The sequence below is a fragment of the Enterobacter sp. JH25 genome (assembly GCF_021725435.1).
GTDB lineage: Bacteria > Pseudomonadota > Gammaproteobacteria > Enterobacterales > Enterobacteriaceae > Enterobacter > Enterobacter intestinihominis.
In genome coordinates this window covers 287,314-517,999 of sequence record NZ_CP091319.1, presented here as the reverse complement: position 1 = coordinate 517,999, position 230,686 = coordinate 287,314, and the positions used below count along the sequence as shown (strand labels likewise).

Here is a 230,686-nt window from a genome sequence, read left to right as displayed (position 1 = left end):
CGACAATTTGCCGGGAGGAAGCATGGTCAAGCGTGTACGACATAACGTCTTACCGCGTCTGAAATCAGACGCTGGCCTGCCGTTTTTCTTCCCGTTGCTAAACCTATTCCCAGAGCCCCTCATTTGAGGGGCTTTTTTTTGCCCGGCGTCAGGAGATAAACATGAATCCGCTTTATCAAAAACACATCATTTCCATAAACGACCTCAGCCGCGAAGAGCTGGAACTGGTTCTGGAAACCGCGGCAAAACTGAAGGCCAATCCGCAACCGGAGCTGTTGAAGCACAAGGTGATTGCGAGCTGCTTCTTCGAAGCCTCGACCCGCACCCGCCTCTCCTTCGAAACCTCCATGCACCGTCTGGGCGCGAGCGTGGTGGGCTTCTCGGACAGCAGCAACACGTCGCTGGGCAAAAAAGGCGAAACCCTGGCGGATACCATTTCGGTTATCAGTACCTACGTTGACGCGATTGTGATGCGCCACCCGCAGGAGGGCGCGGCGCGTCTGGCGACCGAGTTTTCCGGCGGCATTCCGGTACTGAACGCCGGTGACGGCGCCAACCAGCATCCGACGCAGACCCTGCTGGATCTGTTCACCATTCAGGAGACGCAGGGCACGCTTGAGAACCTGAACATCGCCATGGTCGGCGACCTGAAATATGGCCGCACCGTCCACTCCCTGACCCAGGCGCTGGCGAAATTTAACGGCAACCGCTTCTTCTTTATCGCGCCGGACGCGCTGGCGATGCCGCAGTACATTCTCGACATGCTGGACGAGAAAGGCATCGCGTGGAGCCTGCACGCCAGTATCGAAGAGGTGATGGGCAACGTGGATATTCTCTACATGACACGCGTGCAGAAAGAGCGTCTGGATCCGTCCGAGTACGCCAACGTGAAGGCGCAGTTCGTGCTGCGCGCCAGCGACCTTGAAGGCGCGCGTGACAATATGAAGGTGCTGCACCCGCTGCCGCGCATCGATGAGATCACCACAGACGTGGACAAAACGCCGCACGCCTGGTACTTCCAGCAGGCCGGAAACGGCATCTTCGCTCGCCAGGCGTTACTGGCACTGGTTCTGAATCGCGAATTAGCTCTGTAAGGGGAGACGACCATGACACACGATAACAAACTCCAGGTTGAAGCCATCAAGCGTGGCACCGTGATTGACCACATCCCTGCGCAGGTGGGCTTTAAACTGCTGACGCTGTTCAAACTGACCGAAACGGACCAGCGCATCACCATCGGCCTGAACCTGCCGTCGGGCGAAATGGGCCGTAAAGACCTGATCAAAATCGAGAACACCTTCCTGACCGACGAGCAGGTTAACCAGCTGTCGCTGTACGCGCCGGACGCCACGGTTAACCGCATCGACGATTACGACGTGGTGGGCAAATCCCGCCCAAGCCTGCCGGATCGCATCGAAAGCGTGCTGGTCTGCCCGAACAGCAACTGCATCAGTCATGCTGAGCCGGTTTCCTCCAGTTTCGCAGTGAAAAAACGCGCCAATGACATCGCACTCAAATGCAAATACTGCGAAAAAGAGTTTTCTCATTATGTGGTGCTGGCCAACTAATTGAGGTTGGTAATGAAATCCCGGCTGTTATAATGGCCGGGAACATTCTTAACGCTGTAATTCTGGAGAAAAAATGAGCAAAGTACTCGCGACGGAAAATGCACCAGCGGCTATCGGCCCATACGTTCAGGGCGTTGATCTGGGCAGCATGATCATCACTTCTGGTCAGATCCCGGTGAACCCAAAAACCGGTGAAGTACCCGCCGACGTAGCGGCGCAGGCGCGTCAGTCGCTGGAAAACGTGCAGGCGATCGTGGAATCTGCCGGTCTGAAAGTGGGCGATATCGTCAAAACCACCGTGTTCGTAAAAGATCTGAATGATTTCGCGACCGTTAACGCCACTTACGAAGCGTTCTTCACCGAGCACAACGCGACCTTCCCGGCTCGCTCTTGCGTGGAAGTGGCGCGTCTGCCAAAAGACGTGAAAATTGAAATTGAAGCGATTGCCGTACGTCGCTAATTCAATTCAATTAAGAAAGGGCAGCTTAGCTGTCCTTTTTATTTCGACTATTTTTACTCTCCATATAAAATGACAAATCGCACCGTCCATTATTAAGCTTCTCCACCCGGTAATATTCTCTAATAATGGATGAGTAATGAAACTTTCAAAAATTGCACTTGCCCTCGCGACAGTGACCGTTGCATCGTCGGCATTTGCTCACGGCTATATTGAATCTCCAGCCAGCCGCGCCTATATGTGTAAGCTTGGCCAAAATATTGATTGCGGCGCTGTACAGTATGAACCGCAGAGCGTGGAAAAAACTTCCGGTTTCCCGACCGGCGCTATGCCGCCGGACGGCCAGCTCGCCAGTGCAGGTATTTCCCAGTATTCTCAGCTGGATAAGCAAAGCCTGAATGCCTGGACCAAAAACCCGATAACAGCAGGCCCGCATGAGTTCGTCTGGCATCATACTGCACCGCATAAAACCACTAACTGGCGCTATTACATCACCAAACAAAATTGGGATCCAAATAAGCCGCTGACTCGCGATCAATTTGAATTAACTCCATTCTGTACGATCAACGGAAATAGTCAGGCACCAGCCGTAACAAAATCTATGACTTGCAATGTTCCTGCGCGTACGGGGTACCAGGTTATTTACGGCGTGTGGGAAATTGCGGACACCTCAAATAGCTTTTATCAGGCCATTGACGTTGATTTCGGGAATGGTGGCAACGTTACCCCGGATGAAACGCCTGCGATCGTTTCCGAATGGAGCAAAACCCTTAGCGGCCAGATTGCCGGTAATAACCTGAACGTGGGCGATAAGGTTATCGCACGCTTCTTCGACGCCAACGGTGAAGTGACCGCCATGCGTACCGAAATGACCATCGGCTCTGCTGAACAAGGCGACGCTAACCAGTGGTCTTACGATCTGGCGCAGAAGATCAACACCGCTCAGAGCGATGTCCGCGTCGGTGTTAAAGATGAAGCCGGTGACATCAGCCCGGTTCACGGCGCCAACAGCGTATTCGTGAAAGAGGGCAGCACGCTGAAATCCGTTGCCATCTCCTATGAAGAGCAAAAAGCGCAGGTGAGCGAGACCATCGCCGTTTCCGATCTGCAATACAGCAAAATCGAACATGGCAACGCGACCGTCACCTTCCACGTCAACACGCAGGGTGACGTTAATTTTGAAGCACACGTGATGAACCACCACGGTGCGGAAAAAGGTTACCTGAAGCAGGACATGAACAACGTCAATCAGGACGTGACCATGACGTTGACTGACGTGACGGCGGGACACCATATGCTGAAATACTACGCGACCAATAAAGACGGCACGATGTTCGCCCAGGACGTGCTGAACCTGATGCTGGAAAGCGATGCGGCTGCGGACAGCACCGGCCACCACGACTTTACCTTCCCGGAGAATATCGCCTCGTACAAAGCAGGCACCGTGGTACTACAGCCAAAAGACGGTAAGACCTACGAATGTAAGCCTTTCCCGTACAGCGGCTACTGCGTGCAGTACAGCCCAACCGCAAACCAGTTTGAGCCTGGCGTTGGCGCGCACTGGAAAGAGGCGTGGGTGTTGAAGAACTGAGTGTTCTGATTCCCTCACCCCAGCCCTCTCCCAAAGGGAGAGGGTGTATATATTCCCTCTCCCTTTGGGAGAGGGTTCTTTACTACTGATTCCGCGTCGCTCTGAGCAGCGTTTCCAGCGGGTACACCGCCGCAATCACCACCTCGTCCTGGATTTTCGCCGCATTATCCAGTTCGCTCTGGATCGACGCGATCTCTTTATCATCCAGCGTTCCCTGACGTGCCACCAGATCCGTCAGCCGCAGGCCAATCGAGGCCAGCTTGTCCACCTCCTGAATCACCGGTTTGATGGCCTTCAACTGATAGCTGTTTTCGCTCAAGGCCAGCACGTCGCTGGTGTTGTTCTGCCAGCGGTTAAAGACGTGGCGCAGCGCGTCGGCGCTCTCCGTGTCTTCCGAATCGCTCACCAGACGGTCAGCCCATTTATTCATCTGACGCACGGTCGCACTTTCCGCGTTTAGCGCGTCAGCGAGCCGGTTGAGCGGCTCAAACTGATGATAGTTTCCGGCCTGGAACTTAAGATGCTGACGGGTGTAATACTGCGCCGGTTCAAGCGCCTGGGCGAGGATTTGCAGCGGCAAGGTATCCGCATTGTTAGCGAGGCGCGTGAATTGTATCTGCTGCTGGGTATGCTGCTGTAGCCCAACCGATACCGTGGACCAGCTGTCCATCGCCTGGAGCCGGGTATACATGTTGTCGATGTCGTTGACGTCCTTCGCCGACCAAAGCCGCTCCGCCACCGCAAAGGCGCGCGGCCACAGACGGATATCCAGCACTGGCGCGATCACGTTTTCCGCCCACAGCGCGGCTTCACCGCCGAGCAGATTGGCCTCGTTCGCCGGGTCCGGCACCACCGGCGGAACGCCTTTCGGCACCTCGTCCAGACGCGTGCCGCTAATCGGGTAGCGGGCGTTACCCACCAGGAAATAGCCGCTGAGCTTATCGTTCTCAACAGAAACGACCGGACGCGTTTCACCCATCCAGGTATCAACGGTAAACGTTACCTGATTGTCGTCCCGCCACTGAATGTTATCCACCGCCCGACGCGATTTCCCGGCAAAATCAATGAATCCGCGCCAGCCAGCATCGCCTTTCACCAGCGTAAAGCTGCCTTCCACCGGCTTGCCTTTCAGACGCGGCATCGAGAAAGCCCAGCTCTGGACGCTGTCGGTGTCTGCTATCACATCCACGCCGTTCAACCCCTGCGGCACAATTTCATTGCGGTAGTGGTAGGCGGTGGATTGCGGCTGATCAAGGTAGAAACCGGTAGAGAGAATGCCCTTATAGCCGTTCTGCGCCACCTGCCCCAGCGCGTCCTGTCCCTGCCAGGACTGGATCAGAATGCTTTTCGGCAGATCGGGATGGTAGATCTCATCCCAGCCAACCATCTGCCGGTGGTGCTTCTCAAGGATCGTCTCCAGCTTGCGGTTGAAATACGCCTGCAACGCATGGCTGTCCGCCAGTTTGTTGTCGCGCATGAATCTCTGGATCGCAGCGTTCGCTTTCCACTGGCTGTCGTCAACCTCATCGCCGCCAATATGCAGATACGGATCCGGGAAGATCGCCGCCAGTTCGCTGACCATCGCGTCGGCAAAGGTATAGGTCGCCTCTTTGGTGGGATCCAGCACTGGCTTAAGCACGCCCCAGTGGCGCTCCATGGCGTACGGCCCCGGCGCGCTCATCAGCTCCGGGTAGGCGACGGCAATCGCCGAGGCGTGGCCCGGCATATCAATTTCCGGCACCACGCGTATGCCGCGCTCGGCAGCGTAACGCACAATCTCGCGCATCTGCTCCGGGGTGTAGAACAGCCCATCGCTGGCAAGCTGGGTTAATTTTGGATAACGCTTCGAGGTAAAGCGCCAACCCTGATCGTCCGTCAAATGCCAGTGCAGGACGTTGAGCTTAGCCGCGGCCATGCCGTCGATCTGGCGTTTGATATCGGGTAACGGGATGAAATGGCGCGCTGAATCGAGCAGCAGCCCGCGCCACGGGAAGCGCGGCGAATCTTCAATGGTAACCCACGGAATCGAGGTGTTTTCGGCACCGTTCTGCATCAGCTGGAGCAAGGTTTCCATGGCGCGCAGCGCGCCGAAGCGGGTGTTGGCGGAGATATTTACGCCGTTGGCGTCCACCGTGAGTTTATAGCTCTCATCGCTGTCCGGCAGCGGCTGCGGCTTCACTTTTTTAGCGATGGAAATACGGATGGTTGGATTGTCAGGTTTTTCGGCCTGCGGCTGTAGCGTCCAGCCAGTTTGCAGGGCGATGCGCTGGCGCAGGCGGTTGACCGCATCCCCCAGATCGTCGCCGCTGACGCTCACGGTGAGTTGATTGTTAAGCACCAGCGCACCTTGCGTGGTCGGGCGTTCAACCTTCGCAGGCCAGGGCATTAAGGGAAGGTCGCCTGCCGGGGCGGCAAAGGCAGAGGCGCCGAGCATAAGCCCGGCGGTTAAGAGACTGTACCGTAACATGAATGTTCCTTATCTGACGGGCCAAATAAAGGCAAAACATTCTGTTAACATGCGCTCAAATTGTCGTCAAGCGAATGCGCCGACGGAGATCACAGGTTGTTGAATTTGGGTGGAAAGCCAGTCTCCTCACCCCGACCCTCTCCCCAAAGGGGAGAGGGTGTAATCATCCCCTCTCCCTTCTAGGGAGAGGGTCAGGGTGAGGGTATGTTTTTACTGCCATCCATACCGACGGCTATAGAACCCTTTGACCATCTGCGTCAGCACCATGTAACCCGCGAGGATCGCCACCAGCCACGGGAAGTAGCTCAGCGGCAGCGCCTGAAGTTGCAGGTAACTTGCAAGCGGCGAGAACGGCAGCGCGATCCCGAGCGCCATCACAATGCCCGTCATCACGATCAGCGGCCATGCGGCACGGCTCTGGATAAACGGAATGCGGCGGGTGCGGATCATATGCACAATCAGGGTCTGGGACAGCAGCCCCACCACGAACCAGCCGGACTGGAACAGCGTCTGGTGTTCCGGGGTGTTGGCGTGGAACACAAACCACATCAGGCAGAAGGTCAGAATGTCAAAGATGGAGCTGATTGGCCCAAAGAACAGCATAAAGCGCCCCAGATCGGCGGGGTTCCAGCGCTGCGGCTTCTGGATCTGCTCGTCGTCCACGTTATCAAACGGGATGGCGACCTGAGAGACATCGTACATCAGGTTCTGAATCAGCAGGTGCAGCGGCAGCATCGGCAGGAACGGCAGGAAGGCGCTCGCCACCAGCACGCTGAAGACGTTACCGAAGTTGGAGCTGGCGGTCATTTTGATGTATTTGAGCATATTAGCGAAGGTGCGACGCCCTTCGATGACGCCCTCCTCCAGCACCATCAGGCTCTTTTCCAGCAGAATGATATCTGCCGCCTCGCGGGCGATATCCACCGCGCCGTCCACGGAGATACCGATATCCGCCGCACGCAGGGCTGGCGCATCGTTGATGCCGTCGCCCATAAAGCCCACCACGTGCCCTTCACGACGCAGCAGAGTGACGATGCGTTCTTTATGCATCGGCGTCAGGCGGGCAAACAGCGTGGTGCGCAGGGCAAGCTCGGCCAGCTCATCGTCGGACAGGTGCTCAATGTCGCTCCCCACCACGACGTCGCCCGCGTCCAGGCCCACTTCGTGGCACACTTTGGCCGCCACCAGCTCGCTGTCGCCGGTCAGGATTTTGACGGTGATCCCGCTCGCTTTCAGCGCTTTCAGCGCCGGCGCGGTGGTCTCTTTCGGCGGATCGAGGAATGCGATGTAACCCTCGAGGATCAAATCGGATTCATCGATACGCTGGTAGTCCCCTTCCCGCGCGGGCAGGAACTTGCTTGCTACCGCCACCACGCGCAGCCCCTGACGGTTCAGGTTATCGGTGACGCGTTTGATGCGGCGCAGCATGGTCTCATCCAGCGGCACGATCTCGCCGTTATGACGCACCTGCGTGGAAACATTCAGGATCTCCTGCAATGCCCCTTTGCAGATCAGCTGATGTACGTCCGGCTGCTCGCTGACCACCACCGACATGCGGCGCCGTTCAAAGTCGAACGGAATTTCGTCCACCTTCTGCCAGCGGCCGGAGAGCATGCGGGCAGACTCTTCATCCACACCTTCCAGCACCGCCACGTCGAGCAGGTTTTTCAGCCCTGTCTGGTAGTGACTGTTCAGCCACGCGCTGTACAGCACCCGTTCGCTGGTCTTTCCGGCGATATCGGTGTGGTTCTCCAGCACGATTTTGTCCTGTGTCAGGGTGCCGGTTTTATCGGTGCAAAGAATGTCCATCGCGCCAAAGTTCTGGATGGCGTCGAGATGTTTGACGATCACCTTTTGTTTAGAGAGTTTGACCGCCCCGCGCGCCAGCGTGGAGGTGACAATCATCGGCAGCATTTCCGGCGTTAAGCCGACAGCCACGGAGAGGGCGAACAGCGCCGCTTCCCACCAGTCACCTTTGGTGTAGCCATTGATCAGCAGGACAATCGGCGTCATGACCATCATAAAGCGGATCAGCAGCATGCTGACGCGGCCAATGCCTTTCTGGAATGCGTTCGGCTCGCTCTCCTGCTCGCTGACGCGTCCGGCAAGCTGCCCAAACCAGGTGTTGCCGCCGGTAGCGGTGACAATGGCCTGCGCCGTGCCGCTGACCACCGTGGTGCCCATAAAGCACAGGGTGTCGCATTCCAGCGGGTTCATCTGCTGCGGATCGCGGGTCCGCGCCACCTTCTCTACGGGCAGGGATTCACCGGTGAGTGACGCCTGCGCGACGAACAGATCCCGCGCCTGGATGATGCGTAAATCCGCCGGGATCATGTCCCCCGCCGCCAGCTTCACCAGATCGCCCGGCACCAGCTGGTCAATGGGCAGTTCAATCCAGGCGTTTTCGCCGAGGTCGTTAATCACACGCGACACGGTGGCAGTATTGCTGACCATCGCTTTCAGCGCATCCGCCGCTTTGGTGGAGCGCGCTTCCTGAATAAAGTTAAGCAGCGTGGAGATCCCCACCATCAGGGCAATTACGCCTGCGGCAAACAGATCTTCAGTGGCGTAAGAGATAATCCCGAGCACCGTCAGCAGCAGGTTGAACGGATTGCGGTAGCAGAGCCACAGGTGGACCCACCATGGAGAGGGTTTTTGCGCCGGGATCTGGTTATCGCCATGTTCCTCGCGGATTTTTGACACTTCTTGCGCGTTCAGCCCTTCCGGGTGGCCGCCAAAGGCACGCCAGACTTCGTTTTCATCCATCGCCGCCACGTTCAGGCAGCGCTCGGTCAGGGAAGCGGGGATTTCCGCGCCCGCCAGGGTGTTGGCATTTGGCAGCGGATCGCGCGCAATCAGGCGATGTGGCAGGTGGCGGCTCAGCTGCGCGAACAGCTGCCGGGTGATATTTTTCAGCATAGTCATTCCCCCGCATCCGCAAAGGCGGACGCAGTTTTCCCGCAGGCGTGGCAGAGCCGTACCTGTCAGGCACTTAATTTATCAAGCAGGAACGTATGAACGTTGCTGCCTCACGCCGGTGAGACAGCAAAAGGCTGGCTTACCGGAAAGAAGGTTTTCTCCTGGTCAGGAGAGGTGTGGGATCGGGATCCATGTGGCCTCCGGTAAGTTAAAAATGGGATGTCGTCGCGCAGTATAAGGATTTAACCATACCTTTTGTGACTATTCGGGCGGTATGATACCCCCTCGTAAATAAACCGCACGTAAACCAGACTTTGCCCATAGCGAATTCGCAGGATAGCATTAGGCTCAACTGATTATTTTATCGTTGTTACAGGGAATACAGCATGCAGAACCGCCTTACGATTAAAGACATCGCGCGTTTAAGCGGCGTGGGGAAATCGACCGTCTCACGCGTGCTTAACAACGAAAGCGGTGTCAGCGAGCGCACACGCGAGCGCGTCGAGGCGGTGATGAATCAGCACGGTTTTTCCCCTTCCCGCTCCGCGCGCGCCATGCGCGGGCAGAGCGATAAAGTGGTCGCCATTATTGTCTCGCGTCTGGATTCCCTCTCCGAAAACCTCGCCGTACAGACGATGCTGCCCGCGTTCTACGAGCAGGGCTACGATCCGATCATGATGGAGAGCAAGTTCTCGGCGCAAATGGTGGAGGAGCATCTCGGTATGCTTCAGCGCCGCAACATTGATGGCGTAGTGCTGTTCGGGTTTACCGGCCTTAAAGAGGACATGCTTAAACCCTGGCAGCCGTCTCTGGTGCTGCTGGCGCGCGACGCCAGCGGGTTTGCCTCTGTCTGTTACGATGACGAAGGGGCAATCGTGATCCTGATGCAGCGCCTGTATGAACAGGGCCATCGGCATATCAGCTATCTCGGCGTGCCGCATGCCGACATCACCACCGGCAAGCGTCGCCATGAAGCGTACCTGGCGTTTTGTAAAAAAAACAATCTCCCCGCCGTGGCCGCGCTGCCTGGACTGGGTATGAAACAGGGATATGAGCAGGTCGCCAGCGTGCTGACTGCACAAACCACCGCCCTGGTGTGCGCCACGGATACCCTTGCATTGGGTGCGAGCAAATATTTGCAGGAACAACGCATCGGGGAGCTGCAGTTAGCGAGCGTGGGAAGCACGCCGCTGATGAAGTTCTTACACCCGGAGATTATCAGCGTTGACCCGGGTTATGCCGAGTCTGGCCGGCAGGCTGCCGCGCAGCTGATCGAGCAAATTACCGGGCGTACCGAGCCCCGTCAGATCGTTATTCCAGCCCGCCTGTCATAATTTTTTTGAATGGATTATTGTGATCTTCGCCCGATTTCGGGAACGTTCCCATTTTCGCCGTCACGTTGAAGGAGTAGGCTTGCGCACAGGTCATAACCCCTTTCACCATCTGTCATGAGGTTTCATGATGAGTAAAGTCAAACAAGCCGATATCGATCAGCTGATCGTCCTGGTCGGCGGACGCGAGAACATCGCCACCGTCAGCCATTGCATTACCCGCCTGCGCTTCGTGCTGAACGATCCGGCCAAAGCCAATCCGAAAGCCATTGAAGAGTTGAAAATGGTTAAAGGCTGCTTCACCAACGCCGGGCAGTTCCAGGTGGTGATTGGTACCGAAGTGGGCGATTACTATCAGGCTCTGCTGGCGACTACCGGGCACTCTTCCGCCGATAAAGAGCAGGCGAAGAAGGCAGCGCGCCAGAATATGAAATGGCATGAGCAGCTGATTTCCCATTTTGCGGAGATCTTCTTCCCACTGCTGCCGGCGCTGATCAGCGGGGGCTTAATTCTGGGCTTCCGTAACGTCATCGGCGATGTGCCAATGAGCGACGGCAAAACCCTGGCGCAGATGTACCCGGCGCTGCAAAGCATCTATGACTTCCTGTGGCTGATTGGCGAAGCCATCTTCTTCTATCTGCCGGTCGGGATCTGCTGGTCAGCGGTGCGCAAGATGGGCGGAACGCCCATTCTCGGAATCGTACTCGGCGTGACGCTGGTCTCTCCGCAGTTAATGAACGCTTACTTACTTGGTCAGCAAACGCCAGAGGTGTGGAACTTCGGCCTGTTTACCATCGCCAAAGTGGGCTACCAGGCGCAGGTTATCCCGGCATTGCTGGCGGGTCTGGCGCTGGGCTTTATTGAGACGCGTCTGAAGCGCATCGTGCCGGACTATCTCTATCTGGTGGTGGTCCCGGTCTGCTCGCTGATCCTGGCGGTGTTCCTGGCGCATGCCTTTATCGGTCCGTTTGGCCGCATGATTGGCGACGGCGTGGCCTTCGCAGTCCGTCACCTGATGACCGGCAGCTTCGCACCGATTGGCGCCGCACTGTTCGGCTTCCTGTACGCTCCGCTGGTGATCACCGGCGTGCACCAGACCACGCTGGCGATCGATATGCAGATGATCCAGAGCCTCGGCGGCACGCCGGTCTGGCCGATCATCGCCCTGTCTAACATTGCGCAGGCCTCGGCGGTAACCGGCATCATCATCGTCAGCCGTAAGCACAACGAGCGTGAGATCTCCGTTCCGGCTGCTATCTCCGCCTACCTCGGCGTCACTGAACCGGCGATGTACGGTATCAACCTGAAATATCGCTTCCCGATGCTCTGCGCGATGATCGGCTCCGGTCTGGCGGGCTTGCTGTGCGGCCTGAACGGCGTAATGGCAAACGGGATTGGCGTCGGCGGCCTGCCGGGTATCCTCTCCATTCAGCCTTCATTCTGGCAGGTATTTGCGCTGGCGATGGCGGTGGCGATTATCATCCCAATGGCGCTGACTACCGTGGTTTACCAGCGTAAGTTCCGTCAGGGCACGTTGCAGATTGTTTAATTCCCTTTTTCGGGGCGCAGTTGCGCCCCTTCGCATTTGCAGGAACGTACTATGAATACCCTTCCTCACTGGTGGCAGAACGGCGTTATCTATCAGATTTACCCAAAGAGTTTTCAGGATACCACCGGCAGCGGCACCGGCGATCTGCGTGGCGTAACGCAGCGTCTTGACTACCTGAAAACCCTTGGCATTGACGCCATCTGGCTGACGCCGTTTTATATCTCCCCGCAGGTGGATAACGGTTACGACGTGGCGAACTACACTGCCATCGACCCGACCTACGGCACGCTGGACGACTTTGACGAGCTGGTTGCCCGGGCGCATGAACGTGGCATCCGCATTGTGCTGGATATGGTCTTTAACCACACGTCCACGCAGCACGCCTGGTTCCGTGAGTCGCTGGATAAAGCGAGTCCGTACCGTGAGTTCTATATCTGGCGCGACGGTACGCCGGACGCGCTTCCCAACAACTGGCGCTCCAAGTTTGGCGGCAACGCCTGGCGCTGGCATGCCGAAAGCGAGCAGTATTATCTGCATCTGTTCGCGCCGGAGCAGGCGGATCTCAACTGGGAAAACCCGGCGGTGCGCGCCGAGCTGAAAAAAGTGTGCGAGTTCTGGGCCGATCGCGGCGTGGACGGCTTGCGTCTGGACGTCATTAACCTGATTTCAAAAGATCAGGATTTCCCGGACGACACCATCGGGGATGGCCGACGTTTCTACACTGACGGGCCGCGCATCCACGAATATCTCCAGGAGATGAGCCGGGATGTCTTTACGCCGCGCAACCTGATGACGGTGGGCGAGATGTCCTCCACCTCGCTGGAGAACTGTCAGCAGTATGCGTCGCTCGACGGGCGCGAGCTGTCGATGACCTTTAACTTCCATCATCTGAAGGTCGACTACCCCGGCGGCGAAAAGTGGACGCTTGCGAAGCCGGACTTCGTGGCGCTGAAAACCCTTTTCCGCCACTGGCAGCAGGGGATGCACAACAAAGCCTGGAACGCGCTGTTCTGGTGTAACCATGACCAGCCGCGCATCGTGTCACGCTTTGGTGACGAAGGGGAACACCGCGTGGCGGCGGCGAAAATGCTCGGTATGGTGCTGCACGGGATGCAGGGCACGCCGTATATCTATCAGGGTGAAGAGCTGGGCATGACCAACCCGCATTTCAGCCGTATCACCGACTACCGCGACGTAGAAAGCCTGAACATGTTCGCCGAACAGCGGGCTAACGGCCGCGATACGGATGAACTGCTGGCGATTCTGGCGAGTAAGTCACGTGATAATGGGCGCACGCCGATGCAGTGGGACGCCTCGCACAATGCGGGCTTTACCGGGGGCGAACCGTGGATTGGTGTCTGCGACAACTACGAAACCGTGAACGCCCGCGCGGCGCTGGACGACCCCGATTCGGTGTTCTACACCTATCAGTCGCTGATTCGCCTGCGCAAAACCCTGCCGGTGCTGACGTGGGGGGATTATGAGGATCTCCTGCCTGACCACCCTTCCCTGTGGTGCTATCGCCGTCAGTGGCAGGGGCAAACGCTGATGGTGGTGGCGAACCTGAGCCACGAGCGCCAGCAGTGGCAGCCCGCCCCCGCAGAGCGAGCATGGCGGGTGGCACTCAGCAACTATGAAGAGGTTCCCTTCCGACCCGATACGTTGCTATTGCGCCCGTTTGAAGCTATCTGGTGGGTACAGGAATAAACCTTAGGAGATACAGCATGCTGTATCTCTTTTTTTATGTTTAGCGATACGCTAAATGTACGACGATAACTTTTACAATATGGCGCACTCAAAATAAAAATAGCCTGCCAATTAAATAACCTCGGCAGGATATTATGAAAAAGACAATTATTAAAGCAACGTGTATTAGCGTATTATTATTGAGCACGCAGGGATGGTGCGGAAATACGTCCGTCGATCTTCGCTTTGGTCATAATACGCGCTCAGATGTAAATGATTCACGTATTAAGGTCATGCATCAGGCGAATAACGGTTTTTACTTTTCCGTTGAAGCCGCACAAAACCATAACGATACGTTTTTTGGTGATACCGACAGATATAATCCCGACGACAAAGGGCTAACGGAAGCGGCACAGGAAATCGAAACGCGCTGGCGTTTTGATCTGGGAAATGGTTTCGCCGTTGCGCCAGGGATGGTAACCGTCTTCACCACCAGCAATACGCATTACCGCCCTTTTATTCAGGGCTGGAAATCATTCGATAACGGTCTGAATCTCTCCGCCCGCTACCGCTATAACACCGTCAATGACGCGCACAGCGATAAAGAACTCGACGGCAGCGGTTATACCCGCCGCCAGTCACACCAGTTCGACATTTGGTTCGCGTATAACATCGGCAAATTCGGTATGTCCTACAACCCGCGCTTCCGCTGGCAGGATAACGTCGATCAGGGAACCGGGGATGACACCTACTGGGAGCATACCGTCGCATTCAACTACAAGCTCGACGACGGCTGGACGCCTTACGTCGAGCTTGTATCGCTGGATAAAACCTATATCAACGATGACGGCAACCATGAAAATGATTATGCCGTACGTCTGGGAATAGTTAAGCAGCTCTGACGGCCTGACTACACCGTATCGTGCTGTAGCAGCCTGCAGCCGATACGGTCCACGGCACTCAACAGTTCAAGCTGACCTTCCCGCTGATACAAAGACACTGCGTTAATGTCGATTGGTAACGGCCAGCATAGCGTTGAGATCGACACCAATGTCGACCCCTGACGGGTAATCGCAATAATCTTCAACCCTTTGCGCAGCGCGTTACGCGCCATTTCAATCAGCGACTGCGTCTCCCCGGATTTACTGATCAACACCAGCGTCCCCTTCGATACCCGCGTCAGCTGGTGCATGTCATTCAAAATAAGGTGCGGCAGGCTCGCCAGCGACAAAAAGCGCGACAGGTAGTTGAGGCTGGTGAGCGAGGCTCCCCGTGCGTACAGATAGATATGGCTGGAATGCGTAAGCAACCTGGCCATTTCTGTCACAATATCATCCGCCTGTGACCCCATGTCGGGGGCGGCAGGTGCAGGCGTAAAATGGTCGCGTAAAAAACGGTACCGAAGCTCGGTATAGCTTTTATAGCCCATTTTTTTACATACACGATTAACGGATGTTGTCGTGGTAAAGGTGTCACGGGCAATCTCTTTTGCCGATATATTAGAAATATTATATGCATGATGCTGAATGTATTCAAATATCAAACGCTCACTTCCCTGGAATGAATTCATCTATTACGCCCCGTTTAATCCCAACATGATATTAACACAACAGAGAAATAGTCTCTGGAAGGCGCTTCACACATTGCATTATTGCATTTACGCGTATCACGATACGTAATTAGTATTAGCAAACATTAAAAACTGTTTTAGGTTCTCTTTATACTTCCCCTGTTTTCACATTCAGGGAATTATGACAATGACGAAACAAAAAGTTGTCGCGGTAACAGCCTGTCCAACAGGCATCGCACACACCTTTATGGCGGCAAATAAAATTATTGCATGGGCTAACGAGCACAATATTGAGGTAAAGGTCGAAACGCAGGGCAGCGATGGCGTTCAAAACCGCTTAACAAAACAGGATATCGCCTCCGCCACGGCCATTATTCTGGCAACCGACGTTCCCATTCAGGATGCCGAGCGTTTTGAAAACCTTCCTCACCTTCAAACCCGCACACAAGAGCTGATCAAACATACCGATCGCTATCTGCGTCGGGCGCTGGCCATGGAAAAAAACGTCACCACTGTCGCACAAGAAGACGATCTCCAGCGTTCGGCTTACCAGATTTTTATTGGCCATATTATGGCGGCCATCAGCTATATGCTGCCGGTCGTGGTGATGGGCGGGCTGATGATGGCGACGGCCAAAATTACCGGGCAGTTTATTAACATCGAACATTCGCCGTTCAGCGTGCTGGATAAAGTGGGCTTTATGACCATTAAGTTCATGTATCCCGTTTTTGCGATGTATCTGGCGTTTTCCATTGCTGGTAAACCCGCGCTTATCCCCGGGCTTATCGGCGGCATCATGTCAGACGAAGTCTATAAGCGCTTCTTTGATATCGAAGGCTTTATGCCATCCGGCTTTTTTGGTGCCATTGGTATCGGCTTTTATGTGGGCTATCTGGTGCGCTGGCTCAATGATTCGATTCACGTCCGTCAGCAGCTCACCACCATTAAAACCATGCTTGTCGTCCCTCTCATCACCGGCATTACGCTGGTGATGGTCATGGAATATTTGATCAACCCTATTTTTGGCTCACTTAACCAGCTGATGGTGGTCTTTTTTACCTCGGCAGGTGACACAGGACGCGGGTTCTATTCCGCGATGATCGCCGCAGGTACCGCGTTCGACCTGGGCGGTCCGGTCAACAAGGCGGCAGGCTCGGTCGCGCTCGGCCTGAATGGCATGAGCGAGACGTTTGATTTAACCGCCCGTGAACTCTCCATCGTGATCCCCTCCATCGGCGTCGGCTTTGCTGCGTTCCTCAACGGTCGCTTTGGATTACCGGATGTCTTTAGCCAGGAGGAGAAAACCGTCGGTAGCACCTCGTTGTTGCTGGGCGTGATTGGGATCTCCGAAGGCGCGATCCCGTTCATCCTGAAAAACCCACGTCTTATCCCGGTGTTCATGACCGGTGCCGTCGCCGGCGCGCTGGTCGCTATTACCCTTGGCGTGAAGCAGACGCTGCCTCTGCCAGCCGTCTGGGGCTGGCCGCTGGCGACTAATGTAGCGGGCTACCTGGCGAGCGTCGTTATTGGCGCATTGATTTGCGCTCTGGGCGTGCTCTATGTCAGCCCAAAGAACGCCAGATAAGGGGAACGTCATGAATCAGATCCACATCATTGCCCATACGCACTGGGATCAGGAGTGGTATTTCACCCGCCAGGACAGCATGGTGCTGGCGTCATCTAACTTTGCGGACGTCATCGACACGCTGGAGCAGGACCCCGCTTACACCTGCTATCACCTTGACGGACAGATGGCGGTAGTGGAGGATTTTCTCGTCATCAATCCCGATTATCGCGCCAGGCTGGAAAAACTGGTCAGAGGAAAAAGGATCTTTGTAGGGCCGTGGTATACCCAGACGGACACCTACAACGTGCATGGCGAATCCATTATTCGCAATCTCAAGTACGGCATCTTCGCCGCCCGAACGCTGGGGCATGCCATGCAGGTCGGGTATCTTCCGGACACCTTCGGCCACAATGCGCAGATGCCCACGATTTTGCAGGGCTGCAATATCGACAATATCGTCTTCTGGCGCGGCATCGATCACGACAGACAGGCGAAAAGCAGCCAGTTCCTATGGCGGGCGCCGTCAGGTGCGACCGTTATCGCCTGCGCGATGGCATTCGGTTACGGCGCGGCTAAAAACATCTCTTCAGACGCGAGCCATTTGCAGGGAAAAATCTTCCCGATGGTCAATCTCCTGCGCTCGCGGGCCGAAATAAATGACCTGCTGCTACCCTGCGGCGGCGATCAGGTTAGTATCGACCCGGCGCTGCCGAAAATTCTACAGATCGCCAGCGCACGCTCCCCCAATGAAGACCGGTACGTTATCAGTTCGCTGGAGCGCTACGTCGATATTCTACGCGCGCGGCGTGAACAGTTTGAACGCTGGGAAGGAGAGCTGAAATCGCCGCGCTATACCCGCATCCATAAAACGATCGGATCCGTGCGCTACGACATCAAAAAGAAAAATGATGAAGTCGAACAGTTCATCCTGCGGCGGCTGGAGCCGACAATCGCCATGGCGCGTCATCAGGGGCTGCCGGTGAACCTCTCGGTGGTCGATACCCTCTGGAAAAAGTTGTTGCGAAACCATGCCCACGATTCAATTGGCGGCTGCAATAGCGATGCCACCAACCGCGACATTCTGCATCGTCTGGAACAAACCGAACAGCTGTGCCATAGCCTGTGGAATCTGGTGGTGAAAACCCTGGCCGCCGCCTGCGCTCAGGAAGGCGACCTGCTGATTTTTAACCCGCTGGCTACCCCAACGCAGCGCGTGGTGATAACCACCCTGTATAGCCGGGCTGATAATATCGCCCTGACGTATCAGGGGCTGCCCATCCCGTTCGACGTCCTGAAAAGGGATATTCTGCCCGGCGGAACGGCGATCTCCCTTACCGCCGAGGGCGAGTGCGAAACGGCCATTCCCCCTTATTACCGCTGGCACGTAGCGGTAAAGACACCGGTTCTGCCGCCGATCGGCTATCTCACCGTTAACGTTGTAGATGACCGTGCGCCTTTTCAGGAGCCTGAAAAGATAAAGGGCAGCGAGATTGAGAACGCGCATTATCGACTGTCGCTGGACGCCGGAACGCTTACCCTGGAAGACAAACGCAGCGGCAGACGCATCCCCTCTTTCTTTACTCTCGAAGACTGTGCTGATGCGGGCGACAGCTACGATTTTTCGCCACTTGCAGGCGACACACCGACGCGCTGTTCGCATTTTACGCTCGTCGACGGCGTGAAAACGAAGCTTGTCGAAAAGCTAACCGTCGAGGCCACAATGCTTCTTCCGCAGGATCTCGCCAGCCGTCAGGAAACGGCACGAACGCCGTTATCCATTCGTCTGGTCTGTGAATTACGCCATGACGATCCGAACCTGTATGTCGAGGCTTCGCTGGAAAACAGCCACTGCGATCACCGGCTACGTTTACTGATCGGCAGCGATATTCACACCCGTCACGCTATCGCCTCACTGCCCTTCGCAATCATCCAGCGCGAAACGGGATATGACGGTGAAAAATGGCAAGAACGCTATCGTGAGAAGCCCGTGGATATCGAAACCAGCGAGGGCATTATCGCTGTTACGGAACCGGGTAAAGCGCTGGTTGTGACTAGCCGTGGCATGAAAGAATTTCAGATTATCGGCAGCGAACCAGCAGCTATTGCCCTGACGATGTTTAAATCGACGGGCGTGCTCGGACGCAGCGATCTCGAGTGGCGACCGGGTCGGGCCTCCGGCATCAATAATACGGTGGTTGAGACTCCTGATGCCCAGTTGCTGAAACCGTTGCACTTTTCATTCACCGTCGCGCTGGCCGACAACGCCGACCACCTCACGCTGCGCCAGCTGGAAAATCAGGCGGCTGGACAGCCTTTTTCCTATCAACCGCAAGCGTTACACATGCTCGATAGCCGTCTTGAGCGCTTTGCGTTGCGTCTGCCCGAACGCAGGCTTCCGGCAGAATTCTCGCTACTGACCTTGCCGGAGCCGCTCATCCTTTCCGCACTGCCCCATGCGCAGCAGTTGCATGGCACCGTCTTACGCGTATTTAACGCCGGGACACAGCCGGTTCCCGTTCCGACAAGTCTGGCGGGGCTTCGTCAGATCAACTATCTGGAAGAGCCCGTGCAACCGGTAACAGCGATCTCACCTTCCGCAACCTGCGATTTTTTGATTGAGGCTTAATATGAACTTGCTGGCATTGACGCATCCCGATCGGGTGTTTATCAACCCGCCCCAACGTACGCCTGAAGCACTGATCCGCTGGCTCACCGAGCCGCTCGCCAGGCAGAATATCATCAACGATCGAGAGGCATTTATCGAAAGCGTTTTACAACGCGAAAGTGAAGGTCCTACCGCGCTGGGTGAAGCACTCGCCGTCCCGCACGGTAAAACCGAGGCGGTTCTACAGGCAGCATTTTGTCTGGCGCTCTTTGACGATCCGATATGCTGGCCGGGGCTGGAAGGTGATGAAGAGGTGAGAATGGTTTTCCTGCTCGCCATTCCGCCAGCGGAAGCAGGCAGTACGCATATGCAACTGCTGACGACGCTGACCAGCAGACTAACGGATGAGCGGGTGCGTGAGCAGCTTCTGGCGGCGCGCACCCGGGAAGAGGCATTGTCCGTCCTGAATGCTGAAGAACCGCCAGTACAGGACGATAGCCCCGATCGCTCCTTTCTCATCCCCGTGGTGCTGGGCAGTATTGCTACCGCAGCCTTTTTACAGGCAGGGTTGAGCTGGGTCTGCGGGGTGAGTTAATCGAGCAGCGCTCAGCACAGGCTCTGCTGAGCGCTTGTTTTTGTTGAATAATTAATCAGATTTTTCCTTCGCGTCTTTACAATTGCCTCAGCGCCCGCCGTTTGTACTCTCGTCTTTTTACTTTGTCCTGCATCAAAAAAATCGCAAACATGTTTGATGCAAATCACTATATGTAGCACTTAAAATGCACGCCGACCCAACATCTTGTATTTATCGTCTACTATTCCAACAACAAGACGGCGCGAACGCTGGCCGGAATTGTGGATAACACGAGCTGGGCACGCGGGAAGTCTTTGCCTCGGCGAGGAATACGCCCGGTGAATACTTCTCCACCTCTGTGGATAACCTGTTTTTAAAATGGAGTGATCATGACACCGCATGTGATGAAACGTGATGGCTGTAAAGTGCCGTTTAAATCAGAGCGCATCAAAGAAGCCATTCTGCGTGCAGCTAAAGCAGCGGGAGTCGATGACGCAGATTACTGCGCCACCGTCGCAGAAGTCGTTAGCAGCCAGATGCACGAACGCAGCCAGGTGGATATCAACGAGATCCAGACCGCGGTTGAAAACCAGCTGATGTCTGGTCCGTACAAGCAGCTGGCGCGCGCCTACATTGAGTATCGTCACGACCGTGACGTCCAGCGTGAGAAACGCGGTCGCCTGAACCAGGAGATCCGCGGCCTGGTAGAGCAAACCAACTCGTCGCTGCTCAATGAAAATGCCAATAAAGACAGCAAAGTGATCCCGACCCAGCGCGACCTGCTGGCTGGTATCGTCGCCAAGCACTATGCCCGCCAGCACCTGCTGCCGCGCGATGTAGTCTCGGCGCACGAGCGCGGTGAGATCCACTACCACGATCTCGACTACTCGCCGTTCTTCCCGATGTTTAACTGCATGCTGATCGACCTGAAAGGCATGCTGACCCAGGGTTTTAAAATGGGTAACGCCGAGATTGAGCCGCCGAAATCCATCTCCACCGCGACGGCGGTCACGGCGCAGATCATCGCCCAGGTGGCGAGCCACATCTATGGCGGCACCACCATTAACCGCATCGATGAAGTGTTGGCCCCGTTCGTGACCGAGAGCTTCAACAAACACCGTAAAACGGCGGAAGAGTGGCAGATCCCGGACGCCGACGGTTATGCCCGTTCCCGCACCGAGAAAGAGTGCTACGACGCGTTCCAGTCGCTGGAATATGAAGTAAACACGCTGCACACCGCCAACGGCCAGACGCCGTTTGTGACCTTCGGGTTTGGCCTCGGAACCAGCTGGGAATCACGCCTGATCCAGCAGTCTATTCTGCGTAACCGTATCTCCGGCCTCGGTAAAAACCGTAAAACGGCGGTGTTCCCGAAACTGGTGTTCGCCATTCGCGACGGCCTGAACCACAAGTTTGGCGATCCGAACTACGACATCAAACAGCTGGCGCTGGAGTGCGCGAGCAAGCGTATGTACCCGGACATTCTGAACTACGACCAGGTGGTAAAAGTCACCGGTTCGTTTAAAACGCCAATGGGCTGTCGCAGCTTCCTCGGCGTGTACGAGGATGAGAACGGCGAGCAGATCCACGACGGGCGCAACAACCTGGGCGTCATCAGCCTGAACCTGCCGCGCATCGCGCTGGAAGCCAAAGGTAATGAAGCGGCCTTCTGGGCGCTGCTGGATGAACGTTTACAGCTGGCACGTAAGGCGCTGATGACCCGCATCGCCCGCCTTGAAGGGGTGAAAGCCCGCGTCGCGCCAATTCTCTATATGGAAGGGGCCTGCGGCGTGCGCCTGAAGGCGGATGATGATGTGTCGGAGATCTTCAAAAACGGTCGCGCGTCGATCTCTCTCGGCTACATCGGCATTCACGAAACCATTAACGCGCTGTTTGGCGACAAGCACATCTATGACAACGACGCCCTGCGTGAGAAAGGTATCGCGATTGTGCAGCGCCTGCGCGATGCGGTAGACCAGTGGAAAGAGGAAACCGGCTACGGTTTCAGCCTGTACAGCACGCCGAGCGAAAACCTCTGCGATCGCTTCTGCCGTCTGGATACCGCCGAGTTCGGCATCGTGGAAGGGGTGACCGACAAAGGTTACTACACCAACAGCTTCCACCTCGATGTGGAGAAGAAGGTGAACCCGTACGACAAGATCGACTTCGAAGCGGCCTATCCGCCCATCGCGAACGGCGGTTTTATCTGCTACGGCGAGTACCCGAACATTCAGCATAACCTGAAGGCGCTGGAAGACGTGTGGGATTACAGCTATCAGCACGTTCCGTACTACGGAACCAACACGCCAATCGACGAGTGCTACGAGTGCGGCTTTACCGGTGAGTTCGAGTGTACCAGCAAAGGCTTCACCTGCCCTAAATGCGGTAACCACGATGCAGCCCGCGTCTCCGTAACCCGCCGCGTGTGCGGCTACCTCGGCAGCCCGGACGCCCGTCCGTTTAACGCCGGTAAGCAGGAAGAGGTGAAGCGCAGGGTGAAACATCTGGGAAATGGGCAGATCGGGTAATCCGCTGCCACGTTAATGCCCGGTGGCGCTGCGCTTACCGGGCCTACGGACCGCTCTCTTTTGTAGGCCGGGTAAGCGCAGCGCCACCCGGCGTGGTTATTCGCGATGAACTATCACCAGTACTACCCCGTCGACATCGTCAACGGCCCCGGCACCCGCTGCACCCTCTTTGTATCAGGCTGCGTTCACGAGTGCCCCGGCTGCTATAACAAAAGCACCTGGCGCCTGAACTCGGGTATGCCGTTTACCGCTGAGATGGAAGACCGCATCATCAACGACCTGAACGACACGCGCATTAAACGTCAGGGGATCTCGCTCTCCGGCGGCGACCCGCTCCATCCGCAAAACGTGCCGGCGATCCTGAAGCTGGTAAAACGCATCCGCCGCGAGTGCGCGGGAAAAGACATCTGGGTCTGGACGGGTTATAAGCTGGATGAACTGAATGCGCAGCAGAAGGAAGTAGTGGATCTGATTAACGTCCTGGTCGACGGCAAGTTCGTGCAGGATCTAAAAGATCCTATGCTTATCTGGCGCGGCAGCAGCAACCAGGTTGTGCATCATCTGCGTTGAATGAAGGCGGATATCCTCTGTCCGCCTGAACGTCAAAACCGACTCACACTCTCCATTGCCTCAGCCTTAAACGCCGCAAAATCCTCGCACTGGCACAGGCGCGCCATCGCGCGTTCACGCAGGAAAGTGACAAAAATATCGTAAATCGCCATTGCCTCTTCGTACTCGCTTTTGCTGATGGCGAGCAGAAAAATGACATGGGCAGTTTCATCTCCCCACTGAATGCCCTGCGGCGCCAGCACGGTGTAGACCACCGTTTTTTGCGCCAGCAGGCCGAGGGAGTGCGGCAGCGCGATGCCGTCGCCGAGCATAGTGCTGACGATAGCTTCACGCTCGATAACCGATTCCAGAAATTCCGCGCCGACAAAGCCTTCACTTTCAAGCTGCCCACACAGTTCGCGGAACAGCGTTTGCTGGTCGACAGGCTTGTCGAGAATGCGGAAATGGGCCGCGTCGAAGTATTTCTCCAGCATCCACGGGCGGGTACGGTCCACCAGCACCAGCTTGCCGATCTGCTCTAACTGATAATCGGTCGGGAACGGGGCGATTATCACCACCGGTTTGGATTTTTCGCTCACGCGAGCGGTGGAGATCACGAAGTCTTCGCCGATGGCATCGGCAAGTTCGTACTCGCGCAGGGTGAGCGTGCGCGTCACCTCAATCTGCGGGTATTTGCGCTGAAGCACCGCCTCGATCATGCGCACCATCGCGTTACCAGCGTCACATACCAGCAGCACGCGCGGCTGACGCTGGTAGCCGATGTTGTAGTGGCGCTCCAGACCGACACCGATATGCAGCACCAGAAAACCAATTTCGTTTTCGCTGATCACATACGGCGTGTATTTGCCCCAGCTCGACACCGCCGCGAGGGTCATATCCCACGCCATCGGGTAGTGCTGCTTGATGTTATCCAGCAGCGGATTGGGGATCATGATTTGATACCGCACGCGGGTAATCATGGTTTTGATGTGCGTGAGCAGATCTGCATGCAGTTGCTCGTCGCTCAACAGGTTGTAGTTATAGTGGGTGTTGATGTAGCGCAGGATATAGTTGACCAGGGCTTCGTCGTCGTCAGCATTAATGGCGCTGGGGGCGATCTCCTGGATCTGCCGCGCCGCAATGTGCACGCACAGCCAGCTCTCTTCCGATGGTGAAAGCGCCTTGCCCGCCAGCTCCTGGATAGCCACGGCGATATCTTTCGCCGCCTCGCGTACGTTCTCTTCCACGTCTTCAGCGTGGAATTCCGGCAGCGGATACCCCTCGCTGATGCGCCGTACCGACACCGCGCAGTACAGGCGCAGGAACAGCTCGCCTTCATCGGTCAGGCGAATGTGATGGCGCGTCAGCGCGTCGTGCAGGACAGGGACCATCTTTTCCGCCACGCCCGCGTTGAGCGCCACGTCGGTCACCAGCGGGTTAAGGCTATCCTGCTGCGCCAGCTCCCACAGGAGGTCGGTCAGGCAGGCGCGGATCGCCATCTCGCTGCCAAACAGCTTCATGCCGTGGCGCGGGCGGGTTTCCAGCGTCAGGTTGTAACGGTGAAACCACTCGCGTACTTCCACCATGTCGCTTTGCAGCGTGGCCCGGCTGACGAACCACTCATCTGCCAGATCCTCCAGCTTAAGGGAAAAGGCTGACGTCAGAAAACGCACCACCAGATAATGCACACGCTCCGGTCCGGTTCGCGGAATACGCAGCGCGCGCGGGTGGGACGACTGCAATTGTTGATAGCGCGCCACATCATTGATTTTGAGCTGATAGCCGTTGCCCCGGCTCAAAATGAACTGCGCGCCGTGGCTGGCCAGCAGCGCGTTCAGGGCGGTGATATCCGCCCGGACGGTTCGCGTGGAGACCGACAGCCGCTGCGCCAGCTCGTCCTGCGGCAGCGTCTCGTTTTGCAACAGATCGAAAAGTTGTGCTAAACGTTGGTTCGGAAATCGCACGTCGTTGTCCTCTTACTGCTCAGGGTGAAATGACCATCTGGGATGGGCTGCCGACCGGGGTATAGTCTGACTCGGCGCTCAGCTTGCCGTCCGGCGCCACGCGGAAACGGGTAATGTTGTCGCTGCGCTGGTTCATGACGTACAGCCAGCGCCCCTGCTTATCAAGCGTCAGGGTGCGCGGATAGTCGCCTCGCGTCCAGACATCGTCCTGATGCGTCAGCGTGCCCTCCGCCGTTACGGTAAAGTGCCCGATGCTGTTATGCAAACGGTTAGCGACATACAGCTGTTTCCCGTCGGCGCTTAGTGCCAGCCCGGCGGCAAAACTGGTGCCTTTATAACCGTCCGGCAAGGCTGAAACCGTTTTACCCTCTTTCAGCCTGCCGTTGCTGTCCAGCGCATAATGGGTGAGCGTAGAGGCTTCTTCGTTAATCAGCCACAGGGCATCCCCCTTCAGCGTAAAGACGAAATGGCGCGGCCCGGCCCCTTTTGAGGAGGCGCTGATAAACGGCGGATCGTTCGGGGTCAGCTTTCCGGTTCGATCGTCAAAACGGTACTGATAGATGCGATCCAGCCCCAGATCGGTGGAAAAAACGTATTTCCCGCTCGGATCGGCGGCGATCATGTGCGCGTGAGGGCCGTTATGATCGCTGATGGCGAAACTGCCCTCGACGGCAGCTTCCGGCTTCGCCGCGCCCGGTTCGCCTTTGTCCTGATGGGTGTCCGTAGCATCGCCCAGGCTGCCGTCTGCGTTAACGGGCAGCACCGCGATCGATCCGCTGACGTAGTTCGCCACCAGCAAATGTTTGCCGTTCGGCGTCAGGGAAAGATACACCGGCCCCGCGCCGCCGGAGGCCACCTGATTCAGCTCGCTCAGCGCGCCGTTATCGCCTATTCGCAACGCCTGCACCACGCCCTGCTCCACCTCGCTTGCCAGGTAGAGCGTTTTGCCGTCGTGCGAGACGGTAAGCTGCGCAGCGTTCGGGAGTTGGCTCACCAGCGTTTTGTTATCGAGCGCGCCGGTTTGCGGGTCGACGGTAAAACGGTACAGCCCTTCGCCGTTGGGATTATAGGTGCCCACCCAGGCGTATTGCGTCTGGGCGGCAGCGGCGGTGGCGAGCATTGAGAGTGAAGCGACAAGCAGGGTACGGGTGTGCATGGTGGCTCCTTCGGGTGTGTGCGGTGTGTTTCCCCTCACCCTAACCCTCTCCCCAAAGGGGAGAGGGGACGATTACACCCTCTCCCCTTTGGGGAGAGGGCTGGGGTGAGGGGCAGGTTCTACTTCACCAGCTTCTTCGTCATCGCCAGCAACGTACGCACATCTTCCGGACGCGTGTCGCCGCTGGCTTTGTCGATAATCGAGCTGTAGATATGCGGGATGATTTTGCTCACGCCCGCGTCCAGGGCGATCTGCAGGATCTCCTCAAAGTTCTCCAGATCGATTCCCCCGGTCGGCTCCAGCCAGAAGTCGTGACGGGCGCAGGCTTCCGCCACCGCTTTATACTCGTCACGGCACTTGAGGCCGCCCATCGGGAAGTACTTGATTGAGCTGCCGCCGAAATCTTTCAGCAGGGCAATCGCGGTTTCCACCGGCACAATGCCGTCCGGCGCGTTGCTGCTCAGCGGGCCGGTGGAAATTTTAACCATGCCGACGGTGCCGGTCGGGGAGACCAGGCCATTGACCACCGACTCATTCTGCCCCAGCAGCGCGCGGCTGGCGGCCACGCCGGTGAAGACCTGATTGACGTGCTGCGGCTGTACCTGGCGGGAGATTTCACTCACCATCGCCGACTGGTTCGGATCGCCTGCGCCCAGCCCCACGGAGAGCGCGTTATCAATCAGGGCCGCATACTCACGCATATCCGCGACGGCGCTCGCCACGTCGGGGTAATTTTTGGAGAGCACGCCCACCAGCACATGACCTTCCGCCGCCTCGTAAATGGCGCTGGCGTTGGCTTTCGATCCTGCCAGCACGTTCAGGCAGACGCGGTCACGGTAAAAGTTAGGGGTCAGTTTCATGCTTTTTTCTCCTGTCCTAATACTTCGCTAATACGGCGGTACACGATGTTCAGCTGATCAGCATTCACGCTGCGCACATCCGCTTCGATAATCCCTTCGTTAGCTTTATAGCCACGGAAGTAAATGGCGTATTCGCCCTGCTTGAGCGCGTTCACCAGGTCACCGGTGCCGACGCCGGTGGTCGCTTCGTCAAACTTAATCTCGGTGCGCGCGATATCGCGACCCGCGCTGTCCCAGACCACGCGGGCGGTGACGCCGTTCAGGGTGTTGAGCGCGTCAATAAACGGCGTCATCTTCGCCACCATCTCGGCCCCGCTCTCCCTGGTGGCCGTCAGGTAGTGTTCGATGGCGCAGGTCAGGCCGAGGATCCCCTCTTTGCCCACCTTCATCGCGCGGCCAATGCCCGCCGTCTGGCGCTTCACCCACTCAACGTACTGGGTTTTGCCGATCACCAGGCCGCTGGTTGGGCCTTCAATCGCCTTCGCGCCGCTGTAGATCACCAGGTCCGCGCCGGAGCGGTAATAGGTATGCAGATCTTCTTCCGCCGCGGCATCAACGATCAGCGGCAGGTCGTGTTTACGCGCCACCACCGCCGCCTGCTCGACGCTGAGCATGCTTTTCTGTACGCAGTGGTGCGATTTAATGTAGAGGATAGCCGCTGTACGCGGGGTGATCGCTGCCGCCAGCTGATCGGCAGAGCATTCGTTGGCGTAGCCCGCTTCCACCAGCCTGCCGCCGCCCAGCGCTACCATGGTGCCTACCGGCGCGCCAAAGTTCACGTTGTGGCCTTTCGGCAGGACGATCTCGTTGTTCTCAATCGGTGTGACGTGCAGGTTTTCCAGCAGCCAGTCGCTGTCTTTCACCAGTACCGCCGCCACGGACTGGGCAATGCCCGCCGACGCGCAGGAGACCACCGTTGCGCCTTCCACCTCCAGCAGCTTCGCGATGTATTCGCCGGTTTTATTGACCAGATCCTTTATCTCGAAATAGTGATTCATGCCGTCCATCGCCGCCTGCACCACTTCCGGGCGCGGCGTGGAGACACCCAGCGCCGTCATGCGGCCAGAGGTGTTGATAACCTGCTTTAAGTTGTACTTCTCATAAATCGAAGGCATGTTCCGTGCTCCCTTGTTCGGTCATGTAGCCCTTGCCCGCGCGGATCGCGGCAAGCGGCACCAGAATGTGTTCAGCCTGCAGGCTGTCGTTTTCAGCATCCGTCAGCACCGTCGGCTGGCGTTTGAGGGTGAACAGCGTCAGATCAGCGTCGAGACCAGGCTGAATGCGGCCTTTGCGCGTCAGGCGCAGGCCGTCTGCGGCGTTGGCGGTGACGCAGTCAATCACCTGCGGCAATGACATGCCGATGGCGAGGAATTTCGACATCACGCTGGCCAGCGAGCCGACCGGGCCGTTGATGCGGTTGCGGCAGTAGATATCCGAGCTGATGGTGTGCGGCAGAATGCCCATCGCGATGGCGCGTTTCGCCACCTCAAAGCTGAAGCTCGCCGTGCCGTGGCCGACGTCCAGACGCACGCCGCGCTTCAGCGCAGACGTAATGGAGGCGCGCAGCTCGCCGGAGGGCGTCAGAATGCGGTTGGGCTTGCCGTTGTAGCAGTGGGTAATGATGTCGCCGGAGCTTAACAGCTCGGCAATCTCATCAAGGTTCGGCGGGTTGTTGCCGATGTGCACCATCAGCGGCAGGTCGCCATTCTCTTTTTGAATCGCTTTCGCGCGCTCCAGCGGGGTAATGCCGTTTTCACCGACCACGCTGCTGCTCATGCGCGCCTTCAGGCCGACGATAAAATCCGGGTAGCGCGTCACCGCCTGCTTCACCGCATCAGCATCAATATTGGCCATATTGGCCAGCTCGTTCTGGGCAATCAGCCCCACGCGGGAGATGTTCAGCAGGGCAAACACCTCGGTGGATGCTTTGCGGGTGATGGCGTAAAAATCATCCACGTCGTCGGCCCCGGTACTGCCCGCGTCCACCACGGTGGTGACGCCGGTGGCAATGCCCACGCTGTCCGGCTCGTCGTGGTAAATTGGGGAGTTCGGGTAGCAGTGGACGTGGGAGTCAATCCAGCCCGCGCTGACGAACACGACACCGTTAAGCTCAACCGTTTTACGAGCGGGAGCGTCAATTTGGCCTGTCGCGGCGATCTTCCCGTCCTGAATGGCGATATCGGTCAGGGTATCGTCGGCGAGGCGCGCACGGCGCAGGAGTAGATCAAACATGGGGTTCTCCTGATAAGGCGGGCACCGAAGCGCCCGCAGGTATTAAAGGGCGACCGGGAACAGCCAGCCCAAAATCATTGCGCCGAGGATGGCGCCACCGGTAATCGGCTTCTGCCAGATGTAGAACAGCAGCGCGCCCACCAGGGAACCGACGCCGATTGGAATGGAGGCGGTCATGGCGCTGAGGATAATCAACGGCCCGAGGAAGCGGCCGGAGGCGTTACCCGCGCCCATCATCACGTCTGCACCGTAGGTGGAGTTACTCTGGTTGATGGTGAACTTACGCGCCAGGATGATGACGTAGCCAATCGCCAGACCAATCACCAGGCCGGTAATCAGCGAGGCAATAAAGTTGGTCACCGGGAACATGATCCCCGCGCCCAGCAGCAGCGCCGGTACGCCGAGGCCCACGCCGGTCTGGATCGCCCCGCCGATGTCGAGAATCCCGACCAGCGACCCTTCGATGATACGGGCGAAAAGGAAGCTTGCGCCGAACGCCGCCACCGCGCCGTAAACGCCGGTATCGATTCCCGCTTTCAGCATCGCCACGAAGGCCACTTCGTTAAACGCGCCGATACCGTAGAGGTAGTACATGTGCGTCCCGGCGAAGACGCCGGAGGAGAGCAGGCCAACGAAGATCGGGAACGACCAGTCGGCATACCAAAAACCTTTATTCTGTTCCATTTAGAGGCTCCTGTTATTTACCGCTGAGCGAGTTGTGGATCATGTCGAGCCAGTTCGGCACGGTCAGATGGAAGGATTCGATCATCTTCATGTCGAAGCCGCGGAAGAAGCCGCTCAGCACAAACAGCAGGACGATCGCCGCCATCATCACTTTGGTGACGTGGTTCCAGCCGCTCTCTTCTACGCCTTTACCGATCAGGATCCCCAGCACCAGACCCGGCACGGCGTTACCCATGATCAGCTGCGCTGCGCCGCCAAAGATGGTGGCCCAGAAGCCCGATTTTTTACCCGCGTCGATGGCTGCCAGCCAGAAGATCACCGGCATCACGGTGTTGACCAGCAGGTTCGCGGCAGGCACCAGCACCTTCACGGCGGTGACCTGAAGCGCAGCCGGAACGGAGGAGGCGGTCAGGTTAAGGAAGGTCACGACAATCATGCCGATAATGCCGCAGGCAATCGCCATTTTGCGCGGGTCATGCAGCGTTTCACCGACGTTACGGTTTTTGATCATCAGTGCAGCAGCACCCCAGTTCGGGATGATGCGGTGGTCAACGTCCTGTGTGAAGGCACCTGCGGCCACGGAAGAGGCCCAGGCGTTAAAGAAGAAACCTAACCCAAAGGAGAAGTGGGACGCCGGATCCCCTTCACAGGAGTTCAGTTCCCCCAATGTACGAAACGCGCCCATACCCTGAGTGGTAGGCGCATGAAACATGCGTGCAGCCCCGGCTCCAACACCGACGCCAACCAGGCCGCCAATGATGAGCGATTTTATTAATATAATTAAGAACATCAGTCTGCCCTTTTATGAATAATCAGCGTTGCGTGACGAAATCCACCTGGTCGAGATTGATGGCGGTCACGTTGACGGTCACATCCAGCTCCACGCTGTAGGTGCGTCTTTCCCGACGCAGAAAGAAGAACAAAAACGCTTCTTTTCGCACCGCTTCTTGCGCCTGAACAACCTGCACATCCTGTGGCTCAATACGCAGTAAGATATGCGGTGAGGCTTTCATCACCGCGGCCTGTACGTGGTTGAGGGCGTCGGCAAAGGCGCGCGCTTTGGCATCGCCCTTCCCCTTCACTCTCACCGTGGTCGTGAACTGTTCTTTCATGCTTACGCGCCGTATTTCTTCTGCCACGCCTGTACCAGACGCTCGCCCAGCTCTTCTTTATCCATAAAGCCAAAGCCCAGCACGTTGCAGCCTTCGTTGATAGCGGTCACCCCCTCATCCACGGAGCGCATGCCGTATTTGGCCTTGTAGCCGTATTTGGTCTGGGCGGTGATGGCACCCGCGCCGCCGCTGCCGCAGAACGAGATCCCGAAGGTGGCGTTTTCTGCTTTCATCACGTCACCGAGCTTCATATCCGCTGCCATGCCCGGTACGACAACCGCGCGTCCGCCGGCTTTTTCCACACCCGCAGCCACTTTCTGACCTTTACCCAGGCGATCGCCAATCACGACTGTAATCTGTTCCATGTGTTGCTCCTTAAAGGTTATCTTTCGCGACTTCGAAGTGAACGGAGAGCAGCCAGGCTTCTTCATCAGGAAGATTGCCAAACTGCGCTACCACTTCACGGGCAAGTTGCATTGAATCTGGTGAAATTTCGTCGAACAGCTCTGCTTCAACCTCCGGCAGCGGCTCGCCGGTCACAGACCGGTGCGCCATTGCGCGAACGTGGGAGGTCAGCATCTGCTCCTGTACCGCGTTGGGGATGATGTTGTGCCGGGCCAGCAGGGCGTAGACCTGCTGAAGCATGGTGTTCGCGAGCTGTTCTGTTTGCACCGCCTGTTCCCCAACGTCGTTCATTACCGCTCCGTTAATCACTCGTCTTACCCCGTTAATGGCTCTGGAATAAAACTAACGTCGAGGGGGCGTTGTTTGTAGCGAGTTGTTTTCCACTTCGAAGTGGAAAGGCGAGCCGCGGCAGTGATCTGTGCCACATAAATGCGGTGAATCTGGATTAATCGCTGGATTTACGTGATGAATATCACGCTATTACGCGGCACTAAACAGGTAAGCGGAGTGGAAAAGATTACGAGCAGGCTCGTAGAAATGTGATGTGGATAAGGTTTTCTTATGGGGAGGGAGAAGAGTGTGAGCGGGGATGCTTAACGCGCCCCGCTCATCCAGACTATCAACGATACTTTTTGTGATACGCGTTGCGGGTCGCCGCAAACTGGTCGGCTGCCGCCTGGGCTTCCTTCACTTTGCCTTCGTTCGCCAGCTTCAGCGCGCCGTCGATCTGGCCGACCAGCACGTCAAAACCGTGGCGGTAGTCTTTCATCTCGGCGCTGTCCGCCGCTTTGCTTTCCAGCTTCGGCGGCGTCGCTTTTTGCGCATCCAGCGCCGCTTCACGCATTTTGGTCAGTGCGTCTTTCATCTCCGCCGCATCGTCGGTTTTCTGCACCACCTTCAGGTTTTGACTGAGGATGTCCATGTTGTCTTCAAGATCGGCAGCAAACGCAGATGAGCCAAGAACCAGCGTTGAAGCCGCGACGATCGCTAACAGGTGTTTACGCATTGCTCACTTCCTTTTTTATTATAAATCACGCTTTTACGGGGATTATTGCCCGGCGATTTTCATCTCCGGCAGTAATACAGAACCACACTGAATATTGCTGCGTGTTTCAATATCGTTACCGACCGTAACAATATTGCGCCACATGTCCTTGAGGTTGCCGGCGATGGTGATTTCGCTCACCGGATACTGAATTTCACCGTTTTCCACCCAGAAGCCCGCTGCGCCGCGAGAGTAGTCGCCGGTGATACCGCTCACGCCCTGCCCCATCAGCTCGGTGACCACCAGACCGGTGCCCATCTCTTTCAGCATCTGTTCAAAATTCAGGCCCTGCCCGGCAATGCGCCAGTTATGAATGCCGCCCGCGTGCCCGGTGCTTTTCAGCCCCAGCTTACGCGCGGAGTAGTTGGTCAGCAGCCACTGGGTCAGAATGCCGTCTTTAACGATATCCCGGCGCTCCGTGCGCACGCCTTCGCTGTCGAACGGCGTGGAGGCCAGCCCTTTCAGCAGGTGCGGGTGCTCTTCGATGGTCAGCCATTCCGGCAGGATCTGCTTGCCCAGCGAGTCGAGCAGGAAGGTCGATTTACGGTACACCGAACCACCCGCAATCGCCCCCACCAGATGACCAAACAGACCGGTTGCCACTTCGTTGGCAAAAATGACCGGGGCTTTCATGGTGGAGAGTTTACGCGGCGAGAGGCGTGACAGCGTACGTTCGGCGCACTCTTTTCCCACCCACTCCGGAGACTGCAAATCCCCCAGCGCGCGGCCAATGGTATACGCGTAATCACGCTCCATATCGCCGTTCTCTTCGGCGATCACGCAGCTGGAAAGCGAGTGGCGGGTTGAGCAGTACCCCTGCAACATGCCATGGGAGTTACCAAACACTTTGATGCCGTAGTGGCTGTTAAAGCTGCCGCCTTCGGTATTGGTGATGCGTTTGTCAGCCTGCAAAGACGCCTGCTCGGCGCGCGAGGCCAGCTCAATGGCTTCATCCGGGGTCACTTCCGCCGGATGGAACAGATCGAGATCCGGCGCGTCAAACGCCAGCAGCTCTTTATCAGCCACGCCAGCGTAAGGATCCGGGGAGGTGTACCGCGCGATATCCAGCGCCGCCTGCACTGTACGGGCGATGGCATCCGGGCTGAGATCGGTAGACGACGCGCTGCCTTTGCGATTCTGGTGATACACCGTGATCCCCAGCGCGCCATCGCTGTTAAATTCTACATTCTCCACTTCGCCATAGCGGGTGCTCACGCTAATACCGGTGGTTTTGCTGACCGCCACTTCGGCGCCATCTGATTTACCTGAAGCGAGCATCAGCGCGGTGGAGATGGCTTCTTCCAGGATCTTACGCTGCGCTTCAACTTGTGAGGTTACTTTCATCGCAAATGCCATACTGTAAGAGAGAGTTAAGTGAAGTCTAACAGAGAACCGTTTTTCAGTGCGCGTCTTAACTGGTAACATTAGCCTCTTTTTTTAAGGAGCCTGACATGACTAAGCAGCCCGAAGACTGGCTCGACGACGTTCCCGGTGATGACATCGAAGACGAAGATGATGAGATCATCTGGGTCAGTAAAAGTGAAATTAAACGTGACGCCGAAGAGTTAAAACAGCTTGGCGCAGAAATGGTAGAACTGGGTAAGAACGCGCTGGATAAGATCCCGCTCGACCAGGATCTGCGTGATGCCATTGAACTGGCACAGAAAATCAAGAAAGAAGGGCGTCGCCGCCAGCTTCAGCTTATCGGGAAACTGCTGCGTCAGCGCGATGTTGAGCCGATCCGTCAGGCGCTGGATAAACTTAAGAACCGCCACAACCAGCAGGTTGCGCTGTTCCATAAGCTGGAGCAGATCCGCGACCGTCTGATCGAGCAAGGTGATGACGCGGTACCTGAAGTGCTGAACCTGTGGCCGAATGCCGACCGCCAGCAGCTGCGTTCTTTGATCCGTAACGCGAAGAAAGAGAAAGAAGGGAATAAGCCGCCGAAGTCTGCGCGTCTGATTTTCCAGTATCTGCGCGAGCTGTCTGAGAACGAAGAGTAAACCCCTCACCCCAGCCCTCTCCCCAAAGGGGAGAGGGAGAAGAGATAATGTAGGCCCGGTAAGCGCTAGCGCCACCGGGCCTTTTTTTACTCTGCGGCCGCGGCTTTCTTCGCCAGACCGTCCAGCAGCTTCTGATGAATCCCACCAAACCCGCCGTTGCTCATCACCAGAATGTGATCGCCAGGCTGTGCGGCTTTCACCACCATATCCGCTAAGACATCCACGTCCGCACTCCAGTGCGCTGGCTGAATGCAGGCGTCGGCCACTTCGGCCACCTGCCACGGAATATGCTGCGGTTGCAGGAGGAAGACCTCGTCGGCACGCCCTAAGGACGGCGCGAGATCGTCTTTGCATATCCCCATTTTCATGGTGTTCGAACGCGGTTCCAGCACGGCCAGAATGCGCGCGGTGCCGCCAACTTTGCCACGCAATGCGGCAAGCGTCGCCAGAATGGCGGTTGGGTGGTGCGCGAAATCGTCATACACCGTCACGCCATTCGCTTCACCACGCAGCTCCAGACGGCGGCGGGCGTTAATGAACGAACCCAGCGCATTGGCGGCATCCGCAGGCAGTACGCCCACGTGACGCGCCGCGGCGATCGCCATCAGGCCGTTGTGCATATTGTGCTCGCCCACCAGGCCCCACTTCACTTCGCCCACTTTTTCGCCGTCGAGCAGCACTTCCCATTCGGAAGCATCCGCGTTGAGCTTTTTCGCCTGCCAGTGCCCCTGCTCGCCAACCAGCTCCTGCTCGCTCCAGCACCCCATCGCCATAGTCTGCTTCAGGTTGATGTCGTTCTCCGGCAGGATAATGCGGCCCTGACCCGGAACAATGCGCACCAGATGGTGGAACTGTTTCTGAATCGCTTTCAGGTCGTCAAAGATATCCGCGTGATCGAACTCAAGGTTGTTGAGGATCAGCGTGCGTGGGCAGTAATGCACGAACTTGGAGCGCTTGTCGAAGAACGCGCAGTCGTATTCATCCGCTTCAATCACAAAGAACGGGCTGTCGCCCAGACGCGCGGAGACGTCGAAATTCCCCGGCACGCCGCCGATCACGAACCCCGGCTTGTAGCCGCAGGCTTCGAGGATCCAGGTCGCCATACCGGCGGTGGTGGTTTTGCCGTGCGTCCCGGCAACGGCGACAACCCAGCGGTCGCGCAGGACAAAGTCATGCAGCCACTGCGGGCCAGACATGTACGGGATATTACGTTCCAGCACCGCTTCAACGCATGGATTCCCACGGGTCATGGCGTTACCAACGATCACCAGATCCGGCTGCGGCTCGAGCTGGCTGGCGTCATATCCCTGAATCAGAGAAATCCCCTGCTTCTCCAGCAGCGTGCTCATCGGCGGATACACATTGGCGTCCGAACCTGTCACTTCATGGCCCAGCGAGCGCGCCAGCATTGCCAGTCCGCCCATGAAAGTGCCACAAATCCCCAATATATGAATGCGCATACGTCACTATCCTTCTTCAATGTGGCGCACATTTTACTCACATGTCAGCGGCTGTGAAACGCATTTCAGGTAAATCCGTATTTTGCTGGCGCGATTCACCTCTGCGCTAATATTTGAATGTTTGTTAAGATTGTTGGACATCAACCGCTTTACTCAACATAAGATGCAGGGAAAGTGTTATGAAAACGTTAGGTGAATTTATTGTCGAAAAGCAGCACGAGTTCTCTCATGCTACGGGTGAGCTCACTGCTTTGCTGTCGGCAATAAAGCTGGGCGCTAAGATCATCCACCGCGATATCAACAAGGCCGGTCTGGTCGATATCCTGGGTGCCAGCGGTGCCGAGAACGTTCAGGGTGAGGTTCAGCAGAAACTCGACCTGTTCGCCAATGAAAAACTGAAAGCAGCACTGCGCGCGCGCGACATCGTTGCGGGTATCGCCTCTGAAGAAGAAGATGAGATCGTCGTATTCGAAGGGTGTGAACACGCAAAATACGTTGTTCTGATGGATCCGCTGGATGGCTCCTCCAACATCGACGTTAACGTTTCTGTCGGTACCATTTTCTCCATCTACCGTCGCGTCACCCCGGTTGGCACACCGGTGACGGAAGAAGACTTCCTGCAGCCGGGCAGCAAGCAGGTTGCTGCCGGTTATGTGGTGTATGGCTCATCCACCATGCTGGTGTACACCACCGGCTGCGGCGTGCACGCCTTTACCTACGATCCGTCGCTGGGCGTTTTCTGTCTGAGCCAGGAGCGCATGCGCTTCCCGGAGAAGGGCAATACCTACTCCATCAACGAAGGCAACTACATCCGATTCCCGAATGGCGTGAAGAAGTACATCAAATTCTGCCAGGAAGAGGATAAAGCCACCCAGCGCCCGTACACCTCGCGCTATATCGGCTCGCTGGTGGCGGATTTCCACCGTAACCTGCTGAAGGGTGGTATTTACCTCTACCCAAGCACCGCCAGCCACCCGGACGGAAAACTGCGTCTGCTGTACGAGTGCAACCCGATGGCATTCCTGGCCGAACAGGCAGGCGGCAAAGCGAGTGACGGTAAAGAGCGTATTCTGGATATCGTGCCGGAAAGCCTGCACCAGCGCCGTTCGTTCTTTGTCGGCAACGACCACATGGTGGAAGACGTTGAACGCATGATCCGCGAATTCCCGGACGCGTAACGCGTAAATAGGGGAGCCCGACAGGCTCCCCTATTTTTATCATGCCGTTTGCGCCGTCAGTTTGAAGGATGCCATCGCCTCCATCAGCTCGCGCGATTGTTCCTCCAGGGAACGCGTTGCCGCAGAGGATTGCTGAACCAGCGCCGCGTTTTGTTGCGCCGTTTCATCCATCTGATTGACGGCAATGTTAACCTGCTCAATACCGCGGCTCTGCTCCTGAGACGCCGTCGCAATTTCTCGCATCAGTTTGGTCATACGCAGCACTTCGGTAGCGATCTCGTCCATCGTCTCACCGGCCTGTTGCGCCAGCTCGCTGCCCTCGTTCACGTGGGTTTGCGAATCGCTGATCAGCGAGCGGATCTCTTTCGCCGCATCAGCACTGCGGCTGGCGAGATTACGCACCTCACCCGCCACGACCGCAAAACCCCGTCCCTGCTCGCCCGCGCGCGCCGCTTCCACGGAGGCGTTCAGCGCCAGAATATTAGTCTGGAAGGCAATGCCGTCGATGACGCTCAGGATATCGGCGATGCGCGTCGAGCTGCCGGCGATGTCGCGCATCTTCTCGATGACGTAGCAGACCATTTCGCTGCCGCGATCGGCGGTATCGGAGACCGACTGCGCCAGCTGGTGCGCCTGCCCGGCGTTATCGGCGTTAAGTTTCACCGTGGCGGTGATCTCTTCCATGCTGGCGGCCGTCTGCTCCAGCGAGGTGGCGGTGGATTCCGTGCGCTGGGCCAGGTTCAGGTTCCCTGCCGTCAGCTCGCGGCTGCCGGTATCAATCTGCGAGCTGGCGTCACGCACCCGCAGAACGGAATTCATCAGCGACTGGCGCATCTCTTCGATGACCGCGTTGAGGCGATTAAATTCCTGGCTCGCCGGCGCGTTCAGGGTGTGGGTTAAATCCCCGGCCGCTACGTGCTCCAGCTGGGCAATTGAGGCTGAAAGCGGCTTAAGCAGCATATGGCGCAGCACCAGCCAGGCCAGCACGATAATGCCTGCCGTCAGCAGCGCCGCGACGATAATCAGGATCAGCACACGGGTTTTACTCGCCTGCACGGCGCTCACCTCCGCTTTGCCACGCGCCTCGCTCCACGTCTGGAACGCCTGCATATCGTTATCAAACTGCTTCGCCACCGGGACCAGCTTGCTTTCCAGCAGATCGTAATAGCCGTCCGCGCTTTGCTCGTTCAGGGCTTTCAGCATCGGGCTGATACCCTGCTGGTTGTACACCGCCAGGCTCGAGGCGACGTTATCCAGCAGCTTTTGCCCCTGCTCATCCGCCACGCCGCCGCCGATCACGCCCTTGAGCGTTTTCTGTGCCAGCGCCACTTCCTGGTTAATGGTTTTGACCGCCCTGGCCGCATCGTCCAGCAGGCCGACCTCCATCATGCGGACGGCCTGTCCCGCTTCGTTACGCGCGCGCAGGATCAGCGTATAGCCGGCATTCAGCTGCACCATCTGTTCACCCTGAAGATGATTGATGCGCTGGAGAGAAGTGGAACTTTGTGTAAGGGCATAAATGCCAATGCCGCTGACAATCAGCAGCAGAAGGGTCATAACGGCCAGTAAAGAGAGCAAGCCGGTACGAATCGATAGCGTTTTAAGCATGATGTTATTTCCGGTAGCGAGATATTTCTGGGCATAAAAAAAGAGTATCGACCGCTACCGGAAAATGTTTAGAGTTTAAGCAATTTCAGCATGTTATCGCCCTGTTAAAGATGTATTCACACGGGTAACAGGCGAGCTCTGGCGGTTCTCCCACAGCACCGTCAGGCCGCGCTGGAGCGCGATAAAAATAAACAGCAGAATACCGATGGCGATTTTGGTCCACCAGGAGCTGAGCGTGCCGTCGAAGTTGATGTAGGTCTGAATCAGCCCCTGGATCGCCACGCCAAACAGCGTACCGAGCACTGTCCCCACCCCGCCGCTGAGCAGCGTACCGCCAATCACCACCGAGGCAATGGCGTCAAGCTCAACGCCCACCCCCGCCAGGGCATAGCCTGCCTGGGTGTATACCGAAAACACAATCCCCGCGAGCGTGGCCAGCCCGGTCGAAAGCATATAGATGCGGATGGTGGTGCTGCGCGTGGAAATCCCCATCAGGTTCGCGGACGTGGCGCTGCCGCCAATGGCATAAACCTGGTTACCAAACCGGGTACGGTGGGCGAGGAAGATCCCGATAACCACCACGCCCAGCATCAGCAGCCCCATTGCGCTCAGGCGCCCCCCGCCGGGGATTTTCCACGCCAGGCTGGAAAGCGTGTCGTAGATCGGATGGTTAATCGGAATTGACTCCTCCGACACCAGATAGCTCACGCCGCGCAGGAAGAACATCCCGGCGAGGGTGATGATAAACGCCGGTATTTTCAGCGCGTCGATCAAAAGCCCCATAAAGGCGCCGAACGCGCAGCCCATGACCAGCACCAGCGGAAACGCCAGCAGCGGCGAAATACCCCAAAAGCCAATCGCCTTGGCAAGGAACACGCCGGTAAAGGCGATCACCGACCCAACGGAGAGATCGATCCCGCCGGAGAGGATCACAAACGTCATGCCGACGGCGATAATGCCTAAAAAGGCGTTGTCGGTCAGGATGTTGCAAATCACCCGCGTGGAGGCGAAGCCCGGGAACTGGGTCAGGCAGTAAAGGTATCCCAGCACGAACACGCCCAGCGTGATCATTAACGGCAAATTACGTTTTATCATGACCGCGGAACCCCTTAATGAGAGTGATAAAGCGCGGCGACTGCACGATAAGTACGATAAGCACCACGACCGCTTTGACGACCTGATTAAGCTCCGGCTGGAACCCGGAGAGCAAAATACCGGTATTCATACCCTGAATAATTAACGCCCCCACCACCGAGAGCAGCAGATTAAAACGTCCGCCCATCAGCGACCCACCGCCGATAACCACCGCGAGGATCGCATCAAGCTCCAGCCAGAGTCCGGCGTTGTTGGCATCCGCCCCGCGAATGTCGGCCGCCACAATCACCCCGGCAATCGCAGCACAGACGCCGCTCAGCACGTAGGTCAGCATCACCATCAGCCGTGTATTTACCCCGGCGTTTTTCGCGGCCCGAATGTTAATTCCCACCGCTTCGATGAACATCCCGAGCGCCGTTTTGCGGGTGAAAAGCCAGAACACCACCAGCGTCACCAGCGCGACGATCACCGGGGTCGGGAAGAACAGAAAATTACCGCTGCCAATCCACGCAAGATTCGGGGAGGTAAAGGTGACGATTTGACCGGAGGTGATAAGCTGCGCCACACCGCGCCCGGCCACCATCAAAATCAACGTCGCGACAAACGGCTGGATCTTGAGCACCGCGACCAGAATGCCGTTCCACAGCCCGGCTAATACACCGGAGCCCAGCGCGGCCAGCAGAACCACCGGCAGGCTGTGCCCGGCAACGGTCATCGAGGCGGCGGTGGCGCCCGCAATTGCCATTACCGCACCGACGGAGAGGTCAATCCCGCCGGTGGCAATCACCAGCGTCATGCCAATCGCCAGCAGCGCCACGGGCGCGGCACGGTTTAAGATGTCGATCGGGCTACCAAACAGGCGGCCATCCTGCACGACGATCTGGAAGAAATGCGGAGCCACCAGGCTATCCACCAGCAGCACCAGCAGCAGCGCCACGATTTGCGGCGTGCCGGTCGGCCAGCTGAAGCGGCGCTTCGCTTCGCCAGTTTGCGAAAGAGAACGGGACATCACATATGACTCCTTACGCCGCGATGGCATTCATGATCGCCGGAACCGACAGTTTATCCAGCGGGATCTCTGCCACCTGCCTGCGATCGCGCATGATGATGACGCGATCGGCATAGCCAACCAGCTCCTCCAGCTCAGACGAGATCACCAGCAGCGCCAGACCGTCGGCGCACAGCGTTTCGATAAGCCGGATGATTTCGGCATGCGCGCCCACGTCGATACCGCGCGTGGGCTCGTCGAGGATCAGGAACTGCGGTTTGGTCAGCAGCCAGCGCGAGAGCAACACCTTCTGCTGATTACCGCCCGAAAGGAACTCGATGGGCTGTTCCGCGCTCGGGGTACGGATACCGAGCTGGCGGATGAAGCGCTCGGCAATCGCGTTCTGCTCGCGCTTAGGGATCGGACGCAGCCAGCCGCGCTGGGCCTGTAGCGCCAGAATGATGTTTTCCCGCACCGAGGCGGCGGCAATAATCCCGTCCGTTTTTCTGTCCTCCGGGCAGAAGCCCACGCCGAGGCACGACGCCTGATGCGGTGAACGTAGCGTTTGCGGTTTGCCTTTGATCAGCGCCGTTCCGCTGTCGGCAGGTTTGATCCCGAAGATCACTTCGGCGGTTTCGGTGCGCCCGGAGCCTAACAGCCCTGCCAGACCCACAATTTCACCGGGGCGTACCTCGAGGTTAAACGGCGCGATGGTCCCTTTTTTGCCGTAATCGTGAAACGCGGCGATCGGTTTTTCGCTCAGCAGCGTGCGGCCCGCGCGCTGGAGTGCGTTGGTCTCCAGCTCGCGGCCCAGCATCATTTTGACCAGCTCAATCTGCGGCAGCTCGCGGGTTTCCCGGCAGCCGACAAAGCCGCCGTTGCGCAGCACCGTAATACGGTCGCTCACCTCGTAAACCTGATCGAGGAAGTGCGTAACAAAGATCAGGCTCACGCCCTGATCGCGCAGCTGGCGCATCAGGGTAAAAAGCATCTCCACTTCCTGGGTATCGAGGCTGGCGGTGGGTTCATCGAGGATCAGCACTTTCGCCGAGAGATCGATAGCGCGACAGATCGCCACGATCTGCTGCATCGCCACGGAAAAACGGTTCAGCGGTTCGCGCACGTCGAGAGAGAAGCCATACGATTCCATCAGCTTCGCGGCGCGCGCTTCCATCTCTTTACGGCGCAGCAGGCCAAAACGTCTGGGCTCGCGGCCAATAAACAGGTTATCCGCTACCGACATGTTTGGCAGCAGGTTCACTTCCTGGTAGACCGTGCCGATCCCCAGTTGCTGCGCATGCGCGGTGTTTTTGGGCGAAATAGCATTACCTTCCAGCCAGATAGCGCCGCGATCGGCGTGATAGACCCCGGTCAGGGTTTTAATCAGCGTCGACTTCCCCGCCCCGTTTTCGCCGAGCAACGCCATGATCTCCCCACGCCGCAGGCTGAAATCAACGTTATCCAGCGCCTTAACGCCAGGGAAAAATTTACTCAGGCCCTCTGTGCGGAGGATTTCCTGGTGTTGTTCTGTGGTCATGGTTTCCCCTCACCCTGACCCTCTCCCCGGAGGGGAGAGGGGACTATTCGTGCCAGTCTTTAATTTTCTGCCCAAACTGCCCTTTTCCCTCTCCCCTCCGGGGAGAGGGCTAGGGTGAGGGGGGGCTGAGCTTAGTAGCCCATATTTTTCTTCTTCTCTAACTCTTCTTTCGCCGTGTCCGGCAGGTAGAGCGTGGATTTGGTGATAGTCAACTTCTCAGGCTGGGTGCCGTCTTTCTTGAATTTCTCCAGCGCATCGAATGCCGGGCCCGCCATGTTCGGCGTCAGCTCCACGCTGGCGTTCGCTTCGCCGTCAATCATCGCTTTGTAGATGTCCGGTACGCCGTCGATCGAGCCGGTGAGAATATCTTTGCCCGGCTTCAGGCCCGCTTCTTTGATGGCCTGGATGGCGCCGATCACCATGTCGTCGTTGTGGGCGTAAACCATGCAGATATTTTTGCCGTTATTTTCTGCCTTGATGAAGCTTTCCATGACCTCTTTACCCTTGCTGCGGGTGAAGTCGCCGGACTGAGAACGGATGATCTTGATGTTTGGTGCTTTGGCGATGGCCTCCGCGAAACCTTTCTTACGGTCGATAGCCACGCTCGCCCCGACGGTGCCCTGCAACTCAACCACGTTACACGGCTTGCCATCCACCTGCTTCACCAGCCAGTCACCAATCAATTTGCCTTCCAGCACGTTATCGGCGGTGACGGTGGTCATATAGAGAGATTTGTCTTTTACGTCGATGGAACGGTCGAGCAGGAACACAGGAATTTCAGCCTCTTTAGCTTCCTTCAGCACCGGCTCCCAGCCCGTGGCAACAACCGGGGCGATAAAGATGGCATCCACGCCCTGAGCGATAAAAGAGCGCACCGCTTTAATCTGATTCTCTTGCTTTTGCTGACCATCGGCGATTTTCAGGGTAATACCGCGCTTTTCGGCCTCACTTTTCGCCACGTTCGTTTCAGCGGCGCGCCAGCCGGATTCAGATCCGACCTGCGAAAATCCAACGGTTAACGGTGCGGCCATCGCCATAGACGACATGGCTGCCGAAACTGCTGTAACAAGAAGTAAGCGCTTCCACATATGAACGTCCTCGTAGGGTAGGTTATTGTTGGTTAAAAGATGTTCTGCGGATGAACTATAGCCAATGGAATATGTTACGGATTGCGTTACATCACACTTCAGAAAAGTGAATAAAACGTTAATCACAAGTTTGTAATCGCTTTCATTTCCACATTTAAAATGCGGCTGAGTTTATGGATTATCCTGTCATGAAAACGGTCTGAAAAGTGAAAGCGCGAGGGAGATAAGACGAAAACAGGCGAAGACTTTCAGCGCCAGTTGGCTATAATACCTGCCACTTGTTACCATCCATTTTAAAGGACACCGACATGAGCTTACTCAACGTCCCTGCGGGTAAAGAACTGCCAGAAGACATCTACGTTGTGATCGAAATCCCGGCCAACGCAGATCCAATCAAATACGAAATCGACAAAGACACCGGTGCGCTGTTCGTTGACCGTTTCATGTCTACCGCCATGTTCTATCCGTGCAACTACGGCTACATCAACCACACTCTGTCTCTGGACGGTGATCCGGTTGACGTACTGGTCCCAACGCCATACCCATTGCAGCCAGGCTCCGTCATTCGCTGCCGTCCTGTTGGCGTGCTGAAAATGACTGACGAAGCGGGTGAAGATGCGAAACTGGTTGCCGTACCGCACACCAAGCTGAGCAAAGAGTACGATCACATTAAAGATGTGAACGACCTGCCAGAGCTGCTGAAAGCGCAGATCGCCCACTTCTTCGAGCACTACAAAGATCTCGAAAAAGGCAAATGGGTTAAAGTTGAAGGCTGGGATAACGCAGAAGCGGCGAAAGCAGAAATCATCGCGTCTTTCGAGCGTGCTGCTAAGAAGTAATTCTTACTGCTGATACTAAGCCCCGCGCGTCGGGGCTTTTTTGTGCCTTTCGATGCGCCCGGCGGCGCTACGCTTGCACGGGCCTACAATCAGCAAGAGGCGCAAAACGATAACGCCACCTTACGGTGGCGCTGTCGTTTTTCAGAACTGGTCTCTGTCTAACCAGTTACCGCTTTCAATCAGCGTTAACCCGTTGACCGAACGTTGGTACACATACATCCATGCACTGCCGTAAGGCGTCTGGATCAACTGGCGAGCGTATTCACCGCCCCTGGTGCGCAAGGCATCAAGTTCGGCCAGCGTAGCATTATCAATACGATAAACCTCACCCTGTACCGTTCCGTTCCCCGGAACCGCGCCTGGATAGTGGCCCAGACTGTACAACTGGTAGTTTTCGATTGTGTAATTTCCCAGCAACTGGGCGTTGGTCATCCAGTGGCTGTTGCCTTGCTTGGTTCGTAAACTGCCGTAAACAAATATTCGCATTGCTAAAACTCAAACTGATAGAGCAGATCAAGTGCCTGGTCTACGCCGGACACTGCTTCCAGATATAGCTTAGGCATCAGGCGATAACGTAACGTGAGTGTAGCCAGTGAGTCAAAGATCCCCACGCCATATTTTACCTGTAGACCCGGCAGTACATAGCCGCTGACCACTACCTGCGAAGAGTCACCCACGCCCTGAGTGTCCAGCGCCAGATTGCTTACGCCAAACGTCTCGCCGATTTTACCCACAACCTGACCACTTTGTGCAACCCCCAGACCGACTAACATCGATGTCATTGCCGCACCATCGCCCTGTTGGCTATCCAGACCCTGGCCGCGCAGCAGGTAGGAGAGCGCTTCCTGCTGCGACATGGCCGGGTCAGAGAAGATCTCTGCCTTAGGTTCATCGGCGGAGCCCGTCACGCGCACGCCCGCAATCACATCATCTTCGGTGGCTTCCGGGTTACGGATCGCTTCGATATTGAGTACCGGCTGATCCGGTGGGCCGGAGAACAGCAGCTCACCTTTACGCACAATCAAATCCTGACCGTAGGCATGGAAGCGCCCTTCAGGAATATTGATTTGTCCATTGAGGCCAAGCCCCTGTTGATCCTGCGCCACCTTCAGGTCACCCGTGAGTCTCGCCTTCAGCCCAAACGCGTCCAAACGCACGTTATTCCCCACGTGCACAATAAGATTACTATTGATCGGTATGCCAGCGCTCTTCTGTTCAACAGGTTTCAGATTTTCATTGAGCATAACTTCATCACTGGAGACGCCAACCGCGCTTTCCGGCACTTCGTGAACCACGATGCGCGCCCAGGGCACGTCGACGCGGCCGTCCAGGGTGAAGAGACTCGGCGTTGCCTCAAAGACCACGTCTGGCGACACGTCCAGGCGCACCATCGGCGGTACCGTGATACGCACCCTGCTGCCCTTGGCCGCAATACGGGCGCGCCAGTTGTCGAGCTGGCTCCAGTCTGCGTCACCATTCAGGTTGATTTGTCCCTGCTGTGTCAGCACTGAGCCACTGAGGGTTGAGCTTTGGCCGTTAAAGTTCATCGTCAGCTGGCTTGGCTGCATATCGAACGGCATAAAGTTACCGTCAATGTCCACGCCGTTTAACCGCATCTGGCCAAACAGCTGCGGGCTTTGCGCATCCCCCGCCAGACGCAGGTTGGCGCTGAGCATCCCCGCCGCCTTTTCTCCCCGCGAGAAAATCGGATTCACCATCGCCAGGTTGAAGTTGCGAATATTGACATTGCCGCCGAGATTGCGCCGCCCTTGCGGATCGGTAATTTGCACCTGTCCGTCAAGCTGACCGTTGTTGGTCAGACGAATAAGCCATCCCAGTTCCGCACGATTGTTACGCAGGTCAGCGTTCACATTCAGGGTGTCGAACGCCACCGGCAGCGGCGCGTCATTGACCTCCTGCGTCACCTTCACGTTACGCCCGGAGAGGGTAACGCTGCCCTGCGGCAGTCCCTCTTTGGTGGTGTCCCACGCGACGTCCGCTTTACCGCTGAAGACCCCGCTGGCCTGGGTGGTTTCCGGCATAAACGGTTTCAGCATCGCCAGGTCAAAACGGTTGAGGTTGATCTGCGCGCGTCCTTCCGCGCCCGCATCAATGGTCTGCGGCACGCACAGCTCAGCATTCGGGTTGATCCAGCAGTGTGGCCCAATGCTGATCTTTTGCTCCGCATTGCGGTAGTCCAGCGCGATGGATCGGGACAGCACCAGCGGGCCGACCGGCGTGCTGAAGCGGGTGTTATCCAGCACGCCCTTCCAGCGCGTTGCCTGGCGGTCAAAACTGCCCGTCAGGTGCAGTTGCCCGGAGACCGGCTCGCCCTGCACGCGCAGCTGGAGATCGTGCTGCTTTTCGTTACCTTTTGCCGCCAGCGTAACCAGACTGATGTTCACGTCCGGCTGGGAGATACGCTCCACGCGCAGGTCCAGGTTTCCGCCGATCTGATCGGTGGATTTCACGTCCCCTTCGACGCGCACGCGGGCAATGGAAAGTTCCTGCCAGCGCAGGTTATTGGCGGTGATGTCCGCCAGCAGCTGCGGCGCCTCCACTGTACCTCGAACCTTCACTAACCCCTTCGCCGTCCCGCCAAGACCCGGCAGGGCGTTATCGAGATTTGGCGCGTCGATGGTGGCATCCAGATCGAGATCTTTCACCCCCAGCTCGCCTTTGATATCTGCCGTGTTGCGGCCCAGCGCCACGTGCAGGCCCGGGATCACCCACTGGAGATAGCTGTTGCCCTTAAGCGAGCCCTCTACGTTGACTTTGTTCTGCTTCACATTACCGGTGAGCTTGAGTTCCGGCACGTCCATCTGCCAGGTGCCGCCGTACAGGCTACCGCGGGTTTTGATCAGACCATTCAGTTTTGACGGCCAGTCCGGGACTTCTTTAGCGGTGTTGATCCCGGTCAGCTTCAGCTCGCCGCGCCAGCTGATCGCCTGCTGCCAGTCGAGCAGCGCGATCAGCTCGGTTTTCCCTTCCAGCGCCGCCACGGTCAGCTTGTCGAGGTTAACCTGCAACTCGTTACCCTTCGCATCCAGAGTAATATCGGCGGGCGGTACTCCCTGCCCCTTCACTGCCGTACGGAACGACAGCGTGTAGTCGGTCATTTTGCCACTCAGCTTCAGCTTTAGATCGTCTGCCTGGAACTGCTTTTCACCGGTGAACGGCCAGTAAAGCTGCTTGCTGACAATCTCAAGGTTGAGCGGTAGACCGGCCTCTGCCAGCTGGGTTTGCCCGCGCAGTACCATATCCACAGGGCCGGAGAGGTTCACGCCGAACTCCAGCTTCTCGCGCAGCGCGCCGCCGACTTTCACCTTCACCTTCTCGCCTTTCAGCGGATCGATGTTCAGGGCGCTGTTAAGGGTAATATCTACCGGCCAGTTATCGCGCAGCAGCGCATTGCCTGAGGCATTTACCGACCCCTGGTTGGTATCGATATCCAGCGCGTCGAGCTTCATGTTGCCGTCGATACTGCTGACTTTAAGCAGCATGTTGAAGACCGTCAGATCGGTATCGCCGGTCAGACGCAGCTGCTCGCCCTTAAACTCTTCGATATTGAGGTTCAGCGGCAGATGCACGTCGGTCATCTCCGGCAGAACCGGTTTCGAGAAGAGATCTTTCAGCGTTTCACCCAGCGGTTTTTCTTCCGGCTGCGGGTTCTGGATCTTCGGCTCGACGATCTCTTCCTGCGCCACGTCGGCCACCTTCGGCAGCGCAATCAGCAGCCCTTGCAGGGAGGTTGGGGTCAGGGTGAGGTTTTTCTCCTGCCAGCGCAGACCGGAGGTGAAATCCATCACCGATACCGTCGTGTCGTCGATTTTGATATTGACGTTATCCAGTGCGACCCGGTAGAGCGCAATCGGGTACGGCGTGGAGAGATTCAGCGGGCCGCTGTCCTCTTCTTCGACAGGCTCAGACTTCGGCATTTTTTTGGAGTCTATCGCCACGTTCACATCTTTTAGCGACAGATCGTTTACGCAAAGCTGGCTGTCCCGCAGGCAGCCGAGCTTGACCGCCAGATGAAACTCGCCCGCGTTCACCGCCACGCCGGGCTGTTCATAACGAATATTCTTCAGGCGCAGATCGCGCCAGCCGCCCGTCACCTGGCCGATTTCCAGCCCTGGCACCCAGCGGTTCGCGGCGTTAAACAGCAGATGCAGACCCGTGGTGGTGCCCACCAGAAACGCCACCGTACCGAGCAGTAATACGATAAAAATCAGCACCCCGAGGCTTATCTTCTTCCATAAACTCATAATTCAGGCCCCAGACCGATGTAAAACTGTAAACCGTGTTCTTCTTTGTCGCCCACCGGAACGGCGAAATCGAGCTTGATCGGCCCGACCGGTGACTGCCAGCGCACGCCCACACCCGCGCCGGTTTTGAAATCGCTGCGGCGGATGTCGTTCACCGCCTCGCCGCTGTCGACAAACATGGCGCCCCACCATTTGCCGCTGACGTTGTACTGATACTCCAGCGAGCCGGTCGCCAGTTTAGAGGCCCCGGTCAATTGGCCTTTCTCGTTTTCAGGTGAGATCGATTTGTACTTATAGCCGCGAATGCTGCGGTCGCCCCCGGCGAAGAAACGCAGATCTGGCGGAACGCGTTCGAAGTCACCGGTTTCGATCCAGCCCAGGTTGCCGCGAACCACAAAGCGGTGCTTATCGTAGAGGGTACGGATCCAGACGTTTTGCGCCTGCACGACGGAGAAATCCACGTCTGAGCCCCAGGCGGAGTTGGAATAATCGATGGAGTAGCGCTGAGAATCGCCCCAGGTCGGCATCAGGCCACCGCGCGAGCGGGTACGGCTGATCATCACGCCCGGATAAAGCAGCATGGTGGTGTTGGTGACGTTTGCCTGAGTAAAGTGGTCAAGGCTCCAGCGCAGGTTAATGGCGCGCTGCCAGCCGCTGGAGAGATCCCAGAAGCGTGATACCGCAAGCGTCGTCGAATCCTGCTCGGTATCGTTCAAATCGGTACGTTTAAAGCCGCCCTGCACGAGGTAGTATTGCTCAAGCGGATTTTTCAGCAGCGGCATTTTATAGCTGAAGTCCAGCTGCTGTTCAGGCGCAGACAGGCTGAGGCTGGTGGTCAGGCTGTGACCGTAGGAGTTCATCCACGGTTTTTTCCACGAGGCTTTCACGCGCGGGCCGACGTCCGTGGAGTAGCCGACACCGGTCTCAATGGTGTTCTCGGTGCGCGGTGAGACCACGCCATGCAGCGGTAACACTTTCGTTTTACGGGATTTATCAAATTGCGGTGCCACCACCACGGAGTTAAACCAGCCGGTGGCAGATAAACGACGGTTCAGCTCGCCCAGGTCGCTAGACTGGTAGTAGTCGCCCTTTTTGAACGGCACCAGGTTTTGCAGATACTCATCACGGATTTGCGATCCTTCAAAGGTTACATCGCCAAACCGATAGCGCTCGCCGCTGTCGTAATCGATATCCCAGAATGCCTGACGTCGTTCAAGCGCAACGCCCAGCTGGCTTTTGTTGAACTGGCTGTCAAAGTAGCCTTTGCGCAGCGAAACGCTGGTTAAGGATTTTTTAAAGCGATCGTAATCCCCGTGATTAAGCACGGTGCCCACTTTCGGGCGGTTGCTGAGCAGATCCAGGTAGTCACGATCCGTGCGTGCACCGCCGCGCAGCACCACGTTCGTGCCGCCAATCAGGACGGGTTCTCCCGGCGAGACGCGGGCAATCAATACCTGACGTCCTTTAGCCGGCGGCGGGCGTAAATCGAAATCAATGGTGGGTTCGTAGTACCCCAACGCCTTTAAGCCTTCGCGAATGGCGTCATCCACGCGCGCGCGAAAACGCCGATCCGGCGTGACTTCATCGCTCTGGATGGTGGAAAGCTGCGCACGCACGTTTTTTTCCAGCGCCCCGGATAACCCCTCAACCTGCAAACGGACATTCGCCGCGCTGGCAATCCCGCTTGTCAGCATTAAACTGACTAAACATAACTGGCGGATCTTTGTCACGTTTTCTCCTGAATATCCCTGTTTCCACCCTGGAAGCAAATGCAGTGCCGCTCCGCGGCAAAATACGGCCTGAAAGCCAAAAACCCAAATTACGGGTTGAAAAAGGGCCTAACACCCAAATATTTCTTATGATTAAATCTAGACTCATTCATCGCATTTATTGTGTTCAATTAAACGCTTCGTGACAACCTTAACCGAAACAACGCTACCCCGGAGGCCCCACCGTGAGTTTATTTGATAAAAAGCATCTGGTATCACAAGCCGATGCGTTACCGGGACGCAACACCCCTATGCCAGTGGCGACATTACACGCCGTAAACAACCATTCAATGACAAACGTTCCTGATGGAATGGAGATCGCCCTGTTTGCCATGGGCTGCTTCTGGGGCGTAGAACGCCTGTTCTGGCAACTGCCGGGCGTGTACAGCACCGCTGCGGGCTACACCGGAGGATATACGCCTAACCCAACCTACCGCGAAGTCTGTTCCGGTGAGACCGGTCATGCTGAAGCGGTACGTGTGGTGTATGACCCGAGCGTCATCAGCTATGAACAGCTGCTCCAGGTGTTCTGGGAAAACCATGACCCGGCGCAGGGCATGCGTCAGGGTAACGATCACGGCACCCAATACCGCTCGGCCATCTATCCGCTCACCCCTGAGCAGGAGGCTGCGGCCCACGCCAGCCTGACGCGTTTCCAGGAAGCGATGCAGGCAGCCGGTGATAAACGTCAGGTCACGACGGAAATCGCTACTGCGAAACCGTTCTACTATGCCGAAGACGACCACCAGCAGTATCTGCATAAAAATCCGTACGGCTACTGCGGCATTGGCGGCATCGGCGTCTGTCTGCCTCCACAGCAGGACTGATTACAACATCAGCGCCACGCGAGCCGCGTGGCGCACCTGTAAGCAAAAGTGTCAGTTCATTACTTAACCACTCACTGCCTTTTCATCCGGCCACTTTTTGCCGAAAACGTGACCTCTGGCAGATTTACACGCCTTTACGCTATACTACCGCTGAAATAATCGGCTCAACGCTACGAGCTGAGTTCAATGTGTCTTCACACGAATGGTATCAACTCCCCTTCTGAGGATCTGGCGAGAAGCCGGATAAACTATGTTAAACAGTATTTTAGTAATACTTTGTCTTATTGCCGTCAGTGCATTTTTCTCGATATCGGAGATCTCGCTGGCTGCCTCCCGTAAAATCAAACTGAAGCTGCTTGCCGACGAGGGCAACATCAACGCATCACGCATTCTGAAAATGCAGGAAAACCCAGGCATGTTCTTTACCGTGGTGCAGATTGGCCTGAACGCGGTCGCCATTCTTGGCGGTATCGTGGGCGATGCAGCATTTTCTCCGGCGTTTTATAGCCTCTTTGTAAAGTACATGTCCGCAGAGCTGGCCGAGCAGTTGAGCTTCATCCTCTCCTTCTCGCTGGTCACCGGTTTGTTCATTCTATTCGCGGACCTGACCCCGAAACGCATCGGTATGATTGCGCCAGAAGCTGTGGCTTTGCGTATCATCAACCCGATGCGCTTCTGCCTGTATGTCTTCCGTCCGCTGGTGTGGTTCTTCAACGGCCTGGCGAACGTCATTTTCCGCATCTTCAAGCTGCCGATGGTGCGTAAAGACGACATCACCTCCGACGATATTTATGCGGTGGTGGAAGCCGGGGCGCTGGCAGGCGTGCTGCGCAAGCAGGAGCACGAGCTGATCGAGAACGTTTTCGAACTGGAATCCCGTACCGTGCCGTCCTCCATGACCGGCCGTGAGAACATCATCTGGTTCGATCTGCATGAAGACGAGCAGAGCCTGAAGACCAAAGTGGCGCAGCATCCGCACTCCAAGTTCCTGGTCTGTAACGAAGATATCGACCATATCATCGGCTATGTGGACTCCAAAGACCTGCTGAACCGCGTACTGGCAAACCAGAGCCTGGCGCTGAACAGCGGCGTGCAGATCCGCAACACCCTGATTGTGCCGGACACCCTGACGCTCTCCGAAGCGCTGGAAAGTTTCAAAACCGCCGGTGAAGACTTCGCGGTGATCATGAACGAATATGCGCTGGTGGTGGGCATTATCACCCTCAACGACGTCATGACGACGCTGATGGGCGACCTGGTCGGCCAGGGGCTGGAAGAGCAAATTGTGCAGCGTGATGAGAACTCATGGCTGATCGATGGTGGTACGCCGATTGAAGATGTCATGCGCGTGCTCGACATCGACGAGTTCCCGCAGTCCGGAAACTACGAGACCATCGGCGGCTTTATGATGTTTATGCTGCGTAAGATCCCGAAACGTACCGACTCGGTGAAATTCTCTGGCTTCAAGTTTGAAGTGGTGGATATTGATAACTACCGCATCGACCAGCTGCTGGTAACGCGCATTGATAGTAAACCGACCGTGCTGGTACCGAAGCTGCCAGATGCGGAAGATAAGGTGTCGGCGTAACCCTTTGTATGTCCCACAAACATCAACGGCTCCCATCGGGAGCCGTCTTTTTAACTACTACTGCATAGCACGTTGGTTAAGCCATCTCAGTTTGCAGACGCATAACCTGACGGTTGACTTCGGACATCACAGACAAGTGCTGTTTGTCCTTCACTTTCGGGATAAGGATTTTGCCCTTATCGAACTCAAAAGCGCCAACATCCTTGATATACAACCGTCCACGGAACAGGATCTTCACGTACTTCGCCACCTGAAGCGGGTTGTAGCGTTGGAAAATTTTCATTCTTGTATCTCCTGCGAATCATACGCCCTTGCGGTGCCACAATCGGCCCGACTGTCCTGAGCGCAAATTTTGATGCCCAATGACTATAGACCAGAACCTCGTACTTACCCAGTGTGCATAAGTTTATTTACCGTTTGATTACAATTATTCAGAATAATCTTTGCAAAGCGTGATACAGAGCAGTATATGCCGTCGTTTTTGCGTGGATATGTGCGTTCGCCCGCAAACTGGCATCGGGATTGCGGGAAAAGCCCATTGATCGCACTTATGATTAAAAGCGCATGACCAAGTGGTCGGATCACCTGCTCACAATAAGGAAACACCATGACCCTACGTAACCTCCTGGCAGCAGCTTGCCTGTTGCTGCCGCTGATGGCTTCCGCACACAACATTGAAAAAGGACAACGTGTCCCGCCGGTCGGCATTGCTGACCGGGGAGAATTGATTCTCGACAATGATAAGTTTAGCTACAAAGCCTGGAATAGCGCGCAGCTTGCGGGCAAAGTGAGAGTTGTACAGCATATTGCCGGACGTACATCCGCTAAAGAGAAAAACGCCACCCTCGTGGAAGCGATCAAGGCCGCAAAACTCCCGCACGATCGCTACCAGACCACCACCATCGTGAATACCGACGACGCGATTCCCGGCTCCGGGATGTTTGTGCGCTCAAGCCTTGAGAGCAATAAGAAGCTCTATCCCTGGTCGCAGTTTATTGTCGACAGCAACGGCGTGACGCGTAAGGCGTGGCAGCTGGAAGAAGAGAGTTCAGCGATTGTTGTGCTGGACAAAAACGGTCGCGTACAGTGGGTTAAGGACGGCGCGCTGACGCAGGATGAGGTGCAGCAGGTGGTTGCCCTGCTGCATAAGCTGCTGACTCAGTAAAGTGACACCCTGAAGCCAGGATTGAGGAATGACTCGCGCGGGGTGTAGTCCAGTGGCTTACCCTGCCAGTCATGCACATGCGCGCCAGCGGCCGCAGCCACCGCATGCCCTGCCGCCGTATCCCAGACGTTCGTCGGCCCGAAACGGGGGTACAACTGCGCCTGCCCTTCCGCCACCAGACAGAACTTCAGCGACGAGCCGATCGACGTCGTCTGGTGTTCGCCCAGCTGTTGCAGGTACTCCTCCAGCTCGCTGTCGCTGTGCGAGCGGCTGATCACCACCAGCGGAGGACGGGCATCTCGCACCTGGATCTGCTTACGCACGCCGCACTCTTCCTTCCAGGCTTTACCTTCCGCCGCGCTGTACATCACCTTCATCACCGGGGCATAAACCACGCCAAGCACCGCCTTTCCTTTTTCAATCAGGGCGATATTCACGGTAAATTCACCGTTACGCTTGATGAACTCTTTCGTGCCGTCCAGCGGGTCCACCAGCCAGTAACGCTGCCAGTGCTGACGTTCGTCCCAGCCCTGGGGCGCTTCTTCAGAAAGGACCGGAATATCCGGCGTCAGGGTCTGCAAACCTTTCAGGATCACCGTATGCGCCGCGATATCCGCCGCCGTCACCGGGGAGTCGTCCGCTTTGCTGACAACATCCATCGGTTTCGCACCGTCGTACACCTGCATAATGGCATCACCCGCATCCCGTGCGAGCTGACAAATTTGATCTAACATTCTCCACCTCTTCGTTAACGCAGTGGGCATAACTTATTGTTTTAGTTATATCGTAATGTGAACAATTCCGCTATCTGTGAAGCAATTCTGGTTTCAGCGTTCTTTTTTCTGGCAGCATTCACACTTCTGTAAGCAACAAATACTACATACATACTCTTTTGTGGCTTGGATCGAAAAAAGGACTCCTCAGATGATTAAGTTTAGCGCAACGCTCCTGGCAACGCTGATTGCGGCAAGCGTTCAGGCAGCGACGGTGGATCTCCGCATTCTGGAAACCACCGATCTGCACGGCAACATGATGGACTTCGATTACTACAAAGATACGCCTGTCGAAAAATTCGGACTGGTACGTACGGCAAGTTTGATCAACGCCGCCCGCGGTGAAGTGAAAAACAGCGTGCTGGTCGATAACGGGGACTTAATTCAGGGCAGCCCGCTCAGCGACTACATGGCGGCGAAGGGGCTGAAGAAAGGCGAGATCCATCCTGTTTATAAGGCAATGAATACGCTGGACTATGCCGTCGGCAACCTGGGCAACCACGAATTTAACTACGGCCTGAAATACCTGCACGATGCGCTGGCAGGAGCAAAATTCCCGTACGTTAATGCCAATATCATCGACGTTAAGACGAAAAAGCCGCTCTTTACCCCTTACCTGATTAAAGAGACCGAGGTTGTCGACCAGGATGGTAAAAAACAGACGCTGAAAATCGGCTATATCGGCTTTGTGCCGCCGCAGATTATGACGTGGGATAAAGCCAACCTCGACGGGAAAGTAACCGTCAACGACATTACCGAAACGGCGCGCAAATACGTGCCGGAGATGCGGGCGAAAGGCGCAGATGTGGTGGTCGTTGTGGCCCACTCTGGCCTCTCGGCCGACCCGTATCAGGCGATGGCTGAGAACTCCGTGTATTACCTCAGCCAGGTACCGGGCGTCGATGCGATCCTGTTTGGTCACGCCCACGCCGTCTTCCCGGGCAAAGATTTCGCCAGTATCAAAGGCGCGGACATCGAAAAAGGGACGCTCAACGGTGTGCCATCGGTGATGCCGGGCATGTGGGGCGACCACCTTGGCGTGGTAGATCTGGTGCTGAATAACGACAGCGGGAGCTGGAAAGTCACGCAGTCGAAAGCGGAAGCGCGTCCGATTTATGATGCCGCTGCAAAAAAATCCCTGGCCGAAGAAGATAAAAAGCTGGTCGACGTCCTGAAGCATGACCACGACGCAACGCGTGAATTTGTCAGCAAGCCGATCGGTAAATCGGCTGATAACATGTACAGCTTCCTCGCGCTGGTACAGGATGACCCGACCGTGCAGGTAGTCAACATGGCGCAGAAAGCCTATGCCGAGCACTATATTCAGGGCGATCCGGATCTGGCCAATCTGCCGGTTCTGTCTGCCGCGGCGCCATTCAAAGTGGGCGGGCGTAAGAACGATCCGGCCAGCTACGTTGAGGTGGAAAAAGGCCAGTTGACCTTCCGTAATGCCGCCGATCTCTACCTCTATCCCAACACCCTCGTGGTGGTGAAAGCCACCGGGAAAGAGGTGAAGGAGTGGCTGGAGTGCTCTGCCGGACAGTTCAACCAGATCGATCCGCACAGCAGCAAACCGCAGTCGCTGATAAACTGGGACGGTTTCCGCACCTACAACTTCGACGTGATCGACGGCGTGGAATATCAGATTGATGTAACCCAGCCCGCGAAATATGACGGCGAATGTCAGGCCATTAATCCGCAGGCAGAACGCATCAAACACCTGACCTTCAACGGCAAAGCGATTGATCCGAATGCCTCTTTCCTGGTGGTGACCAACAACTACCGCGCCTATGGCGGTAAGTTTGCCGGTACGGGTGACAGCCACATCGCCTTTGCCTCGCCGGATGAGAACCGTTCGGTGCTGGCGGCGTGGATTAGCGCGGAGTCGAAAAAAGCGGGTGAAATTCATCCGGCGGTGGATAACAACTGGCGTCTGGCGCCGATCCACAGCGACACGACGCTGGATATTCGCTTTGAGACATCACCGTCCGATAAAGCAGCCGCGTTTATCAAGGATAAGGCGCAGTATCCGATGAAACAGGTCGCGACGGATGATATTGGGTTCGCGATTTATCAGGTGGATTTGAGCAGGTAGCGATGATTGTGCCGGGTGGCGCTTGCGCTTACCCGGCCTACGGGATCGAGGATTGCGGGTAGGCCGGGTAAGGCGAAGCCGCCACCCGGCATTTCATGCCGCACGATCGTCCCGATTCGCCATCACCTTCGGCGTATTCACCTCAATCCAGTCAGCCAGCGCGGCCACCTTCTCGCTCACCTCCAGCCCCATCGGCGTCAGGCTATATTCCACGTGCGGCGGCACAACCGGATAAGAAACGCGATCGACAAACCCGTCCTGCTCCAGCGCCTGAAGCGATTGGGCCAGCATCTTCTCGCTCACACCGCCCAGCTTGCGGCGCAGATCGCTAAAACGATGCGTCCCCTGACGTAACGCCACCAGGATCAGCACGCCCCAGCGGCTGGTAACATGTTTGAGCACTTCCCGTGACGGGCACTGTTCTGCGAAGAGATTGCCATCGCGCATTTGCTCGCTGAGCGTCGGTATCGGTGTTTTCATACTTACCTTTTTGTGCGTACTTACTAAAAGTTAGTTATGGTGATAGTGTGCCACAACACCAGACAAACACGAAGGAGATTCATCATGATCGCGATTACCGGCGCAACCGGCCAGCTTGGCCAACACGTTATTGAAGAACTGCTGAAAACCGTTCCGGCCAGCCAGATCGTGGCTATTGTGCGTAACCCGGCAAAAGCCGACGCCTTAAGCCAGCGGGGAATTGTGGTACGTCAGGCGGACTATACCGACCAGGCCGCGTTCACCACCGCCCTGAACGGCGTGGATAAGCTGCTGCTTATCTCCTCCAGCGAAGTGGGCCAGCGCGCCGCACAGCATCAGAACGTGATTAACGCCGCCAAAGCCGCCGGGGTGAAACTTATCGCCTACACCAGCCTGCTGCATGCGGATACCTCCCCGCTGGGTCTGCACGTTGAGCACGTCGAAACCGAAAATGCACTGGCGGCTTCAGGCGTGCCTTACGCCCTGCTGCGCAACGGCTGGTACACCGAAAACTACCTGGCAAGCGCGCCGCCAGCGCTGGAACACGGCGTATTCATAGGTGCCGCAGGCGAAGGCAAAATTGCCTCTGCGACCCGTGCGGATTACGCGGCGGCTGCGGCAAAAGTGATTTCTGAAGAGGGTCACGCCGGCAAGGTGTATGAACTGGCAGGTGACAATGCCTGGACGCTGAGCGAACTAGCTGCGGAGCTTAGCAAGCAGAGCGGTAAGCCGGTAACGTATCAGAACCTCAGCGAAGCCGATTATGCCGCCGCACTGAAAGGCGTTGGTCTGCCTGCCGGGCTGGCGGAGATGCTGGCGGATTCCGATACCGGCGCGTCCAAAGGCGGCCTGTTTGACGACAGCCGTACCCTGAGCAAACTGATTGGCCGTCCGACCACGCCGCTGGCGGAGAGCATCAAAGCCATTCTGTAATTGTTAAGAATTGGTTATTTTTTGTGGCATCCCTTCGGGTCATCTCGGATAATGAAGCGATGACCCACAAGGAGGCTCACCGTGCAAGGCGTACCGGAACAGTTTACTGATGAGAGAGACAGCGCGCGCTTTCGCCATCTGGCGCAGTTGCCGGGTCTGGAGCTATATCACGCGCATATTGCTGACTACGCCTTTGAGCCTCACACGCATGAAGCCTTCGGTATCGGCACCATTGAAACCGGCGCCGAACGCTTCCGTTACCGCGGAACCCAACACTTAGCCGCTGAAAAATCGGTCGTGACCATGAACCCGGACGAGATCCACACGGGCGAATCTGCCACCGAAGGCGGCTGGCGCTACCGGATGGTCTATATCGAACCCGACCTGCTGGAAGAAGTCACCGGCCTTCGCCACTGGTGGTTTAGCGACGTGACCCGCCACGACCCGCTGCGCTCGCAGCAAATTGGACAGCTGATTTACGGCCTTTGGCATACGAACGATGCGCTGGCACAAAAAGGGTTGCTGCTGGATCTGATTGAGACGTTCCAGCCGCTGGCCCGTCACGCGCCGGTAGCCCGGGAGGGCGCGCACCGCTTCGAGCGCGTTCGCGACTATCTGCACGACAACTATATGCGCGCGCTCACCCTGGACGAACTGGCGAACGTTGTGTCGCTCAGTCCGCACCATTTCCAGCGCCAGTTTAAGGCCCATTTTCACGTCACCCCACACCAGATGCTGATGGCCATCCGGCTGTGGCGCGCCAAAGCATTCCTCACCCACGGCATGCCTGCCGCCGAGGTGGCCGCCGCAACGGGGCTGACCGATCAGTCTCACCTGACCCGCGCCTTTACCCGCCGCTACGGCATTACGCCCGTGCGTTACCAGAAGCAGGTTTCGCCGCGCTAATGCGCAACCTCATACAATACGCGTGCATCTGTGCCTCCTACACTGGCTACAACATGTATTACTGTGGACGAAAAGATGATTAGCGGCGTGTTGTATGCCCTGCTTGCAGGGTTGATGTGGGGGCTGATTTTCGTCGGCCCGCTGATTGTGCCGGAGTACCCGGCAATATTGCAGTCGACCGGACGCTATCTGGCGCTGGGGCTTATTGCCGTGCCGCTGGCATGGCTGGGGCGTGCGCGTCTGCGCCAGCTGAGTCGCCAGGACTGGCTCACCGCGCTGTGGCTGACCATGATGGGTAATCTTATCTACTACGTCTGCCTGGCGAGCGCCATTCAGCGTACCGGTGCGCCGGTGTCGACCATGATTATCGGCACGCTGCCGGTGGTCATTCCGGTTTTCGCAAACCTGCTTTATAGCCAGCGTGACGGGAAACTGGCGTGGTCAAAGATGGTGCCTGCGCTGGTATGCATCGCCGTGGGGCTGGTGTGCGTGAATATTGCCGAGCTACGCCACGGCCTCGAAAACTTCAGCTTGTGGCGTTACGGTTCTGGGATCTTTCTGGCGGTTATTTCGGTTGTCTGCTGGGCCTGGTATGCCCTGCGCAACGCACGCTGGCTGCGGGAAAACCCGGATAAGCATCCGATGATGTGGGCGACGGCGCAGGCGCTGGTCACGCTTCCTGTCTCGTTGCTGGGCTATGTGGGCGCGTGTGTCTGGCTGGGTAGCCAGCAACCGGCATTTACCCTGCCCTTCGGACCGCGCCCGTGGATATTCGTCGGGCTAATGGTCGCCATTGCCGTGCTCTGTTCGTGGGTTGGCGCACTGTGCTGGAACATTGCCAGCCAGAAGCTGCCGACGGTGATACTGGGGCCGCTGATTGTCTTTGAAACGCTGGCCGGGCTGCTCTATACCTTCCTGATGCGCCAGAGCGTGCCGCCGCTGCTAACGGCCTGCGGGATCGCGCTGCTGGTCGTTGGGGTGGTGATTGCGGTGAGAGCGAAGCCGGAAAAACCGATGGTCGTTCCGGCGTCGGAGGGGTGAGCTTTTCGACCAGCGGCGCTTAGCTTGCAGGGCCTACAAAACCGTAGGCCGGGTAAGCGTCAGCGCCACCCGGCACAGTATCAGAACGTTTCCCAGTTCGCTTCAGACGCCGCTACGGGCTGCGCTTTAGGTACATAGGTCTTTACCGGCGCGGCTTTCACCGCCTGGTTACGGGTGATCTTAAACACCGCCACCGCGTCGTTCAGGCGCGCGGCCTGATCTTCCAGCGCCGCCGCCGCCGCCGCAGACTCCTCCACCAGCGAGGCGTTCTGCTGGGTAACGCGATCCATCTCCGCCACCGCCTGGCCCACCTGGTCGATACCGCGGCTCTGTTCGTCGGAGGCCGACGCAATCTCACCCATGATGTCCGTCACGCGCGTAACTGCATTAACGATCTCTGCCATCGTCGCGCCCGCTTCATTTACCAGCTGAGAGCCCGCGTTAACGCGCTCGCCGGAATCATCGATCAGGGCTTTGATCTCTTTCGCCGCCTGAGCGCTGCGCTGGGCAAGGGTACGCACCTCACCCGCGACAACCGCGAAGCCACGCCCCTGCTCGCCCGCACGCGCCGCTTCTACCGCCGCGTTCAGCGCCAGAATATTGGTCTGGAAAGCAATGCCATCGATTACGTTGGTAATTTGCGCAATTTTGCTGGAACTGGTGGCGATTTCGTCCATGGTGCGCACCACGCCTTCTACCACGTTTCCGCCCTTCTTCGCGGTGGAGGAGGCGTCCAGCGCCAGACGCGACGCCTGACGCGCGTTATCGGCGTTTTGCTTCACGGTGGCAGTCAGCTGTTCCATGCTGGCTGCCGTCTCTTCCAGAGAAGCGGCCTGCTGCTCGGTGCGAGACGAGAGATCGTTGCTGCCCGCCGAGATTTCACCCGCGCCGGTGTAGATGGTATCTGCGCCTTCACGCACCACGCCCACCGTGTTGGCCAGCGCGGTCTGCATCTCTTGGACGTTGCGCGCCAGGATTGCCATTTCGTTTTTACCCTCAGCCTGAATCGGCTGGGTTAAATCCCCTGCCGCAATGGCGCGGATATGGCTGATCACCTCTTCCAGCGGCAGCAGCAGCACGCGGCGCATCGCAATCCAGCTGGAAATAATCACCGCGATCACCAGCAGCATCACCGCAGAGAGGATCCACAGAATGCGTTTGTAGTCGCTTTCATTGTCTTTGATGCCTTTGTCGGTGAGCGCGGCCTGCGCCTCGCGCCATTCGCGATAGACCTTTTGCATCGCGGTCTGCTTCTGTTCGGCATTTTGTTTGAACATATCCTCCAGATTGCCCTGCCCCAGCAGAACGTTCATTTGCGTCAGCGTGGCGGAGTAGATGCGGTAGTGCTCTTCCAGCCTGTCGGCCAGGTGCTCGTCCATACCCGGCGTTTCCGGCAGCGCGTAATATTTATCGTAATGTGTCTGGGCATCAGCCAGCAGGTTTTTCGCGGTATTGACCAGCTCGTTCAGCTGCCCGCCGTTAATCTGCGACGCCATGCTGCTTTGCAGACGCAGCATGCCGCGGTTAAGGGTGACACGCGCCTGATTCAGGCTGATCCAGGCGTCGGTAAACTCCGCGACGTTCTGGCTGGAAAGCTGAGAAACGGTGAAGTTCTCTTTGTCGTTATTGAGCGCATTAATGAAAATGCCGGCGGAGATCAGTTGCATGATGCCGAGCACAAGCAGCACCGAAATCAAAAGAGTAATGACTTTTATACGTTTAAACATGCGTTGCCTTTTTTATATACAGGTATTGTCTGACCTGTATCTATCGGCACGCGCGGCAGGTTGTTTACTGTTTCTCCACCTTTAAAAACTTTCGAAAGCCCTTTTCTGCATTCAATCAGCAAGTTAAAAGCACGATTTTTTTGTGATCCCCTTCTCATTTTTACCCTTGCCTCTAAAGGGTTATAGTATCCACATAAAGATGCATTTAAAATGCATCTTATATTCCTGATGATGAGGTAACTGCTATGGCCTTCCGCGACCAACCCTTAGGCGAGCTGGCGCTCTCCATCCCTCGCGCTTCAGCGCTGTTCCGTAAATACGATATGGATTACTGCTGCGGCGGTAAGCAAACGCTGGCGCGCGCAGCGTCGCGTAAAGAGCTGGATGTAGAAGCTATCGAAGCGGAGCTGGCTAAGCTGGCAGAACAGCCTGTCGACAAAGACTGGCGCACCGCGCCGCTGGCTGAAATCATCGACCATATCATTGTGCGTTACCACGACCGTCACCGCGAACAGCTGCCGGAGCTGATTTTACAGGCCACCAAAGTTGAGCGCGTTCACGCCGATAAACCTTCCGTACCGCGCGGCCTGGCGAAATACCTGACCATGCTGCACGAAGAACTATCCAGCCACATGATGAAAGAGGAGCAGATCCTCTTCCCGATGATCAAACAGGGCATGGGCAGCCAGGCAATGGGGCCAATCAGCGTGATGGAAAGCGAACATGATGACGCCGGCGAACTGCTGGAAGTGATCAAACACACCACCCACAATGTCACACCGCCACCAGAGGCGTGCACCACCTGGAAAGCGATGTACAACGGCATCAACGAGATGATCGACGATCTGATGGAACACATCAGTCTTGAGAATAACGTTCTGTTCCCGCGTGCATTATCGGGTAGATAAAAAAGCCCGGTGGCGCTAGCGCTTACCGGGCCTACAACGTCCTCGAACGTAGGCCGGGTAAGCGTCAGCGCCACCCGGCAACATGCTTAACGCATGCCTGCCATCCGTTTCTTACCGATAAACAGCCAGCCCAGCCCCAGCGCGATAAACCACAGCGGCGTGACGATGAGCGCCTGACGGGTATCTTCTTCCAGCGTCAGTAGCACCAGCACGAAGACGAAGAACGCCATGCACACCCAGCACATCAGCTTGCCCAGTGGCATCTTGTAGATCGACTTCTCATGCAGATGTGGACGCTGTTTGCGGTACACCAGGTATGAGCAGAGGATGATGGTCCAGACGAACATAAACAGGATCGCCGACACCGTGGTGATCATGGTGAACGCGCCGATTACGCTCGGGTTAACGTAGAGCATCACCACACCGCCCAGCAGACAGATGCAGGAGAAGGTCAGCCCTTTCGCCGGTACCGCACGTTTAGACAGTTTGGCGAACGCGCTCGGGGCAACGCCCTCCTGCGCCAGACCAAACAGCATACGGCTGGTGGAGAAGACGCCGCTGTTCGCGGAAGAGGCCGCAGAGGTCAGCACCACGAAGTTAATCAGGCTCGCGGCAGCAGGCAGCCCCACCAGAACGAACAGCTCGACGAACGGGCTCTTGGTTGGCACTACTGAGCTCCATGGCGTCACGGACATAATGATGATCAGCGCGAACACGTAGAACATGATGATACGCAGCGGAATGGAGTTGATCGCGCGCGGCAGGGATTTCTCCGGATCTTTAGTTTCCGCCGCCGTGGTCCCCACCAGCTCAATCCCGACAAACGCGAACACCGCAATCTGGAAACCGGCGAAGAAGCCGCTGATGCCTTTCGGGAACCAGCCGCCATCATTCCACAGATGGGCAAACGAGGCCTGAACGCCAGTTGGCGACTGGAAGTGCGTCAGCACCATTACCAGCCCGACGACAATCAGCGCGATGATGGCGACGATTTTGATCATCGCGAACCAGAACTCCATCTCACCGAACATTTTAACGGTCGCGAGGTTGAGGCTCAGCAGCAGGACAATCACCGCCAGCGAGGCCACCCAGTCCGACAGGCCGGGGAACCAGAATTGGGCGTAAGCCGTAATAGCGACAACATCCGCCATGCCGGTAACCACCCAGCAGAACCAGTAGGTCCAGCCGGTAAAATAGCCCGCCCACGGGCCAAGCAGGTCTGAAGCGAAGTCGCTGAAGGATTTGTATTCGAGGTTCGAGAGCAGCAATTCACCCATTGCACGCATCACGAAAAAGAGCATAAAACCGATGATCATATAAACGAAGATGATCGACGGGCCTGCAAGACTGATAGTTTTGCCCGAGCCCATAAATAGCCCTGTGCCGATGGCGCCGCCAATGGCAATGAGCTGAATGTGACGGTTCGTGAGATTTCGCCGTAGCGACTGTTCAGACGTCGCCTCTTCTGCGGCGGCGACTTTGACCTGATCTACCATGTGATATTTTCCTGTTTATGCCTGTCTGTGTTGTTAAGGCTCTTCTGGCCTTTAAATACGCCAAAAAAAATGACGTTCCCTTTATAAGGGCTTATCGATAGTAGGTAAGAATCGGCGGGATGAATACTATGATTTGAATATTATGTTAATAATATGTTGAAAGTGAGTGTCATATCACTCATACAGCGCGAAACAGCTCACAAAAATACACGTAACAGTTTCGTTTGCAATACAAAATGTTGATTCCGTCGTAACTCCAGGTTTTATCGCTATTTTCCTCTCCCCGACTGGAGAGAGGAAAATAAGAAAAACAGATTACAGGATTTCCAGCAGCTCGACTTCAAACACCAGGGTGCTGAATGGCGGAATGGACGCGCCAGCGCCACGCTCGCCGTATGCCAGGTTGTGCGGGATAGTCAGTTCCCATTTTGAACCTACTGGCATCAGGGTCAGGGCTTCGATCCAGCCTGCAATCACGCCGTTGACCGGGAATTCAGCCGGTTCGCCACGCGCGACGGAGCTGTCGAACACGGTGCCGTCGATCAGCTTACCGGTGTAGTGTACGCGAACGTGGTCGGTACGCGCCGGGATTGCGCCATCACCCTGATTGATTACGCGGAACTGCAAGCCGGACTCGGTGCTGTTCACGCCTTCACGCTCACGGTTCTCTTCCAGATATTTCACGCCTTCTGCCGCCATCTCTTCGAAACGCGCGCGACGTACAGTGTCAGCACGTTCGTGGATTTCACGCAGCGCACGGTGCACAACGTCAACCGGCACAGCGGGCTGCTTGCCTTCCAGCGCGTCAGCGATACCCGCCACCAGCGCTTCCGGTAACAGACCTTCCAGGCCGGATTCGCTCAGCTGCTGTCCTACCTGCAAGCCGATGCCGTAGCTTGCCTGCGCTTCGATAGTGTCAAAAGTCGGGGTGGTCATGGGTTTTCCTTCCATCACATTTAAAGTAGCGGGCAGCATATCAGCCATGCCCTTATGGGTAAAACTTTGTCTTAAGTAAAGGTGACAAACTGCGACGAAACGGAAACAATAGTAGCCGTCAGGATTTTCCCTAATATATGTCACGAAAGCTGGCTTTGTTACACCCATCAGGCAGTTAGCAAACTACACTTCTCAGGACAGGATAAAAAGACGCGGAGCAGGAGGAGAGCCATGCCCGGGCGATTTGAACTGAAACCTACCCTGGCGAAAATCTGGCATGCGCCGGATAACTTTCGCATCATGGACCCGCTGCCGCCTTTGCACCGCAGAGGCATTATCATCGGCGCGATGCTGATGGTCATCGGTTTCCTGCTTCCTTCCGGCAGTGACAACGTTGATACCGGTCCGGTAAGCCGCAATGCTGAGCTGGATATCCAGTCGCAAAGCCAGCCGCAGCCTGATTCACAGCCGATGCAGACGCAACTGGTCACACCGTCTAACGATCCGGGCCAGGTTGCGCCGGTTGAACCTGAACCTGTTCAGGAAGATCAGGAGCAGGCCGCCGCCCCTTCAGAGCCACAGGCGCAACAGCCCACCGGCATTGAGCAGCAGTGGCGTTCGTATCGCGTAGAGCCAGGGAAAACCCTTGCTCAGCTGTTCCGCGACCACAATCTGCCGGCAACGGATGTGTATGCCATGGCGCAAGTCGAGGGGGCTGGCAAGCCGCTCAGCAACCTGCAAAATGGTCAGATGGTGCAGATCCGCCAGAATGCCAGTGGGGTGGTGACCGGGTTAACGATCGATACCGGAAACGGGCAGCAGGTACTGTTTACCCGCCAGCCGGACGGCAGTTTTATCAGAGCACGTTAATAGCCCAGGCCGGGTAAGGCGAAGCCGCCCCCCGGCACTTTTGTTCTCAGGCACGACGTTTATTCACCCACCAGATCCCCGAGCAGACTAGCACCAGCGCAATCGCGTATTTGATGTCCAGAATGTCTTCGCCGAGGAATATGGCGGAGAGCACCGTTCCTGCTACAGGTATGACAAAGTTGAACGGGGCAATCATACTCACGCGGTTCACTTTCAGCAGCGCGCTCCACAGGGCGAACGCCACGGATGAGAGCAGCGTCAGATACCCCAGTACGGCGACGGCCTTCATGCTGTGCACCTCCAGCGCCCCGCCCGTGGCATAGCCTCCCACAACCAGTGCCGCCCCGCCTATCGCCAGCTGCCATCCCGTCATCACCGTCGGGTCAACGGTCTGGGAAATGCGTTTCCCGTAAAGCGTGGCCGCAGAGAGAATAAAGGCCGCCAGCACCACAAATCCGTCACCTTGCCAGACAAACTGGAAATCACTTAACCCGCCGTGGAAGTTCACCAGCATCACGCCGGTAAAGCCCAGAACACAGCCCAGCGTTTTGTTATAGCTGAGTTTGTCGTTGTGGTAGATAAAGTGCGCCAGCAGCACGCTGAAGAAGGTCCCGGTGGCATTCATGATCGAGCCGTTCACCCCGGTGGTGTAAGCAAGGCCGATATAAAAGAAGGTGTACTGGATGGTGGTCTGGGTCAGCCCGAGGATCGTGAGCTGACCAAACTGCGTGGGTGTGAGCCTGGCAATCGGTTTACGCTGGGCCAGGGCAAAGAGCAGCAGCAACGCACCGGCAAACAGAAAACGGTATCCGGCAAAGACGACTTTGGACGGAATATCATCGGTCGCGATCTGGAAGAGTTCGTAGCCGCTTTTAATGGCCGGGTATGAGCTTCCCCAAAGCAGACAGCAGAGCGTGGCGCAGGCATAGGCCACATTTCGACGGGCAAAGACGGGCGTGGGCAGAGCGGTATCCATGACAAATCTCATAAATAAAATTGCGTTTCAATTTATTATCAGAGAATGCATCAGGAATAGCGACCTTACAATCGCAAAACATGACGTAGGGTCACGCTAAAAAGCAAAACGCCGGCACAAGGCCGGCGCTTCGACGTGAGCAGAGTAAAAAATTACTCAGCTACTACGTTAACAACCAGTTTAGCGAACACTTCGCTGTGAACCTGGAAGTCAACTTCGTGCTCACCAGTGGTACGCAGAACGCCGTTCGGCATGCGAACTTCGCTCTTAGCCACTTTAACGCCTGCTGCAGTGACTGCATCAGCGATATCGCGGGTACCGATGGAACCGAACAGTTTACCTTCATCGCCAGCTTTAGACGCGATGGTAACGGTGCCCAGTGCGTTGATTGCTTCAGCGCGAGCGTTAGCAGCCGCCAGAACGTCAGCCAGTTTGGCTTCCAGTTCAGCACGACGTGCTTCGAAAAACTCTACGTTTTTCTTAGTAGCTGGAACAGCTTTACCCTGTGGTACCAGGAAGTTACGAGCGTAACCCGCTTTAACGTTTACCTGATCACCCAGGCTGCCCAGGTTTGCTACTTTATCAAGCAGAATAACTTGCATTACCTTATCCTCTTAAAGTCGTATTAATGGACCGTGCCCGATTACTGATGACGATCAGTGTACGGCAGCAGAGACAGGTAGCGAGCGCGTTTGATAGCGCGAGCCAGCTGACGCTGATATTTTGCACGAGTACCGGTGATACGGCTTGGGACAATCTTACCGCTTTCGGTGATGTAGTTTTTCAGCGTTGCGATATCTTTATAGTCGATCTCTTGAACGCCTTCCGCGGTGAAACGGCAGAACTTGCGACGACGGAAATAACGTGCCATTTGGCTAGTCTCCAGTATCTATCAAATCAATCTGCTCGGCATGCAGAACCATTTTGCTCAGGCCGTTCTTTGCCTTGTGGCAAGAGATGAACCCCTGAACGATTACTGCACTACCGACCGTTAAACTGTGAGTAATGGCCTGGTTTTCGTGTCCGCTAATGATAACGGGCATTTGGCACCACGCCTGCCGGTGAAACCCGGCTTCCTCTTGCACAGAACGATGCTCAAGCACGAACTGGCAATGCGGAATTCCTGATGGGCTGACCTTTCGAAGGGGGGTCCTGCACACGGTGCCGGACAACACCAGACGGTTGGTCATCAGAAATTACTCTTCAGAATCCCCAGCATCAGAATCATCTGCGGTTTCGTTTGCGAAATCATCGCGACGCTCACGGCGCTCGTCTTTCGCTTTAACCATCGGAGATGCTTCGGTCACTGCGTTTTTGGTACGCATAACCATGCTGCGGATAACGGCATCGTTGAAGCGGAAGGTAGTTTCCAGCTCATCAATCACTTCCTGCGGCGCTTCAACGTTCATCAGAACGTAGTGAGCTTTGTGCAGTTTGTTGATTGGGTAAGCCAGCTGACGGCGGCCCCAGTCTTCCAGACGGTGGATCGTGCCTTCTGCACCAGTGATGGCAGCAGAGTAACGCTCGATCATACCCGGAACCTGTTCGCTCTGGTCAGGATGGACCATAAAAACGATTTCGTAATGACGCATCGAATTGCTCCTTACGGATTATTCAGCCTCCTGTCTGGGTCAGCCGAGGCCCGGGGAGGCAAGGAACGTGTTAAAGGTCGGCTGAAAAATTGACGCGTCATAATACTTGCGCGCCCCGCTAAACACAAGGTGATTGCACAAATAATTCGCACAAAGGGTAAAGCTGTTCTAAGTGGGTGATTTAAAATCTCACTTATCAGAAACGCTGTTTTTTTGAACAACACCATCAGAAATGGTCACCCATCGCAACCCGAGTAGCGATTACACTTTAATCAGAAGCCTTAAACAGAGAAGGAGAGCATTACCCCATATCACAGCACGCAGTCGTGGAGCGCATATCATGAAAAGAATCGCATTCGCCATTTTGGCTGCGCTTTTGCTCAGTGCAAACGCGATGGCAGCCATCAAGATAGACAGCCGACAGGCCAGAAACATGGATGATGTGCAGAGCTTAGGCGTTATTTACATCAATCATAACTTCGCCACTGAAAGTGAAGCAGATCAGGCGCTTAATGAAGAAACCGATGCGCAGGGCGCAAAATACTATCACGTCATACTGACATGTGAGCCCGGCAGCAACGGCAATATGCGCGCCAGTGCAGATATTTACCAGTAACGCTTTATCGCCGCACCAGGAAAGCCAACGAAAATCATAGCTATATATGATTGCCCCCTGCCGGGGGCTTTTTTTATGAATGGCTCCGGAATACCACCGGTTACAACTGTTTCGGTATTCCAGAGCACTTATTCACTTCTGCCCGTAATAAGCATTCGGGCCGTGCTTACGCATGAAATGCTTGTTCATCAGATAATCATCAATGCCCTGAAGCTGTGGGTTAATGCCGCGCGCAATCCACGCCATTCGAGCCACCTCTTCCATCACCACCGCGTTATGCACGGCGTCATGCGCATCTTTACCCCAGGAGAATGGACCATGCTGGTACACCACAATACCCGGCGTATGCAGTGGTTCCGTCTCACCCAGCGTTTCGATAATGACCCTGCCGGTGTTAAGTTCGTACTCGCCTTCGACCTCAGCCTGCGTTAACGCCCGCGTGCAGGGAATATCGCCGAAGAAGTAGTCCGCGTGCGTCGTACCCAAAGCAGGGATCGCCAGCCCGGCCTGTGCCCAGGCGGTGGCGTGCGTGGAATGGGTATGCACAACACCACCCAGGGACGGGTAACGCTGGTACAGCGCCAGATGGGTTGCCGTATCTGAAGAAGGACGCCATTTGCCTTCAACAACGTGTCCTTCCAGGTCAACCACCACCATATCGTCCACTTTCATGGCGTCATAGGCCACGCCGCTCGGCTTAATCACCACCAGCCCCCGATCGCGATCGATGGCGCTTACGTTGCCCCAGGTAAACGTCACCAGTCCATAGCGCGGGAGATCCATATTGGCCTCAAAGACCTGCTGTTTCAGCTTAAGCATGTTCCGCCTCCAGTAAGCCTGCCCGCGCCATGCGCTCGCGCACCCAGTCCCGGGCTTTCGCCACTTCTGCCGCCGGGTCGTCCGCGGTTTCGCTCCACATCTCAATCAGGTAAGGTCCGCAATAACCTGTCTGTTTGAGCGTCTGGAAGCACCGTTCGAAATCCACCACCCCGGTACCGAACGGTACGTTTTTAAACACGCCGGGACGGGTATCTTTTACGTGCACCGCCACGATATGCCCGATGCCCGCCTGCAACTCCATCTGTACGTCGTTATCCCATGCCGACAGGTTGCCGATATCCGGATAAAGCTGGAACCACGGATTGTTCAGATAGTGCGCGTAGCCCAGCGCCTTGCTAATGGAGTTCATCAATGGATAATCCATGATCTCCATCGCCAGCGTCACCTGCGCACGGCTTGCCATCTCAACGCTCTCTTTCAGGCCGTCACGGAAACGACGGCGCGTCTCATCGTTGGCTTCCTGATAGTAAACATCGTAACCCGCCAGTTGGATCACGCGGATGCCAACATCCTGTGCAAAGCGAATGGCTTTACGCATGATCTCCAGCCCTTCGGCGCGTACGGCATCATCTTCGCTGCCAAGCGGAAAACGACGGTGAGCGCTCAGGCACATGGACGGCACGCGCACGCCGGTTTCGGCAATGGCGCTCACCAGCGCCAGACGCTGGTCGCGGCGCCAGTCCAGGCGAGAAAGACGCTCGTCCGTCTCATCCACCGACATTTCGACAAAATCGAAACCCAGCTGCTTCGCCAGCTGTAACCGCTCCAGCCAGCACTCCCCCGCAGGGAGTGCCTTTTCATAGATGCCAAGCGGGACCTGTTTTGACAACATACCCGCTCCTTAACCCCAAAGCTGAGCGATTGAGCGTTTAAACTGACGCGCAGCTTCCACCGGAGATTCCGCATCGCGAATGCTACGACCGGCAATAAAGACGTGGATTGGAATACCCTTGAACAGCGGCAGATCTTCCAGCGCCAGACCACCGGTCACGGTCACTTTGAAGCCCATATCGGCCAGGCGTTTGATCGCGTTGATATCGGCTTCGCCCCACGCCACACCTGCGGCCTGCGCATCACGGCTGCGGTGATAAACCACCTGCTGGATACCCGCTTCGCGCCACTCCTGTGCCTGCTCCCAGGTCCAGAAGCCGGTCAGTTCAATCTGCACGTCGCCGTTGAACTCTTTCGCCACGTCCAGCGCGCCTTTCGCAGTGTTGATATCTGCACAGCAGATCACGGTGACCCAGTCGGCGTTGGCTTCAAAGCACATGCGAGAGAGAATTTTGCCCGCATCGGCAATTTTGGCATCCGCCAGCACGATTTTATGCGGATAGAGCGCCTTCAGGTCACGAACCGCACGAACGCCTTCGCCCACGCACAGAATGGTGCCGACTTCGATGATGTCCACCTCTTCCGCAATCAGACGGGTGGTTTCGTAAGCGTGAGACAGCGTCTGGTTATCCAGCGCGACCTGCAACATTGGTAATGACATTTTCAATTCCTCTTAAACGGCCGCCGCAGTGGCGTTATCAATTAAATCCAGCACGTCCTGCGCGGTACGGCAGGCACGTAAACGGTCAAAATTAGCTTCGTCATCAAACAGGTTAACGATCTGCATGATGCCCACCTCCTGGTGGGTGTTGGCATCGACAGCTGCCATGGTGATCAGAATGTCGACCGGGTCGTTATCTTCGTGGTTGAACACCAGCGGGGTTTTCAGCGTCACCAGCGCAAATCCGGTTTTCTTGACACCCTCTTCCGGGCGGCCATGCGGCATTGCCAGCCCCGGGGCAATCACAAAATAGGGGCCGTGCTGCGCCACGCCATCCAGGATGGCCTGGTAATAACGCGGCTCGACAACGTCCGCCTTAACCAGCAGGTCCACGCTCAGCTTCACCGCTTCCTGCCAGGTACTGGCTTCGGCCTGTAAAAGGATGGAGTTATTCTCAGCCAGCGAATCACGTAGTTTCATGTGGCATCCTTACTTCACGTCTTGTGGGAAGTGCTCTTTGATCACTTCCAGCAGTTTTGGCCCAAAATCCGCAGGCGATAGCATGTTGCGCACGCCTACCACGTATTTGTTGCCCGACACGCTAATCTCGCCGGCAATGTGCGTTGAAGCGATGATGATGTCCGCGCCGTTCAGTTCACTTTTGTATTCACCCACTGCGCAGCTGTTCACCGTGTGGTCAATGTTTGACTGGGTTAAAAACTGGTCCACTTTCATTTTCATGATCATGGAGCTTCCTTGCCCATTGCCACACACAGCCAGGATACGTACGGTCATAATCGAAACTCCTTAGTGAGCAGAAACTTCTGCTGTTTGTTTTTCCGCATCTTCTTCAGCTCGCAGCGAACGGCCAGCGAAGAACATATAAGTCAGTGCAATCAGGATGATGACGGCCATAAAGACCAGCCCGACGGACGCAAAGCCCTGCATCATCGGCGGCGCCAGAATTGACCAGTCCGCCATGCCCATCCAGGCGCTCATGCCGGTGAGCTTGACCGCCCACACGCACCCAAAGATTTCAACCATGCCCATCACCAGGCAGATCTTGAGCGCGGCGCGCCATCCGCCGAAGTGGTTAGCAAACACGCCGATAGTGGCGTTGGAGAAGAACATCGGGATAAAGCCAGGAATAATCAGGATTGAGGAGCCACAGCCCACCAGGATGCCGACCGCAATCAGCTGGCCGATGGTGCCCCACATAAAGCCCCAGACGACGGCGTTTGGCGCAAAGCTATAGATAGCCGCACAGTCAATCGCCAGCACCGCGCCAGGGATCAGGCGCTGAGAGATACCGTTGAACGCTTCCGACAGCTCGGCGACGAACATACGCACGCCCTGAGTGATGATGAAAATGGCCACGGCAAAGGAGAAACCGGTTTGCAGGATATAGACCGTCCAGTGGGTTTTACCCGCCATCGCCTGCACCACGTCAATGCCAAAGGAGAGCAGGATGGCACCGAAGAAAAGGGTCATCACAATCGCCGTGGAGACGATGTTGTCGTGGAAGATATTCAACCAGCCAGGCAATTTGAGGTCTTCAACACTCTCCTCTTTTTTACCCAGGTACGGTGCAACTTTGTACGCAATCCAGGAGGCGAACTGCTGTTGGTGACCGATGGAGAAGCCGCAGCCGTCAGTAACGTCCTGCGTTGGCTTATACATCATGTTGGAGGTGATGCCCCAGTAAAGCGAGACCAGCACTGCCGTGCAGATGACCGTGGTCCACATTGGGTAGCCGAAGATATAGAGAGAAACGGCAATCAGCCCCGCCTGCTGGAACATGATGTGCCCGGTGAGCATGATGGTGCGAATACCGGTGATGCGGCGCAGGAGCACGTAAATGATGTTCAGCGCCAGCGCGAGCAGTACCGCATACCCAACCCAGCTGTACGCATCCCCCATGCGATCGATGGTGGCCATCATGGACGCGTAAGTGTCAGAGATGGCGCCGTTAATGCCATATACCTCAGACATTTTGGCAACGACCGGCTTAAACGTGCTGGTCAGAATGCCAGACCCCGCCTGCAACAGCATAAAACCAATGATGGTTTTGATGGTGCCTTTGATAATCACGCTGACGCTTTTGCGCAGCAGGATGTACCCCAGGCACGTCACGATACCCAGCAACAGCGGGGCGTTGGTCATTACCTGATTAAAGAAAACGGTAAAGACGTTGTAGAGGATCTCCATAACTCTCTCCAGAAAATGAGAACACGAGGGGCAATCCCTGTGTGGTTGGTGTCATCACTCTATTAATCACAAATAATCACCACAAGATTGCATTTGATTATTTGTGACGGATCACGCAATTTATTTCCATGGAGTTAGTAATGATTTTCACTACCGATCCAGAAAGATAAATAAATTCTTAATTTTCAATATATTAATTATATGTAGCGGTTATCTTAACAACGCCGAGGTGTATTTTCTGTGATGTGGCGAGGGGAATTTTCCGCAAATCAGCCATTGCAAATCGATTCAAACAGTGCCAGCATTAATCACAACAAGTCACAGTATGATTACTTTTGATTAAAACCAGGAGTCAAACGATGAGTAAAGTGAAAACCATCACCCGTGAATCATGGATTTTGAGTACCTTTCCGGAGTGGGGTAGCTGGCTGAACGAAGAGATCGAGCAGGAACAGGTTGCTCCTGGCACATTTGCGATGTGGTGGCTGGGATGCACCGGGATCTGGCTGAAATCAGAAGGCGGCGCCAACATTTGTGTCGATTTCTGGTGCGGCATCGGCAAACAGAGCCACGGCAATCCACTGATGAAAAAAGGCCACCAGATGCAGCGTATGGCCGGCGTTGAAAAGCTCCAGCCGAACCTGCGCACCACGCCTTTTGTGCTTGATCCTTTCGCCATTCGCCAGATCGACGCCGTTCTCTCTACCCACGATCACAACGATCATATCGACGTGAACGTGGCGGCAGCGGTAATGCAAAACTGCGCGGACGACGTACCCTTTATCGGGCCGCAGACCTGCGTGGATTTGTGGATTGGCTGGGGCGTGCCAAAAGAGCGCTGCATTGTGATGAAGCCGGGCGACGTGGTGAAAATCAAAGACGTTGAAATTCACGCGCTGGATGCCTTTGATCGCACCGCGCTGATCACCCTGCCTGCCGACCAGAAAGCCGCAGGCGTACTGCCTGACGGGATGGACGAGCGCGCAGTGAACTACCTGTTCAAAACGCCTGGCGGTTCCCTGTATCACAGCGGTGACTCTCACTACTCCAACTACTACGCGAAGCACGGTAACGAGCACCAGATTGACGTGGCGCTTGGCTCTTACGGTGAAAACCCGCGAGGGATTACCGACAAAATGACCAGCGCGGACATGCTGCGCATGGCCGAAGCGCTGAACACCAAAGTGGTGATCCCCTTCCACCACGATATCTGGTCAAACTTCCAGGCCGATCCGCAAGAGATCCGCGTCCTGTGGGAGATGAAAAAAGACCGACTCAAGTATGGTTTCAAGCCGTTCATCTGGCAGGTTGGCGGCAAGTTCACCTGGCCGCTGGATAAAGACAATCTCGAGTACCACTACCCGCGTGGTTTTGATGATTGCTTCACCATTGAGCCAGACCTGCCGTTCAAGTCCTTCCTCTGATTGTGCAGCCCAATCGCCAGACACTGTGTCTGGCGATGTCATATTTAATTTAGTAATTTCATGCTATTTCAAATATCATCTTTTCAAATCAATTCTTTTCGGAATAGCTCATGACGGAAGCGCAACGGCATCAAATTTTACTGGAACTCCTGGCGCAAACAGGGTTTATCACCGTCGAGAAAGTGATCGAACGTTTAGGGATTTCCCCTGCCACCGCGCGGCGAGACATTAACAAGCTGGATGAAAGCGGCAAGCTGAAAAAAGTTCGCAACGGTGCGGAAGCCATTAGCCAGCAGCGCCCCCGCTGGACGCCGATGAACATTCATCAGGCGCAGAATCACGATGAAAAAGTACGGATCGCCAGAGCCGCGTCGCAGCTGGTGAATCCCGGTGAGAGCGTCGTTATCAACTGCGGCTCTACGGCGTTTTTGCTGGGCCGCGAGATGTGCGGCAAGCCGGTGCAAATCATTACCAACTATCTGCCGCTGGCCAACTATCTCATTGACCAGGAACATGAAAGCGTGGTGATCATGGGCGGCCAGTATAACAAGAGCCAGTCCATAACCCTGAGCCCGCAGGACAGTGAAAACAGCCTCTACGCCGGGCACTGGATGTTTACCAGCGGCAAAGGCCTGACGGCGGATGGCCTGTATAAAACCGATATGCTCACCGCAATGGCAGAGCAGAACATGCTCAACGTGGTGGGTAAACTGGTGGTGCTGGTCGACAGCAGCAAGGTCGGTGAACGCGCCGGCATGCTTTTCAGCCGCGCCGAGCAAATCAGCATGGTGATCACCGGCAAAAACGCCAACCCCGAGATCCTCAGCAAGCTCGAGGATCAGGGTGTCACGGTGCTGCGCGTTTAAAGGTGCTGACGGAAAAACTCCACGGTGGCTTCCAGCGCAGCCGGAGTAATACGGTGCCGGACACCGGCACCCCACAGGCAGGTCAGATTGCTGTCCAGCCCTTCACGCTGTAGCGCCTGTTGCAGACGGAACGTTTCACCGGGCGGTACGACATCGTCGGCATCCCCATGCCACAGCAGCAGGGGACGCTCGGCCAGCTGCGAAAGCGCATGGCTGACGTCCCATTCAGACAACAGGGCTTCAATCTCCTGAGGTGCCTGCGGCGGGAACAGCGTCTTTGCCAGTGACATAAAGTAGCCCGATCCCATCAGGCAAGCCACGGACGTCACCTCCGGATGCCTGGCCATGATCCCCAGCGCCGTCATTCCGCCCATTGATGCGCCTGCGACCGCCAGCCGTTTCCCCTCCACCAGCCCGGCCTGTAAAAGCGCGTCACGCAGCCCGGCGAACTCGGTCAGATTGCCGTGCAGCGTTTGCCAGAACAGCCCCAGCCGCGCCTGTTCATCGCCCGTAAAGCGTGCCCCATGATTCGGCGCATCAGGCATGACCACCCGGAAACCGGCCTGCGCCAGCGCGACGGCAAAATAGCTGTAGACCAGCTTTGAGGAGAGAAAGCCATGATAGAAAACTACCGTCGGCAGCGGCTGTTCACCTTTACCAGCCGGAAAAGCATGGATGATTTCATGCTCACTAAGCAGGCGAGTTTCAATTTCAATCATTGTCGATCCTGTGCTGATGAATGATTCATAATGTTGAGAGCTGGATTACGGTTTCACGATATTTTCATTCGAAATCTACGTCCCAGATAACACTTCGGGAACATTCCCCCAAAACTAAATTCGCAGACCACTACACTATGGCTATCAGGAAAAGAGACAGGTTTATGCGCAGGCTTACCGCTTTATTGCTGGTCTCACTGCTCAGCGGATGTTCCGTATTGCAGGGTACGCCAGAACCGGCACCGCCGGTTACCGATCATCCTCAGGAAATTCGTCGTAATCAGACGGAAGGATTACAACGCCTGGGAACCGTATCCGCGATGGTTCGCGGTTCACCGGATGATGCAGAAGACGCAATTGAAGCACAGGCCGTTGCCGCAAAAGCAGATTATTACGTCATCACGATGATTGATGAAACCATTATTACGGGACAGTGGTATGCACAAGGCATTTTGTACCGTAAGTGAGCATCATCATTTGAACGACCTTTACACTGCTTTGCGTCCGTAGACATTTTCCTGTCCACAATAAACTCCATGCCAGCAACAATGGAAATGAGTTTATTCGCGAAGGATTGCCCGGCGGATACCGGAGACACGTGAAAAGGAGCTGACGATGAAACGAACCCTTGCTTTAACGACGCTATTGCTTTCAGCGGGCCTGCTGAGCACCACGGCGCAGTCGGCTGAATTTGCCAGCGCGGATTGCGTCACGGGCCTGAATGAGATTGGTCAGATCTCCGTCAATAATATCACGGGGAGTCCGCAAGACGTTGAACGTGTCGTCGCCCTGAAGGCCGATGAACAGGGCGCATCCTGGTATCGCATCGTCCAGATGCAGGAAGATCACCATGTTAATCACTGGCGCGTGCAGGCTATTCTTTATGCATAATCCCCTCCGATAAAAGCCACTTAATTTTAGTGGCTTTTCACTTTTGCAAATTTTTTATCTCTCCCGAAACTCAATAAAAACAAACGCGTAACATTCAGTTACATTAAACAGATAAACGTTCTCTCCGCTCTGCCGTTGAACAGCCATCACTTTTCAATAATGAGCAATTTATGATCACCTTTTTCCGCCGGGCAGGACTGGGCACGAAGCTATCGCTGCTAACAGGTGTAAGTGTCGCTACGCTTTTTTTGCTGTTCACTTTCCTGTTGAGCCACAACGCCAGCCAGCAGCTTGAAGATCTTGCGGTTGAAGACCTGCATAACCAGTCCACCGGCATGGTGGATATGGTAGAGATGTTCAACACCAGCCTGAGCGAAGAGGTTGAAAGCTATACCCGTCTGTTCACCACCTTTTTGCCACAGCCATTAAACAGCGACAGCAGCCAGAGCCGGACCATAAATGGGCTTACCGTTCCTTTGCTGAAAGGCGGCGAAACGGAGCTGCATGAAAACAATACGCTTTCTGATGACTTCCTGAGCCGAACGGGAGCCATCTCGACGCTGTTTGTCCGCAGCGGTAACGATTTTGTCCGCGTGGCGACGTCGCTGCGCAAAGAGAATGGCGACCGCGCCATCGGAACCGTTCTTGATACCACCAGCCCGGCATTTGCCGCCGTCACTAAAGGGGAGGTCTATCGTGGCCTCGCGCTGCTGTTCGGCAAGCGCTATATCACGCAGTACCAGCCTGTTAAGAATGCGGAAGGCCAGGTTATCGGGATTATCTTTGTCGGCGTGGACATCACCCATTCGTGGAACGTCATGCGCGAGAAAATCCTTAACCGTCGTCTGGGCGAGAGCGGCCACTTCTTTGTACTGGATCGCAGCAGCGGCAAAACGCGCGGACAGTATCTGTTCCATGCCAGCGAAGAGGGCAAACTGCCTAACTGGGACACGGCGACACAGCAGCAGCTTCTAAGTGATAAAGCCGGCACGCTGGAACGCGTGAGCGCGGATGGCCGTACGCTCAAAGTTGCCTACACGCCGCTACCGGGCTGGAACTGGACCATCGTGGGTGAAGTGGATAAAGCCGTACTGCTTTCAAGCGTCACCACACTGCGCGATCGCTTCCTGATGGCGGGCGTGGTGCTATCCGCACTCTTCGCGGGCCTGTTCGTTATCCTCATTCGCCGGATGCTAACCCGCCCACTGCGCGAGGTGATCGCGCTTGCCCGGCAGTATGCCGCAGGCGATCTGCGCGCCAGCCTGCCGGTTACCCGCCAGGATGAAGTCGGCCAGCTGATTGACGCCATCAACGGGATCGGGGGAGGCCTGCAAAAAATTGTGTTGCAGGTCCGCGAGGCCGCAAGCGAGATCCATCTGGGGACTAACGCGCTGGCTTCAGACACCGGCGAGATATCTGAACAGATCAACAAGCAGGCCAGCAGCGTTGAGGAGACCTCCGCCAGCATGGAGCAATTAGCCGCTACCGTGCAGCAAAATGCCGCCAACATGGAGCAAACGCAGCAGCTGGTGGGTGAAACCTCGCGCGCGGTGCATCAGGGTGGAGAGACGGTGACCCACGCAGTCTCCACCATGGATGATATTCGCGATGCATCGAAACGCATTGAAGACATCACCCGCGTGATTGAGTCCATCGCTTTCCAGACCAATATCCTGGCGCTCAATGCGGCGGTTGAGGCGGCTCGGGCGGGCGAGCACGGGAAAGGTTTCGCAGTGGTGGCGCAAGAGGTACGCGCCCTGGCCGCACGCAGCGCCAACGCGGTAAAAGAGATTGAACAGCTGATTGGGGATACGCTGAACAAGGTGAGCGAAGGCCATGCGCTGTCTGAGCAGACGCGTCTGGCGATGGATGCCATCATTGTTCATATCGATAACATCAGCCAGCTTGTCACTGAGATCAACCACGCCTCCCGCGAGCAGTCGGCGGGAATTGGCCAGGTGAATCTGGCGATGACGCACATCGGTGAGGCATCGCACATCAATGCCGATCGCATCTCACGCAGCGAGCAGACGGCACAGACGCTGCGCGAGAAGGGTTCACATCTCACCCGGCTGGTGAGTCTGTTCCAGCTGAAGGCTTAACCAACCCGGCCCGTGGCGCGCAGCAGCAGGTCGTTTTGCACCTGCTCGCTCATCAGCGTGCCGCCCCGGGTATCCAGCATCATGCGGCACCACGCCTGCGCCACGGGCGGCGATGCGTGCCGCAGCATTTGACTTCCGGCCCCGAGTAAAAAGAGCTGCTGCGCGATCTCCCTGCCCTGCGCTTCCTGCGGTTTCCGCAGCTTCTGCTGTAGCTGACGCCAGCTGCGATCGAAGTGCCTGTCCTGACCTTTGACCTGCGCGAAATCATCGGCGAGCAGGTCGAGAATGCCCGGCTGCTTCGCCAGCACGCGCAGTACATCCAGGCACATAATATTGCCAGAGCCTTCCCAGATGCTGTTGACGGGCATTTCACGGTACAACCGCGGAAGCTCACTCTCTTCGCAATAGCCTGCACCGCCCAGCACCTCCATTGCCTCTGCCACAAACGGTATACCCGCTTTGCAGACGCTGTATTTTGCCGCCGGAGTGAAAAGCCGCGCCCATGCGGCTTCCTGCGGGTCGTTGCGGTTGTCCCACGCCCGGGCGAGTCGGAACAGCAGTGCCGTGTGTCCCTCCAGCACCAGCGCCATACGGCTTAGCACGTCGCGCATTAACGGCTGGTCGATCAGATTTTTGCCGAAGGTCTGCCGCTGATGGGCATGATAAAGCGCCACAGAGAGCGCACGGCGCATCAGTCCGTGACTGCCCAGCGCGCAGTCAAAGCGCGTCAGCCCGCCCATCTTCAGAATTTGCCGGACGCCTTCCCCCTCTTCGCCCAGCAGCCAGCCGGAAGCATCAAGAAATTCAGCCTCACTGCTGGCATTTGAGCGGTTGCCGAGCTTGTCCTTCAGACGCTCAAGGCGCACGGCATTACGTTGCCCGTCGGGTAAGAAACGCGGGACAAAAAAGCAGGACAACCCGCCCTTCGCCTGCGCCAGCACCAGATGCGCATCGCTCTGCGGCACGGAGAAAAACCATTTGTGCCCCACCAGCCGGTAACTGCCATCGCTGCATTTCTCTGCTTTGGTAGTATTACTGAGTACGTCCGAACCGCCCTGCTTTTCCGTCATCCCCATGCCGATCAGCAGGCCGCGCTTTTGCGCCCCCGGCGCAAGATGGGGGTCGTAGCGATCGCTCATCAGCGGCGTTAACCACTCATGAAACGGTTTGGGCAGCGACCGTTGCAACAGCGGCGTGGCTGCAAAGGTCATGGTCACCGGGCAAAGCGTTCCCGCCTCCACCTGAGCATGAAGTACGAAACGCGCGGCCCTGGCGACGAACGATCCTTTCCGCGCCTCCTCCTCCCACGCCAGGTTGTGCACCCGGTTGGCGCAAAGCCCCTGCATCAGAAGATGCCATGCCGGATGAAAGCGGACGTCATCCAGCCTCGCTCCCGTGGCGTCATAACGCAGCAGCTCCGGCGGATTAACGTTCGCCAGTCTGCCCAGCTCCAGCGACTCTGCCGTACCCAACTGCTGGCCGATGCTGGCAAGAAGATCCACATCCCACTCAGCCCCTTCGCGCGCTACCGCATCGCGCAGGGCGCAATCAGAGAGAAAAAGGTTGCTGTTCGATAGCGGTGCAGGTTGATTAAAAACGGTATGTGTCTGCCAGTGCATGCTGTCTCCCTCCTTTCATTGGCAATAAAGATAAGTATGGACAGAGGGCATGCACGCTGCATGGGAGGGGGGTCACACGATGACGATCGTGTTGATATCATTCGTGAAATAGCTCACAGAACATAAGAATAAACTATTTCCTTACTTCACTAATGCTGAATAATTTATTCTTACCCCGTTTTTGTGAGGATCGTTATGCAACAGGCTGCGCACAAGCGTGCATTAATTGCAGGCTCCATCGGTAATTTCATCGAGTGGTATGAATTTGCGGTCTATGGTTTTCTGGCAACGGTGATTGCCAGAAACTTCTTCCAGCTTGAGGGGGAAGCGGAGCTCACCAGCCTGATCCTCACCTGGGCCTCGTTCGCCATCGCTTTCTTCTTCCGTCCGCTGGGTGCGGTGGTCTTTGGCCGCATTGGCGACAGGATTGGCCGCAAACCGACGCTGATTATAGTGCTGGTATTGATGACGCTCGCCACCGCTGCCATCGGTATTGTGCCGGTCTACGCCAGTATCGGGATTGCCGCGCCGCTGATCGTTACGCTCCTGCGTATTCTGCAAGGACTGTTCGCGGGCGGTGAGTATGGCGGCGCGGTCTCGTTGATGACGGAGTTTGCCCCGCGCGGCAAGCGCGGTCTTTACGGGGCATGGCAGTCCTTCACCGTGGCGCTCGGGCTGTTAGCAGGCGCAGGCATTGTCGCGTTGCTCTCTACCCTTCTCTCCCCTGAAGCCTTGCACGACTGGGGCTGGCGCATTCCGTTCTTCCTGGCGTTGCCGATGGGTGCGGTCGCGCTATGGTTGCGGGTAAGCATGGAAGAGACACCGAGCTTTGTGCAGCAACGGGAAAAACCGGTTGTTACTCAGGCCAGCACCGCCGCCACGTTCAAAACCATTCTGATGGGCATTGGTCGCGTGATGGTCTGGTCTGCGGCGGGTTATACCTATCTGGTGATTATGCCGACCTATCTGCAATCTGCGCTGCACACCGGTTTTAACCAGGCGCTGCTGATTGCGGTGATTTCTAACATTGGGTTTGCGTTCACGATCATTCCGTCGGGCATGCTGAGCGACAGGATCGGGCGGCGGACGGTGATGATTATCGCCACCGTGCTCCTGCTGATCCTCGCCCTGCCGCTGCTGAAAATTTTGCAGGCGGAGTCCAGCACGCTGGCTGTCAAAGCGATTGTGGTGCTGATTGCTGGAGGTCTGGTTGGGATGCTGGCAGGGCCGGGGCCGGCTATGCTGTCTGAGATGTTCCCGACGCGCGTGCGTTATACCGGGCTTGGGCTGGCCTATTCTCTGTCGAATGCGATCTTCTCGGGCTGTGCGGGGCTGATCATTACCGGGCTGATTAAAGAGACGGGCAATCTGGATATTCCGGCGTACTACGTGATGGCAACGGCGGTGGTGAGTATTTTCGCGCTGATGACGCTGAGAAAGGATGACCATTTGCGGTCGTTAGAGGAGTGAGATTGTTGCCCGGTGGCGCTGCGCTTACCGGGCCTACGGTACCATGCTTTTGTAGGCCGGGTAAGGCGAAGCCGCCACCCGGCACAACAGGCTACCCGCGCTGACGCACCGCTTCAAACAGGCAGATACCCGTCGCAACAGAAACATTCAGGGACGACACGCTGCCCGCCATCGGAATGCTGATCAGCTCATCGCAGTGCTCGCGGGTCAGGCGACGCATGCCTTCACCTTCTGCCCCCATCACCAGCGCCATACGGCCGGTCATTTTGCTCTGATACAGAGTGTGATCCGCTTCACCGGCCGTGCCGACGATCCAGATATTCTCTTCCTGCAACAGACGCATGGTGCGCGCCAGGTTAGTCACGCGGATCAGCGGAACGTTTTCCGCCGCGCCGCAGGCCACTTTTTTAGCGGTAGCGTTAAGCTGCGCGGAACGATCTCTTGGCACAATTACCGCATGCACGCCTGCTGCATCGGCGCTACGCAGGCACGCGCCCAGGTTGTGCGGGTCGGTTACGCCATCGAGGATCAGGAAGAACGGGTTATCCAGCTCAGCGATCAGATCCGGCAGATCGTTCTCTTGATACTGACGGCCCGGCTTCACGCGCGCGATAATGCCCTGGTGTACAGCACCTTCGCTTTTCTCATCCAGATACTGACGGTTCGCCAGCTGGATCACGACGCCCTGCGCTTCCAGCGCGTGGATCAGCGGCATCAGACGTTTGTCTTCACGCCCTTTCAGAATAAAAACTTCCTGAAAACGCTCCGGCGCGCGCTCCAGCAGGGCCTGCACCGCGTGGATGCCGTAAATCATTTCACTCATTGATGGTTCTCGTAATAAATATTGTCCCTCTCCCCGTTGGGGAGAGGGTCAGGGTGAGGGGAAATTACTCCGCCTGCAGTTTCTTCGCCGCGCGCTTCGCTTTGGTTGCGGCCGCTATTTTTTGGGTCTTGGTCGACGGTTTTTTCGCTTTACGAGCGTCTTTTTTCGCCGCCTTGGGTTTCTGCTGCTTCTCGCCACGGAAGGCGCTGTCTGGCTCAAAGTTTACTCTTTTACCTGCCTGACGTCGCTTGCCGCCCGCTTTACCGTTGCCGCCTTTTTTCGCTTTCTCACGCTCGGTTTTCCCGACGTTACGCGGAGCCCGTTCGCTGGAGATGAGGCTGAAGTCGATTTTACGGTCGTCCATATTCACGGCTTCTACCTTCACTTCCACCCGATCGCCCAGACGGTAGGTCTGACCGCCGGATTCACCGATCAGACGTTGTCCGACCTGGTCGAAGCGGTAGTAATCGTTATCAAGGCTGGAAACGTGCACCAGACCGTCGATAAACAGCTCATCCAGACGTACGAAGAAGCCAAAGCCGGTGACGCTGGCAATCACACCTTTAAAGACGTTACCCACCTGATCCAGCATAAAGTCACACTTCAGCCAGTCCGCCACGTCGCGCGTTGCTTCATCCGCACGACGCTCGGTCATGGAACAGTGCTGGCCCAGTTGCAGCATCTCTTCCATGGAGTAGTGATACCCACCGGTTTCGGTCGTATTGCCTTTGTGACCTTGCTCGTGCGCCAGCAGATACTTGATCGCACGGTGCAGGGACAGATCCGGATAACGGCGAATCGGCGAGGTAAAGTGCGCATACGACTGTAACGCCAGACCAAAGTGGCCCCGGCTTTCCGGATCGTAAATCGCCTGCTTCATGGAACGCAGCAGCATGGTTTGCAGCATTTCCGCGTCAGGACGATCGCTGATGGATTCCAGCAGCTCGGCATAATCGCGTGGCTCAGGCTTATTGCCGCCAGGCAGTTCCAGGCCGAGTTCGGCCAGCACGGAACGGAACGAGGTTACGGCTTCCGTGGTTGGCTTATCGTGAATACGGAACAGCGCAGGCTCTTTGGCTTTCTCAACGAAACGTGCCGCCGAGATGTTCGCCAGGATCATACACTCTTCAATCAGCTTGTGCGCATCGTTACGCTGAGTCTGCTCGATTCGCTCGATACGACGCTCAGCGTTAAAGATGAATTTCGCTTCTTCACTCTCAAACGAGATCCCACCGCGCTCTTCGCGCGCCTGATCCAGCGTTTTGTAGAGGTTGTGCAGCTCTTCGATGTGTTTGACCAGCGGCGCGTACTGTTCGCGAAGATCCTGATCGCCCTGCAACATATGCCAGACCTTGGTATAGGTCAGGCGCGCATGAGAACTCATCACCGCTTCGTAGAACTTATAGCCCGTCAGACGTCCCTTGCTGGAGATGGTCATTTCGCAGACCATACACAGGCGGTCCACCTGCGGGTTGAGGGAACACAGGCCGTTCGAGAGCACTTCTGGCAGCATCGGTACAACCTGCGACGGGAAGTAGACCGACGTACCGCGGCTGCGCGCTTCGTTATCCAGCGGCGTGTGTGGACGTACGTAATAACTCACATCCGCGATAGCCACCCACAGACGCCAGCCACCACCGCGTTTTTTCTCACAGTACACGGCATCATCGAAGTCGCGGGCGTCTTCACCATCAATGGTGACCAGCGGCAGATCGCGCAGATCCACGCGGCCTGCTTTGGACTCTTCCGGCACTTCTTCACGCAGGTTTTCGATCTGGTCTTCAACCGCTTTCGGCCAGACGTAAGGAATTTCATGGGTGCGCAGCGCCATATCAACGGCCATGCCGGTGCCCATGTTATCGCCCAGCACTTCGACGATTTTACCTACCGCTTTGGTACGGCGGGTCGGGCGCTGGGTAAGTTCAACCACTACCACAAAGCCCATGCGTGCGCCCATCACCTCTTCAGGCGGGATGAGAATGTCGAAGCTCAGACGGCTATCGTCCGGCACCACAAAGCCTACGCCCGCATCGGTAAAGTAACGGCCTACAATCTGGCTGGTTTTCGGCACCAGCACGCGGACCACGCGCGCTTCGCGGCGGCCTTTACGATCTGCACCCAGCGGCTGCGCCAGGATCTGGTCGCCGTGAATACACATCTTCATCTGTTCGGATGAGAGGTACAGGTCGTCTTTACGGCCTTCCACGCGCAGGAAGCCGAAGCCATCGCGATGACCAATAACGGTGCCTTTCAGCAGATCGAGGCGTTCTGGCAGCGCGTAGCACTGGCGACGAGTAAAGACCAGCTGGCCGTCGCGCTCCATGGCGCGCAGGCGGCGGCGAAGGGCTTCAATTTGCTCTTCACCCTCAATGTTTAATTCAACGGCAAGTTCTTCACGATTGGCGGGTTTTTCGCGTTTTGTTAAGTGTTCAATGATGAACTCGCGGCTGGGGATAGGATTCGCGTATTTTTCGGCTTCGCGTTCCTGGAAAGGATCTTGTGACATGTCGGTTCCTCCGTTGTCAGCTCCGGTGGAAATTTTCTTCATTCCACCAGCAATAATTTATAAAGCGGTTGATTCTCTTCAACCAAATCGGCCAGCGTGTAGTTATCCAGTTCCTTGAGAAAACTTTGCACGGCCTTTGAAAGCGCCTGTTTCAGGCGGCAAGCGGGCGTAATGTGGCAAAACGCACTGCTACAGTTCACCAGAGATAGCGGCTCCAGTTCACGTACCACATCGCCGATACGGATACTCTGTGCCGGTTTACCGAGACGGATCCCTCCATTCTTCCCGCGGACGGCAGCAACGTATCCGGCACGACTAAGTTGATTGATTATTTTGACCATATGATTACGGGACACACCGTACACCTCTGTGACTTCAGAGATGCTGGTCATCTTCCCATCGGGTAACGACGCCATGTAAATCAGCGCGCGTAAGCCGTAATCGGTGAAACTTGTTAACTGCACATCAACCTCAGGAAAAAGGGAAAACGCGGTCAAACCGCAGAGATATTCATTAATGATGATAAACCAGCCAGATAGTTAGCGGCTAATTTATTTGACAGACGGGGCGAAAAAGCGGAGATCCAGGAGCGGTCGCCGGATGGCGCTGCGCTTATCCGGCCTACGGGTTTCCCCGCAGGCCAGCAGTCACGAAGATTATGCGTCGAACGGGTCGCGCAGGATCATCGTTTCAGTACGATCCGGGCCGGTAGAAATAATATCGATCGGCACTTCGGTCAGTTCTTCAATACGCTTAATGTAGTCCAGCGCAGCTTTTGGCAGGCCACTACGTTCTTTCACACCGAAGGTGGTCTCAGACCAGCCCGGCATGGTTTCGTAGATTGGCTCAATGCCTTCCCAGTCGTCAGCGGCCAGCGGAGTGGTAGTCACTTCGCGACCATCTGGCAGACGGTAGCCCACGCAGATTTTCACTTCTTTCAGGCCGTCCAGTACGTCCAGCTTGGTCAGGCAGAAGCCAGACAGGGAGTTGATCTGCACAGCACGACGCACGGCAACGGCGTCCAGCCAGCCGGTACGACGACGACGACCGGTGGTTGCGCCAAACTCGTTACCCTGCTTGCAGAGGAACTCTCCGGTTTCATCAAACAGCTCGGTCGGGAATGGACCTGCACCCACGCGAGTGGAGTACGCTTTGATGATGCCCAGAACGTAATCCACATAACGTGGGCCCAGGCCGGAGCCGGTTGCCACGCCACCCGCGGTGGTGTTAGAGGACGTTACATACGGATAGGTACCGTGGTCGATGTCCAGCAGGGTACCCTGCGCACCTTCAAACATGACGAAATCGCCACGCTTGCGCGCCTGGTCCAGCAGATCGGACACATCAACAACCATGCCGGTCAGAATGTCAGCAATCGCCATGACGTCATCCAGCACTTTCTGGTAGTCAACGGCTTCAGCTTTATAGAAATTCACCAGCTGGAAGTTGTGATATTCCATCACTTCTTTCAGTTTTTCAGCGAAGGTCGCTTTGTCGAAGAGGTCGCCCACACGCAGACCGCGACGAGCCACTTTATCTTCGTATGCCGGGCCGATGCCACGACCGGTAGTGCCGATCGCTTTCGCGCCACGCGCTTTTTCACGCGCCACGTCCAGCGCCACATGATAGTCCAGGATCAGCGGGCAGGCTTCGGAGAGCAGCAGACGCTCACGAACAGGGATACCACGGTCTTCCAGACCTTTCATCTCTTTCATCAGCGCAGCTGGAGACAGCACAACGCCGTTACCGATGATGCTAGTGACGTTTTCGCGAAGAATGCCTGATGGAATAAGATGGAGGACGGTTTTTTCACCGTTGATTACGAGAGTATGGCCTGCGTTGTGACCGCCCTGGTAGCGTACAACATATTTAGCCCGTTCAGTCAGAAGATCGACAATCTTCCCTTTACCTTCGTCACCCCATTGGGTGCCCAGTACGACGACGTTGTTACCCATTTTTTTCAAAATCACCGTTTGCTTAAAAATGGATTCTACCATCGCTTTTTCAGATATACAGCACTTTTTGACCCTAAAATATGCCGATTGCGGTTAGTTTTTGATCAGCCAATCGTTTTCCTCAACATGTAGTAGATAACGATACCGGCAACCACAAGTCCACCACCAAAACGACGCAAAATATTGTCCGGAAGTTGGCTCATTGTCGCGATCATCCGTCGCCATGCGCGTGGATAGAGCATCGGGCCGAGGCCTTCCAGCACCAAAACCAAAGCCAGTGCGAGCCAGATCGTTGAATTCATTTTTCATCCTTATAAAAGAAAACCACCGCTCCGTGAAGAGCGGTGGTTTGAATACTCAAACGAGCCTGAGTTTATCGCGTTGCGTTAGTCGGCGTCTTCATATAACGGAAGAAATCGCTGTCCGGGCTGAGTACCATCACATCCTGGTTGCTCTGGAAGCTATTCTCGTAAGCACGCAGGCTACGGATAAAGGCGTAGAAGTCGGGATCCTGGCTGAAGGCATCGGCAAACAGCTTCGCGGCTTCGGCATCGCCTTCACCACGCAGGATACGGCCCTGACGCTCAGATTCCGCCAGCGTCTTGGTCACTTCGTAGTCCGCTGCGGCACGCAGTTTCTCGGCCTCTTCCTGACCCTGTGAACGGTGACGACGGGCTACCGCTTCACGCTCGGCGCGCATACGGTTGTAGATCGCCTCGGACACCTCCGCTGGCAGGTTGATCTGCTTGATACGCACGTCAACCACTTCGATACCCAGTGCAGCCATACTGTTCGGGTTGATCACCGGTACTTTACCGTTGGTTTCAGCCTGAACGCGTTCAGCCGCTTTGGCAATCGCGTCATCCGCTGCCGGTGTTTCCACTTCGTCTTCGGTACCCGCTGTACCTGAGTTCAACGCATCACGCACTTCCAGGGTCAGACGACCACGGGAGTCGGTCACGATGTCTTTTACATCCAGACGACCAATTTCAGAACGCAGACGGTCAGAGAACTTACGTTTCAGCAGCACTTCTGCCTGAGAAACGTCACCACCGCCGGTTGCCAGGAAGTAGCGGCTGAAGTCGCTGATACGCCATTTGATGTAGGAATCAACGATCAGGTCTTTCTTCTCTTTAGTCACGAAACGGTCGGCCTGGTTATCCATGGTCTGGATACGTGCGTCGAGCGTTTTGACTGACTGAATGAAAGGCACCTTGAAGTGCAGACCCGGCTCGTAGATCACCGGACGCTTGTCGCCGTCACGCACGACGCTGCTAAACTGGAACTTGATCCCACGTTCGCCCTCTTTCACCACAAAGATGGAGGTGTAGAGCACGACCAGTGCGATGATGATGATCGCAATAACTGACTTACGCATCCTTATTCCCCCTGACGCTGGTAGTCGTTACGCTGCGCGTTAGCACGGCGTTGGTCCATAATGTCACCATCGTTCGAAGAAGGCGTTGTGTTCGCGCTGGAGCTACCAGACGAGGCTGGCGGCAGACGCAGCAGGTTGTTGGCTCCGCTGTTGTCTTTTGCTGCCGGTGCAGAACCGCCTTTAAGCATCTGATCCAGCGGCAGGACCATCAGGTTTCCGCCTTTGTTGTCGTTAACCAGCACTTTACGCGTATGGCTCAGCACTTTTTCCATGGTCTCGATATAGAGACGCTCACGGGTAATTTCCGGCGCGGCTTTATATTCCGGCAGGATCTTCGCGAAGCGAGCCACTTCACCCTGTGCTTCCAGGATGGTCTGGGTCTTATACGCGCGCGCTTCTTCCAGAATACGCTGCGCCTGACCGTTTGCACGCGGCTGAACTTCGTTGGTATACGCTTCCGCTTCACGGATGTACTGCTGTTCGTTTTCACGCGCGGCAATCGCATCGTCAAACGCCGCTTTCACCTCTTCCGGCGGACGCGCAGCCTGGAAGTTGACGTCCAGCAGGGTGATACCCATGTTGTACGGACGGATGGTCTCTTCCAGCTCGCGCTGGGTATCGCTACGAATAACGGTACGACCTTCGGTCAGGATACGGTCCATGGTGTATTTACCGATCACGCCACGCAGGGCGCTGTCGGTCGCCTGACGCAGGCTGTCATCCGCGCTGGTCACGCTAAACAGATAACGCTCAGGATCGGTCACGCGGTACTGGACGTTCATCTCAACGCGCACCACGTTTTCGTCAGAGGTCAACATCACGCCAGACGCCGCCAGTTCACGGACGGACTCCACGTTCACTGCGGTCACGTTATCAATGAAGGTCGGTTTCCAGTTCAGGCCCGGCTCAACCAGATGGCTGAACTTACCGAAACGGGTTACCACGCCGCGCTCTGCTTCTTTAATGGTGTAGAACCCGCTGGCTGCCCAGATGATGACTACCGCCGCGGCCACAATGCTTACTACGCGGCCACCCATAGGCGGGCGCGGACTCTGAGTGGAGTTGCCACCCGAGCCAGAACCTTTTCCTCCGCCAAGGCCACCAAGCTTTTTGCTCAGTTTGCGGAAGATATCATCCAGATCCGGCGGCCCCTGCTCGCGACCACCTTTGTTGCCATTTCCCCCAGAGTTGCCGCCTTGATTATTGCTGCTTCCCCACGGGTCGCGGTCTTGTCCGTTATTACCGGGCTGATTCCACGCCATGTATATGCTCCATATTTGTTATGCAAGGGCGAATTTTTCAGGCTTCCCCTTTCTGATCAGACGATATAGTCCGCCAGCGCAGGTTCTTGTTTACAGAGGCGACGCCAGTCAACGATCGGCATACGCACCTGCATCCCCACGCTGCCGTCATCCTCCATCCACTCTTTTTCTATCGCCTGAAGCTGATAAAACCGGCTACGCAGCCTGCCTTCCTGTGGCGGCAGTCGCAGCGTGTGCTGAGCTACCTCACCGGAAAGACGTTCTGTCAAAGCCTGGAAAAGCAGTGGCACACCAATCCCGGCCTGAGCAGATAGCCAGACCCGAATTGGTTTGTTCTCTTCATCTCGGTCGATACGCGGTTCGAAATCGTCCAGCATATCGATCTTGTTCATCACCAACAGGGTGGGAATTTCGTGGGCGTCAATCTCTTCGAGCACCACATTCACCGCGTCGATGTTCTCCTGCACGCGTACGTCAGCCGCATCAATCACGTGCAGCAGCAGGGTCGCCTGACGCGTCTCCTGCAACGTCGCTTTAAACGCCGCCACCAGATCGTGCGGCAGATGGCGGATAAACCCTACGGTATCCGCCAGTACCGTTTCACCGACGTCTGCGACGTCAATACGGCGCAGCGTAGGGTCCAGGGTCGCAAACAGCTGGTCTGCGGCATACACCTGGGCCTCGGTTATCTGGTTAAACAGGGTGGATTTACCGGCGTTGGTATAGCCCACCAGCGACACCGTTGGGATGTCGGCTTTGGTTCGCGCCCGACGCCCCTGTTCGCGCTGTTTCTCGACACGCTCCAGACGAGAAAGGATCTGGGTTATACGGCCACGCAGCAAACGACGGTCGGTTTCGAGCTGGGTTTCACCCGGGCCACGTAAACCAATCCCGCCTTTTTGTCTTTCAAGGTGTGTCCAGCCACGCACCAGACGCGTCGCCAGATGGCGCAACTGCGCCAGCTCAACCTGCAACTTACCCTCGTGGGTACGCGCACGCTGAGCAAAAATATCTAAGATCAACCCCGTGCGATCGATAACACGGCATTCGCAGAGAGCTTCCAGGTTACGTTCCTGAGCCGGAGACAGCGCATGATCAAACAGCACGACTGATGCGCCGGTTGCTTTTACGGCATCCGCAATTTCAACTGCTTTACCTTCACCAACAAAGTACTTCGGGTGCGGCGCTTTACGGCTACCGGTAATCACCTGCATTGCTTCGACACCGGCGGAAGAGACCAGAGATTCAAACTCCTGGAGGTCTTCCATATCTTTGTCTTGCGAAAAATAGATGTGTACCAGCACCGCCTGCTCACCGGCGTCATAACGGTCAAACAAGCGTAAACCTCTCTAAAAAGATCAGCGGGGAACGCAGGATCCCTGGCTCCCCGTGTGGAAAACAGCCCAAAACCTTATTCGGTTTCTTCGCTGTCCTGCGCAGGAGCAGATGAACCCTGCGCGTTGCTGCCATGATGGTAGTTACTGCCAGTGCCGCCGCCAGCGTTATTGCTGTGATGAGATACCGGACGGGACGGAACAACAGTAGAAATCGCGTGCTTATAGACCATCTGGCTGACCGTGTTTTTCAACAGGATCACGAACTGATCGAAAGACTCAATCTGACCTTGCAGCTTAATACCATTCACCAAATAAATAGAAACTGGAACACGCTCCCGACGCAATGCGTTCAGGAACGGATCTTGTAAAGATTGCCCCTTAGCCATTCTATCTTTTCCTTATATGCTTGTTTTGTACTTAGAACCTTGCGATTCTGAAAAATTGCGCACGATACGGCTTAATTGTACACATTCAGTCAGCGATATCACCAATAACCTCAATCACTTCGTTTAACGCCTGTTGTGGTTTTTCACTGTCTAACCAGTGAACCCCCTCCCAACCGCGCAACCAGGTGATCTGGCGCTTCGCTAACTGTCTCGTGGCGCAAACACCTCGATAAACCATTTCATCGTATGAAATCTCGCCTTCAAGATACGACCACATCTGGCGGTATCCCACACAACGAATGGAAGGCATGTCCGTATGCAAATCTCCACGGGCAAAAAGCGCCCGCACTTCTGCTTCAAAATCTGAAGCCAACATCTGATGAAAACGCTGCTCAATTCGTTGATGGAGCAGTTCACGGCTCGCCGGGGCGATGGCGAACTGATGCACCTGATACGGCAGAGCGTCTCCTGACGTTTGCGTCAGTTCCGTTAAAGTTTTACCCGAAATGAAAAAAACTTCCAGTGCCCGGGAAAGCCTTTGCGGATCGTTTGGGTGGATCCGCGCTGCGGCAACCGGGTCAATCTCTTCCAGTTGCCTGTGCAAAACGTTCCACCCCTGCTCTGCCGCCTGCCGCTCAATCTTCGCTCTCACTTCCGGATCGGCCGATGGCAGAGGCGATAACCCCTCCAGCAGCGCCTTAAAGTAGAGCATCGTGCCGCCAACTAACAGCGGTATGCGTCCCGCGGCGGTAATCTCGGCCATCTCAGATAAGGCGTCGCGGCGAAAATCTGCTGCGGAGTAAGCCTGTGCCGGGTCGAGAATATCCAGTAAACGGTGCGGTGCCGCACGCAGTTCGTCTGCGTTGGGCTTCGCCGTGCCGATGTCCATTCCTCGGTAAATGAGGGCTGAATCAACGCTAATCAACTCTACTGGCAAAACTTTACGTAACTCAATGGCTAACGCCGTTTTACCGGAGGCCGTTGGCCCCATTAAAAAAATCGCCTTTGGCAGGCTCGCCTTACTTACATCAGTCATGTTTCAGGGCGGTCATCGCCGTTTTTAAATCAACAGGTTGTAACAAACCACCTGGCGGCGCTTTCACCAGCTGTGGACAGAGGCGTTCCACCTCTGCCAGAACGGTAATCGCCTGCGCCATACTCCACGGCGAATGTTCGCTGGCCAGATGGCGGGCGATCCACTGCGCGGTATCGGCGGCATCAAACGTCGTTTGCTGCGCCAGGTAGCCTATCAGTTCAGGAATCAAGTTTTGTAAATTTTGTTGGCGTAAGGGTAAAGGCACTGCGCGAATTGTCACATGCTGCGCGTCCAGTACGATTTCAATCCCCATTTCGGCAAGAAGCGCCTGGGCACGCTGCAAAACCCCTGTTTCTTCATGGTTTATTTTTAACCGAACCGGGATCAGTAACGGCTGAGCACAGGCGGCGTTTTCCCCTGGCGTCAGTTGCGCCTGTTTAAGCCAGCGTTCCGCTACCGGCAACGCCAGCAGCATCAATTTCCCCTCACGTTCAAGCAGTGCCATGTCCGGGGCGACAATCGTCAATACCCGGCCAAAACTCTGGCTATGTCCGTCAAGGGAAGACGGCGATACCTCAATATGTTCTTTCCGTTCCACGGCTGGGGTGTCCAGCAATTTACGGTATAACGCCCCTTGCTGCTTTTGATACCCCGGCTGGGCATTTGGGTAGTTGGCGCCCGTCGGGCGCGGTGCGCTTCCCGCTGACGAAAAACGCGGAGCCACTGGTTCGCGCGCGGCTGCGGGTTCAGCGAAATGGTTACGTCCGGCCGCCACGCGATTTTCTGGCAGCGATCGCGGTGCAGGAACGTCGTTTTCCAGCGGCAGCGTTGGCTCAGCCTGCTTCTGCAAAACGCTAACGACGCCCTGATAGATAAAATCATGCACCAGACGCGACTGGTGGAAACGCACCTCGTGCTTGGCGGGGTGCACGTTAACGTCAACCTGATGCGGGTCGATCTCCAGATAAAGCACAAAGGCGGGCTGTTGATCGGCGCCGAGCTTATCTTCACAGGCCTGGCGAATGGCGTGGTTAATCAGGCGGTCGCGCATCATGCGACCGTTGACGTAGCAGTACTGAATCTCAGCAAACGCGGCGCTACTGGCGTTCGGATCGGCAACCCAGCCGCGCAGGGCCAAATCGCCATGCTGCCACTCAATGGCTAGCGCTTTTTCCAAGAACGGCGTGCCGCAGATGGCGCCCAGCCGACGCTCCTTTTGCCCGCCTTCCGCCACTGCCCGGTACTGACGCATCACCTTACCGTTATGACTGAGGTTAAGAGTGACATCAAAGCGTGCCAGCGCGATGCGGCGGATGATCTCGTCGATATGTCCGAATTCGGTCTTCTCGGTTCGCATAAACTTGCGCCGGGCGGGCGTGTTATAGAAAAGATCTAGCACTTCAAGCGTGGTGCCTACCGGGTGCGCCGCTGGTTTAACCGTGACGTCCATATCGCGCCCTTCCGCGTAGGCCTGCCAGGCTTCCTGCTGGTCGGCCGTGCGGGAAGTCAACGTTAAGCGGGAAACGGAGCTGATACTGGCCAGCGCTTCGCCGCGAAAACCCAGGCTGATAATCGCTTCCAGATCGTCAAGTGACGCAATTTTACTGGTGGCATGACGCGCCAGCGCCAGCGCCAGCTCGTCCTTTTTGATGCCACAGCCGTTATCACGAATGCGGATAAGCTTTGCGCCCCCGCGTTCAATATCGATATCAATGCGGGTCGCCCCTGCATCGAGGCTGTTTTCCACCAGCTCTTTCACCACCGATGCAGGGCGTTCCACCACCTCACCGGCGGCGATTTGGTTCGCGAGCTGCGGCGGTAGAACCTGAATCGGCATGAACTCTCCTTAATTAGTCGCGGTCATCTCACCCGGCAGCGCGGCGCTTGCCGTCTGGGCTGCCCCGCCCTGCGGCGCAGACTGAAGCGGATGCGCGTCAAAGTATTTACGCAGACCGTTATAAATCGCTTCAGCAATTTGCTGCTGATAGCTGTCGCTTCCCAGTAAACGCTCTTCACCGTGATTACTGATAAAACCCGTCTCTACCAGAATCGACGGAATATCCGGCGAACGCAGGACACCGAGGCTCGCATGTTCCGGACGACGCTTATGCAGCGATCCGACGCTTTGCAGCTGGTTGAGTACGTTAGTGGCGACATCATACCCGACGCGCTGAGAATGACCGAACTGTAAATCCAGTACCGCCTGGCTGAGATACGGATCGGCCTGGCTGTTTGCCAGCACATCGCCTGCCCCGCCTAACAGTTCAGACTGCTTCTCGTGCTCTTCAAGCCAGTTCGCCATTTCACTGTTGGCACGACGGTTCGACAGCACCCATACCGACGCGCCGGTGGCGTTACGGTTCGGCGCAGCATCCGCGTGAATCGACACCAGGAAGTTGGCGTTTTGCTTACGCGCCACATCCGAGCGTCCCATCACTGAAATGAAGTAATCTCCGTCGCGGGTCATGACCCCTTTGAACATCGGATCGTCATTCAGAAGCGCACGCAGCTTACGGGCAATGGCGATAGTGACGTTTTTCTCCCGCGTGCCACCCGGGCCAATCGCGCCAGGATCTTGCCCGCCGTGTCCGGCGTCGATGGCGATAATCACTTTGTCGCCACTGACCGGCGTTCGCCGCGCGCTGACCGCCGGACGCGTCACCGTGTTGCTGCTGGTCACGGCGGTAAGTCGGTCATTTTGTGATTTAAACGGATTACGGGCTGGCTCAGACGGCCTTGGGGTATAAACCGGCGCTTCTACGCGTTTTGCTACCACAGGTGCAGGCGGTGGCGGCGGCGGAACATCAGCATTAATGGTAAAAACCACCGTATAACTGGCGCCGTTTTGCTGCTTAACCGCCTTCGTTTTGCCCTTTTCGGTGAGATCGACCACCAGACGCAGAGACTGCGCATCCTTCGGCGTCCCCGAACGGATGCTTTTCACCAGATTGTTGCCGCTGAACTGGAGCGGCAGCCCCTGGATCACCCCGGACTGTTTAATATCGAGCGCCACGCTGCGGCTGTCGATTTGTGAGAAAGCATATTCAGGATCGCCCATAAAGCTGAAGGTAATGCGGGCCTGGCTATCGCCATTCGACACCTGAATATCCGAGAGGCTGGCCGCACCGGCCTGCGCGCACAGCAGAACCGTGGCTGCCAAAATCCAACCTTTAACGCGATTAATCATCCCGTTATCCCTACGCTCAACCGGCTAAACGCGCCAGTAAGGAACAGCCTGATGAGGAAACCGCACTGATGCGCGCCTCACGCCCTTGTGCCTGATAATCCAAGTGAATTTCGACATCCGGGTCAGGCAGCACACCCGCACCTTGTTGCGGCCACTCCACCAGGCAAATGGCGTCGTTGGCAAAGTAATCGCGGATCCCCATAAATTCCAGCTCCTCAGGATCCGCAAGACGATATAAATCAAAGTGGTACACCATGATATTTTCAAGCGTGTACGGTTCTACTAGCGTATAAGTCGGGCTTTTTACGTTCCCGTTATGGCCTAACGCCTGCAAAAAACCACGGCTGAAGGTTGTTTTACCCGCGCCTAAATCACCATACAGATAAATGACGGTCGCCCCCTGACAGGCCTGCGCCACGCGCTTGCCGAGATCTAAAGTGGCTTGTTCATCAGGTAAAGGAATCGCTCGATTAATCATTTTCTACGTCAATCACATCCGGGTTAACAACACGCCGCAGCGTGCAAAAAAGATCGGTGGCCAGCATACCGCGCGTTCCGTAACGAGCAGCCAGCCTGTCAGCCGCCGCACCGTGGGCCACGCAGCCAGCACAGGCTGCATCATAAAGGGGAAGTTTCTGTCCGAGCAATGCGCCAATGATGCCAGAGAGCACATCACCCATGCCGCCGCTCGCCATGCCTGCATTACCGGCATCAACGATGCCCATCGCATCATCGCTGGCAATAACGGTCCCCGCCCCTTTCAAAACGACAACACCTCCGTAACGTTTTACCAGACGTTGGGCTGAAAGTAAGCGATCGCTTTCAATTTCTGCCACGCTACAGTTAAGCAGCCGTGCGGCTTCGCCGGGGTGTGGCGTCAGAATGCGATTGTGACGCGTATCCGGGTTTATTGCCAGAAGGTTAAGCGCGTCGGCATCCCAGAGCATCGGCTTACGAAAATTCTCGGCCTTTTGCAGGGCCCGTTTACCCCACTCCTGCTGACCCAGGCCCGGACCAATGACTACCACGTCCGCCCACTCAAGACCCTCTTCAATCGCCTGTGGGGCAAGCTCGTGGACCATCAGCTCCGGCCGCGCGGTAATAATCGGCGGAATGTTTTCGCTGCGGGTCAGCACGCGTACTAATCCGGCACCGCTGCGCAACGCGGCCTCTCCTGTCATGCGAATCGCACCTGCCGTGCCATGATCGCCACCGATAATCAGCAGCCGGCCATGATCACCCTTATGGGATGTGGGGCGGCGCGGAGGCAGCCACTGAGCAAGCAGGGAGGCATCAAAGCGGGTGATGTGGGTATCCTGTCCAGCCAGCCAGTTTTCCAGCCCCAGTGCGTTGTGATGTAACGTCCCCACGACATCCCGCGCTTTACCGGTAAGCAAACCCGGCTTCAGGGCGATAAAGGTCACGGTGTGCGCAGCCTCAATCGACACGCCCGGCGTCGCGCCGGTTTGCGCCATCAGGCCGGAGGGAATATCCAGCGCCACCACCGGGGCGGGGTGCGCATTAGCGTGGGTAATCAGCGCGGCGACGTCATCGCGAGGCGCGCGCATCAGCCCCGTCCCCAGCAGACCATCAACAATCACGTCGACATCCTCGGGCCAGATAATATCAGGCGCATGAATAATGCCCCCCGCATTCAGCCAGGCCTCTCTCGCCATGCCAGCCTCTTCCGGTAGCGGCTTGTCGCTCTCCAGCGCCAGCAGGGTAACGCGCAGCCCCGCCGCCACCGCAAGACGAGCCACCACATAGCCATCGCCACCGTTATTGCCGTGCCCGCACAGAATCAGGTAGTGCGAGGCATCCGGATAAGCCGTGCGCGCTACGTTAAACGCCGCCTCGCCCGCGCGCTGCATCAGTTCATAAAGGGTAACGCCCAGGCTATCTGCGGCCTCTTTTTCGGCCCGACGGAGGTCATCCGCATGCCAGATGGAATGTGGTATACTTGCGGGGTTTTTCTTCACAGTATGGTCCGTCATGTCACAGCCCCTCGATCTCAATGAATTAGCGCAAAAAATAAAACAGTGGGGTGCTGAACTGGGCTTCCAGAAGGTCGGTATTACCGATACCGACCTCTCTGCCAGCGAGCCTAAGCTACAGGCATGGCTGGATAAACAATACCACGGCGAGATGGAGTGGATGGCGCGTCACGGTATGATGCGTGCCCGCCCCCACGAGCTGTTGCCGGGTACGCTGCGCGTCATTAGCGTACGCATGAACTATCTGCCCGCTAACGCGGCCTTTGCGCGCACGCTAAAAAATCCTTCGCTGGGTTACGTCAGCCGATACGCGCTGGGACGTGATTACCATAAACTTCTGCGCAACCGTCTAAAAAAGCTCGGGGAAACCATTCAGCAGCACTGTGTTTCGCTGAATTTTAGACCCTTTGTCGATTCTGCGCCTATTCTTGAGCGCCCGATCGCCGAAAAAGCCGGGCTTGGCTGGACAGGTAAGCACTCACTTATCTTAAGCCGCGACGCGGGCTCATTCTTTTTCCTGGGTGAATTGTTGATTGATTTACCCCTGCCGGTAGACGGTCCGGTGGAAGAAGGGTGTGGCCGCTGCGTGGCCTGTATGACCATCTGCCCAACGGGCGCTATCGTTGAACCCTATACCGTTGATGCGCGCCGCTGTATCTCTTATCTCACCATCGAGCTGGAAGGTGCTATTCCAGAGGAATTTCGTCCGCTTATTGGCAACCGCATCTACGGCTGTGATGACTGCCAACTGATTTGTCCGTGGAACCGTTATTCACAGTTGACGGACGAAGAAGACTTCAGTCCCCGCAAGGCGTTACATGCCCCGCAGCTGATCGAACTGTTCGCCTGGAGCGAAGCCTGGTTCCTGAAGGTGACGGAAGGTTCCGCCATACGTCGTATCGGCCACCTGCGCTGGCTGCGTAATGTGGCCGTTGCGCTGGGTAATGCCCCATGGGATGAAGCCAATCTTCAGGCGCTTGAAAGCCGCAGAGGTGAGCACCCACTTCTTGATGAGCACATAGAATGGGCGATTGCGCAGCAAATTGAGAAGCGAAATGCCGGCGTGGTTGAAGTGCAGTTACCGAAGAAACAGCGCCTGGTCAGGGTGATTGAAAAAGGGCTGCCACGGGATGTGTGATATATTCACAGGCTGTGAATAAAAATAAGAATTCAGGCGCCATAAGGTTTAGCAAACAGGTCAAGTGATCTCAATAACATTTTGAAATCAAATTTTCTTCATAGATTACAGTTAATTACGAAGATATTATTCACCCTGCTAACATTTTGTACAACTGGGATTTATCACAGTTTCTGTGGATAACTCTGTTTACAAGAGTGTTTCAGATACAATAGAAAACGTCCCCAACGAAGCATTTCGCTGTGGATAATTTAGGAAAGAAGAAGAATTTGGAGCGGGAAACGAGACTCGAACTCGCGACCCCGACCTTGGCAAGGTCGTGCTCTACCAACTGAGCTATTCCCGCTTGGGTATTCTGGTGCTGTGCGTATCTTGCGATACTTTCAAATTTTGGAGCGGGAAACGAGACTCGAACTCGCGACCCCGACCTTGGCAAGGTCGTGCTCTACCAACTGAGCTATTCCCGCTTGGGTGTTCTGGTGCTGGCGTATCTTGCGATACTTTTCAAATTTTGGAGCGGGAAACGAGACTCGAACTCGCGACCCCGACCTTGGCAAGGTCGTGCTCTACCAACTGAGCTATTCCCGCAAATCTGTACTGCTTTTGTTGCTGTCGTAACGTGTAATTCTCTGTCGTTACGGGAGGCGCATTATACGAGAAATCCGTTTAGCTGCAACCCCCCTCAAAGCGATTTTTTTGAAATTCAGTTCAAGTGCTTATTTAATCGGCAAGCTGAACAATTTAGCGACAAAAACCCGGCCACGCAAGGCGCCGGATCGCAAAATTAAAGCTTAATAAAGTTTTCGCGATAGTACGCCAGCTCCGCAACAGACTCACGGATGTCGTCCATTGCCTGGTGCGTCCCCTGCTTTGTGAAGCCGTCGAGAATTTCCGGTTTCCAGCGGCGGGCCAGCTCTTTTAAGGTGCTCACATCCAGATAGCGGTAGTGGAAGTAGGACTCCAGCTCCGGCATGTACTTAAACAGGAAACGACGATCCTGCCCAATGCTGTTGCCACAGATAGGCGATTTTCCTGCCGGCACCCACTGCTTCAGAAACTCAAGCGTCGCCAGCTCCGCTTCGCGGTCGCCCAGAGTGCTGGCCTTCACGCGTTCCACCAGCCCGCTGCCAGTATGGGTACGCACGTTCCACTCATCCATCAGCGCAAGCTGGTCATCGGACTGGTGCACGGCAATCGTTGGGCCTTCCGCCAGAATATTGAGGTTGGCATCGGTGACCAGTGTGGCGATCTCAATAATGCGATCGCGCTCGGGATCCAGGCCGGTCATCTCCAGATCGATCCAAATCAGGTTGTTTTCGTCCGCGCTCATGTTATTTTCCACCCTTCTCGCTTAACCGGCAGTAGCAGGTTAACTAGTATTAATTAGAGTGTATCATAGAGGTTTTGCCCGCTATGGGCGACCAGGAGCCAGCGCGATTGAGTAAAAATAAACTCTCCAAAGGGCAGCTGCGCCGCGTGAATGCAAATCACCAGCGCCGTCTTAAAACCACTACGGAGAAGCCCGATTACGACGACAACCTGTTTGGCGAAGCGACGGAAGGCGTGGTGATTAGCCGCTTCGGCATGCATGCCGATGTCGAGTCTGCCGACGGGGACATCCACCGTTGCAATATCCGTCGCACCATCCGTTCCCTGGTGACCGGTGACCGCGTGGTCTGGCGTCCAGGCAAAGCGGCTGCGGAAGGGGTAACGGTTAAAGGTATCGTTGAAGCCGTGCATGAACGCACGTCGGTTCTGACCCGTCCTGATTTCTACGACGGCGTAAAGCCCATTGCCGCCAATATCAACCAGATCGTGATCGTTTCAGCGATTTTACCCGAACTTTCGCTCAACATTATTGACCGTTACCTGGTGGCCTGCGAAACGCTACAGGTTGAGCCGCTCATCGTGCTGAATAAAATCGATCTGCTGGATGACGAGGCCATGGCCTTTGTGAATGAGCAGATGGATATCTATCGCAATATTGGTTATCGCGTTTTGATGGTTTCCAGCCGCACCAAAGATGGCCTGAAGCCGTTAGAAGATGCGCTGACCGACCGCATCAGTATCTTTGCAGGGCAGTCTGGCGTGGGTAAATCGAGCCTGCTTAACAACCTGCTCGGCCTTCAGCAAGAAATCCTGACCAACGATGTGTCGGACGTCTCCGGGCTGGGCCAGCACACCACCACCGCCTCACGTCTCTATCACTTCCCGCACGGCGGCGATGTGATTGACTCCCCGGGTGTGCGTGAATTTGGTCTCTGGCATCTCGAGCCGGAACAAATCTTTAACGGATTTGTCGAATTCCATGACTATATAGGCGCTTGCAAATACCGCGACTGTAAACATGACAACGATCCGGGCTGCGCCATCCGCGAAGCGGTGGAGAACGGTGAAATAGCGGAAACCCGTTTCGAAAATTACCATCGTATTCTCGAAAGCATGGACCAGGTAAAAACGCGTAAAAACTTTTCTGATTCTGATAACTGACAACTAAGCTAAGCGTCGCTAAAATCGTCCCCTTTTTTCAGGTTCCGGCAGCGTACTGCCGGATCAGGAACGACAAAACAATGGCCTGGAGGCTACCTTGTTAAACTCATTTAAACTTTCGCTTCAATACATTCTGCCTAAACTGTGGCTCACTCGCCTGGCGGGCTGGGGCGCGAGCAAACGAGCGGGCTGGCTGACCAAACTGGTCATCGACCTGTTCGTGAAATACTACAAGGTCGACATGAAAGAAGCGCAGAAACCGGATACGGCAAGCTACCGCACCTTCAACGAATTTTTTGTGCGTCCGCTGCGCGACGAAGTGCGCCCGCTGAATACCGACCCGAACGTGCTGGTGATGCCTGCTGACGGCGTGATCAGCCAGCTGGGTAAAATTGAAGACGACAAAATTTTGCAGGCGAAAGGCCATAACTACAGCCTGGAAGCGCTGCTGGCCGGTAACTACATAATGGCGGATCTGTTCCGCAACGGGACTTTCGCGACCACCTATCTCTCCCCACGCGACTACCACCGCGTTCATATGCCGTGTAACGGCATCCTGCGCGAGATGATCTACGTGCCGGGGGATCTGTTCTCTGTAAACCACCTGACGGCGCAAAACGTCCCTAACCTGTTTGCCCGTAACGAGCGCGTCATCTGCCTGTTTGATACTGAATTTGGCCCAATGGCGCAGATTCTGGTAGGTGCTACCATTGTGGGCAGCATCGAAACCGTCTGGGCGGGCACCATTACGCCGCCACGCGAAGGCGTGATCAAGCGCTGGACCTGGCCTGCCGGGGAAGAAGAAGGTTCTGTGGCCCTGCTGAAAGGTCAGGAGATGGGCCGCTTCAAGCTGGGCTCAACGGTAATCAACCTGTTCGCACCGGGCAAAGTTAACCTTGTCGACGAGCTGGAAAGCCTGTCCGTGACCAAACTCGGCCAGCCTCTGGCAGTATCGACGGAGGTCTTTGCAACGCCAGACGTTGCGCCAGCCCCGTTGCCGGAAGAAGAGATCAAAGCCGAGCACGATGCCAGCCCGCTGGTTGACGACAAAAAAGACGAAGGTTAACAACAGAAGGATCGCTGACGTGCGCCCGATTATCGTATTACTGATGGCCTGGTGCCTCAGCATGGGGGCGTACGCAGCGACGGCCCCCGACGCCAAACAGATAACCCAGGAGCTGGAGCAGGCAAAAGCGGCGAAACCCGCTCAGCCGGAGGCCGTTGAGTCGCTCCAGTCTGCACTGAACGCACTTGAGGAACGAAAGGGTTCTCTTGAGCGCGCCCAGCAATATCAGCAGGTTATCGACAACTTCCCCAAACTCTCTCAAACCCTGCGCTCGCAGTTAAACAGCCTGCGTGATGAACCACGCCAGGTACCCGCAGGGATGACGTCCGAGGCGCTGAATCAGGAGATCCTGCAAGTCAGCAGCCAGCTGCTGGAAAAAAGCCGTCTGGCACAGCAGGAGCAGGAACGGGCGCGTGAAATTGCCGACTCTCTCAGTCAGCTTCCACAGCAGCAAACCGATGCCCGCCGTCAGTTAAATGAGGTGGAACGCCGCATTGGGACGCAGACCGGCAACACCCCGCAGAATCAGGCCCAAAATCTTGGGCTACAGGCGGAATCCGCCAGACTAAAAGCGCTGGTTGATGAACTGGAGCTGGCACAGCTTTCTGCTAACAACCGCCAGGAGCTGTCGCGGATGCGTTCGGAACTGGCGCAGAAGCAGAGCGAACAGCTGGATGCGTATCTCCAGGCGCTGAGAAATCAACTCAACAGCCAGCGTCAGCGTGAAGCTGAACGTGCGCTGGAAAGCACCGAGTTGTTGGCCGAAAACAGCGCTAACCTGCCCGACAGCATCGTCGCCCAGTTTAAGGTTAACCGCGAGCTTTCTGCCGCGCTGAATCAGCAGGCGCAGCGCATGGATTTGGTGGCCTCGCAGCAGCGTCAGGCCACTAATCAAACCCTCCAGGTTCGTCAGGCTCTCAACACGCTGCGTGAACAGTCCCAGTGGCTTGGCTCATCTAACCTGTTGGGCGAAGCGTTACGCGCACAGGTGGCTCGTCTGCCAGAGATGCCAAAACCGCAGCAGCTTGATACGGAGATGGCGCAGCTGCGCGTTCAGCGTCTTCATTATGAAGACCTTCTTAATAAGCAGCCGCAAATCCGCCAGATCCGTCAGGCTGACGGACAGCCGCTCACCGGCGAGCAAAGCCGTATTCTGGAAGCGCAGCTGCGCACCCAACGCGAACTGCTCAATTCCCTGTTGCAGGGGGGCGATACGCTGATCCTCGAACTCACCAAGCTGAAAGTCTCAAACAGCCAGCTGGAGGACGCGCTGAAAGAGGTCAACGAAGCCACGCACCGTTACCTGTTCTGGACATCCGACGTGCGGCCGATGACCTTCGCCTGGCCGATTGAGATCGTGCAGGATCTGCGCCGCCTCATTTCGCTGGACACCTTCAGCCAGCTGGGTCTCGCCAGCGTGATGATGCTCACCAGTAAGGAGACCATCTTCCCGCTGCTGGGGGCACTGATTCTGGTGGGTTTCAGTATTTATTCCCGTCGCCACTTCACCCGTTTCCTTGAGCGCTCCAGCGCCCGGGTGGGGAAAGTGACACAGGATCACTTCTGGCTGACGCTGCGTACAGTGTTCTGGTCAATTCTGGTCGCGTCTCCGCTGCCGGTGCTGTGGATGACGCTCGGATACGGCCTGCGTGAAGCCTGGCCCTATCCGCTTGCCGTCGCAATTGGCGATGGCGTGACCGCCACCGTTCCGCTGCTGTGGGTGGTGATGATTTGCGCCACGTTTGCGCGGCCAAATGGTCTGTTCATCGCTCACTTTGGCTGGCCGCGTAATCGCGTGGCGCGGGCGATGCGCTATTACCTGATGAGCATCGGGCTGATTGTGCCGCTAATTATGGCGCTGATCATGTTCGATAATCTCAATGACCGGGAGTTCTCCGGCTCGCTGGGACGGCTGTGCTTTATGCTGATCTGCGGGGCATTAGCGGTAGTGACGCTCAGCCTGAAGCGCGCCGGGATCCCGCTTTATCTCGACAAGTCCGGCAGTGGCGATAACATGTTTAACCGTCTGCTGTGGAACCTGCTGCTTAGCGCGCCGCTGGCGGCGATGCTGGCGGCGGCTGTCGGTTATCTCGCCACATCGCAAGCGCTGCTCGCACGACTGGAAACGTCAGTAGCTATCTGGTTCCTGCTGCTGGTGGTCTACCATGTTATTCGCCGCGGCATGCTGATCCAGCGTCGTCGTCTGGCGTTTGACCGTGCCAAACATCGTCGCGCAGAAATACTGGCCCAGCGCGCGCGGGGTGAGGAAGAGCCGAACCACGTCAACAGCACCGAAGGGACTTCAGACGCCGATGACGTCGAACTGGATCTCGATGCGATCAGTACCCAGTCCCTGCGGCTGGTACGCTCAATTCTGATGCTGGTTGCCCTGCTGTCGGTGATCTTCCTGTGGTCGGAAATCCACTCTGCGTTTGGCTTCCTGGAGAACATCTCTTTGTGGGATGTGACGTCGACGGTGCAGGGGGTCGAAAGCCTGGAGCCAATCACCTTAGGGGCCGTGCTGATTGCGATTCTGGTACTCATTATCACCACGCAGCTGATCCGTAACTTCCCTGCCCTGCTGGAGCTGGCGCTGTTGCAGCATCTGGATTTAACCCCCGGCACAGGCTATGCGATCACCACCATTACCAAGTATTTAATCATGCTGTTTGGTGGGCTGGTTGGCTTCTCGATGATTGGTATCGAATGGTCAAAACTGCAATGGCTGGTTGCCGCCCTGACCGTAGGCCTGGGCTTTGGTTTACAGGAGATCTTTGCCAACTTCGTCTCGGGTCTGATCATTCTGTTTGAAAAGCCGATTCGAATTGGCGATACGGTGACCATCCGCGATCTGACCGGCAGCGTCACCAGGATCAACACCCGCGCCACCACCATCAGCGACTGGGACCGTAAAGAGATCATCGTCCCGAACAAAGCGTTTATCACCGAGCAGTTTATCAACTGGTCGCTGTCTGACTCCGTCACGCGTGTGGTGCTGACCGTACCCGCTCCGTCGGATGCCAACAGCGAAGAGGTGACGCAGATCCTGTATACGGCTGCTGAACGCTGTTCGCTGGTAATCGACAACCCGCCGCCGGAAGTCTTCCTGGTTGATTTGCAGCAGGGGATCCAGATTTTCGAGCTGCGTATCTACGCCGCCGAGATGGGACACCGTATGCCGCTGCGCCATGAGATCCACCAGCTGATCCTGGCTGGCTTCCGCGAGCACGGAATTGATATGCCGTTCCCACCTTTCCAGATGCGTCTGGAAACGCTGGACGGACGTAAGACGGGAAGAACGTTGACGTCTGCGGCGCGTTCGCGCCCGGCGGGAAGTTTATAATCCATTTCCCCCTCCCTTCCGGGAGGGGTTTTTTCATCCGCTATGCCACTTCTGCCACGCAGGTCATCATGCGGCGGCGGTAGTTCTCATAAATCCCCATTGCCAGCAGCGAGAAGAAGATCGGTCCGCCAACCATCCACAGCGTGCTGCTCCAGTCATTTGACTCAACCACGGGCTGAATGACGGTAAAGATGTTGGCGAACGCGACGACCAGCACCACAACAGTGGTCGCCAGCAGCGTCGCCATGCGGGTTTTGAAGATCACAAACGGTCGCTCCAGATCCCGCTTCGCCTTAAAGAACGGGAACGCCAGCGCCAGGAATAGGTACGGAAGCGTCATCGATACGTTTGCCATCAGGGTCAGCTTGTTATAGAACGCCGACGCGGTATCGCCGCCGAAGGACACCAGCAGAATGAACACGCACACCAGCATGCACTGCATCCACATTGCGTTGGCAGGCATACCGGCAGCGTTCAGCTGCGTCATACGTGCAGGCCACAGCGCCTTTGGCGTCCCCTGAATAATCGCTTTCAGCGGCGAGTAGATCAGCGTGAAGAACGCGCCAGTATAGGCGAGGAACATCGACAAACCGGTAATCCGCGCAAACCAGATCCCCAGGGTGGCCGACGTTTCCGGCGCGAGATCCATGGCGTTGCCCAGCGTCACCCCCAGGCTTTTCATCAACACGTAGGTAATGTTGCCGAGGTTGGTGGTGTTATTGCTCAGTACCTGCTGCCAGTTGGTGCTGACGCCCCAGAGGAAAATCGCCAGCGAGTAGCCAATGGAAATGACGATGGCGGCAAAGATAATGCCTTTGGCGAAGTTCTTTTCCGGGTTTTCGGTTTTATCGACCAGCCCGCCCACGGCTTCAATTCCACCGTAAGCAAAGATGGCAAACACCACGAAGGAGAGCATGGCCAGCCCGGACTGGTAACCCGGATTAGGCGATGAAACGAAGTTGACTTCCTGTGCGAAATGCCCGCCGTTCAGGCACAGAATAGCGATACTGACCAGCAGCAGCACCAGGTTCAGGCACATCACGGAAATTCCGCCAACGGCAGTGATACGGGCAATTTTGTTGATGCCTTTCGAGGCCACCCGCGTGACAACCACCATCCAGCACACCGCCAGAATACCGACCACCTGTGTGGAACTCAGCCCCGCCAGAGACCAGACCTGCGTTTTATCCGCACCGAAGAGAAACGTTGAGAACGGCACCCAGACCTTGGCCGCCGTGCTGACCATCCAGACGACATAGGATGAAAACCACATGAACGTACCGATAAACGCATAACGCGGACCGACGCTGTTGTTCATCCACGAATAGATGCCGCCTTCTTCTTTCCTGTACGCCGACCCCATCTCCGCCATCATTAGCGCAAACGGAATAAAGAAGAACAGCGCGGAAACGATATAAAACGGCGTCGCGCTGTAGCCCATCAGATAAAACGCGGACGGGCTATTGGCAAAGCCAAAGACTGACGTAAAAATCATCAGGATGAGCCCGGTAAGGGTCATTTTTTTGAGTGAGTGAGACATAGAACCATCCGAAACGGAATTAAACTGCGCGGATGGTAGCAGATGACCAGACAAATATTGTGGCTATCCGAGTCAAATTAAGAAAAAGACCCGTGCATAGAGAAGATAGTAGTTTTTAATGTGGCAGAGTTAAATGACCGAGTAGACCGGGTAAGCGACAGCGCCACCCGGCAATTCTTTATGCGCGATCGACCGTAAAGGCAATCACATCGCCCAGTTGTTCTGCGCCCAGCGCCAGCATGACCAGGCGATCCACACCCAGCGCCACGCCGGAGCAGTCCGGCAGACCGGCTTTAAGCGCTTCCAGCAGGTTGGTGTCAATCGGCTGCTGCGGCAGACCGCGCGCGTTGCGCTTGCGGTTATCCTGCTCGAAACGCTGTTGCTGTTCGCGCGCGTCGGTCAGCTCATGGAAACCGTTCGCCAGCTCGATGCCTTTAAAGTACACCTCAAAGCGCTCCGCCACGCGGTGATCTTCGGTGCTGATCTGCGCCAGTGAAGCCTGGCTGGCCGGGAAGTGATAGACAAACGTCGGACGATCTTTGCCAATCTGCGGTTCAACACCAAAGGTGAACAGCAGTTGCAGCAGCGTGTCGCGATCCTCTTCGTTATCCGCCACGTTGCTCAAATCCAGTTTTGCCGCCACTTCACGCAGCTGTGTTTTATCAGCCGACAGCGGATCAATTTCCAGATGACGCTGGAAGGCCTGCTGATAGGAGAGCGTTTCAGCTTCCGCGCAATCCAGCACCTGTTGGAGCAGATCGTCGACTTCGTTCATCAGACGATACATGTCGTAGTGCGGGCGGTACCACTCCAGCATAGTGAATTCCGGATTATGGTGTCGGCCCATCTCTTCATTACGGAAGCTACGGCACAGCTGATAGACCGGACCACACCCGGCCGCCAGCAGACGCTTCATATGGTATTCCGGGCTGGTCATCAGATACAGATTCATGCCCTGAGAGTGGCCTGGGCCAACAAAACGGGTTTCAAACGGGACCAGATGAATATCCGTGACCGTCGCCTGACTCATGCACGGCGTTTCCACCTCCAGGACGCCGCGATCCGCAAAGAAGCGGCGGATCTCCGCCATAATTGCTGCGCGCTTTAGCAGGTTTGGAATGGATGCGCTCGGCTGCCAGGTGGCCGTTTCGCTCATGAGTTATTTCTCCGTTTTCAGACAAGGGCACGAAGTCTACTCGCAAGCCGGGGCAGAGACAAATTTTGCACAGTAAAAGCTCCTTTTCATTGCACAGAGAAATACTGTGACGCCATTCATTAATCACGATGATAAATCACCGCACAGAACAGCAAAAAAATCGAACACGTCAAATTTCCCTCACTTCTACGCGGTTATACTGTTTTACCCATAAAGGAGCAGTGGAATCGCTTCCGCAATCGTCCGTTCGGGCAGGTGAACGTCCTTTAGCTCATCACGTTGCGGGAAAACCAAAATCTGGAGGAATGTCGTGCAAACTTTTCAAGCCGATCTTGCCGTAATAGGCGCTGGCGGGGCTGGATTACGCGCTGCAATTGCTGCGGCACAAGCCAATCCGAACGCCAAAATCGCATTGATTTCAAAAGTCTATCCGATGCGCAGCCACACGGTAGCCGCAGAAGGAGGATCCGCCGCCGTCGCGCAGGATCATGACAGCTTCGAATACCATTTCCACGACACGGTTGCAGGGGGCGACTGGCTTTGCGAACAGGATGTCGTTGATTACTTCGTGCACCATTGCCCAACGGAAATGACCCAGCTGGAACAGTGGGGATGTCCATGGAGCCGCCGTCCGGACGGGAGCGTCAACGTCCGCCGCTTCGGTGGCATGAAGATCGAACGCACCTGGTTTGCTGCCGATAAGACCGGCTTCCACATGCTGCACACCCTGTTCCAGACCTCCCTCCAGTTCCCACAAATCCAGCGCTTTGACGAACATTTCGTTCTCGACATTCTGGTCGACGACGGTCATGCGCACGGACTGGTAGCAATGAACATGATGGAAGGCACGCTCGTCCAGATCCGCGCTAAGGCGGTGGTGATGGCAACGGGCGGTGCGGGCCGCGTATACCGCTACAACACCAACGGCGGCATCGTCACCGGTGACGGTATGGGCATGGCGCTCAGCCACGGCGTCCCGCTGCGTGATATGGAGTTCGTCCAGTATCACCCAACCGGCCTGCCGGGCTCCGGTATTCTGATGACGGAAGGCTGCCGCGGCGAAGGCGGTATTCTGGTCAACAAAAACGGCTATCGCTATTTGCAGGATTACGGCATGGGTCCGGAAACCCCGCTTGGCGAGCCGAAAAACAAATACATGGAACTCGGCCCACGCGACAAAGTCTCTCAGGCTTTCTGGCACGAGTGGCGCAAAGGCAATACCATCTCAACGCCGCGCGGCGACGTGGTACATCTCGACCTGCGTCATCTCGGCGAGAAGAAACTGCTGGAGCGTCTGCCGTTTATCTGCGAGCTGGCAAAAGCCTATGTGGGCGTCGACCCGGTGAAAGAGCCGATCCCGGTGCGTCCAACCGCGCACTACACCATGGGCGGTATTGAAACCGACCAGCAGTGCGAAACCCGCATCAAAGGGCTGTTTGCGGTGGGTGAGTGTTCCTCCGTCGGTCTGCACGGCGCAAACCGTCTGGGCTCGAACTCGCTGGCTGAGCTGGTGGTCTTTGGTCGCATGGCGGGCGAACGCGCGATGGAGCGTGCCGCAACGGCAGGTGAAGCTAACAGCGCGGCGCTGGATGCGCAGGTTGCAGACATCCAAAAACGCCTGAAAGGCCTGGTGAACCAGGAAGGTAACGAAAACTGGTCGAAGATCCGCGACGAAATGGGGCTGTCGATGGAAGAAGGCTGCGGGATCTACCGTACGCCAGAGCTGATGCAGAAAACCGTCGACAAGCTGGCAGAACTCCAGGAACGCTTCAAGCGCGTGCGCATCACCGACACCTCCAGCGTCTTCAATACCGACCTGCTCTATACCATTGAACTGGGCCACGGCCTGAACGTCGCAGAGTGTATGGCCCATTCCGCCCTGGCGCGTAAAGAGTCCCGCGGCGCACACCAGCGCCTGGATGAGGGCTGCACCGAACGTGACGACGTCAATTTCCTTAAACATACTCTCGCCTGGCGCGATGCGGATGGTACCACCCGTCTGGACTACAGCGACGTGAAAATCACTACGCTGCCACCGGCGAAACGCGTGTACGGTGCAGAAGCAGAAGCCGCCGATAAGAAGGAGAAGGCGAATGGCTGAGATGCAAAAACTGAAAGTTGAAGTGGTGCGCTACAACCCGGAAGTGGACGCCGCGCCGCACAGCGCTTTCTATGAAGTCCCTTACGACGAGCAAACCTCCCTGCTGGATGCGCTCGGCTATATCAAAGATAACCTGGCCCCGGACCTGAGCTACCGCTGGTCCTGCCGCATGGCAATCTGCGGCTCCTGCGGCATGATGGTCAACAAAGTGCCAAAGCTGGCGTGTAAAACTTTCCTGCGTGATTACACCAAGGGCATCAAGGTTGAAGCGCTGGGCAACTTCCCGATTGAGCGCGATCTGGTGGTCGACATGACCCACTTTATCGAAAGCCTCGAAGCGATTAAGCCGTACATCATCGGCAACCCGCGCACGCCGGATCAGGGGCCAAACACCCAGACGCCCGCGCAGATGGCGAAATACCATCAGTTTTCCGGCTGCATCAACTGCGGCCTGTGCTACGCCGCCTGTCCACAGTTTGGCCTGAACCCTGAGTTTATCGGCCCGGCCGCCATTACCCTGGCGCACCGCTATAACGAGGACAGCCGCGACCACGGCAAAAAAGAACGTATGGCACAGCTTAACGGCCAGAACGGGGTCTGGACCTGCACGTTTGTCGGTTACTGCTCCGAAGTCTGTCCGAAGCATGTCGACCCGGCCGCCGCCATTCAGCAGGGAAAAGTGGAAAGCTCGAAAGACTTTCTTATCGCTACCCTGAAACCACGCTAAGGAGTGCATGATGACGACTAAACGCAAAGCCTACGTGCGACCAATGCCGTCCACCTGGTGGAAAAAACTGCCGTTTTATCGCTTCTATATGCTGCGTGAAGGCACGGCTGTTCCCGCGGTCTGGTTCAGCCTCGAACTGATGTACGGGGTGTATGCCCTCAAGCACGGCCCGGAAGCCTGGGCCAGTTTTGTGGGTTTCCTGCAAAACCCAATCATCGTAGTTCTGAATCTGATTGTGCTCGCAGCCGCGCTACTGCATACCAAAACCTGGTTTGAACTGGCGCCAAAAGCAGCGAACATCATTGTAAAAGGCGAAAAAATGGGGCCAGAGCCGGTTATTAAAGGGCTCTGGGCAGTGACGGCCGTTGTCTCTGTGGTCATTCTGTTTGTCGCACTGTTCTGGTAAGGAGACTACTGTGATCAATCCAAATCCAAAACGTTCAGATGAGCCGGTCTTCTGGGGGCTGTTTGGCGCAGGCGGCATGTGGAGCGCCATTATTGCCCCGGTCATTATCCTGCTGGTCGGTATTATGCTGCCGCTGGGGCTGTTTCCGGGCGATGCGCTGAGCTATGAGCGCGTACTGGCCTTTGCGAGCAGCTTTATTGGCCGGGTGTTCATCTTCCTGATGATCGTCCTGCCGCTGTGGTGTGGTCTGCACCGTATCCACCATGCGATGCACGATTTGAAAATCCATGTGCCAAGCGGTAAATGGGTCTTCTACGGTCTGGCAACCATTCTGACGGTCGTCACGTTGATTGCCGTGGTTACCATCTGACTGAACAGGCCCGCCATCCGGCGGGCTTTTTACTTTTTCATCTTCTCCACCAGCCACCGGGAAAATTCGCGCATGGCAGGCGTTTCTGCCCGGGATTGCAATCGGGTAAGCCAGTAACTGCCGAGCTCAATCTGCGTTGCAAAGGGCTGCACAATGCGCTCGCTGGCTAACAGATGGGTAAACATATCGACAGGCGCAATGGCAATACCTACCCCTGCCTGAGCGGCCTCCAGCATGGTCACGGACGAATCAAATACCATCACACGGTGCGTTGGCGAAGGGGAGTGCTCGCCGGCCGCCTGCATCCACGCGGTCCACTCGTCGCGTCGGTAGGAGCGCAGCAGCGTAAACCTGAGGATGTCGGCCGGACAGTGCAGACTGGTGGCGATATCGGGCGTACACAGCGGCGCGAGCGGCGCATGACAAAGAAATTCAGCCTCGGTGCCATGCCACGCCCCGCCACCGTAGCGGATCGTATAGTCAAGCCCTTCGGCAGCCGGATCAACGCGGTTGTTATGGGTGGAAAGCTGAAGATCGATGTGCGGATAGCCACGGCGAAAATCGTCCAGCTGTGAGAATAAAACCCCGATGGCAAACGTACCCACCACGCCGATTTTCAGCTTCTCCTGCGCACGATGGTTAGCGAAGCGATCCAGCATTCCGGCTATACGATCGAACGAATCATTCAGTACCGGCAGTAAGTTTTCTCCCTCGGTAGTCAACATCAGCCCGCGCGACACGCGAACGAACAGCTGACAGTTCAGGTGCTGCTCCAGCGTTTTCACATGCTGGCTAATGGCTGAATGGGTCACGTTCAGCTCAATGGCCGCATGCGTAAAGCTGAGATGTCTCGCGGCGGCTTCAAAGGCTCGAAGCGAATTGAGGGGGAGATAGCTTCGCGTCATGGTCTCTTCCGTTAGAAAAATTAACAGCTAATGCTAAATTTAACCGTTTGTCAGGCACAGTCAAATCCAACAGACTACGCCTGTCTGACGGGCCCGGACATCCCCTTGACTCGCTATTACGGAAGATTACTGATGATGAAAAAATCTCTTTGCTGCGCCCTGCTGCTCGGCATCTCTTGCTCTGCTCTCGCCGCGCCAGTGTCAGAAAAACAGCTGGCGGAGGTGGTCGCGAATACGATTACCCCGCTGATGAAAGCCCAGTCGATTCCAGGCATGGCGGTGGCCGTTATTTATCAGGGTAAACCGCACTATTATACGTTTGGCAAAGCCGATATCGCGGCCAGCAAACCCGTTACGCCTCAGACTCTGTTCGAGCTGGGTTCTATAAGTAAAACCTTCACCGGGGTTTTAGGAGGGGATGCCATTGCTCGCGGTGAAATTTCGCTGGACGATCCGGTGACCAGATACTGGCCACAGCTGACGGGCAAGCAGTGGCAGGGGATTCGTATGCTGGATCTCGCAACCTACACCGCTGGCGGCCTGCCGCTACAGGTACCGGATGAGGTCACGGATAATGCCGCCCTGCTGCGCTTTTATCAAAACTGGCAGCCGCAGTGGAAGCCTGGCACAACGCGTCTTTACGCCAACGCCAGTATCGGTCTTTTTGGCGCGCTGGCGGTCAAACCTTCCGGCATGGGCTATGAGCAGGCCATGACGACGCGGGTCCTTAAGCCGCTCAAGCTGGACCATACCTGGATTAACGTTCCGAAAGCGGAAGAGGCGCATTACGCCTGGGGCTATCGTGACGGTAAAGCGGTGCGCGTTTCGCCGGGAATGCTGGATGCACAAGCCTATGGCGTGAAAACCAACGTGCAGGATATGGCGAACTGGGTCATGGCAAACATGGCGCCGGAGAACGTTGCTGATGCCTCACTTAAGCAGGGCATCTCGCTGGCGCAGTCGCGCTACTGGCGTATCGGGTCAATGTATCAGGGTCTGGGCTGGGAGATGCTCAACTGGCCCGTGGAGGCCAACACGGTGATCGACGGCAGCGACAGTAAGGTGGCGCTGGCACCGCTGCCCGTGGCAGAAGTGAATCCACCGGCTCCCCCGGTCAAAGCGTCCTGGGTCCATAAAACGGGCTCTACTGGCGGGTTTGGCAGCTACGTGGCCTTTATTCCTGAAAAGCAGATCGGTATTGTGATGCTCGCGAATAAAAGCTATCCGAACCCGGCACGCGTTGAGGCGGCATACCATATCCTCGACGCGCTACAGTAAAACATTGCGGGTGGCGCTGCGCTTACCCGGCCTACACAACGCATGAACTTTGTAGGCCGGGTAAGGCGAAGCCGCCACCCGGCAAAACACCCTGCACAATCTCCCGCATTTTCCCTGCTGTCATCTACACTTAACAAAAAACAGTAAGGAAACTCCTATGCGCATTCTGCCTGTTATTGCCGCAGTAACAGCCGCGTTTTTAGTGGTTGCTTGCAGTTCCCCTACTCCTCCGCCTGGCGTCACGGTAGTCAGTAATTTCGACGCACAGCGCTTCCTCGGCACCTGGTATGAAATCGCCCGGCTGGACCATCAGTTCGAGCGGGGCTTAGAAAAAGTCACGGTCAGCTACAGCGCGATGGATAACGGCGGGATCCGGGTCATTAACCGCGGCTATAACCCGGATCGCCAGATGTGGCAGCAGTCAGTTGGTCAGGCCTATTTCACCGGCGCATCTAATCGCGCGGCCATGAAAGCCTCTTTCATCGGCCCATACTACGGCGGGTATAACGTCATTGCGCTGGACAGAGAGTACCGCCACGCGCTGGTCTGTGGGCCGGATCGCAACTATCTGTGGCTCCTCTCCCGCACGCCAACGATCTCGGCGGAAATGAAACAGCAGATGCTGGACATAGCGACCCGGCAAGGGTTTGATGTGACGAAGTTAATCTGGGTAAAACAGCCGCATTAGTGCGTACTGAGTTTTAACCCGACGATACCCGCGACAATCAACGCGAGGCTGGCGATGCGCGCCAGACTCGCAGACTCCCCCAGCAGCAGAATGCCGGTAATGGCAGCCCCTACCGCGCCAATTCCCGTCCAGACAGCGTAAGCTGTGCCGACCGGTAAGGTTCGCATCGCCCATGAAAGCATGACGATACTGACAATCATTGCGGCGATAGTGATGACGCTGGGCGTCAGGCGGGTAAAACCGTGGGTGTATTTCAGACCAATTGCCCATACCACTTCGAGCAAACCAGCAATAACAAGAACGATCCAGGACATTTCAGGCTCCTTAACTTAAAGACAAGTTGGGGCCGTCCCCGATGAGTGAAGCGCTTACGGGTCGTCCCGCAAGGCAGAAGTTGCGCCTTATATTTTGGTTAGCGTGGAATTTTTTTTCAAACTTTTTCTGCTGAACACCTTAAAGCAAGAAATAGCCTCAGTAAGGCACGTAGTTCAGGCATTTATGACTCATCCGACTTCTCTATGATGATAGGCTTTCTGATGGCAGGAAGCCAAACCACTAGCCGACTGCGAAAATTTTATGTTCAAAATTCTTTTGATTGACCGTTGTCACTTCACCCGCGCGGGATTTGAAGCCTGGGTCAATCATTCAGACCTGTTTTCGGGTCATTTCGTCGTAACCGGGGTAAATAATCTTTTCCTCGCCAGAGAGCATATCCTGCAATGGAAACCTGCGCTGGTCATCGCTGATTTATCTGGCTTCCGGCAGGATTTACACCATTTTCAGCAGCTTTCCTCCCTGCTAATTGCCAGCGAAACACTGCCTTTTATTATGCTGCAATCAGCGCAGGAGCAGGAGATGACTGATTATCTGGCGCAGTTCCCGATATGGTCTTCGCTCTCCAAAAATACCGATCTGGAAGCACTGGCGGCGGTGATAAACGATGCGCTAACGTCATGCGCGAGCGCGGAGCTACCGAAAATGGCGGCACCGTTGCTGACGCGTCAGGAAGAAAGAGTTCTGACCTTGTGGATGGATGGTGCGAGCAACCAGAAAATTGCCAGCAATCTTCGCATTAACGGAAAAACGGTATACACGTACAAACGCAATATCCGCATGAAGCTGCATATGGATACGCGCTACTCGCCGTTTTTATCGCTACAGGAAGTGGAGAATTGACGGTACGGTGTAATAACTTGCCGTACCGTCGCTTACATTAGTTCTGAGCTTTAGTTGCTGCGCCAGAAATCGCGCTACCACCGTCGGAGATATCTTCCCCTACGCCACGGGTGGTGTTACATGCAGTCAGTACCGAAGAAAGCACCAGAACAGAAAAGATCGCTGCAATTGTTTTCTTAACCATAATATCTTCCTTTTATAGCCAAAGTTATTTTGTGTATAGCAACTTAAGAATAGACAAAATCTTGCCGTTTGACGGAAAAGGAAGAATTTTTAGGAAAATTAGACGGAATTAGCTGGCCGCATGGGAAATGATATGGCCGAGATCCTGGATATCTTCACCCACGCCACGCGCGGTGTTGCAGCCGGAGAGAATTGCGCTGGAGAGCGCTAACAGAAGCAGAATTTTAACGGTACGTTTCATCTTCCCTGCCTGCAAAATCAGGCGCAGCGGGCGCTGCGCCTTTAATCATGACGTAAATTACTTCACGCGGGATACGTATTCGCCGGAGCGGGTATCCACTTTGATTACTTCACCGATCTGTACGAACAGTGGCACTTTCACCACAGCGCCGGTAGACAGGGTGGCAGGCTTGCCGCCAGTACCTGCGGTATCACCTTTCAGACCTGGATCGGTTTCAACGATTTCCAGCTCAACGAAGTTCGGCGGCGTAACCGCGATAGGCTGACCGTTCCACAGGGTCACGATGCACTCAGCCTGATCCAGCAGCCACTTGGCGTTGTCGCCAATCGCTTTCGCGTCCGCAGACAGCTGCTCGAAGGTTTCGTTGTTCATGAAGTGCCAGAACTCACCGTCGTTGTACAGGTAAGTCAGGTTCATATCGACAACATCAGCGCCTTCAGCGGAGTCAGTAGATTTGAAGGTTTTCTCAACACGGGTACCGGTCAGCAGGCGGCGCAGCTTAACGCGCGCAAATGCCTGGCCTTTACCTGGTTTAACGAATTCGCTGGCTTCAACCGCGTACGGTTCGCCGTCCATCATGATTTTAAGACCAGCACGAAAATCGTTGCTATAGTACGTTGCCATAAGGCCCTCTAAATTTGTTAACTGGTAGCTAAGCCACAAAATGGCGCATATTGTAACCCTAAACACCCCGTCCAGAGAAGATTGGTTATCGCAACTTGCCGATGTAATCACCAGTCCTGATGAATTGCTGCGTCTTTTAGACCTCGAACAGCACGAAGCGTTGCGTGCAGGCCGTGAGGCGAAGCGCCTTTTCGCCCTGCGCGTTCCCCGCGCGTTTGTTGCCCGAATGGAAAAGGGTAACCCTGATGATCCATTATTAAAACAAACGCTGACCTCTCAGGATGAGTTTATTACCGCCCCCGGATACAGCACCGATCCGCTGGAAGAGCAGAACAGTGTTGTACCGGGTTTACTGCATAAATACCGCAATCGTGCCCTGCTGCTGGTTAAGGGCGGGTGCGCGGTAAATTGCCGCTATTGCTTCCGTCGCCACTTCCCGTACGCCGAAAATCAGGGTAATAAGCGCAACTGGCAGGTGGCGCTGGACTACATCGCAGCGCACCCGGAACTGGATGAAATCATCTTTTCCGGCGGCGACCCGCTGATGGCAAAAGATCATGAGCTGGACTGGCTGCTGACTCAACTTGAGACCATCCCGCACATTAAGCGTCTGCGCATTCACAGCCGTTTACCGATCGTCATCCCGGCGCGTATCACCGACGCCCTGGTCACGCGCCTGGAGCAGTCCCGTTTACAGGTGCTGCTGGTAAATCATATCAACCATGCAAATGAAATTGACGCGGACTTTCGTGCGGCGATGACGCGTATGCGAATGGCAGGCGTGACGCTGCTCAACCAGAGCGTATTACTGCGCGGCGTGAACGACAGCGCCCACGTGTTGGCCGATCTCAGCAATGCCTTATTTGATGCGGGCGTAATGCCCTATTACCTGCATGTTCTGGATCGCGTCCAGGGCGCGGCGCACTTCATGGTGACGGATGAAGAGGCCCGGAAGATTATGCGCGAGCTGTTAACGCTGGTTTCAGGTTATATGGTGCCGAAGCTGGCACGTGAGATTGGCGGAGAGCCGAGTAAGACGCCGCTGGATTTGCAGCTGCGGCAGCAGTAAAAAAAGCAGGTGGCGCTACGCTTACCTGCCTACAGGTAAAGCGGCAGCGCCATCAAAATGTTATATCAGTTCGGGCACTTATAGACCTGGCCGTTCATCTGGCTGGCGGTTGGCACAAAGCTGGACAGCATACCCTGCGTCGGGCTGCTCACCCCGTAAATCACGTTGCCGCCCATTGCCGCAGCCTGATTACGCAGGGCATTGGCCGCACCGCGCATAGAGCCGCCCTCCTCGCCGTGCTGCCCTGACATCCAGTTGCTTTGCTCGCCAGAGGCGGTGCCTAACAGCTGGCATTCGCTGCCCGGCTTATCTTCCACAAAGCGAACGCTCTGGCCCGCTGCCGTCAGCTCATTGCTGGTGCTACAACCCGCCAGCAGCAATGCTGCACCTACAATCCCTGCACAGACTTTTATGCGCATGTTATTCCTCGTTTTCAATAAGCTGGACAGTAGTTGTCCGCGTGTAAACCTTATACTAAAAAGATGACCAAAAGAAAAATGCTGAGCATTTCTGCGAGCCAGATTCCGCTGGCACTCCTCCGACATCTTAAATGAATTCTGATAATAACCTTTGGGATATCGTGTTTTAGCCCCCGATCGTTTTTAGTGATGCGACGTACAACTTTTGTACGGGACTAAAAAAAGGGGGTTTCATGAGTGCATCATCCTCAGGAGAGGAAAAAGTAACCTGGGCGGGCTATCTGGCGTTCGTGCTCACCATCGTATTTTTCTCAGGTTTTTTCGCCAAAAGTACTGAATGGTGGCGCATGCTGGATTTTACCGTCCTGAACGGCAGTTTTGGACCGGTGAACGGCGCCCTAACGTTTCGCGGCGAGGGTGGCACAGGAGCGAAAGACGGTTTTTTGTTTGCCCTTGAACTGGCGCCCTCGGTCATTTTATCGCTCGGGATCATTGCCGTTACCGAGGGGCTGGGCGGGCTGCGCGCCGCACAACAGCTCATGACGCCCATTCTGCGCCCGCTGCTCGGCGTGCCGGGCATCTGCTCTCTGGCGCTTATCGCCAACCTGCAAAATACCGATGCAGCCGCAGGGATGACCAAAGAGTTGACCGACGAAGGGGCGATTACTGACCATGAACGCGCCATTTTCGCCACCTTCCAGACCAGCGGTAGCGCCATTATTACCAACTATTTTTCTTCCGGTGCCGCACTTTTTACCTTTATTACCGTCCCGGTGATCGCGCCGCTGGCGGTCATTCTGGTATTTAAATTTGTTGGCGCCAACTTCCTGCGGCTGTGGATCGCCCACATGGAAGTTCGTCGCGTTCAGGAGGAAAAATGATCGCCCAGACGCGTAAAAATATCATGGACTTGTTTATCGATGGCGCCCGCCGCGGCTTTACCATCGCCACCACCAGCCTGTTGCCGAACGTGGTCATGGCGTTTGTCATCATTCAGGCGCTTAAGGTGACCGGCCTGCTGGATATTGTCGGCAGGGTATGCGAGCCCATCATGGCCCTGTGGGGGCTTCCGGGTGCGGCGGCAACGGTACTTCTGGCCTCGGTGATGAGCATGGGCGGCGGCGTGGGGGTTTGCGCCAGCCTGGTCGTCGCCGGCACGCTCAGCGGCCATGATGCCACCATCCTGCTGCCCGCCATCTACCTGATGGGCAATCCGGTGCAAAACACGGGCCGCTGCCTCGGCACCGCGGGCGTGAACCCGAAATATTACCCGCACATCATCGCTGTCTGCGTCATCAACGCCCTGCTCTCGATGTGGGTGATGCAGCTACTCTTCTGAGGAGATAAAAATGGATTTTTCAGTGCTGGAACCGCATCTCTTCCGCCATGCACATCTTGTTTGAGTAACGGCTCGACGGGCAATAAAAAACCCCGGGCATCGCTGCCCGGGGTTCATTCTGAGAGGTTCAGAACAACATGATTACATCATGCCGCCCATGCCACCCATGCCGCCCATACCACCAGCAGCACCTAAGTCAGGCGCGTCGCCTTTAGGCATGTCGGTTACCATGCATTCGGTCGTGATCATCAGGCCAGCTACAGATGCCGCGTACTGCAGAGCAGAACGGGTAACTTTAGTTGGGTCCAGGATACCGAAGTCGATCATGTTGCCGTATTCTTCGGTTGCTGCGTTGTAACCGTAGTTACCTTCGCCCGCTTTCACGTTGTTCGCAACTACTGATGGCTCTTCACCGGCGTTGGACACGATCTGACGCAGAGGGGCTTCCATTGCGCGAAGCGCAACTTTGATACCTACGTTCTGGTCTTCGTTCTGAGCGGTCAGGCCAGCCAGTTTAGCGGCTACACGCACCAGCGCGACACCACCACCAGCAACTACGCCTTCTTCTACCGCAGCACGGGTCGCATGCAGGGCATCGTCAACGCGTGCTTTCTTCTCTTTCATTTCAACTTCGGTCGCAGCACCAACTTTGATTACCGCAACGCCGCCTGCCAGTTTCGCTACGCGCTCCTGCAGTTTTTCACGGTCGTAATCGGAAGTTGCTTCTTCGATCTGCTTACGGATCTGACCAACACGGCCCTGAATAGCGGCTTCTTCACCCACACCGTCGATGATGGTGGTAGTGTCTTTGTTGATCACAACGCGTTTCGCCTGGCCCAGGTCTTCCAGGGTCGCTTTTTCCAGCTCCATACCAATCTCTTCGGAGATCACGGTACCGCCGGTCAGGGTAGCGATATCCTGCAGCATCGCCTTACGACGATCGCCGAAGCCAGGCGCTTTAACCGCTGCCACTTTCACGATGCCACGCATGGTGTTAACCACCAGAGTCGCCAGCGCTTCGCCTTCAACGTCTTCAGCAATGATTACCAGCGGCTTGCCTGCTTTCGCAACGGCTTCCAGCACTGGCAGCATTTCGCGGATGTTGGAGATTTTCTTGTCAGCCAGCAGGATGAACGGGCTTTCCAGCTCAACAGCGCCAGTTTCTGGCTTGTTGATGAAGTATGGGGACAGGTAACCGCGGTCGAACTGCATACCTTCAACCACATCCAGTTCGTCTTCCAGACCAGTACCGTCTTCAACGGTGATCACGCCTTCTTTACCGACTTTATCCATTGCTTCAGCGATCAGTTTACCTACGGTTTCGTCGGAGTTAGCGGAGATAGTACCAACCTGAGCAATGGCTTTAGAGTCAGAGCACGGTACGGACAGCGCTTTCAGCTCTTCAACAGCAGAGGCGACAGCTTTGTCGATACCACGTTTCAGATCCATTGGGTTCATGCCCGCAGCAACGGCTTTCAGGCCTTCGGTGATGATCGCCTGCGCCAGTACGGTCGCGGTGGTGGTACCGTCACCAGCAGCGTCGTTCGCTTTAGAGGCAACTTCTTTCACCATCTGTGCGCCCATGTTTTCGAACTTGTCTTCCAGCTCGATTTCACGTGCAACAGAAACACCATCTTTGGTGATGGTTGGCGCGCCGAAGGATTTGTCCAGCACGACGTTACGGCCTTTCGGGCCCAGAGTGACTTTCACTGCGTCTGCCAGTACGTTTACGCCGCGGAGCATTTTTACACGAGCGTCGTTACCGAATTTTACGTCTTTAGCTGCCATGTTCTTATTTCCTCAAATTCGTACAGTTTCGTGCGTTAATTACGCTTCAACAATTGCCAGAATGTCGCTCTCGGACATGATCAACACTTCTTCATTGTCGATCTTCTCGGATTTCACGCCGTAGCCATCGTTGAAAATGACGATGTCACCAACTTTAACGTCCAGTGGCTGCACAGTTCCGTTTTCCAGGATGCGGCCCTTACCGACAGCGATGATTTCGCCACGCGTTGATTTTGCTGCTGCTGAACCGGTCAGAACGATGCCGCCAGCAGACTTGGTTTCAACTTCTTTACGTTTGACGATCACACGATCATGTAACGGACGAATACTCATTGATAGCTCTCCTTTGAGAAAGTCATTATCAGTTATGGATGACGCCGGTCCGCATGCGGTTTTCCGGCTAGTGCCCTGAGAGATGGGGATAGCTTTTTACCCCTTCAAGGGGTAATCGAAAAAAAATTTGCGAAAGTGTTACCATCCACTCTCTTTTGATGGTGGCGGGACGAGGTAAATGAGTGGACTCAGGCAGGAGTTGGGGCTGGCGCAGGGCATTGGCTTACTCTCAACGTCTTTGTTAGGCACGGGCGTTTTTGCGGTTCCCGCGCTGGCGGCGTTGGTTGCCGGCAATAACAGTCTTTGGGCATGGCCGGTGCTGATCGTGCTGGTGTTTCCGGTGGCGATTGTCTTTGCCATACTCGGGCGGCACTTCCCGAGCGCAGGCGGCGTAGCGCATTTTGTCGGTATGGCGTTTGGGCCGCGAATGGAACGCGTCACCGGCTGGCTATTTTTGTCGGTGATACCCGTTGGCCTTCCGGCAGCCCTGCATATCGCAACCGGCTTCGGACAGGCGCTGTTTGGCTGGCACGATGAACAGCTGCTGCTGGCTGAACTCGGCACGCTGGCGATTATCTGGTGGGTTGGCTCACGCGGGGCCAGTTCCAGCGCCAACCTGCAAACGCTGGTCGCCGTGTTAATCGTCGCGCTGATCATCGCCATCTGGTTTGCGGGTGACATTACGGTGGCGGATATTCCTTTCCCCGCGATTAATGACATCGACCACACACAGCTTTTCGCTGCACTATCCGTCATGTTCTGGTGTTTCGTCGGTCTGGAGGCGTTCGCTCATCTGGCATCCGAGTTTAAACAGCCCGAGCGTGATTTTCCCCGCGCCCTGATGATTGGCCTGCTGCTGGCGGGCACCGTGTACTGGGCCTGTACCGTACTGGTGCTGCACTTCAACGCGTTCGGTGAAGAGAAAGCCGCCGCCGCGTCGCTGCCGGGCATCGTGGTGCAGCTGTTTGGCGTTAAAGCCCTGTGGGTAGCCTGCGTGATTGGCTATCTCGCCTGCTTTGCCAGCCTCAACATCTATATTCAGAGCTTCGCCCGGCTGGTGTGGTCTCAGGCACTTTATAAACCGGATAGCCCCCTCTCACGCCTGTCAAAGCGTCAGCTTCCGGTGAATGCGCTGAATACCGTACTGGGCTGCTGCGTGGTGAGTTCCCTGGCCATTTATCTCCTCGACATCAACCTTGACGCGCTGATTATCTACGCCAACGGTATTTTCATCATGATCTATCTGTTGTGCATGCTGGCGGGCTGTCGGCTACTGAAAGGACGCTTTAAGGCGCTGGCGGCTATCGGGTGTGTCCTGTGCCTGCTGCTGCTGGCGATGGTGGGATGGAAGAGTGTGTACGCCATCGTCATGCTGGCGGGGCTGTGGGTGTTTTTACCGAAGCGGCAAAATCCGCAGGCCCGGTGAGCGAGCGCCACCGGGCAAGAAACTTACCGATCGTCTTTATGATCTAACCGGTCGCGCTGCTCATCCTTACGCTGATATTCCCCTTCAAAGGTATCGCCCGGGCCGGTGCTGAAACCACCGCCTGGCATACGGCTGAAACGCAGATGCGGCAGCAGCTTCATGGTCAGATGCTTCTGCACCGGCGGCAACAGCAACAGCAGGCCGAGGAAGTCTGTAAAGAAGCCCGGCAGGATCAGCAGCAGGCCAGCAATAATCAGCGACACGCTTTTGATCATCTCGGCGGCCGGGCTTTCACCTGCGGCCATCTTCTGCTGCATTAACAGGAAATTTTTGAAACCCTGATTGCGCACCAGCGACATGCCGATGACGGAGGTGAAGATCACCAGAATCAGCGTCAGCAGGACGCCCAGCACATGGGCAACCTGGATGAAAATGGAAATCTCAATGTAAACATAAAGAAAGAAAGCAATAAATGGTATCCAGCGCACTGGCATCTCCTGTGTGGCAGGTGCCTTCTGGCCCCTGACTGAATGTGTTCGCGAAGCGCGTAGATAAGAAATGGTGACGGTTAGCCAAAATTCAATCGGTTTGCACGGATATTTTTTCTGGAAATATTAAAGCGGTGACATATTTCACAGATTAATAATTATCATGAAATCGGGTCGATAATAAGTGATCCAGCTTACGGCAATTCGCTATCATCAGCATATGATCTCGAACATCTGGCCGATTGAGGGAATAATCGTCGGTCATAAAATATTCAAAACCACATATCTACTGTGTGTTTAGTACAATCCATCGGCAGCTTGAAAAGAAGGTTCACATGTTAAACAACATTCGTATCGAAGAAGATTTGTTGGGTACCAGGGAAGTTCCAGCGGATGCCTACTATGGTGTTCACACTCTGAGAGCGATTGAAAACTTCTACATCAGCAACAGCAAAATCAGCGACATCCCTGAATTTGTGCGTGGCATGGTGATGGTAAAAAAAGCCGCGGCTCTGGCAAACAAAGAGCTGCAAACCATTCCTAAAAGCGCTGCAAATGCGATTATCGCCGCGTGCGATGAAGTGCTGAACAACGGCAAATGCATGGATCAGTTCCCGGTTGACGTCTATCAGGGCGGCGCAGGCACCTCCGTCAACATGAACACCAACGAAGTGCTGGCAAACATCGGCCTGGAGCTCATGGGTCATCAGAAAGGTGAATACCAGTACCTGAACCCGAACGACCACGTTAACAAATGTCAGTCCACCAACGACGCCTACCCAACCGGCTTCCGCATCGCGGTGTATGCCTCTGTCGTCAAACTGGTCGACGCGATTAATCAGCTGGGTGATGGCTTCCAGCGTAAAGCCGTTGAGTTCCAGGACATTCTGAAAATGGGTCGTACCCAGCTGCAGGACGCAGTGCCAATGACCCTCGGCCAGGAGTTCCACGCGTTTAACGTGCTGTTGAACGAAGAGACCAAAAACCTGCTGCGCACGTCCGAACTGCTGCTGGAAGTGAACCTGGGTGCTACCGCCATCGGTACACGCCTGAACACCCCGGATGGCTATCAGCAACTGGCGGTACAGAAGCTGGCTGAAGTGTCCAACCTGCCGGTTGTACCTGCAGAAGACCTGATTGAAGCCACCTCAGACTGCGGCGCCTACGTGATGGTGCACAGCGCATTGAAACGTCTGGCGGTGAAACTGTCCAAAATCTGTAACGACCTGCGCCTGCTCTCCTCCGGTCCGCGCGCTGGCCTGAATGAAATCAACCTGCCAGAGTTGCAGGCGGGTTCATCCATCATGCCAGCTAAAGTGAACCCGGTGGTGCCAGAAGTGGTGAACCAGGTTTGCTTCAAGGTTATTGGTAACGATACGACCGTCACCATGGCCTCCGAAGCCGGTCAACTCCAGCTGAACGTAATGGAGCCGGTGATTGGCCAGGCGATGTTTGAATCTATCCACATTCTGACCAACGCCTGCTACAACCTGCTGGAAAAATGCATTAACGGCATCACCGCGAATAAAGAAGTGTGTGAAGGCTACGTCTATAACTCCATCGGCATCGTCACCTACCTCAACCCGTTCATCGGCCACCACAACGGCGATATCGTCGGGAAGATTTGTGCCGAAACCGGTAAGAGCGTGCGTGAGGTGGTTCTCGAGCGAGGATTGTTGACCGAAGCCGAACTGGACGATATCTTCTCCGCCCAGAACCTGATGCACCCGGCATATAAAGCGAAACGATATACCGATGAAAGCGAACAGTAACCGTTCAGGCTAAGCTTCCGAAAGGCACGTCACTTGTGACGTGCCTTTTTTCTTTATGGCCGTTACCAAAACACAACAATTCAATATCAACTTGTTAATAAGCAAGGCAGGTCTTTATGTTTGGAGCAGAACTCGTCATCGTCCTGTTGGCGATTTATTTGGGCGCACGACTCGGGGGTATCGGCATCGGCTTTGCCGGCGGTCTCGGCGTGCTCGTACTTACCCTGATCTTTCAGATTAAACCCGGCGCAATCCCTTTTGACGTTATCGAAATCATCATGGCGGTTATCGCTGCCATTGCGGCCATGCAGGTCGCTGGCGGTATGGACTACCTGGTGAGCCTGGCGGAGCGTATGCTGCGTCGTCATCCAAAATACATCACCTTCCTTGCCCCACTGGTGACCTGGTTTATGACCATTCTCGCCGGTACTGGCCATACCGCTTTCTCTACGCTGCCGGTCATTACCGAAGTGGCGAAAGAGCAGGGTATTCGCCCGTCTCGCCCTCTTTCTATTGCTGTAGTCGCCTCCCAGATTGCGATCACCGCCTCGCCCATTTCCGCGGCAGTGGTCTTTTTCGCGGGTATTCTCGAGCCGATGGGCGTAAGTTATCTGACGCTGCTGGCGATCTGTATTCCGGTCACGCTGATTGCGGTAATGATCACTGCCGTGCTGTGTAACTTCCTCGGCGCCGAGCTGAAAGACGATCCGGTTTACCAGGAGCGTCTGGCAAAAGGTGAAGTGAGCCTGCGCGGTAGCCAGGTCTTTGAGCTGAAGCCGCATGCAAAACGCTCCGTGCTGCTGTTCCTGATTGGTATCGTCGCCGTGATGTTCTACGCGACCGCCATCAGCGATACGGTAGGTCTGATCCAGAACCCGGTTCTGCCGCGTAACGAAGCGATTGTGGTATTTATGCTGACCATCGCGACGCTGATCAGTATCACCTGTAAAATCGACACCAGCGAAGTGCTGAACGCCAGCACCTTCAAATCCGGTATGAGCGCCTGCGTGTGCGTGCTGGGTGTGGCGTGGCTCGGTGACACCTTCGTGAAAGCGCACATCAGCGATATCCAGACAGTTGCAGGCGACCTGCTGCACAACTATCCGTGGCTACTGGCGGTGGTGCTGTTCTTTGCCGCAACGCTGCTGTACTCCCAGGCTGCGACCACCAAAGCGCTAATGCCTGCGGCACTGATGCTGGGCGTGACGCCGCTGACGGCGATTGCCTCTTTCGCGGCGGTTTCCGCCCTGTTCGTGCTGCCAACCTACCCAACCCTGCTGGCCGCGGTTGAGATGGATGACACCGGCTCGACCCGTATCGGTAAATACGTGTTTAACCACGCGTTCCTCATCCCGGGCGTGGTGGCGATTACGCTCTGCGTGGTCCTCGGCTTTATCATCGGCGGCATTGTGCTGTAAACGGTTAGCCGTTGTAAAAATAGTTAAAAACGGGCCGCGCTGCGGCCCGTTTCATTAATGACCAATCACATGGCGTGATATAGTGAAGACTTTCGTGATGAGGAGGTCGACTTGTGAACACGCCTGATGCTGTTGTTGTACTGTGTACCGCCCCTGATGAAGCTTCTGCCCAGGATCTCGCCGCCAAAGTGCTGGCCGAAAAACTGGCTGCCTGCGTCACGCTACTTCCCGGCGCCACCTCCCTTTATTACTGGGAAGGCAAGCTGGAGCAAGAGTACGAAGTCCAGATGTTGCTCAAAACCAATCTGACCAACCAGCAGGCGCTCCTCGACTGCCTCAAGTCTCATCATCCTTACCAAACCCCGGAGCTGCTGGTGCTGCCAGTGGTCCACGGCGATAACGATTATCTCTCATGGCTCAACGCTTCTTTACGCTGATCCTGCTGCTGTGCAGCACGTCAGTTTTTGCCGGGTTGTTTGACGCGCCCGGCCGTTCGAACTTTATTCCTGCCGACCAGGCATTCGTTTTCGACTTTCAGCAAAACCAGCACGATCTCAGTCTCACCTGGCAGGTGAAAGAGGGTTATTACCTCTATCGCAAGCAGGTCAGCATCACGCCGGCAAAGGCTGACGTCGGCGCATTGCAGATGCCCGCTGGCGAATGGCACGAGGACGAGTTCTACGGTAAAAGTGAAATTTATCGCCAGCGCTTAAGCGTGCCCGTCACGGTGAATCAGGCGGATAAAGGCGCAACCCTGACGGTGACGTATCAGGGTTGCGCCGATGCGGGCTTCTGCTATCCCCCTGAAACAAAGGTCGTTCCGCTTAGCGAAGTGAAAGCGGCGGCCTCCCCTCTCCCCTCAGGGGAAATGGCCAGTGTGAGGGGTGAAGGCGAAGCCGCTTCAGACCTTCCGTTCTCAGCGCTTTGGGCGTTATTGATTGGTATCGGCATCGCCTTTACGCCCTGCGTACTGCCTATGTACCCGCTTATCTCTGGCATCGTGCTGGGCGGTAAGCAACGCCTTTCCACCGCCCGCGCGCTGTTGCTGGCCTTTATCTATGTGCAGGGCATGGCGTTAACCTATACGGCGCTCGGCCTCGTGGTCGCCGCTGCCGGGTTGCAGTTCCAGGCCGCCCTTCAGCACCCCTATGTGCTTATCGGACTGTCAGCAGTGTTTATTCTGCTGGCGCTGTCGATGTTTGGCCTGTTCACTCTGCAACTGCCCTCTTCCCTGCAAACCCGTCTGACGCTAATGAGCAACCGTCAGCAGGGGGGCTCTGCGGGCGGCGTGTTCGCCATGGGTGCCATCGCCGGGCTGATTTGCTCCCCTTGCACCACCGCGCCGCTGAGCGCCATCCTGTTATACATTGCCCAGAGCGGCAACCTTTGGCTCGGCGGCGGCACGCTGTACCTTTACGCGCTCGGCATGGGTCTGCCGCTGATCCTTGTGACGGTATTTGGCAATCGTCTGCTGCCGAAGAGCGGCCCGTGGATGGAGACAGTGAAAACCGCGTTTGGTTTTGTCATTCTGGCGCTACCGGTCTTCCTGCTGGAACGCATCATCGGTGATGTGTGGGGTACGCGTCTGTGGGCTATGCTCGGCGTGGCCTTCTTCAGCTGGGCATTTATCGTGAGTCTGGGTGCGAAGAAACCGTGGATGCGCCTGCTACAGATCCTTCTGCTGGCGGCCGCGCTGGTGAGCGTCCGTCCGTTACAGGACTGGGCGTTTGGCACCCCGACAGGTCAAACACAGGCTCATCTGAATTTTATACAGATTAAAAACGTGGATGACCTTAACCGCGCCCTGGTGCAGGCGAAAGGCAAACCGGTCATGCTCGATCTCTATGCCGACTGGTGCGTGGCCTGCAAAGAGTTTGAAAAATACACCTTCAGCGATCCGCAGGTACAACATGCGCTGAGCGATACCGTTCTGCTCCAGGCGAACGTTACCGCCAACAGCGCGCAGGATAAGGCTCTGCTGAAGCAACTTAACGTGCTCGGGCTGCCTACCATCCTGTTCTTCAATGAACAGGGGGAAGAACAGCTGACGCAGCGTGTAACCGGGTTTATGGACGCGACGGCATTCAACGCGCATTTGCGCAATCGCCAACCGTAAACAACACTTTAGACGGGACAAACCGTTGGGAATAGCGGAGGAGATAACCGTGCAACGCGAAGACGTACTGGGACAAGCCCTGCAATTACTTGAGATTCAAGGGATCGCCAGCACCACGCTTGAGATGGTAGCCGACCGTATCGATTACCCTCTGGATGAACTTAAGCGCTTCTGGCCGGATAAAGAGGCGCTGCTGTATGATGCCCTGCGCTATCTCAGCCAGCAGGTGGATATCTGGCGCAGGCAACTGATGCTGAATGAAGAGCTGACCACCGAGCAAAAGCTGCTGGCACGCTATACCGCACTGACGGAGTGTGTCACCAACAACCGTTACCCAGGCTGTCTGTTTATCGCCGCCTGCACCTATTTCCCCGATCCCGGACATCCCATCCATCAACTGGCAGATCAGCAAAAACGAGCCGCGCACGAGTTCACACACGAGCTGCTGACCACACTTGAAGTGGATGATCCGGCAATGGTCGCGAAGCAGATGGAGCTGGTGCTGGAAGGTTGCCTGAGCCGCATGCTGGTGAACCGTAGCCAGGCGGATGTGGATACGGCGCACCGTCTGGCGGAAGATATTTTGCGGTTTGCGCAGTGCCGTATGGGTGGTGCACTGACCTAAGCCAGCATTCCCGTCCAGGCGGAAATAAACAAACACAGCGCCATTGCACGTTGAAATCGCACCATCGCCACGGTGGTGCGGAAAATCCGGTTCACCGCCTTCCCCAGCCACGCCCAGCACAACAAACAGACCACTGAGATCGCCAGAAACCATAGCGCCATCAGCGAAATATCCCGTAATGCATGGTCGCTTGCCGGAGCAAACAGGCTGACGACGGCCAGCGCCATCATCCAGGTTTTTGGGTTTACAACCTGTAATAACGCCGCTGCCCGCGCGGTAAATCGGACATGACGCCTGGAGGAGAGATTCGCGGCCGGGGCGCTAAACAGCTGCCAGCTCATCCAGGAAAGCCACAGCACGCCCGCCCAGCTCATCACCTGACGTATCAGCGGATACTGGCGTAACACTTCTCCTGCCCCAGCGCCAGAAACCAGAACAATAGCGCTGGCGGCAATACACCCACCCAGGATCGCAGGAATCGTATTTTTTACGCCAAAGTGCTGACTGTTAGCCAGTACCAAAATATTGGTTGGCCCCGGCGTAATCGAGGCGACAAATGCAAACAGCAGGAAGGGTATTAAATTCACAGGTGGCTCCTTTTAGTAGAGCCATGAATGTGCCGTTATTTTCTGGAAACGTCTGGAAGGTTTGTGCACAACCGACGGTAGTATGCCGGAGAAATAGGGTACGCCCGCTGGAACCAGCGACCAAGATGGCTTTGATCGGCAAAACCTACTGCCGTCGCCACATCAACAGGCAGTTCCCCATACGCCAGCATCTGTCGGGCCTTTGCCAGGCGCAGCTGGATAAGCCAGGCGTGCGGCGCAAGGTGAAATTCGCGCTTAAAGCAGCGGGTGAGCGTAAAGCGATCCGTCCCCGTCTCCCGCGCAAGGTCTGACAGCCCCACGTTCTCGCCGATATGCGCATAGAGATAGTCGCGGGCACGATGCGCCACAGCGGAGCTTTGTAACTGCGACGGGAGTTTCTTCCGCCAGTGGCAGTGGGCTGTAATCTTAGTGAGCAGGTTATCCATTGTGCTCTGTTGTACGATCTTCATCTCATCGTTATGCAGCGAGGCAAATGTATCACCGATAGCGCGCACCAGCTGAGGCTCTCGCGTCAGCGTTTGGGCAAAGTGGAGGGTGTAACTCCCGGGAGTAGAGTCATACAGCCCTTGAAGCGTACGGGTGAGCCAGTGTTCATCCAGATAAAAGGTCAGATAAGTAAAGCCACCCTCTACCGGTGCATCACCGTCATGTATTTCACCAGGCTCAAGTAAAAAAGCATCGCCCGGCTGGCTACGGTGGCGTTCACGGCGACAGTGGAACTGCTGCGTACCGGAAAGGGTTATTCCGACCAGATAGCTATCATGCCAGTGGGGATCAAAGGCGTGTCCTTCGAAATGCGCCTTAATTGTCTCAATACCTGTTTCTGCATGCTGACGCAGCTCAAGCCAGTCGTTTGCCATACTGCCCTCCTCTTACCGTCAGCATTGCCACCTCTTGCCTGAACTGTCTGGAAGATTTGTGCACTTTCAGCGCACAAACGGACAGATTGCCGCAAACTTAAGCAGTTGAACAGCTTTTCCCGAAATAATGTTGACGATCGCGCGCGATTGCGGTTTAATGCGCTCCGTTGCCCGGATAGCTCAGTCGGTAGAGCAGGGGATTGAAAATCCCCGTGTCCTTGGTTCGATTCCGAGTCCGGGCACCACTATTTAAAGAACCCAGCCTATGGCTGGGTTTTTGCTTTTCTGCGCTTATTAAAACCTTACCTTAAATTTATTCCTGTATCTCTTCCCGATGTGGTCGCGCAGCCAGCATTGCCCGGGGGCGCTGCGCTTACCGGGCCTACAAAACCCGCAGGCCAGATAAGGCGAAGCCGCCATCCGACTTTTCAGAACGCACAAAGCAAAAAACCCCGCACCTTCCGGTACGGGGTTCTTCCTGATTGATGCCTGGCAGTTCCCTACTCTCACATGGGGAGACCCCACACTACCATCGGCGCTACGGCGTTTCACTTCTGAGTTCGGCATGGGGTCAGGTGGGACCACCGCGCTAAAGCCGCCAGGCAAATTCTGTTAATCTGTATCAGGCTGAAAATCGTGTCTGTCTCTTCGCCGAAACAGCTTCGGCGTTGTAAGGTTAAGCCTCACGGTTCATTAGTATCGGTTAGCTCAACGCATCGCTGCGCTTACACACCCGACCTATCAACGTCGTCGTCTTCAACGTTCCTTCAGGAGACTTAAAGTCTCAGGGAGAACTCATCTCGGGGCAAGTTTCGTGCTTAGATGCTTTCAGCACTTATCTCTTCCGCATTTAGCTACCGGGCAGTGCCATTGGCATGACAACCCGAACACCAGTGATGCGTCCACTCCGGTCCTCTCGTACTAGGAGCAGCCCCCCTCAATTCTCCAGCGCCCACGGCAGATAGGGACCGAACTGTCTCACGACGTTCTAAACCCAGCTCGCGTACCACTTTAAATGGCGAACAGCCATACCCTTGGGACCTACTTCAGCCCCAGGATGTGATGAGCCGACATCGAGGTGCCAAACACCGCCGTCGATATGAACTCTTGGGCGGTATCAGCCTGTTATCCCCGGAGTACCTTTTATCCGTTGAGCGATGGCCCTTCCATTCAGAACCACCGGATCACTATGACCTGCTTTCGCACCTGCTCGCGCCGTCACGCTCGCAGTCAAGCTGGCTTATGCCATTGCACTAACCTCCTGATGTCCGACCAGGATTAGCCAACCTTCGTGCTCCTCCGTTACTCTTTGGGAGGAGACCGCCCCAGTCAAACTACCCACCAGACACTGTCCGCAACCCGGATTACGGGTCTACGTTAGAACACCAGCCATTAAAGGGTGGTATTTCAAGGTTGGCTCCACGCAGACTGGCGTCCACGCTTCAAAGCCTCCCACCTATCCTACACATCAAGGACCAGTGTTCAGTGTCAAGCTATAGTAAAGGTTCACGGGGTCTTTCCGTCTTGCCGCGGGTACACTGCATCTTCACAGCGAGTTCAATTTCACTGAGTCTCGGGTGGAGACAGCCTGGCCATCATTACGCCATTCGTGCAGGTCGGAACTTACCCGACAAGGAATTTCGCTACCTTAGGACCGTTATAGTTACGGCCGCCGTTTACCGGGGCTTCGATCAAGAGCTTCGCGTTGCCGCTAACCCCATCAATTAACCTTCCGGCACCGGGCAGGCGTCACACCGTATACGTCCACTTTCGTGTTTGCACAGTGCTGTGTTTTTAATAAACAGTTGCAGCCAGCTGGTATCTTCGACTGATTTCAGCTCCGTCCGCAGGGACTTCACCTACATATCAGCGTGCCTTCTCCCGAAGTTACGGCACCATTTTGCCTAGTTCCTTCACCCGAGTTCTCTCAAGCGCCTTGGTATTCTCTACCTGACCACCTGTGTCGGTTTGGGGTACGATTTCGTGTTACCTGATGCTTAGAGGCTTTTCCTGGAAGCAGGGCATTTATCACTTCAGCACCGTAGTGCCTCGTCATCACACCTCAGCGTTAATAAGGTACCGGATTTACCTGGAACCTCCGCCTACATGCTTAAACCGGGACAACCGTCGCCCGGCTGACATAGCCTTCTCCGTCCCCCCTTCGCAGTAACACCAAGTACAGGAATATTAACCTGTTTCCCATCGACTACGCCTTTCGGCCTCGCCTTAGGGGTCGACTCACCCTGCCCCGATTAACGTTGGACAGGAACCCTTGGTCTTCCGGCGAGCGGGCTTTTCACCCGCTTTATCGTTACTTATGTCAGCATTCGCACTTCTGATACCTCCAGCATGCCTCACAGCACACCTTCAACGGCTTACAGAACGCTCCCCTACCCAACAACGCCTAAGCGTCGCTGCCGCAGCTTCGGTGCATGGTTTAGCCCCGTTACATCTTCCGCGCAGGCCGACTCGACCAGTGAGCTATTACGCTTTCTTTAAATGATGGCTGCTTCTAAGCCAACATCCTGGCTGTCTGTGCCTTCCCACATCGTTTCCCACTTAACCATGACTTTGGGACCTTAGCTGGCGGTCTGGGTTGTTTCCCTCTTCACGACGGACGTTAGCACCCGCCGTGTGTCTCCCGTGATAACATTCTTCGGTATTCGTAGTTTGCATCGGGTTGGTAAGCCGGGATGGCCCCCTAGCCGAAACAGTGCTCTACCCCCGAAGATGAGTTCACGAGGCGCTACCTAAATAGCTTTCGGGGAGAACCAGCTATCTCCCGGTTTGATTGGCCTTTCACCCCCAGCCACAGGTCATCCGCTAATTTTTCAACATTAGTCGGTTCGGTCCTCCAGTTAGTGTTACCCAACCTTCAACCTGCCCATGGCTAGATCACCGGGTTTCGGGTCTATACCCTGCAACTTAACGCCCAGTTAAGACTCGGTTTCCCTTCGGCTCCCCTATACGGTTAACCTTGCTACAGAATATAAGTCGCTGACCCATTATACAAAAGGTACGCAGTCACCCCATAAAGAGGCTCCCACTGCTTGTACGTACACGGTTTCAGGTTCTTTTTCACTCCCCTCGCCGGGGTTCTTTTCGCCTTTCCCTCACGGTACTGGTTCACTATCGGTCAGTCAGGAGTATTTAGCCTTGGAGGATGGTCCCCCCATATTCAGACAGGATACCACGTGTCCCGCCCTACTCTTCGAGTTCACAGCAAGTGTGCTTTCGTGTACGGGACTATCACCCTGTACCGTCGGACTTTCCAGACCGTTCCACTAACACACAAGCTGATTCAGACTCCGGGCTGCTCCCCGTTCGCTCGCCGCTACTGGGGGAATCTCGGTTGATTTCTTTTCCTCGGGGTACTTAGATGTTTCAGTTCCCCCGGTTCGCCTCGTTAACCTATGTATTCAGTTAACGATAGTGCAACGAATTGCACTGGGTTTCCCCATTCGGACATCGCCGGGTCAAAGGTTCATATCACCTCGCCGGCGCTTTTCGCAGATTAGCACGTCCTTCATCGCCTCTGACTGCCAGGGCATCCACCGTGTACGCTTAGTCGCTTAACCTCACAACCCGAAGATGTTTCACTTCTGATTGCGAAAATTTGAGAGACTCGAACACACCATTAAAGATGTGTCGTTTCAATTTTCAGCTTGATCCAGATTTTTAAAGAGCAAAACTTCTTAATGCACTCAAAAGTACATTCAGAAGTTCATCATTCATCAGACAATCTGTGTGGACACTACAAAGGCAGGTTCTTTAAGGTAAGGAGGTGATCCAACCGCAGGTTCCCCTACGGTTACCTTGTTACGACTTCACCCCAGTCATGAATCACAAAGTGGTAAGCGCCCTCCCGAAGGTTAAGCTACCTACTTCTTTTGCAACCCACTCCCATGGTGTGACGGGCGGTGTGTACAAGGCCCGGGAACGTATTCACCGTGGCATTCTGATCCACGATTACTAGCGATTCCGACTTCATGGAGTCGAGTTGCAGACTCCAATCCGGACTACGACGCACTTTATGAGGTCCGCTTGCTCTCGCGAGGTCGCTTCTCTTTGTATGCGCCATTGTAGCACGTGTGTAGCCCTACTCGTAAGGGCCATGATGACTTGACGTCATCCCCACCTTCCTCCAGTTTATCACTGGCAGTCTCCTTTGAGTTCCCGGCCTAACCGCTGGCAACAAAGGATAAGGGTTGCGCTCGTTGCGGGACTTAACCCAACATTTCACAACACGAGCTGACGACAGCCATGCAGCACCTGTCTCAGAGTTCCCGAAGGCACCAAAGCATCTCTGCTAAGTTCTCTGGATGTCAAGAGTAGGTAAGGTTCTTCGCGTTGCATCGAATTAAACCACATGCTCCACCGCTTGTGCGGGCCCCCGTCAATTCATTTGAGTTTTAACCTTGCGGCCGTACTCCCCAGGCGGTCGACTTAACGCGTTAGCTCCGGAAGCCACGCCTCAAGGGCACAACCTCCAAGTCGACATCGTTTACGGCGTGGACTACCAGGGTATCTAATCCTGTTTGCTCCCCACGCTTTCGCACCTGAGCGTCAGTCTTTGTCCAGGGGGCCGCCTTCGCCACCGGTATTCCTCCAGATCTCTACGCATTTCACCGCTACACCTGGAATTCTACCCCCCTCTACAAGACTCTAGCCTGCCAGTTTCGAATGCAGTTCCCAGGTTGAGCCCGGGGATTTCACATCCGACTTGACAGACCGCCTGCGTGCGCTTTACGCCCAGTAATTCCGATTAACGCTTGCACCCTCCGTATTACCGCGGCTGCTGGCACGGAGTTAGCCGGTGCTTCTTCTGCGGGTAACGTCAATCGACAGGGTTATTAACCCTGTCGCCTTCCTCCCCGCTGAAAGTACTTTACAACCCGAAGGCCTTCTTCATACACGCGGCATGGCTGCATCAGGCTTGCGCCCATTGTGCAATATTCCCCACTGCTGCCTCCCGTAGGAGTCTGGACCGTGTCTCAGTTCCAGTGTGGCTGGTCATCCTCTCAGACCAGCTAGGGATCGTCGCCTAGGTGAGCCGTTACCCCACCTACTAGCTAATCCCATCTGGGCACATCCGATGGCAAGAGGCCCGAAGGTCCCCCTCTTTGGTCTTGCGACGTTATGCGGTATTAGCTACCGTTTCCAGTAGTTATCCCCCTCCATCAGGCAGTTTCCCAGACATTACTCACCCGTCCGCCACTCGTCAGCAAAGCAGCAAGCTGCTTCCTGTTACCGTTCGACTTGCATGTGTTAGGCCTGCCGCCAGCGTTCAATCTGAGCCATGATCAAACTCTTCAATTTAAGTTTGATGCTCGTGAATTAAACTTCGTAATGAATTACGTATGTTCACTCAGAGACTTGGTATTCATTTTTCGTCCGAGGACGTTAAGAATCCATGTCACTTTGAGTGCCCACACAGATTGTCTGATAAATTGTTAAAGAGCAGTTGCGACGCGCTTCAGCGCTCTGTCGCGAGGTGGCGTATATTACGCTTTCCTCTTTCAGAGTCAACCCGTTATTTCAGGATTTTTTCTCTTCAACCGACCGGGTTGTCTGTGAAGTGATTCACATCTGCCGTGTCGATGGAGGCGCATTATAGGGAGTTCCCGAGCGACCGCAACAGAAAAGTTGCAAAAAAATGACTGACTGCTGTATTCCCCAGCAAAACCCCGCCTTATACCCTTTTACGCACAGAGTTATCCACAATCCATTGACGATCCCGGTGCGATCCCGCTAATTGAACACTATACTAGCGGCAAATATTCCTCTCGCAGACCAACCTGATGACGACACAACGACTTCAACGTGACTGGCGTATCCCAACCGCCGGGCTCGCCGTGCTGGTGTTACTTATGGCAGGTTTCGCACTGCATACGCACTGGAATGCTTTTATTCAGTGGTGCCTCGCCGCTCAGATCACCCTGCACCGTTATCTGGTGATGTATTTGCTGCAACTTAATAATCATCAGTACAGCGGTGGGCTGTGGTTGTTAACCGGTGCGTTTCTTTATGGTGTACTCCATGCCGTTGGACCAGGACACGGCAAATTTATCGTCGCCACGTATCTCAGCACCAATAAAGAGAGCCAGCTCGCGGCGCGCGTCGTACCGTTTATCGGTAGCCTGATGCAGGGCGTCAGCGCGATCCTCTTTGTGTTTATCCTGGCGGTTGGATTAAACCTCGCGTCAGGAGATATCAGCACCAGCCGTTGGTACGTCGAGAAAATCAGCGCCTTACTGATTGCCGCCTTCGGTGCGTTTATCATTTATCAGGCGCTCAGCAGCCTGCGTCCGCGCAAAATGGCGATTAGCGCCATCAAGCCGCATCATCAGCATAATGAACACTGTGGCTGCGGCCATCACGGCGTAGGGGTGGATCTGGCTAAAAGCGACTGGAAAACCCGTCTGGGCGTGGTGCTGGCCATTGGCGCACGCCCGTGCAGCGGGGCAATTATGATCCTGATGTTCTCGAATGCGCTCGGCATTATTAGCTGGGGAATTGCTGCTGTGATGACAATGTCGCTGGGCACGGCGCTGTCGATTATGGGGCTGTCGCTGGCAGTACGTTACGCGCGTGAACGCACAGTAGCCTGGTTTAGTGGCGGCACTTCCCTGAACTGGGTAATGCCGATGGTCAAAATAGCCGGAGGAGTTGTTCTGATATTGTTCGCAACTATCCTCTTCCTGACGGTGATCCCCGTCAGCGCCAGCGGCGACTATATCGCCGCAGGATGCTAATAAAAGAAAACCCGCCAGCGGCGGGTTTTTTATCACTCGTTAATTCGCGGATGCTGGTCAACCAGGCGAGAACGTTTTTTCTGAAGCTCTTCAATCTCTGCGTCAATATCTTCAATCTTCTGCTCTACGTTATCGTAGTGCTCGCGCAGGATCTCCTTCGCTTCCTGAATATCGGACGCCGCAGGCGTTGCCCCTTTCAGTGGACGGTTCGCCGTCTCCTTCATAGTAATACCGGTAATCAGGCCAATCACCGCAATAACCATCAGATAGTAAGCAGGCATCATCAGGTTCTGCGTGCTCTCCACCAGTGAAGCAGCAAGCGTCGGCGTCAGGCCCGCAATCAGAACGGAGATATTAAAGGCTGCCGCCAGCGCACTGTAGCGAATATGCGTCGGGAACATTGCCGGTAGCGTAGAAGCCATCACCCCGATAAAGCAGTTGAGGATCACCGCCAGCATCAGCAGACCGGCGAAAATCAGCCCCAGCACATTGCTGTTAATCAGAATAAAGGCCGGGATTGCCAGCGCGAACAGCGCGACGCTACCGAGAATAATGAATGGCTTACGACCAAAGCGGTCGCTCAGCAGGCCCATAATCGGCTGCACAAACAGCATGCCTACCATGATGGCGATAATAATCAGCACACCGTGGTCTTCCGAGTAGTGCAGGTTATGCGACAGATAGCTCGGCATGTAGGTCAGCAGCATGTAATAGGTCACGTTGGTGGAAATCACCAGACCGATACAGGTCAGCAGGCTGCGCCAGTGTTTGGTCGCAATCTCCTTGAACGACACTTTTGGGCCATCCTGCAACCCTTCACGGTCGCCCTGCTCCAGCTTTTCAACGTGCTGCTGGAACGCAGGCGTCTCTTCCAGGGCGTGACGCAGGTAAAGACCGATGATGCCAAGCGGCAGCGCCAGGAAGAACGGAATACGCCAGCCCCAGTCGAGGAAGTTCTCTTCACCCACTACGGTTGAAATCAGAACCACAACTCCCGCGCCCATGACAAACCCGGCAATCGAACCAAAGTCGAGCCAGCTGCCCATAAAGCCGCGTTTTCGGTCCGGAGAATACTCGGCGACAAAAATCGATGCACCGGTATATTCGCCGCCAACGGAGAAGCCCTGCGCCATCTTACAGATCAACAGCAGGATCGGCGCCCATATACCAATGGTCGCATAGGACGGAATAAGGCCGATACAGAATGTACTTATCGACATGATGACAATAGTAATGGCCAGGATCTTCTGGCGACCATATTTATCACCCAGCATGCCGAAGAACAGGCCACCGAGAGGGCGAATAAGGAAGGGAACAGAGAACGTACCCAGCGCGGCAATCATCTGCAAGCTGGGATCGGCACCGGGGAAGAACACTTTACCAAGCGCATAGGCAACAAAGCCGTAGACACCAAAATCGAACCACTCCATCGCATTACCGAGCGAGGCCGCCGTAATCGCTTTGCGCAGTTTCGCATCATCAATAATGGTGACATCGCGCAGCGTGATGGGTTTTACTTTTTTCCTTCTAAGCATAGCTTTCCTCGTAGACTCAGCCCCGTCCGTTTCACAGCGCATTTGCAAGCTGTGAACCAGAGATCCGCTCCATGCGAATCTCCTTATTCAAGCGTAGCAGGTTTACTTACATTGACGTTTTACCGCAATACAACCGAACCTGTTGACGCCTGTCTGGGCAGTTAAAGACCTTTTTACCCTACCAGCGTTTATATATGTGATCAACTTCACATATATTTTTCCGGTTCGTAAGTTGGCTTCAGGTTTTGTCAATTCACGATAAATAAGGTCATTCTCACCCCCCTTTATCAAGCACATCTTAACACCCGTTATTATTCCTCTTAAAACAAAAAACAATCACATTTCTTCACATCGAATTTACACAAAATTTAATTATTAACAGCGGGCATTCCTGTTTACATTCAATATGTGACGCAGATAACTAAAACAGTGTTTTATTTTCATTGAATCGAAATTCCAAAGATCGCATGATAAACCCGAACACAATATCCCAGCGGCTTTCAAATGAAGGAATGCTAAGCACCTGAATTTCGCTTTACAGCATAAGTAACGAATCGATTGGTCTTCAAAAAAGGCAATCATTTGAATTTGTTGATCTATTTTTTGAGATTTCCGCCAGCCACGCGGGCGAGATGTGAGGGTTAATGATGAAGATTAAAGCAACAATAGAACGCATCCCGGGCGGGATGATGCTGGTCCCGCTGGTACTTGGCGCGATATTAAATACGCTGGCCCCGAATACCGGTGCTTATTTTGGCGGTTTTACAAAAGGTATGATCACTGGAACGGTGCCGATTCTGGCAGTCTGGTTCTTTTGCATCGGCGCATCTATTAATTTACGTGCAACTGGTACGGTATTACGTAAATCAGGGACGCTGGTCATTACTAAAATTGCGGTCGCCTGGGTCGTTGCCATGATCTGCGCGATGTTCATTCCGGAGAATGGCATACAGACCGGATTCTTCGCCGGATTATCCGTTCTGGCCATTGTTTCAGCAATGGATATGACCAACGGCGGTCTCTATGCCAGCCTGATGAATCAATATGGCACCAAAGAAGAATCAGGCGCGTTCGTGCTGATGTCCCTGGAGTCGGGTCCGCTGATGACCATGCTGATTCTGGGTTCTGCTGGCCTTGCCTCCTTTGAACCCCACCATTTTGTCGGGGCGATCCTGCCGTTCCTGATTGGTTTTGCGCTAGGCAACCTCGATCACGATCTGCGCGATTTCTTCAGCAAAGCCACCCCGGTACTGATCCCGTTCTTCGGCTTCGCGTTGGGCAATACCATCAATCTGAACGTGATTCTGGAAACCGGCCTGCTGGGTATTGTGCTGGGTGTTGCCGTCATCGTCATCACGGGTATTCCGCTAATTATTGCAGACCGCGTCATCGGGGGCGGTAACGGAACCGCAGGTGTGGCCGCCTCGTCGGCCGCAGGCGCTGCGGTAGCTAACCCGGTGATTATCGCCCAGATTAACCCGGCCTTTGAACCAGTGGCGGCTTCCGCCACGGCCCTGGTTGCCGCCAGCGTGATTGTGACGGCGATTCTGGTCCCGATCATCACGGCGCTGTACGCCAGACGTTTTGGACAGGTTCCGGAAACCCAGGCAGAGCCGAAAGCGGTAGAAATGCACCACTAAGCCGTTCGCCCCCTCCTTAAAAAGAGGGGGCAATCACGCACTAAATATCTCTTCCACCATGCCATCCACCAGCCGTTTTGCCGAACAGAGTCTCGGCATACCCAGCGCGACCGTTTGCCAGCTCTGCGTCACTGACCAGCTCACCGGATGTTTATCCGCCTGACACCAGTCCCCCAGCCAGCCAAGCATATCTTTATAATCCATCAGACCAGGAGAAGCGGGCGTCGTCAGCCACTGATGGTAAAAATGCCGGGTGGTGGGAGAAGCGTTAATCCCCTGTGCCAGATAGTTTGCGGCCATGCTGCGCAGGTTATCTTTCAGCATGGCCGCCACATCACTATTCGCCAGACGACAGGCATCGCCAAACGCGCCCCAGCGCAACTCTTCCAGCACGATAAAGCAGCGGCCAGCCAGCGACCAGCCGTCATACTGCCCGGCTCGCCAGCGGGTAAAAATTTGCTCGCTGTGCTCGCCCGCCTGAACCGTAAGGCCGCGCTGCGCGAGCGCTTTCTCTTTATAGGCGGCACGCTGGTTGAAATGTGCGGAGAGCGCCTCGTACTGTTGCAACAATCCGGAAGGTTGAGGGAGGCGTGGATTAACCTGCTGGCGCAGGGCTACCAGCTTGTCGGACATGCGGGTCAGCGCCAGGTGTCCAGGGTCGAGCATACCGGCCAGTTTCTCCGCCAGACCCAGCCGCAGTGCTGCATTTTCGTTGAGCATTCCCGCCATTGCCCATGGCCGCAACCGGGTCTGCGTAACGATCTCCTGCGTCAAACGCTCACGAAATTGCAGTTGCTGTGGCCCCAGGAGGGTGTGACGAGCAGCATCCGCCCCCTGGACCAAATCGACCATAAATTTTGGATGAATACACTCCAGCGTCCGCCCGGGACCGTCCAGTAGCTGTGTTGTCATGGTTGCTCTGCCGCGAATAAGGTTTGAATATCATCGCGTAACAGTCGGGTATCTTCCTGAATCCACGCCGCTGTGGTCATACTTTGCTTCAACAACTGGCTAAGCGCCCGGGTTGAATGCTCATTCTGCTGCCGCACGGCAAGGCTATCACGCAAGCTTTCCTGTAACCCGGTCAGGCACAACGAAAACTCTGCAAAGAACGTTGCCATACCTGCCGTAACAGAGACATCGACCTGCGCGGCCAAAGCTTTACGTATTTGATCGCAAAACTGATCGGTATGCTGCGTAAATTTGCCATGAAGCTGGGCGATATCGATGACATATCGGGTGCGCGTCTCCACATACGCTTCCCAGCCCCAGCCGGGATGATTGAGCCAGCGCGAGACGGTATTACGTACGCTGCCCGCCCCTGCGGGCTGACTGGCGGGAGGGGTGTCCTGCACAATGGCATCATTAAATAAGCCGCGCGTATTGAAGTTAAGCTGGTTTGCCTGAAACGCCGGAAAGCTAATCCGCGCCCGAAAGCCGGCATGACTGAGCTGTTCCTTAATTTGCATCTCGATGGGGCGCATCGCCTCATTCAACGATCGGGCGAGCGTAGACTCCAGCTGATCGAAGCGTAACGCCAGCTCCCGGCTAATTCTGCTCTGCGCATTCAGCAAAATCTGCTCGCATGACGATCGGATCTTGCTCAGGACAATCTGTGCCTGCCCTTCATCGTCAAGCACCAGTTGCTGGTTCCCATCCGTGTCGTCTGTACGCATGCTGGATGGCTCGCGCCCGGCTAAATCAAGAATTAACGGGCGGCTAAACATGTCGTCCAGCGCCTGGTGAAGTTCGCCTTTCTGACTAAGCAGAAATGTATCCGCTGCGTTGAGCGCCTCTTCAACTTCATGCTGGACCTCATCGCTCACTACGCTCTGCCGCTGACGCAGCATCGCCATGTCCTCTTCCAGGCGCTTAATATTCCGCTCCAGCTCATCAAAGGCGACCGTCAGTCCCTGATGGCGAAAATCCAGGTATTCTCTGGCATTTTGCGCATAGTTCAGCAGCTTATGCGATGCCGACCGCAGGGCGAACAGCGAGGCGTTGGCGTAAGCCGCGTAAATCAGCTTGCGGATGGGCTGTTCGAACAGCGAATCCTCCCACAGCAGATCCGCCGCATGGCGAATATGGTCACTATCGTCGAGATCGGCCGTACGCCAGCGGCGGCCCAGCGCGGCCTCGGCAAAATCCTGCACCCAACGCTGATCCTGATGATCGGGAAGCCGCCCATGGGTGTTCATCTCATAGCGGGCGCGGTTTGCCAGGTAGGCCCACATGGAAGAGACCGGATAAATTTGTCCCGGAGAAATATTCCCTTTCATCAGCGTGCCGGAAATCATCGCCCGAACCTGCTCTTCATCGTCGCTGTTACGATCTTTCTGATCGAATTTATTGACCAGGGCGTAAAGCGGCACGGATTTCCCCGCCGCCGAAATTGCCTGCCGAACCTCGGCGTCGGAAATGGATTTAAGCTGGGTATAGTCCATCACCGCCAGCACGGCGGAGGCGCGCGCCAGCTGCTCGCTGAGCATTTTTTGCAGGTGCGGCTGACCGGCCTCGTTCGGCCCCGGCGTGTCGAGCAGCGTCAGTTGACCAAGATGCGCATCCAGACCGGCGAGGTGCACAAATTCCACCTCAATCACCGGAATATGTTCAATCGCGGCATACTCAGAAAAAGGAAACTCCACACCCAGCGCCTGCGAAAGCCGCACCAGATCGTTCAGGCTTTTCAGACAATGAAAGATGGGCTCCGCGCCCAGGTGATGTTTTCCGAACGCCTCACCTCTTTCGATGCGCTCCAGCAGCGTATTCATGTCCTTGTCGATTTCCAGACGCCGCGCCAGCTTGCCGCGATCTTTATCGCACAATTTCGTCTGCAACTGGGAAATCAGGGTATCAATGGGCGCAACGTGCAAAAAATGCAGCACCGGCTCCTTCTGGCCCGGCGTATGGCGGATCAGCGTGGGCAGCGCCGTCATCGGACGATTGCGGTTCGGCAGCACTTCCGTGCCCACAATCGCATTAATGGTGGTCGATTTTCCCGCTTTCATGGTACCCACAATCGCCAGCACCATTTCGAGGCGGGTTATTTTGCGTAATTCGTTATTCAGCAACGCCTGCTGAGCGTCGACACCCCGCGCGCTAAAATGTAATGGCAAAACGTTGTTATTAACGCCGCTCATGGCAGCGGCTGTGCTATCCAGCTTTGCAATCGGCATTGATTTTAATGAATCAAGATTGTTCAGAGCCAGCTGTAACAAACGTTCGGCTTCCTGGCTTAATTCAAATATGGTCTGTGTGTGCATGATAAAAGCCTTCCCTTAACGCAAATTTATTACTTTTATTAAGCCACGTTTTTTTAATTATACTGTTCAGGCTTATATGATCACGTATGGAAAACATGTTCATTTAATACAAGTAACTGAAGATAATGAGAATTTAAATCTCACCCTTCTAATACGTGTAAAACATCCCTCTGGTCAGAAGACCAAAAGTAAATAGACAAAACGCATTTTCAGGAAACATCAGGAGATATCATCGTTATTTACCCACCAAAAAAGAGAGGTATTCCCTGACACCAAAAGATGTATAGCATCAGAAAGGATAGATAAATAACGGCTTGTTCCTTCACCTTATCCGAAATGGCACAGCGTAGCAATTTGCTGTAATAAAATATTCGATATATTTATCATCATAACGATCACTGCCGTGCAGGGCATAAGCTTCCCTTAATTCACTGACAGTTCGTGTCATCTTTTACGCATTTTTGCGCTATTTTTCTAAAACAATATCACCGACAAAAGTGGGGATTTGCGTTATACTCGCTGCCTTTTTCGGCACACTGCCGTCATTTAGCTGGCGTTTTCCAGCGTGTTAACACTTTTGAGGATACCAATATGCAACTTCCACACTGCCCGAAATGCAATTCTGAATACACCTATGAAGACAATGGCATGTTCGTTTGCCCGGAATGCGCCCATGAATGGAACGATGCGGAGCCTGCGCAGGACAGCGATACGCTGATTGTGAAAGACGCGAACGGCAACCTGCTGTCAGACGGCGACAGCGTTACCGTTGTGAAAGATCTGAAGGTAAAAGGCAGTTCTTCCATGCTGAAGATTGGTACCAAAGTGAAAAACATCCGTCTTGTTGAAGGCGATCATAATATCGATTGCAAAATTGACGGCTTCGGTCCGATGAAACTGAAATCTGAGTTCGTGAAAAAGAACTGATTGACCCGCCCGGTGACGCTTCGCTTACCGGGCGTCCGGGAACTACACTTAACGGGCTTTTCTTACGTGAGGTAAAGATTATGCCGTTAAGTCCCTATATCTCTTTCGCCGGCAACTGTGCGGAGGCCACCGCCTTCTATCAGCAGGCCGTCGGCGCAGAACTCCTCTACAAAATCACCTTCGGCGAAATGCCTAAAGACGAAAACAGCGAAGAAGGCTGTCCGTCCGGCATGAACTTCCCGGATACCGCCATCGCCCACTCTAACGTCCGCATCGCGGGCAGCGACATTATGATGAGCGACGGGATACCGCCTGGCAGCAGCGCGCAATACGCGGGTTTCACACTGGTGCTCGACACCCAGGATGTGTCGGAAGGCAAGCGCTGGTTCGACAACCTCGCCGATGGCGGCAATATTGAAATGGCCTGGCAGGAGACCTTCTGGGCGCACGGATTCGGCACTGTGACCGACAAATACGGCGTGCCGTGGATGATTAACGTCGTTAAATCGTAGGCTGGATAAGCGCAGCGCATCCGGCAACAGCGTCCGGTGGCGCTGCGCTGGCCGGGCCTACGGTGATTGTCATCAAATCCCCCTCAACTCTTCAAACTCCCGCAACCAACACTTAACCTGAATGTCATATTGATGCGCCAGCATGAGGCCACATTTATCGTGAGGCCCAGCACATGCAAACTGTCATTCGCGTCGAGAAACTGAGCAAAACCTTCCATCACAACAAGGCGCTGCATGCCGTTGATCTGACCGTCCAGCAGGGCGAAATGGTGGCGCTGCTGGGGCCATCCGGTTCAGGAAAATCCACCCTTCTTCGTCACTTAAGCGGCCTCATTACCTGTGACAAAACGCCGGAAAGCCGCGTCGAGCTGCTGGGTAACACTGTGCAGCATGCGGGGCGTCTGGCGAGCGATATTCGCAAAAGCCGCGCGCAGACGGGCTATATCTTTCAGCAGTTCAACCTGGTGAACCGCCTGACGGTGCTCGAGAACGTGCTGATTGGCGCGCTCGGCAGCACCCCGTTCTGGCGCACCTGCCTGCGCTGGTTCTCCCCTTCCCAGAAACAAGAAGCCTTACAGGCGCTGACCCGCGTCGGCATGGCGCATTTTGCCCACCAGCGCGTCTCAACGCTCTCCGGCGGACAGCAGCAGCGCGTCGCCATCGCCCGCGCCCTGATGCAGAAAGCCAAAATCATTCTGGCCGATGAGCCTATCGCCTCGCTGGATCCGGAATCGGCCCGCATCGTGATGGAAACCCTGCGCGACATCAACCAGAACGACGGCATCACCGTGGTGGTGACGCTGCATCAGGTGGATTACGCCCTGCGTCAGGGCCACGTGTTCTTCGATGGCGCCAACCATCAGTTTGATAACGAACGTTTTGATCATCTCTACCGCAGCGTAAACCGCGTCGAAGAACGCGCGCAGGCTGCTTAACGCCCCGATAACGAGGAATGGAAATGAACTACAAAGCCGTTGCCGCGCTGGCCTTCACCAGCATGTTCAGCATCAGCACCCTGTTAAGCCCGGCCTGGGCAGAGGAACAGGAAAAAGCGTTGAACTTTGGCATCATTTCAACGGAATCACAGCAAAACCTGAAGCCGCAGTGGGAACCGTTCCTGAAAGATATGGAAACCAAACTGGGGATCAAAGTGAACGCCTTCTTCGCCCCGGACTACGCGGGCATTATCCAGGGAATGCGCTTCAACAAAGTCGACATCGCGTGGTACGGCAACCTCTCTGCCATGGAAGCGGTAGATCGCGCCAACGGCCAGGTCTTTGCCCAGACCGTTGCAGCAGACGGCTCCCCGGGCTACTGGAGCGTGCTGATCGTTAACAAAGACAGCCCGATCAACAACCTCAACGATATGCTCGCCAAACGCAAAGAGCTGACCTTTGGTAACGGCGACCCGAATTCTACGTCCGGCTTCCTCGTCCCGGGTTACTACGTCTTCGCGAAAAACAACATCTCCGCCAGCGACTTCAAGCGCACGGTTAACGCCAGCCACGAAACCAACGCCCTGGCCGTAGCGAACAAGCAGGTAGACGTTGCCACCAACAACACTGAAAACCTTGACAAGCTGAAGACCTCCGCGCCGGACAAGCTGAAAGCGCTGAAGGTGATCTGGAAATCGCCATTGATCCCGGGCGACCCGATCGTGTGGCGTAAAAACCTCTCCGAAAGCACCAAAGACAAGGTCTACGACTTCTTTATGAACTACGGCAAAACGCCGGAAGAGAAAGCGGTGCTGGCGCACCTGGGCTGGGCACCGTTCCGCGCGTCCAGCGATTTGCAGCTGGTGCCGATTCGCCAGCTGGCGCTGTTTAAACAGATGCAGGGCGTGAAGGACAACAAAGGTCTGAAGGAAGAAGAGAAAACCAGCAAAGTGTCGGAAATTCAGGCGCAGCTGGACGATCTCGACCGCCTGACCGCCGCGCTCGGCGCGATGACCAGCGTGAATAAAGCGGTGCAGTAACTCAAGTCCCCTCTCCCTTGAGGGAGAGGGTTAGGGTGAGGGGGAAAGGCGCACGCTGATGCCCTCACCCCGGCCCTCTCCCACAGGGAGAGGGAGAACAGATTAAGGAGCCAACATGCAAACCATCACCCTCCCGCCGCCAAAGCGCAGCTGGTTCTCGCTCATAAGCTGGGCCGTTCTGCTGGCGGTGCTCGTTATCTCCTGGAAGGGCGCGGAGATGGATCCGCTGCTGCTCTTCAGGGACTCGGGCAACATGGCGACCTTCGCCGCCGACTTCTTCCCACCTGACTTCAGCCAGTGGCAGGACTACCTCAGTGAAATGGCCACCACCCTGCAAATCGCCGTCTGGGGCACCGCCCTCGCCGTGATCCTCTCCATTCCGTTTGGCCTGATGAGCGCCGAAAACATCGTGCCTTGGTGGATCTACCAGCCGATGCGTCGCCTGATGGACGCCTGTCGCGCCATCAACGAAATGGTCTTTGCGATGCTGTTCGTGGTCGCCGTCGGCCTGGGTCCGTTCGCTGGCGTGATGGCGCTGTTCATCCACACCACCGGCGTACTCTCCAAGCTGCTCTCCGAAGCGGTTGAAGCCATCGAGCCCGGCCCGGTGGAAGGCATCCGCGCAACCGGCGCGAACAAAATCGAAGAGATCCTCTACGGCGTCCTGCCGCAGGTCATGCCGCTGCTCATCTCCTATTCGCTATACCGCTTCGAGTCCAACGTTCGCTCCGCCACCGTGGTCGGCATGGTGGGCGCAGGCGGTATTGGCGTCACCCTGTGGGAAGCGATTCGCGGTTTCCAGTTCCAGCAAACCTGCGCATTGATGGTGCTTATCATCGTCACCGTCAGCCTGCTGGATTTCCTCTCTCAACGCTTGCGTAAGCACTTCATCTGAGAAGCGAGGCTTTGATTGGTATGCACTTATCCAGACATCCGACCAGTTACCCTACCCGCTGGCAAGAGATTGCGGCAAAGCTCGAAGTGGAGCTGCGCACGCACTATCGGTGCGGCGACTACCTGCCTGCCGAGCAGCAGCTTGCCGACCGCTACGAAGTGAATCGCCACACCCTGCGTCGCGCCATCGATCAGCTGGTGGAGCGCGGCTGGGTCCAGCGTCGTCAGGGCGTCGGCGTGCTGGTGCTGATGCGCCCGTTTGACTACCCGCTCAATGCCCAGGCGCGTTTTAGCCAGAACCTGCTCGATCAGGGCAGCCACCCCACCAGCGAAAAGCTGCTGTCTGTCCTGCGCCCGGCCTCCCGCCACGTAGCGGACGCGCTGGGGATTCAGGAGGGCGACAACGTCGTTCACCTGCGCACGTTGCGCCGGGTGAACGGCGTGGCGGTCTGTCAGATCGACCACTACTTCGCGGACCTCTCCCTCTGGCCCGTGCTGCAACATTTCGCCAGCGGTTCCCTGCATGATTTTCTTCAGGAGGCGACGGGTATCGCGCTCAAACGCACCCAGACGCGCATCAGCGCCCGCCGCGCGCAGGCTAAAGAGAGCAAGGTGCTGGAGATCCCCAACATGGCCCCGCTGCTCTGCGTGCGCACCCTCAACCACCGTGACGGCGACGTCAACGCAACGGAATACTCCGTCAGCCTGACCCGCGCCGACATGATTGAATTTACCATGGAGCACTGAATGCACTTCGACACCTCCACTCGTCAGCGCTGGATGCGCGTGCTGGCCCACAGCCAGCCTGCTGCGCTGGCTGCCCGCATGAACGCGCTCGGCCTGACGCCGGACTACGACACGATCCGCGCGCCGGAGATCGGCCTGGTGCAGATCCAGGCACGCATGGGCGGCACCGGCGAGCGCTTCTTCGCCGGCGATGCCACCCTCACCCGCGCGGTGATCCGCCTGAGCAGCGGCACGCTGGGCTACGGCTACGTACTTGGGCGCGACAAAACACACGCCGAGCGCTGCGCCGTGATCGACGCGCTTTTACAGGAACAGCCGCATTTTCAGACCTTAATGGAAACCCTTATTGCCCCGCTGGAAGCTGACCGCGCCGCACGCCTTGCCGCGCGTCAGACCGAAGTGAATACCAGCCGGGTCGACTTCTTTACGCTCGTTCGCGGAGACAACGCATGACGCTTCAACCTGCCTTTACCCTGGCCGTCCAGGATGCCCAACAGAGTTTCCGTCGCCTGCTGAAAGCCATGAGCGAGCCCGGCGTGATCGTCTCGCTGCACCAGCTTTCGCAGGGCTGGCTGCCGCTGAACCTCGCCTCTACCAGCGTGCTGCTGACGCTGGCGGACAACGACACGCCGGTATGGCTGTCAGGGGCATTGCTGAACGATATCGCCAGCCAGAACCTGCGCTTTCACACCAACGCGCCGCTGGTCGAGCAGCCCCAGCAGGCGGTCTTCGCCGTGGCAGACGAGCAAATCAGCCACGAGCAGCTTAACGCCCTGAGCGAAGGCAGCGCCGTCGCCCCGGAAACCAGCGCCACGCTGATTTTGCAGGTCTCCAGCCTGAGCGGTGGTCGCATGCTTCGCCTGACGGGTGCAGGCATCGCCGACGAGCGGATGGTCGCCCCCCAGCTGCCGGAGTGCATCATCCATGAGCTGACCGAGCGCCCGCATCCGTTCCCGCTCGGTATCGACCTGATCCTGACCTGCGGCGAGCGCCTGCTGGCGATCCCGCGAACCACTCACGTGGAGGTGTGCTGATGTACGTTGCCGTCAAAGGGGGCGAGAAGGCGATCGCCGCCGCCCATGCCTTGCAGGCGCACAGACGCCGGGGGGATGACGCTCTTCCCGAGCTGAGCGTCGCCCAGATTGAACAGCAGTTAAATTTGGCCGTCGACCGCGTGATGACCGAAGGCGGCATCGCGGACCGTGAGCTGGCGGCGCTGGCGCTGAAACAAGCCAGCGGCGATAACGTGGAAGCCATCTTCCTGCTGCGCGCTTACCGCACAACGCTTGCGAAGCTGGCGGTGAGCGAGCCGGTAAATACGGCGGAAATGCGTTTAGAGCGCCGTATTTCTGCGGTGTATAAAGATATTCCTGGCGGCCAGCTGCTTGGCCCCACCTACGACTACACCCATCGTCTGATGGACTTCGCTCTGCTGGCAAACGGTGAAACACCGCAGCTCAGCGCCTCTGACGCTGAACAAGACGCCTCCCCGCACGTCTTTAGCCTGCTGGCAAACCAGGGGCTGGCGAAGGCGGAAGAAGACACCGGCAGCACACCGGATGACATCACCCGCACGCCGCCGGTCTATCCCTGTTCGCGCTCGTCCCGTCTGCAACAGCTGATGCGCGGCGACGAAGGCTATCTGCTGGCGCTGGCCTACTCCACGCAGCGCGGCTACGGGCGCAACCACCCGTTCGCGGCAGAGATCCGCAGCGGCTATCTCGATGTCGAAATTGTGCCAGAAGAGCTGGGGTTTGCGGTGAACATCGGCGAACTGCTGATGACCGAGTGCGAAATGGTCAACGGTTTTGTCGCGCCAGAAAATGAAGATCCACACTTTACCCGCGGCTACGGGCTGGTGTATGGCCTGAGCGAGCGCAAGGCGATGGCGATGGCGCTGGTTGACCGTGCGCTCCAGGCGCCGGACTACGGCGAGCATATTGCAGGCCCGGCACAGGACGAAGAGTTCGTGCTGGCCCACGCGGATAACGTTGAGGCCGCGGGCTTTGTCTCGCACCTCAAGCTGCCGCACTACGTCGATTTCCAGGCCGAACTGGAACTGCTGAAACGCCTGCAACGGGAGCGCGCCAATGGCTAACTTAAGCGGCTACAACTTTGCCTATCTGGACGAGCAAACTAAACGCATGATCCGCCGCGCCATCCTTAAGGCTGTGGCGATCCCCGGCTACCAGGTGCCGTTCGGCGGCCGCGAAATGCCGATGCCCTACGGCTGGGGCACCGGCGGTATTCAAATCACCGCCAGCGTGATTGGCGAAGCGGACGTGCTGAAGGTCATCGACCAGGGGGCAGACGACACCACCAACGCCGTGTCGATCCGCAACTTCTTTAAGCGCGTAACGGGCGTCAACACCACTGAAAAAACCGAAGACGCGACGCTGATCCAGACCCGTCACCGCATTCCGGAGACCCCGCTGACTGAAGATCAGATTTTGATTTTCCAGGTGCCGATCCCGGAGCCGCTGCGCTTTATCGAGCCGCGGGAAACCGAAACCCGCACCATGCACGCCCTGGAAGAGTACGGGATCATGCAGGTCAAACTGTATGAGGACATCGCCCGCTTCGGCCATATCGCCACCACCTACGCCTACCCGGTGAAGGTGAACGGCCGCTACGTGATGGACCCGTCGCCGATCCCGAAATTCGATAACCCGAAGATGGACATGATGCCCGCCCTGCAACTTTTTGGTGCCGGACGTGAAAAACGCATCTACGCCGTACCGCCGTTTACCCGCGTAGAGAGCCTGGATTTCGACGATCACCCGTTTACGGTGCAGGAGTGGGACGAGCCGTGCGCCATCTGCGGATCCAAACACAGCTATCTGGATGAAGTGGTGCTGGACGACACGGGCAAACGGATGTTTGTCTGCTCCGACACCGATTACTGCCGCCAACAGAGCGAGGCGAACAGCCAATGAAACCGCTGCTTTCGGTTAACAACCTGACTCACCTTTATGCGCCGGGCAAAGGCTTTAGCGACGTGTCGTTTGAGCTGTGGCCGGGCGAAGTGCTGGGCATTGTCGGCGAGTCCGGCTCCGGTAAAACCACCCTGCTGAAGTCCATCTCCGCGCGCCTGACGCCGCAGAATGGCGACATTTTGTATGAGGGCGCATCGCTGTACGGCATGAGCGAAGCCGAGCGCCGCCGCCTGCTGCGCACCGAGTGGGGCGTGGTGCATCAGCACCCGATGGACGGCCTGCGCCGTCAGGTGTCAGCGGGGGGCAACATCGGTGAACGGCTGATGGCCACCGGCGCACGCCACTACGGCAATATCCGCGCCACGGCGCAGCACTGGCTGGAGGAAGTTGAAATCCCCGCCTCGCGCATCGACGACCTGCCGACCACCTTCTCCGGCGGCATGCAGCAGCGTTTACAGATTGCCCGCAATCTCGTCACCCATCCGAAGCTGGTGTTTATGGACGAACCGACCGGCGGGCTGGACGTATCCGTGCAGGCTCGCCTGCTCGACCTGCTGCGCGGCCTGGTGGTGGAGCTGAACCTGGCGGTGGTGATTGTCACCCATGATTTAGGCGTCGCGCGCCTGCTGGCGGACCGTCTTCTGGTGATGAAGCAGGGTCAGGTGGTGGAAAGTGGGTTAACCGACCGGGTGCTCGACGATCCCCATCATCCGTACACCCAGCTGCTGGTGTCGTCGGTGTTGCAGAACTGAGGGCGCTGTTGCCGGGTGGCGCTGCGCTTACCCGGCCTACGAACAGCGCACCTGTAGGCCGGGTAAGGCGAAGCCACCACCCGGCAAAACGAACACCGCACCCGTAGGCCGGGTAAGGCGAAGCCGCCACCCGGCAAAACGAATCGCGAGGCAAAAATGATCCACGTTGAAAATGTCAGTAAAACCTTTGTGCTCCACCAGCAAAACGGTGTCCGCCTGCCGGTACTGCAAAATGCCTCATTAGAGGTCAGCAACGGCGAATGCGTGGTGCTGCATGGCCATTCCGGCAGCGGAAAATCCACCCTGCTGCGCTCCCTGTATGCCAACTACCTGCCGGACGAAGGCCATATCCATATCCGCCATAACAATGAATGGGTCGATCTGGTCCAGGCTCCCGCGCGCAAGGTGCTGGAAGTACGCCGCTCGACGATCGGCTGGGTCAGCCAGTTCCTGCGGGTGATCCCGCGGATCTCTGCCCTGGACGTGGTCATGCAGCCCCTGCTGGATCTCGGCGTGCCGCGCGAAACCTGCGCCGCTAAAGCCGCCAGCCTGCTGACGCGTCTCAACGTACCGGAGCGTCTGTGGCACCTCGCCCCGTCGACCTTTTCCGGCGGCGAACAGCAGCGCGTGAACATCGCCCGCGGCTTTATCGTCGATTACCCGATTTTACTTCTGGATGAACCCACCGCCTCGCTCGACAGTAAAAACAGCGCAGCGGTGATGGAACTGATCGAACAGGCCAAAGCGCGCGGCGCGGCGATCGTCGGGATCTTCCACGACGACGCCGTACGCCATCGCGTGGCGGACAGACTGCACCCGATGGGGACAAACGTATGATTATCAATAACGTCAGGCTGGTACTGGAAAATGAAGTCGTGAACGGCTCGGTTGAGGTCCGGGACGGTGTCATCCGCGCCTTTGCTGAAACCCAGAGCCGCTCACCGGACGCGATGGATGGCGAAGGCGGTTGGCTGCTGCCGGGGCTGATTGAGCTGCATACCGATAATCTTGATAAATTTTTCACGCCCCGCCCGAAGGTCGACTGGCCCGCGCATTCAGCGATGAGCAGCCACGACGCGCTGATGGTCGCCAGCGGCATCACCACGGTGCTGGACGCGGTGGCGATCGGCGACGTGCGCGACGGCGGCGATCGGCTGGAGAACCTGGAGAAGATGATCAACGCCGTGGAGGAGACGCAAAAGCGCGGCCTCAACCGCGCCGAGCACCGTCTGCACCTGCGCTGCGAGCTGCCGCACCACACTACCCTGCCGCTGTTTGAAAAGCTGGTGGGCCGCGAGCCGGTCTCGCTGGTTTCCCTGATGGATCACTCGCCGGGGCAGCGCCAGTTCGCCAACATTGAAAAGTATCGCGAATACTATCAGGGCAAATACGCGCTCAACGATGCTGAGATGGCGCGCTATGAAGAAGAGCAGCTCCAGCTTGCGGCCCAGTGGTCGCAGCCGAATCGTCTCTCCATTGCCGCGATGTGCCGTGACCGTCATATTGCCCTGGCCAGCCATGATGATGCCACGCACGACCATGTCCGTGAATCCCACCAGCTTGGGAGCGTGATCGCCGAATTTCCCACCACGTTCGAGGCGGCAGAGGCATCGCGTAAGCATGGCATGAACGTGCTAATGGGTGCGCCGAACATCGTGCGCGGCGGGTCGCACTCCGGAAACGTGGCGGCAAGCAAGCTCGCCTCCCTCGGCCTGCTGGATATCCTCTCATCTGACTATTACCCCGCCAGCCTGCTGGACGCGGCCTTCCGCGTCGCGGACGACGAAGGCAATAGCTTCACGCTGCCGCAGGCGATTCGCCTGGTGACGAAAAACCCGGCCACCGCGCTCAATCTTCACGATCGCGGGGAAATCGCCGAGGGGAAACGGGCCGATCTGGTGCTGGCGCACCGTAAGGGCGAGCACATTCATATCGACCACGTCTGGCGTCAGGGAAAAAGGGTGTTCTGATGGGAAGACTCATCTGGTTAATGGGCCCGTCCGGCTCCGGGAAGGACAGCCTGCTGTCGGCGTTACGGCAGCGGGAACACTCACAGCTGCTGGTGGCGCACCGCTATATCACGCGCGATGCCAACGCCGGAAGCGAAAACCATATCGCCCTGAGCGAGCAGGAGTTTTTTACCCGCGCCGGACAAAACCTGCTGGCGCTAAGCTGGCATGCCAACGGTTACTACTATGGCGTCGGCATTGAGATTGACCTCTGGCTGCATGCGGGGTTCGACGTGCTGGTTAACGGCTCACGGGCGCATCTCCCGCAGGCTCGCGCCCGGTACGAAGCGGCGCTGCTCCCGGTCTGTTTGCAGGTTTCCCCGGAGGTTCTGCGTAGCCGGCTGCAAAAGCGGGGACGCGAAAACGCACGCGAGATCGACCAGCGGCTGGAACGGGCGGCGCGCTACACCCCGTCGGGTTGCCATCTCCTCAATAACGACGGAAGTTTGCTACAGTCAGTCGAGACCTTTCTATCGCTTATTCGCCAGAAGGAGAAACAGCATGCCTGACTGCCAGCTTCGCCCCGCCACCGCCGACGATGCGCCGATCGTTTACGCTCTGATCTGCGAACTTAAGCAGGCCGAGTTCGATCATCAGGCGTTTCACGCCGGGTATCTGGCCAACTTGCAGGATCACAATATGCGCTACCAGCTGGCCGAGCTGGACGGGAAGATCATCGGGATGATCGGCCTGCACATGCAGTTTCACCTGCACCACGCCCGCTGGATCGGCGAGATCCAGGAGCTGGTGGTGATGCCGCAGGCGCGCGGATTGAAAGTGGGCAGCCAGCTGCTGGCCTGGGCAGAGGAGATCGCACGCCAGGCAGGCGCCGAGCTGACCGAGCTTTCCACCAGCGTGAAGCGCGTGGACGCGCACCGTTTTTATGTTCGTGAAGGGTATACGCAAAGCCATTTCCGCTTCACCAAACCGCTGTAGAGGTGCGTTATGAGTCTGACGATCACGCTAACAGGAACGGGAGGGGCGCAGCTGGTGCCGGTGTTTGGCTGCGACTGCGCGGCGTGCCGACGGGCGCGTTTGCAGGAAAACCATCGCCGTCGCCCCTGTAGCGCGGCGGTGAAATTCAACGATGCGGTCACCTTGCTGGACGCAGGTATTCCACACCTGATGGACGACTGGCCCGCAGGGAGTTTCAGACAGTTTTTGCTTACCCACTATCATATGGATCACGTTCAGGGGCTGTTTCCTCTGCGCTGGGGCGTGGGGGCGACCATTCCGGTTTACGGTCCGCCGGACGACGCAGGCTGTGACGACCTGTTCAAACATCCGGGCCTTCTCGATTTCAGCCACACGGTAGAGCCGTTTGTAACGTTTGAACTTCAGGGCTTGCGGGTCACGCCGCTGCCGCTCAACCATTCAAAACTCACATTTGGCTATCTGCTGGAGTCCGCCCACAGTCGCGTGGCGTGGCTTTCTGATACCGCCGGGCTACCGGATAAAACGGTGACATTTCTGCTAAATAATCAGCCGCAGGCGATGATTATCGACTGTAGCCATGAACCGCGCCAGGAGACGCCGCGCAACCACTGTGATTTGAATACGGTGATTGCGCTGAACGAGGTGATTGGCTGTCCGCAGGTGATCCTGACGCATATCAGCCATCAGTTTGACGTCTGGATGATGGATAACCCGCTGCCGGACGGCATTGAAGCGGGGTATGACGGGATGGTACTGGTGCTGGATTAGGTTTTGCCGGGTGGCGGCTGCGCCTTACCCGGCCTACGCGTTGCGATACCGGGGTTTACCACCGATCGTAATCATCCTCTAACCGGCGCTCATCCTCCTCTAACCGACGCCGGTCGTCATCCAGCTGCCGCTGACGCTCGTCTAAGCGCTGGCGTCGGTCTTCTAACTGCCGGCGACGATCGTCGTACTGGCGGCTGTCGGTTTGACGGCTGCGATCGTAACGATCGTCGTCATCGTCATTACGGCTGCTGCCGGGGTTATAGACGTCGTTGATCGCCTGCTGAATATTGCCAATAGCATCATCAATCACATCGGCATGCGCCAGTTGGCTGGTTAAAGTCAGCAGACCCAATAACAGAGCGGTAGAGTAACGTTTCATAAGGCCAGACTCGCAGGTGAACTGGCCTTAAAGTAATGACTGGCTGTTAGCGGGAGTAGCGGAGGAATCTCAAATTACCCTCACCTTGCGCAGCGCCTGCGCCAGCTGTGCGCGGGTGAACGGTTTTCGCAGTAACGGAACGTCCGGCAGCTGCGGGTTATGCGCCGGGCGCAAATCCTGCCCGCTGATCAGCAGAACCGGCAACTGCGGATAGTGGCTGCGTACATGGCCGATCACCTCCGCACCGCTCAGGCCGCCCGGCAACATCAGGTCGCTGATAAACATACCGATATCCGGCGACGCGTCCAGCATGTTCAGTGCCTGCTCGCCGTTTTCGGCTTCAAGCGTCAGGTAGCCAAGCTGGTGCAGTTGCTCGCACAGGGTCTGCCGCACGCCCGCCTCATCTTCCAGGACCAGCACAAGCAGCTCACTTTCTGCCGGGGCCGTGGTCGCCAGCACGACATCATCGGAGAACGCGGGCAGCGTCGAGCGCGGCAGTTGGAGCCGCACGGTGGTTCCCTGCCCCGGCGCGCTTTCGATCTCAACGCGACCACCCGACTGGCGCACAAAGCCGTACACCATCGACAGCCCTAGCCCGCTGCCGCTGCCGGTCTGTTTGGTGGTGAAGAACGGTTCAAAGACCTGCGATTTCACCTCCTGCGACATCCCGCAGCCGTGGTCAATCACCTCCAGCGCGACCATATCCTGCCTGCGCCCGTCGCTACGGGTCACACGCTGGTTCCAGGTGCGAATTTTAATCACACCGTTTTGCCCCTCCATTGCATCACGGGCGTTCATCACCAGGTTGATAATGGCGTTTTCCAGCTGGCTGACGTCAATCCATGCGGGCCAGGCCGGGGTTTGCGCTTCAATATCCAGCGTCAGCGTGGCGGGAAGCGAGTGCCGCATCAGCTCGCTCAGGTTCTCCAGCAGCGGCTTCATCTCTACCGCATGTGGATGCAGGGATTGCTTGCGCGAGAAGGCCAGCAGACGCTGGGTGAGCATGGCTCCGCGTTCCGCGGCTTTAAGCGCACGGGTGATGCGCGGCGCGTCCGGTGATGCCGAATCGGTCAGCTCCAGACTGCCGATAATCACCGCCAGCAGGTTATTAAAATCATGCGCCAGGCCACCCGTCAGTTGCCCGACCGCCTTCATTTTCTGGCTGTGCAGCAGCGCCTCCTCCAGCCCCTGACGTTCGATGCGGTCAACCTCCATCTGTGAGGTCTTCTCCTTCAGCAGCCGCGTGGTGTGCTCCAGCGAAGCGGTATTGCGGGCGAAAACGTTAAACGCGCGCGCCAGTTCCCCCAGCTCATCACGCCGCTGTAGCGCGGGCACCGACACATCCTGCTCCCCGTGAGCGAGACGCGACATCGCCCTTGAGATAGCCGTCAGGTTGGAGCCCAGATTGCGGTAAATATACCAGCAGGCACAGCCGGTGATGATCAGCGCCAGCACCGCGAAGATGCTGATAAACACGCTGATGGATTGCAGCTCGTGATGGCTCTGGGCCGTGCGAAGCCGGGAAGCCTGCGCCACCTGTTCAACGTACTGATTAATGTCGCTGTTTAATATCGCCACCAGCGCCTTGATGTGGAACATGTACCAGCTGATGGACAGATCGCTCTCCTCCAGCTGCGTCGACAGTGGTGCGAGCTTGCGCAGCTCATCATTAAAATCCGGGAGCACCAGGTTGGCCACCGGTTGCAGGGCGCTCGCGGGTAACCCCGCGGTTACTGCATCCAGCTGCTGCACCGTGGCGCGCGGTGAAGGGGTATCAATGGCGGCAACGATCAGCCTGTCCATCTCTGCAAGCTGTCGGGCGTCTGGCACATTGCTCGCGTAACGGCGGTTGATATCCTGCAAATGACGCAGGTAGCTTTGGCTTTGATAGAGCGAGCTGAGCAGCGCGTTACGCTCCAGATGCCGCTTTTGCCCGCGCTCCAGCATTCCCGTCACGCTCTGCTGTAATTCATTACTCCTGCGAATAATTCGCGCCACCAGCGCCGGCTCCTGCTGCGCCAGCGGCGCATCGGCAAGTTGATCCAGCGAGTGGCGCAGCGCCATCTGCGTCTGTTTCAGCCGCTCGGCTTCGCCTTTGTACTCCAGCGCACCGACCACCTGCGACAGCCGCACCGCCGCCGTTGCCACATTTGCGGTATCACGGGCGAGGTTCATGCTGCCGGTCATGTCATCCAGCGTTTGCTGTTGGACCTGCTCCTGGATCTGGCTGGCGTGACGAAAGCCGAGCACCGCCACACCGCTCACCATCAGCGTGACGGCGACCACCAGCAGATTAAAAATCAGCAGGCGTCCGCGGGCGCTGGTGAAGAACGGGGGGCGTGAAGACATGGGTTTGGGCTCCTCTGCGGATTGGTGCCTTCACCCTGGCCCTCTCCCACAGGGAGAGGGAAAAGGAAAATGTGATGGCGATTAGCTATTCATAACTATGACAAATATGAACAGCTTCTGACATTTTGCATTTACGCGCCTGTGATGAAGTGCAGATATCGACATTCACAGGAGATCCGCCATGAGCAGAACCCCGGTTTTAGAGATGCGCAATATTGCCAAGACGTTTGGCAATTTCCACGCGCTCAAGGGCGTGGATTTGACGGTTTTCCCCGGTGAGATCCACGCGCTGATGGGGGAAAACGGCGCCGGAAAAAGCACGCTGATGAAGATCCTCGCAGGCGCCTATACCGCCAGCAGCGGCGACATCCTCATCGACGGTAAGCCGTTTCATATCAAAGGGCCGAAGGATGCGCTGGCCGCAGGCATTACCCTGATTTATCAGGAGATGCAGCTTGCTCCTAACCTGACCGTGGCGGAAAACATTTTTCTCGGCAGCGAGCTGTCGCGCGGCGGGCTGGTCCAGCGCAAAGAGATGGCTGCCCAGGCGCAGGCGGTCATTGACCGCCTCGGTGCGCAGTTCAGCGCCACCGACCTGGTCATGAAGCTGACGATCGCCGAGCAGCAGCAGGTGGAGATCGCCCGCGCCCTGCACCGCAACAGCCGCATTCTGGTGATGGACGAACCTACCGCCGCCCTCTCCTCACGCGAAACCCACCGTCTGTTCGAACTGATTTTGCGCCTGCGCGATGAAGGCATGGCGATTATTTACATCAGCCACCGGATGGCGGAAGTGTATGAACTCTCGGACCGCGTCAGCGTGCTGCGCGACGGGCAATACGTCGGCAGCCTGACGCGCGACAGGCTCAACGCCTCCGAGCTTGTGCGCATGATGGTGGGCCGTCCGCTCAGCGATCTGTTTAACAAAGAGCGCGATATTCCCCTCGGCAGCCCGCGTCTTAACGTCCACCACCTCACCGACGGCAAAAAAGTACAGCCGTGCAGTTTGCAGGTGCGCTCCGGTGAAATCGTCGGGCTGGCAGGGCTGGTCGGGGCCGGGCGTTCCGAGCTGGCGCAGCTGATCTTCGGCGTGCGCAAAGCCACCGGCGGCATGATTGAGGTGGACGGCGAACCGGTGGTGATCCACTCCCCGCGCGCGGCCATTGAGAACGGCATCGGTTTTCTTACCGAGAACCGCAAGGAGCAAGGTCTGTTTCTGGAGCTGGCGGCGCAGGAGAACATCACCATGGCGACGCTGGAGCGCGACGCCACCTTCGGCTGGCTGAACCGCAAAAAAGCGCAGTCGATTTCCGATGACGCCATCGCCCTGCTCAATATCCGCGTGCCCCATTCACAGGTGCGCGCGGGCGGGCTCTCCGGCGGCAACCAGCAAAAACTGCTGATCTCCCGCTGGGTGGCGATAGGCCCGCGCATTCTGATTCTGGACGAGCCCACGCGCGGCGTAGACGTCGGCGCAAAAAGCGAGATCTACCGCATCATGAACCAGATGGCGCGCAAAGGCGTTGCGATTCTGATGATCTCCAGCGAGCTGCCGGAAGTAGTAGGGATGAGCGACCGGGTGTACGTGATGCGGGAAGGCAGCATTGCGGGTGAACTGCACGGGCGCGACATCTCTCAGGAAAACATCATGACGCTGGCAACCGGCGTAAACGACACACATCATCAGGCGGTGTAATTATGACAACTCCAACCCATCCGCAGCAGGTGGCGAAATCCGCCTCCGCCAAAAAAATGCTGATGAGCGATCTGATGCAAACGATCGGCATTTTGCCGATTTTAATCCTGATTGTGGCGGTATTTGGCTTTATCGCCCCGAACTTTTTCACCGAGAGCAACCTGCTCAACATTACCCGGCAGGCGTCGATCAACATTGTGCTGGCGGCCGGGATGACCTTCATCATCCTGACCGGCGGGATTGACCTCTCCGTGGGCTCGATTCTGGGCACCACGGCAGTGGCGGCGATGGTAGTGTCGCTTATCCCTGAATTTGCGATGCTCTCCATTCCGGCGGCGCTGATGCTCGGTATGGTGCTGGGGCTGTTCAACGGTGCGCTGGTGGCCTTCGCCGGACTTCCGCCGTTTATCGTCACGCTCGGCACCTATACGGCGCTGCGCGGCGCGGCCTATCTGCTGGCGGACGGCACGACGGTTATTAACTCCAACATTAACTTCGAGTGGATCGGCAATAACTACCTCGGCCCGATTCCGTGGCTGGTGGTGATCGCCCTGGCGGTGATTGTGGTGTGCTGGTTCATCCTGCGCCGCACCACCCTCGGCGTTCACATCTATGCGGTTGGTGGCAACATGCAGGCGGCACGCTTAACCGGCATTAAGGTCTGGCTGGTGCTGCTGTTTGTCTACGGCATGAGTGGCCTGCTCTCGGGCTTAGGCGGCGTGATGAGCGCTTCACGTCTCTACAGCGCCAACGGCAACCTCGGCACGGGGTACGAGCTGGATGCGATTGCGGCGGTGATCCTCGGCGGCACCAGCTTCGTCGGCGGGATCGGCACGATCACCGGCACCCTGGTGGGCGCGCTGATCATCGCCACCCTCAACAACGGCATGACGCTGATGGGCGTCTCCTATTTCTGGCAGCTGGTGATCAAAGGGGCGGTGATCATCATAGCGGTGCTGATCGACAAATACCGTACCCGACACCATCAAAGTGCATAACAACAATACCCTACGTGAGGAATACAGCATGAGATTGAAGCCCTTAGTGACCGCGCTCTGTGCTGGCGCGCTGCTGGCCGCAACCCCGTTTGCGCAGGCAAAAGATCTGAAATCCATCGGCGTGACGGTGGGTGACCTGGCTAACCCGTTCTTCGTGCAGATCACCAAAGGTGCCGAGCTGGAAGCGCGCAAGCTGGCGGGAGATAACGTCAAGGTGACGCTGGTCTCCAGCGGGTACGATCTGGGCCAGCAGGTGTCGCAGATCGATAACTTCATTGCGGCGAAAGTAGACATGATCATCCTCAATGCCGCGGATTCCAAAGGGATCGGCCCCGCGGTAAAACGCGCTAAAGAGGCGGGGATCGTGGTCGTGGCGGTGGACGTGGCGGCGGAAGGGGCCGATGCGACCATCACCTCCGATAACACTCAGGCGGGAGAAATGGCCTGTAAGTACATTACCGACCGCCTGAAAGGTAAAGGCAACGTGGTGATCATCAACGGACCGCCGGTTTCTGCGGTACAAAACCGCGTGGAGGGCTGCCAGACCGAGTTCAGGCGCCACCCGGATATCAAAGTGCTCTCGGATAATCAGAACGCCAAAGGCAGCCGCGAAGGCGGCCTGGAGGTCATGACCTCCCTGCTGGCGGCCAATCCGAAGATCGACGGCGTATTCGCGATTAACGATCCGACCGCGATCGGCGCCGATCTGGCGGCTAAACAGGCTCAACGCAACGAATTCTTTATCGTTGGCGTGGATGGCAGCCCGGACGGTGAAGAAGCCCTGAAGCGTGAAAACTCGCTGTTTGTTGCTACCCCGGCGCAGGATCCGCAGGTGATGGCGGCGAAGGCGGTGGAGATCGGCTATGACATTCTTCAGGGCAAACCTGCGCCGAAAGAGCCCGTGCTGATCCCGGTGACGATGATCGATAAAAAGAACGTCGGCACGTATAAGGGGTGGACGGTTAAGTAAGCCCCTCACCCCGGCCCTCTTCCCAAAGGGGAGAGGGTGTTCAAGTTCCCTCTCCCCTTTGGGGAGAGGGTTAGGGTGAGGGGGCGGCAAAAACTCAAGGAGTCCCCATGAAACGCTCCGACATCAATGAAATCCTCGGCCACACGCGGCAGTTCTTCTCCATGCACGACGTGCATCTCCCCCCTTTTGCCAGCTTTCCGCCGACAAAATGGCAGCAGCTTGACCAGGCAGCATGGCAGGAGGTGTTTGACCTCAGGCTCGGCTGGGACGTGACGGCATTTGGTGGCAACAACTTCGCTGCACAGGGGTTAACGCTTTTCACCCTGCGCAACGGCTCCCCCAACGGCGTGCCCTATGAAAAGTGCTATGCCGAAAAAATCATGCACGTCCGCGACGGCCAGGTGACGCCGATGCATTTTCACTGGCGCAAGCGGGAGGACATCATTAACCGCGGCGGCGGGAATCTGATTATTGAGTTATGGAATGCGGGTGCGCATGAAGAGACCGAAAACACCGACGTGACCGTCACGATAGATGGCTGTCGGCAGACGCACATGCCCGGCAGCCAGCTGCGCCTCACGCCAGGGGAGAGCATCTGCCTGACGCCCGGCCTGTACCATAGCTTCTGGGGTGAACGCGGCTTTGGTGATGTGCTGGTGGGCGAAGTGTCGTCGGTCAATGACGATGAACACGACAACCACTTTTTACAGCCCATCGATCGCTACAACACCATCGAAGAAGACGAACCGGCGGTGCTGGTGCTGTGCAACGAGTACAACCTGTTTCGGATATAAGGAGTGAATGATGCCATTGATTTCTCTTGCCGACGGTCTGGCCCACGCCAGGGAACACCGCTACGCCCTGGGCGCGTTCAACGTGCTCGACTCCCATTTTCTGCGCGCGCTGTTTGCCGCCGCGAAGCAGGAACGCTCGCCGTTTATCATCAACATCGCCGAAGTGCATTTTAAGTACGTGTCTCTGGAGTCGCTGGTGGAAGCGGTGAAATTCGAAGCTGCCCGCCACGATATTCCCGTGGTGCTTAACCTCGACCACGGACTGCATTTTGAGGCGGTGGTGCGCGCCCTGCGTTTAGGGTTCAGCTCGGTGATGTTCGACGGCTCCACGCTGAGCTATGAGGAAAATATCCGCCAGACCCGGGAAGTGGTGAAGATGTGCCACGCGGTGGGCGTCTCGGTAGAGGCGGAGCTGGGCGCGGTAGGCGGGGATGAAGGTGGCGCGCTGTACGGTCATGCGGATGAAGCCTTCTTTACCGACCCGCAGCTGGCGCGCGAATTTGTTGATTCAACCGGCATCGATGCGCTGGCGGTTGCCATTGGCAACGCGCACGGCAAATACAAGGGCGAGCCGAAGCTTGATTTTCCGCGTCTGGACGCCATTCGCCAGCAGACGGGCCTGCCGCTGGTTTTACACGGTGGCTCTGGCATAAGCGACACTGATTTCCGCCGCGCCATTGAACTCGGTATTCATAAAATCAATTTCTATACCGGCATGTCGCAGGCCGCACTTGCCGCCGTTGAGCAACGCATGGCGAACCGACAATCGCTTTACGATGAGTTTGCCGAGCTGCTGCTGGGCATTGAAGAGGCCATTACCGATACGGTTGCGGAGCAAATGCGCATCTTCGGCAGTGCGGGGCAGGCCTAATGGAACGCAAAGGGATCGTCGCCGCAGGCAATATGCTGGTGGATCACGTCCACCAGATCGTACAGTGGCCGGAGCGCGGCTGGCTGGCAGAAATCACCCACAGCGAACGCTCAACCGGCGGTGCGCCGCTCAACGTTCTGCTGACGCTGGCAAAAATGCACGTCGGCCTGCCGTTACAGGCGGTGGGGCTGATTGGGGAAGACAGCGACGGAGACTATATTCTGGCGATGCTCGACCAGTATCACGTCAATCGCCAGCGCGTGCAGCGCACGACGTTCTCCCCAACGTCGATGTCGCAGGTGATGACCGACCCCAGCGGACAGCGCACCTTTTTCCACTCGCCGGGCGCCAACCGCCTGCTGGATCTTCCCGCCTTCGATCGTTTAGACGGATCGCTGAAGATCTTCCATCTCGGCTATCTGCTGCTGCTCGACAGCCTGGATATGCCGGACGAGGAATTTGGCACCCGCAGCGCGCGGTTACTGGCACAGATGCACGATCAGGGGTATGAAACCTCGCTCGATCTGGTGTCCCGCAAGGGCGACCCGCGCTATCAGCCGCTGGTGCTCCCTGCCCTGCGCCATCTTGATTATCTGGTGATTAACGAGCTGGAAGCCGGTGAGTTTAGCGGGCTTGAGATCCGCGACAGCCATGATGCGCTGAACATGGCCCATATCGCCGACGCTGCCGCACAGCTGCTGGCGGCAGGCGTGCGGCAGCGGGTGGTGATCCACTGTCCGGAAGGGGCATGGGGTGAATCGCCGGGTGAAAAAGGGCAATGGGTTCCGTCGTGGAAGCTGACGCAGGACGAGATTATCGGCAGCGTCGGCGCGGGCGACGCGTTTTGCGCGGGCTTTTTATACGGCTGCCATGAATCCCTGCCGCTGACGGAGAGTATTTATCTGGCGCACGCCTGCGCGCGGGCCAGCCTGCTGGCGGCTAATGCAATTGACGGCGCGAAAACGCTGGCCGAGCTTCAGACGTTTATTCAGGAGAACGGTCAGGCGGCTTTCTCATGATGGGAAACGTCCGTGGCAAAAACATAGCCCAGACCGCGAATGGTTTTGATCAGCAGAGGCTGGTGCGGATTAACCTCAATTTTTCGCCGCAACCGCATGATCAACACGTCGATAGTGCGGTCAAAGACCTCGGCGCTTTCGCTGTGGGTCAGTTCAAGCAGTTGTTCACGGCTCAGTACCCGGCGGGCGTTTTGCGTTAATGCCAGCAGCAGGCCATATTCGCCCTGGGTTAACGGCACGGTATTACGCTGCGGATCGCTCAGCTCGCAGCGGGTGGTGTCCAGCGTCCAGCCGTTAAAGGCAATACCTTCAACGCGCGGCGCGGCAGGCTCCGCGGCCAGCGCACCGGTACGACGCAGCACCGCCTTAACGCGGGCGACCACCACGCGCGGATTGAACGGTTTTCCGATGTAATCATCAGCGCCCATTTCCAGCCCGACGACCACATCTGATTCACTTCCCAGCCCCGTCAGCATCACCACCGGTAGCGACGGTCGCCGCTTTTGCATCTGCAGCAAAACCTGTAATCCGTTGATATCCGGCAGCATCATGTCCAGCAGAACCAGCGCAATGCCGGAGTCCTGCTGGACACGGTTCACCGCTTCCTGACCGGTGTGACACGTCAGCACGGTAAAGACGTGCTCGCTGAGCACATCCTGTAGCAGTTCGCAGACTGCGACATCATCATCAACCACCAGAATCGCCGGTTTCATCGCATGCTTCCGTCAGGGAATTATGTTAAGTCTGAACCATTCTGCCGCCGGCTCCAGCCGAATTGTTTTTTACGTGACGGAAATTCAATCCATGTCACATCCCCTGCCCTTTCGACACGTCAATTTTGACGATTGGCTGTTTTTCGTCAGGGTTTTGCCCCGCAAAGGGTCGTAAAGTCAGGAAATACCCATAGTAAAAACATGGCATAGAAGCTGCATATTGGGCAGGTAAGAACTGTTTAACTGGAGCAAAGTGATGAAAAAAGTCGTCACGGTTTGCCCTTATTGTGCCTCAGGTTGCAAGATCCACCTGGTGGTCGATAACGGCAAAATCGTCCGGGCGGAAGCGGCGCAGGGTAAAACCAATCAGGGCACGCTGTGCCTGAAAGGGTACTACGGCTGGGATTTTATTAACGATACCCAAATCCTCACCCCGCGCCTGAAAACCCCTATGATCCGCCGCGAGCGCGGCGGCAAGCTGGAAGCCGTCTCCTGGAATGAAGCGCTGGATTATGTTGCCACGCGCCTTAGCGCCATCAAGGCCAAGTATGGCCCGGATGCGATTCAGACCACCGGCTCCTCACGCGGAACCGGGAATGAAACCAACTATGTGATGCAAAAATTCGCGCGCGCCGTTATTGGTACCAATAACGTCGACTGCTGCGCTCGCGTCTGACACGGCCCATCGGTTGCAGGTCTGCACCAGTCGGTCGGTAACGGCGCAATGAGTAATGCCATCAATGAGATAGATAACACCGATCTGGTGTTCATCTTCGGCTATAACCCGGCGGATTCTCACCCTATCGTCGCGAATCACGTGATTCGCGCCAAACAGAACGGGGCGAAAATCATCGTCTGCGATCCGCGCAAAATTGAAACCGCGCGCATTGCCGATATGCACATCGCACTGAAAAACGGCTCGAACATCGCGCTGTTAAATGCAATGGGGCACGTCATTATTGAGGAGAACCTCTACGACCAGGCGTTTGTCGCAAGCCGTACGGAAGGGTTTGAAGAGTATCGCAAGATTGTCGAAGGCTATACGCCGGAGTCCGTTGAGGCGATAACCGGCGTCAGCGCACAGGAGATCCGCCAGGCGGCGCGGATGTACGCCGGAGCGAAAACCGCCTCTATTCTGTGGGGTATGGGCGTGACCCAGTTCTACCAGGGCGTGGAAACCGTGCGCTCGCTCACCAGCCTCGCCATGTTGACCGGCAATCTGGGTAAAGCGCATGTGGGCGTGAACCCGGTACGTGGTCAGAATAACGTGCAGGGCGCGTGCGACATGGGCGCGCTGCCGGACACCTATCCGGGCTACCAGTACGTCAAATTCCCGGAAAATCGCGAGAAATTCGCGAAGGCCTGGGGCGTGGAGAGCCTGCCTGAGCACACGGGGTATCGCATCAGCGAGCTGCCGCACCGCGCGGCGCACGGTGAAGTGCGTGCGGCCTACATCATGGGTGAAGATCCGCTCCAGACCGACGCCGAGTTGTCTGCGGTGCGTAAGGGCTTTGAGGATCTGGAGCTGGTGATTGTTCAGGATATCTTTATGACCAAAACCGCGGCGGCGGCGGATGTGATTTTACCGTCGACCTCCTGGGGAGAGCATGAAGGTGTCTATACGGCGGCAGACCGCGGCTTCCAGCGCTTCTTCAAGGCTGTCGAGCCGAAGTGGGATCTGAAAACGGACTGGCAGATCATCAGCGAAATCGCCACCCGCATGGGCTACCCGATGCACTACAACAACACCCAGGAGATCTGGGACGAGTTGCGGCATCTGTGCCCGGACTTTTATGGGGCAAGCTATGAAAAAATGGGTGAGCTAGGCTACATCCAGTGGCCATGCCGGGATGAGTCAGAGGCGGATCAGGGAACGTCGTACCTCTTTAAAGAAAAATTCGACACCCCGAACGGGCTGGCGCAATTCTTCACCTGCGACTGGGTCGCGCCGATCGATAAACTCACCGACGAGTATCCGATGGTGCTCTCCACCGTGCGTGAAGTGGGCCATTACTCCTGCCGTTCCATGACCGGCAACTGCGCCGCGCTGGCGGCGCTGGCGGATGAACCGGGCTACGCTCAGATCAACACCGCCGATGCCGAACGGCTCGGTATTGAAGATGAAGCGCTGGTGTGGGTGAACTCGCGTAAAGGCCGCATCATTACCCGCGCGCAGGTCAGCGACCGTCCGAACAAAGGCGCGGTCTATATGACCTACCAGTGGTGGATTGGCGCCTGTAACGAGCTGGTGACGGAGAACTTAAGCCCGATAACCAAAACGCCGGAGTATAAATACTGCGCCGTAAACGTGGAGCCCATAGCGGATCAGCGCGCAGCGGAACAGTACGTGATCGACGAATATAACAAGCTGAAAGCCCGCCTGCGTGAAAGCGCAATGGGATGAAGCTGTTAATTAATCGCTGACTAAATGGGGTGAGATATTCACCCCATTATTATTTCTGGCATCGCTATTAATAATATCAATATATTTCTCTGAAGACGTCTCGCAGAAAAATGTAATTTGCGCGAAAATTAATTACATCTTTGCATTTTAATTCAGAGGGATAAGATATGCGGCGGGTGCTTAAGACTTTCTGTCTTGAGCATTGTTGAGGGACAGAAAGTGGAAAGCCCCGGGAAATTTGCATTTACCTGTACTGCACCCATTTTGTTGGACGATGAAATGGAATAGTCCCTGATATGTCAAAGCCAAAATACCCCTTCGAAAAGCGCCTTGAAGTCGTGAATCACTACTTCACAACTGATGATGGTTACAGGATCATCTCTGCACGTTTTGGTGTGCCTCGAACCCAGGTCAGGACGTGGGTTGCCCTCTATGAAAAACATGGAGAAAAAGGTTTAATTCCCAAACCTAAAGGCGTTAGTGCTGATCCAGAGTTGCGCATTAAGGTCGTGAAAGCCGTGACCGAGCAGCAGATGTCCCTCAATCAGGCTGCTGCTCACTTTATGCTTGCTGGTAGTGGTTCTGTAGCCAAGTGGCTGAAAGTCTATGAGGAGCACGGAGAAGCTGGTTTACGCGCACTCAAGATCGGCACCAAAAGAAACATTACAATGTCAGTTGATCCAGAAAAAGCGGCGTTAGCATTGGAGCTGTCGAAAGACCGACGTATTGAGGATCTTGAAAGACAAGTTCGATTCCTTGAAATGCGGCTTACGTATCTAAAAAAGCTGAAAGCCTTAGCTCATCCCGCGAAAAAGTGAAAGTACTCAACGAGCTAAGGCAGTTTTACCCTCTTGATGAGCTTCTCAAGGCAGCGGAGATACCGCGCAGTACGTTTTATTACCATCTAAAGGCTCTCAGCAAGCCTGATAAGTATGCGGATGTTAAAAAGCGTATTGGTGAGATTTATCACGAGAATAAAGGTCGTTACGGATACCGTAGGGTAACGTTGTCTCTCCATCGAGACGGGGAACGGATTAACCATAAAGCCGTTCAGCGCCTGATGGGAACCCTCTCGCTTAAGGCAGCGATTAAGGTCAAACGATACAGCTCCTACAGAGGAGAGGTAGGGCAAACCGCCCCCAATGTTCTCCAAAGGGATTTCAAGGCTACACGGCCAAACGAGAAGTGGGTTACCGACGTTACTGAATTTGCAGTCAATGGGCGAAAGCTGTATTTGTCTCCAGTAATAGATCTCTTCAACAACGAAGTTATTTCTTACAGCCTGTCGGAAAGACCTGTGATGAACATGGTCGAGAATATGCTCGATCAGGCATTCAAAAAGCTTAAGCCTCACGAGCATCCTATTCTGCACTCTGACCAGGGATGGCAGTATCGTATGAGAAGGTATCAAAACATCCTTAAAGAACAAGGCATTACACAGAGCATGTCCAGAAAAGGCAATTGTCTGGATAATGCAGTCGTGGAATGTTTCTTTGGAACCTTAAAGTCGGAGTGTTTTTATCTTGACGAGTTCAGTAATATAAGCGAACTGAAGGATGCTGTTACGGAATATATTGACTACTACAACAGCAGAAGAATTAGCCTGAAATTAAAAGGTCTGAGTCCAATTGAATATCGAACCCAGACCTATGTGCCTCGTGTTTAACTGTCCAACTTTTTGGGGTCAGTACAACCCGAGGCTACCCCTCAACCCCCAACAGGTTGAGAGTAGCCTCTTATTCTTTTTTTCACAAGGAGTAAAAGGCATGACGCCATTAAAAACTGCGTTAGGCATCGTCTTTATTATTTGCCTGACGATAGTGATCTTTACCTTTATTACTCGCGGTAACTTATGTGAGTTTTCAATAAAGAGTGAACATCAGGAGGTGGCGGCTAAATTAGCCTGTAATGCAGGCTAACCTCTTCGGGCGGAACCCGTGTTCCGCCCGGCTTGTGGGATGCTGAGGTCTTAACGCACCCGTTTTTTTCTTCTGTCACCGCGATTATACTGCGCGGCGTGTACCCAGATGATAAGAATCCATGAAAACCCTTTTTCTGTTGTTGTTATTTTTAACCGCGTTTGCCCATGCCGATGAGATAGGCAGCCAGTATAAAAAGCAGGCTGAAGCGGGCGATGCGCGCGCACAGTATTATCTTGCCGATACCTGGTTCAGTTCCGGCGACAGCGCGCAGGCGGCGCTGTGGGCCGAGAAAGCGGCGAAAGGCGGCAATGTCGACGCCATGGCGCTGCTGTCGCAAATCCTCTTTACGCAGGGCGACTACGCACAGGCCAAAGCTCTGGCCCAACAGGCAAACATTGCGGGCAGCAAACGCGGCGCGATCATGCTGGCGCGGGTGCTGGTGAATACGCAGGCAGGCAAGACCGACTACCCGCAGGCCATTAAACTGCTGCAAACGGCGACCGAAGACATCGATAGCGACTCGGCGGTAGACGCGCAACAGCTGCTGGGGCTGATCTATGCCAACGGCGTTGAAGTCCCTCAGGATGACGTGCAGGCTGCGGCGTGGTTCAAGCGGAGTTCGGCTCTGTCCAGGACGGGCTATGCGGAGTACTGGGCAGGCATGCTGTTCAGGCAGGGTGAGAAAGGCTTTATCACACCGAATAAACAGAAAGCGCTTTACTGGTTAAACCTGAGCTGTACGGAAGGGTTTGATACCGGGTGTGAAGAGTTTGATGCGTTGAGCGGGGAGTAAATTATTGCCCGGTGGCGCTGCGCTTACCGGGCCTACGGTTATGTAGGCCCGGTAAGGCGAAGCCGCCACCCGGCATTTTTACATCACTGGTCAGCCGTTTTATCAAAACGACCCAGCACCTCGCGTTCATACGCCAGCGCTTTTTTACGGTCGAACTTGTGTTCCCACTTGGAGATTACCAGCACCGCCAGCGCATTACCCACCACGTTCAGCGCGGTACGCGCCATGTCGAGGATACGGTCCACACCGGCGATAAACGCCAGGCCTTCCAGCGGAATACCGACGCTGCCCAGCGTCGCCAGCAGCACCACGAAGGAGACGCCCGGCACGCCTGCGATACCCTTTGAGGTCACCATCAGGGTCAACACCAGCACGATTTCCTGCCACAGCGACAGGTCAATGCCGTACAGCTGAGCGATAAAGATTGCCGCAATACTCTGATACAGCGTTGAACCATCCAGGTTGAAGGAGTAACCGGTCGGTACAACGAAGCTGGTAATGGACGCCGGTGCACCGTAGGCCTCCATCTTCTCAATGATACGCGGCAGCACGCTCTCGGAGCTTGCCGTGGAGTACGCCAGAATCAGCTCATCTTTCAGAATGCGGATCAGGATCCAGATGCTCAGCCCGCACAGGCGCGCCACAATCCCCAGCACCACCAGCGCAAAGAACAGGATCGCGAAGTGCACCAGAATCACCAGCTTCGCCAACGGCCACAGGGAAGCAAAGCCGAAGTTCGCCACGGTTACGGCGATCAGCGCAAAAACACCCACCGGCGCATAGCGCATCACCATGTGGGTAACTTTGAACATGGTTTCAGAGATAGAGCGGAACACCGTTACCAGCGGTTCACGGTGCGTCGCGGGCAGGGAAGAAAGCCCCAGACCAAAGAGCACCGAGAAGAAGATGATCGGCAGCATCTCGCCCTTCGCCATTGACGCGATAATGTTGGTCGGCACCAGTGACAGAATTGTGCCCATCAGACCGTGCGAATGGCTCTGCACGTCGGCGGTGGTGCTTTGGTATTTCGAAATATCCACCGTCGCCAGCTGCGACATATCAATCCCGGAACCTGGCTGGAACACGTTCGCCAGGGTGATACCAAGAATGATGGCAACCGTGGTGATCACTTCGAAATAGAGAATGGTTTTAACGCCGATGCGGCCTAACTGTTTCGCATCACCTACCCCGGCAATACCGACCACCAGCGTCGAGATCACAATCGGCACAACAATCATCTTGATCAGATGAATAAAGATATCGCCCGCTGGCGAGAGAAGGTTCGCAATCAGCCACTCGCGGCTGTCGCTATGGTAATGGAGGTAACTGCCCAGCAAGATGCCCAGCACAAGGGCCAGCAGGATCTGCCAGGCCAGGCTGACTTTCAAATTTTTCATAGAAACTGACTTCCTCAATGAAATCTCCGCACCATCAAAACTGCATGAATATGGAGACATACTGAAAGGGTATGAATTGTGTTGCGTTGGTTTATGGGATTTTTTAACGCGCCGTATGAGTATCATTTGCACGGCATGCTGCGCAAGCCTTAAAGAACAAGGCATTTCACTGCAAAAAGCGTCATTGACGGTAATTAATAGCAATCCACATCAATAACCGATTGTTATGAAAAAACTTTTACAAACAAAAAAGTGAATAATTCTTCAGATGAATTATTTCCCTTCAAAGTTTCATTCGCTCAATTTTCATACTCTTCAGACATTGCGTGATCTGTCGCCCAAATACTAAACAAAGCTTGTAAAGCCCCTACTATTAACGTTTTTGCGACATATTATTAACATCTTACAAGGAGAAAAAAAGCCATGAGCCAAATACACAAACACGACATTCCCGCAAACATTGCGGACCGTTGCCTGATAAGCCCGGAGCAGTACCAGGAGAAATACCAGCAGTCCATTTCCAGCCCTGACGCATTCTGGGGTGAACAGGGCCACATCCTCGACTGGATCAAACCTTATCAGAAGGTAAAGAACACCTCTTTCGCGCCGGGCAACGTCTCCATTAAATGGTATGAAGACGGCACGCTGAACCTGGCGGCGAACTGCCTGGACCGCCATCTTGCCGAACGCGGCAACGAAACGGCCATTATCTGGGAAGGCGATGATGCCTCTCAGAGCAAACACATCTCATATAAAGAGCTTCATCGCGACGTCTGCCGCTTCGCCAACGTGCTGCTGGCCCAGGGCATTAAAAAAGGCGATGTGGTGGCGATCTATATGCCGATGGTGCCGGAAGCCGCGGTGGCTATGCTGGCCTGCGCGCGCATCGGCGCGATCCACTCCGTAATTTTTGGTGGCTTCTCGCCGGAGGCGGTTGCCGGACGTATCGTCGACTCGAACTCAAAGCTGGTGATCACCGCTGACGAGGGCGTGCGTGCCGGGCGCGGCATTCCGCTGAAGAAAAACGTCGATGAAGCGCTGAAAAACCCGAACGTGAAATCCATCCATAACGTCATTGTCTTCAAACGCACGGGCGGCAACATTGACTGGCACGAGAGCCGAGACCTGTGGTGGAGCGATCTGATTGAAAACGCAAGCGACCAGCATCAGCCGGAAGAGATGAACGCGGAAGATCCGCTGTTTATCCTTTATACCTCCGGATCCACCGGTAAGCCGAAAGGCGTGCTGCATACCACCGGCGGCTATCTGGTTTACGCGGCCACCACCTTTAAATACGTTTTCGACTACCATCCGGGCGACATCTACTGGTGTACCGCCGACGTGGGCTGGGTCACCGGTCACAGCTACCTGCTGTACGGCCCGCTGGCCTGCGGCGCAACGACGCTGATGTTTGAAGGCGTACCTAACTGGCCATCGCCGGCGCGTATGTGTCAGGTGGTTGATAAGCATCAGGTCAACATTCTCTACACCGCGCCAACGGCGATCCGTGCGCTGATGGCGGAAGGCGATAAAGCCATCGAAGGGACCGACCGCTCTTCCCTGCGCATCCTCGGTTCCGTGGGCGAGCCGATCAACCCGGAAGCCTGGGAGTGGTACTGGAAGAAGATCGGCAACGAGAAGTGCCCGGTGATGGACACCTGGTGGCAGACCGAAACCGGCGGCTTCATGAACACCCCGATGCCGGGCGCCACGCAGTTGAAAGCCGGTTCGGCCACCCGTCCGTTCTTCGGCGTGCAGCCCGCGCTGGTGGACAACGAAGGCAATCCGCAGGAAGGGGCCACCGAAGGCAACCTGGTAATCGTCGATTCCTGGCCTGGCCAGGCGCGTACCCTGTTCGGCGACCATGAGCGCTTCGAGCAGACCTACTTCTCGACCTTTAAAAACATGTACTTCAGCGGCGACGGCGCGCGCCGGGACGAAGACGGTTATTACTGGATCACCGGACGCGTGGACGACGTGCTGAATGTTTCCGGCCACCGTCTGGGCACGGCGGAGATTGAGTCTGCGCTGGTGTCGCATCCGAAGATTGCCGAAGCGGCAGTTGTCGGCATTCCTCACAACATCAAAGGCCAGGCGATCTACGCCTACGTCACCCTGAACCACGGCGAGGAGCCGTCGCCAGAGCTGTATACCGAGGTGCGTAACTGGGTGCGTAAAGAGATCGGCCCGCTGGCCACGCCGGACGTGCTGCACTGGACCGACTCACTGCCGAAAACCCGTTCCGGCAAGATTATGCGCCGTATTCTGCGCAAAATCGCAGCGGGCGACACCAGCAACCTCGGTGATACCTCAACGCTTGCCGATCCTGGCGTGGTGGACAAACTGCTCGAAGAGAAGCAGGCCATCGCAATGCCTTCCTAGTGTTTTCTCCCTCTCCCCGTGGGAGAGGGCCGGGGTGAGGGCATCAGACCGCACCTTCCTTCCATCACCCTAACCCTCTCCCCATAGGGGAGAGGGGATAAAAACAAACCAACCTTACCTTTGGAGACTCTGTGATGAATAACGATATTTGTCAGCAGATAGAGAATAGTGCGCACTACAGGGAGCTCGTCGAAAAACGGCAACGGTTTGCCTTTATCCTTTCCATCATCATGCTGGTTATTTACGTCGGCTTTATTCTGCTGATCGCCTTTGCACCGCAGTGGCTCGGTACGCCGCTGCACGCCGGAACCAGCGTTACGCGCGGCATCCCAATTGGCATTGGCGTTATCGTTATTTCGTTTGTGCTGACAGGTGTGTATGTCTGGCGTGCGAACGGTGAATTCGATCGTCTTAACAGAGAAGTTCTGCGCGAGGTAAAAGCATCATGAAGCGAGTCCTGACGGCGCTTGCCGCCACACTTCCCTTTGCTGCCCATGCGGCAGATGCCCTTACCGGCGAGGTCCAGCGCCAGCCAACCAACTGGCAGGCGATTATCATGTTCCTGATTTTCGTGGTGCTAACGCTTTACATCACCTACTGGGCGTCGAAACGCGTGCGCTCCCGTAACGATTACTACACCGCGGGCGGCAACATTACCGGCTTCCAGAACGGGCTGGCGATAGCGGGAGACTTTATGTCTGCCGCCTCGTTCCTCGGGATCTCCGCGCTGGTTTATACCTCGGGGTATGACGGCCTGATCTACTCCCTCGGCTTCCTCGTCGGCTGGCCGATCATTCTGTTCCTGATTGCCGAGCGCCTGCGTAACCTTGGCCGCTACACCTTTGCAGACGTAGCTTCATACCGCCTCAAACAAGGCCCCATCCGCATGCTCTCCGCCTGCGGTTCGCTGGTGGTGGTGGCGCTGTACCTGATTGCGCAGATGGTGGGCGCGGGTAAATTGATCGAGCTGCTGTTCGGTCTGAACTACCACGTCGCGGTGGTGCTGGTAGGCGTGCTGATGGTGATGTACGTCCTGTTCGGCGGCATGCTGGCCACCACCTGGGTACAGATCATCAAATCGGTACTGCTGCTGTTCGGCGCCAGCTTTATGGCCTTTATGGTGATGAAACACGTCGGGTTCAGCTTCAATAATCTGTTTACCGAAGCCATGTCAGTGCACCCGAAAGGGGAAGCGATCATGAGCCCGGGCGGGCTGGTGAAAGATCCGATATCCGCGCTCTCGCTCGGTCTCGGCCTGATGTTCGGTACCGCTGGCCTGCCGCATATCCTGATGCGTTTCTTCACGGTGTCTGATGCACGTGAAGCGCGTAAAAGCGTGTTCTACGCCACCGGGTTTATGGGCTACTTCTACATACTGACCTTTATCATCGGCTTTGGCGCGATCATGCTGGTGGGGGCAAACCCGGCGTTTAAAGACGCGGCGGGCGCGCTTATCGGCGGTAACAACATGGCGGCGGTGCATCTGGCCGACGCGGTAGGCGGTAACCTGTTCCTCGGCTTTATCTCTGCCGTGGCCTTCGCCACCATCCTCGCGGTGGTTGCAGGGCTGACGCTGGCTGGTGCGTCTGCGGTATCGCACGATCTCTACGCCAACGTTTTCCGCAAAGGCGCAAGCGAGCGCGATGAGCTGAAAGTCTCCAAAATCACCGTACTGGTGCTGGGCGTCGTCGCCATCCTGCTGGGGATTTTGTTCGAGAAGCAGAACATCGCCTTTATGGTGGGGCTGGCCTTCTCGATTGCGGCAAGCTGTAACTTCCCGATCATTCTGCTCTCCATGTACTGGTCAAAACTGACCACCCGTGGGGCGATGATTGGCGGCTGGCTGGGGCTGCTGACGGCGGTGATTCTGATGATCCTCGGCCCGACCATCTGGGTGCAGATCCTCGGTCACGAAAGCGCTATCTTCCCGTATGAATACCCGGCGCTGTTCTCCATTGCCGTGGCGTTTATTGGGATCTGGTTCTTCTCAGCGACCGACAACTCGCCGGAGGGTAACCTGGAGCGTGAGAAATTCCGCGCCCAGTTTATCCGCTCGCAAACCGGCCTGGGTGTTGAGCAGGGCCGCGCGCACTAAACCTTTTCTCCCCGGTCGCTCTGGCCGGGGAACTTAAAACATCACCCACGCCACCAGCGGCGCGATTAATACCATTGTCACGCCCGAGAGCATCATCACCAGGCTTGCAACAACGCCTTCCTGCTGTCCCAGCTCATACGAACGTGCCGTCCCCGCCCCGTGCGACGCCGCGCCAAACCCCGCCCCTTTCGCCATCCCTTCGCGAATGGAAAGGCGCAGAAACAGCACATCCCCCACTGCCATGCCGAACACGCCGGTCACCACCACAAACAGCGCCACCAGATCCGGCTGTCCGCCGAGCGGTTTAGCCGCCGCCAGCGCGAACGGTGTGGTCACCGAGCGTACCGCCAGGCTGCGCTGGATTTCATCAGACAGGGTAAACAGCCGCGCCAGCCAGACCGAGCTGCACACCGCCACTACCGTCGCGGTGACGACTCCCGCGCTGAGCGACATCCAGTGGCGTTTAATAATTGCCAGGTTGTCATACACCGGCACCGCAAAGGCGATAGTCGCCGGGCCGAGCAGCCACAGCAGCCAGTGGGATTCACCAATGTAGTTCTGCCAGGAGATATGGCCGAAGACCAGCATCAGCACCAGCAGGATCGGCGTAAAGACCAGCGGCATCAGCGGCAGCGTGCGAAAGCGGCGATACAGGCGCTTGTTGGCAAAGTAAATGACGACTGTCGCAATCAGGCATAGCACGCTTATCTGAAAGTTAGTCATGCTTCTGCCTGCTGATTTCAAAGCGATACACTTTATCCACCACCCAGGCGGTGGCGCCCAGCACCATCAGCGTGCTCAGGGCGATAACCGCAAAGATGCGCCAGCCGTCGACCATCAGCAGTTGCGCATAATTCACCACCGCCACCACGGCCGGAACGAAGAACAGCAGCATCTCCGCCAGCAGCCAGCGCGCACCGGCCCGCACCCAGCTAAGGGGCAACGCGCGACAGAGGATCAGCGTCAGCATCAGCACCATACCCACCAGGTTGGCGGGTAAAGGCAGGTTCAGCCAGTCGACAAGATATTCAGCAAAAACAAACAGTCCCGCGTAGAGCAGTACCTGAACCGGTACCTGGAGTCGTTGAACAACGGCAGGCGTAACACGGCTTAACGCCACGGCCATGGGGGTTTTCCTCAGAAATGAGACGAGGCGCCAGTATAGTGAGCGTACGGTATCGACTGAAATGAATTAAAATCATCGAAGGTATAGTTTCGAGGAATAATCATGGACATAAGAACGCTGCGCTATTTTGTCGAGGTGGTTCGCCAGCAAAGTTTTACCCGCGCAGCGGAAAAGTTATTCGTAACCCAGCCTACCATCAGTAAGATGCTGAAAAACCTCGAAGATGAGCTGAACTGTACCCTGCTGATCCGCGACGGGCGCAAGCTGCTGCTGACCGATACCGGTCGTGTGGTGTTCGAGCGCGGGCTGGCAATTCTGGCGGAGTTCCGCCAGCTGGAGGTCGAGCTTGGGGACATCAACCACCTGACAAAAGGGCTGCTGCGGCTCGGCATTCCGCCGATGGTCGGCATGATGATGGCCGGGCCGATTAGCCTGTTTCGCCAGCGCTATCCCGGCGTTGAGCTAAAAATCTCTGAGTTTGGCGGCCTGACCGTGCAGCAGGCGGTGATGAACGGTGAACTGGACGTGGCCATGACGGCCCTTCCCGTGGAAGAAGAGAGCGGGCTGGCAACGCTGCCGCTGTTCAGCCACCCGCTGTGCGTGCTGGTGCCGCGCTCCGGCGACTGGCTGAAGATTGAATCAGTAAAACCCGAGCTGCTCGGCGAACACCCGCTGCTGATTTACAACGAAGATTTCGCCTTAAGCCGCCAGCTGATGGCGCTGTTTAACCAGCACAACGTAAAGCCGCGCATTGCGGTGCGCAGCGGCCAGTGGGATTTTCTGGCAGCGATGGTACAGGCGGGCGTGGGGATAGCCATTCTGCCGCAGCCGATCTGCGAGCGGCTGGATAAAAACACGCTGCGCTGGATCCCGCTGGAGAGCGATCTGCACTGGCAGTTAGGGATGATCTGGCGTGAAGGGGTGTATCTGTCGCACAGCGCACAGGCGTGGTTGCAATGCTGTGAGGGGTTTTGGGTACCCTCACCCTAACCCCCTCCCATAGGGCTGAGGGATCCCCAGTAATTTTTTTATGCAGAAGCAATAAAGTTGCTTTCTAAATGACTGAGGGCTGTCAGCGATGCCCTGGTCCGGCTGTAAATCGCTGAGGCGTTTGCCTTCCGGCCGGGGCGAGGCGCAGGGATGCGCCGAGAGGGCGGCTTTACAGGGACGTTGCCTCCGCCCGTACCCGATAAGCCGGAAGGAATAAGCCGAGGGCACCGCGAAGCGGCGATTTTCCGCCGGGAGCCCGGGTCGCCAGGGTGGTGGCGACTGAGCCACCCTGGCACGTTCACCGGTCATGTCGTTACAGAGTAGCAAGGAACATAAAGTGAACGGAATGACCACCACCGCCGTATGTTCCCCTCACCCTAACCCTCTCCCCGGAGGGGCGAGGGGATTGCTCAGTGCTCGCATTAATTTGTGGGGAACCCTCAGCCCACAGGGAGAGGGAACCGATCGAGCACGTAGGCCCGGTAAGCGCAGCGCCACCGGGCAATTACAGCGCTACTGATTCTCTATCAACAACGCTTCCAGCAGATCCAGATCGTGCAGCAGCTTTTGCAGCGTCTCGTTGCTGATCTGCCGCGTCGCGCGCAGGTGATACAGCTCGGCACGCTCGGAGCGCAGCGCCGCCAGGCGGAAACGGCGCTCGAGGTTCTCTTCCTGCAACGAACTTTCCACGTCGTTACGTCCGTCAGCACGGCGACGCAAATTACCGATCACGCGTGAACTGACTTCCTTCAGCAGCTGGTTATCAATGTTCTCTTCGGCATCGGCGGCCAGACGCTCCTCCATCTTCTCGATGGCGACAATCGCTACTTCCGCCGTCGCCGCACGGGCAATCCGCTCTTCCTTATGCTGCTGCGAGGTGTCACCCGCATCAATATGCTGCAGCAGAATCGGCAGCATAATTACGCCGACAAACAGGGAGAAGAGGATCACGCCCGCCGCCAGGAACACCAGCTCGTAGCGCGCCGGGAAGACGTCGCCCGTCGGCAGAAGCAGAGGAATGGAGAGCACACCAGCAAGGGTGATCGCCCCGCGAACGCCCGCGAAAGAGGCAATCAGCAGCTCGCGCGTGGTCCAGGAGCCGAACTCCATCGGCTTTTTGGTCAGGAAGCGAACGCTGAACTTCTTCATCGTCCACAGCCAGCCGAAACGCACCAGCATCAGCGAAAGGTAGATGAGTACGATATCGGTAAACAGCATCCACACTTCAACGTTTGGATCCGCTTCGGCCGCGATCAGCGAAGATTCCATAATGCCCGGCAGTTGCAGGCCCAACAGCAGGAACACCATGCCGTTAAAGACAAACTCGAGCATCGCCCAGGTACTGTTCGCGCGCAGACGCATCGCCAGCGGCGCCCGGCGCATCACGCCGGAACGGGTGATGGTCATCCCCGCGGCTACCGCCGCCAGAATGCCCGACACGCCGATATGTTCGGCAATCAGGTAAGAGGCGAACGGCAGCAGGAACAGCAGGACGATCTGCGTCGCCGGTTCATCGCCGCCCCAGCGGCTGAGGAAGCGCAGCGAACGACCGTACAGCCAGCTTACAACAAAGCCTGCGAGGATACCGCCAATCGCCACCTTGAAGAATTCGAGGGTTGCACCGCCGACGGTAAAGACCATGGTGCCCATGGCTACCGCCACGGCAAACTTCAGGGCGACCAGGCCGGAAGCGTCGTTCATCAGCGCCTCGCCCTGCAAAATGCCCATGATTTTCTTAGGAATGCGCCCTTCGCCCACAATGCCGGACAGCGCCACGGCGTCGGTCGGCGACAGCACGGCAGCCAGCGCAAAGGCGGGTATAAGCGGGATCCCCGGTACGGCCCAGTAGATCAGGAAACCAATCCCGACCACGGTAACGACCACCAGCGCCAGCGCCAGACCGAAGATCTCTCGCCCGTGCTCAAGAAATTCGCGCGTCGGCGTTTTCCAGCCATCGGCAAACAGCAGCGGCGGGATAAACAGCACGAGGAACAGTTCCGGATCGAACTCCACGTGCAGACCGAACGTCGGCCACGCCAGCAGCGCACCGATAGCTATTTGCATTAAAGGCAGGGGGACCTGGAAGGGCAGTACGCGTGTAACCACCCCGGATAATGAGACCACAAGGGTCATGATGAGTATTGTGAAGAAAATTTCCATGCGTTCCCTGTTTGCTGTGTTTCTTTTTAAGCCAAACCTGAGGCGTCGTGCCTCTTATTCTATCCTCTCCAGAGTAACGTAAAAGACAACGGGATGAGTCCTGAAAATAAAAACGGGCGGCCTGAGCCACCCGTTTTCGCATCAATGGATAACTTAAATTGCCCAGCCGCCCGCGTAGAACGCCACCAGCGCAACGGCGATGACAACGGTACCGATGTTCAGCTTGCGCCACTCACCGGAGACCAGACGCCCAATCACCAGCGAGGCGAAACCGATCATAATGCCGGTCACGATGTTACAGGTCAGCACGATAAAGACCGCGGTGATCAGACCGGACATGGCATCAACAAAGTCAGCAAAGTCGATTTTCGCCACGTTGCTCAGCATCAGCAGGCCGACGTACATCAGCGCAGGTGCGGTCGCGTAAGCTGGCACCAGATAAGAGAGCGGAGAGAGGAACAGGATCAGCAGGAACAGTACGCCAACGGTAATAGCCGTCAGGCCGGTTTTGCCGCCTGCCGCCGTACCCGCTGCGGACTCAATGTACACTGCCGCTGGCGCTGCACCCACCAGGCCAGAGAAAACGCTGCTCAGGGAGTCGGTGGTCAGCGCTTTGCCGCCGTCAATGATCTGGCCGTCTTTGTCCAGCAGGTTAGCCTGCCCCGCCACCGCGCGGATGGTCCCGGTGGCATCAAACACCGCGGTCATTACCAGCGCCAGCACGCTTGGCAGGATCACCGGGTTCAGCGCGCCAACAATATCCAGGCTGCCAATCAGGGAGTTACCGTTGTCATCGCTCAGCGACGGCATGGCGAAAATCCCGGAGAAATGAACGGACGGGTCGAAGATCAGACCGACGATGGACACGCCGATAATGGTCAGCAGAATGCCGCCCGGCACTTTCAGTTTTTCCAGGCCAATGATCACCGCCAGACCCACCAGCGACATAATTACCGGGAAGCTCGCGAAGTTACCCAGCGCAACCGGCAGGCCGTCCAGCGGGTTCTTGATGACCAGACCCACGCCGTTGGCGGCAATCAGCAGCAGGAACAGGCCGATGCCGATACCGGTGCCGTGCGCCACGCCCTGCGGCAGGTTGCGCAAAATCCAGCTACGGATGCCGGTAGCAGAGATCACGGTGAACAGTACACCCATCAGGAACACCGCGCCGAGCGCTACCGGGACGCTGATATGCTGGCCCAGCACCAGGCTGAAGGCGGTAAACGCGGTCAGGGAGATGGCGCACCCGATCGCCAGCGGCAGGTTCGCCCACAGGCCCATCACAATCGAACCCACACCCGCAACCAGGCAGGTGGCAACAAAGACCGCCGCTGGCGGGAAGCCCGCTTTGCCGAGCATGCCCGGCACCACGATGACGGAGTACACCATCGCCAGAAACGTCGTCAGACCGGCAACAACTTCCTGGCGCACGGTGCTGCCGCGAGCAGAAATTTTAAACATGGCGTCAAGTGAACCGCCGGTACGCGCAGATGGCGTAGACATAGAAAACATCCCCTGAAAATTTTTATTGAAAGTCCGTAAGCGTGGTGGAGACTCCACTGCCAGCGAAACGTCAAATCCTTGTGCTGCGTTTGCGACGAAAGGGGCGTCACAAAAAAAGCAAACGTTTAGCTCCGCGCTTACAAAACGGGTGGTCAAATGTAGGCAAACGATTATCTAGCCTAATACCCGCCCTTTTCAACTGAACTTTCTCGTTTTTCGCTAAAATTGCCTCATGACGATGAAGAATTAAGCAGAGGATGCGCAAACGTTATCGTCCATGCGCAATTTCGTTACATTTCATCCCCCGCCGGGTATCGTCAGCGGGCCGCCTTTCGCAAGCGTTGTCTGCCAGCCCGGACGTGCCTCCACTCTCTGTTTCCACGCCGCTATGTGGTCGAGATTGTCGATGCCGCCTCTCGCCAGCAGGGCGAAGAGGGGAAAACTCATCTGGATGTCCGCCATGGTCAGCGTGTCGCCGGCAAACCAGCTGTTTTCGGCAAGATGATCGTTAATAAAGCGCGCATGCGTTTCCAGCTGGCGGTTGAGATACGCTTTTTGCACCCCCTGCCCCAGCGCCTTACCCAGCGTGCGCAGGCCAAACGGGACGGGGGGTTTGCCGAGGCTGTTAAATACCAGCTTCATTAACAGCAGCGGCATCAAGGACCCTTCGGCGTAATGCAGCCAGAAGCGATACTGCACTTTATGGGCGGGATCTAACGGTTTGAATCGTGACGCCGAATCGTACGTTTCCTGAAGATATTCCAGAATCGCGCCTGATTCAGCCAGAACCAGTCCGTTATCTTCCAGTACCGGGGATTTTCCCAGCGGATGCACTTTTTTGAGCGCGTCTGGTGCGAGCATGGTTTTTTCGCGCTGGTAGCGCACAATCTCATATGTCAGACCCAGTTCTTCCAGCGCCCAGAGGACGCGATGGGAACGAGACTGGTTAAGGTGGTGGACCGTTAGCATGATGTTCTCCGGTGATTCATACTTTTTAACTATAGAAAACTGAACAACTTCACGAAAAAAATTCGGCTAAAATCTCATCATCTCCGGTGGCAAAAACGGCGGCCGGGCATAGAATTAAAGTGTCAGTACAAACCGGAACCTCCTCCACAAGCTCGACACGAGGAGTACTGATGTCGGGGGAAACCCTCCCGTGAGCCAGCGGGATAGAGAGAAAGACAAAGACCGGAAAAAACTAAAGCGCCCTTAGTGGCGCTTTAGTTCTTTATGCTTGTTGCCGGGTGGCGGCTGCGCCTTACCCGGCACACACCTCTCAATCCTCCTCCAGCAACCGCGCCCCTGTTCCCTGCTCGCCCAGCCTGTCACCCGGGTTACGCAGCGGACAATCGCTACGTGATAAACACCCGCAACCAATGCAGCCATCCAGTTCATCGCGCAGGGCCACCAGCGTGTGAATACGACGATCCAGTTCTTCTCGCCACTGGGACGACAGCTGCTTCCACTCTTTCGCGCTCAGCGAGTGTCCTTCCGGCAATACGCCGAACGCGTCGCCGATGGTAGCCAGGGGGATGCCGATACGTTGCGCAATTTTGATAATCGCCACGTAGCGGAGCACATCGCGGGTATAGCGCCGCTGGTTTCCGGCGTTACGGATACTTTTTATTAACCCTTTGCTTTCATAGAAGTGGAGCGCCGACACCGCCACGCCGCTTCGTTTCGCCACTTCACCGGGGGTTAACAGCGCTTTGATGCGCGGTAATCTCTTTTCCATAAAACCTCTTTACCTCAAGTTAACTTGAGGAATTATACTCCCCCGCAGAGAAAACGACGAATCAACCAGGACAGATGTCTCCACAGAGGGGTAACCTTATGTCGCATCAGCAAATTATTCAGACGCTTATTGAATGGATTGATGAACATATCGACCAGCCGTTGAACATTGATGTGGTCGCTAAGAAGTCGGGCTATTCGAAATGGTATTTACAGAGAATGTTCCGCACCGTAATGCATCAAACGCTGGGTGACTACATTCGCCAGCGCAGGCTCCTGCTGGCGGCGCAGGCGTTACGCTCAACGCAGCGGCCCATTTTTGATATCGCAATGGATCTGGGCTATGTGTCGCAGCAGACCTTTTCCCGCGTCTTCCGCCGCGAGTTTGACCGTACGCCGAGCGACTACCGCCATCAGCTCAATTAATGCGTGTTAACGCAAGGGTTGCTGCTGCCAGGCCATAAATGCCTGGGGCGACATCGCTTTCGCGAAGTGCCATCCCTGACAATACTGCACGCCACGCTTCAGCAGCCAGCTCACCTGCTCCCCCGTCTCGACCCCTTCCGCAATGGTTTTCAGCCGCAGGCTTTGCGCCATCTCAATGATGTGCTCGGCAATCAGGTGGCTGGTGCTGTTGGTGGTTAAGGTATCGATAAAAGATTTGTCGATTTTCAGGATATCGACGTTCAGCGAATAGAGGTTATGCAGGTTAGAGTAGCCGGTTCCGAAATCATCGATCGCCACTTCATACCCCGCCTGGCGAAACGCCTGAATGACCGGCGTGGTTTTCGGCACGTCAATAAACCCCCGCTCCGTCACCTCAATTTTGATTTGCTGCGCGCGAACCGAGTAAAAGCGGGCTTTGTCGGAGATCAGGGCAATAAGACGCGAAGAGTGAAAATCTGACGCCGACAGGTTAATCGAGACATACAGATCGGGGTGAGCGGCAAGAAAATGGCCCAGATCGGTGAACACCTCCTCCACGACGTAATCCGTAATGCGCTCAATCATCCCCTCTTTTTCGGCCAGGGGAATAAATTCCGCCGGGCTCATAACCTGACCGTTGAATCCTGGCCAGCGCAACAACGCCTCTGCTCCCACGCACTGGTTATTTTTTATATCAATAATAGGCTGATAATGGACGCACAGCTGGCGTTTATTCAGCGCCCGGTGCAGAAGTCGGCCAGGCGAATTGAATTCACGGTGTGTTCGCGACCACACCAGCAAAATAATAATGCTGCAAATCATCCCCAGCGGTAGCGTCAGAGTAGCCTGATGATAAAGCGTTTTATAAAAACGGGCATTGGAGGTTGAAACGATGGCCGCAATGGGACGCTGCTCTGATTTTACGATCGTATAAAAACGGTCATCTTTCTGAAAAGTCGTTTCCTGATGTCGGAGCATCGAATGCAATAAAGAAATATTGGCTTTCTGACTCACAGAAAAGAATGCATTGCTGACGGTGTCATACACTCCCCACGACAGGGAACGATCGTCTGACATCACCTCACTGTACGAAAGCGGGTTGACCACTGCGACATAATTTCCGCGCTGCATATATATCATTTTATAACCATTAAAAAATGGTGTATCGCGAAAATAATAGATAGCAACGTCGGGTTTACGTGTGTAATTGGCAGCGGGGATGATGTAAGGATGATCCGGTGTAAAAAGGGTCGAGCAGAGAAAGTCCTGGCCTTCAGCATAAATTAAATCGGCAACAAAAAGGCGACCGCGGGAAACGTTCAACATATATTGACGATGCTCCGGCGTACACACTTTACCCTGATATTTTTCTGCGTCTTCCCGGGCCATATCAACCTGTTGAATAACCCGTTCAGTTTTGTTTAAAGCAAGTTCAGCAAACGTGCGCAGCTGAGCGCTGATTTCCGACACGGCTCTAAGCTGGGCAAACCATAGCGCAAGCATCACCGGCAGCATAACTACCATGATAATCCCGACCGCTTTGAGCATTTTGCGCCGCGCGCTACGATTCATTTCCCGCTCTGTATCCCTGCATGTTGTACGCCTGTAGCAATGAAGACCGGCTGCTTTGATAAACAGGTGATTACGTTGCATGAATCATGGGAAGTTAGCAACTGACTTTTGGTATTAAAAATCCTAAAATTCGTGATGCCGATAATATTTTCCCGTAAGCCAAACTAAAAGTATTCATTTCGTTTCTGATAAGGATAATAATTACCCGCGACAGGTGTGGAAAATTTGTTGGCTGAAATAGCCTGCTCTTTGTTCTTATGCTGATTTATAAATAATCAGACGCCAGAACCGTTTTTCCTCTTCCCGTACGCTTGGCGTCATATAATGCCTGATCGGCACGCATCAGTATGGCAGAAGTATCCCGTTGCCCCTGACAGACTTCAACCACCCCGGCGCTGAAAGAGAGTACCAGCGTTTTATCGCCCACACGCAGCGGTTTTGAGATCAGCGCGGCACGCAGCCGGGAAGAGAGCAACGTAGCGGCCATACCATCCGTACGCGCCAGCAGAAGAACAAACTCTTCGCCTCCTACCCGTCCCAGTGCCGACCCGGCCGGGCTCACTTCGCGAATACGGTCGCAAAAGTGAATCAATGCCGCATCGCCAACCTGATGTCCCCACCGATCGTTGATCTGCTTGAAATAATCGAGGTCGAACATCAGGAGACAGAAATGGCTACTGACATCCTGCGGCGAACTGGCTGCCAGCGCCATTTTGAGCCGCTGTAAAATTGTCGAGCGATTCAGACAGCCCGTCAGATCGTCCGTGGTGGCTTTGACGGTCAGCTGCTGTTCTGCTTTTTTACGTTCGGTGATATCGAGGCCAATATTGAGAATGGAGTTATCCGGTAAAAGGATGTTTGACCAGAGGATGGTTAACGGCGTCCCGTCTTTACGCACCGGGTGCCATTCGTACATATCCTTAAGTGGTGCGAAACGAACCGACTCCTGCACGCGCTGTCGCTCCTCGGGATCCGGGTAAAACAGGGCCAGCGGATCGGGGTGCTCGCCGATTTCAGTCATACTCCAGCCAAAGACTTTTTCGCATTCGGCGTTCCACAATACACACCGGTTATGCCTGTCAAAGGCGTTCATCAATACCGGAGCACGTTCAAATAAAGTTTTATATTGCGTGACGACGCGCTGCATCTCTTGCGCTGTTTTTTCCCGCACGATGATGTCATCAAAATAATCTTTTAGCTTCTCGACCAATACCACCACGATATTTTTCAATATCGGCAACGAGGTCAGTTTTTCATTAAAAGCCAAAAAGAAATAACCACTGCACTGTCTGCCATGCGCTGAGAGTTTACATAGCACGCCGCTTTGCAGCCGCGCATAGCCCGGGTGCTGAGGGGAAAATACCGCCCGGCCAATATGCTCTTTCCAGTAGATAACGCGCCAGGCGCGGTGATGCCGTTGCAACAGGGTGCTGGCAAGAAAATCCGCCACGTTGAAGGCGTGACACGTCACGTCGCCGGCACAAACCACGCGCGGCCCGTCTGCGGATTCGACACTGACCCACGAGAGATTTGCCCCCAGTGCGCTGTTGATGATTTCCAGCATTTCAACCGGCGAACACTGCGCGTTGAGTTGTGGCATCAGCTTCGCCAGGGCGTGCAGAGCCTGCATGCTGTCGTTAATAATCTCGCGTCTTTTTTCTTTCATTATCTTTTCGCAGGTCATTAATCGAGAGAGCAACCGCAATAACTCATATCTGAATAAAAGAATAAGACCACGGAATCAAAGAGTATGCTGAGTGTTAAAAAAGAATAAAAATCCAAATAATTCAATGTGATGAATTATTTTTGCGGGTACATTTATTGTTCCACACAAGCATAATCCATAGACATACTGCTGTAAACGCTATACAGCCGAGGGTGTTTTGCAAAGGTTTTGCTATCTGAATGAATTAAAAATAAAAATTCCGGCTAAGCGCCGATCTGAGCGAGTACGATATATTTTCCCCGGTTATAAACCCACTTTTACCTCATACGATACTGGCGAATAAAACAGCAAATGTGATATAGTTCACACATCTTATGTAACGAGAAACATTGTTTCATTCCAGTTCGTCTGTTTTGTCGAGGATGGGTTTTATGGCAACCATTACCACCAGCATGGTGCTCCTGCGCTGGCCGTTGTTGAGCGCGGTTTTGATGTTCCTGGCCAGCACGTTAAACATTCAGTTCCGAAAGTCCGACTACGCAGGTCTTGCTGTGATTAGCACCCTGTTAGGGTTGGGTGCCGCATGCTGGTTCGCGACAGGTTTGCTCGGCATTACGCTGGTGGATATGGCCGCCGTCTGGGAAAACATTAAAGTGGTGATGGTTGAAGCCATGAGCCACACTCCGCCAGACTGGCCGATGGTGATTACCTGATAGCCTGTTATAAAAAACCCAGACATTGTCTGGGTTTTTTGTGTTTCACGCGTCTGGATATCAGAACGGGATATCGTCGTCGAAGTCCATTGGCGGTTCGTTAGACGGTGCCGGAGCAGACTGCTGCTGAGGACGAGACTGCGCGCCGCCGCTGAACTGATTGCCGCCCTGAGGCTGTTGAGGCTGACCCCAACCGCCCTGCTGCTGGCCGCCACCTGCCGGTGCGCCACCGCCCTGACGACCACCCAGCATCTGCATGGTGCCGCCTACGTTGACCACCACTTCCGTGGTGTATTTTTCCTGACCGGATTGATCGGTCCATTTGCGGGTACGCAGCTGGCCTTCGATATAGACCTGAGAACCCTTACGCAGATACTCACCGGCCACTTCAGCCAGTTTGCCAAACAGCACAACGCGGTGCCATTCGGTCTGCTCTTTCATTTCACCGGTCGCTTTATCACGCCAGGATTCGGAAGTAGCCAGCGTAATGTTGGCAACTGCGCCACCACTCGGCATGTAGCGTACTTCCGGGTCCTGGCCCAGATTACCGACGAGAATCACCTTGTTTACGCCTCTGCTGGCCATGTTCGTGTCTCCTGAATACGTTTCTTAATAGTGTAAACGCGCGAGTGTACCATTTCCATGCGACACTTTGATAGTTGCGTAGCATGTTCCAGAGTTCTCTCGCGGACTCGACATTGTTACACAGTGAATCAGAAAATGCATTCCAATACTGTATATTCAAACAGGTCATTTTGTGTCATAATTAGCCGTTTCTGACAGCCGTTTGTCCTTCAAACAAATCAGGCAATCCGTGTTCCAACCGGGAAAGGTGAATGGATAAGATCGAAGTTCGGGGCGCCCGCACCCACAATCTCAAGAATATCAACCTCATAATCCCTCGCGACAAACTCATCGTCGTGACCGGGCTTTCGGGGTCTGGCAAATCCTCACTGGCTTTCGACACTTTGTATGCCGAAGGACAGCGTCGTTACGTTGAATCGCTCTCGGCGTACGCGCGTCAGTTCCTGTCGCTGATGGAAAAACCGGATGTCGACCACATTGAAGGGTTGTCTCCTGCTATCTCCATTGAGCAGAAATCCACATCGCATAACCCGCGTTCTACGGTCGGTACCATTACCGAAATCCATGACTACCTGCGTCTGCTGTATGCGCGCGTGGGCGAGCCGCGTTGTCCGGATCATGACGTTCCGCTGGCGGCCCAGACCGTCAGCCAGATGGTGGATAACGTGCTGTCTCAGCCGGAAGGCAAACGCCTGATGCTGCTGGCGCCAATCATTAAAGAGCGTAAGGGTGAACACACCAAAACGCTGGAAAACCTGGCAAGCCAGGGCTATATCCGCGCCCGTATCGATGGCGAAGTGTGTGACCTGTCCGATCCGCCAAAGCTGGAGCTGCAAAAGAAACACACCATCGAAGTGGTGATTGACCGCTTTAAGGTACGTGAAGATCTGGCGACGCGTCTGGCGGAATCCTTTGAAACGGCGCTGGAACTGTCGGGCGGCACGGCGGTGGTGTCAGACATGGACGATGCGAAAGCGGAAGAGCTGCTCTTCTCCGCCAACTTCGCCTGCCCGATTTGCGGCTACAGCATGCGCGAGCTGGAACCGCGCCTGTTCTCGTTCAACAACCCAGCGGGCGCGTGCCCGACCTGTGACGGCCTCGGCGTTCAGCAATATTTCGACCCGGACCGCGTGATCCAGAACCCGGAGCTGTCGCTGGCGGGTGGCGCCATTCGAGGCTGGGATAAGCGTAATTTTTACTACTTCCAGATGCTGAAATCGCTGGCAGAGCACTATAAGTTCGACGTTGAAGCCCCGTGGGCCAGCCTGAGCGCGAACGTACATAAAGTGATCCTGTTCGGTTCCGGCAAAGAGAACATCGAGTTCAAGTACATGAACGATCGCGGTGACACTTCCGTGCGTCGCCACCCGTTCGAAGGGGTGCTGCACAACATGGAGCGCCGCTACAAAGAGACCGAATCCAGCGCGGTGCGCGAGGAGCTGGCGAAGTTCATCAGCAACCGCTCCTGCGCCACCTGCGAGGGTACACGTCTGCGTCGCGAAGCGCGTCACGTGTTTGTCGAAAACACGGCGCTGCCGACCATCTCAGACATGAGCATCGGCCACGCGATGGACTTCTTCAACAACCTGAAGCTCTCCGGCCAGCGCGCGAAAATCGCCGAAAAAGTGCTGAAAGAGATCGGCGATCGCCTCAAGTTCCTCGTGAACGTCGGCCTGAACTACCTGACGCTTTCCCGATCGGCTGAAACGCTCTCCGGCGGTGAAGCCCAGCGTATCCGTCTGGCGAGCCAGATTGGTGCGGGCTTAGTCGGCGTGATGTACGTGCTGGATGAGCCGTCTATCGGCCTGCACCAGCGCGACAACGAACGCCTGCTCGGCACGCTGGTTCACCTGCGTAACCTTGGTAACACGGTGATTGTGGTTGAGCACGACGAAGACGCCATTCGCGCCGCAGACCACGTGATCGACATCGGCCCGGGCGCTGGCGTGCACGGCGGACAGGTGGTGGCAGAAGGGACGCTGAAAGACATTATGGCGGTGCCCGAGTCGCTGACCGGCCAGTACATGAGCGGCAAGCGCAAAATTGAAGTGCCAAAACAGCGCGTGGCGGCGAACCCGGAAAAAGTGCTGAAGCTAACCGGGGCGCGCGGCAACAACCTGAAAGACGTGACCCTGACGCTGCCTGTCGGGCTGTTTACCTGCATAACCGGCGTGTCCGGTTCCGGTAAATCGACGCTGATCAACGATACGCTGTTCCCGATTGCGCAGACGGCGCTGAACGGCGCGACGCTGGCCGAGCCTGCACCGTACCGCGACATTCAGGGGCTGGAGCATTTCGACAAGGTTATCGATATCGATCAGAGCCCGATTGGCCGCACCCCGCGCTCCAACCCGGCGACCTATACTGGCGTCTTTACGCCCGTCCGTGAACTCTTCGCGGGTGTACCGGAAGCGCGTTCGCGCGGCTACACGCCAGGACGTTTCAGCTTTAACGTGCGCGGCGGCCGCTGTGAAGCGTGCCAGGGCGACGGCGTAATCAAGGTTGAGATGCACTTCCTGCCGGATATCTACGTGCCGTGCGACCAGTGTAAAGGCAAGCGCTATAACCGCGAAACGCTGGAGATTAAGTACAAAGGCAAGACCATCCACGAAGTGCTGGATATGACTATCGAAGAGGCGCGCGAGTTCTTTGACGCCGTCCCTGCGCTGGCGCGTAAGCTGCAAACCCTGATGGATGTGGGTCTGACCTATATCCGTCTGGGGCAGTCAGCGACAACGCTGTCCGGTGGTGAAGCGCAGCGCGTGAAGCTGGCGCGTGAGCTGTCCAAACGCGGAACCGGTCAGACGCTGTATATTCTGGACGAGCCGACCACCGGCCTGCACTTTGCGGATATCCAGCAGCTGCTGGACGTGCTGCACCAGCTGCGCGATCAGGGCAACACCATCGTGGTGATTGAGCACAACCTGGACGTGATTAAAACCGCGGACTGGATTGTCGATCTCGGCCCGGAAGGCGGCAGCGGCGGCGGTGAAATCCTCGTCTCCGGTACGCCAGAGACCGTTGCAGAGTGCGAAGCCTCGCACACCGCGCGCTTCCTCAAACCGTTGCTGTAATCGTTACACGGAGAGCTGCTGTCGGATCGTTTCCGGCAGCAGTTCTACCGCCTGTTGATACGACGCATCTACCAGGTAGTAAATTTGCGAATCTGGCAGCGAGCCGTCGAGAAACACCGTACTCCAGTGTGCTTTATTCAGATGCTTGCTTGGCCTGACATCATCGTGCTGCTGGCGCAGTAAGTCGGCCAGTTCAGGACTGGTTTTCAGCGATGCCGCAGGACGTCCCTCAACCTCTTTTACCATCGCGAACAACACATCACCCACTTTGATCTGCGTGGCTTTCCAGTCGCTGTGAACGCTCTGTTCTGCGCCCGGCTTGCTCATGCAGTACTGAAGTATCTCCGAAATTGTCATCTTTATTCCCCTTGTAGCGTTGCGATAATTTTACGCGAACCACCGTGAATGCGATGTTCTCCCAGCCAGATCCCCTGCCACGTTCCCAGCAGCAGCCGTCCGTTGTGGACCGGCAGCATCAACGAGACCCCCAGCAAAGAGGATTTGATGTGCGAAGGCATATCATCCGCCCCCTCGTAATCATGGTCATACGGGGCGTTATCCGGGACGGTTTTCAGAAAATGCCGCTCCATGTCAGACCGGACGGTGGGATCGCAATTTTCATTGAGCGTGAGAGAAGCAGACGTGTGTTGAAGCAGCAGATGCAGCAAACCCGTTTTGACGCGCGACAGGTTGCGGATTTGCCCGATGACTTCGTCCGTCACCAGGTGAAATCCGCGTGGTTTTGCGCTTAAGGTCAGGGTCTGTTGATACCACATGTGCTGCTCCGTGTTGAAAGATGAATCTTTCTAAGTGTGCAGCAAGAAAGCGAAAGGTAAAACCCGCGCGGCGAGATTTGCTTAAAAAAGCATTCACCCCGCCGTTAATGCATCAGTATTCGGAGTTAACGATCACCTCTTCGCCAAATTTACCGGCCATTGGCAGCGGTCGGTAGGTGGAGTTCGAGGCGCGTAACACCCGGATGCCTCTTGCTCCCACGTCGTGCGCCGCGGTGATGTCGTTATCTGAATCACCGTAGAACACCTTGATATTTTTCTTTTCCAGCCACTGGGTTTTGGTGTTTTGCCCTTCCTGGTCCCCGGCAAAAATGACCGGATTCATGCTGGCCTCCGGGATCAGAAAATCATCCTGTAGCGTTTTCGAGACGGTTTCGGTTTTGGTCTGGCTACGTCCTGTCACGAAGTAAATGCTGTCGCCGCGCTTTACGTGCATGGCGATCAGCGCGCGGGCAACCTCTTTCGGGATACTGAACTCATCCCAGCCGTTGTTCATCTTTTCCCAGAATTCCGGGTTTTTCAGATAGGCTTCGCTGGCCGGGGAGTACGTTTTTTTGCCGCGCCAGAAACCGGGGCTGGAGAAGAGAACGGTATCGTCAATATCGAAGCCCACGGCCATCGGCGGGCGACCCGTCAGGCTGTTTTCGATTTGTGCCACTGAAACCCAGTGAATGGGGGCCTGTTCGGCAAGAATGGCGGCGGTGGTTCCGGTGTAAAGCGGCGTGGGTGCAGAAGCCCGCGCAACAACGGTACTATTAAGCGAGAACAATAAGCAGGCGGCGCTGAGCGCCAGTGTGATCTTGCGCATGTTTTCCCCTGAATATTCAGTTTGTTATCTTTTTATTTTGAGCGGATGGTCAAAAACCATCCGACCATAACCCCAGCGGGAGGGGAAGAAAAGGAGTTTTTGCTTATGAAGCTGAATAAAAAGAAGACGATCACAAAGTGTGGATGAGTGATGTAGGCCCGGTAAGGCGCAGCCGCCACCGGGCAAGATTTTCTGCGGCCTGATGCCCTCACCCCAGCCCTCTCCCACAGGGAGAGGGAGATAATAAGTAGTGAGTACTTACATCACAGCTGCAAACGCCTGCGCCACGCGCTGGACGTTGCCGGCATTCAGCCCCGCCACGCACATACGGCCGCTGGCGATCAGGTAGACGCCGAACTCTTCCCGCAGGCGATCGACCTGCGCCGCGCTCAGTCCGGTATAGCTGAACATCCCGCGCTGCTTGAGAAGATAATCAAAGTTATGTCCAGGCACGGCTTCTTTCAGAACGTTAACCAGCTCCTGACGCATCGACAGGATGCGCTTACGCATGCCTTCCACTTCCGCAAGCCAGGTGGCTTTCAGCTGATCATCGCCCAGTACGGTCGCGACCACCTGCGCACCAAAGTTCGGCGGGCTGGAGTAAATACGGCGGACCGTCGCTTTCAGCTGACCGAGTACGCGTCCCGCGGCTTCGGCATCTTCACACACCACGGACAGACCGCCGACGCGCTCGCCGTAGAGGGAGAAGATTTTTGAGAAAGAGTTGCTGACCAGCGCAGGCAGACCCGCGCTGGCAATCGCGCGAATGGCGTAGGCGTCCTCCTCCATGCCCGCCCCAAAGCCCTGATAGGCGATGTCGAGGAACGGGATCAGGTTACGCGCCTTCAGTACCTCGATCACCGCATCCCACTGGGCATTGGTGAGGTCCGCACCGGTCGGGTTATGGCAGCACGGATGCAGCAATACGATACTGCGCTCCGGCAGGGTGTTCAGTTTTTCCAGCAGCGCATCAACGCGTACGCCGTTGGTTTCGCTGTCGAACCACGGATAGGTCGCCACCTTAAAGCCCGCGCCCTCGAAGATCGCAACGTGGTTTTCCCACGTCGGGTCGCTGACCCACACGCCGGAATCCGGGAAGTACTTTTTCAGGAAATCTGCGCCTACCTTCAGCGCACCCGAGCCACCCAGCGTCTGGATAGTCGCCACGCGCTTTTGCGCGAGCACCGCGTGGTCCGCACCAAACAGCAGCGGCGCGATAGTGTTGCGGTAGGTGTTTAATCCTTCCATCGGCAGATAAAGCGAAGCCCCGTGCGGGGTTGCGTTAAGACGCGCTTCGGCTTCGGCAACGGCTTTCAGTTGAGGAATGATGCCGTCCTCGTTGTAATAAAGACCGATGCTGAGGTTCACTTTGTCGCTGCGAGGATCTTCTTTGAAACGCTCCATCAAGGAGAGGATAGGGTCGCCGGCGTAGGCGTCTACTTTCTGAAACACGCGATGTTCTCCGGATTGTTATGAGGCAGGATTTTCAACAATAAACCGGAAGCAGGAGAAGGTCGAGAAGGTTATGAAAACCGTTTCTGGATATGCCCACGAATTTGTTCGATACGCTCAGACGTCGACCCTGTGACGCGTAAATACGGGATATTTCGGCGCGCCAGTTCAGCGATATACCACGACTGCTGCCTGCGGCGAAACGCCGCGCCTTGCCTGGTACCGTCCTGTACAAAGGGAAATTCATCACCGCACAGTACAACCAGCGAGTAGTCCCGCCCGGCTAAGTCGCACAGCGCCTGAGGCGCCGAGCCATACTGGTCGAGCGTATAAAACAGCGTGGTTAAGGGCGACGTATCACAAATCAGATAAGGCGCCGTGCTGGCTGCGTCCTCACGCCGCACCTGCTCGCGCGCAATATGCAGGAGATCGTCGCATTCCAGTACTCCGTTCTTTTCTTCCCAGTATTCGCGCCCGAACTCAGCGACATAGGGCGCGTTAAGCGCTGCTGCCAACGCCCGGGAAAGCGTGCTTTTGCCCGTCGACTCGCCGCCCAATAAGCAAATTCGAAAGACAAAACTCCGGTAAACCTCCGCCGAGAGCATCTCGCGGTAGCGATGAACATCAGAGCGAATAAGCGTTCCTGAGGGCGCATCAGGGCCCTCCGGGCGCTGAAGCCGCACGTGCGTGACCGGTTTGCCAAAACGCTGGCTTAATACGCGGGCAAAGCCATCGCCGTAATCCTCCGCAGTGAATACGGCGTCCGGTCGGCAGTGAAAGAAGCGTTCGCACAGGGTAGCCACGTAGTGTCGGTGGCGATCGGCATCTGCGTCGTTGGGCGGCGGCGGTTCAATATCATGGCCCGCCGCGATCTCTAGCGAAAACACCAGGTGACGACACCGCGGGAAACGCGTCTGTAGCCACTGAAGGCGCTTTTCGGGTTCGCACCCCGGCATTTCCGGTAGCGAATAGCTGATGATAAACACCGTCTCGCACCGGGCAAGCGCAGCGTTGATAAGCAATTCATGTCCTGCGTGTAAGGGCGCGAACTTGCCGACAATCAGACCCTCTGCGTAAGGTTTCATCGCGCGCGGATCTCCTTACGCCAATGATATAAACCGTGCCAGGCGTTAAACCAGAACACCAGATACAGAACCGCGGTCAAATGCAGGCCCCTCATCGCATACAGCGGCACGGCAAGGGTATTGACGGCAAGCCAGACGTACCAGTTCTCCAGGCGCCGGCCCATTAGCATGAACTGCGCCAGGATGCTAAAGGTTAAAATAATGGAGTCCAGCCAGGGCGCCCAGGCGTTGGTATACCGATGCAATAAAAGCCCGTACAGCGCCGCTACTGCCACGGCACAGGCCAGCAGAAGGAAAAAATGTCTGGGTCGGGTTCGCCGCACCGGCAATACCTCTCCGCGGTTTCCTTTCAGCCAGTGCACCCAACCCGTTATGCTCGTGATAATGAAAAAGAGCTGTAGGGTAACATCGGCATAGAGCTGCACTGAATAGAAGACCCAGGCGTATAGCCCGCTGCCGAGAATACCGATCCACCACGTGTTGATATTGTTTCTGGCCGCCAGCCAGACAGAGAGCGCATAGGCCAGACAAGCAGCTATTTCAGATGGTGACATATCCCTTCCCGGATACTGTGATTAGTCGACGTATTTCATCGCTACCCTTGAGGTAAGGCGCGTGATAAGTTCGTAAGCACTCACTTTTGTTATTTCAGCAATACGCTCTACCGGCAGGCCTTCGCCCCACATCACCGCATCGTCCCCCGCTTTATCCTGCGCGTCGGGTCCCAGATCGACACAAATCATGTCCATCGCCACACGGCCGACAATCTTCACTTCGCGACCATTGACCAGTACCGGCGTACCCGTTGGCGCGGCGCGTGGATAGCCGTCGCCGTAGCCCATCGCTACCACGCCAAGCCGCGTGTCGCGCTCACTCGTCCAGGTGCCGCCGTAACCTACCGGCTCGCCTGCTTTGTGCTCACGCACGGCAATCAGCTTTGAAACCAGCGACATCACCGGCTTAAAGCCGAAGTCCGGTCCCCAGGGTTTGTTCTCAAGCGGGGAAACGCCATACAGGATAATCCCCGGACGCGCCCAGTCGAAGTGCGACTGCGGCCACAGCAGAAGGCCGCCGGACGCCGCAATGGAGCGCATCCCCGGTTTGCCTTCGCAGAAGGTGGTGAAGATATCAAGCTGCTGTTCCGTTGCGCCACATTCAGGCTCATCGGCGCGGGCAAAGTGGCTGACGATATTCACCGGCTGACGCACGTTCTGGCACTGGCACAGCCGCTGATAAAACGCTTCGGCATTCTCCGGGCGCACGCCCAGGCGGTGCATGCCCGTGTCGAGCTTCATCCACACGGTGACCGGCTCGCTCAGTTCGGCCGTTTCCAGCGCGGCCAGCTGTTCTTCGTTATGCACCGCCGTGTGCAGGTGCTGATCGGCAATGGTCGGCAGGTCCGAGGCTTCAAAAAAGCCTTCGAGGAGCAGAATCGGTTGCGTAATTCCACCTGCGCGCAGGCGGAGAGCTTCTTCGAGACGGGCGACGCCAAAAGCGTCGGCATCGGGGAGCGTTCGCGCGGTCTCAAGAAGACCGTGTCCGTAAGCGTTCGCTTTCACGACTGCAACGAGCTTACTGGCGGGCGCCAGTTCTCGCAGATGTTGCAGGTTGTGTCGCAGAGCGCGGCGGTTAATCACAACAGTTGCCGCTTGCATTTGAATTCCTTAGAAATTACTCATCATCATATTGAGGACCGGCATAGTTGTCGAAACGCGACCACTGGCCGTTAAAGGTCAGACGTACCGTACCGATGGGGCCGTTACGTTGCTTACCAATAATAATTTCGGCGATCCCTTTCAGATCGCTGTTCTCGTGATAAACCTCATCACGGTAGATGAACATGATTAAGTCGGCATCCTGCTCGATGGAGCCGGATTCACGCAGGTCGGAGTTGACCGGGCGCTTGTCTGCACGTTGTTCCAGAGAGCGGTTAAGCTGCGATAGCGCCACCACCGGCACGTGCAGCTCTTTGGCTAACGCCTTGAGCGAGCGGGAAATCTCGGCAATCTCCAGCGTACGATTGTCGGAAAGCGACGGAACGCGCATCAGCTGAAGGTAGTCGATCATGATAAGGCCGATGCCACCGTGTTCACGGGCGATACGGCGCGCGCGGGAACGCACTTCCGTCGGCGTCAGGCCGGAGGAGTCATCGATATAGATGTTCCGTTTTTCCAGCAAAATCCCCATGGTACCGGAGATCCGCGCCCAGTCCTCATCGTCCAGCTGACCGGTACGGATGCGGGTCTGATCCACACGCGACAGGGACGCCAGAGAACGCATCATGATCTGTTCAGAGGGCATCTCAAGACTGAAGATAAGCACCGGCTTATCCTGCAACATCGCCGCGTTTTCGACGAGGTTCATCGCAAATGTCGTTTTACCCATCGACGGACGCGCCGCGACGATAATCAAATCCGATGGCTGAAGACCTGCCGTTTTCTTGTTGAGATCGTCATAACCGGTGTTCACCCCCGTCACGCCATCGTGCGGCTGCTGGAAAAGCTGCTCAATACGCGCAACGGTGGCGTCGAGCACATCGGCGATGTTTTTCGGGCCTTCGTCTTTGTTCGCACGGCTTTCGGCGATTTTAAAGACGCGGGACTCGGCAAGATCAAGTAGATCTTCGCTGGTGCGCCCCTGGGGATCGAAACCGGCCTCGGCGATCTCATTCGCCACCGAGATCATCTCGCGGACAACGGCACGTTCACGGACGATATCAGCGTAAGCGCTGATGTTCGCGGCACTTGGCGTGTTTTTTGACAGTTCTGCCAGATAGGCAAACCCGCCGACACTGTCGAGCTGTCCCAGACGCTCCAGCGATTCTGCGAGTGTAATCAGGTCGATCGGGCTGCCCGACTCCTGCAAACGCGCCATTTCAGTAAAGATGTGGCGGTGCGGGCGGGTATAGAAGTCTTCCGCAACAACGCGCTCGGCGACGTCGTCCCAGCGTTCGTTATCCAGCATTAAACCGCCCAACACCGACTGTTCCGCTTCAATCGAGTGCGGCGGGACTTTTAACCCGGCGACCTGATAATCACGTTCACGGGGTTCAGTCTGTTTGTTGAAGGGTTTGTTTCCTGCCATAGTGAATGGAGTTACCGAGATAAAGAGTGGGTCGAAAGATTACCATAATTTTCTAACGGAGGGAGCATGGCAACACGCATTGAGTTCCAGAAACATGGCGGGCCAGACGTACTGCAAGCCGTGGAGTTTACCCCCACGGCACCTGGCGAGAACGAAATCCAGGTTGAAAACAAAGCGATCGGCATTAACTACATCGATACCTATATTCGCGGCGGTCTCTATCCGCCTCCGTCGATGCCGAGCGGACTGGGCACCGAGGCGGCCGGTATCGTCAGCAAAGTGGGCAGCGCGGTTAAGCACATTAAGGAAGGCGATCGCGTGGTGTATGCGCAGTCGGCGCTGGGCGCTTACAGCTCCATCCATAACGTTCCGGCCGAGAAAGCGGCGCTTCTGCCAAATGCGATCGGCTTCGAGCAGGCTGCCGCCTCATTCCTGAAAGGGCTGACGGTCTATTATCTGCTGCGCAAAACCTATGAAATTAAGCCTGACGAGCAATTCCTGTTTCACGCAGCCGCAGGTGGCGTAGGGCTGATTGCCTGCCAGTGGGCGAAAGCCCTGGGGGCGAAGCTGATCGGCACCACAGGCAGCGCGCAAAAAGCGCAGCGCGCGCTGGACGCGGGCGCATGGCAGGTGATCAACTACCGGGAAGAGAGCATCGTTGAGCGGCTGAAAGAGATCACTGGCGGCAAAAAGGTACGCGTGGTGTATGACTCGGTGGGGAAAGACACCTGGGAATCTTCGCTGGACTGCCTGCAACGTCGCGGGCTGATGGTGAGCTTCGGTAACGCCTCCGGGGCTGTCACCGGCGTGAACCTGGGCATTCTGAATCAGAAAGGGTCACTGTATGTCACCCGCCCTTCCCTGCAAGGTTACATCACTAATCGGGAAGAACTTGAGGAAGCCAGCAACGAGCTGTTCTCGCTGATCGCCAGCGGGGTGATCAAAGTGGATGTGGCAGAAGCGCAGAAATATCCGCTGACCGATGCGCAACGTGCGCATGAGGTGCTGGAGAGCCGGGCAACCCAGGGCTCAAGTCTGTTAATTCCCTGAGCCATAAAAAGAAATTGGGCTTCCCATGGGAAGCCCTTTCTTTTTTTTAGTTCGGCTGTATGTAGGGTACAGCTCGATGAATTCTTTAGCGGCAGCCATAGTGACAGATTCGATAAGTAAATCCTATTCTGTTCTAAAGATTGCTGCCGGAAAAGTTGCAGGTATGTGACGTACCCCTCAATACCTTAGTAACGGAAGCGGTTATTACGCTGATAAGTCGGCAGTTTTGGTGATTTAATCGCCCGTATGGCCCATACCACCGCAATCGCCAGAAGTAACCACGGCAAGAGTTTAATCGTCAGGGCAAATAAACCGCCGACAAACATCACCACCGTGGCCACAACGAGCGCGGCCAGAATACCGAGCAGCGACACGCCCGTGACCATCAGCATGATAAAGAAGCCAATCACAAAAAGTAGTTCCAGCATGGTGCTCTCCCACGAGTTCCCGAATGATGCTGCGATCATTACAAGAATCATGCCAAAAATAAGTTGTTGTTCTGAAAGCAAAACGCCCCGCAATGTGTTGCAGAGCGTGGCGTATTTGACCATCTTTTAGCGAAATTTAACGTTTATCCGCAACCAGACGCAGCGCGTGTTCCAGTACCTCAATATCCGCACCGGCTTTATGCGCGTTCTCGCTGAGATAACGACGCCACTGGCGCGCACCAGGAATGCCCTGGAACAGGCCAAGCATATGGCGGGTAATGTGGCCCAGATACGTACCATGACTCAGCTCACGCTCAATGTACGGATACATGGCGCGCACTACGGCCACGGGATCGGTGTCAGCACCCTCAACGCCAAAGATTTCCCGGTCAACCGTCGCCAGAATGCCCGGATTCTGATACGCCTCGCGTCCGACCATCACGCCATCCATATGTTCGAGGTGCGCTTTGGCCTCGTCCAGCGACTTAATACCGCCATTGATCGACATGGTCAGGTGTGGGAAGTCGCGTTTCAGCTGGTACACGCGCGGGTAGTCCAGCGGCGGGATCTCGCGGTTTTCTTTCGGGCTGAGGCCTGAGAGCCAGGCTTTACGGGCGTGGATGATAAACATCTCGCATTCACCCTTCCCTGATACCGTGTTGATGAAATCACACAGAAACTCATAGCTATCCTGGTCGTCTATGCCGATACGGGTTTTGACCGTGACCGGGATAGAGACGACGTCGCGCATCGCTTTGATGCAGTCCGCCACCAGGTGCGCATTTCCCATCAGACACGCGCCGAACATGCCGTTTTGCACACGGTCGGACGGACAACCGACGTTGAGGTTAATCTCGTCATAGCCGCGTTCTTCGGCCAGCTTCGCGCACTGCGCCAGCGCAGCCGGATCGCTGCCACCGAGTTGCAGCGCAACCGGATGCTCCTCTTCGCTGTACGCCAGATAGTCGCCTTTGCCGTGAATAATTGCGCCGGTAGTGACCATTTCGGTGTACAGAAGCGTATGGCGGGAGAGCTGACGCAGGAAATAGCGGCAGTGTCTGTCCGTCCAGTCGAGCATTGGCGCAATGGAGAAACGATGTGCAGGGAAAGCGGTCTGAAATTCTGACGACATGGCGAACTTTTAAGCATCTGGTGGAAAAGGGGCGCTACTATAGCACAAAGAAAAGCCGGAGGCGCAGCGCCTCCGGTGTACTTTAGAACGTCATGCTCAACTGTGCCCCTGCGCCCCAGGTCTCGTCTTCGCCATAAAGCCCCATCAGGTCAACATGGACGGAGTTGAACGGCGCAAAACCGACACCGCCGGTAAAGACGTTGCTGTCGTTCCCTTTCATATCCGCACGATAACCGGCGCGTACTGCCAGCCAGCTCAGCGGCGTGACTTCGGCACCGACGCCAACGTACTGGGAGGTGTCTTCGCTTTTAAAGCCCTTGGTTTCGGTCAGATCGCCATCTGCGGTCAGCGTGACCAGATCGTTGTGCCAGGCGGCCCCGGCAGTGACCAGCGGACGGATCTGATAGGTGTCTTTATAACTCACCACCTCTTCCGTGCGCCCGTTGCGAATGCGGATATCTTTGGTATCGATATCGCGCGACATCAGGTTTTGCCCGCTCACGCCGACCGTCCAGTTTTCACCGAAATCAGCAGCAATACCGGCATCGACGTTGAAGCCAGTGTCGTCGGTACGGTAGCGGCTGTCGTTCCACTTATTACTGTCGTAATCGTAGATTGAGGTAGTGTAGTTATAGAGCCAGGTTTTTTGCAGCTTCGGCGTGACGCCAACGGAAACCGGAACGCCGCCAAGATCGAACTGACGGGCTACCGCAATACCGTAGTCGGACACAATCGCCGCCCGGCCAGACGCCGTAGAGTTAAGGTTTTTGGTGATCTGATCGGAACCGTTTAGCGCGGCATCCAGCGCCACACCGGCAGCCACCGCATCGCTTCGTTGTATGCCGCGCAGATAATCAATGTCCTGCTGATCGATTGAAGAGCTGACGCGGCCATGTGCATAGCCTTTTGCCATAAAGGCCACGGAAAGGACATCGTTAGGGATACTGACGGCAATCCCCGCCCCTGCGGTGGCGTGTGCGGTTTTGCCTTTCAGGTAGTCCAGCTCATCAGCGAGATCTTTCGCTGCGCCCTGGAACTGATTGATCGAACCTAATGGATCCGTGATGATATCAATGGGGGTCAGACTATCAACCACGTCCTTGTAATGATTGATTTTATCGTTAATGGTATCAATCTCGTCCTGAAGATTGTCTTCATCGGTCACCTGCACGCCAACGGACGGCAAAATGACCGTCACATCATCCTCGGGCTTAGATTTTGCAAGTAACGCGGGGTTGATTAACGCCCCGCTGCCATAGCTCCCTGCCGCGACACCCGTTCCGCCCATTGCGTCGCTACGCGCTTCCGTCCAGGTATTGGCTGCTCCCGCCTGATTTGCCATAAAAAAGGAGACAGCAATGCTAACCATCGAAAATTTAAAATGTTTTTTCACAGTGTGCTCGTAAATAGTTTGTTATTAATTAACCCTGTCTGTTATCACCCAAACAGGAACGAACTATTGCTGTGAATAAGTACAAAAAGACCCGCTATTTCCCTAAGTTAAATTCCATCCCGGCCTGTTCTAATGTGTGACGACCATCAATATTTATAGAAGAGGAAATTATTTTCGCCCAGGTTTTCCATCGTGCGGGCCAAAAAACTGAGGCGGATGGTCTACCCAGTGGTCTTCGCGCGTCACGGCATACACCGGATTGAGGGGATAGTAGATGCGGTTATGTTTTTTATTAGCCTCACCCACCACCAGTAAGCGCACCTCTTCATCGGTGTTGTTGATAAAGGTATGGCACACGCCCGTGCCGGCAGGAAATCCCACGCTGTCTCCGGGTTCAAGCTTCCACAGATAACCATTGATCCAGGCCTCAGGGTAACCCTCCAGAACGTAAACAAACTCCTCTTCGTCGCTTTCCGCATGCGGATAAGAAGTACGGCGTCCGGGCGGCAGCCGTTCATGGTGAATACCAATGCGGCCGAGACCCAGCTTGCGGGCCAGCGGCGCGCCAATAGAAAACCGTTCATTGCTGTCCGGATACGTTGCGTCATCGGCGCCTTCCACGTCCCGCCAGTGCCGAATACAGTCAGGTCTTTTCATCATGCGATCTCCCGATTTGCGATGCGTCAGGTATAGCACAGCCCGGCGGATCTCGGTGTTTTTAGCAGAACATGATAAAGTGAGGGTTTTCTACCCTTTTCACATCCGAGGTGCCCGATGGACAAGTCCACAAAAGAGCTGTTAGCGCAAGCTGAAAAGCTGTGCGCGCAACGCAATGTGCGCCTGACCCCGCAGCGCCTTGAGGTACTGCGTCTGATGAGCCTGCAACAGGGTGCCATCAGCGCTTACGATCTGCTCGACCTGCTGCGTGAAAGCGAGCCGCAGGCAAAACCGCCGACCGTCTATCGGGCGCTGGATTTTCTGCTGGAGCAAGGGTTTGTGCATAAAGTGGAATCAACAAACAGCTATGTGCTGTGCCATCTTTTTGACCAGCCTACTCACACGTCCGCCATGTTTATCTGCGATCGCTGTGGCGTGGTGAAGGAAGAGTGTGCGGAAGGTGTGGAAGATATTATGCATACGCTGGCAGCCAGAATGGGCTTTGCGCTGCGCCATAACGTGATCGAAGCCCACGGCTTATGTTCTGCCTGCGTGGAGGTGGAGTCATGCCGTCATCAGGATGCCTGTCAGCACGATCACTCTATCCTGGTGAAGAAAAAGCCGCGTTAAGGCCAAAGAAAAAGGCGGCTCATGGCCGCCCTTTGGGGATAGTGCCGGTTACCAGCGGTAGTCGTTACGGGTTTCCCAGTCTTTGACTTCGTTTTCCGCCTGATCTTTTTCGTAACCGTAGCGCTCCTGGATTTTACCTACCAGCTGATCGCGCTTACCTTCAATGACGGTCATATCGTCATCTGTCAGCTTACCCCACTGTTCTTTCGCTTTACCTTTGAATTGCTTCCAGTTGCCGCCGATTTCATCTTTATTCATAATCGTGTCCTCGTGTTAAGCGTCTATGAGTATCGTCCGCTTCGTTCTTTTCTGCTGGACGTGATTATTATTGTAGTTAAGGATTTGGCATTTATTTTTATATTCGGAATCTTTAACCGTTACGATATATCGTGCGGGGCTGGAAACCAGGTATTGTTTCGCCAGTGACGACGCCAGATAACGGCCAGCGAAAGGCCACGCAGTGAGAGAAACACCGCCAGCGCGAGCCACAGACCATGATTGCCGAGATACGGCAAGGTCAGCAGCGTCAGGCCGAACCCCGCCGCAGCGACGGCCATGCTGTTGCGCATCTCCGCCCCTCGCGTCGCACCAATAAACATGCCGTCCAGCAAATAGCACCACACGCCCACCACCGGTAATACGACCTGCCAGAGGATGTAGCGATCGGCCAGCTCACGTAGCGCGGGCAACGAGGTGAGAAGCGCGACAATATGCCCACCAAAACAGGCGTAAACCAGAGCAAAGACCAGCGCCACCAGACCCGCCTGACGACAGGCAGCACGCCAGACTTCGCGTAACTGGCCGCTTTCACGCGCGCCATAAGCCTGCCCTGAATGCGCCTCGACGGCGTAAGCAAAACCATCCAGCGCGTAAGCGGTAAAGGTCAGTAACGTCATGAGCACTGCGTTGACGGCGACGATCTCAGGCCCAAGACGGGCACCAAAAACGGTTAATGCGCCGAAGCAGAGTTGCAGCAGGAGCGAACGGAGCATGATGTCGCGATTGAGCGCCAGCAGCTTACGCATATTGCCGCGCCAGGCCGATTTCAGCAGATCCAGGGTGATACCGCGCATCGCCAGCACGCGCCAGACCATCCCCAAACCGATCAGCAGCGTCCCGTACTCGGCAATTGCCGTAGCCAGCGCCGCGCCCCGGACGTTCATGTGCAGTCCCATCACCAGCCAGAGATCGAGCACAATGTTAAGCAGGTTGCCCACCACCAGTAGGATCACCGGCGCGCGGGCGTACTGCACGCCCAGCAGCCAGCCCAGCAGGACCAGGTTTGCCAGTGAAGCGGGCGCGCTGAGCCAGCGAATTTCGAGGAACCGCCGGGCCTGTTCCAGTACGGCATCGCTGCCACCTACAATATGGAGCGCAAGATCAATCAGCGGCGTACGCAACAGAACGATTAACGCGCCGGCACCGAATGCCAGAATGAGCGGCTGAACCAGCGCACGCGCCAGACGCAGAGGATCTTTTGCACCATACGCCTGGGCCGTCAGGCCTGTCGTACTCATGCGCAGAAAAAGCAGCAGCATAAAGAGGAAGCTGGTCGCCGTTGCGCCGATCGCGACGCCGCCAAGATAAATCGGCGAATCGAGATGCCCGATAACCGCCGTATCCACCAGCCCCAGCAGAGGAACGGTAATATTGGAAAAAATCATCGGTAGCGCAAGACGCCACAACGCCTTATCGGCAGAAGTTAGCAATGCCATGGAAATTACCGGAATCAGAAAACAGGCCAGGCTGTAGAGGAACTACAGCCTGTCAGGAAGAGATTACAGCCATTCACCGTTGCGGATAACGCCGACCGCCAGCCCTTCAATAGAGAAGCTCTGCTCGCGGAGATCCACCACAATCGGGGGGAATTCATTGTTTTCAGGCAGAAGCTGCACGGTATTGCCTTGTTTTTTCAGGCGCTTAACCGTCACTTCATCATCAATGCGCGCCACCACGACTTGCCCGTTACGCACGTCCTGCGTTTTGTGTACCGCCAGCAGATCGCCATCCAGAATACCGATATCTTTCATGGACATTCCGCTAACGCGCAGCAGGAAATCGGCGCTCGGCTTGAACATGCCTGGGTCAACCTGATAGTGCCCTTCGATGTGCTGCTGCGCCAGCAGAGGTTCACCTGCGGCTACGCGACCCACCAGCGGAATACCGCTCTCTTCTTCCACCAGCAGACGGATGCCGCGTGAGGCGCCGGAAACAATCTCAATCACGCCCTTACGCGCAAGCGCCTTAAGGTGCTCTTCGGCAGCATTAGGAGAACGGAAGCCCAGACGCTGCGCAATTTCTGCACGCGTGGGTGGCATACCCGTCTGGCCGATATGATCCCGAATGAGATCAAACACCTCTTGCTGCCTGGTCGTTAACGCTTTCATACCGCCCCCTGGGTGTATATACAGTTATGCTGTGAGTATATACAGTCAAAGGCGATTTTGGAACCAAAAACTGCACAAAAAACCAGGGACTTAATTATTCCTCGAGGCTCATCGGAAATGCGACCAAAGTAGCGTGACCCAGGTGATCGCCGCCGTGATAATCGACAGCAGTACGGCAGCGGAACCCATGTCTTTCGCCCGGCCAGACAGTTCATGGAATTCCGACCCGATTCGGTCAACAACGGCCTCAATAGCGCTATTCAGAATTTCCACTATCATCACCAGAAGGACAGATCCGATGAGCAGTACGCGGGTGATAGCATCAACATCAAGGAAGCAGGCGATGACAACGGCAACGATTGCGGCAACCGCTTCCTGGCGGAAAGCGGCTTCATTAACCCATGCGGCGCGGAAACCTTTCCATGAATAACCGGCAGCTTTAATGATTCGAGTTAACCCAGTGGTATTATTGGCCATTAAAAGAACCTTTTATGATAAATAGCGTCAGTAACTAAAGCCGCAGCGCGTTTTGCTGCGACCTGAAGTATGACGGGTAACAACAGAAATTTTGCGCGCATTCTGTTATCCTTGCGCCGCAATTGCATTATTAACCAGAGGCTTTACATCGTTTATGTCCGGCTGGCCACGAATTTACTACAAATTACTTAATTTACCATTAAGCGTACTGGTAAAAAGTAAGTCTATCCCAGCAGAACCTGCGCTGGAATTAGGGCTCGATACGTCGCGCCCTATTATGTACGTTTTGCCTTATAACTCGAAGGCAGACCTGCTAACGCTTCGCGCTCAATGTCTGGCGCACGATTTACCTGACCCGCTTGAACCGCTGGAAGTCGACGGTACGCTGCTGCCGCGCTACGTGTTCATCCATGGCGGACCGCGCGTGTTCACCTATTACACGCCGAAAGAAGAGTCCATTAAGCTGTTCCATGATTACCTCGATCTGCACCGCAGCAACCCCGATCTGGACGTGCAGATGGTGCCGGTGTCGGTGATGTTTGGCCGTCGTCCGGGGCGTGAAAAAGGGGAAGAGAACCCGCCGCTGCGTATGCTCAACGGCATTCAGAAATTCTTCGCCGTCTCATGGCTGGGACGCGACAGCTTTGTTCGCTTCTCGCCTTCCGTTTCACTGCGCCGCATGGCGGATGAACACGGTACTGACAAAATCATTGCGCAAAAGCTGGCGCGCGTTGCGCGAATGCACTTTGCACGTCAGCGTCTGGCGGCCGTTGGGCCACGTCTCCCGGCGCGTCAGGATCTGTTTAACAAGCTGCTGGCTTCCAAAGCGATTGCCCGTGCCGTAGAAGACGAAGCGCGCAGCAAGAAGATTTCGCACGAGAAAGCGCAGCAGAACGCAATCGCGCTGATGGAAGAGATCGCCGCGAACTTCTCCTACGAGATGATTCGTCTCTCTGACCGTATCCTCGGTTTCACGTGGAACCGCCTCTATCAGGGGATTAACGTCCACAACGCCGAGCGCGTGCGTCAGTTAGCGCATGACGGCCACGAGATTGTCTATGTGCCCTGCCACCGCAGCCACATGGACTACCTGCTGCTCTCTTACGTGCTCTATCACCAGGGCCTGGTGCCGCCGCATATTGCTGCCGGTATCAACCTGAACTTCTGGCCAGCAGGTCCGATTTTCCGCCGTCTGGGTGCGTTCTTCATTCGTCGTACCTTCAAGGGTAACAAGCTCTACTCCACCGTCTTCAGGGAGTATCTGGGCGAGCTGTTCAGCCGCGGTTATTCCGTGGAGTACTTTGTTGAAGGCGGTCGCTCCCGTACCGGTCGTCTGCTCGATCCGAAGACCGGCACGCTGTCGATGACCATTCAGGCCATGCTGCGTGGCGGTACGCGTCCTATCACGCTGGTGCCTATTTACATCGGTTATGAACACGTGATGGAAGTGGGCACCTACGCGAAAGAGCTGCGCGGTGCGACCAAAGAGAAAGAGAGTCTGCCGCAGATGCTGCGTGGTCTGAGTAAATTGCGCAACCTCGGTCAGGGCTACGTGAACTTTGGCGAGCCCCTGCCGCTGATGACGTATCTGAACCATCATGTTCCGGAGTGGCGCGAGTCTATTGATCCTATCGAAGCGGTACGTCCGGCCTGGCTGACGCCAACGGTCAACGGCATTGCATCCGAGCTGATGGTACGCATCAACAATGCTGGTGCGGCAAACGCCATGAACCTGTGTTGTACCGCGCTTCTGGCCTCTCGCCAGCGTTCACTGACCCGTGAACAGCTGACCGAGCAGATTGATTGCTATCTGGATATCATGCGCAACGTGCCGTATTCCGTGGATTCGACCGTGCCGTCTGCCACCGCCAGCGAATTGATCGATCACGCGTTGCAGATGAACAAGTTCGAAGTCGAGAAAGATACGATTGGTGACATCATCATTCTGCCGCGCGAGCAGGCCGTGCTGATGACCTACTACCGTAATAACATCACTCACATGCTGATGCTGCCGTCACTGATGGCAGCCATTATTACCCAGCACCGCCGTATTTCGCGTCAGGAGCTGCTGCGCCATATTCAGGCCATCTATCCGATGCTGAAAGCGGAGCTGTTCCTGCGCTGGAGTAACGATGAGCTGGCGGCAGAGCTCGATAAAATGTCCGCAGAGATGCGTCGTCAGGGGCTGATTACCATCAGTGATGACGAACTGCATATCAATCCGTCACGTTCCCGAACCTTGCAGCTCCTGGCTTCCGGTGCGCGTGAGACGTTGCAGCGCTACGCCATTACCTTCTGGTTATTGAGTGCTAACCCGTCAATCAACCGCGGTACGCTGGAAAAAGAGAGTCGGACGCTGGCCCAGCGCCTGTCCGTTCTGCATGGCATTAACGCCCCGGAATTCTTCGACAAAGCGGTATTCAGCTCCCTGGTGCTGACGCTGCGCGACGAAGGTTACATTAGCGATACGGGCGATGCTGAGCCGGAAGAGACGATGAAGGTTTACCAGATGCTGGCAGAGCTGATTACCGCGGATGTGCGTTTAACGATTGAGAGTTCGACGCAGGGCGAGTGATGTTAAAGCCGGGTGGCGCTAACGCTTACCCGGCCTACATGTTCTGCTAAATCGTAGGCCGGGTAAGGCGAAGCCGCCACCCGGTTTTTTTATGACCAGTAACTCATCGCCAGCCCCATAAACAGCACCAGCCCGACGTAGTTATTATTCAGAAACGCTTTAAAGCAGGCCTCACGCTCGCGCTTCACGATCAGCTTCTGCTGATACGCAAACAGCAGACCCGCCACCAGCACGGACCAGTAAAACTCCCAGTTCAGCCCGTTCAGGCGACCAATCGCCACCATCAGCGCCAGCACCGCCACCTGCAATATGCCGATGATCAGTTTGTCGTGACGGCCAAACAGGATCGCCGTCGATTTGATGCCAATCTTGAGATCGTCATCGCGATCGACCATCGCGTATTGGGTATCGTACGCAACGGCCCAGAGAATATTCGCCAGGAACATCAGCCAGCAGCTGAGGGGAACGGACTCGCTGACCGCGGCAAACGCCATGGGAATCGACCAGCCAAATGCCGCACCCAATACCACCTGCGGCAGATGGGTGTATCGCTTCATAAATGGATAGACCCAGGCCAGCGCCAGAGCAGCGACGGACAGCAGAATGGTCATGGTGTTAAGGGTTAACACCAGCATGAAAGAGAGAAGCACCAGCACCACAAACAGGATGCGCGCCTCTTTCCCGGTCACCTGACCGCTCGGCAAAGGACGATTCGCGGTGCGCTTAACATGTCCATCAAATTTCCGGTCAGCATAGTCGTTGACCACACAGCCCGCAGCGCGCATCAGCCAGACACCCGCCACAAACACCGCCAGGATCCACAGCGGCGGTACGCCCGGCGTGGCAACCCACAGCGCCCATAAGGTCGGCCACAGCAGCAGCAGCGCGCCAATGGGTTTATCAGTACGCATCAGGCGGTGATAGGCCAGCAGCTTATTCTGCGTCAGACTCCACTCCATTTTTTCTCCCTCTTAATACAACGGCGATGCAGGCAAAAAGAGTTCCGTCAGTATTAACGGCTTGCCACTCAAACGAAGGCGGGAACGTCGCCCCCACAAATCGGCATCGCAACCAATTTCAATAAAATCACGGGTCAGTTCAGACGAGGTGAACAGATAGCGCCCCAGCGGCGTTTTGCCGAGGCGTTGCAGTGCCAGCTCCGGCCCGGAAAGTGTAGACTCAGGAACCACCGTTCGCCCGGCAAGCCACGGCTCGCCATCCGCACAGAGTAAAATTTCACGCAGCCAGTAGCGTTCTTCCTGCGGCAGCAGCGGCAGCTCGCTGGCAATCTCCGCAGGCGAGACAAACCCTTCCTGAATCATCGTCACCGTGACCGTTTTACCCTGTTGCTCAAAACGTTTTGTCATGGAATCTTCCAGCAGCAGCCAGTCCAGCTGTTCCGGGTCAAGCGCAGGGATGTGGTCGAAATAGCGTAACGCACGCAGCTGCGTTAGCGCGGGGTGTGACATGCCAGACTCTCCGATACATAACGTAAAAGCATTGTATCGCAGATTGGCAAAATGAGGACGGACAAACAGAATTTAACGATCACTATCGCAACAAAGGTGCAACTTAGCCAAAAAAAGTGCGCCCGCGAAGGCGCACCAAACGACTAACAAAATCAGCACTGTGGGGAGACGGTTACCCCTTGCCTTTTACACTGCTGATAAAGGTGGAACGGGCAGTGGTTGAACCTAAACGCTCGGCTTCATCAAGCAGTTTCAGCGCTTTATCGACATCGCCGTTTTTAACTGCCTGCTTGATGGCGTTGTTAAAGTAAGTTTCAGTATCGTTAAGCACCGGCTCGGCTTTTTTCGCCGGGGCCGGGGCTGCGGCTGGTGCTGCGGCTGGCGCGGCATACACAGGCGCGGCAGTATTACCCACCGTTACCGGACCCGGGCCAGATGAGCCAAACAGTGGGCCTACGAGTACGCTGGAGCTGCTGTTGGTTTTCACCTTCAGCTTAAGCAGGCCGTCAGTGGTATGGCGCGCAATCGGATCGGGAATATCGGGAATGGCGTTACCAACCCCTTTGGCATAGGCTTTTGCCGGATCGAGCAGAGTGGTGGTTTGCTGCAAATCTTTTTCAGTGGTGAAGACCAGTACGTAGAGCTTTTGCTGCCCGAGCGCCGGGGTCAGACGCATTACCCCTTCCAGGCGGTCCGCGCTCATTACACCCGGCTCTTGATAGGTAAAATAGCTGCTGGGGAAATAGGCGGAAGGCGTCATGTTCTGATCGAGGATCAGAACGTTCGGCGCAAAAACGCTGGTCTGTTTGTTAACTTCACTGGATAAAGTCAACGTTAGCTCACCGATATTAGCCGGTACGCTATAGGCGGCTACCGGCCCGGTAATGCCAGCCACATTGAGCTGTTGGCCACCCGTCGCAAGCTGTGTGCTCTGCGTTTTGGACTGATCCACCGGCGTCCAGGTTAATTGCTGTAGAGCGGCTGTCGGAATGGCAGGCGCTGCGCTGGTATTCTGCGGGACATAATTGACGTCAGCGAGCGTAACGCCAGGCACACAGGCCAGCAGACCCGCTGACAGGCACAGCGCGACGAGATTTTTCTTCATTTTCATTGTTATCACCTCAGAAAGCGTAAGCACTGCGGTGGCCAGGCAATAGCGCGCAGTACCTCAGGGATTGAGGGGCTTTCGCCCCCCAGATTACATCGTCAGATCAGGATGCGGTTACCACCAGATTTCCATCTGGGCGCCGAAGGAGAACTCATCGTCATCGCCGCGGCTGGTAGAGAATCGACCGTTACCGGTGGAGTCAGAGATCGCGTAACGGGTGGCATCGCCGTTACCGTTCTTCGCGTAGCCCCATTTCTCATCCCACTTCGCGTAGGTTGCGAAGACACGGATGGCCGGACGAGACCAGATGCTGTCGCCAGCCTGCCACTGTTGCGCCAGGGTGATTTTGTACTGGCTGTTGCGATCGCCGGTTTCCTGGGATTTGACGTTGTCGTAGCCCACTTCCAGCAGGGTGCTCATGATTGGCGTCCATTTGTACATCGGACGTACACCCACGGTCCACCAGTCACTCCCCTGGTTATCATCCATGTCGAGTTTCTGGTACATACCGACATACATCAGGTCCCACTTGTCGGCCAGGGTGATTGCACCGTGGTCCAGGATGCGCCAGAGGCTGCCGTTGTTGTTAATCACATCGTTGGCGTAATTGGTCGTCGTGCCATCAGGATTCGTGATGGTAAAGCTGGAAGAACCATAGGAACCCTGGCTCAGACCTTTACCCTGCGTGGTCATTGAGTCCATCGCATACTGCAGCACAAACTTGTTGTAGCCTTTCAGCATGCTCTGGGTATGTTCAGCGGTGAACATCCAGCCATCTTTCGACGCGCCGTCGGCAAGATCATAGCCGTCGGTCGTGTTCGCGCGGCCATAATCCACACCCAGTTCCAGCACGCCGTCCGGGTTAGTTTCCAGGCCCGCTAAACGCACGTCAAATACGTCGTTCGCGGTATCTTTGGTACGGTCATAGATGTTCTGGCTGCTGAAGGCATAAGAACCGCCAGCTTCCTGGGAACGCGTCGCTGCCAGAGACAGTTTACCGAAGCCCAGATCGATGTTTTCAATACCGGCACCAGGACCAGAGATATCCCAGTAGTAGAAGTCGATCATGTGTACGTCATGACGCTGATAGAAGCGCTTACCGGCCCAGATGGTAGAGCCAGGCAGCCATTCAATCAGGTTTTTACCCTGCACGTTAGCTTCACGGAACGCCGGATCGGTACCTTCCCAGTCATTCTGCTGTGCCACGGAGTACGCTACGTTGGTGTCGAAATAGAAGCTCTTGTCGCCTTCTTTCCACACTTCCTGGCCCAGTTTCAGTTCGGCGTAGGTTTCACATTCGTTACCGAGACGGTATTTACTTTGTGCGCCTGTTGCCTGGAAACATTGTTGTTCACCGCCACTACCCGTCCAGCCGATACCAGAACGAGCATAACCATGGAAATCCACTGCCAGTGCCTGAGCAGACATTACGCCCGCTGCGACGGCAACTGCCAAAGGAAGTTTGCGCAGAGTAATCATTATTCTATCTCCTGAGATCATTGCTTTTCTTTGTAATTGGAATGCTTAAACGCCTGGCTCTTTGTGCAACCGACGACATGCAGTGCCATCCTCACGGAACAGATGGCAACGCTCTGGCGGCAAACCGATAGCGAATGTGGCACCCTCTTCTACCAACACCACGTCATTCTGGCGGTAGACCAGGTTCTGACGGATGGCGGGGATCTGGATATGAATCTGTGTTTCGTGACCAAGCTGTTCGACGACCTGAACTTCACCTTCCAGCGTCACATCAGCGATGTGGCTCGGCAGTAAATGCTCAGGGCGGATACCGAGGGACATATTGGCCCCCACCTGTACGTTGGCGCTGTCGACCGGCAGCCAGACTTGCTGACGGTTTGGCAGCTCCACCTGTACCTGTTCGATTGCCGTCGCGGTCACTTTTACGGGCAGGAAGTTCATCTTTGGCGAGCCAATGAAGCCCGCAACAAAGCGGTCTGCCGGGTAGTGATACAGCTCCAGCGGTTTGCCCACCTGCGCCACGCGACCGGCGTCCAGTACCACGATTTTGTCGGCCAGCGTCATCGCTTCGACCTGATCGTGGGTGACGTAAATCATCGTGCGTCCAAGACGCTTGTGCAGACGGGAGATTTCGATACGCATCTGGACGCGCAGGGCGGCATCCAGGTTAGAGAGAGGTTCATCGAGCAGGAACACGCGCGGCTCGGCCACCAGCGTACGGCCGATCGCCACACGCTGACGCTGACCACCGGAGAGCGCCTTCGGTTTACGCTCCAGCAGATGTGCCAGCTGGAGCACTTCCGCCACCTGGGTGACGCGCTGGTTAATGGTCTCTTTTTTCGCGCCGGCCAGCTTCAGGCCAAAGGACATGTTCTCGGCAACGGAAAGATGCGGATAAAGCGCATAAGACTGGAACACCATGCCCACGCCGCGTTCAGCTGGCGGGATGTCGTTCATTCGGGTATCACCAATAAATAAATCGCCACTGGTGATGGTTTCAAGACCGGCAATCATACGCAGCAGAGTAGATTTACCACAGCCTGATGGACCAACGAACACCACAAACTCACCTTCGTGGATGTCCAGATTGATGTCTTTTGACACCACAACGTCGCCCCAGGCTTTCGTTACATTACGCAGCTGTACGCTCGCCATGCCCTTCTCCCTTCGTTACAACCTGTCACCGACAGAAACATTCAAGATAAGTTCACTATGCGTGTTCCATTACTTTCGTGAATCCTCCACCCCCCGGCTTTTTTATGGGGGAGGAGGCGGGAGGATGAGAGAGCAGGCTCTGCGACCGCAGCGGAGTGGCTAAGGCGAAAATCGTGAAGCGGCCTGCAAAATTCAGTGGGTTTTTATGTGCGCCAGCACTCATAACTTAAATTTATGTTACAGGGATCACACAAACAGGGGGTGGGGCGTAGGGACTGGGAGGATGGAAAGAGGATGTCAAATAAGGAGACTGAGTCACGTTGAACCACCTTATGTATCCACGAGCACATCACCAATAAAGGATGGCAGATATGAAGATCAAGACTGGCGCACGCGTTTTCGCATTGTCCGCCCTCGCAGCAATGATGATTTCCGCACCGGCTCTCGCCAAAATTGAAGAAGGTAAGCTGGTTATCTGGATTAACGGCGACAAGGGCTATAACGGTCTGGCCGAAGTGGGCAAAAAATTCGAGAAAGACACTGGTATCAAAGTCACCGTAGAACACCCGGACAAACTGGAAGAGAAGTTCCCGCAGGTTGCGGCAACCGGCGATGGTCCGGACATTATCTTCTGGGCGCATGACCGTTTCGGGGGCTACGCGCAGTCTGGCCTGCTGGCAGAAGTCACGCCAGACAAAGCCTTCCAGGACAAACTGTTCCCGTTCACCTGGGACGCCGTTCGCTATAACGGCAAGCTGATCGCTTACCCAATCGCGGTTGAAGCCCTGTCACTGATTTACAACAAAGACCTGGTGCCAAATCCACCGAAAACCTGGGAAGAGATCCCTGCTCTGGATAAAGAGCTGAAGGCGAAAGGTAAATCCGCTCTGATGTTCAACCTGCAAGAGCCGTACTTCACCTGGCCGCTGATTGCTGCCGACGGCGGCTACGCGTTCAAGTTTGAAAACGGCAAATATGACGTGAAAGACGTGGGCGTGGACAACGCGGGCGCGAAAAAAGGCCTGACCTTCCTGGTTGACCTGATTAAGAACAAACACATGAATGCGGATACCGACTACTCCATCGCGGAAGCGGCGTTCAACAAAGGCGAAACCGCGATGACCATCAACGGTCCGTGGGCCTGGACCAATATCGACAAGAGCAAAGTCAACTACGGCGTGACCCTGCTGCCAACCTTCAACGGCAAGCCGTCTAAACCGTTTGTTGGCGTGCTGAGCGCGGGTATCAACGCCGCCAGCCCGAACAAAGAGCTGGCGAAAGAGTTCCTCGAAAACTACCTGCTGACCGATCAGGGTCTGGATGAAGTGAACAAGGACAAACCGCTGGGCGCCGTTGCGCTGAAATCCTTCCAGGATCAGTTAGCGAAAGATCCACGCATTGCGGCCACCATGGATAACGCCCAGAAAGGCGAAATCATGCCGAACATCCCACAGATGGCTGCGTTCTGGTACGCCACCCGTACCGCCGTCATCAACGCTGCAAGCGGTCGCCAGACTGTTGATGCCGCGCTGAAAGATGCTCAGGGTCGTATTACTAAGTAAGTCTGAAAAACGGCGGGTGGCGCGTGCGCTTACCCGCCCTACGACTACGGCACGATCCGTAGGTCAGGTAAGCGCAGCGCCACCTGACGATAAGTTTCCACCGTTGTAGAGGAAGAACCCCATGGATGTCATTAAAAAGAAACGCTGGTGGCAAAGCGACGCACTGAAGTGGTCAGTGATAGGTCTGCTGTGTCTGCTGGTGGGTTACCTTGTTGTTTTAATGTACGTGCAAGGGGAATACCTTTTTGCCATCATGACGCTGATTTTAAGCTCGGTTGGCCTGTATATTTTCGCCAGCCGTAAAGCGTATGCCTGGCGCTATGTCTACCCCGGTGTTGCCGGGATGGGGCTGTTTGTCCTCTTTCCGCTGATCTGCACCATCGCGATTGCCTTTACTAACTACAGCAGCACCAACCAGCTCGCGCAGGAGCGTGCCACCCAGGTGCTTCTGGATCGTTCTTATCAGGCGGGTAAAACCTTTAACTTCGGCCTGTATCCTGCGGGAGATGAATGGAAGTTAGCGCTCACTGACGGTGAGAGCGGCAAAAACTATCTTTCCGACGCGTTCAAATTTGGCGGCGAGCAGAAGCTGGTCTTAAAAGAGGCCGCGGCCCTGCCGGAAGGTGAACGTGCCAACCTGCGTATCATCACTCAAAATCGCCAGGCGCTGACCCAGCTCACCGCTGTGCTGCCCGATGACAGCAAAGTAACCATGAGCTCGCTGCGCCAGTTTTCCGGCACGCAGCCGCTTTATACTCTGGCGGATGACGGCACGCTGACCAACAACCAGAGCGGCGTGAAGTACCGTCCGAATAACGACATTGGTTTCTATCAGTCGGTGAATGCCGACGGCAGCTGGGGCGACGACAAGCTCAGCCCGGGCTATACCGTTACCATCGGCTGGGATAACTTTACCCGCGTGTTTACCGACGAAGGCATCCAGAAACCGTTCTTCGCCATCTTCGTCTGGACGGTAGTCTTCTCCATACTGACCGTGATCCTGACCGTGGCCGTGGGCATGGTGCTGGCCTGTCTCGTTCAGTGGGAGTCCCTGAAGGGGAAAGCGATTTACCGCGTGCTGCTGATTCTGCCGTACGCCGTGCCGTCGTTCATCTCGATTCTGATTTTCAAAGGGTTGTTTAACCAGAGCTTCGGTGAAATCAACATGATGCTGAGCGCGCTGTTCGGCATCAAACCGGCCTGGTTCAGCGACCCGACCACCGCTCGCTCGATGATTATCATCGTGAACACCTGGCTCGGTTATCCGTACATGATGATCCTGTGCATGGGGCTGCTGAAGGCCATCCCGGATGACCTGTACGAAGCCTCGGCGATGGACGGCGCGGGTCCGTTCCAGAACTTCTTCAAAATTACCCTGCCGCTGCTCATTAAGCCGCTGACGCCGCTGATGATTGCCAGCTTCGCCTTTAACTTTAACAACTTCGTGCTGATTCAGCTGTTGACCAACGGCGGTCCGGACCGTCTCGGCACCACCACGCCGGCAGGCTATACCGACCTGCTCGTGAGCTACACCTACCGTATCGCCTTCGAAGGCGGCGGCGGTCAGGACTTCGGTCTGGCGGCAGCGATTGCCACCCTGATCTTCCTGCTGGTGGGCGCCCTGGCGATCGTGAACCTGAAAGCTACACGTATGAAATTTGACTAAGGAGGGCACTGAACATGGCAATGGTACAACCCAAATCTCAGAAACTGCGCCTCCTCGCGACGCACTTAGGCCTGCTGATTTTCATCGCGGCGATCATGTTCCCGCTGCTGATGGTTATCGCCATCTCCCTGCGTTCGGGGAACTTCGCCACCGGGAGCCTGATCCCGGATGAAATCTCCTGGGAGCACTGGAAACTCGCGCTGGGCTTCAGTGTGGAACACGCGGATGGCCGCGTCACTCCCCCGCCGTTCCCGGTGCTGCTGTGGCTGTGGAACTCGGTAAAAGTGGCGACCATCACTGCCATCGGCATCGTGACGCTCTCCACCACCTGTGCTTACGCCTTCGCCCGTATGCGTTTCCCGGGCAAAGCGACCCTGCTGAAAGGGATGCTGATTTTCCAGATGTTCCCGGCGGTGCTGTCACTGGTGGCGTTGTATGCCCTGTTTGATCGTCTGGGCCAGTACGTGCCGTTTATCGGCCTGAACACCCACGGCGGCGTGATCTTCGCCTATCTTGGCGGCATCGCCCTGCATGTGTGGACCATCAAGGGCTATTTCGAAACCATCGATGGTTCACTGGAAGAAGCCGCCGCGCTGGATGGCGCCACCCCGTGGCAGGCGTTCCGTCTGGTGCTGCTGCCGCTGTCGGTGCCGATTCTGGCGGTGGTGTTCATCCTGTCGTTTATCGCGGCGATCACCGAAGTACCGGTCGCCTCTCTGTTACTGCGCGATGTGAACAGCTACACCCTGGCCGTCGGTATGCAGCAATACCTCAACCCGCAAAACTACCTGTGGGGCGACTTTGCCGCGGCGGCCGTCCTCTCTGCCATCCCGATTACCGTGGTGTTCCTGCTGGCCCAGCGCTGGCTGGTCAACGGCCTGACGGCGGGCGGTGTGAAAGGTTAAGTTTCATCTGTTATGCCACTGCAACCCTCAACTTTAGACGTATTGTATTGAACCAACTTGTGACTGTTGTTAGGCGCTCTTCGGAGCGCCCTTTTTTTATTCGCGTTTCAGCCGCTTTGAGTTGCACAGCCAGAGGGTGATCACCAGCAGCAGGATCGCCGCCGAGTAGATCAGCACGTCGAGCGGGGATTTATGATCGACGATGATCAGCCGCACAATGGCGGTGATGCCAATGTAGACAAAATAGCGCAGCGGGAAGTGAAAGCCGGACTGAAAGTACTTCACAATCAGGGCGATAAATTCAAAGTAGAGAAAGTAGACCACCAGGCCTTCCACCAGCGCGTATTTGCTGGTTTGCTCAGGTGCGAACAGCACATCCGCCAGATGCACCGTCTCTTTACCCAGAAACACGACCAGGATCAGGCCAAGGCTCAGCAGACCGAGGTTCAGCACGGTCTGGAGTATCGTTGAGATAAACTCAACACGCGGACGAGTCAGGGATGTCATACAGCACCTCATTCTCCAGGGCGAGGTTCCTGTATAACGCAAAAATGTGACGGGGATCTATATTTTTTGTTTATGTTTTGTCCACATGAACATTCTTGCCGGGCGGCACTGCGTTTGCCCGGCCTACAAAAATACTTTCGTAGGCCCGGTAAGCGCAGCGCCACCGGGCAAACAAGCATCAGCGGAAGTTAATGTTCTTATCGCTGGTCATATCATACAGCTGGAACTTACGTCCAAGCTGCTGACCGCCGTCGCGCGTCAGCGGCGTCCAGCCCACTGCCGCACGGCTGCGGGTTGGGCCTGACGAGAACAGATCCAGCGGAATCGACACGTACACCCCTTTGGTGAAGTCCCCTTCCCCGTACTCGTCTGGCGAAACGTTGGTGATGGTGGCATAACCGCCTACCACAACGCCGCTGTCGAAGTGTTTGGAGATATCCAGCGTGCCGCCCTTATCGCCCGCCAGGTACTGCCCGACGCTGGCTTTCACCAGCACATCCTGTGCGAACGACGGCGTCCAGTAGGCGGTCAGGTGCCCGGTTTTGACGCTGTAGTCGGTGAACTTCATCATGTCCTGCGCGCTGCGCCAGTCACGCTGTTTCACGTAGTTGGCATCAATCCCAAACGCCCAGTTGCTGTCGACGGGACGATAAAGCACCTCCGCCCCCGCGCCGCCGAACATGGTTTCCAGATAGCCACCGTAAACCTGGCCGTAGAAGCCGTTACCGAAGTACTGGAAGTAGTTGGCCTGCAGGTTATTCACGTAGATATCGTTCTGCACATATTCGCGAACGCGGGTACGCACGCGCGGCAGTTTTGAATCGTTCGGCGGGTTGGTGTAGTTAAATTTGTCGTAGTTGTTGGCAAGGTTGCCGAACAGACTACCGGTGGTCAACAGGTGGTCGGTCACCCACAGATCCGCCGTCGCCATCGCGCCCAGCTGATACATGTAGAAGTTTTCCGGCCCACCCACGGACTGGTTCAGCACCGGATCGATATGGAAATCGAAGCGGGATTTATCGATATACCAGCCCTGCTCGGTGCTCTCTGGCACCACCGGCTCAACGCGTTTTTGCACCAGCTCGGTTTCATGCCCCAGCGGTTCGCCTTCAAGATGACGCTTAAGGCTGGCAACATCGGTTTCAGTGGTGACCTGCGGCAGGTTGAGACGGTTCTCCGTCACGCGGATCGTGCGGATCCCCTCCGGCAGATCGTTCATGACGATCCGGTTGGCGCGCTCGATCCCTTCGCGGGAGTCGCGGTATTTTACCTGCTCGCCGGTGACGTACAGCGTATCGCCTTTGGTCTGGATCTTCGGATCCGCCAGGCCCGCGTTATATTTCAGCAGCGTCAGCTGGTTCGCTACCACGGAGTGCTGAATGATCGCATCCTGCGGCTCCGGCTGGTATTTGGGCCGCGGGTTGTCATTGTAGCGCGGCCGCATGTCGTTAAAGTTGGTGCGCAGCGTAAAGCCAAACATCAGGGTATTACCGCGCTCATAGCTGAGGTTAACGTCGGCCCAGTCGGTGACGCGGTAAATGGCGCCGACGTTAAACTTGCTCTTCTGCTCAATCTTGCCGGCAAAATCTTCGCTGTAGTTATTGCCTTCGTACTCCAGCTTCAGGCGCAGCGGCTGCCATGGCGTTTGATACTCTACGCCTCCAAACAGCGAGGCCGGGCCGTGGAACATCTGGTCGCCGTTGATGGAACCCGCTTTTTTATAGCTGTTATCGCGGTAGCAGTATTTGTCGCTGTAGGTACAGAACGGGTTGGTTACGTTGCCGCTGGTGCCGAGGTAGCCCCAGCCAAGACCCAGCGAGAAATCAAACGGTCCCCAGGCTTTGCTGGCAACGATGTATTCCGCATCAAACAGGCCGGTCCCGCCAATGTCTTTCGCCCCGACGGAGACCTGCGGCATCCAGTAGCTCTCTTCCCACAGTCGCAGCTTCACGTCGAAGGCTTTGTCTTTATAGGTCTGATTGCCGGAGAAGGCGTCCACGCTGCTGTACTGTTTTGTACGCACGTCGGTGTAGCGCAGCGTGGTCTCCAGCCAGGGGAACAGCTGCACGGACGCAGAGTAGTAACGGTACTGATCGTTATCGCGATAGTTAAGGCTGATTTCCCCTTCGCGGGCCATACGCGCGGTCGGGGTTTGCAGTAAGCCCACGCCGCCAAAATCGGACTGCGACGGGCCGATGGGTGCCGGATACGTTTCTGCATGACAGGCGGCACTCACGCATAGTGCAAGCATGCTGTAGAGATAGGTTTTTTTCATTATTCCGGTATCCGCTGTATCAGGGAGCGAAGGATATCGGCATTAAGCCCGTCATACGCTTTCGTCCAGAAATGGTCGGCAAAACCGACAAAAATGATGCTGCCTGGCATAGGTTCGATATGGCGTTTATTCCAGTAAGCCACCGGCGCTTTTTGCGTATGCCCGTCCGGATAGACCACCCAGGCATAGCTGTTATCCGCTCCGCTGAGCAGACTTTGCTCGTCGAGATAGCTCGCCACGTCCCGGCCCGGCGTAAACGGCTTATTGCCAGGGCTGCTGAGAAGCCCCATCACGGTGACGGTGGAAGGTTGAGCCGGAAGCCACAGGGTATAGTCCCCTTCCAGCGACGGATTGCCGTTTTCCGCAACGCGCACCTCATCCGGATCGAGATTCACCTTCTGGCGACCCGTCACCTTAACCGCCTGAAGCTGTTGACGCAGGCTAGTAATGGCCGCGGCATCGTCGGCATCTTCCTGTTGTGCCAGCCCGCTCAGTCGGGCGAGCAGCGCCTGATGTTTTTGTTCCGCGACGATCGTCGCCTGACGCTCGCTGATCACCGCCCCGGTCCACCAGCTTTTCGCCAGCCTCGGCTGCCCCACCAGATCGAGCAGATGCCCGGCATTGGTTAAGGTTTTAGGTTTTTCGCTGTCCGGGGTGTAGACCTGTACCGTTCCCGCAGACCACGCCATCGGCGAGGCCAGGCTGGCGAGAAGCGCAATGTGGATGAACATTTTCATGATTTCGCCGCCTTGATCAGGGTGGTCTTCACCGGGAAGAAACCGGCACCGAGATACTGTAAGGACTGGCGGATTTGCCCCTCTTCGTCCACCCAGAAGCGGTTATGCCAGGTGGCCTGATCGGTTGTCACCTCTTCATCCAGCACGCGCACCTGCGTTTCGTCGCTGCCCACTTTGACGCTGTCCGTACCATCCCAGCGGAAGGTAGAGCGGGCCGTGGCGTAGCGCACCTGTTTGTGCTCGGTCCAGCCCATTGTGCGCGTCCAGCTTGCGCCATCGACGATCTGATTCGGCTTGATGAGCGGATCTTCAGCCAGGTTGTTTACCTCAAGCAGGTTGTCGCCGCCAAGCAACGTTTTCACGATTCGGGAATGCTGAGTCACGATGGTGGCCTGATCCTGCGTCACCCATTTCTGCTGCCCGTTTTCATCGAAAGCGAGCACCACAAACAGTTGCGGACCATCGTTTAGCTGCATGTACTGGCTGGCATACGGCATGTTCTGAAGTTCGTCATCGGTCAGATGCACGCCCGGCGTGCCGAACATGCTGTCCCACAGTGAGTGGCCCAGCCCTTTGGTGGTAGTTGAGCACGCCTGCAACAGCAGGCAAATCAGGATGATTGCAGGTCGCTTCACGACTCTTCTCCGAAGGGGCGAAATAACCACACCGAAGTGTGGTTATGATTAAAACACCCGGTATTACTGGGTGCTGGTCGTCGTAGTGGTCGTGGTTCCGGTATTGGAGCCATCACCGCCACCGGTTGCCGCCAGCGCGACACCCACGGCTGAACTTACGGCGCTGGTGCTGGCTGCGGTAGAACTCCCCGCAGACGCAGACGTCGCTGCCGACCCTGCTGCTTCTCCGACCTGGACCGGAGCTGCATAGACAGACGTCGCCGCAAGCGCAGATATGGCAAAAATGCCATACAGTACTTTCTTCATAACAATTTCCCTTCAATGAATGAATGGAGATTTGCCCGAAAAGAAATTCAGGCGGATTCGAGTATACACAACTAAAGCAGTGGGTTTACCGTGGGGGTAAATAGGGATGAGGTTTTCAGACTAATGGTTAAAAATGAAAAGAAAAAAGAATTATTGAAATAGATAACCATTCATTATCAAACAGTTATAATATAAACCCATTAAAGTATCACTCCGTATTTTCTTAAAATAACCCTCAGCAATTAACGGGGTAACCGTGTTTTTCGGATTAAACTCAGATTCAGAATTTGAGATAACTAACAGACATCAGGAATTATCCGATAAAAAAATGCCGGCATATCGCCGGCATTGTTCATGACATATTTATTACGCACGCCATGCTTTATAACGGTTAATCAGACCATTGGTGGAGCTGTCGTGGCTGTCGATTGCTTTATCGTCACCCAGCTCTGGCAGAATGCGGTTTGCCAGCTGTTTGCCCAGCTCAACGCCCCACTGGTCAAAGGTGAAGATGTTCAGAATAGCGCCCTGAGTGAAGATCTTGTGCTCGTAGAGGGCAATCAGCGCACCCAGGCTGAACGGCGTAATTTCACGCAGCAGAATGGAGTTAGTTGGACGGTTGCCTTCGAACACTTTGAACGGCACAACGTGTTCCAGCGTAGCCGGATCTTTACCCTGGTCACGGTACTCCTGCTCAACCACCTCGCGGGATTTACCGAACGCCAGCGCTTCGGTCTGGGCGAAGAAGTTAGACAGCAGCTTCGGATGGTGGTCGGAAAGCGGGTTGTGCGTAATCGCCGGGGCGATGAAATCGCACGGTACCATTTTGGTGCCCTGATGGATCAGCTGGTAGAACGCGTGCTGACCGTTGGTGCCCGGCTCGCCCCAGATGATTGGGCCAGTCTGATAATCCACCGCGTTACCGTTACGGTCAACGTACTTGCCGTTGGATTCCATGTTGCCCTGCTGGAAGTAGGCCGCAAAGCGGTGCATATACTGGTCGTACGGCAGAATCGCTTCGGTTTCAGCGCCGAAGAAGTTGTTGTACCAGATCCCGATCAGCGCCAGCAGCACCGGCAGGTTTTTCTCAGGCGCGGTGGTGGAGAAGTGTTTGTCCATCGCGTGCGCGCCGGAGAGCAGCTCAACGAAGTTGTCGAAGCCGACGGACAGGATGATGGACAGACCGATCGCAGACCACAGTGAGTAGCGGCCACCCACCCAGTCCCAGAATTCAAACATGTTCGCAGTATCAATACCGAACTCACCCACCGCTTTACCGTTGGTGGACAGCGCCGCGAAGTGTTTCGCCACGTGCTTTTCGTCGCCCGCGGTTTTCAGGAACCAGTCGCGCGCGCTGTGGGCGTTGGTCATGGTTTCCTGAGTGGTGAAGGTTTTAGACGCCACCAGGAACAGCGTGGTTTCCGGGTTCACCTTTTTCAGCACTTCAGCGATGTGAGTCCCATCGACGTTGGACACGAAGTGCATGTTGAGATGGTTTTTGTACGGGCGCAGCGCCTCGGTCACCATGAACGGGCCGAGGTCAGAGCCGCCGATACCGATGTTTACGACGTCGGTGATCGCTTTCCCGGTGTAGCCTTTCCACTGACCTGAGATGATCGCTTCAGAGAAGGTTTTCATCTTTTCCAGCACCGCGTTCACTTCCGGCATCACATCTTTGCCGTCAACGATAATTGGAGTATTGCTACGGTTGCGCAGCGCCACGTGCAGCACGGCACGGTCTTCGGTGCGGTTGATCTTCTCACCGGAGAACATGGATTTGATGGCATCTGCCAGCTCAGTCTCTTTCGCCAGATCTTGCAGCTTCGCCAGCGTCTCTTCGGTGATACGGTTCTTGGAGAAATCCACCAGCATCAGGTCATCGAAGGTGGCGGAAAACTTGCTGAAACGATCGGCATCTTTCGCGAACAGATCCGCGATAGTGACGTCTTTCATTTCATCAAAATGTTTCTGTAGTGCCTGCCATGCAGCGGTCTGCGTTGGGTTGATGTTTTTCATAGCAATACTCTTCTGATTTGAGAATTGTGACTGCGGTCGATTGTAGCGCCTGCAAATAAAAATTGTGATGGTTTTTATGCCATTGCCCTGGTCTGCATCAAACGCAGGTGAAAAGACCCGAAAAGTATAGCTGCTGTCGCGCCCTTCCGGCGTGGCGAAATGTTGGTCAAAAAGGGGTAAAAAGGAGCATAAAATATGGGCCTGTTATAAGTCCTGTTTCTGAGGGGTACCCCCCCATGAAAAATCCGCATAATCCCAGCATTGACAGGACCTCCCCCGCATTTTATTTATAGGGCCGTATTTTGCGCCTGCACCTGTTCTCGCTTCATTCTTGTGCCAAGGTCGCTCTATTCATTCCCTGACACGAGGTTGTTATGACGAGTTTTGTGGTCGCCAAGTTTGGCGGCACCAGTGTGGCAGACTACGCTGCCATGAACCGCAGCGCCGATGTGGTGCTGGCCGATCCGAATACCCGCCTGGTGGTGCTCTCCGCCTCAGCCGGCGTGACGAACCTGCTGGTTTCTTTGTCTGAAGGACTGGAAGCGACCGAGCGTTTCGTGAAGCTGGATGCACTGCGCAAAATTCAGTTCGACATCCTTGAGCGTCTGCAAAACCCGAACGTCATTCGTGAGGAAGTGGAACGCCTGCTGGAAAATATCACTACCCTGGCAGAAGCCGCTTCACTGGCAACCTCTACCGCTCTAACCGACGAACTGGTCAGCCACGGCGAACTGATGTCCACCCTGCTATTCGTTGAGATCATGCGCGAGCGCAATATTCAGGCGCAGTGGTTCGACGTGCGTAAAGTAATGCGCACCAGCGACCGCTTTGGCCGCGCCGAGCCGGACGTTGAAGCTTTGGCAGAGCTCACTAACCAGCAGCTTGCCCCGCGTCTGGATGAAGGCATAGTGATCACCCAGGGGTTTATCGGCAGCGAAGCCAAAGGGCGCACAACCACGCTGGGCCGTGGCGGCAGCGACTATACCGCCGCCCTGCTGGGTGAAGCCCTGCATGCCACCCGCGTGGATATCTGGACGGACGTGCCGGGCATTTACACCACCGACCCGCGCGTGGTCTCTGCGGCAAAACGCATTGACGTGATCGCCTTTGAAGAAGCGGCTGAAATGGCCACCTTCGGCGCGAAAGTGCTGCATCCGGCCACGCTGCTGCCCGCCGTGCGCAGCGACATTCCGGTCTTCGTTGGCTCCAGTAAAGATCCAAAGGCGGGCGGGACGCTGGTCTGCAAGAAAACCGAGAACCCGCCGCTGTTCCGCGCGCTTGCCCTGCGTCGTAAGCAGACGCTGGTTACCCTGCACAGCCATAATATGCTGCACTCCCGCGGATTCCTGGCGGAAGTGTTTGGCATCCTGGCGCGCCACAATATCTCCGTGGACCTGATCACCACGTCAGAAGTCAGCATTGCGCTGACGCTCGACACCACCGGCTCCACCTCTACCGGCGACACCCTGCTGACGCAGTCGCTGCTGATTGAGCTTTCCGAGCTGTGCCGCGTGGAGGTGGAAGAAGATCTGGCGCTGGTTGCCATCATCGGTAATAAGCTGTCGCGCGCGTGCGGCGTGGGCAAAGAGGTGTTCGGCGTGCTCGACCCGTTCAGCATCCGCATGATTTGCTACGGCGCGTCCAGCTACAACCTCTGCTTCCTGGTCCCTGCCGATCAGGCCGAGCAGGTTGTGCAGAAACTTCATCAGAATTTATTTGAATAAAATTCGTTAGCACGATAAACATTATCCATAAGCCGGGCACAGACCCGGCTTTTTTATAACAAAACAACACGACAATACTGCAAGGAATTCACTATGCTCTCCGCTATCACCCGGCTGTTCCCGTTATGGGCGCTGCTGCTCTCCGTACTCGCGTATTACACTCCCACCACGTTCACGGGCATTGGTCCGTGGGTCACCACGCTACTGATGCTGATTATGTTCGGCATGGGCGTGCGTCTAAAAATTGACGATTTCAAACGCGTGCTGTCTCGCCCGGCACCGGTTGCCGCAGGGATTTTCCTGCACTACCTGGTGATGCCGCTCGCGGCCTGGCTGCTGGCGATGGCCTTTAAGATGCCGCCCGACCTTTCCGCCGGGATGGTGCTGGTGGGGAGCGTCGCCAGCGGCACGGCATCTAACGTCATGATCTATCTGGCGAAAGGCGACGTGGCGCTCTCCGTCACTATCTCTTCCGTTTCCACGCTGGTGGGCGTGATTGCCACGCCGCTGTTAACCCGCCTGTACGTGGACGCGCATATCCAGGTGGATGTGATGGGCATGCTGCTCAGCATTCTGCAAATCGTGGTGATCCCGATTGCGCTGGGACTGGTGATCCACCATCTCTTCCCGCGGGTGGTGAAAGCGGTTGAGCCGTATCTGCCCGCGTTTTCGATGGTCTGCATACTTGCCATTATCAGCGCCGTGGTAGCCGGTTCCGCATCGCACATTGCTTCAGTGGGCTTTGTAGTGATCGTCGCGGTTGTGCTGCATAACACCATTGGTCTGCTGGGCGGATACTGGGGTGGAAAGCTGTTTGGTTTCGACGAATCCACCTGCCGCA

Annotated in this window: 210 protein-coding genes, 4 tRNA genes, 3 rRNA genes and 1 pseudogene (2 of these 218 running past the window's edge); 97 read left to right on the top strand and 121 right to left on the bottom strand. The window is 56.1% G+C overall.

Annotated elements, in window-relative coordinates:
- Positions 1-43 (bottom strand): annotated as a pseudogene (locus L2Y28_RS02480) (hypothetical protein) (it extends 75 nt beyond the left edge of the window).
- Here L2Y28_RS02480 and L2Y28_RS02475 point away from each other — a divergent pair.
- The 5 genes from L2Y28_RS02475 to gbpA all read left to right on the top strand — a co-directional run bounded on the left by L2Y28_RS02475 (position 23) and on the right by gbpA (position 3,616).
- On the top strand, positions 23-127 hold the full coding sequence (locus L2Y28_RS02475) for a pyrBI operon leader peptide (RefSeq protein WP_022646880.1): 105 nt from the start codon (positions 23-25) through the stop codon (positions 125-127). The pseudogene L2Y28_RS02480 and the gene L2Y28_RS02475 sit on opposite strands and share 21 nt — an antisense overlap.
- 34 nt (positions 128-161) lie before the next feature.
- Positions 162-1,094 (top strand): aspartate carbamoyltransferase, encoded by a 933-nt coding sequence (gene pyrB, locus L2Y28_RS02470; RefSeq protein WP_003863368.1) that lies wholly within the window; start codon positions 162-164, stop codon positions 1,092-1,094.
- A 12-nt stretch (positions 1,095-1,106) separates the two neighbouring features.
- Entirely contained in the window at positions 1,107-1,568 is a 462-nt protein-coding gene (pyrI, locus tag L2Y28_RS02465; protein ID WP_003863370.1) for an aspartate carbamoyltransferase regulatory subunit, read from the top strand.
- 73 nt (positions 1,569-1,641) lie between these two features.
- A complete protein-coding gene (gene ridA, locus L2Y28_RS02460) occupies positions 1,642-2,028 on the top strand; it encodes a 2-iminobutanoate/2-iminopropanoate deaminase (RefSeq protein ID WP_003863373.1) in 387 nt (128 codons plus the stop codon).
- A 136-nt stretch (positions 2,029-2,164) separates the two neighbouring features.
- On the top strand, positions 2,165-3,616 hold the full coding sequence (gbpA, locus tag L2Y28_RS02455) for an N-acetylglucosamine-binding protein GbpA (protein WP_022646879.1): 1,452 nt from the start codon (positions 2,165-2,167) through the stop codon (positions 3,614-3,616).
- An 82-nt stretch (positions 3,617-3,698) separates the two neighbouring features.
- On the opposite strand, the gene L2Y28_RS02450 is transcribed toward gbpA, so the two are convergent.
- Positions 3,699-6,083 carry a beta-N-acetylhexosaminidase gene (locus L2Y28_RS02450; protein ID WP_022646878.1) on the bottom strand — a complete coding sequence of 795 codons (2,385 nt, stop codon included), beginning with the start codon at positions 6,081-6,083 and terminating at the stop codon, positions 3,699-3,701.
- Positions 6,084-6,293: 210 nt separating this feature from the next.
- Positions 6,294-9,002: a magnesium-translocating P-type ATPase gene (gene mgtA, locus L2Y28_RS02445; RefSeq protein ID WP_022646877.1), complete on the bottom strand. Its 2,709-nt coding sequence runs from the start codon at positions 9,000-9,002 to the stop codon at positions 6,294-6,296.
- A 386-nt stretch (positions 9,003-9,388) separates the two neighbouring features.
- Between mgtA and treR the strand changes: the two genes are divergently transcribed.
- The 4 genes from treR (at position 9,389) to L2Y28_RS02425 (ending at position 14,470) form a co-directional block, all read left to right on the top strand.
- The gene (gene treR, locus L2Y28_RS02440) at positions 9,389-10,336 is read left to right on the top strand and encodes a trehalose operon repressor TreR (RefSeq protein ID WP_022646876.1); all 948 of its coding nucleotides are present in this window, start codon (positions 9,389-9,391) and stop codon (positions 10,334-10,336) included.
- Between the two features lie 127 nt (positions 10,337-10,463).
- Complete coding sequence (gene treB, locus L2Y28_RS02435; protein WP_022646875.1) at positions 10,464-11,882, top strand: PTS trehalose transporter subunit IIBC; 1,419 nt, start codon at positions 10,464-10,466, stop codon at positions 11,880-11,882.
- A gap of 51 nt (positions 11,883-11,933) precedes the next feature.
- Positions 11,934-13,589 (top strand): alpha,alpha-phosphotrehalase, encoded by a 1,656-nt coding sequence (gene treC / locus L2Y28_RS02430; protein ID WP_022646874.1) that lies wholly within the window; start codon positions 11,934-11,936, stop codon positions 13,587-13,589.
- A gap of 134 nt (positions 13,590-13,723) precedes the next feature.
- Entirely contained in the window at positions 13,724-14,470 is a 747-nt protein-coding gene (locus L2Y28_RS02425; RefSeq protein ID WP_022646873.1) for an oligogalacturonate-specific porin KdgM family protein, read from the top strand.
- Positions 14,471-14,478: 8 nt separating this feature from the next.
- Here the strand turns inward: L2Y28_RS02425 and L2Y28_RS02420 are convergent, their stop codons facing one another.
- Positions 14,479-15,138, bottom strand: a complete 660-nt coding sequence (locus L2Y28_RS02420; protein ID WP_022646872.1) for a MurR/RpiR family transcriptional regulator — start codon at positions 15,136-15,138, stop codon at positions 14,479-14,481.
- Between the two features lie 187 nt (positions 15,139-15,325).
- On the opposite strand from L2Y28_RS02420, the gene L2Y28_RS02415 reads away from it, so the two are divergent.
- From L2Y28_RS02415 to nrdG, 5 genes are all read left to right on the top strand, one after another.
- Positions 15,326-16,723 carry a PTS fructose transporter subunit IIC gene (locus L2Y28_RS02415; RefSeq protein WP_071785194.1) on the top strand — a complete coding sequence of 466 codons (1,398 nt, stop codon included), beginning with the start codon at positions 15,326-15,328 and terminating at the stop codon, positions 16,721-16,723.
- Between the two features lie 10 nt (positions 16,724-16,733).
- Positions 16,734-19,331, top strand: coding sequence for a glycoside hydrolase family 38 C-terminal domain-containing protein (locus L2Y28_RS02410; protein WP_022646870.1), 2,598 nt, complete (start codon positions 16,734-16,736; stop codon positions 19,329-19,331).
- A gap of 1 nt (position 19,332) precedes the next feature.
- Complete coding sequence (locus L2Y28_RS02405; protein ID WP_022646869.1) at positions 19,333-19,905, top strand: PTS sugar transporter subunit IIA; 573 nt, start codon at positions 19,333-19,335, stop codon at positions 19,903-19,905.
- A gap of 368 nt (positions 19,906-20,273) precedes the next feature.
- Positions 20,274-22,412, top strand: a complete 2,139-nt coding sequence (nrdD, locus tag L2Y28_RS02400) for an anaerobic ribonucleoside-triphosphate reductase (RefSeq protein ID WP_022646868.1) — start codon at positions 20,274-20,276, stop codon at positions 22,410-22,412.
- Positions 22,413-22,517: 105 nt separating this feature from the next.
- Positions 22,518-22,982, top strand: a complete 465-nt coding sequence (nrdG, locus tag L2Y28_RS02395; protein ID WP_022646867.1) for an anaerobic ribonucleoside-triphosphate reductase-activating protein — start codon at positions 22,518-22,520, stop codon at positions 22,980-22,982.
- A 32-nt stretch (positions 22,983-23,014) separates the two neighbouring features.
- Here the strand turns inward: nrdG and L2Y28_RS02390 are convergent, their stop codons facing one another.
- The 12 genes from L2Y28_RS02390 to pmbA all read right to left on the bottom strand — a co-directional run bounded on the left by L2Y28_RS02390 (position 23,015) and on the right by pmbA (position 33,775).
- Positions 23,015-24,925 (bottom strand): transcription antiterminator, encoded by a 1,911-nt coding sequence (locus L2Y28_RS02390; RefSeq protein ID WP_022646866.1) that lies wholly within the window; start codon positions 24,923-24,925, stop codon positions 23,015-23,017.
- Between the two features lie 19 nt (positions 24,926-24,944).
- Positions 24,945-26,081, bottom strand: coding sequence for a lactonase family protein (locus tag L2Y28_RS02385; RefSeq protein ID WP_022646865.1), 1,137 nt, complete (start codon positions 26,079-26,081; stop codon positions 24,945-24,947).
- 119 nt (positions 26,082-26,200) lie between these two features.
- On the bottom strand, positions 26,201-26,941 hold the full coding sequence (locus L2Y28_RS02380) for a KDGP aldolase family protein (RefSeq protein ID WP_022646864.1): 741 nt from the start codon (positions 26,939-26,941) through the stop codon (positions 26,201-26,203).
- A complete protein-coding gene (locus L2Y28_RS02375) occupies positions 26,938-28,056 on the bottom strand; it encodes a DgaE family pyridoxal phosphate-dependent ammonia lyase (protein ID WP_022646863.1) in 1,119 nt (372 codons plus the stop codon). The genes L2Y28_RS02380 and L2Y28_RS02375 overlap by 4 nt, the downstream gene beginning before the upstream one ends.
- Positions 28,040-29,173, bottom strand: a complete 1,134-nt coding sequence (locus L2Y28_RS02370) for an amidohydrolase/deacetylase family metallohydrolase (protein ID WP_022646862.1) — start codon at positions 29,171-29,173, stop codon at positions 28,040-28,042. The genes L2Y28_RS02375 and L2Y28_RS02370 overlap by 17 nt, the downstream gene beginning before the upstream one ends.
- Before the next feature lie 42 nt (positions 29,174-29,215).
- Positions 29,216-29,857 (bottom strand): DUF4310 family protein, encoded by a 642-nt coding sequence (locus L2Y28_RS02365; RefSeq protein ID WP_003856081.1) that lies wholly within the window; start codon positions 29,855-29,857, stop codon positions 29,216-29,218.
- 13 nt (positions 29,858-29,870) lie between these two features.
- Positions 29,871-30,647, bottom strand: coding sequence for a DUF4311 domain-containing protein (locus L2Y28_RS02360; RefSeq protein WP_006810337.1), 777 nt, complete (start codon positions 30,645-30,647; stop codon positions 29,871-29,873).
- 22 nt (positions 30,648-30,669) lie between these two features.
- Positions 30,670-30,969 (bottom strand): DUF4312 family protein, encoded by a 300-nt coding sequence (locus L2Y28_RS02355; RefSeq protein WP_006810338.1) that lies wholly within the window; start codon positions 30,967-30,969, stop codon positions 30,670-30,672.
- 2 nt (positions 30,970-30,971) lie between these two features.
- Positions 30,972-31,334, bottom strand: coding sequence for an SFCGS family glycine-rich protein (locus L2Y28_RS02350; protein ID WP_006810339.1), 363 nt, complete (start codon positions 31,332-31,334; stop codon positions 30,972-30,974).
- Positions 31,335-31,344: 10 nt separating this feature from the next.
- Positions 31,345-31,683, bottom strand: a complete 339-nt coding sequence (locus L2Y28_RS02345; protein ID WP_026080657.1) for a PRD domain-containing protein — start codon at positions 31,681-31,683, stop codon at positions 31,345-31,347.
- A 310-nt stretch (positions 31,684-31,993) separates the two neighbouring features.
- Positions 31,994-32,380 (bottom strand): cytochrome b562, encoded by a 387-nt coding sequence (cybC, locus tag L2Y28_RS02340; RefSeq protein WP_022646861.1) that lies wholly within the window; start codon positions 32,378-32,380, stop codon positions 31,994-31,996.
- Positions 32,381-32,422: 42 nt separating this feature from the next.
- Entirely contained in the window at positions 32,423-33,775 is a 1,353-nt protein-coding gene (pmbA, locus tag L2Y28_RS02335) for a metalloprotease PmbA (protein ID WP_022646860.1), read from the bottom strand.
- Positions 33,776-33,870: 95 nt separating this feature from the next.
- Between pmbA and yjgA the strand changes: the two genes are divergently transcribed.
- Positions 33,871-34,422, top strand: coding sequence for a ribosome biogenesis factor YjgA (yjgA, locus tag L2Y28_RS02330; RefSeq protein ID WP_003856072.1), 552 nt, complete (start codon positions 33,871-33,873; stop codon positions 34,420-34,422).
- 86 nt (positions 34,423-34,508) lie between these two features.
- Here the strand turns inward: yjgA and mpl are convergent, their stop codons facing one another.
- Entirely contained in the window at positions 34,509-35,882 is a 1,374-nt protein-coding gene (gene mpl / locus L2Y28_RS02325) for a UDP-N-acetylmuramate:L-alanyl-gamma-D-glutamyl-meso-diaminopimelate ligase (RefSeq protein ID WP_022646859.1), read from the bottom strand.
- Positions 35,883-36,061: 179 nt separating this feature from the next.
- Between mpl and fbp the strand changes: the two genes are divergently transcribed.
- Positions 36,062-37,060, top strand: a complete 999-nt coding sequence (gene fbp / locus L2Y28_RS02320; RefSeq protein WP_022646858.1) for a class 1 fructose-bisphosphatase — start codon at positions 36,062-36,064, stop codon at positions 37,058-37,060.
- Between the two features lie 39 nt (positions 37,061-37,099).
- Here the strand turns inward: fbp and L2Y28_RS02315 are convergent, their stop codons facing one another.
- From L2Y28_RS02315 to ytfQ, 5 genes are all read right to left on the bottom strand, one after another.
- The gene (locus tag L2Y28_RS02315) at positions 37,100-38,668 is read right to left on the bottom strand and encodes a methyl-accepting chemotaxis protein (RefSeq protein WP_022646857.1); all 1,569 of its coding nucleotides are present in this window, start codon (positions 38,666-38,668) and stop codon (positions 37,100-37,102) included.
- 93 nt (positions 38,669-38,761) lie between these two features.
- The gene (yjfF, locus tag L2Y28_RS02310) at positions 38,762-39,763 is read right to left on the bottom strand and encodes a galactofuranose ABC transporter, permease protein YjfF (RefSeq protein ID WP_022646856.1); all 1,002 of its coding nucleotides are present in this window, start codon (positions 39,761-39,763) and stop codon (positions 38,762-38,764) included.
- Positions 39,750-40,775 carry a galactofuranose ABC transporter, ATP-binding protein YtfT gene (gene ytfT, locus L2Y28_RS02305; RefSeq protein WP_161496795.1) on the bottom strand — a complete coding sequence of 342 codons (1,026 nt, stop codon included), beginning with the start codon at positions 40,773-40,775 and terminating at the stop codon, positions 39,750-39,752. Before ytfT ends, yjfF begins: the two co-directional genes overlap by 14 nt.
- Positions 40,776-40,785: 10 nt before the next feature.
- Positions 40,786-42,288, bottom strand: a complete 1,503-nt coding sequence (ytfR, locus tag L2Y28_RS02300) for a galactofuranose ABC transporter, ATP-binding protein YtfR (protein ID WP_022646854.1) — start codon at positions 42,286-42,288, stop codon at positions 40,786-40,788.
- Positions 42,289-42,419: 131 nt separating this feature from the next.
- Entirely contained in the window at positions 42,420-43,376 is a 957-nt protein-coding gene (gene ytfQ, locus L2Y28_RS02295; protein ID WP_022646853.1) for a galactofuranose ABC transporter substrate-binding protein YtfQ, read from the bottom strand.
- 308 nt (positions 43,377-43,684) lie between these two features.
- On the opposite strand from ytfQ, the gene ppa reads away from it, so the two are divergent.
- A complete protein-coding gene (gene ppa / locus L2Y28_RS02290; RefSeq protein ID WP_006810347.1) occupies positions 43,685-44,215 on the top strand; it encodes an inorganic diphosphatase in 531 nt (176 codons plus the stop codon).
- Between the two features lie 141 nt (positions 44,216-44,356).
- On the opposite strand, the gene L2Y28_RS02285 is transcribed toward ppa, so the two are convergent.
- The 3 genes from L2Y28_RS02285 to tamA are packed head-to-tail and all read right to left on the bottom strand — an operon-like array spanning position 44,357 to position 50,210.
- Positions 44,357-44,701 carry a gamma-glutamylcyclotransferase gene (locus L2Y28_RS02285; protein ID WP_022646852.1) on the bottom strand — a complete coding sequence of 115 codons (345 nt, stop codon included), beginning with the start codon at positions 44,699-44,701 and terminating at the stop codon, positions 44,357-44,359.
- A 2-nt stretch (positions 44,702-44,703) separates the two neighbouring features.
- Positions 44,704-48,480, bottom strand: a complete 3,777-nt coding sequence (gene tamB / locus L2Y28_RS02280) for an autotransporter assembly complex protein TamB (protein WP_022646851.1) — start codon at positions 48,478-48,480, stop codon at positions 44,704-44,706.
- Positions 48,477-50,210 carry an autotransporter assembly complex protein TamA gene (gene tamA / locus L2Y28_RS02275; protein WP_022646850.1) on the bottom strand — a complete coding sequence of 578 codons (1,734 nt, stop codon included), beginning with the start codon at positions 50,208-50,210 and terminating at the stop codon, positions 48,477-48,479. Before tamA ends, tamB begins: the two co-directional genes overlap by 4 nt.
- Before the next feature lie 224 nt (positions 50,211-50,434).
- Between tamA and msrA the strand changes: the two genes are divergently transcribed.
- Both msrA and L2Y28_RS02265 read left to right on the top strand, forming a co-directional pair.
- Positions 50,435-51,076 (top strand): peptide-methionine (S)-S-oxide reductase MsrA, encoded by a 642-nt coding sequence (gene msrA, locus L2Y28_RS02270; protein WP_003856057.1) that lies wholly within the window; start codon positions 50,435-50,437, stop codon positions 51,074-51,076.
- A 250-nt stretch (positions 51,077-51,326) separates the two neighbouring features.
- Positions 51,327-52,664 carry a hemolysin family protein gene (locus L2Y28_RS02265; protein WP_022646849.1) on the top strand — a complete coding sequence of 446 codons (1,338 nt, stop codon included), beginning with the start codon at positions 51,327-51,329 and terminating at the stop codon, positions 52,662-52,664.
- Positions 52,665-52,740: 76 nt separating this feature from the next.
- On the opposite strand, the gene L2Y28_RS02260 is transcribed toward L2Y28_RS02265, so the two are convergent.
- Positions 52,741-52,947 (bottom strand): DUF1107 domain-containing protein, encoded by a 207-nt coding sequence (locus L2Y28_RS02260; RefSeq protein WP_003856054.1) that lies wholly within the window; start codon positions 52,945-52,947, stop codon positions 52,741-52,743.
- A 324-nt stretch (positions 52,948-53,271) separates the two neighbouring features.
- Here L2Y28_RS02260 and L2Y28_RS02255 point away from each other — a divergent pair, with 324 nt between their 5' ends.
- The gene (locus tag L2Y28_RS02255) at positions 53,272-53,829 is read left to right on the top strand and encodes a YtfJ family protein (protein WP_017383934.1); all 558 of its coding nucleotides are present in this window, start codon (positions 53,272-53,274) and stop codon (positions 53,827-53,829) included.
- Here the strand turns inward: L2Y28_RS02255 and cysQ are convergent.
- Positions 53,823-54,563 carry a 3'(2'),5'-bisphosphate nucleotidase CysQ gene (gene cysQ / locus L2Y28_RS02250; RefSeq protein WP_022646848.1) on the bottom strand — a complete coding sequence of 247 codons (741 nt, stop codon included), beginning with the start codon at positions 54,561-54,563 and terminating at the stop codon, positions 53,823-53,825. The two genes, L2Y28_RS02255 and cysQ, sit on opposite strands and share 7 nt — an antisense overlap.
- Before the next feature lie 190 nt (positions 54,564-54,753).
- On the opposite strand from cysQ, the gene L2Y28_RS02245 reads away from it, so the two are divergent.
- The gene (locus L2Y28_RS02245; protein WP_022646847.1) at positions 54,754-56,697 is read left to right on the top strand and encodes a bifunctional 2',3'-cyclic-nucleotide 2'-phosphodiesterase/3'-nucleotidase; all 1,944 of its coding nucleotides are present in this window, start codon (positions 54,754-54,756) and stop codon (positions 56,695-56,697) included.
- A 93-nt stretch (positions 56,698-56,790) separates the two neighbouring features.
- On the opposite strand, the gene L2Y28_RS02240 is transcribed toward L2Y28_RS02245, so the two are convergent.
- Complete coding sequence (locus tag L2Y28_RS02240; RefSeq protein WP_022646846.1) at positions 56,791-57,177, bottom strand: helix-turn-helix domain-containing protein; 387 nt, start codon at positions 57,175-57,177, stop codon at positions 56,791-56,793.
- Between the two features lie 84 nt (positions 57,178-57,261).
- Here L2Y28_RS02240 and L2Y28_RS02235 point away from each other — a divergent pair, with 84 nt between their 5' ends.
- The 3 genes from L2Y28_RS02235 to L2Y28_RS02225 all read left to right on the top strand — a co-directional run bounded on the left by L2Y28_RS02235 (position 57,262) and on the right by L2Y28_RS02225 (position 60,057).
- Positions 57,262-58,110, top strand: coding sequence for an SDR family oxidoreductase (locus tag L2Y28_RS02235; protein WP_022646845.1), 849 nt, complete (start codon positions 57,262-57,264; stop codon positions 58,108-58,110).
- A gap of 81 nt (positions 58,111-58,191) precedes the next feature.
- Positions 58,192-59,016, top strand: a complete 825-nt coding sequence (locus L2Y28_RS02230; protein ID WP_022646844.1) for an AraC family transcriptional regulator — start codon at positions 58,192-58,194, stop codon at positions 59,014-59,016.
- Between the two features lie 75 nt (positions 59,017-59,091).
- On the top strand, positions 59,092-60,057 hold the full coding sequence (locus L2Y28_RS02225) for a DMT family transporter (protein ID WP_022646843.1): 966 nt from the start codon (positions 59,092-59,094) through the stop codon (positions 60,055-60,057).
- An 80-nt stretch (positions 60,058-60,137) separates the two neighbouring features.
- On the opposite strand, the gene L2Y28_RS02220 is transcribed toward L2Y28_RS02225, so the two are convergent.
- Positions 60,138-61,784 (bottom strand): methyl-accepting chemotaxis protein, encoded by a 1,647-nt coding sequence (locus tag L2Y28_RS02220; protein ID WP_022646842.1) that lies wholly within the window; start codon positions 61,782-61,784, stop codon positions 60,138-60,140.
- 245 nt (positions 61,785-62,029) lie between these two features.
- Between L2Y28_RS02220 and ytfE the strand changes: the two genes are divergently transcribed.
- The gene (gene ytfE / locus L2Y28_RS02215; RefSeq protein WP_022646841.1) at positions 62,030-62,692 is read left to right on the top strand and encodes an iron-sulfur cluster repair protein YtfE; all 663 of its coding nucleotides are present in this window, start codon (positions 62,030-62,032) and stop codon (positions 62,690-62,692) included.
- 86 nt (positions 62,693-62,778) lie between these two features.
- Here the strand turns inward: ytfE and cycA are convergent, their stop codons facing one another.
- Together cycA and fklB are read right to left on the bottom strand one after the other, a co-directional pair.
- Complete coding sequence (gene cycA / locus L2Y28_RS02210; protein WP_022646840.1) at positions 62,779-64,188, bottom strand: D-serine/D-alanine/glycine transporter; 1,410 nt, start codon at positions 64,186-64,188, stop codon at positions 62,779-62,781.
- A 315-nt stretch (positions 64,189-64,503) separates the two neighbouring features.
- Positions 64,504-65,124: an FKBP-type peptidyl-prolyl cis-trans isomerase gene (gene fklB, locus L2Y28_RS02205; protein WP_022646839.1), complete on the bottom strand. Its 621-nt coding sequence runs from the start codon at positions 65,122-65,124 to the stop codon at positions 64,504-64,506.
- 231 nt (positions 65,125-65,355) lie between these two features.
- Between fklB and L2Y28_RS02200 the strand changes: the two genes are divergently transcribed.
- Entirely contained in the window at positions 65,356-65,994 is a 639-nt protein-coding gene (locus L2Y28_RS02200) for an OapA family protein (protein ID WP_022646838.1), read from the top strand.
- 46 nt (positions 65,995-66,040) lie between these two features.
- Here the strand turns inward: L2Y28_RS02200 and L2Y28_RS02195 are convergent, their stop codons facing one another.
- From L2Y28_RS02195 to rpsF, 5 genes are all read right to left on the bottom strand, one after another.
- On the bottom strand, positions 66,041-66,970 hold the full coding sequence (locus tag L2Y28_RS02195; RefSeq protein ID WP_022646837.1) for a DMT family transporter: 930 nt from the start codon (positions 66,968-66,970) through the stop codon (positions 66,041-66,043).
- Positions 66,971-67,122: 152 nt separating this feature from the next.
- Positions 67,123-67,572: a 50S ribosomal protein L9 gene (rplI, locus tag L2Y28_RS02190; RefSeq protein ID WP_006810372.1), complete on the bottom strand. Its 450-nt coding sequence runs from the start codon at positions 67,570-67,572 to the stop codon at positions 67,123-67,125.
- 41 nt (positions 67,573-67,613) lie between these two features.
- Positions 67,614-67,841, bottom strand: a complete 228-nt coding sequence (gene rpsR, locus L2Y28_RS02185; RefSeq protein WP_000135199.1) for a 30S ribosomal protein S18 — start codon at positions 67,839-67,841, stop codon at positions 67,614-67,616.
- A gap of 4 nt (positions 67,842-67,845) precedes the next feature.
- Positions 67,846-68,160, bottom strand: a complete 315-nt coding sequence (gene priB / locus L2Y28_RS02180; RefSeq protein ID WP_022646836.1) for a primosomal replication protein N — start codon at positions 68,158-68,160, stop codon at positions 67,846-67,848.
- 6 nt (positions 68,161-68,166) lie between these two features.
- Positions 68,167-68,562 carry a 30S ribosomal protein S6 gene (gene rpsF, locus L2Y28_RS02175; protein ID WP_014068637.1) on the bottom strand — a complete coding sequence of 132 codons (396 nt, stop codon included), beginning with the start codon at positions 68,560-68,562 and terminating at the stop codon, positions 68,167-68,169.
- Between the two features lie 340 nt (positions 68,563-68,902).
- Here rpsF and yjfY point away from each other — a divergent pair, with 340 nt between their 5' ends.
- Positions 68,903-69,178, top strand: coding sequence for a DUF1471 family protein YjfY (gene yjfY, locus L2Y28_RS02170; RefSeq protein WP_022646835.1), 276 nt, complete (start codon positions 68,903-68,905; stop codon positions 69,176-69,178).
- A 132-nt stretch (positions 69,179-69,310) separates the two neighbouring features.
- Here yjfY and L2Y28_RS02165 read toward each other — a convergent pair whose 3' ends face one another.
- From L2Y28_RS02165 to ulaA, 6 genes are read right to left on the bottom strand one after another with little or no spacing between them, the layout of a single operon-like run.
- Entirely contained in the window at positions 69,311-69,997 is a 687-nt protein-coding gene (locus tag L2Y28_RS02165) for an L-ribulose-5-phosphate 4-epimerase (RefSeq protein WP_022646834.1), read from the bottom strand.
- Complete coding sequence (locus tag L2Y28_RS02160) at positions 69,990-70,850, bottom strand: L-ribulose-5-phosphate 3-epimerase (RefSeq protein WP_022646833.1); 861 nt, start codon at positions 70,848-70,850, stop codon at positions 69,990-69,992. Before L2Y28_RS02160 ends, L2Y28_RS02165 begins: the two co-directional genes overlap by 8 nt.
- 9 nt (positions 70,851-70,859) lie before the next feature.
- A complete protein-coding gene (gene ulaD, locus L2Y28_RS02155) occupies positions 70,860-71,510 on the bottom strand; it encodes a 3-keto-L-gulonate-6-phosphate decarboxylase UlaD (RefSeq protein ID WP_022646832.1) in 651 nt (216 codons plus the stop codon).
- A gap of 12 nt (positions 71,511-71,522) precedes the next feature.
- Entirely contained in the window at positions 71,523-71,990 is a 468-nt protein-coding gene (ulaC, locus tag L2Y28_RS02150; protein WP_003856024.1) for a PTS ascorbate transporter subunit IIA, read from the bottom strand.
- 9 nt (positions 71,991-71,999) lie between these two features.
- The gene (gene ulaB, locus L2Y28_RS02145; protein ID WP_003856022.1) at positions 72,000-72,305 is read right to left on the bottom strand and encodes a PTS ascorbate transporter subunit IIB; all 306 of its coding nucleotides are present in this window, start codon (positions 72,303-72,305) and stop codon (positions 72,000-72,002) included.
- Between the two features lie 12 nt (positions 72,306-72,317).
- Positions 72,318-73,718 carry a PTS ascorbate transporter subunit IIC gene (gene ulaA / locus L2Y28_RS02140; protein WP_022646831.1) on the bottom strand — a complete coding sequence of 467 codons (1,401 nt, stop codon included), beginning with the start codon at positions 73,716-73,718 and terminating at the stop codon, positions 72,318-72,320.
- 359 nt (positions 73,719-74,077) lie between these two features.
- Here ulaA and ulaG point away from each other — a divergent pair, with 359 nt between their 5' ends.
- On the top strand, positions 74,078-75,142 hold the full coding sequence (gene ulaG, locus L2Y28_RS02135; RefSeq protein ID WP_022646830.1) for an L-ascorbate 6-phosphate lactonase: 1,065 nt from the start codon (positions 74,078-74,080) through the stop codon (positions 75,140-75,142).
- 110 nt (positions 75,143-75,252) lie between these two features.
- The gene (gene ulaR / locus L2Y28_RS02130; protein ID WP_003856014.1) at positions 75,253-76,008 is read left to right on the top strand and encodes an HTH-type transcriptional regulator UlaR; all 756 of its coding nucleotides are present in this window, start codon (positions 75,253-75,255) and stop codon (positions 76,006-76,008) included.
- Here the strand turns inward: ulaR and yjfP are convergent.
- Complete coding sequence (gene yjfP, locus L2Y28_RS02125; protein WP_022646829.1) at positions 76,005-76,727, bottom strand: esterase; 723 nt, start codon at positions 76,725-76,727, stop codon at positions 76,005-76,007. The genes ulaR and yjfP overlap by 4 nt on opposite strands.
- 137 nt (positions 76,728-76,864) lie before the next feature.
- On the opposite strand from yjfP, the gene bsmA reads away from it, so the two are divergent.
- From bsmA to L2Y28_RS02110, 3 genes are all read left to right on the top strand, one after another.
- A complete protein-coding gene (gene bsmA, locus L2Y28_RS02120; protein ID WP_003856011.1) occupies positions 76,865-77,194 on the top strand; it encodes a biofilm peroxide resistance protein BsmA in 330 nt (109 codons plus the stop codon).
- Positions 77,195-77,342: 148 nt separating this feature from the next.
- Entirely contained in the window at positions 77,343-77,618 is a 276-nt protein-coding gene (gene yjfN, locus L2Y28_RS02115; protein ID WP_003856009.1) for a DUF1471 family protease activator YjfN, read from the top strand.
- A 170-nt stretch (positions 77,619-77,788) separates the two neighbouring features.
- Positions 77,789-79,720: a methyl-accepting chemotaxis protein gene (locus L2Y28_RS02110; protein ID WP_023330108.1), complete on the top strand. Its 1,932-nt coding sequence runs from the start codon at positions 77,789-77,791 to the stop codon at positions 79,718-79,720.
- Here the strand turns inward: L2Y28_RS02110 and L2Y28_RS02105 are convergent.
- On the bottom strand, positions 79,717-81,339 hold the full coding sequence (locus L2Y28_RS02105; protein WP_022646825.1) for an isovaleryl-CoA dehydrogenase: 1,623 nt from the start codon (positions 81,337-81,339) through the stop codon (positions 79,717-79,719). The two genes, L2Y28_RS02110 and L2Y28_RS02105, sit on opposite strands and share 4 nt — an antisense overlap.
- A 195-nt stretch (positions 81,340-81,534) precedes the next feature.
- Between L2Y28_RS02105 and L2Y28_RS02100 the strand changes: the two genes are divergently transcribed.
- Positions 81,535-82,809, top strand: a complete 1,275-nt coding sequence (locus L2Y28_RS02100) for an MFS transporter (RefSeq protein ID WP_022646824.1) — start codon at positions 81,535-81,537, stop codon at positions 82,807-82,809.
- Between the two features lie 91 nt (positions 82,810-82,900).
- On the opposite strand, the gene rlmB is transcribed toward L2Y28_RS02100, so the two are convergent.
- The 14 genes from rlmB to nnr form a co-directional block, all read right to left on the bottom strand.
- Positions 82,901-83,632 (bottom strand): 23S rRNA (guanosine(2251)-2'-O)-methyltransferase RlmB, encoded by a 732-nt coding sequence (gene rlmB, locus L2Y28_RS02095; protein WP_003856001.1) that lies wholly within the window; start codon positions 83,630-83,632, stop codon positions 82,901-82,903.
- Positions 83,633-83,696: 64 nt separating this feature from the next.
- Positions 83,697-86,138: a ribonuclease R gene (gene rnr / locus L2Y28_RS02090; RefSeq protein ID WP_022646823.1), complete on the bottom strand. Its 2,442-nt coding sequence runs from the start codon at positions 86,136-86,138 to the stop codon at positions 83,697-83,699.
- Positions 86,139-86,176: 38 nt separating this feature from the next.
- Positions 86,177-86,602, bottom strand: coding sequence for a nitric oxide-sensing transcriptional repressor NsrR (gene nsrR, locus L2Y28_RS02085; RefSeq protein ID WP_003855998.1), 426 nt, complete (start codon positions 86,600-86,602; stop codon positions 86,177-86,179).
- A 192-nt stretch (positions 86,603-86,794) separates the two neighbouring features.
- Complete coding sequence (locus L2Y28_RS02080) at positions 86,795-88,093, bottom strand: adenylosuccinate synthase (RefSeq protein WP_032621775.1); 1,299 nt, start codon at positions 88,091-88,093, stop codon at positions 86,795-86,797.
- Between the two features lie 104 nt (positions 88,094-88,197).
- Entirely contained in the window at positions 88,198-88,395 is a 198-nt protein-coding gene (locus L2Y28_RS02075; protein ID WP_003855996.1) for a DUF2065 domain-containing protein, read from the bottom strand.
- A 71-nt stretch (positions 88,396-88,466) separates the two neighbouring features.
- Positions 88,467-89,471 carry a protease modulator HflC gene (hflC, locus tag L2Y28_RS02070; protein WP_022646821.1) on the bottom strand — a complete coding sequence of 335 codons (1,005 nt, stop codon included), beginning with the start codon at positions 89,469-89,471 and terminating at the stop codon, positions 88,467-88,469.
- Between the two features lie 2 nt (positions 89,472-89,473).
- Complete coding sequence (gene hflK / locus L2Y28_RS02065; RefSeq protein WP_022646820.1) at positions 89,474-90,733, bottom strand: FtsH protease activity modulator HflK; 1,260 nt, start codon at positions 90,731-90,733, stop codon at positions 89,474-89,476.
- A 56-nt stretch (positions 90,734-90,789) separates the two neighbouring features.
- A complete protein-coding gene (hflX, locus tag L2Y28_RS02060; RefSeq protein ID WP_003855991.1) occupies positions 90,790-92,070 on the bottom strand; it encodes a ribosome rescue GTPase HflX in 1,281 nt (426 codons plus the stop codon).
- 74 nt (positions 92,071-92,144) lie between these two features.
- Positions 92,145-92,456, bottom strand: a complete 312-nt coding sequence (hfq, locus tag L2Y28_RS02055) for an RNA chaperone Hfq (RefSeq protein WP_006810391.1) — start codon at positions 92,454-92,456, stop codon at positions 92,145-92,147.
- An 85-nt stretch (positions 92,457-92,541) separates the two neighbouring features.
- A complete protein-coding gene (gene miaA / locus L2Y28_RS02050) occupies positions 92,542-93,492 on the bottom strand; it encodes a tRNA (adenosine(37)-N6)-dimethylallyltransferase MiaA (RefSeq protein ID WP_032621415.1) in 951 nt (316 codons plus the stop codon).
- On the bottom strand, positions 93,485-95,329 hold the full coding sequence (gene mutL, locus L2Y28_RS02045) for a DNA mismatch repair endonuclease MutL (protein ID WP_022646818.1): 1,845 nt from the start codon (positions 95,327-95,329) through the stop codon (positions 93,485-93,487). The genes miaA and mutL overlap by 8 nt, the downstream gene beginning before the upstream one ends.
- 9 nt (positions 95,330-95,338) lie before the next feature.
- Positions 95,339-96,679 (bottom strand): N-acetylmuramoyl-L-alanine amidase AmiB, encoded by a 1,341-nt coding sequence (gene amiB / locus L2Y28_RS02040; RefSeq protein ID WP_022646817.1) that lies wholly within the window; start codon positions 96,677-96,679, stop codon positions 95,339-95,341.
- A 16-nt stretch (positions 96,680-96,695) separates the two neighbouring features.
- Positions 96,696-97,157 carry a tRNA (adenosine(37)-N6)-threonylcarbamoyltransferase complex ATPase subunit type 1 TsaE gene (gene tsaE, locus L2Y28_RS02035; protein ID WP_022646816.1) on the bottom strand — a complete coding sequence of 154 codons (462 nt, stop codon included), beginning with the start codon at positions 97,155-97,157 and terminating at the stop codon, positions 96,696-96,698.
- Positions 97,150-98,673: a bifunctional ADP-dependent NAD(P)H-hydrate dehydratase/NAD(P)H-hydrate epimerase gene (gene nnr, locus L2Y28_RS02030; protein ID WP_032621418.1), complete on the bottom strand. Its 1,524-nt coding sequence runs from the start codon at positions 98,671-98,673 to the stop codon at positions 97,150-97,152. Before nnr ends, tsaE begins: the two co-directional genes overlap by 8 nt.
- Between nnr and queG the strand changes: the two genes are divergently transcribed.
- On the top strand, positions 98,672-99,811 hold the full coding sequence (gene queG / locus L2Y28_RS02025) for a tRNA epoxyqueuosine(34) reductase QueG (RefSeq protein ID WP_015572463.1): 1,140 nt from the start codon (positions 98,672-98,674) through the stop codon (positions 99,809-99,811). The genes nnr and queG overlap by 2 nt on opposite strands.
- 270 nt (positions 99,812-100,081) lie before the next feature.
- Here the strand turns inward: queG and L2Y28_RS02020 are convergent.
- The 4 genes from L2Y28_RS02020 to orn all read right to left on the bottom strand — a co-directional run bounded on the left by L2Y28_RS02020 (position 100,082) and on the right by orn (position 101,141).
- Positions 100,082-100,157: transfer RNA gene (locus L2Y28_RS02020), tRNA-Gly, on the bottom strand.
- Between the two features lie 45 nt (positions 100,158-100,202).
- Positions 100,203-100,278: transfer RNA gene (locus tag L2Y28_RS02015), tRNA-Gly, on the bottom strand.
- Positions 100,279-100,323: 45 nt separating this feature from the next.
- A tRNA-Gly gene (locus L2Y28_RS02010) sits at positions 100,324-100,399 on the bottom strand.
- Between the two features lie 196 nt (positions 100,400-100,595).
- A complete protein-coding gene (gene orn, locus L2Y28_RS02005) occupies positions 100,596-101,141 on the bottom strand; it encodes an oligoribonuclease (protein ID WP_003855965.1) in 546 nt (181 codons plus the stop codon).
- Between the two features lie 107 nt (positions 101,142-101,248).
- Between orn and rsgA the strand changes: the two genes are divergently transcribed.
- The 3 genes from rsgA to mscM all read left to right on the top strand — a co-directional run bounded on the left by rsgA (position 101,249) and on the right by mscM (position 106,710).
- Positions 101,249-102,301 carry a small ribosomal subunit biogenesis GTPase RsgA gene (gene rsgA, locus L2Y28_RS02000; RefSeq protein ID WP_072202176.1) on the top strand — a complete coding sequence of 351 codons (1,053 nt, stop codon included), beginning with the start codon at positions 101,249-101,251 and terminating at the stop codon, positions 102,299-102,301.
- Positions 102,302-102,398: 97 nt separating this feature from the next.
- A complete protein-coding gene (asd, locus tag L2Y28_RS01995) occupies positions 102,399-103,367 on the top strand; it encodes an archaetidylserine decarboxylase (RefSeq protein WP_022646813.1) in 969 nt (322 codons plus the stop codon).
- Between the two features lie 19 nt (positions 103,368-103,386).
- On the top strand, positions 103,387-106,710 hold the full coding sequence (gene mscM / locus L2Y28_RS01990) for a miniconductance mechanosensitive channel MscM (RefSeq protein WP_022646812.1): 3,324 nt from the start codon (positions 103,387-103,389) through the stop codon (positions 106,708-106,710).
- Positions 106,711-106,750: 40 nt separating this feature from the next.
- On the opposite strand, the gene yjeM is transcribed toward mscM, so the two are convergent.
- Complete coding sequence (gene yjeM / locus L2Y28_RS01985) at positions 106,751-108,250, bottom strand: glutamate/gamma-aminobutyrate family transporter YjeM (protein ID WP_022646811.1); 1,500 nt, start codon at positions 108,248-108,250, stop codon at positions 106,751-106,753.
- Between the two features lie 178 nt (positions 108,251-108,428).
- On the bottom strand, positions 108,429-109,406 hold the full coding sequence (gene epmA, locus L2Y28_RS01980; RefSeq protein WP_003855960.1) for an elongation factor P--(R)-beta-lysine ligase: 978 nt from the start codon (positions 109,404-109,406) through the stop codon (positions 108,429-108,431).
- Between the two features lie 310 nt (positions 109,407-109,716).
- Here epmA and frdA point away from each other — a divergent pair, with 310 nt between their 5' ends.
- The 4 genes from frdA to frdD are packed head-to-tail and all read left to right on the top strand — an operon-like array spanning position 109,717 to position 113,010.
- Positions 109,717-111,507: a fumarate reductase (quinol) flavoprotein subunit gene (gene frdA / locus L2Y28_RS01975; protein ID WP_022646810.1), complete on the top strand. Its 1,791-nt coding sequence runs from the start codon at positions 109,717-109,719 to the stop codon at positions 111,505-111,507.
- Positions 111,500-112,234 (top strand): succinate dehydrogenase/fumarate reductase iron-sulfur subunit, encoded by a 735-nt coding sequence (locus tag L2Y28_RS01970; RefSeq protein WP_022646809.1) that lies wholly within the window; start codon positions 111,500-111,502, stop codon positions 112,232-112,234. The genes frdA and L2Y28_RS01970 overlap by 8 nt, the downstream gene beginning before the upstream one ends.
- A gap of 10 nt (positions 112,235-112,244) precedes the next feature.
- Positions 112,245-112,640, top strand: a complete 396-nt coding sequence (gene frdC, locus L2Y28_RS01965) for a fumarate reductase subunit FrdC (RefSeq protein WP_003855953.1) — start codon at positions 112,245-112,247, stop codon at positions 112,638-112,640.
- 10 nt (positions 112,641-112,650) lie between these two features.
- Positions 112,651-113,010, top strand: coding sequence for a fumarate reductase subunit FrdD (gene frdD, locus L2Y28_RS01960; RefSeq protein WP_000609653.1), 360 nt, complete (start codon positions 112,651-112,653; stop codon positions 113,008-113,010).
- A gap of 29 nt (positions 113,011-113,039) precedes the next feature.
- Here the strand turns inward: frdD and ampR are convergent, their stop codons facing one another.
- Positions 113,040-113,915, bottom strand: coding sequence for a LysR family transcriptional regulator AmpR (gene ampR, locus L2Y28_RS01955; protein ID WP_022646808.1), 876 nt, complete (start codon positions 113,913-113,915; stop codon positions 113,040-113,042).
- Positions 113,916-114,047: 132 nt separating this feature from the next.
- On the opposite strand from ampR, the gene L2Y28_RS01950 reads away from it, so the two are divergent.
- Positions 114,048-115,193, top strand: a complete 1,146-nt coding sequence (locus L2Y28_RS01950) for a cephalosporin-hydrolyzing class C beta-lactamase ACT-24 (RefSeq protein ID WP_022646807.1) — start codon at positions 114,048-114,050, stop codon at positions 115,191-115,193.
- 157 nt (positions 115,194-115,350) lie between these two features.
- A complete protein-coding gene (locus tag L2Y28_RS01945; protein WP_022646806.1) occupies positions 115,351-115,881 on the top strand; it encodes a lipocalin family protein in 531 nt (176 codons plus the stop codon).
- On the opposite strand, the gene sugE is transcribed toward L2Y28_RS01945, so the two are convergent.
- The gene (gene sugE / locus L2Y28_RS01940; RefSeq protein ID WP_022646805.1) at positions 115,878-116,195 is read right to left on the bottom strand and encodes a quaternary ammonium compound efflux SMR transporter SugE; all 318 of its coding nucleotides are present in this window, start codon (positions 116,193-116,195) and stop codon (positions 115,878-115,880) included. The genes L2Y28_RS01945 and sugE overlap by 4 nt on opposite strands.
- Before the next feature lie 262 nt (positions 116,196-116,457).
- Between sugE and L2Y28_RS01935 the strand changes: the two genes are divergently transcribed.
- Positions 116,458-117,057 (top strand): LuxR C-terminal-related transcriptional regulator, encoded by a 600-nt coding sequence (locus L2Y28_RS01935; protein ID WP_022646804.1) that lies wholly within the window; start codon positions 116,458-116,460, stop codon positions 117,055-117,057.
- A gap of 37 nt (positions 117,058-117,094) precedes the next feature.
- Here the strand turns inward: L2Y28_RS01935 and ecnB are convergent, their stop codons facing one another.
- The 3 genes from ecnB to efp form a co-directional block, all read right to left on the bottom strand.
- Positions 117,095-117,241 (bottom strand): lipoprotein toxin entericidin B, encoded by a 147-nt coding sequence (gene ecnB / locus L2Y28_RS01930; protein WP_006178941.1) that lies wholly within the window; start codon positions 117,239-117,241, stop codon positions 117,095-117,097.
- Between the two features lie 108 nt (positions 117,242-117,349).
- On the bottom strand, positions 117,350-117,481 hold the full coding sequence (locus tag L2Y28_RS01925; RefSeq protein ID WP_006810410.1) for an entericidin A/B family lipoprotein: 132 nt from the start codon (positions 117,479-117,481) through the stop codon (positions 117,350-117,352).
- Positions 117,482-117,538: 57 nt separating this feature from the next.
- Positions 117,539-118,105, bottom strand: a complete 567-nt coding sequence (efp, locus tag L2Y28_RS01920) for an elongation factor P (RefSeq protein WP_003855940.1) — start codon at positions 118,103-118,105, stop codon at positions 117,539-117,541.
- 40 nt (positions 118,106-118,145) lie between these two features.
- On the opposite strand from efp, the gene epmB reads away from it, so the two are divergent.
- Positions 118,146-119,174, top strand: a complete 1,029-nt coding sequence (gene epmB / locus L2Y28_RS01915; protein WP_022646803.1) for an EF-P beta-lysylation protein EpmB — start codon at positions 118,146-118,148, stop codon at positions 119,172-119,174.
- 65 nt (positions 119,175-119,239) lie between these two features.
- Here the strand turns inward: epmB and L2Y28_RS01910 are convergent, their stop codons facing one another.
- Positions 119,240-119,593, bottom strand: coding sequence for a DUF4156 domain-containing protein (locus tag L2Y28_RS01910; protein WP_022646802.1), 354 nt, complete (start codon positions 119,591-119,593; stop codon positions 119,240-119,242).
- A 233-nt stretch (positions 119,594-119,826) separates the two neighbouring features.
- Between L2Y28_RS01910 and L2Y28_RS01905 the strand changes: the two genes are divergently transcribed.
- Positions 119,827-120,474 (top strand): nucleoside recognition domain-containing protein, encoded by a 648-nt coding sequence (locus tag L2Y28_RS01905; protein WP_022646801.1) that lies wholly within the window; start codon positions 119,827-119,829, stop codon positions 120,472-120,474.
- The gene (locus L2Y28_RS01900; protein ID WP_022646800.1) at positions 120,471-120,932 is read left to right on the top strand and encodes a YjiG family protein; all 462 of its coding nucleotides are present in this window, start codon (positions 120,471-120,473) and stop codon (positions 120,930-120,932) included. Before L2Y28_RS01905 ends, L2Y28_RS01900 begins: the two co-directional genes overlap by 4 nt.
- A 141-nt stretch (positions 120,933-121,073) precedes the next feature.
- Here the strand turns inward: L2Y28_RS01900 and groL are convergent, their stop codons facing one another.
- Positions 121,074-122,720 carry a chaperonin GroEL gene (gene groL / locus L2Y28_RS01895; protein WP_006810416.1) on the bottom strand — a complete coding sequence of 549 codons (1,647 nt, stop codon included), beginning with the start codon at positions 122,718-122,720 and terminating at the stop codon, positions 121,074-121,076.
- A 39-nt stretch (positions 122,721-122,759) separates the two neighbouring features.
- Positions 122,760-123,053, bottom strand: coding sequence for a co-chaperone GroES (locus L2Y28_RS01890; protein WP_003855929.1), 294 nt, complete (start codon positions 123,051-123,053; stop codon positions 122,760-122,762).
- Positions 123,054-123,231: 178 nt separating this feature from the next.
- Here L2Y28_RS01890 and yjeH point away from each other — a divergent pair, with 178 nt between their 5' ends.
- A complete protein-coding gene (gene yjeH, locus L2Y28_RS01885; protein WP_022646799.1) occupies positions 123,232-124,479 on the top strand; it encodes an L-methionine/branched-chain amino acid transporter in 1,248 nt (415 codons plus the stop codon).
- Between the two features lie 23 nt (positions 124,480-124,502).
- Here the strand turns inward: yjeH and L2Y28_RS01880 are convergent, their stop codons facing one another.
- Positions 124,503-124,967: an FxsA family protein gene (locus L2Y28_RS01880; protein WP_003855925.1), complete on the bottom strand. Its 465-nt coding sequence runs from the start codon at positions 124,965-124,967 to the stop codon at positions 124,503-124,505.
- A gap of 335 nt (positions 124,968-125,302) precedes the next feature.
- Here L2Y28_RS01880 and aspA point away from each other — a divergent pair, with 335 nt between their 5' ends.
- The 5 genes from aspA to L2Y28_RS01855 all read left to right on the top strand — a co-directional run bounded on the left by aspA (position 125,303) and on the right by L2Y28_RS01855 (position 130,898).
- Complete coding sequence (aspA, locus tag L2Y28_RS01875; RefSeq protein WP_003855923.1) at positions 125,303-126,739, top strand: aspartate ammonia-lyase; 1,437 nt, start codon at positions 125,303-125,305, stop codon at positions 126,737-126,739.
- A 116-nt stretch (positions 126,740-126,855) separates the two neighbouring features.
- A complete protein-coding gene (locus tag L2Y28_RS01870) occupies positions 126,856-128,157 on the top strand; it encodes an anaerobic C4-dicarboxylate transporter (RefSeq protein WP_008502949.1) in 1,302 nt (433 codons plus the stop codon).
- A 113-nt stretch (positions 128,158-128,270) separates the two neighbouring features.
- Positions 128,271-128,594, top strand: coding sequence for a divalent cation tolerance protein CutA (gene cutA / locus L2Y28_RS01865; RefSeq protein ID WP_003855908.1), 324 nt, complete (start codon positions 128,271-128,273; stop codon positions 128,592-128,594).
- The gene (locus L2Y28_RS01860; protein WP_022646798.1) at positions 128,570-130,273 is read left to right on the top strand and encodes a protein-disulfide reductase DsbD; all 1,704 of its coding nucleotides are present in this window, start codon (positions 128,570-128,572) and stop codon (positions 130,271-130,273) included. Before cutA ends, L2Y28_RS01860 begins: the two co-directional genes overlap by 25 nt.
- Positions 130,274-130,322: 49 nt before the next feature.
- Entirely contained in the window at positions 130,323-130,898 is a 576-nt protein-coding gene (locus L2Y28_RS01855; RefSeq protein ID WP_022646797.1) for a transcriptional regulator, read from the top strand.
- Here L2Y28_RS01855 and L2Y28_RS01850 read toward each other — a convergent pair.
- Together L2Y28_RS01850 and L2Y28_RS01845 are read right to left on the bottom strand one after the other, a co-directional pair.
- Complete coding sequence (locus tag L2Y28_RS01850) at positions 130,895-131,485, bottom strand: LysE family translocator (protein ID WP_023299118.1); 591 nt, start codon at positions 131,483-131,485, stop codon at positions 130,895-130,897. The genes L2Y28_RS01855 and L2Y28_RS01850 overlap by 4 nt on opposite strands.
- 35 nt (positions 131,486-131,520) lie before the next feature.
- A complete protein-coding gene (locus L2Y28_RS01845) occupies positions 131,521-132,366 on the bottom strand; it encodes an AraC family transcriptional regulator (protein ID WP_022646795.1) in 846 nt (281 codons plus the stop codon).
- 169 nt (positions 132,367-132,535) lie between these two features.
- Here L2Y28_RS01845 and L2Y28_RS01840 point away from each other — a divergent pair.
- A tRNA-Phe gene (locus L2Y28_RS01840) sits at positions 132,536-132,611 on the top strand.
- A 242-nt stretch (positions 132,612-132,853) separates the two neighbouring features.
- Here the strand turns inward: L2Y28_RS01840 and rrf are convergent.
- From rrf to L2Y28_RS01825, 3 genes are all read right to left on the bottom strand, one after another.
- Positions 132,854-132,969: ribosomal RNA gene (gene rrf / locus L2Y28_RS01835) — 5S ribosomal RNA — on the bottom strand.
- Between the two features lie 69 nt (positions 132,970-133,038).
- Positions 133,039-135,944, bottom strand: a 23S ribosomal RNA gene (locus L2Y28_RS01830).
- A gap of 199 nt (positions 135,945-136,143) precedes the next feature.
- A 16S ribosomal RNA gene (locus L2Y28_RS01825) occupies positions 136,144-137,685 on the bottom strand.
- The 16S, 23S and 5S rRNA genes sit together here, the layout of an rRNA operon.
- Positions 137,686-138,167: 482 nt before the next feature.
- On the opposite strand from L2Y28_RS01825, the gene L2Y28_RS01820 reads away from it, so the two are divergent.
- On the top strand, positions 138,168-139,121 hold the full coding sequence (locus L2Y28_RS01820; protein ID WP_022646794.1) for a nickel/cobalt transporter: 954 nt from the start codon (positions 138,168-138,170) through the stop codon (positions 139,119-139,121).
- 32 nt (positions 139,122-139,153) lie between these two features.
- On the opposite strand, the gene proP is transcribed toward L2Y28_RS01820, so the two are convergent.
- On the bottom strand, positions 139,154-140,656 hold the full coding sequence (proP, locus tag L2Y28_RS01815) for a glycine betaine/L-proline transporter ProP (protein WP_022646793.1): 1,503 nt from the start codon (positions 140,654-140,656) through the stop codon (positions 139,154-139,156).
- Positions 140,657-141,303: 647 nt separating this feature from the next.
- Here proP and kdgT point away from each other — a divergent pair.
- Positions 141,304-142,296 (top strand): 2-keto-3-deoxygluconate transporter, encoded by a 993-nt coding sequence (kdgT, locus tag L2Y28_RS01810; protein ID WP_022646792.1) that lies wholly within the window; start codon positions 141,304-141,306, stop codon positions 142,294-142,296.
- Between the two features lie 33 nt (positions 142,297-142,329).
- On the opposite strand, the gene L2Y28_RS01805 is transcribed toward kdgT, so the two are convergent.
- Together L2Y28_RS01805 and crfC are read right to left on the bottom strand one after the other, a co-directional pair.
- Complete coding sequence (locus tag L2Y28_RS01805; RefSeq protein ID WP_022646791.1) at positions 142,330-143,208, bottom strand: diguanylate cyclase regulator RdcB family protein; 879 nt, start codon at positions 143,206-143,208, stop codon at positions 142,330-142,332.
- The gene (gene crfC / locus L2Y28_RS01800; protein ID WP_022646790.1) at positions 143,205-145,559 is read right to left on the bottom strand and encodes a clamp-binding protein CrfC; all 2,355 of its coding nucleotides are present in this window, start codon (positions 145,557-145,559) and stop codon (positions 143,205-143,207) included. The genes L2Y28_RS01805 and crfC overlap by 4 nt, the downstream gene beginning before the upstream one ends.
- A 591-nt stretch (positions 145,560-146,150) precedes the next feature.
- On the opposite strand from crfC, the gene L2Y28_RS01795 reads away from it, so the two are divergent.
- From L2Y28_RS01795 to phnP, 16 genes are all read left to right on the top strand, one after another.
- Positions 146,151-146,486, top strand: a complete 336-nt coding sequence (locus tag L2Y28_RS01795; RefSeq protein WP_022646789.1) for a zinc ribbon domain-containing protein YjdM — start codon at positions 146,151-146,153, stop codon at positions 146,484-146,486.
- A gap of 80 nt (positions 146,487-146,566) precedes the next feature.
- Entirely contained in the window at positions 146,567-146,998 is a 432-nt protein-coding gene (gene yjdN, locus L2Y28_RS01790; RefSeq protein WP_022646788.1) for a VOC family metalloprotein YjdN, read from the top strand.
- A gap of 173 nt (positions 146,999-147,171) precedes the next feature.
- Positions 147,172-147,933: a phosphonate ABC transporter ATP-binding protein gene (phnC, locus tag L2Y28_RS01785; protein WP_236919572.1), complete on the top strand. Its 762-nt coding sequence runs from the start codon at positions 147,172-147,174 to the stop codon at positions 147,931-147,933.
- 23 nt (positions 147,934-147,956) lie between these two features.
- The gene (gene phnD / locus L2Y28_RS01780) at positions 147,957-148,973 is read left to right on the top strand and encodes a phosphonate ABC transporter substrate-binding protein (RefSeq protein WP_022646786.1); all 1,017 of its coding nucleotides are present in this window, start codon (positions 147,957-147,959) and stop codon (positions 148,971-148,973) included.
- A gap of 115 nt (positions 148,974-149,088) precedes the next feature.
- Positions 149,089-149,868: a phosphonate ABC transporter, permease protein PhnE gene (gene phnE, locus L2Y28_RS01775; protein ID WP_022646785.1), complete on the top strand. Its 780-nt coding sequence runs from the start codon at positions 149,089-149,091 to the stop codon at positions 149,866-149,868.
- Between the two features lie 20 nt (positions 149,869-149,888).
- Complete coding sequence (phnF, locus tag L2Y28_RS01770; RefSeq protein WP_022646784.1) at positions 149,889-150,614, top strand: phosphonate metabolism transcriptional regulator PhnF; 726 nt, start codon at positions 149,889-149,891, stop codon at positions 150,612-150,614.
- The gene (phnG, locus tag L2Y28_RS01765; protein ID WP_022646783.1) at positions 150,615-151,067 is read left to right on the top strand and encodes a phosphonate C-P lyase system protein PhnG; all 453 of its coding nucleotides are present in this window, start codon (positions 150,615-150,617) and stop codon (positions 151,065-151,067) included.
- Positions 151,064-151,648: a phosphonate C-P lyase system protein PhnH gene (gene phnH / locus L2Y28_RS01760; RefSeq protein WP_003860219.1), complete on the top strand. Its 585-nt coding sequence runs from the start codon at positions 151,064-151,066 to the stop codon at positions 151,646-151,648. Before phnG ends, phnH begins: the two co-directional genes overlap by 4 nt.
- Positions 151,648-152,712, top strand: coding sequence for a carbon-phosphorus lyase complex subunit PhnI (locus L2Y28_RS01755; protein WP_022646782.1), 1,065 nt, complete (start codon positions 151,648-151,650; stop codon positions 152,710-152,712). The genes phnH and L2Y28_RS01755 overlap by 1 nt, the downstream gene beginning before the upstream one ends.
- Positions 152,705-153,550, top strand: a complete 846-nt coding sequence (gene phnJ / locus L2Y28_RS01750) for an alpha-D-ribose 1-methylphosphonate 5-phosphate C-P-lyase PhnJ (protein WP_022646781.1) — start codon at positions 152,705-152,707, stop codon at positions 153,548-153,550. The genes L2Y28_RS01755 and phnJ overlap by 8 nt, the downstream gene beginning before the upstream one ends.
- Positions 153,547-154,302: a phosphonate C-P lyase system protein PhnK gene (phnK, locus tag L2Y28_RS01745; RefSeq protein WP_006177354.1), complete on the top strand. Its 756-nt coding sequence runs from the start codon at positions 153,547-153,549 to the stop codon at positions 154,300-154,302. The genes phnJ and phnK overlap by 4 nt, the downstream gene beginning before the upstream one ends.
- A 156-nt stretch (positions 154,303-154,458) precedes the next feature.
- Positions 154,459-155,139, top strand: a complete 681-nt coding sequence (gene phnL, locus L2Y28_RS01740; RefSeq protein ID WP_022646780.1) for a phosphonate C-P lyase system protein PhnL — start codon at positions 154,459-154,461, stop codon at positions 155,137-155,139.
- Positions 155,136-156,272 (top strand): alpha-D-ribose 1-methylphosphonate 5-triphosphate diphosphatase, encoded by a 1,137-nt coding sequence (gene phnM, locus L2Y28_RS01735; protein WP_022646779.1) that lies wholly within the window; start codon positions 155,136-155,138, stop codon positions 156,270-156,272. Before phnL ends, phnM begins: the two co-directional genes overlap by 4 nt.
- The gene (gene phnN / locus L2Y28_RS01730; protein ID WP_032621424.1) at positions 156,269-156,820 is read left to right on the top strand and encodes a ribose 1,5-bisphosphokinase; all 552 of its coding nucleotides are present in this window, start codon (positions 156,269-156,271) and stop codon (positions 156,818-156,820) included. Before phnM ends, phnN begins: the two co-directional genes overlap by 4 nt.
- Complete coding sequence (gene phnO, locus L2Y28_RS01725) at positions 156,813-157,247, top strand: aminoalkylphosphonate N-acetyltransferase (RefSeq protein WP_022646777.1); 435 nt, start codon at positions 156,813-156,815, stop codon at positions 157,245-157,247. The genes phnN and phnO overlap by 8 nt, the downstream gene beginning before the upstream one ends.
- Before the next feature lie 9 nt (positions 157,248-157,256).
- Positions 157,257-158,015 (top strand): phosphonate metabolism protein PhnP, encoded by a 759-nt coding sequence (gene phnP, locus L2Y28_RS01720; RefSeq protein WP_022646776.1) that lies wholly within the window; start codon positions 157,257-157,259, stop codon positions 158,013-158,015.
- A gap of 55 nt (positions 158,016-158,070) precedes the next feature.
- On the opposite strand, the gene yjdP is transcribed toward phnP, so the two are convergent.
- Together yjdP and L2Y28_RS01710 are read right to left on the bottom strand one after the other, a co-directional pair.
- Positions 158,071-158,394, bottom strand: a complete 324-nt coding sequence (yjdP, locus tag L2Y28_RS01715; protein ID WP_022646775.1) for a DDRRRQL repeat protein YjdP — start codon at positions 158,392-158,394, stop codon at positions 158,071-158,073.
- 69 nt (positions 158,395-158,463) lie between these two features.
- Positions 158,464-160,743: a hybrid sensor histidine kinase/response regulator gene (locus L2Y28_RS01710; protein WP_023330107.1), complete on the bottom strand. Its 2,280-nt coding sequence runs from the start codon at positions 160,741-160,743 to the stop codon at positions 158,464-158,466.
- A 181-nt stretch (positions 160,744-160,924) separates the two neighbouring features.
- Here L2Y28_RS01710 and L2Y28_RS01705 point away from each other — a divergent pair, with 181 nt between their 5' ends.
- The 6 genes from L2Y28_RS01705 to L2Y28_RS01680 all read left to right on the top strand — a co-directional run bounded on the left by L2Y28_RS01705 (position 160,925) and on the right by L2Y28_RS01680 (position 167,091).
- Positions 160,925-162,439 (top strand): sugar ABC transporter ATP-binding protein, encoded by a 1,515-nt coding sequence (locus L2Y28_RS01705; protein ID WP_022646773.1) that lies wholly within the window; start codon positions 160,925-160,927, stop codon positions 162,437-162,439.
- Between the two features lie 2 nt (positions 162,440-162,441).
- On the top strand, positions 162,442-163,437 hold the full coding sequence (locus tag L2Y28_RS01700) for a ribose ABC transporter permease (protein ID WP_003860239.1): 996 nt from the start codon (positions 162,442-162,444) through the stop codon (positions 163,435-163,437).
- A 28-nt stretch (positions 163,438-163,465) separates the two neighbouring features.
- A complete protein-coding gene (locus L2Y28_RS01695; RefSeq protein ID WP_003860240.1) occupies positions 163,466-164,407 on the top strand; it encodes an ABC transporter substrate-binding protein in 942 nt (313 codons plus the stop codon).
- 107 nt (positions 164,408-164,514) lie between these two features.
- The gene (locus tag L2Y28_RS01690) at positions 164,515-165,201 is read left to right on the top strand and encodes a D-lyxose/D-mannose family sugar isomerase (RefSeq protein ID WP_022646772.1); all 687 of its coding nucleotides are present in this window, start codon (positions 164,515-164,517) and stop codon (positions 165,199-165,201) included.
- A gap of 10 nt (positions 165,202-165,211) precedes the next feature.
- Positions 165,212-166,072: a ketose 1,6-bisphosphate aldolase gene (locus L2Y28_RS01685; protein ID WP_022646771.1), complete on the top strand. Its 861-nt coding sequence runs from the start codon at positions 165,212-165,214 to the stop codon at positions 166,070-166,072.
- Positions 166,072-167,091, top strand: coding sequence for a carbohydrate kinase family protein (locus tag L2Y28_RS01680; protein WP_022646770.1), 1,020 nt, complete (start codon positions 166,072-166,074; stop codon positions 167,089-167,091). Before L2Y28_RS01685 ends, L2Y28_RS01680 begins: the two co-directional genes overlap by 1 nt.
- On the opposite strand, the gene L2Y28_RS01675 is transcribed toward L2Y28_RS01680, so the two are convergent.
- The gene (locus L2Y28_RS01675; protein ID WP_022646769.1) at positions 167,073-167,804 is read right to left on the bottom strand and encodes a response regulator; all 732 of its coding nucleotides are present in this window, start codon (positions 167,802-167,804) and stop codon (positions 167,073-167,075) included. The two genes, L2Y28_RS01680 and L2Y28_RS01675, sit on opposite strands and share 19 nt — an antisense overlap.
- A 256-nt stretch (positions 167,805-168,060) precedes the next feature.
- Between L2Y28_RS01675 and fdhF the strand changes: the two genes are divergently transcribed.
- The 4 genes from fdhF to L2Y28_RS01655 all read left to right on the top strand — a co-directional run bounded on the left by fdhF (position 168,061) and on the right by L2Y28_RS01655 (position 172,923).
- Positions 168,061-170,208 carry a formate dehydrogenase subunit alpha gene (gene fdhF, locus L2Y28_RS01670; protein WP_080337755.1) on the top strand — a complete coding sequence of 716 codons (2,148 nt, stop codon included), beginning with the start codon at positions 168,061-168,063 and terminating at the stop codon, positions 170,206-170,208.
- A 296-nt stretch (positions 170,209-170,504) separates the two neighbouring features.
- A protein-coding gene (locus L2Y28_RS01665) for an IS3-like element ISKpn8 family transposase (protein ID WP_085949440.1) occupies positions 170,505-171,874 on the top strand; the annotation gives its coding sequence in 2 pieces (ribosomal slippage) (positions 170,505-170,985 and positions 170,985-171,874; 1,371 coding nt in all).
- 100 nt (positions 171,875-171,974) lie between these two features.
- Positions 171,975-172,127: a Hok/Gef family protein gene (locus L2Y28_RS01660; RefSeq protein WP_022646767.1), complete on the top strand. Its 153-nt coding sequence runs from the start codon at positions 171,975-171,977 to the stop codon at positions 172,125-172,127.
- Positions 172,128-172,248: 121 nt separating this feature from the next.
- Entirely contained in the window at positions 172,249-172,923 is a 675-nt protein-coding gene (locus L2Y28_RS01655) for a tetratricopeptide repeat protein (RefSeq protein WP_022646766.1), read from the top strand.
- 83 nt (positions 172,924-173,006) lie between these two features.
- Here L2Y28_RS01655 and gltP read toward each other — a convergent pair whose 3' ends face one another.
- A complete protein-coding gene (gltP, locus tag L2Y28_RS01650) occupies positions 173,007-174,320 on the bottom strand; it encodes a glutamate/aspartate:proton symporter GltP (protein WP_022646765.1) in 1,314 nt (437 codons plus the stop codon).
- 423 nt (positions 174,321-174,743) lie between these two features.
- On the opposite strand from gltP, the gene acs reads away from it, so the two are divergent.
- The 3 genes from acs (at position 174,744) to actP (ending at position 178,797) form a co-directional block, all read left to right on the top strand.
- On the top strand, positions 174,744-176,702 hold the full coding sequence (acs, locus tag L2Y28_RS01645; protein ID WP_236919571.1) for an acetate--CoA ligase: 1,959 nt from the start codon (positions 174,744-174,746) through the stop codon (positions 176,700-176,702).
- A 134-nt stretch (positions 176,703-176,836) separates the two neighbouring features.
- Entirely contained in the window at positions 176,837-177,151 is a 315-nt protein-coding gene (locus L2Y28_RS01640; protein ID WP_022646763.1) for a DUF485 domain-containing protein, read from the top strand.
- Positions 177,148-178,797 carry a cation/acetate symporter ActP gene (gene actP, locus L2Y28_RS01635; protein ID WP_022646762.1) on the top strand — a complete coding sequence of 550 codons (1,650 nt, stop codon included), beginning with the start codon at positions 177,148-177,150 and terminating at the stop codon, positions 178,795-178,797. Before L2Y28_RS01640 ends, actP begins: the two co-directional genes overlap by 4 nt.
- Positions 178,798-178,830: 33 nt before the next feature.
- Here the strand turns inward: actP and L2Y28_RS01630 are convergent, their stop codons facing one another.
- The gene (locus L2Y28_RS01630) at positions 178,831-179,520 is read right to left on the bottom strand and encodes an LrgB family protein (RefSeq protein ID WP_022646761.1); all 690 of its coding nucleotides are present in this window, start codon (positions 179,518-179,520) and stop codon (positions 178,831-178,833) included.
- Positions 179,513-179,923, bottom strand: coding sequence for a CidA/LrgA family protein (locus L2Y28_RS01625; protein ID WP_022646760.1), 411 nt, complete (start codon positions 179,921-179,923; stop codon positions 179,513-179,515). Before L2Y28_RS01625 ends, L2Y28_RS01630 begins: the two co-directional genes overlap by 8 nt.
- Positions 179,924-180,025: 102 nt before the next feature.
- Here L2Y28_RS01625 and L2Y28_RS01620 point away from each other — a divergent pair, with 102 nt between their 5' ends.
- A complete protein-coding gene (locus L2Y28_RS01620) occupies positions 180,026-180,913 on the top strand; it encodes a LysR family transcriptional regulator (RefSeq protein ID WP_236919570.1) in 888 nt (295 codons plus the stop codon).
- Between the two features lie 513 nt (positions 180,914-181,426).
- On the opposite strand, the gene L2Y28_RS01615 is transcribed toward L2Y28_RS01620, so the two are convergent.
- The 4 genes from L2Y28_RS01615 to soxR form a co-directional block, all read right to left on the bottom strand.
- A complete protein-coding gene (locus tag L2Y28_RS01615; RefSeq protein ID WP_022646758.1) occupies positions 181,427-183,073 on the bottom strand; it encodes a Na+/H+ antiporter in 1,647 nt (548 codons plus the stop codon).
- Positions 183,074-183,226: 153 nt separating this feature from the next.
- Positions 183,227-184,576: a guanine/hypoxanthine transporter GhxP gene (gene ghxP, locus L2Y28_RS01610; protein WP_022646757.1), complete on the bottom strand. Its 1,350-nt coding sequence runs from the start codon at positions 184,574-184,576 to the stop codon at positions 183,227-183,229.
- Between the two features lie 297 nt (positions 184,577-184,873).
- Positions 184,874-185,545, bottom strand: coding sequence for a glutathione S-transferase family protein (locus L2Y28_RS01605; RefSeq protein WP_022646756.1), 672 nt, complete (start codon positions 185,543-185,545; stop codon positions 184,874-184,876).
- A gap of 310 nt (positions 185,546-185,855) precedes the next feature.
- The gene (gene soxR / locus L2Y28_RS01600) at positions 185,856-186,314 is read right to left on the bottom strand and encodes a redox-sensitive transcriptional activator SoxR (RefSeq protein WP_003860275.1); all 459 of its coding nucleotides are present in this window, start codon (positions 186,312-186,314) and stop codon (positions 185,856-185,858) included.
- 98 nt (positions 186,315-186,412) lie between these two features.
- Between soxR and soxS the strand changes: the two genes are divergently transcribed.
- Positions 186,413-186,739 (top strand): superoxide response transcriptional regulator SoxS, encoded by a 327-nt coding sequence (gene soxS, locus L2Y28_RS01595; RefSeq protein WP_003860277.1) that lies wholly within the window; start codon positions 186,413-186,415, stop codon positions 186,737-186,739.
- Positions 186,740-186,745: 6 nt separating this feature from the next.
- Here soxS and L2Y28_RS01590 read toward each other — a convergent pair whose 3' ends face one another.
- On the bottom strand, positions 186,746-188,311 hold the full coding sequence (locus L2Y28_RS01590; protein WP_022646753.1) for an EAL domain-containing protein: 1,566 nt from the start codon (positions 188,309-188,311) through the stop codon (positions 186,746-186,748).
- 265 nt (positions 188,312-188,576) lie between these two features.
- Positions 188,577-189,977, bottom strand: coding sequence for a sensor domain-containing diguanylate cyclase (locus L2Y28_RS01585; protein WP_032621426.1), 1,401 nt, complete (start codon positions 189,975-189,977; stop codon positions 188,577-188,579).
- A 431-nt stretch (positions 189,978-190,408) separates the two neighbouring features.
- Here L2Y28_RS01585 and L2Y28_RS01580 point away from each other — a divergent pair, with 431 nt between their 5' ends.
- Positions 190,409-190,690 (top strand): YjcB family protein, encoded by a 282-nt coding sequence (locus tag L2Y28_RS01580; RefSeq protein WP_022646751.1) that lies wholly within the window; start codon positions 190,409-190,411, stop codon positions 190,688-190,690.
- Positions 190,691-190,750: 60 nt separating this feature from the next.
- On the opposite strand, the gene ssb1 is transcribed toward L2Y28_RS01580, so the two are convergent.
- Positions 190,751-191,275 carry a single-stranded DNA-binding protein SSB1 gene (ssb1, locus tag L2Y28_RS01575; RefSeq protein WP_003860284.1) on the bottom strand — a complete coding sequence of 175 codons (525 nt, stop codon included), beginning with the start codon at positions 191,273-191,275 and terminating at the stop codon, positions 190,751-190,753.
- Positions 191,276-191,526: 251 nt separating this feature from the next.
- Between ssb1 and uvrA the strand changes: the two genes are divergently transcribed.
- Positions 191,527-194,349: an excinuclease ABC subunit UvrA gene (uvrA, locus tag L2Y28_RS01570; protein ID WP_003860287.1), complete on the top strand. Its 2,823-nt coding sequence runs from the start codon at positions 191,527-191,529 to the stop codon at positions 194,347-194,349.
- 3 nt (positions 194,350-194,352) lie between these two features.
- On the opposite strand, the gene L2Y28_RS01565 is transcribed toward uvrA, so the two are convergent.
- The 8 genes from L2Y28_RS01565 to dnaB all read right to left on the bottom strand — a co-directional run bounded on the left by L2Y28_RS01565 (position 194,353) and on the right by dnaB (position 201,572).
- Positions 194,353-194,706 (bottom strand): MmcQ/YjbR family DNA-binding protein, encoded by a 354-nt coding sequence (locus L2Y28_RS01565; RefSeq protein WP_006810472.1) that lies wholly within the window; start codon positions 194,704-194,706, stop codon positions 194,353-194,355.
- A gap of 2 nt (positions 194,707-194,708) precedes the next feature.
- Positions 194,709-195,125, bottom strand: a complete 417-nt coding sequence (locus tag L2Y28_RS01560) for a secondary thiamine-phosphate synthase enzyme YjbQ (protein ID WP_022646750.1) — start codon at positions 195,123-195,125, stop codon at positions 194,709-194,711.
- A 112-nt stretch (positions 195,126-195,237) separates the two neighbouring features.
- Complete coding sequence (gene aphA, locus L2Y28_RS01555) at positions 195,238-195,951, bottom strand: acid phosphatase AphA (protein ID WP_022646749.1); 714 nt, start codon at positions 195,949-195,951, stop codon at positions 195,238-195,240.
- 258 nt (positions 195,952-196,209) lie between these two features.
- Positions 196,210-197,403, bottom strand: a complete 1,194-nt coding sequence (tyrB, locus tag L2Y28_RS01550; protein WP_022646748.1) for an aromatic amino acid transaminase — start codon at positions 197,401-197,403, stop codon at positions 196,210-196,212.
- A gap of 71 nt (positions 197,404-197,474) precedes the next feature.
- A complete protein-coding gene (locus tag L2Y28_RS01545) occupies positions 197,475-198,488 on the bottom strand; it encodes an AAA family ATPase (protein WP_022646747.1) in 1,014 nt (337 codons plus the stop codon).
- Positions 198,485-199,042, bottom strand: a complete 558-nt coding sequence (gene pnuC, locus L2Y28_RS01540) for a nicotinamide riboside transporter PnuC (RefSeq protein WP_022646746.1) — start codon at positions 199,040-199,042, stop codon at positions 198,485-198,487. The genes L2Y28_RS01545 and pnuC overlap by 4 nt, the downstream gene beginning before the upstream one ends.
- A gap of 21 nt (positions 199,043-199,063) precedes the next feature.
- On the bottom strand, positions 199,064-200,143 hold the full coding sequence (alr, locus tag L2Y28_RS01535) for an alanine racemase (protein WP_022646745.1): 1,080 nt from the start codon (positions 200,141-200,143) through the stop codon (positions 199,064-199,066).
- A 16-nt stretch (positions 200,144-200,159) separates the two neighbouring features.
- The gene (dnaB, locus tag L2Y28_RS01530) at positions 200,160-201,572 is read right to left on the bottom strand and encodes a replicative DNA helicase (protein WP_003860298.1); all 1,413 of its coding nucleotides are present in this window, start codon (positions 201,570-201,572) and stop codon (positions 200,160-200,162) included.
- Positions 201,573-201,638: 66 nt separating this feature from the next.
- Here dnaB and L2Y28_RS01525 point away from each other — a divergent pair, with 66 nt between their 5' ends.
- On the top strand, positions 201,639-202,622 hold the full coding sequence (locus L2Y28_RS01525; RefSeq protein WP_022646744.1) for a quinone oxidoreductase: 984 nt from the start codon (positions 201,639-201,641) through the stop codon (positions 202,620-202,622).
- Positions 202,623-202,807: 185 nt separating this feature from the next.
- On the opposite strand, the gene pspG is transcribed toward L2Y28_RS01525, so the two are convergent.
- From pspG to L2Y28_RS01505, 4 genes are all read right to left on the bottom strand, one after another.
- Positions 202,808-203,050 carry an envelope stress response protein PspG gene (gene pspG / locus L2Y28_RS01520; protein WP_017382623.1) on the bottom strand — a complete coding sequence of 81 codons (243 nt, stop codon included), beginning with the start codon at positions 203,048-203,050 and terminating at the stop codon, positions 202,808-202,810.
- Positions 203,051-203,186: 136 nt separating this feature from the next.
- Complete coding sequence (gene dusA / locus L2Y28_RS01515) at positions 203,187-204,182, bottom strand: tRNA dihydrouridine(20/20a) synthase DusA (protein WP_003860304.1); 996 nt, start codon at positions 204,180-204,182, stop codon at positions 203,187-203,189.
- An 82-nt stretch (positions 204,183-204,264) separates the two neighbouring features.
- A complete protein-coding gene (gene traF, locus L2Y28_RS01510) occupies positions 204,265-205,551 on the bottom strand; it encodes a conjugal transfer protein TraF (protein ID WP_198921456.1) in 1,287 nt (428 codons plus the stop codon).
- A gap of 192 nt (positions 205,552-205,743) precedes the next feature.
- A complete protein-coding gene (locus tag L2Y28_RS01505; RefSeq protein WP_022646741.1) occupies positions 205,744-206,232 on the bottom strand; it encodes a cupin domain-containing protein in 489 nt (162 codons plus the stop codon).
- Between the two features lie 117 nt (positions 206,233-206,349).
- Here L2Y28_RS01505 and zur point away from each other — a divergent pair, with 117 nt between their 5' ends.
- On the top strand, positions 206,350-206,862 hold the full coding sequence (gene zur / locus L2Y28_RS01500) for a zinc uptake transcriptional repressor Zur (RefSeq protein WP_006810484.1): 513 nt from the start codon (positions 206,350-206,352) through the stop codon (positions 206,860-206,862).
- A gap of 48 nt (positions 206,863-206,910) precedes the next feature.
- Here zur and L2Y28_RS01495 read toward each other — a convergent pair whose 3' ends face one another.
- The 4 genes from L2Y28_RS01495 to L2Y28_RS01480 form a co-directional block, all read right to left on the bottom strand.
- Positions 206,911-207,120 carry a CsbD family protein gene (locus L2Y28_RS01495; protein ID WP_003860314.1) on the bottom strand — a complete coding sequence of 70 codons (210 nt, stop codon included), beginning with the start codon at positions 207,118-207,120 and terminating at the stop codon, positions 206,911-206,913.
- A 119-nt stretch (positions 207,121-207,239) separates the two neighbouring features.
- Positions 207,240-208,577, bottom strand: coding sequence for an MATE family efflux transporter DinF (dinF, locus tag L2Y28_RS01490; RefSeq protein ID WP_022646740.1), 1,338 nt, complete (start codon positions 208,575-208,577; stop codon positions 207,240-207,242).
- A 63-nt stretch (positions 208,578-208,640) separates the two neighbouring features.
- The gene (gene lexA / locus L2Y28_RS01485; RefSeq protein ID WP_022646739.1) at positions 208,641-209,249 is read right to left on the bottom strand and encodes a transcriptional repressor LexA; all 609 of its coding nucleotides are present in this window, start codon (positions 209,247-209,249) and stop codon (positions 208,641-208,643) included.
- Between the two features lie 108 nt (positions 209,250-209,357).
- Entirely contained in the window at positions 209,358-209,726 is a 369-nt protein-coding gene (locus L2Y28_RS01480; RefSeq protein ID WP_006810487.1) for a diacylglycerol kinase, read from the bottom strand.
- A 154-nt stretch (positions 209,727-209,880) separates the two neighbouring features.
- On the opposite strand from L2Y28_RS01480, the gene plsB reads away from it, so the two are divergent.
- Entirely contained in the window at positions 209,881-212,301 is a 2,421-nt protein-coding gene (plsB, locus tag L2Y28_RS01475) for a glycerol-3-phosphate 1-O-acyltransferase PlsB (protein ID WP_022646738.1), read from the top strand.
- 89 nt (positions 212,302-212,390) lie between these two features.
- Here the strand turns inward: plsB and ubiA are convergent, their stop codons facing one another.
- From ubiA to malK, 5 genes are all read right to left on the bottom strand, one after another.
- Complete coding sequence (ubiA, locus tag L2Y28_RS01470; RefSeq protein ID WP_022646737.1) at positions 212,391-213,260, bottom strand: 4-hydroxybenzoate octaprenyltransferase; 870 nt, start codon at positions 213,258-213,260, stop codon at positions 212,391-212,393.
- Between the two features lie 12 nt (positions 213,261-213,272).
- Positions 213,273-213,770, bottom strand: coding sequence for a chorismate lyase (gene ubiC, locus L2Y28_RS01465; RefSeq protein ID WP_022646736.1), 498 nt, complete (start codon positions 213,768-213,770; stop codon positions 213,273-213,275).
- A gap of 172 nt (positions 213,771-213,942) precedes the next feature.
- Positions 213,943-214,881, bottom strand: a complete 939-nt coding sequence (gene malM, locus L2Y28_RS01460) for a maltose operon protein MalM (protein ID WP_022646735.1) — start codon at positions 214,879-214,881, stop codon at positions 213,943-213,945.
- Positions 214,882-214,992: 111 nt separating this feature from the next.
- Positions 214,993-216,360: a maltoporin gene (locus L2Y28_RS01455; RefSeq protein WP_032621777.1), complete on the bottom strand. Its 1,368-nt coding sequence runs from the start codon at positions 216,358-216,360 to the stop codon at positions 214,993-214,995.
- A gap of 42 nt (positions 216,361-216,402) precedes the next feature.
- Positions 216,403-217,512, bottom strand: a complete 1,110-nt coding sequence (gene malK, locus L2Y28_RS01450; RefSeq protein WP_003860329.1) for a maltose/maltodextrin ABC transporter ATP-binding protein MalK — start codon at positions 217,510-217,512, stop codon at positions 216,403-216,405.
- A gap of 371 nt (positions 217,513-217,883) precedes the next feature.
- On the opposite strand from malK, the gene malE reads away from it, so the two are divergent.
- The 3 genes from malE (at position 217,884) to malG (ending at position 221,645) form a co-directional block, all read left to right on the top strand.
- Positions 217,884-219,074, top strand: coding sequence for a maltose/maltodextrin ABC transporter substrate-binding protein MalE (gene malE, locus L2Y28_RS01445; protein ID WP_022646733.1), 1,191 nt, complete (start codon positions 217,884-217,886; stop codon positions 219,072-219,074).
- Positions 219,075-219,195: 121 nt separating this feature from the next.
- Positions 219,196-220,740 (top strand): maltose ABC transporter permease MalF, encoded by a 1,545-nt coding sequence (gene malF / locus L2Y28_RS01440; RefSeq protein WP_022646732.1) that lies wholly within the window; start codon positions 219,196-219,198, stop codon positions 220,738-220,740.
- Between the two features lie 14 nt (positions 220,741-220,754).
- Positions 220,755-221,645 carry a maltose ABC transporter permease MalG gene (gene malG, locus L2Y28_RS01435; protein ID WP_003860332.1) on the top strand — a complete coding sequence of 297 codons (891 nt, stop codon included), beginning with the start codon at positions 220,755-220,757 and terminating at the stop codon, positions 221,643-221,645.
- A 96-nt stretch (positions 221,646-221,741) separates the two neighbouring features.
- Here malG and psiE read toward each other — a convergent pair whose 3' ends face one another.
- The 6 genes from psiE to pgi form a co-directional block, all read right to left on the bottom strand.
- Entirely contained in the window at positions 221,742-222,152 is a 411-nt protein-coding gene (gene psiE / locus L2Y28_RS01430; RefSeq protein WP_000202963.1) for a phosphate-starvation-inducible protein PsiE, read from the bottom strand.
- A gap of 178 nt (positions 222,153-222,330) precedes the next feature.
- Positions 222,331-224,427 (bottom strand): YjbH domain-containing protein, encoded by a 2,097-nt coding sequence (locus tag L2Y28_RS01425; protein WP_022646731.1) that lies wholly within the window; start codon positions 224,425-224,427, stop codon positions 222,331-222,333.
- Positions 224,427-225,164 carry a capsule biosynthesis GfcC D2 domain-containing protein gene (locus L2Y28_RS01420; protein WP_022646730.1) on the bottom strand — a complete coding sequence of 246 codons (738 nt, stop codon included), beginning with the start codon at positions 225,162-225,164 and terminating at the stop codon, positions 224,427-224,429. Before L2Y28_RS01420 ends, L2Y28_RS01425 begins: the two co-directional genes overlap by 1 nt.
- Positions 225,161-225,799: a YjbF family lipoprotein gene (locus L2Y28_RS01415; protein ID WP_022646729.1), complete on the bottom strand. Its 639-nt coding sequence runs from the start codon at positions 225,797-225,799 to the stop codon at positions 225,161-225,163. Before L2Y28_RS01415 ends, L2Y28_RS01420 begins: the two co-directional genes overlap by 4 nt.
- Before the next feature lie 63 nt (positions 225,800-225,862).
- Positions 225,863-226,105: an exopolysaccharide production protein YjbE gene (gene yjbE, locus L2Y28_RS01410; RefSeq protein ID WP_003860341.1), complete on the bottom strand. Its 243-nt coding sequence runs from the start codon at positions 226,103-226,105 to the stop codon at positions 225,863-225,865.
- A gap of 366 nt (positions 226,106-226,471) precedes the next feature.
- Positions 226,472-228,121, bottom strand: a complete 1,650-nt coding sequence (pgi, locus tag L2Y28_RS01405) for a glucose-6-phosphate isomerase (protein WP_022646728.1) — start codon at positions 228,119-228,121, stop codon at positions 226,472-226,474.
- A 374-nt stretch (positions 228,122-228,495) separates the two neighbouring features.
- On the opposite strand from pgi, the gene lysC reads away from it, so the two are divergent.
- Together lysC and panS are read left to right on the top strand one after the other, a co-directional pair.
- On the top strand, positions 228,496-229,845 hold the full coding sequence (lysC, locus tag L2Y28_RS01400; protein ID WP_022646727.1) for a lysine-sensitive aspartokinase 3: 1,350 nt from the start codon (positions 228,496-228,498) through the stop codon (positions 229,843-229,845).
- A 93-nt stretch (positions 229,846-229,938) separates the two neighbouring features.
- Positions 229,939-230,686, top strand: the 5' portion of a protein-coding gene (panS, locus tag L2Y28_RS01395; RefSeq protein ID WP_022646726.1) for a ketopantoate/pantoate/pantothenate transporter PanS. It continues 197 nt past the right edge of the window; only the first 748 of its 945 coding nucleotides appear in the window; the start codon lies at positions 229,939-229,941; its stop codon lies beyond the right edge, outside the window.

Coding starts and splice junctions, on each gene's coding strand:
- actP (WP_022646762.1), top strand. CDS start 177,148: ATGAAGCGAGTCCTGACGGCGCTTGCCGCCACACTTCCCTTTGCTGCC.
- ulaR (WP_003856014.1), top strand. CDS start 75,253: ATGACGGAAGCGCAACGGCATCAAATTTTACTGGAACTCCTGGCGCAA.
- zur (WP_006810484.1), top strand. CDS start 206,350: ATGGACAAGTCCACAAAAGAGCTGTTAGCGCAAGCTGAAAAGCTGTGC.
- L2Y28_RS01580 (WP_022646751.1), top strand. CDS start 190,409: ATGGCAACCATTACCACCAGCATGGTGCTCCTGCGCTGGCCGTTGTTG.
- L2Y28_RS02450 (WP_022646878.1), bottom strand. CDS start 6,083: ATGTTACGGTACAGTCTCTTAACCGCCGGGCTTATGCTCGGCGCCTCT.
- treR (WP_022646876.1), top strand. CDS start 9,389: ATGCAGAACCGCCTTACGATTAAAGACATCGCGCGTTTAAGCGGCGTG.
- crfC (WP_022646790.1), bottom strand. CDS start 145,559: ATGCACACACAGACCATATTTGAATTAAGCCAGGAAGCCGAACGTTTG.
- L2Y28_RS01695 (WP_003860240.1), top strand. CDS start 163,466: ATGAGATTGAAGCCCTTAGTGACCGCGCTCTGTGCTGGCGCGCTGCTG.
- miaA (WP_032621415.1), bottom strand. CDS start 93,492: ATGACTGATGTAAGTAAGGCGAGCCTGCCAAAGGCGATTTTTTTAATG.
- ecnB (WP_006178941.1), bottom strand. CDS start 117,241: ATGGTTAAGAAAACAATTGCAGCGATCTTTTCTGTTCTGGTGCTTTCT.
- L2Y28_RS01805 (WP_022646791.1), bottom strand. CDS start 143,208: ATGACAACACAGCTACTGGACGGTCCCGGGCGGACGCTGGAGTGTATT.
- L2Y28_RS01525 (WP_022646744.1), top strand. CDS start 201,639: ATGGCAACACGCATTGAGTTCCAGAAACATGGCGGGCCAGACGTACTG.
- L2Y28_RS02200 (WP_022646838.1), top strand. CDS start 65,356: ATGCCCGGGCGATTTGAACTGAAACCTACCCTGGCGAAAATCTGGCAT.
- psiE (WP_000202963.1), bottom strand. CDS start 222,152: ATGACATCCCTGACTCGTCCGCGTGTTGAGTTTATCTCAACGATACTC.
- L2Y28_RS01545 (WP_022646747.1), bottom strand. CDS start 198,488: ATGAAACCTTACGCAGAGGGTCTGATTGTCGGCAAGTTCGCGCCCTTA.
- L2Y28_RS01820 (WP_022646794.1), top strand. CDS start 138,168: ATGACGACACAACGACTTCAACGTGACTGGCGTATCCCAACCGCCGGG.
- L2Y28_RS01425 (WP_022646731.1), bottom strand. CDS start 224,427: ATGAAAAAAACCTATCTCTACAGCATGCTTGCACTATGCGTGAGTGCC.
- pnuC (WP_022646746.1), bottom strand. CDS start 199,042: ATGTCACCATCTGAAATAGCTGCTTGTCTGGCCTATGCGCTCTCTGTC.
- hflC (WP_022646821.1), bottom strand. CDS start 89,471: ATGCGTAAGTCAGTTATTGCGATCATCATCATCGCACTGGTCGTGCTC.
- phnF (WP_022646784.1), top strand. CDS start 149,889: ATGCACTTATCCAGACATCCGACCAGTTACCCTACCCGCTGGCAAGAG.
- pyrB (WP_003863368.1), top strand. CDS start 162: ATGAATCCGCTTTATCAAAAACACATCATTTCCATAAACGACCTCAGC.
- L2Y28_RS02370 (WP_022646862.1), bottom strand. CDS start 29,173: ATGTTTGATCTACTCCTGCGCCGTGCGCGCCTCGCCGACGATACCCTG.
- phnD (WP_022646786.1), top strand. CDS start 147,957: ATGAACTACAAAGCCGTTGCCGCGCTGGCCTTCACCAGCATGTTCAGC.
- rpsF (WP_014068637.1), bottom strand. CDS start 68,562: ATGCGTCATTACGAAATCGTTTTTATGGTCCATCCTGACCAGAGCGAA.
- ytfR (WP_022646854.1), bottom strand. CDS start 42,288: ATGACCACAGAACAACACCAGGAAATCCTCCGCACAGAGGGCCTGAGT.
- pspG (WP_017382623.1), bottom strand. CDS start 203,050: ATGCTGGAACTACTTTTTGTGATTGGCTTCTTTATCATGCTGATGGTC.
- aspA (WP_003855923.1), top strand. CDS start 125,303: ATGTTAAACAACATTCGTATCGAAGAAGATTTGTTGGGTACCAGGGAA.
- L2Y28_RS02315 (WP_022646857.1), bottom strand. CDS start 38,668: ATGCTTAAAACGCTATCGATTCGTACCGGCTTGCTCTCTTTACTGGCC.
- L2Y28_RS01890 (WP_003855929.1), bottom strand. CDS start 123,053: ATGAGTATTCGTCCGTTACATGATCGTGTGATCGTCAAACGTAAAGAA.
- L2Y28_RS02265 (WP_022646849.1), top strand. CDS start 51,327: ATGTTAAACAGTATTTTAGTAATACTTTGTCTTATTGCCGTCAGTGCA.
- ubiC (WP_022646736.1), bottom strand. CDS start 213,770: ATGTCACACCCCGCGCTAACGCAGCTGCGTGCGTTACGCTATTTCGAC.
- nnr (WP_032621418.1), bottom strand. CDS start 98,673: ATGACGGACCATACTGTGAAGAAAAACCCCGCAAGTATACCACATTCC.
- L2Y28_RS02235 (WP_022646845.1), top strand. CDS start 57,262: ATGATCGCGATTACCGGCGCAACCGGCCAGCTTGGCCAACACGTTATT.
- L2Y28_RS01950 (WP_022646807.1), top strand. CDS start 114,048: ATGATGAAAAAATCTCTTTGCTGCGCCCTGCTGCTCGGCATCTCTTGC.
- phnC (WP_236919572.1), top strand. CDS start 147,172: ATGCAAACTGTCATTCGCGTCGAGAAACTGAGCAAAACCTTCCATCAC.
- L2Y28_RS01505 (WP_022646741.1), bottom strand. CDS start 206,232: ATGAAAAGACCTGACTGTATTCGGCACTGGCGGGACGTGGAAGGCGCC.
- traF (WP_198921456.1), bottom strand. CDS start 205,551: ATGGTTAGCATTGCTGTCTCCTTTTTTATGGCAAATCAGGCGGGAGCA.
- L2Y28_RS01680 (WP_022646770.1), top strand. CDS start 166,072: ATGGAACGCAAAGGGATCGTCGCCGCAGGCAATATGCTGGTGGATCAC.
- L2Y28_RS01900 (WP_022646800.1), top strand. CDS start 120,471: ATGATCGCCCAGACGCGTAAAAATATCATGGACTTGTTTATCGATGGC.
- tamB (WP_022646851.1), bottom strand. CDS start 48,480: ATGAGTTTATGGAAGAAGATAAGCCTCGGGGTGCTGATTTTTATCGTA.
- L2Y28_RS02255 (WP_017383934.1), top strand. CDS start 53,272: ATGACCCTACGTAACCTCCTGGCAGCAGCTTGCCTGTTGCTGCCGCTG.
- aphA (WP_022646749.1), bottom strand. CDS start 195,951: ATGCGCAAGATCACACTGGCGCTCAGCGCCGCCTGCTTATTGTTCTCG.
- bsmA (WP_003856011.1), top strand. CDS start 76,865: ATGGCTATCAGGAAAAGAGACAGGTTTATGCGCAGGCTTACCGCTTTA.
- rplI (WP_006810372.1), bottom strand. CDS start 67,572: ATGCAAGTTATTCTGCTTGATAAAGTAGCAAACCTGGGCAGCCTGGGT.
- L2Y28_RS02420 (WP_022646872.1), bottom strand. CDS start 15,138: ATGAATTCATTCCAGGGAAGTGAGCGTTTGATATTTGAATACATTCAG.
- pmbA (WP_022646860.1), bottom strand. CDS start 33,775: ATGGCATTTGCGATGAAAGTAACCTCACAAGTTGAAGCGCAGCGTAAG.
- phnH (WP_003860219.1), top strand. CDS start 151,064: ATGACGCTTCAACCTGCCTTTACCCTGGCCGTCCAGGATGCCCAACAG.
- ampR (WP_022646808.1), bottom strand. CDS start 113,915: ATGACGCGAAGCTATCTCCCCCTCAATTCGCTTCGAGCCTTTGAAGCC.
- ulaA (WP_022646831.1), bottom strand. CDS start 73,718: ATGGAGATCCTCTACAACGTCTTTACCGTTTTCTTTAATCAGGTAATG.
- cycA (WP_022646840.1), bottom strand. CDS start 64,188: ATGGTAGATCAGGTCAAAGTCGCCGCCGCAGAAGAGGCGACGTCTGAA.
- L2Y28_RS02245 (WP_022646847.1), top strand. CDS start 54,754: ATGATTAAGTTTAGCGCAACGCTCCTGGCAACGCTGATTGCGGCAAGC.
- hflK (WP_022646820.1), bottom strand. CDS start 90,733: ATGGCGTGGAATCAGCCCGGTAATAACGGACAAGACCGCGACCCGTGG.
- ulaD (WP_022646832.1), bottom strand. CDS start 71,510: ATGTCATTACCAATGTTGCAGGTCGCGCTGGATAACCAGACGCTGTCT.
- yjfN (WP_003856009.1), top strand. CDS start 77,343: ATGAAACGAACCCTTGCTTTAACGACGCTATTGCTTTCAGCGGGCCTG.
- L2Y28_RS01970 (WP_022646809.1), top strand. CDS start 111,500: ATGGCTGAGATGCAAAAACTGAAAGTTGAAGTGGTGCGCTACAACCCG.
- mgtA (WP_022646877.1), bottom strand. CDS start 9,002: ATGCTGAAAAATATCACCCGGCAGCTGTTCGCGCAGCTGAGCCGCCAC.
- amiB (WP_022646817.1), bottom strand. CDS start 96,679: ATGATTAATCGCGTTAAAGGTTGGATTTTGGCAGCCACGGTTCTGCTG.
- ulaG (WP_022646830.1), top strand. CDS start 74,078: ATGAGTAAAGTGAAAACCATCACCCGTGAATCATGGATTTTGAGTACC.
- L2Y28_RS01660 (WP_022646767.1), top strand. CDS start 171,975: ATGACGCCATTAAAAACTGCGTTAGGCATCGTCTTTATTATTTGCCTG.
- L2Y28_RS02240 (WP_022646846.1), bottom strand. CDS start 57,177: ATGAAAACACCGATACCGACGCTCAGCGAGCAAATGCGCGATGGCAAT.
- pgi (WP_022646728.1), bottom strand. CDS start 228,121: ATGAAAAACATCAACCCAACGCAGACCGCTGCATGGCAGGCACTACAG.
- L2Y28_RS01700 (WP_003860239.1), top strand. CDS start 162,442: ATGACAACTCCAACCCATCCGCAGCAGGTGGCGAAATCCGCCTCCGCC.
- L2Y28_RS01625 (WP_022646760.1), bottom strand. CDS start 179,923: ATGGCCGTGGCGTTAAGCCGTGTTACGCCTGCCGTTGTTCAACGACTC.
- L2Y28_RS01690 (WP_022646772.1), top strand. CDS start 164,515: ATGAAACGCTCCGACATCAATGAAATCCTCGGCCACACGCGGCAGTTC.
- yjdP (WP_022646775.1), bottom strand. CDS start 158,394: ATGAAACGTTACTCTACCGCTCTGTTATTGGGTCTGCTGACTTTAACC.
- yjdN (WP_022646788.1), top strand. CDS start 146,567: ATGCCGTTAAGTCCCTATATCTCTTTCGCCGGCAACTGTGCGGAGGCC.
- L2Y28_RS01870 (WP_008502949.1), top strand. CDS start 126,856: ATGTTTGGAGCAGAACTCGTCATCGTCCTGTTGGCGATTTATTTGGGC.
- cybC (WP_022646861.1), bottom strand. CDS start 32,380: ATGCGTAAACACCTGTTAGCGATCGTCGCGGCTTCAACGCTGGTTCTT.
- L2Y28_RS01935 (WP_022646804.1), top strand. CDS start 116,458: ATGTTCAAAATTCTTTTGATTGACCGTTGTCACTTCACCCGCGCGGGA.
- L2Y28_RS02110 (WP_023330108.1), top strand. CDS start 77,789: ATGATCACCTTTTTCCGCCGGGCAGGACTGGGCACGAAGCTATCGCTG.
- ssb1 (WP_003860284.1), bottom strand. CDS start 191,275: ATGGCCAGCAGAGGCGTAAACAAGGTGATTCTCGTCGGTAATCTGGGC.
- L2Y28_RS02410 (WP_022646870.1), top strand. CDS start 16,734: ATGAATCAGATCCACATCATTGCCCATACGCACTGGGATCAGGAGTGG.
- L2Y28_RS02100 (WP_022646824.1), top strand. CDS start 81,535: ATGCAACAGGCTGCGCACAAGCGTGCATTAATTGCAGGCTCCATCGGT.
- L2Y28_RS01590 (WP_022646753.1), bottom strand. CDS start 188,311: ATGAATCGTAGCGCGCGGCGCAAAATGCTCAAAGCGGTCGGGATTATC.
- rnr (WP_022646823.1), bottom strand. CDS start 86,138: ATGTCACAAGATCCTTTCCAGGAACGCGAAGCCGAAAAATACGCGAAT.
- L2Y28_RS02105 (WP_022646825.1), bottom strand. CDS start 81,339: ATGCACTGGCAGACACATACCGTTTTTAATCAACCTGCACCGCTATCG.
- epmB (WP_022646803.1), top strand. CDS start 118,146: ATGGCGCATATTGTAACCCTAAACACCCCGTCCAGAGAAGATTGGTTA.
- L2Y28_RS01905 (WP_022646801.1), top strand. CDS start 119,827: ATGAGTGCATCATCCTCAGGAGAGGAAAAAGTAACCTGGGCGGGCTAT.
- L2Y28_RS02225 (WP_022646843.1), top strand. CDS start 59,092: ATGATTAGCGGCGTGTTGTATGCCCTGCTTGCAGGGTTGATGTGGGGG.
- L2Y28_RS01795 (WP_022646789.1), top strand. CDS start 146,151: ATGCAACTTCCACACTGCCCGAAATGCAATTCTGAATACACCTATGAA.
- gbpA (WP_022646879.1), top strand. CDS start 2,165: ATGAAACTTTCAAAAATTGCACTTGCCCTCGCGACAGTGACCGTTGCA.
- L2Y28_RS02220 (WP_022646842.1), bottom strand. CDS start 61,784: ATGTTTAAACGTATAAAAGTCATTACTCTTTTGATTTCGGTGCTGCTT.
- malK (WP_003860329.1), bottom strand. CDS start 217,512: ATGGCGAGCGTACAGCTGCGTAATGTAACGAAAGCCTGGGGCGACGTT.
- priB (WP_022646836.1), bottom strand. CDS start 68,160: ATGACCAACCGTCTGGTGTTGTCCGGCACCGTGTGCAGGACCCCCCTT.
- mutL (WP_022646818.1), bottom strand. CDS start 95,329: ATGCCGATTCAGGTTCTACCGCCGCAGCTCGCGAACCAAATCGCCGCC.
- L2Y28_RS02075 (WP_003855996.1), bottom strand. CDS start 88,395: ATGAATTCAACGATCTGGCTCGCACTGGCTTTGGTTTTGGTGCTGGAA.
- L2Y28_RS01620 (WP_236919570.1), top strand. CDS start 180,026: ATGGACATAAGAACGCTGCGCTATTTTGTCGAGGTGGTTCGCCAGCAA.
- L2Y28_RS01705 (WP_022646773.1), top strand. CDS start 160,925: ATGAGCAGAACCCCGGTTTTAGAGATGCGCAATATTGCCAAGACGTTT.
- lysC (WP_022646727.1), top strand. CDS start 228,496: ATGACGAGTTTTGTGGTCGCCAAGTTTGGCGGCACCAGTGTGGCAGAC.
- tsaE (WP_022646816.1), bottom strand. CDS start 97,157: ATGATTAATCGAGCGATTCCTTTACCTGATGAACAAGCCACTTTAGAT.
- dusA (WP_003860304.1), bottom strand. CDS start 204,182: ATGTCGTCAGAATTTCAGACCGCTTTCCCTGCACATCGTTTCTCCATT.
- L2Y28_RS01675 (WP_022646769.1), bottom strand. CDS start 167,804: ATGAAACCGGCGATTCTGGTGGTTGATGATGATGTCGCAGTCTGCGAA.
- yjfP (WP_022646829.1), bottom strand. CDS start 76,727: ATGATTGAAATTGAAACTCGCCTGCTTAGTGAGCATGAAATCATCCAT.
- L2Y28_RS02385 (WP_022646865.1), bottom strand. CDS start 26,081: ATGCACACCCGTACCCTGCTTGTCGCTTCACTCTCAATGCTCGCCACC.
- yjfY (WP_022646835.1), top strand. CDS start 68,903: ATGAAAAGAATCGCATTCGCCATTTTGGCTGCGCTTTTGCTCAGTGCA.
- L2Y28_RS01860 (WP_022646798.1), top strand. CDS start 128,570: ATGGCTCAACGCTTCTTTACGCTGATCCTGCTGCTGTGCAGCACGTCA.
- nrdG (WP_022646867.1), top strand. CDS start 22,518: ATGAACTATCACCAGTACTACCCCGTCGACATCGTCAACGGCCCCGGC.
- L2Y28_RS01640 (WP_022646763.1), top strand. CDS start 176,837: ATGAATAACGATATTTGTCAGCAGATAGAGAATAGTGCGCACTACAGG.
- L2Y28_RS01685 (WP_022646771.1), top strand. CDS start 165,212: ATGCCATTGATTTCTCTTGCCGACGGTCTGGCCCACGCCAGGGAACAC.
- L2Y28_RS02405 (WP_022646869.1), top strand. CDS start 19,333: ATGAACTTGCTGGCATTGACGCATCCCGATCGGGTGTTTATCAACCCG.
- L2Y28_RS02195 (WP_022646837.1), bottom strand. CDS start 66,970: ATGGATACCGCTCTGCCCACGCCCGTCTTTGCCCGTCGAAATGTGGCC.
- treC (WP_022646874.1), top strand. CDS start 11,934: ATGAATACCCTTCCTCACTGGTGGCAGAACGGCGTTATCTATCAGATT.
- phnG (WP_022646783.1), top strand. CDS start 150,615: ATGCACTTCGACACCTCCACTCGTCAGCGCTGGATGCGCGTGCTGGCC.
- L2Y28_RS02380 (WP_022646864.1), bottom strand. CDS start 26,941: ATGAAACTGACCCCTAACTTTTACCGTGACCGCGTCTGCCTGAACGTG.
- L2Y28_RS02425 (WP_022646873.1), top strand. CDS start 13,724: ATGAAAAAGACAATTATTAAAGCAACGTGTATTAGCGTATTATTATTG.
- cysQ (WP_022646848.1), bottom strand. CDS start 54,563: ATGTTAGATCAAATTTGTCAGCTCGCACGGGATGCGGGTGATGCCATT.
- L2Y28_RS02415 (WP_071785194.1), top strand. CDS start 15,326: ATGACGAAACAAAAAGTTGTCGCGGTAACAGCCTGTCCAACAGGCATC.
- efp (WP_003855940.1), bottom strand. CDS start 118,105: ATGGCAACGTACTATAGCAACGATTTTCGTGCTGGTCTTAAAATCATG.
- L2Y28_RS01910 (WP_022646802.1), bottom strand. CDS start 119,593: ATGCGCATAAAAGTCTGTGCAGGGATTGTAGGTGCAGCATTGCTGCTG.
- ubiA (WP_022646737.1), bottom strand. CDS start 213,260: ATGGAGTGGAGTCTGACGCAGAATAAGCTGCTGGCCTATCACCGCCTG.
- mpl (WP_022646859.1), bottom strand. CDS start 35,882: ATGCGCATTCATATATTGGGGATTTGTGGCACTTTCATGGGCGGACTG.
- L2Y28_RS02365 (WP_003856081.1), bottom strand. CDS start 29,857: ATGGAACAGAATAAAGGTTTTTGGTATGCCGACTGGTCGTTCCCGATC.
- sugE (WP_022646805.1), bottom strand. CDS start 116,195: ATGTCCTGGATCGTTCTTGTTATTGCTGGTTTGCTCGAAGTGGTATGG.
- fklB (WP_022646839.1), bottom strand. CDS start 65,124: ATGACCACCCCGACTTTTGACACTATCGAAGCGCAGGCAAGCTACGGC.
- rlmB (WP_003856001.1), bottom strand. CDS start 83,632: ATGAGTGAAATGATTTACGGCATCCACGCGGTGCAGGCCCTGCTGGAG.
- ppa (WP_006810347.1), top strand. CDS start 43,685: ATGAGCTTACTCAACGTCCCTGCGGGTAAAGAACTGCCAGAAGACATC.
- L2Y28_RS01420 (WP_022646730.1), bottom strand. CDS start 225,164: ATGAAAATGTTCATCCACATTGCGCTTCTCGCCAGCCTGGCCTCGCCG.
- ytfQ (WP_022646853.1), bottom strand. CDS start 43,376: ATGTGGAAGCGCTTACTTCTTGTTACAGCAGTTTCGGCAGCCATGTCG.
- L2Y28_RS02080 (WP_032621775.1), bottom strand. CDS start 88,093: ATGGGTAACAACGTCGTCGTACTGGGCACCCAATGGGGTGACGAAGGT.
- L2Y28_RS02285 (WP_022646852.1), bottom strand. CDS start 44,701: ATGCGAATATTTGTTTACGGCAGTTTACGAACCAAGCAAGGCAACAGC.
- yjeH (WP_022646799.1), top strand. CDS start 123,232: ATGAGTGGACTCAGGCAGGAGTTGGGGCTGGCGCAGGGCATTGGCTTA.
- ghxP (WP_022646757.1), bottom strand. CDS start 184,576: ATGTCTACGCCATCTGCGCGTACCGGCGGTTCACTTGACGCCATGTTT.
- kdgT (WP_022646792.1), top strand. CDS start 141,304: ATGAAGATTAAAGCAACAATAGAACGCATCCCGGGCGGGATGATGCTG.
- phnP (WP_022646776.1), top strand. CDS start 157,257: ATGAGTCTGACGATCACGCTAACAGGAACGGGAGGGGCGCAGCTGGTG.
- L2Y28_RS01710 (WP_023330107.1), bottom strand. CDS start 160,743: ATGTCTTCACGCCCCCCGTTCTTCACCAGCGCCCGCGGACGCCTGCTG.
- orn (WP_003855965.1), bottom strand. CDS start 101,141: ATGAGCGCGGACGAAAACAACCTGATTTGGATCGATCTGGAGATGACC.
- proP (WP_022646793.1), bottom strand. CDS start 140,656: ATGCTTAGAAGGAAAAAAGTAAAACCCATCACGCTGCGCGATGTCACC.
- ulaC (WP_003856024.1), bottom strand. CDS start 71,990: ATGAAACTACGTGATTCGCTGGCTGAGAATAACTCCATCCTTTTACAG.
- malE (WP_022646733.1), top strand. CDS start 217,884: ATGAAGATCAAGACTGGCGCACGCGTTTTCGCATTGTCCGCCCTCGCA.
- rpsR (WP_000135199.1), bottom strand. CDS start 67,841: ATGGCACGTTATTTCCGTCGTCGCAAGTTCTGCCGTTTCACCGCGGAA.
- L2Y28_RS02165 (WP_022646834.1), bottom strand. CDS start 69,997: ATGCTTAAGCTGAAACAGCAGGTCTTTGAGGCCAATATGGATCTCCCG.
- L2Y28_RS02160 (WP_022646833.1), bottom strand. CDS start 70,850: ATGTTGTCAAAACAGGTCCCGCTTGGCATCTATGAAAAGGCACTCCCT.
- L2Y28_RS01630 (WP_022646761.1), bottom strand. CDS start 179,520: ATGACTAACTTTCAGATAAGCGTGCTATGCCTGATTGCGACAGTCGTC.
- ulaB (WP_003856022.1), bottom strand. CDS start 72,305: ATGACCGTACGTATCCTGGCTGTGTGTGGCAATGGGCAAGGAAGCTCC.
- acs (WP_236919571.1), top strand. CDS start 174,744: ATGAGCCAAATACACAAACACGACATTCCCGCAAACATTGCGGACCGT.
- L2Y28_RS01495 (WP_003860314.1), bottom strand. CDS start 207,120: ATGAATAAAGATGAAATCGGCGGCAACTGGAAGCAATTCAAAGGTAAA.
- plsB (WP_022646738.1), top strand. CDS start 209,881: ATGTCCGGCTGGCCACGAATTTACTACAAATTACTTAATTTACCATTA.
- L2Y28_RS01615 (WP_022646758.1), bottom strand. CDS start 183,073: ATGGAAATTTTCTTCACAATACTCATCATGACCCTTGTGGTCTCATTA.
- phnO (WP_022646777.1), top strand. CDS start 156,813: ATGCCTGACTGCCAGCTTCGCCCCGCCACCGCCGACGATGCGCCGATC.
- L2Y28_RS01945 (WP_022646806.1), top strand. CDS start 115,351: ATGCGCATTCTGCCTGTTATTGCCGCAGTAACAGCCGCGTTTTTAGTG.
- pyrI (WP_003863370.1), top strand. CDS start 1,107: ATGACACACGATAACAAACTCCAGGTTGAAGCCATCAAGCGTGGCACC.
- L2Y28_RS01925 (WP_006810410.1), bottom strand. CDS start 117,481: ATGAAACGTACCGTTAAAATTCTGCTTCTGTTAGCGCTCTCCAGCGCA.
- L2Y28_RS01480 (WP_006810487.1), bottom strand. CDS start 209,726: ATGGCCAATAATACCACTGGGTTAACTCGAATCATTAAAGCTGCCGGT.
- hfq (WP_006810391.1), bottom strand. CDS start 92,456: ATGGCTAAGGGGCAATCTTTACAAGATCCGTTCCTGAACGCATTGCGT.
- L2Y28_RS01845 (WP_022646795.1), bottom strand. CDS start 132,366: ATGGCAAACGACTGGCTTGAGCTGCGTCAGCATGCAGAAACAGGTATT.
- phnM (WP_022646779.1), top strand. CDS start 155,136: ATGATTATCAATAACGTCAGGCTGGTACTGGAAAATGAAGTCGTGAAC.
- L2Y28_RS01565 (WP_006810472.1), bottom strand. CDS start 194,706: ATGACAATTTCGGAGATACTTCAGTACTGCATGAGCAAGCCGGGCGCA.
- queG (WP_015572463.1), top strand. CDS start 98,672: ATGTCACAGCCCCTCGATCTCAATGAATTAGCGCAAAAAATAAAACAG.
- treB (WP_022646875.1), top strand. CDS start 10,464: ATGAGTAAAGTCAAACAAGCCGATATCGATCAGCTGATCGTCCTGGTC.
- L2Y28_RS02475 (WP_022646880.1), top strand. CDS start 23: ATGGTCAAGCGTGTACGACATAACGTCTTACCGCGTCTGAAATCAGAC.
- alr (WP_022646745.1), bottom strand. CDS start 200,143: ATGCAAGCGGCAACTGTTGTGATTAACCGCCGCGCTCTGCGACACAAC.
- soxR (WP_003860275.1), bottom strand. CDS start 186,314: ATGGAAAAGAGATTACCGCGCATCAAAGCGCTGTTAACCCCCGGTGAA.
- L2Y28_RS02260 (WP_003856054.1), bottom strand. CDS start 52,947: ATGAAAATTTTCCAACGCTACAACCCGCTTCAGGTGGCGAAGTACGTG.
- yjgA (WP_003856072.1), top strand. CDS start 33,871: ATGACTAAGCAGCCCGAAGACTGGCTCGACGACGTTCCCGGTGATGAC.
- yjbE (WP_003860341.1), bottom strand. CDS start 226,105: ATGAAGAAAGTACTGTATGGCATTTTTGCCATATCTGCGCTTGCGGCG.
- nrdD (WP_022646868.1), top strand. CDS start 20,274: ATGACACCGCATGTGATGAAACGTGATGGCTGTAAAGTGCCGTTTAAA.
- malG (WP_003860332.1), top strand. CDS start 220,755: ATGGCAATGGTACAACCCAAATCTCAGAAACTGCGCCTCCTCGCGACG.
- epmA (WP_003855960.1), bottom strand. CDS start 109,406: ATGAGCGAAACGGCCACCTGGCAGCCGAGCGCATCCATTCCAAACCTG.
- L2Y28_RS01755 (WP_022646782.1), top strand. CDS start 151,648: ATGTACGTTGCCGTCAAAGGGGGCGAGAAGGCGATCGCCGCCGCCCAT.
- phnL (WP_022646780.1), top strand. CDS start 154,459: ATGATCCACGTTGAAAATGTCAGTAAAACCTTTGTGCTCCACCAGCAA.
- phnJ (WP_022646781.1), top strand. CDS start 152,705: ATGGCTAACTTAAGCGGCTACAACTTTGCCTATCTGGACGAGCAAACT.
- malM (WP_022646735.1), bottom strand. CDS start 214,881: ATGAAAATGAAGAAAAATCTCGTCGCGCTGTGCCTGTCAGCGGGTCTG.
- L2Y28_RS02375 (WP_022646863.1), bottom strand. CDS start 28,056: ATGCCTTCGATTTATGAGAAGTACAACTTAAAGCAGGTTATCAACACC.
- yjeM (WP_022646811.1), bottom strand. CDS start 108,250: ATGTCTCACTCACTCAAAAAAATGACCCTTACCGGGCTCATCCTGATG.
- frdC (WP_003855953.1), top strand. CDS start 112,245: ATGACGACTAAACGCAAAGCCTACGTGCGACCAATGCCGTCCACCTGG.
- uvrA (WP_003860287.1), top strand. CDS start 191,527: ATGGATAAGATCGAAGTTCGGGGCGCCCGCACCCACAATCTCAAGAAT.
- L2Y28_RS01585 (WP_032621426.1), bottom strand. CDS start 189,977: ATGAAAGAAAAAAGACGCGAGATTATTAACGACAGCATGCAGGCTCTG.
- malF (WP_022646732.1), top strand. CDS start 219,196: ATGGATGTCATTAAAAAGAAACGCTGGTGGCAAAGCGACGCACTGAAG.
- groL (WP_006810416.1), bottom strand. CDS start 122,720: ATGGCAGCTAAAGACGTAAAATTCGGTAACGACGCTCGTGTAAAAATG.
- ridA (WP_003863373.1), top strand. CDS start 1,642: ATGAGCAAAGTACTCGCGACGGAAAATGCACCAGCGGCTATCGGCCCA.
- dinF (WP_022646740.1), bottom strand. CDS start 208,577: ATGGCATTGCTAACTTCTGCCGATAAGGCGTTGTGGCGTCTTGCGCTA.
- L2Y28_RS02355 (WP_006810338.1), bottom strand. CDS start 30,969: ATGAAAGAACAGTTCACGACCACGGTGAGAGTGAAGGGGAAGGGCGAT.
- gltP (WP_022646765.1), bottom strand. CDS start 174,320: ATGAAAAATTTGAAAGTCAGCCTGGCCTGGCAGATCCTGCTGGCCCTT.
- L2Y28_RS01605 (WP_022646756.1), bottom strand. CDS start 185,545: ATGCTAACGGTCCACCACCTTAACCAGTCTCGTTCCCATCGCGTCCTC.
- soxS (WP_003860277.1), top strand. CDS start 186,413: ATGTCGCATCAGCAAATTATTCAGACGCTTATTGAATGGATTGATGAA.
- L2Y28_RS02350 (WP_006810339.1), bottom strand. CDS start 31,334: ATGGAACAGATTACAGTCGTGATTGGCGATCGCCTGGGTAAAGGTCAG.
- L2Y28_RS01655 (WP_022646766.1), top strand. CDS start 172,249: ATGAAAACCCTTTTTCTGTTGTTGTTATTTTTAACCGCGTTTGCCCAT.
- lexA (WP_022646739.1), bottom strand. CDS start 209,249: ATGAAAGCGTTAACGACCAGGCAGCAAGAGGTGTTTGATCTCATTCGG.
- fbp (WP_022646858.1), top strand. CDS start 36,062: ATGAAAACGTTAGGTGAATTTATTGTCGAAAAGCAGCACGAGTTCTCT.
- ytfE (WP_022646841.1), top strand. CDS start 62,030: ATGGCCTTCCGCGACCAACCCTTAGGCGAGCTGGCGCTCTCCATCCCT.
- L2Y28_RS02360 (WP_006810337.1), bottom strand. CDS start 30,647: ATGTTCTTAATTATATTAATAAAATCGCTCATCATTGGCGGCCTGGTT.
- L2Y28_RS01560 (WP_022646750.1), bottom strand. CDS start 195,125: ATGTGGTATCAACAGACCCTGACCTTAAGCGCAAAACCACGCGGATTT.
- phnE (WP_022646785.1), top strand. CDS start 149,089: ATGCAAACCATCACCCTCCCGCCGCCAAAGCGCAGCTGGTTCTCGCTC.
- phnK (WP_006177354.1), top strand. CDS start 153,547: ATGAAACCGCTGCTTTCGGTTAACAACCTGACTCACCTTTATGCGCCG.
- dnaB (WP_003860298.1), bottom strand. CDS start 201,572: ATGGCAGGAAACAAACCCTTCAACAAACAGACTGAACCCCGTGAACGT.
- yjfF (WP_022646856.1), bottom strand. CDS start 39,763: ATGATAAAACGTAATTTGCCGTTAATGATCACGCTGGGCGTGTTCGTG.